At 49.4% G+C, this 230,686-nt stretch carries 204 protein-coding genes, 7 tRNA genes and 4 pseudogenes (2 of these 215 only partly in view); 120 read left to right on the plus strand and 95 right to left on the minus strand.

Features of this window, described 5'->3' with window-relative positions; genetic code table 11:
* The 8 genes from scpB to guaB form a co-directional block, all read left to right on the plus strand.
* A protein-coding gene (gene scpB / locus HUU59_01510; protein ID NUO18113.1) for an SMC-Scp complex subunit ScpB crosses the window boundary here: on the plus strand, nucleotides 1-347 show its end. Its footprint begins 442 nt before the window's first position; the window shows 347 of its 789 coding nt (coding positions 443-789); the start codon falls outside the window, past its left edge; the stop codon is at nucleotides 345-347.
* A complete protein-coding gene (locus HUU59_01515) occupies nucleotides 347-2,047 on the plus strand; it encodes a short-chain dehydrogenase (GenBank protein NUO18114.1) in 1,701 nt (566 codons plus the stop codon). Before scpB ends, HUU59_01515 begins: the two co-directional genes overlap by 1 nt.
* Entirely contained in the window at nucleotides 2,044-2,739 is a 696-nt protein-coding gene (locus tag HUU59_01520) for a (d)CMP kinase (GenBank protein ID NUO18115.1), read from the plus strand. Before HUU59_01515 ends, HUU59_01520 begins: the two co-directional genes overlap by 4 nt.
* A gap of 5 nt (nucleotides 2,740-2,744) precedes the next feature.
* Nucleotides 2,745-3,425 (plus strand): 1-acyl-sn-glycerol-3-phosphate acyltransferase, encoded by a 681-nt coding sequence (locus HUU59_01525; GenBank protein NUO18116.1) that lies wholly within the window; start codon nucleotides 2,745-2,747, stop codon nucleotides 3,423-3,425.
* Between the two features lie 72 nt (nucleotides 3,426-3,497).
* Nucleotides 3,498-5,276, plus strand: coding sequence for a 30S ribosomal protein S1 (rpsA, locus tag HUU59_01530; GenBank protein ID NUO18117.1), 1,779 nt, complete (start codon nucleotides 3,498-3,500; stop codon nucleotides 5,274-5,276).
* The gene (mtaB, locus tag HUU59_01535; GenBank protein ID NUO18118.1) at nucleotides 5,273-6,601 is read left to right on the plus strand and encodes a tRNA (N(6)-L-threonylcarbamoyladenosine(37)-C(2))-methylthiotransferase MtaB; all 1,329 of its coding nucleotides are present in this window, start codon (nucleotides 5,273-5,275) and stop codon (nucleotides 6,599-6,601) included. The genes rpsA and mtaB overlap by 4 nt, the downstream gene beginning before the upstream one ends.
* Nucleotides 6,588-7,754, plus strand: a complete 1,167-nt coding sequence (locus HUU59_01540; GenBank protein NUO18119.1) for a M20/M25/M40 family metallo-hydrolase — start codon at nucleotides 6,588-6,590, stop codon at nucleotides 7,752-7,754. The genes mtaB and HUU59_01540 overlap by 14 nt, the downstream gene beginning before the upstream one ends.
* 111 nt (nucleotides 7,755-7,865) lie before the next feature.
* Nucleotides 7,866-9,347 carry an IMP dehydrogenase gene (gene guaB, locus HUU59_01545; GenBank protein NUO18120.1) on the plus strand — a complete coding sequence of 494 codons (1,482 nt, stop codon included), beginning with the start codon at nucleotides 7,866-7,868 and terminating at the stop codon, nucleotides 9,345-9,347.
* A gap of 95 nt (nucleotides 9,348-9,442) precedes the next feature.
* Here guaB and HUU59_01550 read toward each other — a convergent pair whose 3' ends face one another.
* Nucleotides 9,443-9,670, minus strand: coding sequence for a 30S ribosomal protein S20 (locus tag HUU59_01550; protein NUO18121.1), 228 nt, complete (start codon nucleotides 9,668-9,670; stop codon nucleotides 9,443-9,445).
* Nucleotides 9,671-9,854: 184 nt separating this feature from the next.
* Between HUU59_01550 and HUU59_01555 the strand changes: the two genes are divergently transcribed.
* The 46 genes from HUU59_01555 to HUU59_01780 all read left to right on the plus strand — a co-directional run bounded on the left by HUU59_01555 (nucleotide 9,855) and on the right by HUU59_01780 (nucleotide 63,681).
* On the plus strand, nucleotides 9,855-10,571 hold the full coding sequence (locus HUU59_01555) for an NAD-dependent deacylase (protein NUO18122.1): 717 nt from the start codon (nucleotides 9,855-9,857) through the stop codon (nucleotides 10,569-10,571).
* A gap of 7 nt (nucleotides 10,572-10,578) precedes the next feature.
* On the plus strand, nucleotides 10,579-12,855 hold the full coding sequence (locus HUU59_01560; protein NUO18123.1) for a tetratricopeptide repeat protein: 2,277 nt from the start codon (nucleotides 10,579-10,581) through the stop codon (nucleotides 12,853-12,855).
* Nucleotides 12,855-13,667 carry a phosphatidate cytidylyltransferase gene (locus HUU59_01565; GenBank protein NUO18124.1) on the plus strand — a complete coding sequence of 271 codons (813 nt, stop codon included), beginning with the start codon at nucleotides 12,855-12,857 and terminating at the stop codon, nucleotides 13,665-13,667. The genes HUU59_01560 and HUU59_01565 overlap by 1 nt, the downstream gene beginning before the upstream one ends.
* 65 nt (nucleotides 13,668-13,732) lie before the next feature.
* Nucleotides 13,733-14,398 carry a ubiquinone/menaquinone biosynthesis methyltransferase gene (locus HUU59_01570; protein ID NUO18125.1) on the plus strand — a complete coding sequence of 222 codons (666 nt, stop codon included), beginning with the start codon at nucleotides 13,733-13,735 and terminating at the stop codon, nucleotides 14,396-14,398.
* A gap of 83 nt (nucleotides 14,399-14,481) precedes the next feature.
* Nucleotides 14,482-16,647: a ComEC/Rec2 family competence protein gene (locus tag HUU59_01575; protein NUO18126.1), complete on the plus strand. Its 2,166-nt coding sequence runs from the start codon at nucleotides 14,482-14,484 to the stop codon at nucleotides 16,645-16,647.
* Nucleotides 16,648-16,669: 22 nt separating this feature from the next.
* On the plus strand, nucleotides 16,670-17,275 hold the full coding sequence (locus HUU59_01580) for a ribonuclease HII (protein ID NUO18127.1): 606 nt from the start codon (nucleotides 16,670-16,672) through the stop codon (nucleotides 17,273-17,275).
* 73 nt (nucleotides 17,276-17,348) lie between these two features.
* Nucleotides 17,349-17,651 carry a YraN family protein gene (locus HUU59_01585; protein ID NUO18128.1) on the plus strand — a complete coding sequence of 101 codons (303 nt, stop codon included), beginning with the start codon at nucleotides 17,349-17,351 and terminating at the stop codon, nucleotides 17,649-17,651.
* Complete coding sequence (locus HUU59_01590) at nucleotides 17,623-19,341, plus strand: lamin tail domain-containing protein (GenBank protein NUO18129.1); 1,719 nt, start codon at nucleotides 17,623-17,625, stop codon at nucleotides 19,339-19,341. The genes HUU59_01585 and HUU59_01590 overlap by 29 nt, the downstream gene beginning before the upstream one ends.
* Nucleotides 19,338-21,335 carry an ABC-F family ATP-binding cassette domain-containing protein gene (locus tag HUU59_01595; protein NUO18130.1) on the plus strand — a complete coding sequence of 666 codons (1,998 nt, stop codon included), beginning with the start codon at nucleotides 19,338-19,340 and terminating at the stop codon, nucleotides 21,333-21,335. Before HUU59_01590 ends, HUU59_01595 begins: the two co-directional genes overlap by 4 nt.
* Before the next feature lie 54 nt (nucleotides 21,336-21,389).
* On the plus strand, nucleotides 21,390-22,349 hold the full coding sequence (locus HUU59_01600; protein ID NUO18131.1) for a carbamate kinase: 960 nt from the start codon (nucleotides 21,390-21,392) through the stop codon (nucleotides 22,347-22,349).
* A gap of 21 nt (nucleotides 22,350-22,370) precedes the next feature.
* A complete protein-coding gene (gene sucC, locus HUU59_01605) occupies nucleotides 22,371-23,534 on the plus strand; it encodes an ADP-forming succinate--CoA ligase subunit beta (GenBank protein NUO18132.1) in 1,164 nt (387 codons plus the stop codon).
* 1 nt (nucleotide 23,535) lies between these two features.
* Nucleotides 23,536-24,411: a succinate--CoA ligase subunit alpha gene (gene sucD / locus HUU59_01610; GenBank protein ID NUO18133.1), complete on the plus strand. Its 876-nt coding sequence runs from the start codon at nucleotides 23,536-23,538 to the stop codon at nucleotides 24,409-24,411.
* Between the two features lie 12 nt (nucleotides 24,412-24,423).
* Nucleotides 24,424-24,822, plus strand: a complete 399-nt coding sequence (gene ndk, locus HUU59_01615) for a nucleoside-diphosphate kinase (protein NUO18134.1) — start codon at nucleotides 24,424-24,426, stop codon at nucleotides 24,820-24,822.
* Nucleotides 24,823-25,014: 192 nt separating this feature from the next.
* Nucleotides 25,015-25,599 (plus strand): hypothetical protein, encoded by a 585-nt coding sequence (locus tag HUU59_01620; GenBank protein NUO18135.1) that lies wholly within the window; start codon nucleotides 25,015-25,017, stop codon nucleotides 25,597-25,599.
* Nucleotides 25,575-26,375 carry a tRNA pseudouridine(38-40) synthase TruA gene (gene truA, locus HUU59_01625; protein NUO18136.1) on the plus strand — a complete coding sequence of 267 codons (801 nt, stop codon included), beginning with the start codon at nucleotides 25,575-25,577 and terminating at the stop codon, nucleotides 26,373-26,375. Before HUU59_01620 ends, truA begins: the two co-directional genes overlap by 25 nt.
* A 13-nt stretch (nucleotides 26,376-26,388) precedes the next feature.
* Entirely contained in the window at nucleotides 26,389-27,648 is a 1,260-nt protein-coding gene (locus tag HUU59_01630) for a trypsin-like peptidase domain-containing protein (protein NUO18137.1), read from the plus strand.
* Nucleotides 27,649-27,671: 23 nt separating this feature from the next.
* Nucleotides 27,672-28,943: an adenylosuccinate lyase gene (locus tag HUU59_01635; GenBank protein ID NUO18138.1), complete on the plus strand. Its 1,272-nt coding sequence runs from the start codon at nucleotides 27,672-27,674 to the stop codon at nucleotides 28,941-28,943.
* 11 nt (nucleotides 28,944-28,954) lie between these two features.
* On the plus strand, nucleotides 28,955-29,671 hold the full coding sequence (locus HUU59_01640; GenBank protein NUO18139.1) for a phosphoribosylaminoimidazolesuccinocarboxamide synthase: 717 nt from the start codon (nucleotides 28,955-28,957) through the stop codon (nucleotides 29,669-29,671).
* 2 nt (nucleotides 29,672-29,673) lie between these two features.
* Nucleotides 29,674-30,306, plus strand: a complete 633-nt coding sequence (locus tag HUU59_01645) for a phosphatidylserine decarboxylase family protein (GenBank protein ID NUO18140.1) — start codon at nucleotides 29,674-29,676, stop codon at nucleotides 30,304-30,306.
* A 21-nt stretch (nucleotides 30,307-30,327) separates the two neighbouring features.
* Entirely contained in the window at nucleotides 30,328-31,071 is a 744-nt protein-coding gene (gene pssA, locus HUU59_01650; GenBank protein ID NUO18141.1) for a CDP-diacylglycerol--serine O-phosphatidyltransferase, read from the plus strand.
* Nucleotides 31,056-31,307 carry a phosphoribosylformylglycinamidine synthase subunit PurS gene (gene purS, locus HUU59_01655; protein NUO18142.1) on the plus strand — a complete coding sequence of 84 codons (252 nt, stop codon included), beginning with the start codon at nucleotides 31,056-31,058 and terminating at the stop codon, nucleotides 31,305-31,307. The genes pssA and purS overlap by 16 nt, the downstream gene beginning before the upstream one ends.
* On the plus strand, nucleotides 31,304-32,014 hold the full coding sequence (gene purQ, locus HUU59_01660; protein ID NUO18143.1) for a phosphoribosylformylglycinamidine synthase subunit PurQ: 711 nt from the start codon (nucleotides 31,304-31,306) through the stop codon (nucleotides 32,012-32,014). Before purS ends, purQ begins: the two co-directional genes overlap by 4 nt.
* Nucleotides 32,015-32,020: 6 nt before the next feature.
* A complete protein-coding gene (locus HUU59_01665) occupies nucleotides 32,021-32,290 on the plus strand; it encodes a twin-arginine translocase TatA/TatE family subunit (GenBank protein ID NUO18144.1) in 270 nt (89 codons plus the stop codon).
* Complete coding sequence (gene gatA, locus HUU59_01670; GenBank protein NUO18145.1) at nucleotides 32,220-33,644, plus strand: Asp-tRNA(Asn)/Glu-tRNA(Gln) amidotransferase subunit GatA; 1,425 nt, start codon at nucleotides 32,220-32,222, stop codon at nucleotides 33,642-33,644. The genes HUU59_01665 and gatA overlap by 71 nt, the downstream gene beginning before the upstream one ends.
* Nucleotides 33,641-35,074, plus strand: coding sequence for an Asp-tRNA(Asn)/Glu-tRNA(Gln) amidotransferase subunit GatB (gene gatB, locus HUU59_01675; GenBank protein ID NUO18146.1), 1,434 nt, complete (start codon nucleotides 33,641-33,643; stop codon nucleotides 35,072-35,074). Before gatA ends, gatB begins: the two co-directional genes overlap by 4 nt.
* Before the next feature lie 7 nt (nucleotides 35,075-35,081).
* Nucleotides 35,082-38,645: a chromosome segregation protein SMC gene (gene smc / locus HUU59_01680; protein NUO18147.1), complete on the plus strand. Its 3,564-nt coding sequence runs from the start codon at nucleotides 35,082-35,084 to the stop codon at nucleotides 38,643-38,645.
* Nucleotides 38,646-38,663: 18 nt separating this feature from the next.
* On the plus strand, nucleotides 38,664-40,073 hold the full coding sequence (locus tag HUU59_01685) for a GWxTD domain-containing protein (protein ID NUO18148.1): 1,410 nt from the start codon (nucleotides 38,664-38,666) through the stop codon (nucleotides 40,071-40,073).
* Entirely contained in the window at nucleotides 40,066-40,830 is a 765-nt protein-coding gene (locus HUU59_01690) for an ATP-binding cassette domain-containing protein (protein ID NUO18149.1), read from the plus strand. The genes HUU59_01685 and HUU59_01690 overlap by 8 nt, the downstream gene beginning before the upstream one ends.
* Before the next feature lie 14 nt (nucleotides 40,831-40,844).
* Nucleotides 40,845-41,570, plus strand: coding sequence for an HD-GYP domain-containing protein (locus HUU59_01695; protein NUO18150.1), 726 nt, complete (start codon nucleotides 40,845-40,847; stop codon nucleotides 41,568-41,570).
* Between the two features lie 304 nt (nucleotides 41,571-41,874).
* Nucleotides 41,875-45,792, plus strand: coding sequence for a type IX secretion system sortase PorU (gene porU / locus HUU59_01700; GenBank protein ID NUO18151.1), 3,918 nt, complete (start codon nucleotides 41,875-41,877; stop codon nucleotides 45,790-45,792).
* Nucleotides 45,793-45,823: 31 nt separating this feature from the next.
* Nucleotides 45,824-46,870, plus strand: a complete 1,047-nt coding sequence (locus HUU59_01705) for a PorV/PorQ family protein (protein NUO18152.1) — start codon at nucleotides 45,824-45,826, stop codon at nucleotides 46,868-46,870.
* A 91-nt stretch (nucleotides 46,871-46,961) separates the two neighbouring features.
* Nucleotides 46,962-49,826, plus strand: a complete 2,865-nt coding sequence (locus HUU59_01710; protein ID NUO18153.1) for a T9SS type A sorting domain-containing protein — start codon at nucleotides 46,962-46,964, stop codon at nucleotides 49,824-49,826.
* Nucleotides 49,823-52,933: a hypothetical protein gene (locus tag HUU59_01715; GenBank protein ID NUO18154.1), complete on the plus strand. Its 3,111-nt coding sequence runs from the start codon at nucleotides 49,823-49,825 to the stop codon at nucleotides 52,931-52,933. Before HUU59_01710 ends, HUU59_01715 begins: the two co-directional genes overlap by 4 nt.
* 25 nt (nucleotides 52,934-52,958) lie before the next feature.
* Nucleotides 52,959-53,930, plus strand: coding sequence for a hypothetical protein (locus HUU59_01720; protein NUO18155.1), 972 nt, complete (start codon nucleotides 52,959-52,961; stop codon nucleotides 53,928-53,930).
* A 31-nt stretch (nucleotides 53,931-53,961) separates the two neighbouring features.
* Nucleotides 53,962-54,576, plus strand: a complete 615-nt coding sequence (locus tag HUU59_01725) for a hypothetical protein (GenBank protein NUO18156.1) — start codon at nucleotides 53,962-53,964, stop codon at nucleotides 54,574-54,576.
* A 9-nt stretch (nucleotides 54,577-54,585) separates the two neighbouring features.
* Nucleotides 54,586-55,491 carry an SDR family oxidoreductase gene (locus tag HUU59_01730; GenBank protein NUO18157.1) on the plus strand — a complete coding sequence of 302 codons (906 nt, stop codon included), beginning with the start codon at nucleotides 54,586-54,588 and terminating at the stop codon, nucleotides 55,489-55,491.
* The gene (locus HUU59_01735; protein NUO18158.1) at nucleotides 55,484-55,888 is read left to right on the plus strand and encodes a DUF296 domain-containing protein; all 405 of its coding nucleotides are present in this window, start codon (nucleotides 55,484-55,486) and stop codon (nucleotides 55,886-55,888) included. The genes HUU59_01730 and HUU59_01735 overlap by 8 nt, the downstream gene beginning before the upstream one ends.
* A complete protein-coding gene (locus HUU59_01740) occupies nucleotides 55,881-56,531 on the plus strand; it encodes a deoxynucleoside kinase (protein ID NUO18159.1) in 651 nt (216 codons plus the stop codon). The genes HUU59_01735 and HUU59_01740 overlap by 8 nt, the downstream gene beginning before the upstream one ends.
* A gap of 107 nt (nucleotides 56,532-56,638) precedes the next feature.
* Nucleotides 56,639-57,349, plus strand: coding sequence for a hypothetical protein (locus HUU59_01745; GenBank protein ID NUO18160.1), 711 nt, complete (start codon nucleotides 56,639-56,641; stop codon nucleotides 57,347-57,349).
* 2 nt (nucleotides 57,350-57,351) lie between these two features.
* On the plus strand, nucleotides 57,352-57,948 hold the full coding sequence (maf, locus tag HUU59_01750) for a septum formation protein Maf (protein NUO18161.1): 597 nt from the start codon (nucleotides 57,352-57,354) through the stop codon (nucleotides 57,946-57,948).
* Nucleotides 57,914-58,777: a helix-turn-helix domain-containing protein gene (locus HUU59_01755; protein NUO18162.1), complete on the plus strand. Its 864-nt coding sequence runs from the start codon at nucleotides 57,914-57,916 to the stop codon at nucleotides 58,775-58,777. Before maf ends, HUU59_01755 begins: the two co-directional genes overlap by 35 nt.
* A 79-nt stretch (nucleotides 58,778-58,856) precedes the next feature.
* Nucleotides 58,857-60,050 (plus strand): poly-gamma-glutamate synthase PgsB, encoded by a 1,194-nt coding sequence (gene pgsB / locus HUU59_01760; protein NUO18163.1) that lies wholly within the window; start codon nucleotides 58,857-58,859, stop codon nucleotides 60,048-60,050.
* A 29-nt stretch (nucleotides 60,051-60,079) separates the two neighbouring features.
* Nucleotides 60,080-60,535 (plus strand): poly-gamma-glutamate biosynthesis protein PgsC, encoded by a 456-nt coding sequence (pgsC, locus tag HUU59_01765; protein NUO18164.1) that lies wholly within the window; start codon nucleotides 60,080-60,082, stop codon nucleotides 60,533-60,535.
* Complete coding sequence (gene pgsW, locus HUU59_01770; GenBank protein NUO18165.1) at nucleotides 60,525-61,646, plus strand: poly-gamma-glutamate system protein; 1,122 nt, start codon at nucleotides 60,525-60,527, stop codon at nucleotides 61,644-61,646. Before pgsC ends, pgsW begins: the two co-directional genes overlap by 11 nt.
* A gap of 23 nt (nucleotides 61,647-61,669) precedes the next feature.
* Nucleotides 61,670-62,575: a hypothetical protein gene (locus HUU59_01775; GenBank protein NUO18166.1), complete on the plus strand. Its 906-nt coding sequence runs from the start codon at nucleotides 61,670-61,672 to the stop codon at nucleotides 62,573-62,575.
* 44 nt (nucleotides 62,576-62,619) lie between these two features.
* Nucleotides 62,620-63,681, plus strand: coding sequence for a hypothetical protein (locus HUU59_01780; protein ID NUO18167.1), 1,062 nt, complete (start codon nucleotides 62,620-62,622; stop codon nucleotides 63,679-63,681).
* 94 nt (nucleotides 63,682-63,775) lie between these two features.
* Here HUU59_01780 and HUU59_01785 read toward each other — a convergent pair whose 3' ends face one another.
* The 5 genes from HUU59_01785 to HUU59_01805 are packed head-to-tail and all read right to left on the minus strand — an operon-like array spanning nucleotide 63,776 to nucleotide 68,890.
* Complete coding sequence (locus HUU59_01785) at nucleotides 63,776-64,888, minus strand: glycosyltransferase (GenBank protein ID NUO18168.1); 1,113 nt, start codon at nucleotides 64,886-64,888, stop codon at nucleotides 63,776-63,778.
* Nucleotides 64,885-65,535, minus strand: a complete 651-nt coding sequence (locus HUU59_01790) for a polysaccharide deacetylase family protein (protein NUO18169.1) — start codon at nucleotides 65,533-65,535, stop codon at nucleotides 64,885-64,887. The genes HUU59_01785 and HUU59_01790 overlap by 4 nt, the downstream gene beginning before the upstream one ends.
* Nucleotides 65,532-66,785 carry a glycosyltransferase gene (locus tag HUU59_01795; protein ID NUO18170.1) on the minus strand — a complete coding sequence of 418 codons (1,254 nt, stop codon included), beginning with the start codon at nucleotides 66,783-66,785 and terminating at the stop codon, nucleotides 65,532-65,534. The genes HUU59_01790 and HUU59_01795 overlap by 4 nt, the downstream gene beginning before the upstream one ends.
* Nucleotides 66,763-67,779 carry a flippase-like domain-containing protein gene (locus HUU59_01800; protein NUO18171.1) on the minus strand — a complete coding sequence of 339 codons (1,017 nt, stop codon included), beginning with the start codon at nucleotides 67,777-67,779 and terminating at the stop codon, nucleotides 66,763-66,765. The genes HUU59_01795 and HUU59_01800 overlap by 23 nt, the downstream gene beginning before the upstream one ends.
* Nucleotides 67,780-67,783: 4 nt before the next feature.
* Nucleotides 67,784-68,890: a glycosyltransferase gene (locus HUU59_01805; GenBank protein NUO18172.1), complete on the minus strand. Its 1,107-nt coding sequence runs from the start codon at nucleotides 68,888-68,890 to the stop codon at nucleotides 67,784-67,786.
* A gap of 206 nt (nucleotides 68,891-69,096) precedes the next feature.
* Between HUU59_01805 and ligA the strand changes: the two genes are divergently transcribed.
* The 50 genes from ligA to HUU59_02055 all read left to right on the plus strand — a co-directional run bounded on the left by ligA (nucleotide 69,097) and on the right by HUU59_02055 (nucleotide 124,366).
* Complete coding sequence (gene ligA / locus HUU59_01810; protein ID NUO18173.1) at nucleotides 69,097-71,130, plus strand: NAD-dependent DNA ligase LigA; 2,034 nt, start codon at nucleotides 69,097-69,099, stop codon at nucleotides 71,128-71,130.
* A gap of 11 nt (nucleotides 71,131-71,141) precedes the next feature.
* Entirely contained in the window at nucleotides 71,142-71,711 is a 570-nt protein-coding gene (gene efp, locus HUU59_01815; GenBank protein ID NUO18174.1) for an elongation factor P, read from the plus strand.
* Between the two features lie 480 nt (nucleotides 71,712-72,191).
* Nucleotides 72,192-72,596 carry an OmpA family protein gene (locus HUU59_01820; GenBank protein NUO18175.1) on the plus strand — a complete coding sequence of 135 codons (405 nt, stop codon included), beginning with the start codon at nucleotides 72,192-72,194 and terminating at the stop codon, nucleotides 72,594-72,596.
* Between the two features lie 9 nt (nucleotides 72,597-72,605).
* On the plus strand, nucleotides 72,606-73,136 hold the full coding sequence (gene accB / locus HUU59_01825) for an acetyl-CoA carboxylase biotin carboxyl carrier protein (protein NUO18176.1): 531 nt from the start codon (nucleotides 72,606-72,608) through the stop codon (nucleotides 73,134-73,136).
* Complete coding sequence (gene accC, locus HUU59_01830) at nucleotides 73,136-74,488, plus strand: acetyl-CoA carboxylase biotin carboxylase subunit (GenBank protein NUO18177.1); 1,353 nt, start codon at nucleotides 73,136-73,138, stop codon at nucleotides 74,486-74,488. The genes accB and accC overlap by 1 nt, the downstream gene beginning before the upstream one ends.
* Nucleotides 74,489-74,532: 44 nt before the next feature.
* The gene (gcvH, locus tag HUU59_01835; protein NUO18178.1) at nucleotides 74,533-74,916 is read left to right on the plus strand and encodes a glycine cleavage system protein GcvH; all 384 of its coding nucleotides are present in this window, start codon (nucleotides 74,533-74,535) and stop codon (nucleotides 74,914-74,916) included.
* A 25-nt stretch (nucleotides 74,917-74,941) separates the two neighbouring features.
* Entirely contained in the window at nucleotides 74,942-76,297 is a 1,356-nt protein-coding gene (gene gcvPA, locus HUU59_01840; GenBank protein NUO18179.1) for an aminomethyl-transferring glycine dehydrogenase subunit GcvPA, read from the plus strand.
* Between the two features lie 17 nt (nucleotides 76,298-76,314).
* On the plus strand, nucleotides 76,315-77,763 hold the full coding sequence (gcvPB, locus tag HUU59_01845; GenBank protein NUO18180.1) for an aminomethyl-transferring glycine dehydrogenase subunit GcvPB: 1,449 nt from the start codon (nucleotides 76,315-76,317) through the stop codon (nucleotides 77,761-77,763).
* Nucleotides 77,714-80,572, plus strand: a complete 2,859-nt coding sequence (locus tag HUU59_01850; GenBank protein ID NUO18181.1) for a DEAD/DEAH box helicase — start codon at nucleotides 77,714-77,716, stop codon at nucleotides 80,570-80,572. The genes gcvPB and HUU59_01850 overlap by 50 nt, the downstream gene beginning before the upstream one ends.
* Nucleotides 80,569-80,979, plus strand: coding sequence for a VOC family protein (locus HUU59_01855; GenBank protein ID NUO18182.1), 411 nt, complete (start codon nucleotides 80,569-80,571; stop codon nucleotides 80,977-80,979). The genes HUU59_01850 and HUU59_01855 overlap by 4 nt, the downstream gene beginning before the upstream one ends.
* Before the next feature lie 6 nt (nucleotides 80,980-80,985).
* The gene (locus HUU59_01860; protein ID NUO18183.1) at nucleotides 80,986-82,824 is read left to right on the plus strand and encodes an excinuclease ABC subunit C; all 1,839 of its coding nucleotides are present in this window, start codon (nucleotides 80,986-80,988) and stop codon (nucleotides 82,822-82,824) included.
* Entirely contained in the window at nucleotides 82,821-85,049 is a 2,229-nt protein-coding gene (gene purL / locus HUU59_01865) for a phosphoribosylformylglycinamidine synthase subunit PurL (GenBank protein NUO18184.1), read from the plus strand. The genes HUU59_01860 and purL overlap by 4 nt, the downstream gene beginning before the upstream one ends.
* A 125-nt stretch (nucleotides 85,050-85,174) precedes the next feature.
* A tRNA-Arg gene (locus tag HUU59_01870) sits at nucleotides 85,175-85,249 on the plus strand.
* Nucleotides 85,222-85,593 (plus strand): hypothetical protein, encoded by a 372-nt coding sequence (locus tag HUU59_01875; protein ID NUO18185.1) that lies wholly within the window; start codon nucleotides 85,222-85,224, stop codon nucleotides 85,591-85,593. The genes HUU59_01870 and HUU59_01875 overlap by 28 nt, the downstream gene beginning before the upstream one ends.
* A gap of 90 nt (nucleotides 85,594-85,683) precedes the next feature.
* A complete protein-coding gene (locus tag HUU59_01880; GenBank protein ID NUO18186.1) occupies nucleotides 85,684-86,907 on the plus strand; it encodes an aminotransferase class I/II-fold pyridoxal phosphate-dependent enzyme in 1,224 nt (407 codons plus the stop codon).
* Nucleotides 86,908-87,175: 268 nt separating this feature from the next.
* Nucleotides 87,176-87,943, plus strand: a complete 768-nt coding sequence (locus HUU59_01885; protein ID NUO18187.1) for a hypothetical protein — start codon at nucleotides 87,176-87,178, stop codon at nucleotides 87,941-87,943.
* A 3-nt stretch (nucleotides 87,944-87,946) separates the two neighbouring features.
* Nucleotides 87,947-89,494, plus strand: coding sequence for a YifB family Mg chelatase-like AAA ATPase (locus HUU59_01890; protein ID NUO18188.1), 1,548 nt, complete (start codon nucleotides 87,947-87,949; stop codon nucleotides 89,492-89,494).
* Nucleotides 89,494-91,014 carry an acyl--CoA ligase gene (locus HUU59_01895; GenBank protein ID NUO18189.1) on the plus strand — a complete coding sequence of 507 codons (1,521 nt, stop codon included), beginning with the start codon at nucleotides 89,494-89,496 and terminating at the stop codon, nucleotides 91,012-91,014. Before HUU59_01890 ends, HUU59_01895 begins: the two co-directional genes overlap by 1 nt.
* Nucleotides 91,015-91,045: 31 nt before the next feature.
* Nucleotides 91,046-91,645, plus strand: coding sequence for a bifunctional nuclease family protein (locus HUU59_01900; protein ID NUO18190.1), 600 nt, complete (start codon nucleotides 91,046-91,048; stop codon nucleotides 91,643-91,645).
* A gap of 138 nt (nucleotides 91,646-91,783) precedes the next feature.
* Nucleotides 91,784-92,233, plus strand: coding sequence for a DUF177 domain-containing protein (locus HUU59_01905; protein ID NUO18191.1), 450 nt, complete (start codon nucleotides 91,784-91,786; stop codon nucleotides 92,231-92,233).
* Nucleotides 92,234-92,275: 42 nt separating this feature from the next.
* Nucleotides 92,276-92,458 (plus strand): 50S ribosomal protein L32, encoded by a 183-nt coding sequence (rpmF, locus tag HUU59_01910; protein ID NUO18192.1) that lies wholly within the window; start codon nucleotides 92,276-92,278, stop codon nucleotides 92,456-92,458.
* A 20-nt stretch (nucleotides 92,459-92,478) separates the two neighbouring features.
* On the plus strand, nucleotides 92,479-93,552 hold the full coding sequence (gene plsX, locus HUU59_01915; protein ID NUO18193.1) for a phosphate acyltransferase PlsX: 1,074 nt from the start codon (nucleotides 92,479-92,481) through the stop codon (nucleotides 93,550-93,552).
* The gene (locus HUU59_01920; GenBank protein NUO18194.1) at nucleotides 93,545-94,531 is read left to right on the plus strand and encodes a ketoacyl-ACP synthase III; all 987 of its coding nucleotides are present in this window, start codon (nucleotides 93,545-93,547) and stop codon (nucleotides 94,529-94,531) included. The genes plsX and HUU59_01920 overlap by 8 nt, the downstream gene beginning before the upstream one ends.
* A gap of 7 nt (nucleotides 94,532-94,538) precedes the next feature.
* On the plus strand, nucleotides 94,539-95,486 hold the full coding sequence (gene fabD / locus HUU59_01925; GenBank protein ID NUO18195.1) for an ACP S-malonyltransferase: 948 nt from the start codon (nucleotides 94,539-94,541) through the stop codon (nucleotides 95,484-95,486).
* A complete protein-coding gene (gene fabG / locus HUU59_01930; protein ID NUO18196.1) occupies nucleotides 95,483-96,232 on the plus strand; it encodes a 3-oxoacyl-[acyl-carrier-protein] reductase in 750 nt (249 codons plus the stop codon). The genes fabD and fabG overlap by 4 nt, the downstream gene beginning before the upstream one ends.
* Nucleotides 96,233-96,275: 43 nt before the next feature.
* Nucleotides 96,276-96,521, plus strand: a complete 246-nt coding sequence (locus HUU59_01935) for an acyl carrier protein (GenBank protein NUO18197.1) — start codon at nucleotides 96,276-96,278, stop codon at nucleotides 96,519-96,521.
* A gap of 18 nt (nucleotides 96,522-96,539) precedes the next feature.
* On the plus strand, nucleotides 96,540-97,802 hold the full coding sequence (fabF, locus tag HUU59_01940) for a beta-ketoacyl-ACP synthase II (protein NUO18198.1): 1,263 nt from the start codon (nucleotides 96,540-96,542) through the stop codon (nucleotides 97,800-97,802).
* Nucleotides 97,803-97,810: 8 nt separating this feature from the next.
* Nucleotides 97,811-98,596 (plus strand): ribonuclease III, encoded by a 786-nt coding sequence (gene rnc, locus HUU59_01945; protein ID NUO18199.1) that lies wholly within the window; start codon nucleotides 97,811-97,813, stop codon nucleotides 98,594-98,596.
* A 27-nt stretch (nucleotides 98,597-98,623) separates the two neighbouring features.
* Nucleotides 98,624-99,142 (plus strand): NUDIX hydrolase, encoded by a 519-nt coding sequence (locus HUU59_01950; protein NUO18200.1) that lies wholly within the window; start codon nucleotides 98,624-98,626, stop codon nucleotides 99,140-99,142.
* 7 nt (nucleotides 99,143-99,149) lie between these two features.
* Nucleotides 99,150-100,154 carry a redoxin domain-containing protein gene (locus tag HUU59_01955; protein ID NUO18201.1) on the plus strand — a complete coding sequence of 335 codons (1,005 nt, stop codon included), beginning with the start codon at nucleotides 99,150-99,152 and terminating at the stop codon, nucleotides 100,152-100,154.
* 13 nt (nucleotides 100,155-100,167) lie between these two features.
* Nucleotides 100,168-100,656: a TlpA family protein disulfide reductase gene (locus tag HUU59_01960; GenBank protein ID NUO18202.1), complete on the plus strand. Its 489-nt coding sequence runs from the start codon at nucleotides 100,168-100,170 to the stop codon at nucleotides 100,654-100,656.
* Nucleotides 100,649-102,151 carry a hypothetical protein gene (locus HUU59_01965; GenBank protein ID NUO18203.1) on the plus strand — a complete coding sequence of 501 codons (1,503 nt, stop codon included), beginning with the start codon at nucleotides 100,649-100,651 and terminating at the stop codon, nucleotides 102,149-102,151. Before HUU59_01960 ends, HUU59_01965 begins: the two co-directional genes overlap by 8 nt.
* A gap of 3 nt (nucleotides 102,152-102,154) precedes the next feature.
* Entirely contained in the window at nucleotides 102,155-103,540 is a 1,386-nt protein-coding gene (gene selA / locus HUU59_01970) for an L-seryl-tRNA(Sec) selenium transferase (GenBank protein NUO18204.1), read from the plus strand.
* Nucleotides 103,541-103,662: 122 nt separating this feature from the next.
* Nucleotides 103,663-104,847 carry a nodulation protein NfeD gene (locus HUU59_01975; protein NUO18205.1) on the plus strand — a complete coding sequence of 395 codons (1,185 nt, stop codon included), beginning with the start codon at nucleotides 103,663-103,665 and terminating at the stop codon, nucleotides 104,845-104,847.
* Nucleotides 104,848-104,858: 11 nt separating this feature from the next.
* Nucleotides 104,859-105,641, plus strand: a complete 783-nt coding sequence (locus tag HUU59_01980; GenBank protein NUO18206.1) for a slipin family protein — start codon at nucleotides 104,859-104,861, stop codon at nucleotides 105,639-105,641.
* 150 nt (nucleotides 105,642-105,791) lie between these two features.
* Nucleotides 105,792-107,066 carry a PEGA domain-containing protein gene (locus tag HUU59_01985; GenBank protein NUO18207.1) on the plus strand — a complete coding sequence of 425 codons (1,275 nt, stop codon included), beginning with the start codon at nucleotides 105,792-105,794 and terminating at the stop codon, nucleotides 107,064-107,066.
* A gap of 86 nt (nucleotides 107,067-107,152) precedes the next feature.
* Complete coding sequence (locus HUU59_01990; GenBank protein NUO18208.1) at nucleotides 107,153-107,848, plus strand: rRNA pseudouridine synthase; 696 nt, start codon at nucleotides 107,153-107,155, stop codon at nucleotides 107,846-107,848.
* Between the two features lie 243 nt (nucleotides 107,849-108,091).
* Nucleotides 108,092-109,999, plus strand: a complete 1,908-nt coding sequence (gene selB, locus HUU59_01995) for a selenocysteine-specific translation elongation factor (protein ID NUO18209.1) — start codon at nucleotides 108,092-108,094, stop codon at nucleotides 109,997-109,999.
* The gene (locus tag HUU59_02000) at nucleotides 109,971-111,491 is read left to right on the plus strand and encodes a 2,3-bisphosphoglycerate-independent phosphoglycerate mutase (GenBank protein NUO18210.1); all 1,521 of its coding nucleotides are present in this window, start codon (nucleotides 109,971-109,973) and stop codon (nucleotides 111,489-111,491) included. Before selB ends, HUU59_02000 begins: the two co-directional genes overlap by 29 nt.
* Nucleotides 111,492-111,496: 5 nt before the next feature.
* The gene (locus tag HUU59_02005) at nucleotides 111,497-112,654 is read left to right on the plus strand and encodes a hypothetical protein (GenBank protein NUO18211.1); all 1,158 of its coding nucleotides are present in this window, start codon (nucleotides 111,497-111,499) and stop codon (nucleotides 112,652-112,654) included.
* 64 nt (nucleotides 112,655-112,718) lie between these two features.
* Nucleotides 112,719-114,119, plus strand: coding sequence for a polysaccharide biosynthesis protein (locus HUU59_02010; GenBank protein NUO18212.1), 1,401 nt, complete (start codon nucleotides 112,719-112,721; stop codon nucleotides 114,117-114,119).
* On the plus strand, nucleotides 114,116-115,198 hold the full coding sequence (locus HUU59_02015) for a glycosyltransferase family 4 protein (GenBank protein ID NUO18213.1): 1,083 nt from the start codon (nucleotides 114,116-114,118) through the stop codon (nucleotides 115,196-115,198). Before HUU59_02010 ends, HUU59_02015 begins: the two co-directional genes overlap by 4 nt.
* Nucleotides 115,183-116,133 carry a glycosyltransferase gene (locus HUU59_02020; GenBank protein ID NUO18214.1) on the plus strand — a complete coding sequence of 317 codons (951 nt, stop codon included), beginning with the start codon at nucleotides 115,183-115,185 and terminating at the stop codon, nucleotides 116,131-116,133. Before HUU59_02015 ends, HUU59_02020 begins: the two co-directional genes overlap by 16 nt.
* A complete protein-coding gene (gene folD / locus HUU59_02025; protein ID NUO18215.1) occupies nucleotides 116,130-117,011 on the plus strand; it encodes a bifunctional methylenetetrahydrofolate dehydrogenase/methenyltetrahydrofolate cyclohydrolase FolD in 882 nt (293 codons plus the stop codon). Before HUU59_02020 ends, folD begins: the two co-directional genes overlap by 4 nt.
* Complete coding sequence (locus HUU59_02030; protein ID NUO18216.1) at nucleotides 117,008-118,408, plus strand: hypothetical protein; 1,401 nt, start codon at nucleotides 117,008-117,010, stop codon at nucleotides 118,406-118,408. Before folD ends, HUU59_02030 begins: the two co-directional genes overlap by 4 nt.
* A 4-nt stretch (nucleotides 118,409-118,412) precedes the next feature.
* A tRNA-Sec gene (locus HUU59_02035) sits at nucleotides 118,413-118,508 on the plus strand.
* A 421-nt stretch (nucleotides 118,509-118,929) separates the two neighbouring features.
* Nucleotides 118,930-119,436: a hypothetical protein gene (locus HUU59_02040; GenBank protein NUO18217.1), complete on the plus strand. Its 507-nt coding sequence runs from the start codon at nucleotides 118,930-118,932 to the stop codon at nucleotides 119,434-119,436.
* On the plus strand, nucleotides 119,433-121,637 hold the full coding sequence (locus tag HUU59_02045; protein ID NUO18218.1) for a TonB-dependent receptor: 2,205 nt from the start codon (nucleotides 119,433-119,435) through the stop codon (nucleotides 121,635-121,637). Before HUU59_02040 ends, HUU59_02045 begins: the two co-directional genes overlap by 4 nt.
* A gap of 96 nt (nucleotides 121,638-121,733) precedes the next feature.
* Nucleotides 121,734-123,482 carry a phosphoenolpyruvate carboxykinase (GTP) gene (locus HUU59_02050; GenBank protein NUO18219.1) on the plus strand — a complete coding sequence of 583 codons (1,749 nt, stop codon included), beginning with the start codon at nucleotides 121,734-121,736 and terminating at the stop codon, nucleotides 123,480-123,482.
* Nucleotides 123,483-123,547: 65 nt separating this feature from the next.
* Complete coding sequence (locus HUU59_02055; protein ID NUO18220.1) at nucleotides 123,548-124,366, plus strand: hypothetical protein; 819 nt, start codon at nucleotides 123,548-123,550, stop codon at nucleotides 124,364-124,366.
* A 110-nt stretch (nucleotides 124,367-124,476) separates the two neighbouring features.
* Here the strand turns inward: HUU59_02055 and HUU59_02060 are convergent, their stop codons facing one another.
* The 47 genes and pseudogenes from HUU59_02060 to HUU59_02290 all read right to left on the minus strand — a co-directional run bounded on the left by HUU59_02060 (nucleotide 124,477) and on the right by HUU59_02290 (nucleotide 171,232).
* On the minus strand, nucleotides 124,477-126,978 hold the full coding sequence (locus HUU59_02060) for a leucine--tRNA ligase (protein NUO18221.1): 2,502 nt from the start codon (nucleotides 126,976-126,978) through the stop codon (nucleotides 124,477-124,479).
* Between the two features lie 4 nt (nucleotides 126,979-126,982).
* Entirely contained in the window at nucleotides 126,983-129,178 is a 2,196-nt protein-coding gene (locus tag HUU59_02065) for a T9SS type A sorting domain-containing protein (GenBank protein ID NUO18222.1), read from the minus strand.
* 312 nt (nucleotides 129,179-129,490) lie between these two features.
* The gene (locus HUU59_02070; GenBank protein NUO18223.1) at nucleotides 129,491-130,261 is read right to left on the minus strand and encodes an alpha/beta hydrolase; all 771 of its coding nucleotides are present in this window, start codon (nucleotides 130,259-130,261) and stop codon (nucleotides 129,491-129,493) included.
* Nucleotides 130,261-130,893 carry a DedA family protein gene (locus HUU59_02075; protein NUO18224.1) on the minus strand — a complete coding sequence of 211 codons (633 nt, stop codon included), beginning with the start codon at nucleotides 130,891-130,893 and terminating at the stop codon, nucleotides 130,261-130,263. Before HUU59_02075 ends, HUU59_02070 begins: the two co-directional genes overlap by 1 nt.
* On the minus strand, nucleotides 130,880-131,575 hold the full coding sequence (locus HUU59_02080) for a VTT domain-containing protein (GenBank protein NUO18225.1): 696 nt from the start codon (nucleotides 131,573-131,575) through the stop codon (nucleotides 130,880-130,882). The genes HUU59_02075 and HUU59_02080 overlap by 14 nt, the downstream gene beginning before the upstream one ends.
* Before the next feature lie 66 nt (nucleotides 131,576-131,641).
* Nucleotides 131,642-131,718: transfer RNA gene (locus HUU59_02085), tRNA-Pro, on the minus strand.
* Nucleotides 131,696-132,388, minus strand: coding sequence for a protein-L-isoaspartate(D-aspartate) O-methyltransferase (locus HUU59_02090; protein NUO18226.1), 693 nt, complete (start codon nucleotides 132,386-132,388; stop codon nucleotides 131,696-131,698). Before HUU59_02090 ends, HUU59_02085 begins: the two co-directional genes overlap by 23 nt.
* Nucleotides 132,389-132,496: 108 nt before the next feature.
* On the minus strand, nucleotides 132,497-133,648 hold the full coding sequence (locus HUU59_02095) for a class I SAM-dependent rRNA methyltransferase (GenBank protein ID NUO18227.1): 1,152 nt from the start codon (nucleotides 133,646-133,648) through the stop codon (nucleotides 132,497-132,499).
* A 29-nt stretch (nucleotides 133,649-133,677) separates the two neighbouring features.
* The gene (locus HUU59_02100) at nucleotides 133,678-134,310 is read right to left on the minus strand and encodes an SOS response-associated peptidase (protein ID NUO18228.1); all 633 of its coding nucleotides are present in this window, start codon (nucleotides 134,308-134,310) and stop codon (nucleotides 133,678-133,680) included.
* Nucleotides 134,311-134,357: 47 nt separating this feature from the next.
* A tRNA-Pro gene (locus tag HUU59_02105) sits at nucleotides 134,358-134,434 on the minus strand.
* The gene (locus HUU59_02110; GenBank protein NUO18229.1) at nucleotides 134,412-134,795 is read right to left on the minus strand and encodes a MerR family transcriptional regulator; all 384 of its coding nucleotides are present in this window, start codon (nucleotides 134,793-134,795) and stop codon (nucleotides 134,412-134,414) included. The genes HUU59_02105 and HUU59_02110 overlap by 23 nt, the downstream gene beginning before the upstream one ends.
* A gap of 43 nt (nucleotides 134,796-134,838) precedes the next feature.
* Nucleotides 134,839-135,312, minus strand: coding sequence for a dUTP diphosphatase (dut, locus tag HUU59_02115; protein ID NUO18230.1), 474 nt, complete (start codon nucleotides 135,310-135,312; stop codon nucleotides 134,839-134,841).
* Entirely contained in the window at nucleotides 135,284-136,474 is a 1,191-nt protein-coding gene (locus HUU59_02120) for an insulinase family protein (protein NUO18231.1), read from the minus strand. Before HUU59_02120 ends, dut begins: the two co-directional genes overlap by 29 nt.
* A gap of 81 nt (nucleotides 136,475-136,555) precedes the next feature.
* Nucleotides 136,556-138,748, minus strand: a complete 2,193-nt coding sequence (locus tag HUU59_02125; GenBank protein ID NUO18232.1) for a polyribonucleotide nucleotidyltransferase — start codon at nucleotides 138,746-138,748, stop codon at nucleotides 136,556-136,558.
* 50 nt (nucleotides 138,749-138,798) lie between these two features.
* Nucleotides 138,799-139,068 carry a 30S ribosomal protein S15 gene (gene rpsO, locus HUU59_02130; GenBank protein NUO18233.1) on the minus strand — a complete coding sequence of 90 codons (270 nt, stop codon included), beginning with the start codon at nucleotides 139,066-139,068 and terminating at the stop codon, nucleotides 138,799-138,801.
* A 30-nt stretch (nucleotides 139,069-139,098) separates the two neighbouring features.
* Nucleotides 139,099-140,061, minus strand: coding sequence for a bifunctional riboflavin kinase/FAD synthetase (locus HUU59_02135; GenBank protein NUO18234.1), 963 nt, complete (start codon nucleotides 140,059-140,061; stop codon nucleotides 139,099-139,101).
* A 26-nt stretch (nucleotides 140,062-140,087) separates the two neighbouring features.
* Nucleotides 140,088-140,750 (minus strand): tRNA pseudouridine(55) synthase TruB, encoded by a 663-nt coding sequence (gene truB, locus HUU59_02140; protein ID NUO18235.1) that lies wholly within the window; start codon nucleotides 140,748-140,750, stop codon nucleotides 140,088-140,090.
* Complete coding sequence (locus HUU59_02145; protein NUO18236.1) at nucleotides 140,747-141,697, minus strand: bifunctional oligoribonuclease/PAP phosphatase NrnA; 951 nt, start codon at nucleotides 141,695-141,697, stop codon at nucleotides 140,747-140,749. Before HUU59_02145 ends, truB begins: the two co-directional genes overlap by 4 nt.
* A gap of 23 nt (nucleotides 141,698-141,720) precedes the next feature.
* Entirely contained in the window at nucleotides 141,721-142,098 is a 378-nt protein-coding gene (gene rbfA, locus HUU59_02150; protein NUO18237.1) for a 30S ribosome-binding factor RbfA, read from the minus strand.
* Complete coding sequence (locus tag HUU59_02155; GenBank protein ID NUO18238.1) at nucleotides 142,091-142,378, minus strand: DUF503 domain-containing protein; 288 nt, start codon at nucleotides 142,376-142,378, stop codon at nucleotides 142,091-142,093. Before HUU59_02155 ends, rbfA begins: the two co-directional genes overlap by 8 nt.
* Entirely contained in the window at nucleotides 142,375-145,191 is a 2,817-nt protein-coding gene (gene infB / locus HUU59_02160) for a translation initiation factor IF-2 (protein ID NUO18239.1), read from the minus strand. Before infB ends, HUU59_02155 begins: the two co-directional genes overlap by 4 nt.
* 12 nt (nucleotides 145,192-145,203) lie before the next feature.
* Nucleotides 145,204-146,526, minus strand: a complete 1,323-nt coding sequence (gene nusA / locus HUU59_02165; protein ID NUO18240.1) for a transcription termination factor NusA — start codon at nucleotides 146,524-146,526, stop codon at nucleotides 145,204-145,206.
* On the minus strand, nucleotides 146,523-146,993 hold the full coding sequence (locus HUU59_02170) for a hypothetical protein (protein ID NUO18241.1): 471 nt from the start codon (nucleotides 146,991-146,993) through the stop codon (nucleotides 146,523-146,525). Before HUU59_02170 ends, nusA begins: the two co-directional genes overlap by 4 nt.
* A 114-nt stretch (nucleotides 146,994-147,107) precedes the next feature.
* On the minus strand, nucleotides 147,108-147,788 hold the full coding sequence (locus tag HUU59_02175; protein NUO18242.1) for a tetratricopeptide repeat protein: 681 nt from the start codon (nucleotides 147,786-147,788) through the stop codon (nucleotides 147,108-147,110).
* Nucleotides 147,789-147,844: 56 nt separating this feature from the next.
* Nucleotides 147,845-147,918: transfer RNA gene (locus tag HUU59_02180), tRNA-Arg, on the minus strand.
* Nucleotides 147,919-147,973: 55 nt separating this feature from the next.
* Nucleotides 147,974-149,371, minus strand: a complete 1,398-nt coding sequence (locus HUU59_02185; GenBank protein ID NUO18243.1) for an FAD-binding protein — start codon at nucleotides 149,369-149,371, stop codon at nucleotides 147,974-147,976.
* Nucleotides 149,361-149,654, minus strand: coding sequence for an acylphosphatase (locus HUU59_02190; protein ID NUO18244.1), 294 nt, complete (start codon nucleotides 149,652-149,654; stop codon nucleotides 149,361-149,363). Before HUU59_02190 ends, HUU59_02185 begins: the two co-directional genes overlap by 11 nt.
* Nucleotides 149,654-151,318: a hypothetical protein gene (locus tag HUU59_02195; protein ID NUO18245.1), complete on the minus strand. Its 1,665-nt coding sequence runs from the start codon at nucleotides 151,316-151,318 to the stop codon at nucleotides 149,654-149,656. The genes HUU59_02190 and HUU59_02195 overlap by 1 nt, the downstream gene beginning before the upstream one ends.
* Nucleotides 151,319-151,437: 119 nt before the next feature.
* The gene (gene asnS / locus HUU59_02200; GenBank protein NUO18246.1) at nucleotides 151,438-152,748 is read right to left on the minus strand and encodes an asparagine--tRNA ligase; all 1,311 of its coding nucleotides are present in this window, start codon (nucleotides 152,746-152,748) and stop codon (nucleotides 151,438-151,440) included.
* A 13-nt stretch (nucleotides 152,749-152,761) separates the two neighbouring features.
* The gene (locus tag HUU59_02205) at nucleotides 152,762-153,757 is read right to left on the minus strand and encodes an NAD(P)-dependent glycerol-3-phosphate dehydrogenase (GenBank protein ID NUO18247.1); all 996 of its coding nucleotides are present in this window, start codon (nucleotides 153,755-153,757) and stop codon (nucleotides 152,762-152,764) included.
* A complete protein-coding gene (gene plsY, locus HUU59_02210; protein NUO18248.1) occupies nucleotides 153,757-154,353 on the minus strand; it encodes a glycerol-3-phosphate 1-O-acyltransferase PlsY in 597 nt (198 codons plus the stop codon). Before plsY ends, HUU59_02205 begins: the two co-directional genes overlap by 1 nt.
* Nucleotides 154,350-155,351, minus strand: a complete 1,002-nt coding sequence (locus HUU59_02215) for a phosphoribosylformylglycinamidine cyclo-ligase (GenBank protein NUO18249.1) — start codon at nucleotides 155,349-155,351, stop codon at nucleotides 154,350-154,352. The genes plsY and HUU59_02215 overlap by 4 nt, the downstream gene beginning before the upstream one ends.
* An 86-nt stretch (nucleotides 155,352-155,437) precedes the next feature.
* Nucleotides 155,438-155,523 (minus strand) — tRNA-Leu (locus tag HUU59_02220).
* Nucleotides 155,524-156,023: 500 nt separating this feature from the next.
* Nucleotides 156,024-156,308: pseudogene (locus HUU59_02225) on the minus strand (T9SS type A sorting domain-containing protein).
* A gap of 12 nt (nucleotides 156,309-156,320) precedes the next feature.
* Nucleotides 156,321-156,452: pseudogene (locus HUU59_02230) on the minus strand (FG-GAP repeat protein).
* A 276-nt stretch (nucleotides 156,453-156,728) separates the two neighbouring features.
* Nucleotides 156,729-157,574: pseudogene (locus tag HUU59_02235) on the minus strand (VCBS repeat-containing protein).
* Nucleotides 157,575-157,923: 349 nt separating this feature from the next.
* Nucleotides 157,924-158,352 (minus strand): hypothetical protein, encoded by a 429-nt coding sequence (locus HUU59_02240; GenBank protein ID NUO18250.1) that lies wholly within the window; start codon nucleotides 158,350-158,352, stop codon nucleotides 157,924-157,926.
* Nucleotides 158,353-158,376: 24 nt separating this feature from the next.
* Nucleotides 158,377-158,847, minus strand: coding sequence for a response regulator (locus HUU59_02245; GenBank protein NUO18251.1), 471 nt, complete (start codon nucleotides 158,845-158,847; stop codon nucleotides 158,377-158,379).
* Between the two features lie 29 nt (nucleotides 158,848-158,876).
* Nucleotides 158,877-160,418 (minus strand): acyl-CoA carboxylase subunit beta, encoded by a 1,542-nt coding sequence (locus HUU59_02250; GenBank protein ID NUO18252.1) that lies wholly within the window; start codon nucleotides 160,416-160,418, stop codon nucleotides 158,877-158,879.
* Between the two features lie 10 nt (nucleotides 160,419-160,428).
* Complete coding sequence (locus HUU59_02255) at nucleotides 160,429-162,597, minus strand: hypothetical protein (protein ID NUO18253.1); 2,169 nt, start codon at nucleotides 162,595-162,597, stop codon at nucleotides 160,429-160,431.
* Nucleotides 162,594-163,616 (minus strand): tRNA (adenosine(37)-N6)-threonylcarbamoyltransferase complex transferase subunit TsaD, encoded by a 1,023-nt coding sequence (tsaD, locus tag HUU59_02260; protein NUO18254.1) that lies wholly within the window; start codon nucleotides 163,614-163,616, stop codon nucleotides 162,594-162,596. The genes HUU59_02255 and tsaD overlap by 4 nt, the downstream gene beginning before the upstream one ends.
* A gap of 3 nt (nucleotides 163,617-163,619) precedes the next feature.
* On the minus strand, nucleotides 163,620-164,177 hold the full coding sequence (locus HUU59_02265) for a class II aldolase/adducin family protein (protein ID NUO18255.1): 558 nt from the start codon (nucleotides 164,175-164,177) through the stop codon (nucleotides 163,620-163,622).
* 3 nt (nucleotides 164,178-164,180) lie between these two features.
* On the minus strand, nucleotides 164,181-165,470 hold the full coding sequence (gene serS / locus HUU59_02270) for a serine--tRNA ligase (GenBank protein NUO18256.1): 1,290 nt from the start codon (nucleotides 165,468-165,470) through the stop codon (nucleotides 164,181-164,183).
* 13 nt (nucleotides 165,471-165,483) lie between these two features.
* Nucleotides 165,484-166,710 carry a sugar transferase gene (locus HUU59_02275; protein NUO18257.1) on the minus strand — a complete coding sequence of 409 codons (1,227 nt, stop codon included), beginning with the start codon at nucleotides 166,708-166,710 and terminating at the stop codon, nucleotides 165,484-165,486.
* An 89-nt stretch (nucleotides 166,711-166,799) separates the two neighbouring features.
* Nucleotides 166,800-168,182 carry an O-antigen ligase family protein gene (locus HUU59_02280; protein ID NUO18258.1) on the minus strand — a complete coding sequence of 461 codons (1,383 nt, stop codon included), beginning with the start codon at nucleotides 168,180-168,182 and terminating at the stop codon, nucleotides 166,800-166,802.
* A complete protein-coding gene (locus HUU59_02285) occupies nucleotides 168,172-169,371 on the minus strand; it encodes a hypothetical protein (GenBank protein NUO18259.1) in 1,200 nt (399 codons plus the stop codon). Before HUU59_02285 ends, HUU59_02280 begins: the two co-directional genes overlap by 11 nt.
* 31 nt (nucleotides 169,372-169,402) lie before the next feature.
* On the minus strand, nucleotides 169,403-171,232 hold the full coding sequence (locus HUU59_02290) for a peptidylprolyl isomerase (protein NUO18260.1): 1,830 nt from the start codon (nucleotides 171,230-171,232) through the stop codon (nucleotides 169,403-169,405).
* A gap of 207 nt (nucleotides 171,233-171,439) precedes the next feature.
* On the opposite strand from HUU59_02290, the gene uvrB reads away from it, so the two are divergent.
* From uvrB to HUU59_02345, 11 genes are all read left to right on the plus strand, one after another.
* The gene (gene uvrB, locus HUU59_02295) at nucleotides 171,440-173,425 is read left to right on the plus strand and encodes an excinuclease ABC subunit UvrB (protein NUO18261.1); all 1,986 of its coding nucleotides are present in this window, start codon (nucleotides 171,440-171,442) and stop codon (nucleotides 173,423-173,425) included.
* Nucleotides 173,422-174,138, plus strand: a complete 717-nt coding sequence (locus HUU59_02300) for a hypothetical protein (protein NUO18262.1) — start codon at nucleotides 173,422-173,424, stop codon at nucleotides 174,136-174,138. The genes uvrB and HUU59_02300 overlap by 4 nt, the downstream gene beginning before the upstream one ends.
* A complete protein-coding gene (gene purD, locus HUU59_02305) occupies nucleotides 174,139-175,404 on the plus strand; it encodes a phosphoribosylamine--glycine ligase (protein ID NUO18263.1) in 1,266 nt (421 codons plus the stop codon). It begins immediately after the preceding gene.
* Nucleotides 175,401-176,474 carry a sigma-54-dependent Fis family transcriptional regulator gene (locus HUU59_02310; GenBank protein ID NUO18264.1) on the plus strand — a complete coding sequence of 358 codons (1,074 nt, stop codon included), beginning with the start codon at nucleotides 175,401-175,403 and terminating at the stop codon, nucleotides 176,472-176,474. Before purD ends, HUU59_02310 begins: the two co-directional genes overlap by 4 nt.
* Nucleotides 176,467-176,952 (plus strand): LptE family protein, encoded by a 486-nt coding sequence (locus tag HUU59_02315; GenBank protein NUO18265.1) that lies wholly within the window; start codon nucleotides 176,467-176,469, stop codon nucleotides 176,950-176,952. The genes HUU59_02310 and HUU59_02315 overlap by 8 nt, the downstream gene beginning before the upstream one ends.
* Nucleotides 176,952-177,587, plus strand: coding sequence for a threonylcarbamoyl-AMP synthase (locus tag HUU59_02320; protein NUO18266.1), 636 nt, complete (start codon nucleotides 176,952-176,954; stop codon nucleotides 177,585-177,587). Before HUU59_02315 ends, HUU59_02320 begins: the two co-directional genes overlap by 1 nt.
* Nucleotides 177,588-177,594: 7 nt before the next feature.
* Nucleotides 177,595-178,494, plus strand: coding sequence for a DUF3108 domain-containing protein (locus HUU59_02325; GenBank protein NUO18267.1), 900 nt, complete (start codon nucleotides 177,595-177,597; stop codon nucleotides 178,492-178,494).
* A 242-nt stretch (nucleotides 178,495-178,736) separates the two neighbouring features.
* Nucleotides 178,737-179,978: a hypothetical protein gene (locus HUU59_02330; GenBank protein NUO18268.1), complete on the plus strand. Its 1,242-nt coding sequence runs from the start codon at nucleotides 178,737-178,739 to the stop codon at nucleotides 179,976-179,978.
* A gap of 14 nt (nucleotides 179,979-179,992) precedes the next feature.
* Entirely contained in the window at nucleotides 179,993-180,616 is a 624-nt protein-coding gene (locus HUU59_02335) for a hypothetical protein (protein ID NUO18269.1), read from the plus strand.
* 9 nt (nucleotides 180,617-180,625) lie between these two features.
* On the plus strand, nucleotides 180,626-181,465 hold the full coding sequence (locus HUU59_02340) for a hypothetical protein (protein NUO18270.1): 840 nt from the start codon (nucleotides 180,626-180,628) through the stop codon (nucleotides 181,463-181,465).
* 9 nt (nucleotides 181,466-181,474) lie between these two features.
* A complete protein-coding gene (locus HUU59_02345; GenBank protein NUO18271.1) occupies nucleotides 181,475-182,134 on the plus strand; it encodes a hypothetical protein in 660 nt (219 codons plus the stop codon).
* A gap of 83 nt (nucleotides 182,135-182,217) precedes the next feature.
* On the opposite strand, the gene lepB is transcribed toward HUU59_02345, so the two are convergent.
* From lepB to HUU59_02505, 32 genes and pseudogenes are all read right to left on the minus strand, one after another.
* Complete coding sequence (gene lepB / locus HUU59_02350) at nucleotides 182,218-182,970, minus strand: signal peptidase I (GenBank protein NUO18272.1); 753 nt, start codon at nucleotides 182,968-182,970, stop codon at nucleotides 182,218-182,220.
* Nucleotides 182,971-183,031: 61 nt separating this feature from the next.
* Nucleotides 183,032-184,825, minus strand: a complete 1,794-nt coding sequence (gene lepA, locus HUU59_02355) for an elongation factor 4 (GenBank protein NUO18273.1) — start codon at nucleotides 184,823-184,825, stop codon at nucleotides 183,032-183,034.
* 8 nt (nucleotides 184,826-184,833) lie between these two features.
* Entirely contained in the window at nucleotides 184,834-185,199 is a 366-nt protein-coding gene (locus HUU59_02360) for a PspC domain-containing protein (protein NUO18274.1), read from the minus strand.
* Nucleotides 185,200-185,307: 108 nt separating this feature from the next.
* Nucleotides 185,308-185,502 (minus strand): annotated as a pseudogene (locus tag HUU59_02365) (PspC domain-containing protein).
* A 20-nt stretch (nucleotides 185,503-185,522) separates the two neighbouring features.
* A complete protein-coding gene (gene greA, locus HUU59_02370; GenBank protein ID NUO18275.1) occupies nucleotides 185,523-185,969 on the minus strand; it encodes a transcription elongation factor GreA in 447 nt (148 codons plus the stop codon).
* A 32-nt stretch (nucleotides 185,970-186,001) separates the two neighbouring features.
* Nucleotides 186,002-187,468, minus strand: coding sequence for an N-acetylmuramoyl-L-alanine amidase (locus HUU59_02375; protein NUO18276.1), 1,467 nt, complete (start codon nucleotides 187,466-187,468; stop codon nucleotides 186,002-186,004).
* The gene (locus HUU59_02380; protein NUO18277.1) at nucleotides 187,459-188,226 is read right to left on the minus strand and encodes a type III pantothenate kinase; all 768 of its coding nucleotides are present in this window, start codon (nucleotides 188,224-188,226) and stop codon (nucleotides 187,459-187,461) included. Before HUU59_02380 ends, HUU59_02375 begins: the two co-directional genes overlap by 10 nt.
* On the minus strand, nucleotides 188,223-189,002 hold the full coding sequence (locus HUU59_02385; protein ID NUO18278.1) for a biotin--[acetyl-CoA-carboxylase] ligase: 780 nt from the start codon (nucleotides 189,000-189,002) through the stop codon (nucleotides 188,223-188,225). Before HUU59_02385 ends, HUU59_02380 begins: the two co-directional genes overlap by 4 nt.
* Entirely contained in the window at nucleotides 188,999-190,630 is a 1,632-nt protein-coding gene (locus HUU59_02390; protein ID NUO18279.1) for a methylmalonyl-CoA mutase, read from the minus strand. The genes HUU59_02385 and HUU59_02390 overlap by 4 nt, the downstream gene beginning before the upstream one ends.
* A 15-nt stretch (nucleotides 190,631-190,645) precedes the next feature.
* Complete coding sequence (locus tag HUU59_02395) at nucleotides 190,646-191,146, minus strand: acetyl-CoA carboxylase biotin carboxyl carrier protein subunit (GenBank protein ID NUO18280.1); 501 nt, start codon at nucleotides 191,144-191,146, stop codon at nucleotides 190,646-190,648.
* A gap of 4 nt (nucleotides 191,147-191,150) precedes the next feature.
* Complete coding sequence (locus tag HUU59_02400; GenBank protein ID NUO18281.1) at nucleotides 191,151-192,662, minus strand: acetyl-CoA carboxylase biotin carboxylase subunit; 1,512 nt, start codon at nucleotides 192,660-192,662, stop codon at nucleotides 191,151-191,153.
* On the minus strand, nucleotides 192,659-195,586 hold the full coding sequence (locus HUU59_02405) for a DEAD/DEAH box helicase (GenBank protein NUO18282.1): 2,928 nt from the start codon (nucleotides 195,584-195,586) through the stop codon (nucleotides 192,659-192,661). The genes HUU59_02400 and HUU59_02405 overlap by 4 nt, the downstream gene beginning before the upstream one ends.
* A 139-nt stretch (nucleotides 195,587-195,725) precedes the next feature.
* Nucleotides 195,726-196,703 (minus strand): NAD-dependent epimerase/dehydratase family protein, encoded by a 978-nt coding sequence (locus tag HUU59_02410; GenBank protein NUO18283.1) that lies wholly within the window; start codon nucleotides 196,701-196,703, stop codon nucleotides 195,726-195,728.
* Nucleotides 196,700-197,047 carry an acyl-CoA thioesterase gene (locus HUU59_02415; protein NUO18284.1) on the minus strand — a complete coding sequence of 116 codons (348 nt, stop codon included), beginning with the start codon at nucleotides 197,045-197,047 and terminating at the stop codon, nucleotides 196,700-196,702. The genes HUU59_02410 and HUU59_02415 overlap by 4 nt, the downstream gene beginning before the upstream one ends.
* 59 nt (nucleotides 197,048-197,106) lie before the next feature.
* Nucleotides 197,107-198,108 (minus strand): acetyl-CoA carboxylase carboxyltransferase subunit alpha, encoded by a 1,002-nt coding sequence (locus HUU59_02420; protein NUO18285.1) that lies wholly within the window; start codon nucleotides 198,106-198,108, stop codon nucleotides 197,107-197,109.
* Nucleotides 198,109-198,188: 80 nt separating this feature from the next.
* Complete coding sequence (locus HUU59_02425) at nucleotides 198,189-199,049, minus strand: glycosyltransferase family 2 protein (protein NUO18286.1); 861 nt, start codon at nucleotides 199,047-199,049, stop codon at nucleotides 198,189-198,191.
* Complete coding sequence (locus tag HUU59_02430; protein ID NUO18287.1) at nucleotides 199,050-199,763, minus strand: polyprenol monophosphomannose synthase; 714 nt, start codon at nucleotides 199,761-199,763, stop codon at nucleotides 199,050-199,052.
* On the minus strand, nucleotides 199,760-200,221 hold the full coding sequence (gene purE / locus HUU59_02435; GenBank protein NUO18288.1) for a 5-(carboxyamino)imidazole ribonucleotide mutase: 462 nt from the start codon (nucleotides 200,219-200,221) through the stop codon (nucleotides 199,760-199,762). The genes HUU59_02430 and purE overlap by 4 nt, the downstream gene beginning before the upstream one ends.
* An 89-nt stretch (nucleotides 200,222-200,310) precedes the next feature.
* The gene (locus HUU59_02440) at nucleotides 200,311-201,054 is read right to left on the minus strand and encodes a hypothetical protein (GenBank protein ID NUO18289.1); all 744 of its coding nucleotides are present in this window, start codon (nucleotides 201,052-201,054) and stop codon (nucleotides 200,311-200,313) included.
* Between the two features lie 61 nt (nucleotides 201,055-201,115).
* Nucleotides 201,116-204,028, minus strand: coding sequence for a DUF2723 domain-containing protein (locus HUU59_02445; protein ID NUO18290.1), 2,913 nt, complete (start codon nucleotides 204,026-204,028; stop codon nucleotides 201,116-201,118).
* Entirely contained in the window at nucleotides 204,025-205,068 is a 1,044-nt protein-coding gene (locus HUU59_02450) for a glycosyltransferase family 2 protein (protein NUO18291.1), read from the minus strand. Before HUU59_02450 ends, HUU59_02445 begins: the two co-directional genes overlap by 4 nt.
* Nucleotides 205,069-205,151: 83 nt before the next feature.
* A complete protein-coding gene (locus tag HUU59_02455; GenBank protein NUO18292.1) occupies nucleotides 205,152-205,769 on the minus strand; it encodes an SPOR domain-containing protein in 618 nt (205 codons plus the stop codon).
* The gene (locus HUU59_02460; GenBank protein ID NUO18293.1) at nucleotides 205,750-206,484 is read right to left on the minus strand and encodes a tetratricopeptide repeat protein; all 735 of its coding nucleotides are present in this window, start codon (nucleotides 206,482-206,484) and stop codon (nucleotides 205,750-205,752) included. Before HUU59_02460 ends, HUU59_02455 begins: the two co-directional genes overlap by 20 nt.
* Nucleotides 206,481-208,250 carry a protein BatD gene (locus HUU59_02465; GenBank protein NUO18294.1) on the minus strand — a complete coding sequence of 590 codons (1,770 nt, stop codon included), beginning with the start codon at nucleotides 208,248-208,250 and terminating at the stop codon, nucleotides 206,481-206,483. Before HUU59_02465 ends, HUU59_02460 begins: the two co-directional genes overlap by 4 nt.
* Nucleotides 208,250-208,987 carry a tetratricopeptide repeat protein gene (locus tag HUU59_02470; protein ID NUO18295.1) on the minus strand — a complete coding sequence of 246 codons (738 nt, stop codon included), beginning with the start codon at nucleotides 208,985-208,987 and terminating at the stop codon, nucleotides 208,250-208,252. Before HUU59_02470 ends, HUU59_02465 begins: the two co-directional genes overlap by 1 nt.
* On the minus strand, nucleotides 208,984-210,027 hold the full coding sequence (locus HUU59_02475; GenBank protein ID NUO18296.1) for a VWA domain-containing protein: 1,044 nt from the start codon (nucleotides 210,025-210,027) through the stop codon (nucleotides 208,984-208,986). Before HUU59_02475 ends, HUU59_02470 begins: the two co-directional genes overlap by 4 nt.
* On the minus strand, nucleotides 210,024-211,007 hold the full coding sequence (locus HUU59_02480) for a VWA domain-containing protein (protein NUO18297.1): 984 nt from the start codon (nucleotides 211,005-211,007) through the stop codon (nucleotides 210,024-210,026). Before HUU59_02480 ends, HUU59_02475 begins: the two co-directional genes overlap by 4 nt.
* Nucleotides 211,004-211,900, minus strand: a complete 897-nt coding sequence (locus HUU59_02485; GenBank protein NUO18298.1) for a hypothetical protein — start codon at nucleotides 211,898-211,900, stop codon at nucleotides 211,004-211,006. The genes HUU59_02480 and HUU59_02485 overlap by 4 nt, the downstream gene beginning before the upstream one ends.
* Nucleotides 211,897-212,700: a DUF58 domain-containing protein gene (locus HUU59_02490; protein NUO18299.1), complete on the minus strand. Its 804-nt coding sequence runs from the start codon at nucleotides 212,698-212,700 to the stop codon at nucleotides 211,897-211,899. Before HUU59_02490 ends, HUU59_02485 begins: the two co-directional genes overlap by 4 nt.
* A gap of 77 nt (nucleotides 212,701-212,777) precedes the next feature.
* A complete protein-coding gene (locus HUU59_02495) occupies nucleotides 212,778-213,767 on the minus strand; it encodes an AAA family ATPase (protein ID NUO18300.1) in 990 nt (329 codons plus the stop codon).
* Between the two features lie 146 nt (nucleotides 213,768-213,913).
* A complete protein-coding gene (locus HUU59_02500) occupies nucleotides 213,914-214,327 on the minus strand; it encodes a tetratricopeptide repeat protein (GenBank protein ID NUO18301.1) in 414 nt (137 codons plus the stop codon).
* A 32-nt stretch (nucleotides 214,328-214,359) separates the two neighbouring features.
* Nucleotides 214,360-214,704: a histidine triad nucleotide-binding protein gene (locus HUU59_02505; GenBank protein NUO18302.1), complete on the minus strand. Its 345-nt coding sequence runs from the start codon at nucleotides 214,702-214,704 to the stop codon at nucleotides 214,360-214,362.
* 242 nt (nucleotides 214,705-214,946) lie between these two features.
* Between HUU59_02505 and HUU59_02510 the strand changes: the two genes are divergently transcribed.
* From HUU59_02510 to HUU59_02530, 5 genes are all read left to right on the plus strand, one after another.
* Nucleotides 214,947-215,018 (plus strand) — tRNA-Asn (locus HUU59_02510).
* Between the two features lie 143 nt (nucleotides 215,019-215,161).
* Nucleotides 215,162-217,072 carry a 1,4-alpha-glucan branching protein GlgB gene (gene glgB / locus HUU59_02515; protein NUO18303.1) on the plus strand — a complete coding sequence of 637 codons (1,911 nt, stop codon included), beginning with the start codon at nucleotides 215,162-215,164 and terminating at the stop codon, nucleotides 217,070-217,072.
* Nucleotides 217,072-218,022, plus strand: coding sequence for a cobalamin-binding protein (locus HUU59_02520; protein NUO18304.1), 951 nt, complete (start codon nucleotides 217,072-217,074; stop codon nucleotides 218,020-218,022). Before glgB ends, HUU59_02520 begins: the two co-directional genes overlap by 1 nt.
* A complete protein-coding gene (locus HUU59_02525) occupies nucleotides 218,019-219,677 on the plus strand; it encodes an MFS transporter (protein ID NUO18305.1) in 1,659 nt (552 codons plus the stop codon). The genes HUU59_02520 and HUU59_02525 overlap by 4 nt, the downstream gene beginning before the upstream one ends.
* A 34-nt stretch (nucleotides 219,678-219,711) precedes the next feature.
* Nucleotides 219,712-220,923, plus strand: a complete 1,212-nt coding sequence (locus HUU59_02530; protein NUO18306.1) for an aminotransferase class I/II-fold pyridoxal phosphate-dependent enzyme — start codon at nucleotides 219,712-219,714, stop codon at nucleotides 220,921-220,923.
* Nucleotides 220,924-221,001: 78 nt separating this feature from the next.
* On the opposite strand, the gene HUU59_02535 is transcribed toward HUU59_02530, so the two are convergent.
* The 10 genes from HUU59_02535 to HUU59_02580 all read right to left on the minus strand — a co-directional run.
* The gene (locus tag HUU59_02535) at nucleotides 221,002-222,429 is read right to left on the minus strand and encodes an NADH-quinone oxidoreductase subunit N (protein NUO18307.1); all 1,428 of its coding nucleotides are present in this window, start codon (nucleotides 222,427-222,429) and stop codon (nucleotides 221,002-221,004) included.
* Nucleotides 222,426-223,940, minus strand: a complete 1,515-nt coding sequence (locus tag HUU59_02540; protein NUO18308.1) for an NADH-quinone oxidoreductase subunit M — start codon at nucleotides 223,938-223,940, stop codon at nucleotides 222,426-222,428. The genes HUU59_02535 and HUU59_02540 overlap by 4 nt, the downstream gene beginning before the upstream one ends.
* Before the next feature lie 5 nt (nucleotides 223,941-223,945).
* Complete coding sequence (gene nuoL, locus HUU59_02545; protein NUO18309.1) at nucleotides 223,946-225,865, minus strand: NADH-quinone oxidoreductase subunit L; 1,920 nt, start codon at nucleotides 225,863-225,865, stop codon at nucleotides 223,946-223,948.
* Nucleotides 225,865-226,170: an NADH-quinone oxidoreductase subunit NuoK gene (gene nuoK / locus HUU59_02550; GenBank protein NUO18310.1), complete on the minus strand. Its 306-nt coding sequence runs from the start codon at nucleotides 226,168-226,170 to the stop codon at nucleotides 225,865-225,867. Before nuoK ends, nuoL begins: the two co-directional genes overlap by 1 nt.
* On the minus strand, nucleotides 226,160-226,684 hold the full coding sequence (locus HUU59_02555; GenBank protein NUO18311.1) for an NADH-quinone oxidoreductase subunit J: 525 nt from the start codon (nucleotides 226,682-226,684) through the stop codon (nucleotides 226,160-226,162). The genes nuoK and HUU59_02555 overlap by 11 nt, the downstream gene beginning before the upstream one ends.
* 192 nt (nucleotides 226,685-226,876) lie before the next feature.
* Entirely contained in the window at nucleotides 226,877-227,857 is a 981-nt protein-coding gene (gene lpxK / locus HUU59_02560; protein NUO18312.1) for a tetraacyldisaccharide 4'-kinase, read from the minus strand.
* 6 nt (nucleotides 227,858-227,863) lie between these two features.
* Nucleotides 227,864-228,835: a hypothetical protein gene (locus tag HUU59_02565; GenBank protein ID NUO18313.1), complete on the minus strand. Its 972-nt coding sequence runs from the start codon at nucleotides 228,833-228,835 to the stop codon at nucleotides 227,864-227,866.
* On the minus strand, nucleotides 228,832-229,320 hold the full coding sequence (nrdR, locus tag HUU59_02570; protein ID NUO18314.1) for a transcriptional repressor NrdR: 489 nt from the start codon (nucleotides 229,318-229,320) through the stop codon (nucleotides 228,832-228,834). The genes HUU59_02565 and nrdR overlap by 4 nt, the downstream gene beginning before the upstream one ends.
* Before the next feature lie 8 nt (nucleotides 229,321-229,328).
* Complete coding sequence (locus HUU59_02575) at nucleotides 229,329-230,642, minus strand: serine hydroxymethyltransferase (protein NUO18315.1); 1,314 nt, start codon at nucleotides 230,640-230,642, stop codon at nucleotides 229,329-229,331.
* Nucleotides 230,643-230,647: 5 nt separating this feature from the next.
* On the minus strand, nucleotides 230,648-230,686 hold the final stretch of the coding sequence (locus tag HUU59_02580; protein ID NUO18316.1) for a hypothetical protein. Its footprint extends 1,212 nt past the window's final position; the window shows 39 of its 1,251 coding nt (coding positions 1,213-1,251); the start codon falls outside the window, past its right edge; it ends in the stop codon at nucleotides 230,648-230,650.

Consider the following 230,686-nt stretch of genomic DNA (forward strand, 5'->3'; position numbering starts at 1 on the left):
TTGATGAGATCAGAGGAGTTGACTCCGGTGGCGTGCTTCGAAACCTGCTCGACAGGCGCCTGATCAAAGTCAAAGGCAGAGCGGAGATTGTTGGACGTCCTTTGCTGTACGAGACTACGGACGAGTTTCTGAAGTACTTTGGAATAACAAGTATCTCGGATCTGCCACGCCACGCAGAACTCACCAGAGAACTTGGAGAGCTGAGATCGGCTGAAAATCATCAGGAAGGACTGCCTCTCTCTGAACATGAAGCGGAGGCAATTGACCCGGCACATGAGGTTGGAAAGGCCGGTAATGGACATCGTGATTTGGCGCCACAAAACCTTTCTGATAGTTCTGAAGAATAATGAACATTCGGAATAGTCGCATATTGGTGTTGGGCGGTTGGGGTTTGGTTGGAAGCGCAGTGTGCAAGAAGCTGCTTGAGTATGAGCCTTCTTTTTTGGCTGTGACATCGTTGCGAAAAGCTGAAGTTGAAGAATCCATACTCGAACTTGATCCGTATCGCCGCAATTGTGAGATTGTCGTAGATTGGGGCGACATTTTCGTCACCAGTGACTTGAAAGATATGTCCCGTGTCGAGATTCTGAATGACCCCTTAACACGCCGCAGATTCATTGACGGAATCTTTGAAAAGCCGACAGATGAAAGGTTGAAGTCGTTTTTTCTACACTCAGTAATAACGAAGCATCGACCCGACATCATAGTTGATTGCGTAAACTCGGCTACAGGCCTTGCGTATCAAGATACCTACACGGCATACTACGAAGTACGAGACCTGATGGATGCGCTGGACCAAGGACACACTTTTAATGATATCAGAGACCGCGTTGAGCGACTTGCAAGCACGATCAGCGTGCCGCAGTTGATTCGACATTTACAAGTTCTTAATCATGCTTGCAGATTAGGCAAGGTCAGAATGTACGTGAAAATCGGAACCACAGGAACCGGTGGAATGGGCCTGAACATTCCGTATACGCATTCCGAAGATAAGCCATCGGGTCAGCTGCTAAGTAAGTCATCGCTTGCCGGTGCTCATAGTTTACTTCTCTTCTTGATGGGACGCACGCCAGGATCACCTCACGTGAAGGAAATTAAACCTGCAGCCGTCATCGCTTGGAAGAAAATTGGTTACGGAGAGATCAGGAGAGCAGGGAAGCCTCTTCCATTGTTTGATTGTGATCCATCCGCGTCTGTTCCACTTGGTTCGGTGTTCCGTCGAGTTGAGTCAGCCTGTGGAGAAAGTAAAGGACGAAATCTCGAAGCCGTCTACATAGACACAGGTGAAAACGGGATTTTTTCCACGGAAGAGTTCTTTACCATTACTGCAGCTGACCAAATGGAGTTTGTCACTCCCGAAGAAATTGCCAACTCTGTTGTTGCCGAAATTGAAGGCGGTAACAGCGGATTTGACGTCGTCGGTGCGCTGGATTCAGTTGTAATGGGACCAACTTATCGAGCCGGAATCCTGCGTCAGCACGCGCTAAATGAAATGGTGCGTTTGGAACGTGAATGTGGCGAGCGCAGCATCGCTTTCGAGATGCTTGGACCGCCTCATTTGTCAAAGCTGCTTTATGAAGCGTTTCTGATTTGGCTGGCCTTCCCACGGGTACTCGACTTTACAAAACTTACTGTGGAAGAATGTTCGAAATCATTGGAAAATGTAATTCGCGCAAAGGAATCGCTGCGATCCACGATCATTTCAATAGGTATCCCGATACTTTTACCTGACGGGAAGAGAATACTTCGCGGCCCTGAAGTCAAGATTCCCTCGTATGCCGGTTCGAACGAATTTGCTGTGACGGACGAGAACCTGAATGAATGGGCGAAGAAGGGGTGGATTGATCTACGACCTTCAAACATGCGCTTATGGCAGGAACGAATCGAGACGCACTTGAAGTTTGACGACGTGCTTCGACGCGAAGATAACTCATCCGGCTATCCATGGTCAACTCGATTTGAGGGTGAAGATGACAGACATTTTGTCGGTAAGATCGTCACTCGGATCTTTATTGATGAAGAAAATGGCGGCCGTATCAAAGCATGAATTCAGAGAGAACCAGACTCATTATCGCGATTGACGGTCCGGCAAGCAGCGGAAAGTCAACTACAGCAAAGCGTGTCGCCGAGAAACTCGGTCTTATGTATCTTGATACTGGAGCGATGTACCGTGCTGTTGCACTCAAGATTTATCAAAGTGGTACTGAGCTAACTGACAGAACAGCTTTGACCAAACTGCTTTCAAGTACGACAGTTACTCAGAAATTTGAAAGCGGTGAAGTACGATTCCTTCTCGATGGCAAGGACGTAACAGAAGAGATACGCACACCTGAAATCTCGTTGTGGGTCGGACCTGTGTCGGAACATTCCTTGGTACGGGAGCATCTTGTCGGATGGCAAAGGGAAATCGGCAAATCAGGGGGATTGGTGGCTGACGGGCGAGACATTGGAACCGTAGTATTCCCCAATGCAGATATCAAGATTTTTTTGGTTGCAGACTCCCATGTCCGGGCTGTACGAAGACAGAAGGAACTAGCGGCTCGCGGGATTGTACAAAACGTCGAAGAAGTCGAAGAAGCTTTGATCAAGCGAGATCATCGTGATTCCACAAGAGAACACAGTCCGCTAAGCATGGCGCCTGATGCGGTAGAAATCGACACAACGCATTTGACAATTGGCGACCAGGTAGAACGAGTTCTGTCACTGGTTAAGAAGCTTCAGGACTCGATCTCGAAATAGGGAAAGTGCGCATTTTTTATGCTACAGTGGCGCGTATCGCACGGACGCTTTTCTGGGTCCTTTACGGTGTGCGTGTTACCGGCCTGGAAAGGCTACCAAAGTCCGGACCCGTGCTAATTTGCTCAAACCATCGGTCAAATCTTGATCCGCCACTACTTGGTTCTCATTTAGATCGTGAAGTCAGCTACTTTGCAAAGGCAGAGTTGTTTAAAAACCTGTTCTTTGGGCCATTTCTGCGCAAGTTGAACGCATTCCCCGTTAAGCGCGGACAGATGGACAAATCGGCGATGTCAACCTGTATAAAGATACTGAAGTCCGGTGGTGCACTGGTATTCTTTCCAGAAGGCACACGCGCACCAGACGCCGGATTCCTCACGCCAAAATTCGGAGTCGGTTGGGTCCTGTGCAAGACGAAGGCACAGGTAGTTCCGGTTTATCTTCATGGTACAGGAAACGCCAAGGCATTCACCAAAAAGCGTCCTAGCCTTGAAATTGTAATCGGGGAACCAGTTGATGCGAATCAAATTATTAGTGACTCTCCCGACTCCCGTGAGGGATACCAACAAGTAGCAGAGAGAATCATGGAAATCATTCGCGGGCTTTCACTTCGAACGACACTTTGTGCTATCAAAGAACCGCATGAGGTGTTCCCGCGAAGCGCAATTGAAGATGAGCGATTAAGATGACTCGAGACTTCGAGCATTAATATTAAACCAACCCCGTTTCCCGGCGGGCATAAAAAATCGGGTGTAATGAGCATGGAAGAATTAACACATTCGTCTTCTGAGGAAACGAAGACAACAGCTTGGGTTGACGAGGTCTTTTTCAAGGGCCGCAAAGTTAAGCGCAGCGAGCTTCCGGAAGAGAAGCAGAGAATGACTCAGGAGGCGCAGGACCTCGCCAACTTGTATAGCAAGCTGGTTATGGAGTTCCGCGAAGGAGAGATTGTCCAGGGCAAGATCGTGTCCATAAGTGACAAGGAAATCTCAATTGATATCGGATTCAAATCAGAGGGAACTGTTGCTCGGGACGAATTCGCAAACCTCGCAGATGTAAAGATTGGTGACGATGTCGAGGTATTTCTTGATAGGGTAGAGGATCATTCTGGTCAGCTTGCCCTTTCGAAGCGCAAGGCGGACTTCATGAAGACCTGGGAGCGTATCCAGTCAATTCATGAAAAGCAGGATGTCACAACGGGTAACATTCAGCGCAGGATTAAGGGTGGCTTTGTCGTAAACGTCATGGGTGTAGAGGCCTTCTTGCCGGGATCACAGATTGATGTTCATCCTGTGCGTGATTTCGATGCGCTGGTTGGCCGTGACATGGATTTTCGTATCGTAAAGTTAAACGACGCTCGCAAGAACATAGTCGTATCACGCAAAGTTATCATTGAGGAAGGGCTCAAGGGAGTTCGCGAAAAGATACTTTCCGAGCTGCAGGTTGGTGACGTCATGGAAGGCACAGCGAAGAACATTACGGACTTCGGCGTCTTTGTTGATCTTGGCGGGGTAGACGGCCTGCTTCATATCACAGATCTTTCTTGGGGCAGAGTGAGTCACCCATCAGAAGTCGTGCAACTCGATCAGAAACTGACTGTGAAAGTACTTGACTATGATCGTGAGCGGCAGCGTATTTCAGTCGGTCTGAAACAGCTTCAGGCTCATCCATGGGATGGCGTGGACGATCGCTACCCGGTCGGAGCAAAGGTCCTTGGAAAGGTTGTCTCAATTGCCAGGTACGGCGCTTTTGTAGAACTTGAAAAGGGACTTGAGGGGCTCGTACACATATCGGAGATGAGTTGGACTCAGCATGTCAAACACCCATCTGCGATGCTTTCCGTCGGCGACGAGATTGAAGTCGTTATATTGAATATTGACAAGGAAGGCCGCAAGATTTCACTTGGCATGAAGCAAGTGGATGCGGATCCCTGGGAGAATCTCGAGCAGAAGTATGCGCCCGGTTCGCGTCACACCGGCAAGGTGCGAGATCTAGTACCGTTTGGTGCGTTTGTTGAATTGGAGGATGGGATTGACGGCTTGGTTCACATCTCAGACCTTTCATGGACCAAGCGTGTAAGACACCCCGGCGAAATTCTGCAGAAAGGTGAAGAGGTCGAGATTGTCGTCTTAGGATTTGACCGCAATGAAAGGCGAATCGCACTTGGCCTGAAACAGGCGCAGTCGAATCCTTGGGACGAGTTTGAATCTCTTTATTCTGTGGGATCACAAACTGCTGGCAAAGTAATTAGGGTCATGGACAAGGGCGTCATTGTGGAACTACCACGGGAAGTCGAGGGCTTTGTTCCGGCAAGCCAGCTTAAGCGACTTACCAAGGGTTCAAAGCAAACTGTAAGCGTTGGAGACGAGATTTCTTTGGAAGTCATTGAGTTCGACAGAGAAAACAAGAAGATTATTCTAGCAGCCCAATCACCGGACGGCGTAGAAAACGATGAGGAGATTGACTCAGAGACACGCGACCAGTACATAGTTGGAAGTGATAGCCCGCCCGCTGGATCAGAGCCGACGGAGACCCAATGAACGATTTTGCTCCTGTTGAAGGGCGCAGAGTGAAACTGACAACACTTGGCTGCAAGCTGAACCAGTATGATACTGAGATGATATTGTCTCAGCTGCGTGCAGAAGGTTATCAAGAGACTGTGCGTGCTCAGGAAGCAGAACTGATTGTCATAAATACCTGTGCGGTGACAGAAACGGCAGAGAGAAAGGGCCGCGCGGCAATCCGCGCGGCCTTTCGCTCAAACCCGAGAGCGAAGATAGTTGCGACAGGTTGTCAGGCGGAAAAATCTCCTCAGGCGTTGCTGACTCAAGGCGCTTCCATGGTGATAGGCAATCGTGAAAAGGAACGATTCTCGTCACTGATCGTTGGCACAGAGTCTGTCGTTGCTGGTGGAATTCGCGATGGAGTAGACTGGCGGGATGGTACCATTGTCTCTGGATTGCGGGGAAGAGTTCGCGCTTTCTTGAAAGTTCAAGACGGCTGCTCGCAGTATTGCACATATTGCATCGTTCCAAAATTGCGGGGATCTGGAAGAAGTTTGCCAGTTCGCGCTGCGGTCCGGCGAGCGGCCGAACTGGTAGACCAGGGTTTTCAGGAAATCGTGCTGACGGGCGTTGCACTTGGTACTTACGGATTCGATTTCGGCCAAGAGGACGCTCTTTGTGGCCTCTTGCTCGAGTTATCAAAAGTACGGGGATTAGAAAGGCTTCGATTAAGCAGTGTGGAGCCTTGGGCGGTGAGTAATCGATTCCTCGAAATTGTTGGTTTTTCGGAAGTGATATGCCCTCATCTTCATTTGCCTTTTCAAAGTGGATCAAACGAAATCCTTCGCCGCATGAATAGACGCTATAGTGTCGATGACATTCGAAAATCGTTGGATTTCGCGTTTAGCTTAAGAGAGGACTGGGGAATTGGCGCCGACATAATCGTTGGTTTTCCAGGCGAGACATCCAGCCACTTCAACGAAACCCTATCTTTAGTAAAGGATACACGCATCGCATATTTGCATGTGTTTCCATTCAGTTCTCGACCGGGTACCCCTGCAACGAAGCTTGGTGCACCAGTGTCGTCAGATGAGATCATGGAACGTGCGAACGTACTAAGAGAACTTTCAAGGACATCGCGTACTGAATTTCACAATAGATTAGTTGGTACAGAAGTGGAAGTAATTCCCGAAAATCGTGGGAGTCAGAACTACGTTTTCGGGCATGCGCGGAACTATGCGGATGTTGCATTGCCAAGAGGCCTCGCCGAGACAGGCAAAATCGCAAGATTCATCGTAGAACGCGCGGACTCAGAGTTTGTGTATTGCAGGAAACACCCAAAGAACTATGAAGCTGCCTAATGTAAACCGGGATCGGATGGTCGATCTCTTCTGTAAATTGGTATCGATTGACAGTCCGTCGAAGCAGGAAGCCAAGGTCGCGGACTTCATTGAAGACTACTTATCGCCGCTTGGACTCAAGATGTGGCGGGACGACGCTGGAATAAAGATTGGCGGGAATTGCGGTAATCTGCATGTGAGGGTACCGGCACGGGGCTCAAAGGCTCCTGCCGTCCTTTTCTCATCGCATATGGACACAGTAATGCCTGGCCTCGGCATCAAGCCGAGAATAGATGGAGACTTCATTAGGTCGGACGGGACAACAGTCCTCGGGGCTGACGACAAAGCGGGAGTCACGGCGATCCTGGAAATGCTAAAGTGTGTGCATGAAAGTGACATGCCGCACGGCCCGATTGAGGTAATTTTCGATGTTGCCGAGGAGATTGGCCTGATGGGTGCGTTTGAAGTGGACCTCGCCCAAGTGCAGGCCAAATACGCGATTGTCCTTGACGGTGAGGACATGGATCAGATAATCTACAAATCTCCAAGTGCGAATCGAATGCTTTACGAGATTGAAGGAATTGCGGCACATGCGGGAATGTGTCCTGAACGCGGCATATCGGCAATTGAGGTGTTTGCCGAGGCAGTGTCTAATATGAAGCTTGGCAGATTGGATGACGAAACCACGGCGAATATCGGAACAGTAGAAGCGGGGCGTGCAACGAACATCGTCTGTGATCGTCTGGTCTCGCGGGCGGAAGTCCGCAGCCATTCAATTCAGAAGCTCGAAGCCCAGACCCAGGCGATGACCGCCGCGATCCAGAATGCGATAGCGAAATATGAACGTGTAATTGATGGTCAATCACGCAAAGCTAACTTAAAGGAAACGATAAAGCGTGAATTCACAGCAATGGACATTCCACACAATTCATTGCCTTACCGCGTAGTGTTTGAAGCTGGAACATTTGTCGGCTTGCAAATGAAACCGGCGGCAATTGGTGGCGGAACAAACGCAAATGTCTATAATGCAAAGGGACTCCCTGCAGTCGTAATAGGTTGCGGAATGCGACAGGAACACACGACTAATGAGCATCTTGCAATTAACGACCTCGAGTTGGCTGCCCGCCTCTGCTTAGCGATTCTATTCAAGAATCACGAGGCATCTGTTGCCTGACGTCTGTCCTATGCAGTTTCTAAATCGGAGCGACTGCGCTTCAATGTCCTCTGCTGGTTGTCAGGCAGAGGACTTTCATATAGTTCTTAAAGATCTGGAGATATTCTACTGATGAAGACGCATTTCCCGCGAATTCTAGGCATAGGCCTGACATACGATGATGTATTGCTTATACCGGCGGCATCAAACATGTTGCCGTCAGAAGTGTCGATTTCGAGCAGGTTGACGACCGGTATTAACCTGAACATTCCTCTAGTATCTGCTGCCATGGACACAGTATCCGAGGCCGAACTTTGCATCGCGCTTGCAAGGCAGGGGGGAATCGGTGTAATCCACAAGAATATGACTGCCGAAGAACAGGCTGCCGAAGTTGACAGAGTTAAACGAAGTGAATCTGCAGTAATTTATGAACCATATACGTTGCCTCCGACTGCCAAATTGGCTGATGCATTACGATTGAAACGTTCAAAAGGTGTCAGCGGTATCCCAATTATCGACGAAAACGGACAGTTGGTGGGTATAGTAACGGACCGGGATGTTCGATTCGAAAGAGATTTGGAAACACCCGTTACATCTTTAATGACACCGCGAGAGAAACTTGTGACGGCGCCAATTGACACGGAGCTGAGCGAGGCCGAGCAGATCCTGCAAAAGCACCGGATTGAGAAGCTACTATTGGTGAACGAAAGAGGGGAGCTTGCAGGACTGGTAACGGTGAAAGACATACAGAAACGAACCCAGTTCCCAAATGCATGTAAAGATAAAGAGGGAAGATTGAGAGTTGCGGCAGCGGTCGGGATAGGTCTCGATGCAGCTCATCGAGCAGAGTTGCTTGTCAACGCCGATGTGGACGCACTGGTCGTTGACTCTGCCCACGGTCATTCGGCAAATGTGCTCAAAGCTGTAGAGTCCTTGAAGAACAAATACCCGGATGTCGATATCATCGCAGGAAACGTGGTTACGGCAGAAGGCGCTTTGGCGCTGGCATCGTCAGGAGCAAATGCAGTAAAAGTAGGGGTGGGTCCGGGTTCCATTTGCACAACACGCGTCGTCGCTGGCGTTGGAGTGCCTCAAATCACAGCAGTCATGTGGGTAGTGGAGGCACTGGAAAAGCACGGAGTACCAGTGATTGCAGATGGTGGCATAAGGTACTCAGGCGATATCGCCAAGGCAATTGCGGCAGGTGCTTCATCTGTCATGATTGGAAGCTTGTTTGCGGGAACTGAAGAAGCGCCAGGTGAAACCGTATTAGTTGACGGTCGCAGCTATAAGCTCTTCCGAGGAATGGGGTCCATAGGAGCCATGAAAAAAGGATCGGCGGACCGGTATTTCCAGTCCGCCGTTGAAGCAAGCGGTAAATTTGTCCCTGAAGGAATTGAGGGTAAAGTTCCGTATAAAGGTAAGTTATCAGATACTGTCTTCCAACTTACCGGAGGGCTTAGAGCTTCTATGGGCTATTGCGGTGCTTCAAACATACGTGAAATGCAAACAAAGACACGATTTGTTGAGGCCACTGCCGCTGGTTACACCGAAAGCCACCCGCATGATGTCTCGATTGTCCAGGAAGCACCTAACTACTCGCGACCCAAATAGCGTTACCAATTGGACAAAAAAGAGCCGGTGAAATTGCTGTGGCCGGAGGGGGACGATGGCCACGAGCTCACCGGCTCGGCGGGGGAACTTAAAATCTAAGAATTCAAGGAGTTGGCATGTCTTGCCAAGCGTGCCTTTCGACGTGCTGCGGTCCTTGGATGTAAAATCCCTTTTGAAGCCATTCTGTCAAGAGTAGTATACGCAGAACTGAGCTTGTCAATAACCTGGGTTGCATCGGTTTGTTGCGTCACACGCTTTTCCGCAGTTCGGCACCGCGCACGATCCCGGCGATTCCTCTCCCGGGCTTTTGCGGCAGTTTTCATCCGCTTTTCACAAGATTTATGTTGTGGCATTCTGTGGGAAAAAACCTTATCTTCTTGAAATTGTTACGACAAACGATCCAGCTCCCTGATACTGTGATAAGGGTCGCAGGAAGTGACGCAATATAAACAAGACTCAAATCAAAGTCAAGTGAATAATTTCACGCTTCCGTTGCAGGTAGCGGATATCCTCAAGGAAACCCATCGCATTACGGTACTTACCGGTGCCGGCATATCTGCGGAGTCGGGCTTGGAAACGTTTCGAGGCAAATCCGGCATCTGGAACCAAATGAAGCCTGAAGAACTTGCGAGTATGGACGGCTTCATGGCAAACCCAGGACTGGTTTGGGAGTGGTATAGATATAGAAGGACAATCCTGGCGACCGCACAACCGAATCCAGCTCATCATGCCTTAGCTGAATGGTCAAAACTGTGCAAAGACTTTACTCTTGTAACCCAGAACGTCGATGGTTTACACCAAGTTGCAGGCCAAAGAGCTGTTTTGGAACTACACGGGAACATCAGACTCAATCGATGTCTCAGATGCGGCAAAGAAGAGGATGCGGAATTGCTTGCTTCGCATGATGGAATTCCTTATTGTCAATGCGGTGGTCAGTTGCGTCCCAGCGTAGTTTGGTTCGGCGAAGAACTTCCCAGAAAAGTGCTTGACGAAGCGATACGAGCATCAGACTCGTGCCAGCTGTTTCTTGTAATCGGAACTTCGGCGGAAGTCTATCCAGCCGCACATTTGCCCGAGATTGCCAGAGAACACGGAGCAGCAACTCTGGAAATAAACGTGGAGCAAACCCGTTTCAGTTCACAAGCAACGGTTTCAATACTCGGCCTAGCGTCCCAGGCAGTGCCAGCAGTCCTTCAAACTTGGAAATCACTGAATCTTCAATAGCCCAAAGATGATAGCAAGAAAGCTCGCGTCCATAGCGATTTGGAGCGCCTTATTGGCCGTATTCGTCCATGGTGGATGTGCGTACTATAACACGTTTTACAACATCAAGAAGGACTTTAAGGCCGCGGAAAGGCAGCAACAGAAAGTACTCGCAACTGGCGAAGCAACAATGCCGCCACGCCCCGGGCAGCCCAATCAGAGTTCTTCATCGGCGCAAGTATACCAGAATATCTTGCAGTCTTGCGCAAAGCTGCTTGAATACTATCCGAACAGCCGGTGGATAGATGATGCTTTAATGATCATGGGGATTTGTTACTACAGATCTGACGAGTTCGCGCGCGCCGAACGGAAATTCACTGAACTGCTTACGATTTTTCCAACCAGTAAGCACACTGAAGACGCGCTTGTTTGGAAAGCCAGGTCTCTTTTTGCGCAGGAACAACTGGACGTTGCAGAAGAATTTCTTTCGACCGCAGAAGTCAAACTGAAGTCTCCGGACGCTATTGCAGCAACTTATAGAATACGAGCTCGCATTAGCGAAAAACGAGAGCGTCCAGAAGAAGCTATCTCCTTTTTGGAACGAATTCGTGACATTTCATATGACCGAAGCGACAAGGCAAGCGACTTCCTTTCTCTTGGCAAATCCTATGAAAAATTGTCACGAAATTCTGAAGCAAAATCCGCGCTTCTGCGATGTCTGGATCTTACCAGGGATCCGAGCGAAGTCTTTGAAGCAAGGCGACTATTAGCGCAGATGGAGTCGCAGGAGGGGAACTATCAGAAGGCGCGTGCACTATTGAGACCTCTTCAAACAGATCGAAGGTTTCTCGAACGGGCGGGAGATGTCCAAGTAGAATTAGCAAGAGTTGAAGCAGTTAGCGGTTCCCCGGATTTATGTATCCAGATGCTGGAGCTTTATTGTTCCACTGCTCCGCAAGGAGAGTCAAAAGCAAGAGCCTATTACCTTCAAGGCGAAGTCGCGCGGGACAGACTAGGTCACTATGAAATCGCACAAGCGAAATTTGACAGCGTGGCAGGGGCGGGTGCTTCACGGTCATTGCAGGATTCAGCGCGGATCATGTCAAGACAGCTTCAACAAGGACTAACCGCTCTTTCTGTAATCCCCGAGCTTGAGAATAATCTGAGATCGTTGCTTCAAGAACCGCAAGAAGCTAAAACCTCCGATTCTGCAGAGGCACGTGACTCGAATGCGAGCGCCGGTCTAAACGAGACCAAAACTTCCGATACCGAAGTATTGAATCGGGGAGCCGAGCAAGTATCGACAGCCGATACGATGGTCAGCATTTCAAGTGCAGACACGAATTCTCAAAGTCGTGAGGTAACAACAAACGATTCCACGGACTCACTCCGCCCGGACACCGAGTTCATACCCGAATCAAGGATCGACTCGAACTTGAGTCCAGCCGAGCTGGTAACGGATTCAATCATGAGAGCCTTGTCACAAAACGACTCGCTGCGGAGGAGTTTGACAGAGGAAATAAAGGACGACTCCGTCCCGAAAGCCGAGCAGGAGAAAGCAGATTCGAATGACACTAATGTTTTGAGGGAAAGAATTGCGTCAATCAGTGTCCAACTCGTGGCCGCACATCTTGACGCTGCTTCTTTCTACGAATTGGTTGTGAACCAGCCTGACAGTGCACTTGAGCATACAAAAAGAGCGGTTGCAGTTCCCGATTCATCTTACGAACATTGGCGCGCAAGCATGCAACTTGGACTTGAACTTGAGAGGCGAGATCCGAGTGATCAAGGCGCGCTTGTTCAGTTTCAGCGGATTGCTGCCGCCGAAGCTGCGCCAACATCAATTAGAAACGCAGCAAGGGCAAGACTAGGCCTTCCTGAATTAGCGGTTGAAAAGAGTGATCAGGAACTCGCTTTGGAATTGGCAGAAAAGAAGTTTTTGACCGATTCAGTCGACTCGAACGAGCTTCTCATGTTGTACAGGGCGGCGCTAGCATATGATTCAACAAGCGCATCAGGGATCAAATCACTTCAGGCAATCGCCTACATCCAGGAGTACCTTCAAGCTGAGTATGATTCAGCTCTGCACACGCATCTAGCAATCGGGCGGTTGTTCCCCGATTCGACTTTCTCCGAAGTTTCAATTCTGAAAGCACAGGAACCGGATTCGAATTCGATTTTCATGATGACCGATGAGGACTTGCAGGCGACTCTCGCACCGGTAATTGATGTCTTGAGTACTTCATCAGATTCGACTGGTTGGCCACCAGAGGAGTCATCACTTCGTGGCCGGCGATTCCATTGATGTCCAATCTAGCCATTCGCATTGCTGCAACCATTGTTGGAATTCCAATTCTACTGACCGCGGCGATGGTCGGAGGGAGTTGGCTAATCCTGTTGATTGTAATGATTCAGCTGGCCATCTTGCTTGAATGGCGTAAGTTTGCACATGCTGCTGGTGTTCCTCTTTGGTCACCGGCCGTGGGAATAGCCGTCGCAGGATTGGATTTGTTTGTTTTCGGGACGCACAGCAATTTGATGAATGGTGAATCTATTGCTGCTATCTACTTTTGGGTACTGTTGGTAGTTTTCAGCCGCTCAAGAAAGCCGTTGCTTCAATTGGGATATGGCGCACTGTTTCTTGTGTACGTGGCTTTGCCATTGTCGCTTTGGTTCAGTATCACCCAAAGTGGAAATGATGAACGATTTGGACGGATTGGTGCACTAGGTGTTTTATTTTTGTCGACATGGCTCTGTGATTCCGCTGCATATTTTGGAGGCCGGACATTCGGCAGAACAAAACTCTACCCGATGGCAAGTCCCAACAAGACCGTAGAAGGAGCGGTATCAGGATTTCTGGGAAGCTCAACTTTATTACCGGTAATGTCGTCTGTTGGCGCCGCAATACCAAACACTTCAGATTTCGTTGCAATCCCAATAATAACCGGCATTGCAGGTCAAATCGGCGATCTTATTGAATCGCTAATGAAGCGTGAAGCGGGAATGAAAGATAGCTCGAGGATGATTCCCGGACATGGTGGATTTCTGGACCGATTCGATTCACTTCTGCTTTCCTCGCCTCTTTTTCTTGCCTACCTATATTTTACAACAACGTAGCAAAGTTATAAAAGTTGATGCGGATTAGAACCGAAACCAGTCAAGCTTCGCCCGAGGTCGTGAGAATGTTCGATCGCATATCGAGTTCATACGACCGTCTAAATAGGTTCTTCTCGATGGGGATCGACGTAGTATGGCGCAGTCATGCTGTCAAAGACTTGAAGTTGACTCCAGGAATGTCAATCCTTGATTGCAGTGCAGGTACCGGTGACATGTCATTGGAAGCGCATCGGCAATGCAGCGATATCCATACAATTCTATATGATCCCGCAGAAAGCATGCTTCAGATTGCAGGCCAAAAGGCAAGCAGGCGCGGCATACGCAGCTTTGAGTTGAAGTGCGGTGCTGCAGAGCAAATCGACTATCCGGACTGCTACTTTGACCGTTTCATGGTTGCATTTGGCATTCGCAATTTCCAGCATCTTGAAAAAGGATTAGGTGAACTTCATCGTGTTCTGAAACCAGGGGGTAGCGGAGTGATTTTGGAGTTTACGCCTGATAGATCCAAGATTATAGACTTCCTGTTCAAGTGGTATATGTGGTGGGTCATGAGACCGATCGGAGGTGCCGTATCAAGAGACAAGGACGCCTACCGATACCTTGCCGAGACCATTCAGAAGTTTCCAAGTTCGGAAAAACTTGTGGACATGTATCGAAGCGTCGGCTTTAGCCATGTTGAGGCAAAGCGATTATCTCTCGGAATCGCTACCAGGTTTCTCTTGACTAAATAGAGCGAATGAACTTGCGGCGTGACGTTTCCCGTAATGACATTCCGTCGCTAGGCATCTTCATATGCTCCCTTCTCGGAGCAGTATTGTCACTGTTCATTTGCGTCAGCATAGTAAAGTTGCTTGTACTGACGTCCGTGCTCGCGGTTTGCGGCTTATTGGGCTTAGTGTTCATTTCGTCAAGCAATGTCAGTCGATTTCTGGTCTATACGGCGATCGTTTTGACTGTAGTGTTGCGAGGTGTATCCTCACTTTCCAGAGACGAAAGGACACATTTTAGTGAATCTATTTCTGACACCGCGACAGTCTCTTGTCGCGGTGTTGTGGCTTGGAAGGATGAATCATTTGGGGAATCATCTCATGGCAGAGTGTGGCTTGAATATGTGCAAATACGCACAGATACTGTATGCCTGAACCTGCAAAACACTCGCATTCGACTTCGAATACCAGAGCTTAATTCAGCGACCATATCTGTTGGCGATGTAGTTGCTTTTCAAGGAATCCTGGAATCCGCCGCTTCAATTCAAAGTCGATCCGTGAAAGAGCTTTGCTGGTCATTAAGAGAAAAGCACATTGCGGAGGCAAGACTTAGCGATACGTTGTCACTTGTGGTTCTCCAGAGCAGCGGCGGCCTGCGTAGAATCGTGCATTCAGCGAGAGAGAAGATCATTGACACACTTGAGCGCTTCCTGAAACCCGATGCGAGGGTAGTAGCCGGTGCATTATTGCTGGGATCCCGCGGCAGCTTCACACCAGAGTTTCGGCACGACCTTCAAATGACCGGTCTCGCTCACCTATTCGCATTGAGCGGACTTAATACAGGACTCCTTGTGTCCTTACTTTGGCTTGTACTTTCATGTCTAAGAATTCCAAGCAAACCAAGGTATCTGCTACTCCTCGGGATCTTAGCCTTCTATTGTATGCTCGGCCTGGGCGTGCCATCACTATTTCGATCCTCTTTGATGGCGGGCTTGGTAATTATTGCTCGTCTCCTTGCGAAGCCTAGTCATCCCATAAACCTCCTTTTATTCGCGGCAGCAGTTGAGCTGTTTGTGTGGCCACTGCACGTTCTTGATGCCGGTTTTCATCTAAGCTATCTTTCTATGGCAGGCATACTTGCGGCGTACAGCAAGCTGAAAATCCCGTTGCAGAACTTGCTTAGATCCGAATCAAGCTCAATTCGCCGAAGAATCTCTGATATCTTAGCGGGAACTTTTGGGGCACAGTTTGCGACGGCACCTGTTGCGGCACTTTTTTTTCAGCAGGTCCCGGCGATCGCCGTGCTCGCAAATGTAGTCGCAATACCACTCTTTTCATTGCTAATAGTATTAACAATTACGCTACTATTATTCGCAAGTATAATTCCCTACCTCGCCATTGTCCTGGCTAGAACGATCGAGCTTTTGGTGGACTTTCTAGGGATACTGGTCACTTCATCCGCAGAGCTTGTTGGTTCGAGCATATCAGTCATCTTGCCGACTTATACACACTTTCTTGCAGTTATTTTAGTAATTGCTGCGGTGTCATTCGCTCTGGCAGGGAGGACATACTGGACATTGGTGCTTGGCCTACTGACATTGAATCTGTTTCAATGGGCACCATTGCTTGAAACTAACGACGAAACAAAAGTGATTTCTTACGGTGACCGCTACAGCAATCTCTTGTTCGTTCAATCCGCGGGCAGCACGTGCTTGATCGGGTGCGGAAGTCAGTGGTCAGAGTCGAGGACAAGGGATTTTATCACAAATGAGCTTCGAAAGTGCGAAAGGAACAGTTTAGATATTTTGATTATTCCAACTAGATTTAGTAAAGATATCGGTGGTTCTGAAATTGTTATAGACGAATTTCGCCCTGGAGTCTTAGTAGATCTTGGTCATCCTGTCGAATCAAATAGTTCAGATGAACTTGATGCGGTTATTAGTTTGTCCAAAATACCATACAAGAGGGGAGAAACTGGTGATCAGTGGTCTACTGGCGATGTCAATTGTTTGGTAAATTACGTCGACAGGTCAGCAAAAGGCACCACATGGGAAATTAGCATAAGTGGCGGAAAAGCCAGTTTAAGAGTGTCAAATGACACAATAGCAGTTCGTGATTTAGAGAAGACACTTGACGACACTTCCGCGCTTGTGATCGGGTTTCCACCAGCAAAATCGATGCATGGTATCTGGCATTTTACAGAAGCTGGATGGCAAAGGCGTGATTCCCGTTCTTATGCCTTGATGAACGCATTTCATTTACCTTTGACCTGAAATGCAAGGCCAGAATCAAATCATGCTCTATTCTAAATGTGCCGTTGAGTTTGAATACATCAAGTCCGGGCATTTTACAATCATAGGCTGCGATGAAGCGGGTCGCGGCCCTTTGGCCGGGCCAGTTGTCGCAGCTGCGGTTGTATTCTCCGACTGTTCGACAATATGGAAATGCAGGGATTCCAAGTCGGTTTCACAGGCACGCAGAGAAGAAACCTATGAGGAGATAATCACGAATCTTTGTTACTCTTTCTCAATTGTCTCTTCAGCGGAGATTGATAACCTAAATATTAGAGTCGCATCACTTAAAGCGATGTCAGATGCAGTTCGCAAGTTGGATGTGATACCGGATGCAATTCTAATAGATGGCAGAGATACGCTACCCGAATTTATTCAAAGCCATGCAATCGTAAAGGGTGATTCGAAAGTGTCGACGATTTCAGCTGCATCTATTGTTGCGAAGGTTATCCGGGATCGTTTGATGCTTGAGTATGATCGACAGTTTCCCGAATATGGATTCGGGAGGCACTTCGGATATCCTACAGAGTTTCATAGAAAGGCGCTAATTAAGCATGGGCCGTGTCCGATTCACAGAAAGACTTTTAAAGGCGTTAAAGAGCTACTTTAATCTTTCGCCAAGTAACGGCTCCGCACCAGACGTTGCGAAGCGCGGTCAATGCGGAGAAAACGCTGCGGTCCAGATGCTTCGTGGCAAAGGCTACAAAATACTGCATAGAAACTGGCGTTGTCGTGTCGGTGAATTGGATATTATCGCCACTTTCAAGGGCGAACTGGTAATTGTCGAAGTAAAATCAGCAGGAAAGGAATCAGAGTTTAAGCCTGAGTTTCGCGTTGGATTCAATAAGCAAAAGAGAATCAAGCGGCTTACCGGTATGTACATGCGATCTGAGCACATCGACCTTCCCGTTCGATATGATATTGTGTCCGTCGTGTGGACAAAGGAAAGGATTCAAGTTGAGCACTTTGAGAATGCTTATCGTTAATTTCGCCTTCATATTTTTAACGGCAGCTCCGCCCGTTGCACTGTGCGGCCTGACAATTTCCGAAGTGATGTTTGATCCGCAAGGTGACGAATCTACTGACGAGTTCATAGAACTCTATAATGACAGCGCGCTTCCCGTAGACTTACGAGGATGGACAATCTCCGACGGCAGCGGGACTGACACACTTGCGGATGTCGGGCACGGATTATTCGCAGGTCCTCGACAATTCGTCCTGGTTATAGACCCTGACTACATTACAGAAGGTAGCTTAACGTACGACGATTTAATCGATGAGTCTGCACTTGTCGTTTCATTAAGCGGATCAACATTTGGAAACAGAGGACTGTCAAACAGCAGTTCAGAAACGCTATCTTTGTATACGAATCTGGGCGTTCTCGAATCTTCGTACGCATACACAATTGGAAATGTACCTGGTCACTCCGATGAGAAGATTCGGTTATCGGGTCCCAATGACTCTACTAACTGGGGCGATGGTGTTTCTCTTCACGGTACGCCAAGCAGGCGTAATAGTTTAACACCAGTGGATTTTGACTTGCAAGTGGGTTCGATCGAATCGATACCTGATTTTCCTGAGCCGCAATCTATATGCAGTGTTAATGTAGAGATCTTGAACTCAGGTCTATACCCGCTTTCAGGTGTTCTTTCGATACAAGTCGACACAGTACTGGAAGGCAGCTTTTTCACAATTCACGATTCCGAAACCGGAACAATTCAGCAGGCGGAAACCCTGTTAGTCCAAAGCAGGTTTATCATGCCTCTGTCAGGTCTGGCAATTGTCATGGCAGCTTTAGACCAGGAGGACGACAACGAAGCCAACAACTTTCTACTATCGACCGTGTCAAGCGAGTTCGTTGCGAATGGACTTTTATTCAGCGAACTTCAGGTATCACCTTTACCCGGACGTGCGGAGTGGATTGAGCTCGTTGCAGCAGGTCCAATTGCTATTTCTACACGCGGTATGTCAATTGGAGACGGAGCTGCCTTTGCCGACGTGGACGAACGCATTGCCTTGCCTGAGTGGATCTTGGAATCGGGAAGTTTCGCAATAGTTAGCAACGACAGTTCTATTTTTCTGGAAAATATCCCGGTTGACGTTTCAGTTTTGGTAACCTCCGACGGAAACTTGACTCTTAACAACACGGGCGACTCGCTTGCGCTTTTTTCTCCATCTGGCAGTGTATCCGAAAGAGTAGACTATCGACAGAGTTGGCTTAGCAGTACATCCGGTGTGTCAATTGAGCGAATCTCAACAGCAGTCGACGCGAACTTGGCGTCAAACTGGTCGAATTGTGTTGACGCTGCTGGCTCGACTCCTGGAAGAGAGAATTCACAGAGCTTACAAGTTGGCGAAAGCGGAACGACTTTTTCGATCGCACCTATTATTTTTACACCAAATGGGGACGGAATCGACGATGTTGTACTGTTTCGGTACGAGACTGATCCATTCACGTCAGAATGTGAGGCACGGATTTTCGACGCGCGAGGACGGGAAATCAACCGGGTCAAGTTACAGAACAATGGGTCGGAACTCACAGCTATTTGGGATGGCCGACGTGAGAACGGTGAAACAGCGAATACTGGGCGGTACATAGTGCTTCTTGAGGCGAGCGACGGAAAAGGAGGCACACGCCGCGAACGCCTTACTGGAATTCTTGCTAGACCAAGATGAGACTCATACAGCTTCAAGGCGTCGGTGTATTTTTCCCCGGCAGAACGCTTTTCGCAGATATTGACTGGGCGATTTTCCGCAAGCAGCGTGTCGGCTTGGTAGGCGTGAACGGTGCAGGAAAGAGCACATTGCTGCGAATCATAGCTAACGAGTATACTCCTTCAACAGGGAGAGTTCAGATCACACGTGACACGTCTGCCGCGTACCTTCCGCAAAGCGGAGTCGCATTCAAGGACAGAACGTTGTTTAACGAGGCTTGGCTTGGAATGCCGGATATCCCACAACTGCAATTGAGCTTGAATGAGTGCCGACAAAGACTATCAGAGTGTCCTGAAGACCATGATTTACTTGAACAAGTGGGGGTGTTGGAGCATCGATTTCACATGCTCGAAGGGTATCGTGCCGATTCCAAAGTTGCGTCGGTATTAACTGGACTTGGGTTTAGGGAATGTGATTTCGGCCGAAGAACTGAAGAATTCTCAGGTGGTTGGCAAATGCGAATCGCGCTTGCCAAGATTCTTCTTCAGGATCCTGATATCCTATTGCTTGACGAACCGACGAACCACCTAGATCTCGAAACTGTTATATGGCTCGAAACGTATTTGCGAAGTTTTGAGGGTGCCGTTGTCCTGGTTAGTCATGATCGCGCTTTTCTTGACGGAATGGTTACCGAGATTGCAGAGCTTCAAGCCGGCAAACTGACCGTTTACCAAGGGAATTACACCGAGTATGAAGCGGGGCGCTTGGAGCGTGAAGAGCAGATTTCAAAGGAGCAGGATAAGATTGACTCCGAGCGCAAGCACCTAGAGAAATTTGTTGAGAGATTCAGGTACAAGGCGAGCAAGGCTACGCAGGCACAAAGCAGACTAAAGCGACTGGAAAAACTGGAAGACATTGAAGGGCTTTCCAAGTCAAAGAGAATCAGCTTCAGGTTTCCCGAAGCAACACGTTCAGGGAACCGGGTACTTGAGTTAAAGAATGTCTGTAAATCGTACGGCGACTTGCGTGTCTTTGTAGACGTCTCGTTAAGCGTGCGACGTGGAGAGCGGATTGCTCTCGTAGGCAATAATGGCACGGGAAAGTCAACTCTTTGTCGTCTAATCGCCGAGTTGGAATCGCCTACAAGCGGGGAAATACGTCTTGGCCACAATGTTTCTGTCGAGTTTTTTGCGCAGGAGGCGGAGTCTCGGCTCAATCGCGATTCCACAGTACTAGAGGAAGCCGAGGCAGACAACAGGACATTAACACAGCCGGAGCTGCGGGGCTTACTTGGGGCCTTCTTGTTTCAAGGCGATGACGTTTACAAGCGTGTGGGAGTCCTTTCCGGCGGCGAAAAGTCGCGGCTCGCTCTTGCTAAGCTTTTGCTTCGTCCTGCGAACTTCATAATACTCGATGAACCAACAAATCATCTTGACATGGCGTCTCAAGACGTGCTTCTCGATGCGCTTTCAAACTACGGTGGAACGCTTATCGTTGTCAGTCACGATCGTCACTTCTTGGACAAACTGGTGGATCGCGTAGTGGAACTTGAGGACGGTGCTGCAAAGGACTGGCCAGGCACCTTCAGTGAATTCATGGCAAGAAAAGGTCATTTAACGGATGCGAGCAGTGTTCAGCAGTATGAAGGCAAGGAGCAGACGCAGCACCTCGAGATCACGGCCAATGCACGGGCAAAGGACATAAGGCGAGCAGAGGCTGAGATTCGCAACAGATATTCAGCAAAGATAAATGCTGTCAGAGAAATCTGCCGCAGTTCGGAATCCAGAATAATTGAGCTGGAATCTCGTCAGAAGTGCATTGAAGAAATGCTTAGTGACAAGTCGTTTTATGAAGCACCCTCTTCCTCGGGAAGTGTGTTAGCCGAGTATAAGTCTTTGAGGGAAGAGCTCCAGATGCAGTTCGAGCGCTGGCAGGAGGCAGAGCAAGAGCTTGCTGCGCTCGAAGATTATAAAAATCAAGAGCTTAAAAATGTGCGTGGGACTTGTGAGACTTGACAATGCCCGAGAACGGTGCTATATTAAATATTTACCACAACTAAAGCCGGTAGCATGGCAAGAGCGGAAGAATCACGGATAGCCGTCGTTGCGTTGGGCGGAAATGCAATCTCGTCGCCCGACGAAGAAGATACAATTGCAAATCAATTCAGACATTCAAGGAGCGCTCTCAAAGGGGTTGCCGAATTGCTCCACAGAGGATACCGCTTGGCCGTGACTCATGGAAACGGACCGCAAGTGGGTAACGCATTGTTAAGAGTTGAGTTGTCTGCCGGGCGGGCTCCTGAACTTCCTCTCGGGGTGATTGTAGCAGATACAGAGGGTGGAATGGGGTACATGATTGAGCAGTGCCTTCAAAACGTATTCCTCCGCTGCGGATATGGTCAAATTGAGGTTGTTACGATTGTCTCTCAAGTATTAGTTGACCCCTCAGATCCAGCTTTGGCGAATCCAACCAAGTTTGTAGGACAATTTTATTCTGAAGAAGAAGCAAATTTGAAAACAAGCCAAGGTTGGATTGTGAAGAAATCCGGGCAAAGGGGTTACCGCCGAGTAGTGGGCAGTCCAATGCCACTTGAAATTCTAAATCGAAACGTAATTCGTGAACTGGTCCACAGCGGTAAGGTCGTAATTGCCGCTGGCGGCGGCGGTATTCCTGTTTATCGCGAGCCGGATGGGTGGCTTGAGGGAGTTGACGCAGTTATCGACAAGGATCGTGCATCCGCAGTTCTGGCCCGGGATATTCAGGCGCAGGACCTTTTTATTGTTACCGCTGCTGAGTACGTTTCGCTCAATTACGGTAGTACAGAGCAGCAAGACTTGACGCAGCTTACTGCAGATGAAGCACAGCGATATTACAATGAGGGACACTTCCCGGACGGCAGCATGGGGCCGAAAGTAGAAGCCGCGATAAAGTTTCTGCGCGAGGGCGGCGAACGAGTACTGATTTGTGACTTGGACAAATTTGTTGAAAGTCTAGATGGGAAATCCGGCACTTGGATCTATCCCAATTGAAATACAAACTGATATTAGCTAATGAAGATTCACGAGTATCAAGCGAAGAAGATCCTTTCGAGCTACGGTGTGCCTGTGCCTCAAGGATTTCCGGCATTTACAGTCGATGAGGCACAGAAAGCAGGGCTCTCTCTTGGGAGTTTTCCAGTAGTAGTAAAAGCACAAATTCATGCTGGCGGAAGAGGCAAAGGCGGTGGTGTTAAGCTTGCGAAAAGTCCGGAGGAATTGAGGAACTATGCCGCCCAGATTCTCGGCATGCAACTCGTAACACATCAAACAGGTCCCAAGGGGCAAAAGGTTCAGAGACTGCTTATTGAGCAAGGCATGAAGATTGACCGAGAGTTCTATGCAGGAATTCTCCTCGATCGTGCACAGTCCAAGGATGTGTTCATGGTGTCTACTGAAGGTGGGATGGACATTGAAGAGGTGGCGGCAAGGGCGCCTGATAAAATTGTCAAGGTCACTATTGATCCAGTCTCTGGTTTTCAACCTTTCCATGCGCGACGGCTTGCGTTTGCCCTGGGCTTAAGTGGCGCGGCGATGAAGGCCGCAATCTCATGTTTTGAAAAGTTATACAAGGCTTATTGTTCGGCAGATTGCAGTTTAGTGGAGATTAATCCGCTTATACTATCAGGTGACCAGATCGTTGCGCTGGACGCAAAGGTAACGTTTGATGATAACGCTCTTGACCGCCATCCTGAGTATGCGGAGTTAAGGGACTTAGCCGAGGAAGATCCCGCTGAAATAGAGGCTTCAAAGTCCAACTTGAATTTCATCAAACTGGACGGAAACATTGGGTGCATGGTCAATGGCGCAGGTCTCGCGATGGCGACCATGGATATCATAAAATTGCACGGCGGAGAACCTGCAAATTTCCTTGATGTAGGCGGCGGCGCAAACGCCCAATCAGTATCCGCGGCGTTCAAAATAATTCTAACTGACAAGAATGTCAAAGCCATCCTCATAAACATTTTCGGTGGAATCGTTCGTTGTGACCGGGTTGCGGCAGGAGTCATTGAGGCAACCAAATCGGAGCATGTTCACGTGCCAGTTGTAGTGAGGCTTGAAGGCAACAACTCAGATGTCGCTCAGAAAATGTTGTCGGAGTCAGGACTAAACTTGCTGGCCGCAAAGGACTTGACCGATGCAGCAATGAAAGCCTGCTCGGCGGTGAAAGGTATATAGAATGAGCATTTTATTGAACAAGAATACACGTGTGGTTGTGCAAGGAGTTACAGGTTCTGAAGGCTCCTTCCACACACAGCAAATGCTGGAATACAGTACATCGATCGTAGCAGGAGTGACTCCGGGCAAAGGCGGAACTGTTGTTAACGAACAAATTCCAGTGTATAATACGGTTCGAGAAGCGGTCGAAAGGGAGGGTGCAAATGCCTCCGTAATTTTTGTTCCTCCGTTGTTTGCAGCGGATGCGATTCTGGAGGCGATAGATGCTGGGCTTGGACTCGTGGTGGCAATCACTGAAGGAGTGCCGGTGCGCGATATGGTTACAGTGAAGCGTGCTCTGCATGGATCAAATACCAGACTCATAGGACCAAACTGCCCGGGAATCATAACGCCCGGCGTTGGGAAAATGGGGATAATGCCGGCATTTATTCATAAGGAAGGGAAATGCGGTCTGATATCACGAAGCGGTACCCTGACGTATGAGGCAGTTAAGCAGTTGAGTGACAGAAACATTGGTCAGTCAACGTGTGTGGGCATTGGCGGTGACCCCGTGCCTGGTACTAATTTCCTCGATGTACTTAAACTTTTCAATGCTGATTCGGAAACCAATGCTGTCGTAATGATCGGAGAGATTGGCGGTTCGGCGGAGGAAGAAGCAGCAGAATACATTAAGAGCGAGTTCAAGAAGCCAGTAGTAGGCTTCATTGCAGGGCAAACTGCTCCTCCCGGCCGCCGCATGGGTCATGCAGGTGCGATCATCGCTGGTGGCAAAGGCACAGCGAAAGAAAAGATCACGGCAATGGAGAGAGCCGGAATTCACATGTCTAGTTCACCAGCCGATATCGGCGCAACAATGGAAAAAGTACTTGGAAGGTAGTCTCTTCAAATGATGGAACGTACGTTGATGATTATTAAGCCGGACGCTGTAGCGGCAAGGCATATTGGTGACATCGTTGCTCGGGTTGAGAAGGAAGGTTTTCAAATCACCGGTTTAAGGTATGTTCAGCTTACTGCGGACCAAGCCCAGGAGTTTTATGCAATTCACAAGGAGCGGCCGTTCTTCGCCGACCTGGTACGTTATATGACAAGCGGTCCTGTCGTGGTAGGCAGACTCGAACGTATTGATGCTGTAAATCACTGGCGTACGGTCATAGGATCTACTGATCCGCAAAAAGCCGCTGATGGCACGATTAGAAAATTGTACGGAACAAGTATAGAGGCAAACGCTGTCCATGGTTCAGATTCACCGGAAAATGGAGTGCGTGAAACCGACTTCTTTTTCTTGTAATTATCTCTAACTTAGTCATTGCAAAGAGTAGGATCGATAGCCTGTAAGGCCAGGCTCACACCTTGCGTTTTGCTGGTTTGTACTACTGCATTCTTTGTGAGTGCAACTGCGAGCAACTCATGGGAAGACTTGGCCGTTTTAGTAATTGTTTGCAGTCTATCTTACATCTGCCTGGGTGTTAGCGCAAATCGATTGGCTAAGGGATTGCGAGCAGCGTGGACTCTTCTATTGTTGGCAACTGGATTCCACTTAGGATTCAGAATCATAAACGATCTCGTCATTGCTCGCACAGAGTTGGATTTAGGTACGGCATCAACTGAAACAACCTTCTTTCTGCTTCGAATTTTGTTGCTTATTGCAATGTCGGTGCTTGTGCTTTCCAAGCATTCACCTGCCGTTTATGCAGAATCAGTGCTGCGACGTTTGAGACCCATTCTTGGACCACAACTGGCAAACAGCACAAGTCATGTGACGCTGATTTCACTCGCGCTTCTCCCACAGATACAGGAACATGCACGGCTTCGTCAATTGGCCAGGGAAATTCGCGGTATCAATAGTGGGCGAGTTTCCGCATTTCGTGTCAACGCGTTCAGGCAGGAGTTGATAGCCATGCTGCGCTTCGCGATTGATTTTGCAGCAACTGTGGCCATTGTTTTGTGGTCAAGAGGTTTTACACCCGCCGCTAGATTTCCCACAAGACAATTGGATTCGAATGGTACAGGGATCTTTGCGGCAATTTTCTTTTGCGCATCGTGCCTATACACCCTATTGAACTAGCCGACAAATTGGTCAGGAGCGGTGACAAGTACCGCTACCGGCTTGATTTACAGTATGATGGAACTGAGTTCAGCGGAATGCAGTGGCAGCCGCGCAAAAGGACAGTTCAAAAATGCCTAGAGGATGCACTGGAAATTCTTTTTTGCTCGAAAGTGAGAGTTATCACTTCGAGTAGAACCGATGCCGGTGTCCATGCGGAAAGGCAAGTTGTGCATTTTGATTCAGCCAAATGGCGAAAGCCAAGCTCTATTGTCAGAGCTTGCAATGTGACTCTCCCTCCTGATATTCGTATTGTTCACGCGGAGGAGGTCGACGCAGGATTTCACGCACGTTTTTCAGCAAAGTGGCGTGCTTACCGCTATCAAATTGCGCAAGTTCCCGTAGCCATTGGGCGGCAGTTTGTATGGCAGTATTTCAAGCAGGTTGACACTCCACGTCTTTGTAGTCTTGCCGGAGTGATCATTGGGAATCACAATTTTACGGCATTTGCACACGAGAGTCCTACCGAGAAGCATAATTATGAGTGCACTGTCTATCGGTCGGAGTGGCGTCAAGTGGGGGATCTTCTTCAGTACGAAATCGATGCCTCCCGTTATGTCCACGGCATGGTGCGTATGCTTGTTGGGACTATGATTGACATTGCTTCTGGCCGCGAGAATATGTTGGATTTTGATAAGATCATGAAATCCATGGACAACAGATTCGCCGGTACCAAAGCCCCCCCAAGCGGTCTTACTCTTTCAAGGATTGCATACCGTGAGTGGCCCGATTTCTAAACAACGGACCAATTTGAATAAGTTCATTCAGTTTTTCGTCGTTGGGCTGATTGCCGGTGCAGTTGTATTGTGGGTTGTTCAACGTGATTTGGAACACAAGAGCGCTATCACTGAGCTGTCACTGAAGTTGGACAGTCTTCAGTGGCTTCTATCAGTCGAGTCCGGCATGGGAACTGTACGTAGTGGCGACGTTATGGACAGTCCACCTGACATTCAAGAGAGAATATTCAACTCTCGGGAAAACGCACTAACACGAGCGATAGCGCGTACATCGGACGCAGTTGTAGGAATCAGTGTCGATCAAGTGACAGAGGTGCAAAATCCGTTTGTACCAAGAGATCCTTTGTTTCGAATGTTTCTGGATGAGCGATACTGGCCGCGGACAGTTCGCAAACAAGCGTCCGGTCTTGGTTCAGGATTTATTGTATCGCCAGATGGCTTTATTGTAACAAATGAGCATGTCGTGAAGAACGCCACTTCTGTGACCGTAACGACAACGGCAGGAAACAAATACACGGCAAAGATTGTTGGTACTGACGAGCTTCTGGATATGGCGCTGCTCAAGATTGAGGACACGAATCTCCCATTCATAGAATGGGCAAACAGCGATGAGGCGATTGTCGGCGAATGGGTCGTGGCGATTGGAAATCCATATGGATTGTTTGATGTGAATGATCAGCCTTCAGTAGCAGTTGGCGTAATCTCAGCTCTTAATAGAGACTTTGAACGCGACTCGGATGGTCGGCTGTATACAGACATGATTCAGACAGATGCCGCGATCAATCGCGGAAACTCTGGTGGACCGCTAATTGATGCGGAAGGCCGAGCCATTGGAATGAACTCCCTGATTTTCACCGAAACTGGTGGATCAGTAGGAATTGGTTTTGCGATTCCGTCTAATCGCATTGTGAACGCGATCGAAGATCTGGTTAAGGGTGGTGTGGACAGAAACTATTGGCTTGGAATTCGAGCTAATGATCTTCGCGGAGTCATGTGGAAAATGCTGAATCTAGCCGAGAATCGGGGAGCTGTTGTTACCGGAGTTGATCCCGGAAGTCCGGCTGACCGCGCAGACATAAAGGTCGAAGACGTGATATTGTCAATTAACAATCGCGAAATCCGCAATTCGCAGGACGCTAAGGACTTTATGAATAATACGGACTTGCGCGTTGGTGATAAATTGACCTTTCAAGTGAGCCGACGGGGAAAGATCATGACCAAGGAAGTTGAGTTGATTCCTATTCCAAAGATAAGAACTTATATACCAGGATGATAACGCGATATTCTCGAGAGCCGATGGCATCAATTTGGACAGAGAACGCAAGATACGAGAGTTGGCTGCGAGTTGAGCTTGCTGCGCTGCAGGTTCGTGCAGAGAGAGGGGAAGTTGACGCTGAAATCGTAAGCCAGATTGCGGAGTCTGCGCGTTACACCCTTGAAGAAATTCACGAAGTAGAGTCCGAAGTTCATCATGATGTCATTGCTTTTCTTACCGTAGTTGCCAGATATGTTGGAGACAATTCGCGATTCATTCACCTTGGTCTTACATCTTCAGATATAGTTGACACCGCGTTCGCTCTGCAAATCAAGAGTGCTGGCATCCTTCTTCTCGAGGACATAGTTGCCTTGCAAATAGTCCTCCGGCGGCGCGCACTGGAATTCAGACGAACGCCTACCGTGGGCAGAACTCATGGGATACACGCGGAACCGACGGTGTTCGGGCTCAAGTTTGCGCTCTGGGCGGATGAGTTCTCACGGCATGAAACAAGATTGCGTGAGACCATGGCCAGAGTTGTTGTTGGAAAGCTATCAGGTGCTGTAGGAAACTACGGCCATACGGATCCGCAGATGGAAGAGCGGGTCATGGAAGTACTGGGAATTTCGGCAGCACCGATTTCTACTCAAGTTGTAAGTCGCGACTTGCACGCAGAATTTCTAGGTCTTTGCGCACTTATTGGTGGTACGATTGAAAAAGTAGCGGTTGAGATTCGACACCTTCAGCGCACGGAAGTCAGTGAAGCTTTTGAGCCGTTTGGGGCAAATCAAAAAGGCTCGTCTGCAATGCCGCATAAACGGAATCCAATATTGAGCGAGCGTCTTACAGGAATGGCAAGGATGTTGCGCGGGTATGCAATTGTCGGATTGGAGAACATCGCATTGTGGCATGAACGGGACATTTCCCATTCTTCAACTGAACGAGTTGTTTTTCCTGACGCATGTATAGTGCTTGATTATATGCTACATCTCCTACTTAAAGTGATCGATGGACTGGAAGTGGATGTTGAACAACTCGCAAGGACACTGGATGCGACACACGGTGCACTTGCATCCGAGAAGGTATTACATGCGCTGATTGAGAAAGGCTGGCTTCGTGAAGACGCATACGCCGTTGTGCAGCGCTCAGCGCAAGCTTCGATCACGCAGAAACGGCCAATGCACGAGGTTCTCTGTAAAGTCAATTCTGTGGTGAACGCATTAGGCACCGAGACCATAGAAAAATTGGTACAGCTGGAACCTAACTACGACATGGCGGATCGCATTTTGAAGCGACTAGGTATCGCGGAATAGCAGAGGCTTAGATGAACCTTGAAAAACTTGAACTTTTGGTTCAGGGCACGTCCAAAAAGCTGTTCGCCACGAATCGGCCAAGTTATGCGATTCTGGAGTTCACAGACGAAGCGGGAAATCCTAGAGACACACGCAAGACATCGTTCGCCGGTAAGGGTGAGATCAATTGTGGTGTATCTAGCTTTCTTTTTCAATACTTAGAGAATTATCATGTCCCGACACACTTTGTCGAACGCCAATCCTCCACAGACATGGCCGTGCGTCGAGTTGAGATGTTTGACATCAAGGCAATAGTATATAATGTTGCTACGGGTGAGTTTGCACGGAGATTTCGACTTGATGACGGTCGTCCACTTGACTACCCAGTTGTTGAGTACTTTCTGAAGGATCCCGCGCTTAATAACCCGATGGTCAACGAAAGTCATGCCGTCGCGCTTGGATATGGCCGCTCCGATGATTTGAGAACTATGCAGCGAATTGCAACTAAAACCAACGCTGTTCTGAAATCTCTGTTTGAAAGGCGCGGACTTCTTCTGGTCGAGTTTGAACTTGAGTTTGGCGACGCCGGTGATCATTTGTGCATAGGCGATGAATTGACGGCTGACACTATTCGGGTCTGGGATAGGAAAACGAATCGAAAGCTTGATCGTGATCGCGCTCTGCAGGACCAGGCCGGAGTTGAACGCGCATACAGAGAACTACTAGAACGGCTGACAAGCGCAACTTAACAATGAAGTTTGCACGCGAAGCATGGCCGATTGTAATACCGGTAGCCATTATCGGTTCGGCATTGATCGCCTTGAATGCGGTGACTCAAGGCACTTTGCTAGGTGTCATTGGTTTTTCCGCGATCGTACTTGCGGTTGGTGTTCTACTTTTTTTTCGCGATCCGGAGCGGTATCCACCTGTAAATGACAACTCAGTTGTATCTCCTGCTGACGGAGTTGTGGTTGATGCACAAGTCTTAATGGATGGTCAACGGTTGATTGCTGTGTTTCTCTCCGTTTTCGACGTGCACGTAAATAGGTCACCTTATGCAGGAGTTGTGAAGGACGTAAAGAGGACTCCGGGCACCTATCTGCATGCGAATTCCGCCGCCGGAATCAAAGGAAATGAGCGAGTCGAAGTCTTGCTGGAAACTGCTCACGGTTTGGTGAGTTTTACCCAACTTTCCGGGCTTGTCGCCCGGAAGATAAGCTGCAGGATTACCAAAGGCGATGTGCTAAAGACAGGTGACAGGTATGGACTCATATATTTTGGATCCAGAATGGAACTCATACTACCTGCAACTGCGAAGATCTGCGTCCGGAATGGAGACCGAGTCAAGGCTGGCGAAACAGTTGTGGCATTGTTCGAAAGTTAACCAGATTCATTAGGAGAATTCTTGCGGCATCTCGCAAACATATTAACTTCGCTGAATCTTGTATTCGGTTTCACGTCAATGATGCTTTCTGTCGATGGTCACATTGTCGGAGCAGCATGGCTTATTGCGCTTGCCGTTGTAATGGACGCGTTTGATGGAAAAGCAGCAAGATTCTTTGGAGCGTCATCACCACTTGGGCTTCAGTTTGATTCTTTGGCAGACGTAGTGTCAATGGGAGTAGCCCCATCACTACTTTGTTATTCTGCTGCATTTCGAGACCAATCGGAATATGGCATGATTGTCTGCACAATTCCTGTACTTGCTGCGGCCTACAGATTAGCTAGATTCAATGTTCGTGCGGCGTCGCGATCACCGGGTTACGAAGGACTAACGTCTCCTTTGCATGCGTGCTTAGTCTCCACGTACATATTGATGAATTATGCAATTTGGGACGAGGTAATGTATGTGCAAGTCCTGACTAGCTTATTGATTCTCACATCTGTCTTAATGATTAGTAAACTGCCCTTTGCAGGTCTGCCGCGATTTTCACTACGCGAGCAGGGCAAGAACACGGCAAAGCTGGTCGTACTTGCTGGCTCAATTGCTGTTGGCGTCATTAATCCGCCACTATTCGCATTTCCCGTCGTGGTCCTCTTGTGCCTCCTATCTCTGACATTTGGATTCTTGCACATAAGACGACACATTCATGTCTTGGAGGATGATGAGGCAACAGAATCGCTAAATACAGGATGGAAAAAGCCGTGAACGCGAAAGTATATGTCAAACTTAGGGAGGATGTCCTTGATCCGCAGGGTCAGGCGATTCATCAGTTACTGGAGCAACGTGGTTACTCCCAAATAAGTAACGTAAGAGTTGGCAAGGTAATTGAGTTTGAGCTTGGCGAGGTAGCTCATGATGAAGGTGTACGTATGCTCACAGAGATCTCAGACAAATTGTTGTCAAATCCTGTCATTGAATCATATGAGATAGAGATAAAGTGAGTATTGCCGTCATTACTTTCCCCGGCTCCAACTGCGATCGGGACTGCCTGCACGTTTTGCGCAACATTGTTGGGTCGCCTGCGGAATTGGTATTTCACAAAGAAACTAGTCTTGACGGGTTCACCGGAGTATTAATCCCTGGCGGTTTCTCTTACGGGGACTATTTACGCGCGGGTGCATTAGCGAAAATCTCGCCCATAATGACTGCGATACGCCGCTTCGCCGAGGAGGGAGGGCCTGTTCTTGGCATATGCAACGGATTTCAAATACTTTGCGAGGCCGGACTATTGCCCGGCGCTTTGATGTTAAATAGAAATCTTAGATTCATCTCAAGATGGGTTGAGATGAAAGTGGAAAACTCTGATTCGATTTTTACGCGAAGTTACTGGACAGGTCAAATCGTACGAATGCCGATTGCACATGCCGAAGGGAATTTCACTGCAGAATCAAGCACAATTGAGCGATTGTTATCGGATAAACGGATTGTTTTCACGTATTGTGGTCCTGCGAGAAGCGATTCTCCTGACGGAAATCCCAATGGAAGTCTGCGGAGCATTGCTGGAATAGTGAATGACTCTGGAAATGTACTCGGAATGATGCCCCATCCAGATCGCGCTTCGGAAGCTATTCTCGGTTCCACGGACGGCTTGCCATTGCTCAGATCTCTTGCCGAAGCCGCGGTTGGCAACTCTTTGATTAGACTGTGATGAAAAATGGGACTGGGAGCTAGTGAATTACTTCTCGTGCTGCTCGTTGTCCTGCTTCTTTTCGGGGGCAAACGATTACCGGACACTGCACGACAGCTGGGACGAGGCATCTCTGAGTTAAGGCGATCGTATATTGAGATTAAGCGAGAAGTTACCGGTCCAGCCAAGTTCAATGATGCTGGCAAGACACCAATAAAAGACAAGAATGCTTCAACGGCTTCCCAGTCCCTCGGAGATTCGTCAGAATCCCCGCCGATTGCCAAACATAGTCAGTAAGTCACTTGCGACCGCGCGGGAGCTGGGTACCTTAGGTGCCTTCCTGACATTGCTTGACGAGCGCGCTCTTCAATCTTCCGTTGAAGTGTCCGAGAAGTTGGCCAATGGTGAGCATCTTCCGCTCGGCGGGTTCATTGTTGCCGTGAAAGACAACATTTCGGTCAAGGGTGTTCCGTTAACGTGCGGTTCTAGAATACTTGGCAAGCATCTTTCTACTTTTTCAGCAACGGCAATAGAAAGACTCGAAGCGGCGGGTGCCGTGGTGCTTGCCAAAACAAACCTTGACGAATTTGCAATGGGTTCCTCGAATGAGAACTCTGCATTTGGTCCAGTATCGAATCCATTCGATCCATCCAGGGTTCCCGGAGGTTCGTCAGGAGGAAGTGCGGTCGCTGTCTCAGCCGGGATATGTCATGTCTCACTTGGCAGCGAAACCGGCGGAAGCGTTCGCCAACCAGCCTCGTTCTGCGGCATCTGCGGATTGAAACCAACATACGGGAGAGTGTCAAGATACGGATTAGTAGCGTTTGGCTCAAGTCTCGACCAGATTTCTCCTTTTGCAAGAAATTGCAGCGACTTGTACGATGTCTTTCGCGTGATTGCCGGAGCTGACCCGCGAGATGCAACCACCAAGAATACTGACGTACCGATAACCAAGGAATTAAGTGAGACAAAACGCAAACTTAGGATTGGGGTGATTCGTGATTTTGTTGAACATGATGCATTGGAATTGGAGGTAGTATCTTCCCTAAGGGATTGCATTTCTCGTCTAACTGCCAATGGACATGAAATTATTGAACTTCAGCTTCCTAGCCTTGGATACTCAATCCCAGTGTACTATATAGTCGCGCCGGCCGAAGCAAGCTCAAATTTGGCAAGATTTGATGGCGTTCGTTACGGCTACAGGCACCCTGAAGCAACAGATTTAGCTTCTGTCTATGACTTAACGCGCGAGTGTGGGTTTGGCGCCGAAGTCAGGCGCCGTATCATGTTAGGAACGTACGTGTTGTCTTCTGGTTTCTACGATTCCTACTATATGACGGCATTGCGAGTTCGAGCCAAAATTGCCAAAGAGTTGTCACATGCACTTCAAAGCGTCGATGTACTTTTAACTCCCACAACCCCTACAACGGCGTTCTATCAAGGAGAAAAGCTTGATGACCCGCTGTCTATGTACTTGTCTGACATTTTCACAGTCCCCGCTAGTTTAGCAGGTATTCCCGCTGTCTCGGTTCCATGGTCTAAGGACGGCAAGGGACTTCCAATTGGCATTCAGCTGATGGCAAACTACTTTTGCGAGGAACTCCTTCTTTCCACGGGCAAACTCATCGAGAGCATTCGGCCCAAGCAATGAGTCATTACGAGATAGTTGCCGGACTGGAGGTTCATGCCCAGCTAAATACAAGGACGAAGGCATTTTGCCGTTGCTTAAACCGCTACGGCGCTCCGCCCAATACTCTTGTGTGCCCTGTTTGCCTTGGTGCACCCGGTGCGTTACCCGTGCTATCCAGGGATGCAGTCGAAAAAGCAGTAAAGCTCGCCAAAGCCATTGGTGCGACCGTTCATTTCCGGTCACGGTTTGATCGAAAGAACTACTTTTATCCTGATCTTCCAAAAGGCTATCAGATATCGCAATTTGAATTTCCGATAGCAACTGGTGGATTTGTAGAGATTGCACTTGCAAGCGGATCAAAAAGGATAAACATCACTAGAGCGCACCTTGAAGAGGACGCAGGCAAGTCAATGCACCTGGATGATGGTTCTTCGATAGTAGACCTTAATCGATGCGGTGTTCCACTTGTTGAAATTGTCACAGAACCTGACTTTTGTTCTGCATCCGAAGCAGGAGCATACTTGTCGACTCTGCGCGAACTTCTTCGATTCATTGACGTGTGTGATGGAAACATGGATGAGGGGTCGTTGCGCTGTGATGCAAATGTCTCCGTTCGACGCATCGGCGAAAAGAATCTGCGCGAGCGTTGCGAGATGAAAAATCTGAATTCAATTCGTGGTGTCGAGAAGGCTATCGAGGCAGAAGCTCGGCGTCAGATTGAAATCTATGAAAGCGGTGGCAGAGTGCACCGTCAGACTTTGCACTGGAATGAACAAGAGGAAAAGCTCTATCCAATGCGAACGAAAGAGGGTGCTGACGATTACCGCTATTTCCCGGAGTCAGATTTGCCTGAGTTAGTGCTTGATGAAAGCCAATTGCAAAGAATTTACTCGGAGATGCCAGTATTGCCGGGAGCTTTGAGAAAGAAGTACCGCGAATGGGGATTAAATGACGAAGCTGTTTATCTAATTGCATCAGATAGGGGATTGAACAGGTACTTCGAATCGTTGCTTGAGAATGGAAGATCTGCAATTAATGTCGCATCATGGGTGCAGGGCGATGTACAACGGATTCTGAAGGAAAGGAATATCTCCATCTCTGAGTTTCCAATAACACCGCAAAGATTGGGAAGTTTGATCGATGCTGTTGAGTCGGGTCGAATAAATCGGTCGACAGGAAAGGACTTACTCAGAAGAATGCTTGAGGACGAGTCATCAGTAGAAATGCTGATCGAAAACCTTGGTGTCACGAGAATTAGTGACAGCAATGAATTGTCAAGTATTGTTCGACAAATTGTCGATCAACACCCCATTGAGCTTCAAAAATATCGCCAGGGAAAAACAAAGATGATTGGCTTCTTTATGGGCCAGATAATGCAAGAAACTCATGGTCAGGCAGATCCTGTCATAGCCAAGGCCACCTTAATGTCCGTCCTTGAATTAACGGAATAGTTCCTCAATGCAATTGATTTCCCTTCAGATTTCTGGCTTCAAGTCATTCGCGAATGAGACAAAAATCCAGTTCGCACCCGGAGTAACTGGCGTCGTCGGGCCGAATGGCTGTGGCAAGTCAAATGTAGTTGATTCACTTCGATGGGTACTTGGGGAACAACGATCTTCCGTGCTCAGAGGTGACCGCATGGAGAGCGTCATTTTCAATGGTACAGCCAAGCGTAAAGCCCTGAACCTTGCAGAGGTTAAAGTCAAGTTTGACAATTCATCAGCTAGAATCAATCTTCCTTATAGCGAAATCGAGATTGCACGTCGACTCCATCGCGACGGAACAAGTGAGTACCTAATAAATGGGAATTCATGCCGGCTACGAGACATTACTGACATGCTTCAGGACAGTGGTCTCGGACCGAATGCGTACACGATTCTCGAACTTAAGATGATCGAAGATATACTTCGTGATGATGGTGAGGGACGTCGACAATTATTTGAAGAAGCGTCAGGGATCGCGAAGTATAAGTTGAGACGGCGCCAGGCGCTTGCAAAACTTGCTCAAACCGATGAAGATCTACTTCGACTTGCCGACATCATCTCCGAAGTTGAAAGGCAAGTGGCATCACTGAAGAGGCAGGTTGGTAAGGCTCGGCGATACCAGGAGCTTTCTGCCGAATTGAAGAAGGTAGAAATCGCGTTTTCCGTTCATGAGTTTGATCGATTGCAACGTGAAGTGGAGCCACTGCGGCATGCTCTTACAGATGCCCTTGGTCACGCGGAAGGCAGCACGTCGCATTTGCGTCAGTTCGAGGCAAAGGTCGAATCGCTTAGACTTCAGCACATGGAAGGCGATCAGCGATTGGCAGAGTTGAGAAGTGAACTGCAAGAAACAGTTAGTCTCATATCCGCCTTGGAAGCCGAGAAGGCGGGAGCAGAAGCACGGCTGTTCGCGGCAAAGGAAGCTCTGGATCGGGCACAGCGTCAAATCGTACTTGCCAATGACCGGTTACAGTCTCTTGCTTCCCGCAAGGATTCGCTAACATTAGATAAAGATCAGACAGAAAAAGAGTTGCGCGAGGCAAAATCAAGGCTGGAGGCTTCCGAAGGAGATTTCCAGAAATCGCAAGCTGAAATGAAGCGGCTGGAAACTGCTTACCGAGAGGCTGATGCGCAACTTGCCACTTTGAACCGGACACAAGCAAGCCTCGAGGGAGAACGCGCTCGCCTACTAGAAGGAATCGCTCGACAGAAAGGCCGTAGAGAATCTGCCCATATGACCCGCGACCAACTATCGAAGGAAAAGGTCGACTTAGAGTCCAGAATATCTATTGCAAGCAATCAGGCTCGAGAATTGGCTTGCGATGTTGATCGCTCCGTTAGCGAACTTAATGAATGTGAAGCTCAAGGCGAGGATTTGAGGAAGCGTCAAAAAGCACTTGCCAGCAGACTTGACGAGGCTGACCGTCTCTTACACGCAACGCAATCCCACATCAAGCTCCTTGAGACACTGGACCAGCGCGGCCCGCGAGGAACAGCTCAAATAAGGCTCCTGCGCGACAGATACGACAAGTATCAACTCATCGCGGATCGAATTGTAGTAGAAAGCAAGTATAGCATGGCGATTCACGCTGCACTTGGAGGTGCGGCGTACCATCTATTAGTAAATAGCGAGAATGAGCTGCACGAAGCTGTCAGACTCCTGGTTGATCAGGAAGCAGGCAAATGTGGCTTCATGCTCCCATGGGTGGTGTCACAGCATACCGAAGTAGAACTTCCTGCTGGTGTAATCGGGTGGGCGTCTGGCCTCGTTAGCCTGTCTGAAGATGACCAAGGACTTCTAAACTTGATCACCGGGTGCATTGTAGTCTCTACGTTCAAAGAGGCGCTTCTCCTCAGGGATTATTTGGCCAAACACAGATTTCGTGCCGTCACACTCGAGGGAGATTGGGTAGATTGGACGGGAGCATGTTTTGCAGGTAGCGTGCAGATAGACGCGCCAACGGATCTCGGGCTCAAGCAACATCTTGAAAGCTTGCAGATGAGCTTTGAAGATGCGCATAGGGATAAGGAGCAAGTGCTTGAACAATCTGGCTTGCTTGCAAGTGAATTCGAAGTCTGGAATTCTAGCCGAAGCGAAATCGCCGGTGTATTAGAAACCAGGAAGGCAGCACTCGGAGGTATAGAATCTGAGGTGCTTAGGCTGAACACTCTGCTGCATGCACTTGAGGAACGGGACAAGGCGGCACTCCAGCTGATATCCGAAAGCGAGGAGGCTGAACAAGTTCTGAGGATGGACGTTGAAAAGCACCTCACTGCAATCAACGAAAGCAGGAGTGCGATTGAGAGCGCACAGAAGCTGATTGAAAAACTGTCGGAAGATGTTTGGCAGGCGAGACAAGCGAATGACAATTCAAGAGATTCATTCCATGAGCATGCGCGCCATGTTGAATCGATAATTCACAGAGTTCAACTATTAGCTGCAGAGGAGGATAGACTCTTGAGCAGTGAGAGTGAGCTTGTTGAATCAATCGCGTCAAGCCGTAATCAAGCAGAGGCTGCGGCAAATGTTATTTCTTCGACAGAAGTTAGATTAAAAGATATCACAGCAGAGCTCCGAACATTATTCTTAACTCGTGATGCGAGATTGCGCGTTGTTGAAGACGCACAGAGACAGAGGGATTCATCTACGTCTGAAGTGCGTCAATTGGAGGATCAGTTGAAGCGACTGCGAACAAGTCGTGAAGCGGCGCTTGATGATCAGCGAAAGATAGAGGTTTCAATTGCAAAGATGGAGGGTGAGATCGAGTCCTTACTGACGAGCGCAAGAAATCAGCACGGGATAGATCTTGCAGCGGATTTTGAGAATGCAAAGCTCTCAGAGTATCGCGGTGTTGAGTCTTCAGCCGACCTTATCGCAGAGCTTCGGGGAAAAATCGAGAGTTTAGGTACGGTCAATCTTCTTGCTGTTGAGGAGTACGACAAAGAGACTGCGAGACTTGAAGGCATTCTCGCGAATCGTGCAGATCTGCTGGCCGCAAAGGCCACACTAGAAGAGACCATTGGCAAGATTAACGAGACTGCAGAGGCGAAGTTTCTTCACACATTTGAAGCTGTTCGCGCGAACTTCCAGTCGCTTTTTACCGAGTTTTTCCCGGCCGGAGAGGCTGATTTGATACTTAGTGGAAAGGATTTACTGGAAGCTGATATTACCATGTGGGCAAATCCTTCCGGAAAGAGACTGAAGTCTTTGACATTAATGTCTGGTGGTGAAAAGACAATGACGGCGATCGCTTTGCTTTTTTCGCTGTATCAGGTCAAACCTTCTCCATTTTGTGTTCTTGACGAGGTGGATGCGCCATTGGACGATGCAAATATTGACCGTTTCACTAGAATGATTCATCGTCATAGCGACCATACCCAGTTCATCATGATAACCCATAACAAGCGCACCATGGAAATTGCTGACAACTTGTATGGTGTCACGATGCAAGAGGAAGGCGTTTCGAAAACTGTTTCAGTTAGGCTAATGAAACCTGAACCCGCAATTCCAGCGGAGGCACGAGTGGCCGCAACCTGATCCCGAAGGAGAAGCCAAATGACACGCAAAATGCTTTGTTGGCTGTTCACACTAGCAGTCGGCATCAGTTCCCATGGTTTATGCGGGGGGATTGATGTCGATTTTGTTTATTTTCTTGGTGAAGATAGTCTCACATACTGTGAGGTCTACACAGGAGTTCAACGCAGTGAACTTGTCTATATAGCGACACAAGAGGATAGTTCATACGCGCAATTTTCATTAATCACTACAATAGGAAGAAGTGACTCGATTCTCATTTCGGACACGCTTGACACGATTGACAAGACAAGTCGCACCGAATCTCATTCGGGCGGAGCATATTTCCCATACATTTCTCGGTACCTTCTGTTTCCAGGCAGCTATGACCTTACGATTGAATTGGTACAAGATAGTGCCGACAACTATGACTGGACGGAGATAGGACTTGAAGTTCCGTATGTGTCAGCGCAGGCTAGCTTATCTGGAATCGCGCTTGGCGCTGAATTGGCATTCGCAGCTGGTCCATCGGCGTTCACAAGAAACGGGCTGCGCTTTGTCCCGAACCCATCAGGATTCTACGGCGCGGAGCTGCCTATGCTCTATTATTACCTTGAATGTTATGGACTGGATACTTTAGGTCCGGTCGAAGACTCGATAATGGTTCAGCGGCGTGTGATAGACGGCGAAACTGGCCAAGACGCAAAGCAGCCCTCCTTGCGGAAATATGCTCGTCCCGGTGAGTCACTCGTGATTGCAGACGGATTTCCCGCGTACACTTTGAGGACTGGCACATACATACTGTCTATTCAAGTTGAAGTTCCAAATCAAGCTGCCAGAGAAGCGATGAAGAAGTTCTACGTGTATCGCAGGGAAGATACCGACTTCTTATCCGCTGACGTAGGAAATAGAGCTTCAAGCATGATCAATTACAATTCTGAGGGTGGCATCCTGGAGACGATTGATCCAGATAGTGCGCTGGAATTGTTGCACTACCTCTTGACGAGACAGGAGATGAGGCGTGCAAGGGACATGGACTCAGAAGGAAAGCGGAAGTTCATTGCAGACTTCTGGAAGCGACGCGGTCCAGAAGAGGCTGACGCTGCCAATGTCCATTATTCGCGAGTTGCAGAAGCGAATAGGCGCTACAGTTTTCTTAACCGAGAAGGTTGGAGAACTGACCGTGGACGTGTCTTCATTTTGTACGGTGAACCTGATTTTGTCGACCGCCGATATGCCGATGCTGCAGGACTAGACCACGAGATTTGGCACTATGACAAGATAGAAGGAGGAGTTCTCTTTATTTTCGTTGACCAAGCCGGCTTTGGCGACTTAACCCTTGTGCACTCGACAAAGCGTGGAGAGATTTACAATCCCAACGCACTAATTGTGAAGCAGAACCAGAACCCGGCTTCAAAACTCATCGAACAGGGGAGAGGTCTTCGTGAATGAAGTTGCAGTTCACGCCCAGAATCTTGGTAAAACCTATCGTAATACGGTAGGCAGCAATGTAATTGGTTGTCAGAATGTTGAGTTTCAGGCGCACTTTGGGTCAATCTTTGGAATACTTGGCACGAACGGGGCAGGCAAAACTACAACACTTCGAATGCTGGCCACGATGCTGCAACCAACGCAAGGAACTGCTACTGTCGCAGGTCATGACTTACGCCGCAGTCCGCAGGAAGTGCGAAGGCAAATTGGCTTTCTATCCGCATCTACCGGGGTGTATGGACGGTTAACCGCGCGTGAAATGCTTTCTTATTTTGCAGCTCTGCATGGGTTCGAGAGAAGAGCGTCAGAGGCTCGAATAGCCGAGATTGCTGATCTATTAGACCTGCACGAATTCTTAGACAGAAGGTGTGAGAAACTCTCGACTGGACAGCGTCAGCGCGTAAGTATTGGAAGAACAATTTTGCACGACCCTCCGGTTCTGATTTTTGATGAGCCAACGAGTGGACTGGACATTCTTGCCGCTTCACAAATCGTGAATTTCATGCGCGTAAGCAAAGAAAGGGGGAAATGTGTGCTTCTTTCAACTCATGTGATGAGAGAGGCAGAACTCTTATGTGATGAAATGATATTGATCCACCAAGGTCTGGTAAAAGATAGGGGAAGTGTTGCGGACCTGCAGCGTCGCCATGAAAGCGTGCAGCTGGAAGTCGTGTTTCTGCGTGCAATAGGCGAGGATTCGTCGGCATTTCACAACTGAATGTGGCACCAGCTTTGCGCAATCTCCGAATCATGCGCAAACTCGATAAGATTCAAGTTTTTCAAGTATCTACAGGTTTCTTTGGCGCCTTTGATTGTGCTGCAGTCCAGACACTTCTGCTCGCGCTGAAGTGTCGAGACGTGAATACGTACTTTCATAGTATGCGTGTTTCTGGTCTGGCATCCGAAATGGGCAGCATTCTTGGCTTAAGTGCAAGAAGTCTCGAGGAGTTGGCAATCGCCGGACTTTTGCATGACATCGGCAAGATCGGATTGCCAGACAGTGTGCTCCAGAAGAGCGGCAGGCTATCAAAGACCGAGAGGGGAGTCGTGACTCAGCATCCGGAATTGAGCGCAAGTATTATTGCACCATTGCCTGGATTTGAGCGAGTAAGAGAAATTATTGTCCAGCATCACGAGCGATTCGATGGATCAGGTTACCCGGGTATTCGAAAAAGTGACGGGATCATGATGGAAGCTCGGGTTCTGACAATTGCCGACGCATTCGATGCAATGGTGTCGGAACGCCCCTATCGCGATCCTCTTTCGAGTCGCGAAGCATTGGCACAGATTGAACGTGAAGTGGGTACTCAGTTCTGCCCGGTTGGCTTTCAAGCTTTGCTCGAAGTCTTTAGGGAAGGACAACGACTGGAACCAGGCCGCCAAAGGGAAATCCGGACCGGGATTGACTCCCTGGTCACAACTCTTGGAACCCCCAAATCATTAACGTTATGTTTATAATAAATTTAAGATTCGAGTTTTGAATCGGATTTTTTTCGATTTCCAGTGAGCAGTGTTGCGCAAGCCATTGCGATTTATTATATTTATCAATTGTTGGAAAGTGAATTTAGGAGTTCAATGTCCCTTCGTTAGAGGTTTTCGAGGCTCTGCCTTATTTTACGTTTTTGTATTGTAAACGACACCTCTAACACGGCGTGCATTTGCTCCGGTTCGTTGCTTCTATGGCCGAATGGACAATCCGCTCCGTTCGGTTTTTTCATTTCACCTAATGTTGAAAACTAACTCGCTCAGAATACGCGCTATAGTGTTGGTTTGCGCAGTGTTTGCTTGCCATGTCTCATCTGCAAGTGAAGTACGAGTTGTTTCTTCGGACGATTCGGGTGTTGAGTTTGTCTGGTCGTCGGGAATTCAATCCGCGAAACTGCACGGCACGAGTGATCTTCGGGCGGTATTGAGATCTGCGGATTGGATTACCCAATCTGGTGCTTTGATTCCCGTCATTAAGTTGCTTGTCGCTTGTCCGACGGGGTCGACACCGCGACTGGAGGTTCAGAGGGTTGAAACGCGTTTGTTAAACATGGACCTTCCTCCAGCTGAGGAGCTGCCCGAAGTGTCCAGTGCAGTGAACACCGATGTTCGGATTTCTGGTGTTGAACAATGGCGCGGCTTCACGATTGCCCATATCGAAATTAGGGCGGCCAGTCCATCTTCGCAGGGGACATCCGTACTTGAAACAGTGCATGCGACCGTGCGTTTTGTTGGCGGTTTGGATCAAAAGGGTCCGTTCGCCCGCGAAGAAAAGCTGCTGAAAGACTTGGTTATAAACGGTCGGGAAGCGACCCACTGGTGGACTCCTAGTTCCCGGATTTTGCAGAGTTTGGATGCTTCGAACGAAGCTTGGCCCGACATTCAGCTTCACAAACTGGCCGTCACAGAGACAGGCTTCCACGTGATGACCGCCGAATGGCTTCAAGTTCAGGGGATTCAAGTCGTCGGTGTAGCATCGGACCGGATTCGAATGTTTGGGAACGGGGGGAGGCTTCTGCCTGCCGGTCTCATAAGCGTCCCCGATTCAGTGTTAAAGGAAATTTCGATTCTCATTGAAGATGGGAATGACGGGAGTATTGACCAAGGAGACCGAATCATCTTTTATGGCGAAGGTCTAAAGGGTTTTGATTACTGTGACGGGAGTCTGCTGAACGACCATGGCCATGCAAGTCCCTATTCAATGGAGAACATCTATTGGATTGGGATTGGGGGGGCTGACGACCAGGGACTTCGTATGGACACAATTCAGAGTCTCAGTCAAACAGTACCAGTCGATACAGTTCTGGGCCAAGTCTATTTGGATCAGGAACAATTCATCTATGCGGTTTCCGGCTTGCAGTCAAATTCCGGTGTTGTTTGGTATATGGCAACGCTTGATGCTTCTAGCACACGTACCATCTCAGTCAATTTGGATGCAGTAAGTTCTGGCAGAGGTTCACTTAGAATTCGCATGGATTCGATATCGGGAAGCGGTAATAACTTCAACGTTTATGTCAACGACACACCGGTCAGCATAGGCGCCTATACAACACCGCTTACTATTCAGATTCCTGAAGGAGTATTTCGGACAGGTAGCAATACAGTAAGATTCGAGAATAATACGACCAGGCAGGTCTTGTTGAATTACATAGAAGTTGAGTATGACAAGACCTTGCAGTCAGCCACAGGTGTTATTGAGTTTCCGGCGCCGCGTAATCAAACCGGTGCTTTTAGATACGAAACTGGTTTGAATCAGGATGCATACTTGGCAGAAATATCTAATCCCTTGAGTCCGCGCATCGCGAGAGGGTCTATAGTAACAGACTCAAGTTTTGCTACAGGACAACGAAGATACTTTGGCGCTAATCAAGGGGGCAGCAGATTTCGTACACCGGTATACAGGGGCAGGAAGTCTTTTGACGCAAGCGACTACCAGATGCTTCGTGACCAAGCGAATGAGGCCGGTATAGTGATAATCACATACGATGACTGGTACGACGAACTTGAGCCGCTCATTGCCATGCATGCCCAGTATGAAGAAGAGCCTCTTAAGGCTGTTAGAGTTAAAATCTCGCATATTTATGATGAGTTCTCTTGGGGTGTGAAGGATCCGACAGCAATACGAAATTTCTTACGCTATGCACACGAGAATTGGCGTGGCCCTGCAGGAAACGCTGAGTCTCCAAGGTACGTGTTGTTCGTCGGCGATGGAGATTATGACTACAGAAATCTCACTTCAAGTTCTGACGATAATTGGATTCCGCCGTGGGAGAGTCTCGGCACGTGCACAGACGACTACTATGTGGACTTTGATGACTCGGAGTCTTTGCTTGACATGATGTCGGGTAGATGGCCAGTGCAATCAGCCTCGGAAGTCGAAGCAATCGTTGAAAAGACCGTAAACTATGCGTTAACGCCTCTTTATGGACCCTGGAAGAACACCGCGACTTTTGTGGCTGATGATGAATGGAAAAGTGGATTCTGCAGTGAAGATTTTCACACCGAGGATTCCGAAGACTTGATTAACGACGTATTGCCGGAGTACTTTACGTTCAGAAAACTGTACCAGATTCTCTATCCTTTTCGTCAATCGACCTCGACCTCACTTAAACCTGACGGTACTAGGGACCTGATTGAAACAATTAATTCCGGCACTCTCCTTGTCAATTATGTTGGTCACGGGAATGAACGAGTGTGGACAGATGAGCAACTGTTCGTGATGGATAGAGATTTCCCGCTGATTGACAACCATCGACTTTGGCCGGTAATTGTTGCCGGAACATGTACGTGGGGAGGTTTTGACCGACCCAACGAAAGATGCTTCCCTGAACTTCTTCTTGGTGCCGATGATATCGGATCTATTGCTTGCATTGCCGCGACGAGATTCACATTCGTTTCGCAGAATCAGCTTCTGACAGAAGAGTTTTATCGTGAGATATTTCGACAAGGGATCGAAATGCGGCGGAGTCTGGGCGAGGCTCTGCTTCTTGTCAAGCCGCTTCGGGCTGACAATAAGCTTTATCATACGCTTGGGAATCCAGTCTTGCGGTTGGCAACTCCAGAGTATTTCGCTCACGTGGATCAGAGGGACGACTCCTTGCAGGCAGGTGGGCTTTTTCAGCTGAGCGGGTTTGTCTCACGCACAGATGACTCAAATGAGTCACACCAGTCTCCTCAGCGTCGGAACATCGATGAGGACGTGTGGGCGGACTTTCAGGGCATCGTTGAGGCACGAGTATTTGACTCCGAAGACTCAGCAGCTTACTATTTCCCAAATCCTGCGAATTGCAGTGTTCCCTTGCAAACACCATTTTATTATGGGCTGCCTGGCAATGCAATTTTCCGCGGCAGGTCTTCAATCGTAAATGGAAGATTTAACGTTGTGTTTCGCGTGCCACGCGATATTCAGTATGGTGGCGAGAATGCAAAAGTCAGTCTCTACTTTTTTGGAAAATCAGAGAGTGAAAGTGACTCGGCGGATGGGATTGGCATCGAACAGCCACTTAGGATTGCAAGCGCAGCAGCGGCTGTTACTGATACAGTACCTCCCGTAATCGGTGCCTGGCTCGAAAATACGTCCTTTCGGTCCGGTGACCAAGTCAGCCGCTCACCGCGCTTAATAGTTCGATTAAGTGACGAATCGGGCCTCAATCTGTCAGGCGAAGTCGGTCACAAGATAACAGCCCGAATCGATGAAGCCCAAGCAGAGGACATAACGCAGTTTTTCAATTATGACGTAGATAGCTACACAGATGGTGAGCTAGTTCGAACCATTGGTCCGCTTTCTGAAGGTTTTCATCGCTTGACCGTCGAAGCTTGGGATTCCTTTAACAATCTGAACTTACAGACCTTGGATTTTGTCGTGGGTCAGCAGGCCGAAGAGGGATTTGCAATAAACGACGTCTTAAACTGGCCGAACCCGATGTCATCTGAAACTTATTTCACGTATTCTTTAACGCAGGAAGGGACGAGAGACGTCAGGATACGTGTTTTCACAATCAGCGGAAAGCTGGTGGCTGAATTAGACGGCCTTGGGACCAGGCAGCTTTACAACAGTAATAGTGATCGGCCGTGGCTCGGCCGAGATGATGAAGGATATGAGTTGGCGAACGGAGTTTACTTCTACAAGGTGATTGCCACACATGAGAGAGGATACTCAGCCGAGGCGACCGGTAAGCTCGTTATTTTGCGATAACAAGAACTGAACATAGAATGCAGGAGAACAAATGAAGAAGCGGATTTTTGCAATCTGCCTGACTTTGCTGGGAGTTTTCACCCATCAAGTGTATGCTGCGAGTGTAAGTCAAGCAACATTGCTCTTCCTCAAAATTGCACCTGGCGCGAGACCAGCCGGAATGGGCGAGACCTTTGTCGCCCTGGCAGATGACGCTACTGCGACGTGGTGGAATCCTGCCGGGCTGGCATTTCAGCGCGGTAATGAAGTGACAATGATGTATTCACGTTGGCTGCCCCAGTTCAATCTTTCAGACCTTTATTACGCGTTTCTGAGCGGCACTTACGAAGTACCTGAATGGGGCACATTTGGAGCGAACATCGTGTTCCTAAATCTTGGTGAGACACAGCGAACCGGCCCGTCAGGCGAGGCCCTTGGTACGTTCTCATCCTATGAAATGGCGGTGACAGGTACATACGGTGCACTCATTGACGAGAACACTTCAATGGGTGTCGGCCTCAAGCTTGCATATAGTAATCTTTCACCTGTCGGTGCAGGTGCTGAGCAAGGCAAAGGAACTGCAACTGCAATCGCCGCGGACATTGGCTTGTTGCACAAAGCCACTTTCATGCCTGGCCTCTCGCTCGGAGCAAATTTGTCAAACATGGGACCCAAGGTGTCCTATATCGACCGTGCGCAAGCCGATCCTTTGCCAACAACATTGAAATTTGGAATTGCGTACAAGATTCTTGACCAGGAGTATAACAAACTGACCATCGCATCTGACGTTGACAAGGAACTTGTCAAGCGTGACGAATTCGGTAAGTCAGATGAGTTCTATGAGGCACTTTTCTCGGCCTGGGGTGACGGAGATCTTGTGAAGTCACTGATTTGGCACGTGGGTGCCGAGTATTGGTATTCAACTCTCGTTGGTCTTCGCGGTGGTTACTACAATGACCATTTGGGACGGGTATTTCCGTACACGTTTGGCGTATCTTTGAAATACAGTACGTACCGATTTGATTTCAGTTATCTGACCGCCGGTGAGAATCACCCGTTGACAGACACGATGCGCTATTCACTCTCGGTGGATTTCTAAACTGAAAACTCTTGCCTTAATCGGACTTATCGCTGCCTGCCTTTCTGGTTGGTCAGCGCCCGTTTCACATTTCCCGAGCAATCGAGTTCATGTGAGATCTCTTGACGAGCCTTGGCCGGCCGGTCAGCCTATACGCTTATGTGCTATACGAGTCGAATTTCTGGAGGATAACCTTACCGGAACAACCGGTACAGGAAAGTTCAATAGCGGCTTTCCAGATACCCTTACAATTGACCCATTGCCCCACAATCGCCAGTATTTCGAAGACCATCTTGCGTTCATGCAAGACTACTTCAATACAGTTTCTAAAGGCATGGTCACCTTTGAACGGCTTGACGTGTATCCGCTCGCACATGACAGTGCCTACACTCTGTCATTCCCTATGTGGCACTATAACCATAATTCTGATACGGCTTTGTTGAATCGCCGGCTTGTTGAACTTTTTGCACAATCCACGACCCTGGCTTCATCGGACATCAATTTTGAATCGTACGATGCAATTCTCGTCTTCCATGCCGGAGTCGGGAAGGACTTCAATATTGGCTTCGACAATACGCCATTTGACATTCCATCCGCCTACATTTCAGAAAGTGACCTTCGCCGATACAATCTTAACTTACCTTCAGGTGTAACGCGTGGCCTGATCCTTCCTGAAGGTCAGAATCAAGACGAAACCCTCCAACTTGGCGTCGAACTATCGTTGAATGGTGTCATGATCAAGCTTTTTGGCAACTGGCTCGGCATGCCTGACCTCTACAATACAGAGACAGGCGCGAGTGGCATCGGAAGGTGGGGTATGATGGATCAGGGATCGGGCAATGTTAATGCAATGGTACCTGCGTATCCCGATGCTTGGTCCAGGGTGTTCATGGGGTGGTCAACTGCAAACACAGTGCTTCCTGGCGGAGCCGTGGACACAATCTCCTTGGCACGTCCCGGTAGCGATTCCATTCCAGATATAGTGAAGATTCCAATTTCCGCGAACGAGTATTATCTGCTTGAAAACAGGAATGCAGATGCAGATTCGGTGGGTCATGTCGCACTTTATGATCGCGACGGGCGACTAATGACCGTTGACCTCCTCGGCAATGTGTATGTTGAGACTGACTTCAAGATACCAGTGCGTGCATCACACTATGATTTTGGAATTCCAGGAAGCGGCATCCTCATATGGCATATCAATGACAGTGTAGTATCAGCGAATTATTCAACAAATCGAATAAATGCGAACCCGCAATACAGAGGTGTCGATCTGGTTGAGGCCGATGGGTCACAAGATATTGGCCGTGAATACGGGTTTGCGACCGCGGGATCCGGCACAGAGTTAGGAGTGCAGGAAGATTGCTGGTACCGCGACAACCGAACGCATAGAAACGCTAACGGAGGCACGGCATTCGTCAGGTTCAACAACAATACTCGTCCGGCAGCCGTGACTAACGATCAAAGAAAGTCGTACTTGTCGATCGAGAATTTCAGTGATATAGACTCAGTAATGTCGGCTATGGTGTCGAATTCGATAGCAATGGACGGTTTTCCTGTTCAGCTTGGCACGAATTCTCCGCACAATTGGTCACTTGCCGATATTGATCTAGACGGCAAACAGGACGTATGCTTTCAGAAAGATAATGAAATTCGTGGAATAGGTAGTGATTCCGGCTTGACCGTACTGAAACGATTTGAAGCGAATGTCGAGTTCGACTTGCGAGCAAGCCGTTATCCAATAGATGTGAACGATAACGGACACAATGAGATATGGTATGTCGCTGGAAATGACTCATTGGGATTCGTGGAAGTTACAAATGTTGGTACAATTCAGCGAAATGCTGCTTTGCCAGTAAGTTCGTTTTCAATTGCTAGATTAGAATTCTTGGATACCGATCCAAATTTGGTAGTGCTCTTTCAAGGGAATGGGACCATGGATTTTCCGAGAAGAGTCACTATTTTCAATTCAAGCCTGAACCTTATTCTTCAGCAGGAAGTCGATTGGGGCGGATTTCACGGGTTGTCAAATCTGACGTCAGTAGCAGCAGGCAATGTCCTTTTCTGGAGCTCAGACAGGGCACTGCTCTTGGACATTTCAGATTCCGCTCGCGTTGTTTGGAATGTTGTGTTACACAATTCAAATCAACCCACGATAATCTCTGGACCGGAATCATCGGAGATCTATTTCCCAAATAACGGCTATGTCAACTTCGATTCTGGGGCGTTGATTTGTCCAGCTTCAGAATGCCTAGAACCTATAGCCGACTGGGATCAGGACGGTGTAATTGATGGTGGCGGTTCGCGCGGCGCAGATCACACGCCACGAGAGGACTTTCCTTTCCAAAGTTTGAACATGGATGAGCTGTTTGACCTGAATTTTGATGGTTTTCCAGATCTCTTGCGAGTTACCAATGAAAGCAGCAGTTTAACCGATCTCGAAAGCTCGACTGTTCATGCTTTTGATCATCGAGGAGCGCGATACTCCGATTTTCCACTTGTAACATTAGGAAGACCAACGATCGTCACCCTGGACACTACTGAGCGCAGGTACTATGCGATAACTGAATACCGCAGCGGCAGTCACCACGTAATTGGTCTGCTTCGGCTTCCAATAGTGCCTGAAGGTCAATCAGCCAAGTCCTATGCAGACGTCGAGAACAGGATAATTTTCCTCGGTCCGTTGCAGAATGAAGTGCACAGCAGGGAAGAATTCGTATATGTTTGGCCAAATCCGACAAACGCAATTGCTAACTTTAGGATTACATTGCCTTATGCCGCTTCAGTCGAAGCAAAAGTGTTTGATCTTGCGGGCCGATGCGTGGCAAACTTAAGTACGGAATCAAGCTACGCAGGAACTTTTGACCTTCAGTGGGATACAGTTACAGTTGAGAGTGGAGTGTACTTGGGAAAAGTATTAGTACATGGTGGTGGTCAATCCCGCGAGAGCACCATCAAGATTGCTGTAGTGAAATGAGAGCAATTTTGCTGTATCTACTTGTTGTCGCGACATTCTCGTCGATTGCCGTTGCGCAAACTGCAGAGTTTAACAGGCCACATTTGGAGTGGATGTCGTTTGAGACGGAGCATTTCATAGTACATTACACGAGTGGTTTGGAAGATGTTGCCAACATGGCAGCGGATATTGCGGAAAGAATTCATGATCCGCTCTGTCAGGTATACGACTACTATCCCGACACGAAAGTGTCCCTCATTTTCTCCGACGTTGACGATATTGCCAATGCCGGTTCTTACTTTCAATCAAACAAGATTAAGTTCTACGCAACCTCGATGGCTTGGGACTTTCGTGGTACACATAATTGGCTGCGAAACGTTGTTACACACGAGTATACGCACATGATCCAGCTTGGCGCAACAAGAAAGTGGTCACGGCGCTTCCCAGCTTTCTATGTGCAGGCCTTAGGTTACGAACCCGAACGGCGACCCGACGTTCTATATGGCTACCCGAATACACTTATAAGCTGGCCACTTCCGTCTGTTACAATCCCAGCTTGGTTTGCTGAAGGAACTGCGCAGTACCAATTTGACGGTGCAGGTTACGATTATTGGGACAGTCACCGCGACATGTTACTTAGGCAGTCAGTCCTTTCAGATCGTCTTTTGACCTTGGAGGACATGGGTTTTTTTGGAAAAACGAGCCTGGAATCCGAGGGTGTGTACAATCAAGGATTCTCTCTTGTAAAGTATATTGCAGATAGAAGCAACGGAGTAGAGACTCTTGGCCAGATTTCACGAAAGATGTCGTCGCTTTTACCAGTTACGTTGAATAAGGCTATTGAAAGTGTAACAGGAAAATCCGGCACGGATTGGTACAACGAGTGGAGTGCTGAACTTCGCACAAAGTATGGTGAAACTAAGAGCATGCTTCTACCATACCTTTCCACATTTGATACTCTCGAGAAGTCGGGATTCGTCGGTGCTTATCCTGAATTCTCGACCGATGGTAATAGCCTCCTGTTTATATCAAACTCCGGTCGAGAGTACTTTGGACAATCATCTCTGTACTGCTACAATCGACAACTTGATTCCATTTCACTGATTGCACCATCCGTCCAAGGCAATGCATGCTGGGTGCGTGGGGATAGTTCGGTAGTTTTTACAAGAAGAACGTCAGACAATCCGCATGGTGCGCTGATTTATGATATTTATGCATACGACGTAAACAATAAGCGCGAAGCGCGACTTAGTCGAGGATTGCGAGCGGAGCATATTGATGTGTCACCTGATGGGAAATACCTGGCATTCACGATTAACGAAGCTGGCCGAAGAGAAATTGCAATTGCCAAGATGCCTGAACTTGGCAAGTCAATGACCCCATTCGGCAAGGAATCAATACTGTATCGTTTGCCCACATTGCCTCATGAGCAGTACTATTTGCCAAAGTGGTCGCCGGACGGGCGCAGAATTGCTGCAGCACATCATCTTGATAAGGGACGCAACATACGTGTCTTCCTGTTTGATTCAACATCCGTAGAATTGACTCTGGATTTGGAAGTGAGCGGAAAAGGAGCCGAGCTTAGAGATCCATCTTGGGCTGCTGATAACAGACATTTATATGTCTCTTATGATGAGAGCGGCATTCAAAACATCTATAAGCTGTCACTGGAGAATGAGTCTCTTGAAAGGTTGACCGTGGTACTCGGCGGCGCTCATTACCCTGACGAGAACAACGGCAGTTTAGCTTTTGCAGAGTTTTGTAATGACGGTTTCCGGATTTGCGTAATGGATTCAATCACTCCTGTACGACTTCCACGGAATTCACTTGACTTGGCTGTTTCAAATTATATGGCAGGTATACCGCGCAATGAGGATATTCCAAGCCCCGTCATTCGAAATGCCTCGCCCTATCGTCCACGATTTGAATCGCTGTATTGGTTTCCGCGAATTGCTTTTGACTACAATACTTTCAAGCCAGGCACTTATCTCGTTTTGAATGATGTCCTAGACAAGATGACATTTATTGGCGGCGCTGCGCTTAATCAAAAGCGTGAATATGACATATATGGTCTCGTGGAGTACAAACAGTTTTATCCCACAATATTTGCAGAATACTTTAACATACAGAGAAGACTCACTTCATTTTTCGCCGACTCCTCGCGAATTATTGGTGAGGTTGAAGGACCTGATGGCATCAATCCGATATATGATGAGTATAGAATCAGGTATAGATACAATTTAAATGAAGTAAGTGTCGGACTTGGCGTCCCCCTCAGTTCTGGAACGAACATTAAGTCACGGGCAACATATGATCAGTATGTTGCACACAACCGATTCGACGATGAATCGAGTGTCAGCCTTACCTATTTCAGAGGGTGGTCATGGAAGACAGGTGTATATACGGATTCCCGCCGCCCAGGTTTGTACACGGAAATTAGTCCAAACAGTGGCTATCGAGGCTATTTTGAATACACGAGAGCAAACCATGACTTTATCAGCGATATAGAGATTGGTGGTGATGCCATTGGACTGCGCGAGATATACGACCCCAATAACTATGGGCTCTTTGAACTTGGCCTTGAAAAATATTTCAAGTCTCCTATCCACGACCATACAGCTGAAGTTCGCCTTAAGGCTGGATACATGGATGAGAACGTAGATCCATTTTTCTATCAATATGCCGGGGGCTTGCCGGGGATGCGGGGCTACTCGTTCTATAGCCTTGGCGGGACTCGAACCGCGGTTGCGACACTAACGTATCGCTTTCCGCTCATCAGCAGAGCGGCTTTGGGATTGTGGCCGCTTTCGCTCAACAGGGTTTTTGGATCGCTATTTGTTGATGCTGGAGATGCATGGGTGGGTGACTACACGGACCGCACGATAAAGAAGGACATCGGTGCAGGTATTCGGGCTCAACTTCATTCCTTCTATTCTTATCCAACTGCAGTTTCTATTGATGTTGCTTATGGCCTGGATGAATTCGATGTAATTGAAGGTGATGTCCTGACCAGTTACGGCGACGAATTGCGCTACTACCTGACCGTTCTGTTTGACTTCTACACCCCGATAATTCCACCTGCCAGACATCCGTCAAGCTGCCTCTGTTCGAATTGTACACACAATTAGCAAGAAATAATATATGGAGTATAAAATGCGCTCCCCACACGTTTATCGTATCATCGTCGCACTGACAGTCCTGTCTATGATTCCCATTACCGGGTTTGCCGGGGATTTCGGTGTGTCACCACATCGTGCGCAATTCGCAGCGCCGGATTTCGGACAAGCTCCTGCTGAAGAGACATCACCACCAGACTTAGGTGGGAAGAAGAACGTCGGGCGCGCAGTCATGTTCAGCTTGATTGTGCCGGGTACCGGCCAACTTTATTCGGGATCTTGGCTTAGGGCACTTCCTTGGTTTGCCGTTGAAATTGCCGGTTGGGCATTATTCTCCCAGTACCACGCCAAGGGAACTGACAAGACGGATGAGTTTGAAGCTTTTGCAGGACCGTGGAAGAATAACGATCCATCAAACGGTAATTTCAATTATGACGCCTATATGGTGCGTGAGTACCAAGTAGCCTCCAATGAGACGTTTGCGCCAGTTCAATATGAAGGCAGTTTCGAAGATTGGTTGACCCTTGAGTGGGAAGATAGATCATCGCACCTTCCAGCGCCTTACACACACGATATTCAAACTGGAGATCGACAGCAGTATTATGAGATGATTGGCAAGTACTTCGAGCAATTTGGATTCGGATGGATTGACACGTATGACCGATCAGTTCCACTAAATGGCTCTACTCCTGAAAATATTTGGAGTGTTGGCGGCGACGACATTGCTACGGTCAAGTATGATGGACAGAGTCAACTCTTTTTCACATACCGAGATATGCGAGGTGAGGCGAATGACCTTCTCGAAAAGGGCAATACTATGATGGAACTTGTCTTGGTTAATCATGTGTTGTCAGCCCTCGATGCTGCGTTTGCAGCACGAAGCTACAATCGCAAGCAGGAATCCGCTGGACTGGGTTCAATGGACTTGAACTACCGAATCAGAGCAGATAGGGAAGGCGATCTGACCAGAAGCCTCACTCTTAGCATGCCGCTTCCCAGGCTGAACTAAGAGTCTACTTCCACACCAAGAGGATAAGCAGATGTATCGTACCATGGCCACTGTGCTATGCCTGTGCTCCGTTGCATTCGCGCGAGAGCCGGGGCAAGCGCTTTTTCTCAAGTCTCTGCTGATTCCGGGTTGGGGGCAATATGAAGCTGGAAGGACGGATCATGCGTTAGCATTCTTGGGTGTAGACTTGCTACTGATTGGTTCTGCACTGAGTCTCCATCATCATGGAAGTCAGCTCCGCGATGATTATAAAGCGTTTGCATCGACACACGCAAGAGTCCGTGGAGATCACAATCGCGAGTTCTACATAGACGTTGCAAATTGGATGAGCGTGTACGATTATAATGACCAACGAATGTCGGAACGCAACTTTGGTGCGGTTTATGACACTGATTCGCAATATTGGATGTGGGACTCGGAAGCGAGTAGATCGTATATGGATGAACTTAGGCTCACGTCGGATCGCTCCCTGAATCGCGTGATCTATGCAGTTGCACTAATCGGAGTCAATCACATTGTGAGCGCATTTCACGCCGGTCGCCTCCAGTCCAACGCTGCGAAATCTGAGACAGGTCATTTCGGATGGAACGCACACCCTGTGACGACGTCTGACGGAGGCAAGCTCCAGTTCCTACTTTGGTGGTAATTAATAGTTGTGCCTGAGCGAACTCTCATTACAGGTGCGTCAGGTCTGCTTGGATTCGCCCTTGCAACACATCTTGTCCATCGAGATTTCGATATTCTAGGTGTTTCGAGAACGCAATCATGTGTCGGTCACTTCCCGAATGTAAGACTAGATCTCACGCAATTTGACAAACTGCGTGATTTGGTTCATAACTTACGTCCAACTGTAATTGTGCATGCTGCGGCACTCTCAACGGTAATACCGTGCGAGAGGTCACCGGATGAAGCGTGGTTGCAGAATTACTCGGTCACGAAGCATTTAGCTGATGCCGCAAATCATGTCAGTGCACACCTCGTATTTATTTCGACCGACCAGGTTTTTGATGGACAGCAAGGATTGTACAATGAGACTGCTCTGCCCCGGCCTACAAACGTCTACGGCAAGACAAAGCGTGCAGCTGAGGAAGCACTTTCTTCAATCTGTAAGCGATTTCTTATAATTCGCAGCAATAATATCGTTGGCAGAAACTTCGGCATGGGTTTGTCATTCACAGATAAGCTACTTGAAGTACTCCTGAGTGGCCGGCCTGTCACATTGTTTACGGACCAGATCAGAAGTCCGATTCATCTAAGAGAGTGCGTGCACGCGATTGAGTGTTGCCTGCGAAACAGGGTGGAGGGCTACATTAATCTTGGGGGACATGAAGTCCAGAGTCGGTATGAAACCGGACTCGCGCTAGCACAAGCTTACAACATATCACAGGATCTGATACTACCCTGCACGATGAGCTCTCATCCAGACCGTGATTTTTTGCACAGGGATGGTTCGTTTAACACGACTAAACTACGTTCACTATTTCCCAGTATTGCGGGTGAAACAGTTGTAGCTGGCTTCAGAAGAGACTTTATTGCAGACAGGAAGTTGAATCATGCATGAACCTTTGCTTACTGTGTTTGCCAAGGATACGTTAATACCTGATGGTCTAATTGACATTGCTCGCGAGAGAAAGTGGGAATCTGCTGTTTGCAGTGGGATTGGCGGGGTATGCGAAGTTGAATTGGCCTACTTTGATAGCATAACAAAGGAGTATCAAAGTTTTTGGATACCAGAGATAGTTGAACTTGTTAGTCTTAATGGCAATCTAACATGGTTGGAAGACAAACCCTTCTGGCATCTGCATGCATTGGTAGCAGACAGGGAAGGGAAGACAAGTGGCGGTCATGTTCTCAAATGCAAAGTTGCCTTGACACTTGAATTGGCGATTTGGCCACTTTCTTCAAGATTCGAAAGGAAACATGACGAAATTTCCGGATTGAATTTGATTCATGCGTGACGATATCTATAATCGACGTTACTTCATTGCTATCGCCGGCAACATAGGTGCAGGAAAGACCACGCTGGCACAGAAGCTCGCTCTGCAACTTGGTTGGAAATGCTACCTTGAGCCAGTAATTGATAATCCATACCTTCCGGATTTCTATGCAGATATGAGCAAGTGGTCGTTTCATCTCCAGGTGTATTTCCTTAGCAAGCGCTTTCAGAATCAGCTTGAAATCGAAAGAGATGAGCGCTCATGCGTTCAGGACAGGACAATCTACGAGGATGCCAGGATCTTTGCAAATACGTTGCATCGACGTGGATTAATGAGCCGAAGGGATTGGGAAAACTATCAATCCCTTTTTTCCTCTATGGTAAGCAACTTGAAGAAACCTGATTTGGTGATTTACCTTCATTCAGATATTGAAAACCTAATGCAGAGGATTCATCAACGTGCTCGATACTTTGAAAAGTCAATAGATATCGAGTATCTTACTGAATTGAATCAGGCCTATACATTGTGGAAGGACGAGCCACAGGACCATTTACTGATACGCACGATTGACACTTCCAATGGTATCTCTGAGAACGAGGTCCTTGCGATTGCACTACAATTGTTGAGGCAGAACTTACAAATTGAGTTACCCTTTCCATGTTGAATATTGGTTCATTTTTGTCAGAGACTCGGCCACCCGTTACAGAAGCGACTGTAGTCGCAGCAGTCCTTGCCGTTCCAATCATCACGCTACTGCACGGTATTCCAGCTTTGAAAAGCGTCAGTACGCTGACTCTTGGATTGTCAATGGTTGCCTGGGCTTCGGCTTTTGTTGGTTGGAGGCTGACTCTAACGCGGGAACAGAGTAATAGTAATCGCGCGATCGTGCTCTGGTCGATCTCTATACTCTCTGCAATAGTAGTATTGGCCTACTCAAGCAAACTAAGTCCTCTTAGTGCAGCAGGTGTTGCATTATTACCTCTTTTGCTATTTGTGCGCAAGCGGCTAGTCGCCATGTCACATACTGCCAGGCAGATACTGATTCCTCTGACGTTCGGATCTGCTTTCATATACGCATCAGCTTCTCTTGGTGTAATTCAAGTAGGCGCATTCCCTGCAGTTATCGGAGCTTTGTTCGTGGCAGTTTTGCGATCTACATTGGACATTGAAGAAGACATTTTTGAGAATCACGCGTCAGCCAATGAAATCGAAGTAGAGCACCACTACCGACACAAGTTGGCGCTTACTGCATTGATTCTCTTTCTTTTTGGAACTGTTAGCTTGTGGCCATGGCTGGGAGAACTCTATGGCAAGGCATACTTCTGGATACTAATACTTGGAGTATTGATACCGCTGGCCTTCTTTTGGGGACGAATCAGGCAGCCAAAGATGGAGGGCGCCCGCGTTGCCCTTATAAGATTCAATCGTATAGCGCCAGTACTTGGCCTGATACATGTCTTGGCATTTCTAACAGCCCATTAGATTTGATCGTCAGGCTCACGCTAGTTTCATCATCTCCCCGCCGCATTTCCCTGCTCAAACGACTGGAGATTCCTTTCGATGTCGCTCCCGTACAAGTGCATGAGCGGTGGGACGCGACCTCGACCGTAATACTCGCGCAACAGAATGCGATGCGAAAAGTTCATGCATCCGAGCACTTTGGTGCAAGTCGGCGAATGCTGTTGGGTGCGGACACGGTCATTCATCACGATGGAGTCGTACTTGGCAAACCAGCCGGTCGTGAAAGTGCCAGACGCATGCTAAGTAGACTTTCTGGAAATTGTCACGAAGTTGTCACCGGATACTGCATCATGACCTTCAGTGAAGATGGGGCGATAAAAGACACGTGCGTCGATGCATCAAGTAGCTACGTAACGTTCGACCGCCTCTCAAAATCAGTGTTGACAGAGTATTTGGATTCGAATGAGTGGGTTGGCAAGGCCGGAGCTTATGCGATACAAGGGAAGGCCGGCGCGTTTGTAACTACTCTTAAAGGCGACTTTGACAACGTCGTCGGATTACCAGTGGAATCAATTCGTAATAAGTTTGGAACAGTCTTCTCAAATTATCAGTTTCTGTGAAGAGCTAAGAAAGGCCAGGGAATTCCAGGGCCTTTCGCTGGCCGATGTTGCGAATGAGACTCGAATTCCTCTCGAGTATTTGTCTGCACTTGAGTCTGGTCAACTCAGCATAATACCTGAACCCATACAGCGGGGCGTGATCTCCGCTTATGCCAAGTCCGCTCGGATGAACTCCGAGAAAGTTCTGCATTCGCTTGACGTGTTGAAAGGTGGGAAGTCTGTTTCGGACGCACGATTATCTGCATCCGACAGGCTATCTGATGAGTCGCTCACAGTCGGAATGACTAGGGCACAGATTCAAACTGCATGGTTTGCCTCAATTGCGGAAAACCGGCTCCTTCACTGGGTTCTCACTCTTTTGTTGCTTATTGTAGGAGTATGGATGACGGCGCAATGGCGTACTGACAGTAGTGGTTCTGCAACCGATCCGGTTACGGGCTTGTCCTCCAGTTTGCCAGTGTCCTCTTTTCGACCGACTCCAGTCCGAGAGATTCGAGAAATGATGCCTGATTCAATCAGGTTCATTGTGAGCTTTCCATTACAGGTGAGCGAGTTTAGCGCACTTGACACGGCTCAATTCCAACTCTGGTGGGGTATCCAGGAGGATAGTTCATACTTCATGTATCCACATGATAAAATAGAATTTATGCATTATAGCGGGTTGCGCATAAGTTCAAACAGTGGTGCCAAAGGTCTGATGGTCAGTGGTGAAGACACTTTTACAACACATTTTGGCAAGGATTCCCTGAACACATGGCTACAATTCCCGGATAGGACTGCCGCTGACGACGCACTTCTGGCGGAACCCGGAGATTCGATTACAGGTTGACAACTCCCGAACTCATTGTTATATTATGTTTTTGCCCCTTCCCCAAAAGGACCTGAGCTGATAAGTTTGTTTCGCACCAATGGTCTTCCTCATCTTCGCGTTTGTCACCCTTCTTTTCTACGCCTACTTTGAGTACTCAAGTCATCGAAGCAGGGCCAGGCGTATTCCCATCAGAATCCATGTAAATGGCACTCGAGGTAAGTCATCTGTCACTCGATTGATCGCAGCTGGTCTGCGAGCCGGGGGAATTCGCACGATGGCCAAGACCACCGGTACGCTTCCTCGAATAATCGACGTTGACGGACTTGAAATCCCAATCAAGCGCAAAGCCGGCGCAAACATAATTGAACAGACAAAGGTATTCAAGTACTTCGCGACAAGAGACCCCGAGGCCATTGTGATCGAATGCATGGCAGTTAACCCCGAGTACCAATGGATTTGCGAGCACAAGTTTGTTAACGCGACAGTCGGAGTCATCACGAATACAAGACTTGATCATATTCTTGAAATGGGGCCAACACTTGAAAACGTGACCCGGTCCCTGTGTAACACATTGCCTCATGATGGGGTGGCGTTTACGGCGGAGCAGAATATGTTCTGGATGATGCGGAAAGAAGCCGAGCAGGTAGGCTGCAAACTGCTTCGAGTTAATGCGGACAGCGTTTCTTATCTTGAACTTGGCCAATTCACTTACATTGAGCATGCGGATAATGTTGCGCTTGCGCTGGCTGTTTGTGAACATTATCAAGTCCCAAGAGAAGTCGCGTTAGAAGGAATGTACAGTGCCTTTCCGGATCCAGGAGCTTTACGAGTCATCGAAGCTGAGGAGAATGGCAGAGTTGCACAATTCATTAATGCCTTGGCGGCAAATGATCCAATGTCAACACTTGCGATTTGGCAGAAAGTGAAAACGCTGTCAACAGATCTAGGGGTAGTCTGCTTTCTTCTAAACACGCGAGCAGATAGGTACGATCGTACAATACAATTGCTCGAAATGGTTCGCGACAATCTGACATCAGAGTTCAACTACTTCTTTCTCAACGGAGAAAACTTGGAGAGAGTTTATAATAGCCTGCCCGAATATGGTATCGATCAATCACGAGCAGTGAAGATTGGTATGGCCGCTCCAAAGGCAACCTATGATGCAATCTTTGAGCGGATCCCAGACATAGGGACAGTATTTGCGATGGGTAATGTTGGAAAAGGCGGACTTGACATTGCAACTTTCTTTGGACAACGCAGAAGAGTTCGCAAAGGTGTAGTTGCAGCCTGATTTAGAAAGCTCAGTGTACACAGATACAAATGATTGAACTGACTATTGGACTTGGGGTACTCGTAAGCCTCTTGTTTCACGAAATTGTTGGCGCAGCAGCCGGTGGGATCGTGGTTCCTGGCTACCTTGCGATGCACCTGAACAGTCCCGCAAAACTCATCGGCACATTTGCAGTGGCTTTCATTGCATACTTGTGTATAAGAGTTGTTTCACGCTTCATGTTTGTATATGGTCGCCGACGTATGGTTTTGGCCATCATGTTTGGCTTTATTTTCGGCTACATTAGCCGGAACTTGATTATGAGCGATATGTGGATATCTGACCTGCGACTGGAGGCAATAGGTTTTATCATTCCCGGCCTGATAGCAAATTGGTTTGAGCGTCAAGGCGTGATCAAGACGCTCGCAACAATGTTGATTGCCGCGCCACTTGTAAAGTTACTTGTCATGGTAATCACGGGAGGTGAGATCTATCATGGCATTTAGACCCAGCCTTCGTTCAATTTGGACGCTTGTCGCAATGTCCGTTGTGTGTTATGGCTTGTATCTTTGGGCCGAGTACAGCAGGATTGAAGTCAAACGTGCAAACCATGAGTTAAAACTTGTTGCGGCGAATAGAATGAGTAACGCTCTTCGTGAACTTGCTAGTCGCCAGTTTAGTGGAAGCGAAAGTCTCGAGTCGTACGGTGATCCCCGTGTTGATGCATTGATAGGACAGCAATTCTCGACTATCACCTCAGATATAGGTAGCTTTGAGGAAAAGCTGTATGGCGCAAACCCCAACTTGGCCGCGGCTGTTATTGAGCTCCTGCTTGATGCCGGGCTGAAATCCGGGGACAAAGTAGCCATCGCACTCTCAGGCTCTACACCGGGTGCTAACATCAGCGTCCTGTGTGCTTGCAATGCCTTAGGCGTGGATGCATATACTTTATCTTCGCTTAGTTCGACATGGTGGGGCGCAACGGATCCCCGCAATACATGGGCAGATATGCAGTCCTTTCTTATAGATAAGGGAATAGTGAATTGCACAGTAGTTGGGTATTCTCTCGGTGGAATCGACGATAATGCACTTGGAATGTCGAGCCTTGGCCGCACTGAGTTAATTGAGGCAGTGGGCCGAAACAAGGCGAGGCTGATTGAAGCCACATCACTTAGTGAGTCTTCAAGAGAATGGTGGAAAGCGTTTAGGGCTTCACTTAACGGTCAAGTTCCTTCCGCCTATATTAACGTTGGTGACGGTTTAGCTAGCTTAGGGCACAAAGAGAATGGACAGTTACTCGGCAATGGAGTACACCGTCGATTGCCCGCTCGAAATTGGCCTGGAAATGGAGTCGTTCACATTGCAGCAAAAGAAAATGTGCCAATCATTAATTTCTACTCTTCGACAGAGCTGTCAAAGGAATATGGCTTGGGATCCCCACGACTTCCTTTGACCGAGCCTGGAATTGGCGATGTGTTCGTGACCATAAAGTATGATCTGCGAGTTGCGATTGCCGCTCTTGTGATTACGCTGGCAGCACTCTTCACTCTTGTTTGGTTTGATTCTAAGTACTTCCGGCTTGCCGATGCCGGTGTTGACCCGGAAACACTCTTATAATTCGCGCATCAGTAAAATCAATCATGACTAGAACTACCTACCTTATACTTCTTTTGACGTGTTTCGCTGCTTCGCATATTGCGTTTGCCGAGGACGGGTTTGTGTATCTCAAACCATCCACTTTTGACCAAAGTACAAAACTTACAGTTGCGGGTAAGTCACGAACCTACTTTGTCATTGAACGCGATGCGCAAGTTAGCGCAATTGTTGAGGGGCCGTCACAGTTAAAAGTCATGTCTCGCCTTGAGTTGCCGAATCCCACTGCACAGCCGGACTATACACTCGAAGTTCAGATTGAAGGAAGCAAAAGGCCGCGCACAATTCATCACACAAGTAAAATTTCCGAAAAAGCCGAGAGTGGTGCTTCTTTTGTAGGCGTGTTGCGTTCAAAGGTAATTGATATACCTGCGGGAAAACACAATGTAATTATCAAGCTTCCCGAAGGATCTTCAGACAAGGTCTACATCAGATTGTCCCTCAAGACTAATGAATTCACGGGCGGAACCGCCGTTGTTGCAATGACTCCCTTTGAGTATACAAGTGAAGTAGAGCTTGTCTCAGATGAGGTAATATACCCTTACTACAGAATAGGGTCAAACGATCGCGCCGTGCTGAAGCTGGTAGGGCCTGCAACTCTGAAGGTTCTAAGTAGAATTGAGTTCAGTCCGGAAATGAAAGGAAGCCAAAAATGGAAAGTTCAAGTTCTTGAAGATGGGAGGGTGAAGAAGAACTACAGCATGACAGCCGGGTCTTCGGACGTTATTCAATACAAGAATCCTTCGCCCTTCTTGCCGAGCCGGGCTGAGACATTCTTCGTCGAAATACCAGACGGAGAGCATATTTACGAGTTTAGGATGGTCGACGATCGTCGGACTTCGATTCTCCGTTTCTTGTTACCGAAAACAGAACTTGAAGGCGAACCACGGTAGTGCGAAAATACTTTACGTTTGTAATATTGATTTCAGTTCTTCTTGTGTCCCAGGAAGTTGAGGCGCGTCGTCAATCTCGACTGCCAACCTTCGAGTGGGGGTTAAAGGTCGGAATTGCGGGAATTTACAATGACAATGTTTTACGATTGTCAGAGACGGATCAGGATGCCTTTCGTCGATCAAGTAGTACTTTTAGAACCCCACTAGAAACTATAGACGATGGAGAGACTGAATTTTCGATTGCTCCGGCTATTCAATGGCGCGCGCCTGCGAACCTTATGGCGATCGGTGCATACAGATTCAAGACCGTGCAGAGACTGAATAACGAGTTCTCCAGTTACCAAACACATAGTTTTAGTGCAACCTTGCGGCCGCGTACAAAGGGCTACCGGTGGTCAGCAAAATTATCGGTCTTTGCGATACCTGACTTTTACTTAAGAGTATATCGCGATCGGGACTTCGGGACCTATCATGATACACGGTTCAAGAATTTTGAATACAGCGGTGAATTCTCGATTAGACCTCTTCCTCAGGTTTGGCTGGCAGGTCAGAGTGGCTTCGGTTCAATATATTACGACAAGAGGTTTACCGAGTTTGACAGTGAATTCTACGAAATTGGTGGAGAGGTTCGCTATTCGGCACCATGGGCATCAACAGTTTCACTTCGTTACACTCGACGAAATAGCGATAACATTGGGAAGAGCCAACAGTTTCTATACTACCCCTCCTTCGAGAGCGATGTAGTACTCGAAGATAACGAATATGGAGATGCCGACAATACGGAAGATGAGTTGCGGTTAGTCTTAAAATCACCGCTAAGACTCGCTCAAGAACTCTCACTCGACGCATCTATAACCACGCGTATTCGTCGTCGAGTCTATTCTACCATGAATAGTCTGGAGTCCGATCCTTTTCATCGCGGACGGTTAGACAACAGATGGGAAGTAACTCCGTCTTTATCCTTCCCGGTTAATTCGGCCATTGACATCGAGGTCTTCTACACTCACGAGGAACGTAAGTCAGAATCCGACGTAGAAGGAGTACCGCGTGTTAAAGATTTTGATAGGAATGAAATCGGCATCGGTGCCACGTATTCGCTAAGATAACAGTTAGAAGATAGCCTTGATCGGCATAGAAACTAAAAGGGTCACATCGAGTGGGGTGACCCTTTACTTTTCAGTACTCTATCTGGACCTAAGATTACGCCAATCTGCGGTCTTTCCAAGTTATTGCAGGTCGCCGGAAAATTGACAGCACAAGTCGCCAACCATATGCAAGAGCATAAAGCGGGTAAACATACATATACATGTACAGTCCTCGCCTGTTCAATCTTGTTAGAACTGAGGAAATGACCAGCCAATCACCAAGCATAACAGCAAACCCTGCAGCGCCACCAATCTTTCCCGAAAACAGCAATAGAATCGGCCAAAGCAAATGAGTGGCAAGTCCAAACCCAAATAGGAGTTTGCCCCTGACGCTTATCGCCCGAAATCCCTCCATCCACCTGTAGCGCTGATTCACAAGATCTGTCGTGCTTCCGACAGGCAAAGTTACGACGCACGCGCCTTGCGTTACGGCAAACGCAATCCCCCATTTTTTTGAATCGGCCACTGCCCTGAAGAGGGCAATGTCATCAATACGATTATGACTTATCCCTCGGAAAGTTCCGACATCTTCGTAGCACTTCTTCCTCACCGCATAATTATTGCCGATTAGCGCTAGCGGACTTCCTAATCGGCACATTCCGGCGCAGACGCCTAATAGCAGAGACCAGTCTACGGATTCGAAGCGAGTTTCTAACTTGCGCGTGTTTTCATAGTCAGGCAAAGTAATTCCGCAGACAAGTCCAACGTCTTGCTCAAAATGCCGAACAATATCTAATACCCAATCTTGGGGAACCTCGCAATCGCCATCCGTCATTAGAATTATCTCCCCTTTGGCCTCGTCGATTCCCTGCGCTAATGGAAGTGTCTTGGTCGGTGGCAAACTCTCCGTTTGCCCATGACTCGCATTGAAGATCCGAACTCTGAACGGAAGCTTCCTGCTGAGCTCGTGCGCAACCGCGCAAGTTTGGTCAGTCGAATCATCATTGACAAGAACTAACTCCAATTTCGCATATTCATATCGCAATGACTCCAATGATTTAAATAGCCTTGGCAAGTTTGCAGCTTCATTTCGTGCAGGAACCACAATCGACACAAGTGGCAATTCAATGTCCTGTGCAGGACCTTTTTTTAACAAGGCTGCAGCTACCAGCGAACCTATTGTCAGATGCAATGCTCCAGCGCTCACGGCCAATGTATCGAGAATCATGCAACAATCCGGATAGCATTCTCACACTTCAGCGCGACAGACTTCAAGCCCATTGACTCAATGCGGTCGCGCAAAAACCACAGTTGCGATATAACTTGCGGAGTAGTCACATGTCCATCATGCATCAAAAGTATCATGCGGTCATGTACCGCCGCTGACATTCTTGTCAACAATGCACTATCTTCTTGTGGTTTCCAGTCGCGGACATGCGCAGACCAAAGAACTGGGACTGCACCAATTTCAGTGACCCGTTTATGAAGGCGCCAGTCTATTGCTCCATAAGGTGGTCTGAAGAGCAATTCCATTTTAACTCCAAAATCCTGCAGTATGTATAAAGACTGTCTAACACTTGCCTGAACAAAGGACGGTTCTCTGAACCAGTGCTTTTCATGTGAGTATCCATGGCAGGCGATGGAGTGACCTTGTGCGGCGATCTCTTGCAGAAGCGATCTATTTCCCTTACACTTCTGTCCCACAACAAACATAGTTGCTTTCAAGCCCAGGTCGTCCAATGTCTTGAGTAGCATTGGTGTGGTCTTTGGATCCGGACCATCATCGAAAGTTATTGCGGCCTCACCTGCATTCTTACAGTGCGTTTGCCATCCACGGGCGAGCAGAGGTGCTATTTGCGAGATTGGACGTATCACTCTACCAGGCTCCGTTTCTTCTGCCGTTTGCCAAACTTCACTGTACCACCCAGCCATTTATCAGATACACCGAGCGGAAGTTTGGCAGTGCGATACCAATCACCCTTCCAGTTGTACGGGAACAAAAGACCACAAAATCCGAAAAAGGGTGTAGCAACAATGTGAACAATTTCGTAAATCCAGAAATAAGGGAGCAATCGTGTTTGGTTGAATACTTTGGCTCCGACGTACACTGTTATTGAGTCGCATAGCAATTTTGTTGCTACGATCAAAGCTCCAAGCAGGTACGGAAGCGACGAATAAAACGTCACCAGAGGCAGAAAGATCAGCGCAGAATAGTAGGTGTACACGAGGAATAGGAACACAAGCATGCTGCCCCTGTACTTCAGGCCTTTTGAAGCCCATCGCAATCGTTGATGGATTAGTTCGGAAAGCGACTGCACCGGAACGGAGCGAACAATGGATTCCGTAGCGGTCGAAAAAGCCATTCTCCAGCTTGTCATTGAAGCAACCCGTTGCGCAAACAGGACATCGTCACCTGATACAATTGCAGCAGACTCTCCATATCCTGCGATTTCGTCATATACTTGTCTGCGAAAACACAAATTGCTGCCGTTACAACTTGCCGCATGGTTCCATCCAAGCGCACCTGCTGCCAGGAAATTCTGAACGAAGAAATCAAGCCATTGAACTTTTTGCCATACCGGCACTGACTTGTAATTCGGGAGGTCAAAGATCGTAAGTCCTGCTACCACCCCTACATCATCGGTAAGATAGCTCACCATACTTCGAATCCAACCGGAGTGATATTGGCAATCAGCGTCAGTAGTGAAGACTATGTCGCTTTCTGTGGCCGAAATTCCTATGGCCAACGCGGCCTTCTTGGGCGAGGTCTCGGGTTCCTTGACAACCCGGATTGCCCTAAGGTTGCCATACTGAGCACAAAGCTTCGCCAGAACTGCAGGTGTTTCATCCTCACTTCGGTCATCAACCACTATTAGCTCCCAATTACCGGGATAATCCTGTTTCATCAGTGAAGAGATTGTCCAAGGTAGTATTCCAGCCTCGTTTCGTGCTGGCATGACTACACTTACGGTCGGCCATTTGCTATGATTCGCCACTCTTTTCTTCGTCAATCTCGCAATTCCTACGGCAAACCAAAGCATTGCAATCCCAAACACAACCGTCAGGAAACACAAAATCGAGAGGATAGCATTAGGGAATGTGCTAAACACGGTCTTGCCATCCATGATGGATCGTGAAGATGCGTTTTATGAACCGGACGCCGACGAGGGCAGGTATGGCCACGTTTAGACTAAATAGCGCTAATGACGCGGCGACAGAAATGGTATCTGGCACACCAAGTCCACGCAGGCAGATAAGTGCAGTCCATTCACCTACTCCCAGATTTCCAAGCGTAAGCGGTATATTTCCTTTGAGAAAGAAATTCAATTGAATCGCCAAAAGGCTGGCTATAAAAGGTAGCTCCACACCGAACGCTCTGAGAATCAAATAAAACTGAACTAACGAAACCAGTAACGAAAGTGACGCAAGTCCCAAGAATACGAAGGAAGTTCTAAACGAGATTAAATTAAGCTGCTGAAGCGAGTTCGCAACTTTCGTTAGCTGAAACATCGTGCCAAGCGTTTTTCCAATAAAACCAAGAATCGCGCCAGGAACAAGGCCAGCTGCAAGTACCAGTCCGCCGACAATAGTCAGTCCAAAAGAAACACTAGGACTTAATGGTGCCCAACTAACGCTCCATCCAAGTTGGGGAAGTAGTCCAAGCGCAATAAGACCAAATCCGTTAACAGTCACCGCACTGTAACTTCTCTCAAGTAAGGTCAAGGCAGTTGCTTCCAGTACATTGACATTGCGCAGAAACAGACCTCGGCCGTAAGCACCGATTCGTCCAGGTGTTATGAATCCCAGAGTGTGACCTAGCCAATAGCTTGCCTTGATATCGGAAGAATACGGTTTCGTCGCACCTGAATTAGCAATGAGCTTCCATCTTAAGTACTGCAGGTATTGGTTGGGTATCCACAGCGCGATCGCCCCCGATAGTCCAATCAGGCTTGCATTCTTTAATGCGTTTAAGACGTCTTGCCATTGAATCTGCCAAGTCAACAGTGCAAGCACAACAAAAGTACTGAGCAACTTTATCCATTGAGGAAAGGTACGGCTCTGAGACTCTTTGATTGGGACAGTATTAACTACTGTATTCGTTTCGTAAGATTGATTCAACGTTCTAGCGGCCTGTCGCAGCAATTTTACGGTCACGCCATGAGTAAGACTTGCCAAAGATGCTTGCCAAAGCACGCCAAATCATCCAAAAGGGGAGGAGGAGCGAAGCAAGCAGAATTTCCAGATTCGAAATATCGAGTTTCAATTTCCGTTTAACGAAGATTCCTGAAAACGTGTCTAAGAGTATTTTTGCAGCCGCAAAGGACACCGGAATTAATATTTGTCCGAAAGCCGGAAGTGCAACGAGAGAGGCAGGGACAACTACTCCGGACACGACTGACATGAGAAAGACAACTTGCCAGTGTAACGGGTAGAGTTTCGTGACACTTTGATGGCGGACTGCTTGAGACCATCTGGATCCACGGACTCCCCCTAAGTCGTGAACAACACTCTCGCTATCTGGACAGAACACGACGCGAAAACCAGCTCTGGCAATCGCCTGCACAGTCAAATCATCATCTCCTGAAGTCAAATCACGTCGGACTGGTGCTTCAACCACATTCAAAGCTTCCCGACGGTATAGAATATTGTGGCCGCAGGCTGAAGCAGGACTTCCCCAACCACACGCCGAAGCCATACTTACATTGGCTATCAGTCTTTCCCATCGATAAATTCTGCTGAGAATACCCTTATCGTTGCTTGGCCACGATGCACCAATGACTGCACCAATCTTAGAGTCAGAGTACTTGGCCATTGATTCCAGCCACTTGTTGGGCACTACACAATCCGCGTCCGTGAGAGCGACAAGTTCGGTGTCGATATTCGCGAACGCAAGCGCTAGACCTGTCTTTTTGGGACTCCTGCCTGCTTTAGAAGTAAAGGTGACCATACGCAACTTGCCGTATTTCTTCGCAAGGTTTCGCACAATTTCAGGCGATTGATCGTCGGAACTATCGTCCATCAGAATCACCTCCTGTGGGCCAATACACTGCTCACAAATCGAGATCAGGCAATCAGATATCGTGCGTTCTTCATTACGAGCAACGACCACAACAGCGATGCTCTGTGTCTGCTCTGCCTGCGAACCCTTTCGTTTCGCCCCAAGCCAACGGACAACACCGATTAGCCAGAAAAGGGACGGGAGCAGAAGAGTTGCATATAGCCAAATCACCCGGCAAACACCACATTGATATCCTTCATTTTGCTAAAATATAAGAATATAACCCTTTAGTCGCAACGACTTCCATGGAAGCAGAATTTCAATGACATGGAACAGACTAACTGAGGCGCCGGGATAGTTGCCATTTTGCAGGAATTTTAGTATTTTTCTAACCTTTCACCCGAATTCTCCTTACTTTTTGACCAATTCCCGGCAAAATGGCAGCACCACGGCAAGAAATTGAGGCCCTGAGAAGGGAAATTGCCCGACATGACAAGCTCTATTATGCCGATGGCAACCCGGAGATTAGTGACGAGGAATACGACAAGCTCTTTGACAGACTTCGGGTTCTAGAGGCAGCACACCCGCACCTTGTAACCCCTGACAGTCCGACGCAACGCATCGGAGATGCCCTTAACGAAGGCTTTGCCTCGGTAAAGCACCCATTTCCAATGCTCTCTCTCCAGAATTCCTATGACCTGAAAGACATTCAGGAGTTTCACAGGCGGGTTGTTGATGGACTAGAAGGCGAGCTGCCAGAGTACTCCTGCGAATTAAAGTTTGATGGCATATCCATTCTTCTAACATATACTGACGGAATGCTAACAAGAGCGGCCACCCGAGGCGATGGCGAGAGGGGGGACGACATAACCACGAATATCAGAACGATTCGGGGTCTACCTCTCCAATTGGAACCCAAACGCTTGAAACTCGAGGTTCCGAAAGTTTTTCATGTTCGCGGCGAAGTGTACATGCGAACGGATGACTTTTTGTCGTTTAATCGCGAACAGGTGGCGGAAGGGAAAAAGCCACTGGCAAACCCACGAAACACTGTTGCTGGCTCTTTGAAACTTCTTGATCCAGGGATGGTGGCGCGGCGCCCCTTAAGAGTCGTTTGCTACAGTTTTGAATCTCCAGACGGTGATCTGCGGAGCCATTCGGACGGTCTGCGGACTCTTGATGAATTGGGTTTGCCCGTCAGTCGTGCTTCACAAGTGGCTCGAACCATAGACGAAGCTGTTGATTATTGGAAGTCATGGGAAGCAAAGCGAGACACACTTGACTTCGAGATTGACGGCGTTGTATTGAAAGTGAATTCAATTTCGCAACAGAGGAAGCTTGGAAACACGTCGCGTGCGCCTCGTTGGGCAATTGCCTGCAAGTTCTCCGCTCGCCAAGCTGTCACCGTACTAAACGGCGTTTCATTTCAGATCGGAAGGACCGGCGTTCTAACACCAGTTGCCGAACTTGAGCCGGTTGCTCTGGGGGGGGTTACAGTTCGCCGTGCGACATTGCACAACTTCGACGAAGTTCGACGTCTCGATTTACATTACGGTGATACCGTAATACTCGAGAGAGGCGGTGACGTCATTCCGAAGATATCCCGCGTGGTGACCGAGAATCGCTTGCGGCTTTCAAAGCCTGTCATTGAACCCGAGAAGTGTCCGGTTTGTCAATCCGCACTTGAGAGATTGCCTGGCGAGGTTGCACTCCGTTGCACTAATCCGCTCGATCCTGAAGCAGTAAAGAGGCAAATAGAACACTTTGCGTCAAGGGGTGCCCTCGACATTTCAGGAATGGGTTTCGAGACGATTAACGAATTGGTTAATCATGGAATCGTCACTGAACCTGCCGATATTTTTTTCTTGACGGCCGAAAACTTACTCTCCCTTCCTGGATTTGCAAGAAAATCGGCCGAAAAACTAATCGCATCCATTGAATCCGCAAAGGCCGCCGACCTGGATCGCCTTATCTTTGGCCTAGGCATCCGTTTTGTCGGTGAAAGTACTGCGCGAACTCTGGCCTACAGTTTTGCTGATCTCGAACAGCTTTCCCGGACAAGCATTGCCGAGTTAGAATCTCTACCCGATGTGGGACCAAAGGTCGCCCAAGCGATTGTTGAGTATTTTTCTACAAAGCAGTGGAGATCAGCGCTTGAAAAACTCAAGCGGGCGGGTGTCAAACTCCAAGGTGCCACACAGGGAGTGCGGGGCAATATTTTGAGTGGAATGACAATAGTGGTTACAGGGACTCTTACTAAGTATTCCCGGGAAGAAATTGAACGGCTGATATTGGCTCAAGGTGGAAAGCCAAGTGGGTCAGTGTCAAGGAACACTTCCTTCCTGATCTCCGGCGAAAAGGCTGGTTCGAAGCTGGCAAAAGCAGAATCAATTGGAATACCCGTCCTTTCAGAAGAGCAGTTTGGCTTGCTACTACAGGGGAAAATAGGTTTAGATTCATTAACAAGATAGATAAGTATTTCATGGCAACTACAGCAGACATTCGCAAGGGTCTAACCTTGCAGATGGAAGGACAGATTTTTGAAGTCGCAGATTTTCAGCACGTGAAGCCTGGAAAAGGAGGCGCCTTCGTACGCATTACTCTCCGCAATGCCCGCACTGGAAGAGTAATTGAACGGACATTGAACTCCGGGGCATCGATTGAAACAGTGCGAGTCGACGGCAAGGATCTTCAATACCTTTATAACGATGGAGAAAGCTTTCATTTCATGGACCAGGAGTCCTACGAACAATTTCAGTTCACGGGTGAATGGCTCGGTACAAAGGCTCAGTGGATGAAGGAAGGGGTGGTTTGCAGAGTAAACTTCCTTGAAAGCGAGGCCCTCACCATTGAACTTCCGAATTTTATGGAACTGGAAATCAAAGAAACGGCACCAGGATTCAAAGGCGACACTGTATCCAATACAGGCAAACCAGCGATTCTCGAAACAGGTGCTGAGATATCAGTCCCACTGTTCTGTGAAATCGGCGATGTCGTAAGGGTTGATACAAGAACGGGTGAGTATCTTGACCGGGTGAAACGTGCCGGGTAAGAAATGAGCGATTTCCGACCTTTACTGGCTGTAGTAGCTGCGCTCTTGGCGATTGTGTTTTCTGCAGTCTGGTTTCTAAGGGGTCGGCAACGTTCAACGAAGAGAGGGGGAGGATTCTTAGTCTATGCCATTCTATTGCTAGTTTCCGCAGTTGTTTTGTGGCAGAAGTCAGAAAAAGCAACGAGTACGTCCCCAGTCGATGTTGACTCAATAGCAAAGACTCCTATTGCGGAAACTGGTGCACAGGAAAGCATGGGCGACAGCTCGGAGCAAGTTTCCTCACCAGAGCGTGAAATCGGGAGACACTTAGACAGTGACCTCAACAAAGAGCCGTCACAAGAAGCAGCAGTCTGGACAAAATCAAAGGTATTGATGCCTTTAACTGAAGGCAGGTTAGGAAGCCCTAAACGACACCTACCTTCCGGACATAGTCCTGACAATGGCTCAGCACTCCGATCAAACAGGCCTGCAGTTGAAGACTTGATCGAATCACGAATACTTGATGCATTTGATTTCATCGAAGTTCTAGTCCTTAAGTACGGTTCACTTGCTGAATCGAGCAAGATCCATCCAAAGCATGGTTCGGCTTCCTCTACTATTGAGTTTGTCATCGGAAGCAATGAGCTGAGCCAGCGCAGCATTCGATACCTGCGCGGTTTGGCACCGGAATTGGCAAGACAATATTCAAGCGGTAACCTTGAAATTCGTGCAGAGACTAGCGAGAGCTTTGCAAGTCCGGGCGAGAGATTAAACCTTACGAAATCGCGCGCAGAGGCAATAAAGGACGTATTGGTGGCAGAGGGATTCCCTGCCGACAGAATTGTCACAGTCGGTACCGAAAGAGCGGGTGAGACCCGCGTGAAGTTTATTCACAGGCACAAGTAAGGAAAAACTATGTCCACACGGACTTCCAAAGAGAAACCGAGAATTGATATCGGTGAGATCCAGAAGCTCATTCGAATGATTGAGCGAAGCCCTATCAATGAGTTTGAGCTTGTTGAAAGTGATCTCAAGATTCGTATCTCAAAAAACGGCATCTCCAGTCAGCTGATTCCGGCTGGAATGCAGCTTCCGGCTGTGCCACTTGGCTATTCGGCGCCAGCGCCATTAGCTGCAATGCAATCGCTGCCTACTGCTTCACCGGTAACTGCTGCAAGTGTTCAGTCTGCGCCTACAGCGAACATTGTTGAAGTTAAGGCGCCGATGGTTGGGACTTTTTATCGTGCGCCTTCTCCTGATGCCGATCCCTATGTGCGAGTCGGTGATATCGTAGAAATCGGGAAAGTGATGTGCATCATCGAAGCGATGAAGCTGATGAACGAGATTGAGGCCGAATTCAAAGGCAAGATTGTAGATGTTTTGGTTGAGAATGCGCAGCCGGTTGAGTTTGGGCAAGTAATGTTCCGAATCGAAAGAATTGGCTGATGTTTAACAAGGTACTTGTAGCGAATCGTGGCGAAATTGCACTCCGCGTGATTCGTGCATGCAAGGATTTAGGCCTGAAAACCGTTGCAGTGTTTTCTACTGCTGATCGTGATTCATTGCACGTTCGTTTTGCCGATGAGTCTGTCTGTATCGGTCCTGCTTCTGCTTCGCAAAGTTATTTATCTCCCAAGTCAATAATTTCTGCCGCGGAAATCACTGGTGCGGACGCAATCCATCCGGGATATGGCTTTATGGCCGAGAATTCGGATTTTGCGCAAATCTGCCTTGCACACGAAATTGTGTGGATAGGCCCCGATCCGAAAGTGATTGACATGATGGGTAACAAATCGGAAGCCAAGCGAACAATGATCGCTGCAGGTTGTCCGGTTGTTCCCGGCAGTGACGGACCAGTTTCGGATGCAGCAGAAGCAAGACAGCTTGCTGAAAAGTTTGGGCTCCCTGTGATGATCAAAGCGGTAGCGGGCGGCGGCGGCCGCGGCATGCGGCTGGTACAGGACATGAATGCTGTTGAAACCTCATTTGAAATGGCGAGTGCAGAAGCAGAGGCCGCGTTTTCAAACGGAGATTTATATCTTGAAAAGGCGATTGTCAATCCAAGACATATTGAGATACAAGTATTGGGAGACGGCAAGGGCGGGTGCATTCATCTGGGCGAGCGAGATTGCTCCATGCAGCGACGACACCAGAAATTGATTGAAGAGTCGCCTTCACCTGCGGTAGATGCCAAGTTACGCGAACTGATGGGCAGAACGGCCGTCCAGGCGGCCGGGGCTATTAATTACTCAGGCGCGGGCACGATGGAGTTTCTACTTGACCGCGACGGGCACTTCTATTTCATGGAAATGAATACGCGCATTCAAGTTGAGCATCCTGTCACTGAAATGGTAACGGGAATCGATTTGGTAAAGTGGCAACTTCTCGTCGCTCAAGGTGAAGATCTCCCGAAACAGAAGGACATTCAAATTCGAGGACACGCAATTGAATGCCGCGTGAATGCGGAAGATGCAACACGTGGGTTTCTGCCGTCCCCAGGAAACGTCGCAGCTTGGAACTTGCCAGGAGGTCCTGGCGTGCGAGTTGACACTCATGTTTATCAAGGCTACACGATACCACCGTATTACGATAGCCTGATTGCCAAGCTTATTGTATATGGAGCAACACGTGAGGAAGCACTCGCAAGATGCAGGCGAGCATTGTCTGAGTTTGTAGTGGAGGGAATTCACACTACCATTCCATTTCATTTGGAAATGCTCTCAACAGATGCTTTTGTCAGCGGAAACGTGCATACTAAATGGGTCGAACAATACATGGAACAGCAAGCGAAAGCTTGATTTGAAGATAACAAATAACTTAAAACCTTCAAGGATTACATACAATGAATATCCCTTCTGGGTATCTGTACACCAAGGAGCATGAATGGGTCAAACTCGAAGGCGACATCGCGTCGGTAGGTATCACCGACTTCGCACAAGGCGAACTAGGAGATGTAGTCTTCGTTCAATTGCCAAGTATTGGCAGCAAGGCTGTACAAGGTGACAGCTTTGGCACGATTGAAGCCGTCAAAGCAGTCGCAGAACTTTATTCACCTCTTTCAGGTGAAGTTGTTGAAGTCAATTCTGAATTGTCGGCAACCCCGGAAATTATAAACAGAGAGCCTTACAGCAGCGGCTGGATAGTCAAAATACGCCCAACTAATTTTGAAGCTGAGCGACTCAATTTGCTTTCACCTGAAGCTTATAAAGACTTAACAAGCGCCTGACAGCGGGCAAGAACTACTTAGACTAATGCGCTACATTCCGAATACCCCCGATGATCGCAGAGAAATGCTGCGCGAAATCGGGGTCTCGTCATTTGAAGAGCTTCTCGGATCGATTCCGACTCCTCTTCGCCTAAATCGTCAGCTTACAATTCCAGATGGGCAGTCCGAGTGGCAAGTACGTCGAGACCTGACCCAAATGGCAGAAAAGAATCTAAATGCCACAGGGCATGCGTGCTTCATGGGCGCAGGAAGTTATGATCATTATGTTCCAGCTGCAGTAAATGCAATCGCGTCGCGTAGCGAATTCGTGACTGCATATACTCCATACCAGCCGGAAGTGGCACAGGGAACCCTGCAAGTCATTTTCGAGTTTCAATCAATGATTTGCGAACTCTATGGCATGCCAGTTGCGAATGCGAGCTTGTATGACTGCGGCACAGCGTTGTCAGAAGCAGTTTCGATGGCTCGAGCGCATACAAAGCGTACTCGTATCGTCTGGAGTGAGGCAGTTCACCCTTCGTACCGGCGTGTTGCACAAACCAATAACTTAGCATTGGGAACGTCATTTGACATCGCGCATTGTCCGAACGGACAGCAAACGATGGACTCAATATCGATGTTACTTGGTGATGATGTCGCAGCGTTGGTACTTCAGTATCCGAATTTCTACGGATTAGTTGACGACCTTTCTCAGTTAGTTGAACGCGCACACTCGCACGGATCACTTGTGATATTCATTACAGACCCGCTTGCCATGGGACTTTACACTTCACCGGGACAACTCGGTGCTGATATTGTAGTAGGTGAAGGTCAATCACTTGGCAACTACATGTCATATGGCGGCCCGTACCTAGGCTTGTTCGCTGCAAGTAACGAGCTCACGCGCCTGGTTCCTGGCAGAATAGTTGGCATTACGAAAGATGTGGACGGACGCCGTGGTTTTGTTTTGACACTTCAAACCCGCGAGCAGCACATAAGGCGTGACAAAGCAACTTCTAACATCTGCACTAATCAAGGTCTCATTGCCGCCCGTGCAACGTTTTACCTTTCACTTCTCGGTCCACAGGGTCTAAAAGCGGTTGGCGAAGCTTGCTGTCGGCGAACACAGTACTTGATAGAGAAGTTGCGCAGTATTCCAGGTTTCAGCATTGCCCACGAGGGTCACCATTTCCGCGAGTTTCTTCTTCGAGTCCCAGGTGATGCGCGACATTTCTACAAGTATATGGCTGACAATGGTATTCTTGCCGGAGTCCCTCTAACAAAGTTCGGAATAAACGATGAACGAGGTATTCTGGTCGCCCTGACGGAAACGCGTACGAAGGTGGAGATTGACTCGTACGTCTCGCTTGCAAGCGAATACGCATCAGGAGGTTCAAAGTGAGTAGAGAAGTCATATCTATGCAGCGAGAGACAGAGCTTATCTTCGAGCGTAGTAGACCGGGCAGAGTTGGATTTCAATCACCGCCCACTCCTGATGAGATGCCTCAATGCGAAATTCCTCCTCGCCTAAGCAGGGCTGCAGCGCCGCGATTGCCTGAAGCTGCCGAAAACACAGTTGTCAGACATTACGTTGATTTGTCGACACGAAACCACCACATTGATCGCGACTTCTACCCCTTGGGTTCTTGTACGATGAAGTACAACCCAAAGATAAACGATGAGCTTGCAGCATTACCGGGATTTTCCGGATTGAGTCCGTGGCAGCCAGCTCCGACTGTGCAAGGAGCCCTTGAGTTGCTGGGTGAACTATCAGATTCACTGCTTGAGATAACGGGAATGGACAACATCACGTTGCAACCCGCCGCTGGTGCTCAAGGGGAATTCACAGCTCTTCTAATGTTCCGTGCCTATCATATGATGAATGGCAACGTTAGAAAGCGGATTATCATTCCCGACAGTGCACACGGAACGAACCCCGCCTCCATTGTATTATCTGGATACGCCGTTACGCAACTACCGTCTGATTCGAACGGTTTGATGGATATGGACGCTCTGAAAAGAGCGCTGGACGATGACGTCGCCGGACTAATGATTACTAATCCCAATACACTCGGGCTGTTTGAAACAAACATATCTAGGATCATTGATCTCGTGCATGATGTTGGCGGCCTTGTATATATGGACGGCGCAAATCTTAATGCACTAATGGGAATATCGCGACCGGGCGACATGGGTTTCGATGCCTGCCACATGAATTTGCACAAAACCTTTTCCACACCTCATGGCGGCGGTGGACCTGGAAGTGGTCCAGTCGCTATCAAGGCTAAGCTTGCGAAGTTTCTTCCGGTACCCGTGCTTGAAAAGAAAGGGAACGTTTTCTCGTGGGATTGGAATCGACCGGATTCCATCGGATCTGTTCACACATACTACGGAAATTTCGGGATGCATGTTCGCGCTCTTGCGTATATCCGTAGTCTTGGGGGAAACGGGCTGCGCGCAATAAGTGAAAATGCCATAATCAACGCGAATTACCTCAGGAAGAAGCTGTCCCCAACGTATCAGATATACATTGACAAGCCTTGCATGCATGAGGCAGTCTTTTCCGGGAACAATCAGAAGTCAAAGGGGGTGCGTACTACTGATATTGCGAAACGTCTTCTTGACTACGGCTTTCACCCACCGACTGTCTATTTTCCTCTAATCGTTCCGGAGTGTCTGATGATAGAACCGACTGAGAGTGAGACCAAGGAAACCCTGGATGAGTTTGCAGAGGTGATGTTGAAGATCGACAAGGAGGCATCGGAGTCACCTGATGTCCTAAAACAGGCGCCTCATACCACTCCTGTTAGAAGACTTGATGAAGCCGGCGCAGCAAGAAATCTCAAAATCAAGTACTTCAACGATTAGCAAATCATCGCTTGAACCCCCAAAGTGGCTGGGACCTCTTGGTCTTAGCCGCTTTGTTGCAATTGACATTGAAACAACCGGTCTCTTGCCAAGTAGCGATGCTATTATCGAAATCGGGGCAGTTAGGTTCGAAGGCGGCGTTGTCAGTGACATTTTCCAGTCATTTGTGAATCCGCGAAGGCCGCTTCCACCGGCCATTACAGTGCTTACAGGCATTCATGAACGCGATATCACCGATGCACCGCTCTTTGATGACGTTTCTCAGGCGTTCCTGAACTTTATTGACGACAATCCAATAGTTGGACAGAATCCGTCTTTTGACATTGCTTTTCTTACGGCATCAGGCGGCACTGAGTTTCGATTTCCAGGCCGGACCATAATTGACACAGGCGAACTGGCTCGAATTTTCTGGGCAGAATTCCCGCGATTCTCCCTGACCAATCTTTGCTCGTTTTTTGACGTCAGTTTGGAGTCAGCTCATAGAGCAAGTGATGATGCCAGAGCAACTGGCGAAGTTCTTGTTAGGATTATCAGCAGGCTTCCTTCAAGAGTATGGAATAGTCTTGCATCCGACATTGCAAATATTGCGGCCCAGGGGCATCATCGTTCTGAGGAGTTTTTCAAGTCCCTGCGTGCTGTCAGCGCAAGAATTGAACCTCCAGTTCTTGACAACGCTCACGCGCTTGACGAAATCCCGCTGCTTTCCAAAATAGAGCTTTCGGAACTTGAAAGTGGCGGGCTCTTTGAAAAGAAACTTGACCAGTTTTCGCCGAGAAAGCAGCAGATTGAGATGGCGCGACAGGTGCTGAGTGCATTCGAGGAGAATCACACTCTACTTCTCGAAGCCCCTACCGGCACTGGCAAGTCATTCGGATATCTGATTCCCGCTCTGGCATGGTCACTTGCTGGTGAAGGAGAAGAGAAAAGGCAAGTAATTGTGTCGTCTCATACTCGATCCTTACAAGAGCAACTCCTCAAGAAGGACATTAAGGACATTGCTTTTGCAACCTCTACTAACATACCGGCATCAGTGCTCAAAGGACGCGAAAACTACCTTTGTCTTCGCAGATTTCGCAGCGCAATTCACGATATCGACGGACGATTGTCCGACGGTGATCGACATAGATTACTGCCGCTGTTGAGATGGTCATATCTTACTAAGAGTGGCGACATTGGTGAGATTGGCGCATTTCATCCTGAAAAGGAGCCACTCTTATGGTCCTTGGTGTGTTCTGATTCCGCGGCATGTTCGGGTCCTACTTGCGGAAGCCATCGAGGCGATTTCTATCGGAAGGCCGTAGATGACTCTCGAAATGCTAAAGTTCTATTAATCAATCATGCTCTTTTTTCCACAGACTTTGAAAGGTTTCTTGGAAGTACCGACGTTTCACGTCGAGTAGTAATTGACGAGGCGCATCAGTTTGAACGCGCAGTGGTCTCAGCTAGCACACACGCTTTCAATTTGAAGTCCGTTCGAATTGTGCTTTCCAGACTTGCCGATGAGCGGTCGTCTCGCGGCCTCTTGCTACGTAACGCCAAGAGCAAGTTGCCGGAAGCGGTGGAAAGCGAGTTACTCTCTCTAGACATTCTGACGAAGGCACTTTTTCAACTTGCACGCGCGTCTTTCGCATCGGCTGCCCTTCTTGCACAGAAGTTTACCGCAGAGGAGTCAAAGCAACGCCTTCTGCCGGGCACACATTTGGTGGCAAAGACAGAAAGTGCACTTCAGAACCTGATTGAGCGAATGCAAGAGCTACATTCGCGGCTTGATAGCCTTTTGAAGGACATGTCCAGACTTAGCGACAGTTCAAGCGAGCATAAAGACCGGGTACTCGAGCTTCGTTCATCTGCACTTGCTCTTGGTGAAGTGATCAAAGCTGGAGAACTTACAACTGGTTGCAAGGATTCCGATTTTGTTTACTGGTTAGAGTTGACCGGTCAAAAGAACTCACCTGTGCTGTCGCTTTACGCAGCTCCGATATCCATTGGGAGCAAATTGGCTGATACTCTGTGGTTGGGGAGGACAGGCACTGTACTCACTTCTGCAACTCTTGCATTAGGTAATAGCTTTGACGTGATTGAGAAATCGTTGGGCATCTCTGAGAGTTCAAGCATGATCGTGCAGAGGAGAATTTTGAGTTCACCCTTTGCCTTCAATGAACAGATGAGAATACTTTGCCCGACATTTCTGCCGGAAGCTAAGGATACCGAACAGCACATTATTGGCGTGGCAAGGATCATTTCCGAAGTCATAGCGCGGTATGACAAATCAACCTTGGTGTTGTGTACGTCATACGCGAGTACGATTGAACTAGCCAAGCGCCTGACATCCATTGCGCGGCGCCGAGGTCGAACGCTGCTGCAACAGCAGAGCGGGCGTATAACCCATGAACTGCTAAAAACATTTCGCGAGCATCCTGGTTCAATTCTGATCGGCACATCAACACTGTGGGAAGGAATTGACCTTGTGGGCGAGGAACTTGAAATACTCGTCATCGTAAAGCTCCCATTTGAAGTACCAACAGACCCCTGGATTCAAGCACGCAGCGAATTGGTACAATCAATGAAGATGGATCCTTTTTATGCGATCAGCGTGCCCGCATGCGCGATAAGACTGCGACAAGGTCTTGGTCGACTAATTCGCCATCACGAAGATCGCGGTATTGCGATTGTTACTGATTCGCGTTTAGTTTCATCTCGTTATGGAAAGGTCCTGCAGAATGCGCTTGCCGCTGACGTAATTGGAATGGGAAGCGAGGAATCCTTCTTCGCTGAAATAGAAGAATTCTTTTCGGGGAAATCGAGATGAAGCTTGAAATTGACCACATAGCGATTGCGGTAGAGAATTTGGAAAGCGCCGTAGATAGGTGGCTGACATTAACCGGCGCAATTCTCGTTAGACGCGAGTACGTCGCTGCACAGGATACAGAAGTTGCCTTTTTGTCCCTTGGTGGTTCGAGAATTGAGTTGATAGCGCCCGCAAGTCAAGGATCAGTCGTTTCGCGTTTCCTCGAGAAGCGTGGTCCCGGGTTGCATCACTTGGCCCTTAAGGCGTCAGATGGGCAAGAGGTACTGAATTGCATGGCAGATCGTGGCGCAAGATTGATTGACGAGCAACTGCGACCGGGGGCCGAGGAAAGCCTAGTAGGATTCGTGCATCCAACTGCTTTTGGAGGCGTCCTTGTTGAGATTGTGGAGCATCCAAATCATTCTTGATGGATGATGTCACAGAATATTGGTTCTAAGATTGCGAATCTTCCAACTGATCCCGGCGTTTACATTTTTCGTGACGGCAAGGGAAAGGTGATTTACATTGGCAAGGCAAAAAACCTCCGTAACCGAGTCAGGCAATACTTCCAAAAAACTTCGGATGGAAGACCGCAGTTCGAAATCCTTGTGTCAAAAATTTCGGATGTTGAGGTTATCACCACTCGCACTGAGTATGAAGCTTTAATCCTTGAGGGCAATCTAATCCGCGAGCACAAACCGCGCTACAATGTAATGCTCAAGGATGACAAATCGCAGCCCTACCTGCAGATTGCAAGTGAGGACTATCCCAGGATTTTCCTAACGCGCCGCCCGAAACAAGATGGCTCCAAGTACTATGGCCCGTACGGCGACTTGCGCTACTTGAAAGGACTTATACACGTTCTGCGGGGCATGCTGCAGATTAGAACTTGCAATTTGCCTTTGACAGAAGATAGTGTAGCGCGTGGCAAGTTCAAGGCGTGCCTTGAGTTTCATCTTGGACGCTGTAACGCTCCCTGTATTGGGAATGAATCAAAGGCGGAGTACGCAATGCGTGTCCAGGACTTCACGACCGTCGTCAAAGGTCGCGGAAGTGAGATCATTTCGAAGCTTCGAAAGGACATGGAGTTGGCCGCTGAAGAATTGAGGTTTGAGAGAGCAGCACAATTGCGTGATTGGCTGGCGTCTATCGACAATTTGACTCGTCGACAAACGATTATTTCGCCTGAGCCAATAGACAGAGATACAATTGGTATTGCTGTTCAAGACGAAGACGGATGCCTCGTCGTGATGCAGGTGCGGGGAGGTCGCTTACTTGGTCGGATCCAGTATCCACTGAAAGTACCAAGAGATTCACCTCTTGATGAAGTGCTGCGACAAGCTTTGCTCCTTTATTATTCGCAATCCGCTATTCCTGAGGAGCTTATCCTTCCTGTCGAACCAAGCAATTTCGATTCCATCTCTAGATGGCTGAAAACCAGGGCCGATGGCAAGCTTACAATTAGGATCCCCGAGCGAGGCGAAAGAGTACAGATGGTCGACCTCGCGCGCCGAAATGCTGAACTCCAGCTTCATGAGCTTTTAAGAACAACTTCTACTCGCGATCGTGTACCGTCAAGTCTCACGGAACTTAAGCACAGATTACGCCTTCGTGATGTGCCTCGTGTTATTGAAGCGTTTGATATTTCGAACCTAATGGGTGAACACAAGGTCGCGGGCATGGTTGTTTTCAAAATGGGCAAACCTGCCAGATCTGAATATCGGCGCTTCAGAATCAAGACAGTGGATGGACAGGATGACTTTCGGTCCATGCATGAGGTAATTACGAGACGGTTTTCTCGTCTAAGTCGTGAAAGCAAGCCTATGCCTGACCTCATTCTTGTCGATGGCGGAAAGGGTCAACTTGCAGCGGCAGTGGAGGCGTTGAACAGTCAAGGGATTTCCGACTACCAGATTATTGGATTAGCCAAGAAGCTTGAAGAGATATATCGGCCAGGAGATTCGGAGCCGTACAACTTGCCGAAGACGTCTTCTGCTTTGAAGCTATTGCAGCAGGTGCGCGATGAAGTTCATCGCTTCTCTATTACTTATCACCGGAAATTGCGTCAAAAGGAGTCTATGGCTTCCGAACTCCAAGACATACCTGGAATAGGCGCAAGTAGACGACGCCTGCTATTGAATCACTTTCGCAGTTTTCAACGTCTTGGCACCGCTACAATAGAAGAATTAACCGCGATCAAAGGCATTAGTCCGGCGCTTGCAGCCCGAGTTTATCAATTCTTTCAAGATCGAAACAAATTCGCAACGAAATGACACGCAGATATCCTAAAGTGACACTGGAAACCGCAATTAGTCACGGATTGACATCCGAGGAGTATGACAAAATCGTCGAAATTCTTGGACGTACGCCAAGCTTTGTTGAACTTGGGATTTTCTCTGCAATGTGGTCAGAACATTGCTCTTACAAGAACTCAATTCTTGAACTCAAACGACTTCCCAAACAAGGTAAGCGAGTATTAGTTGAGGCAGGTGAAGAGAACGCTGGTTTGATTGATATTGGGGACGGACTTGCTGTTTGCTTCAAGATCGAAAGCCACAACCACCCATCTGCTATAGAACCATTCCAAGGAGCCGCGACAGGTGTAGGTGGCATTCTGAGAGACATCTTCTCAATGGGCGCACGGCCCATTGCTGCGCTAAACTCTTTGCGATTCGGTGATCCTTCGCATCCGCGGACGGCTCAGTTACTTGACGGTGTTGTTAGGGGAATTGCCCATTATGGAAATTGTTTTGGGGTTCCAACTGTCGCAGGCGAAATCTATTTTGACCCTTCTTATAACGAGAATCCGCTCGTTAATGCGATGGCTGTCGGAGTTGTCGAGGTAGCTAAGATCATCAAGGGAGCTGCGCATGGTCCAGGGAACCCGGTCTTCGTGGTTGGTGCTGCGACGGGAAGAGATGGTATTCACGGCGCATCCTTCGCCTCAGAGGATCTGTCAGAGGCATCAAAGGAGAAGAGACCTTCCGTCCAAATTGGTGATCCTTTCAAAGAAAAACTCCTCTTGGAAGCTACTCTTGAACTTGCCAACTCCAACTCCCTTGTCGGAATTCAGGATATGGGTGCTGCCGGTATCTGCTGCTCTTGCAGTGAGACTCCTGCAAGGGCAGGAACGGGAATTACAATAGATGTGGACAAAGTTACACGACGCGAAGAGGGGATGAATGCCTATGAAGTCTGCCTATCAGAATCACAAGAGCGCATGCTTGTGATTCTCCAGAAAGGCAAGGAAGAAAGAGCGATCGAAATCTTTGGCAAATGGGATTTGCACGCTGATGAGGTCGGAGTCGTAACTGAAGATGGTAATTTCACAGTCATTGAAGGAGGCGAGACTGTCGGGTCCATTCCGGCGGCCAGCCTCGTATTGGGTGGAGGGGCTCCGCAGTACAAGCGCGAGTTCAGAAGGCCAGACTCACTTGACGCACTGCTAAGTTTTGACCCAACCCATCTCCCGGATCCTGAGGATTGGAATGACGTCCTTCTTTCGTTACTTGGATCTCCAAACATTTGCAGCAGACGAAAGGTATTTGAGCAATACGACCATACCATTGGAGCATCTACAGTACAAGGCGGCGGCCGCAGTGACGCCGGAATTGTAAGAATTCCTGGCACGTGCAAAGGATTAGCTTTGTCTGTGGACTGCAACTCCCGATATGTTTCAGTTGACCCGCGCCGAGGAGCAGCCCTGGCGGTTATTGAAGGCGCTCGAAATGTCGCTTGCACCGGAGCCGTACCGATTGGAATAACTAATTGCTTGAATTTCGCGAACCCAAATAAGCCAGATAACTACTATTTCTTTCACGAAAGCGTATCTGGGATTGCCGACGCTTGTTCCGTCTTGGGAATTCCCGTAACCGGAGGAAATGTTTCGTTCTACAATGAATCGCCGTCGGGTCCGGTTCGTCCCACGCCAGTTATTGGAATGGTTGGGCTACTTGAGAACATTGAGCACAATATTGGAATCGCTTTTCGTGACGAAGGCGATTTTATTGCCTTGCTGGGTGACATCGGACCAGACCTTGGATGCAGTGAGTATCTTGCTGCCATTCACGGTGTGATAGCCGGCGCACCACCGCGATTGGATATTGAGCAGAATAAGAGGCTCATTGAGCTGCTGCCACTGCTCGCAGCCGACAAAGTAATTCAGTCTGCACACGACATTTCTGAAGGCGGTTTTGCCGTAGCTGTTGCCGAATGTTGTATGGCAGGAAATACAGGTTGTCTTTTGACTTTTCCGTGGAAAGAGCGAGTTGTCGACACTCTCTTTGCCGAGACGTCCGGCTGCGCAGTCGTCAGCGTCAGGCACGAGAATTGGCAAATTCTGAAGGAGTACTGCCAAAAGCGCAATGTTTCTATTCAAATGCTTGGCAGGGTGGGGGGGGAATTGGTCGTCATCAATGACTGGATTACCCTTCCTCTCCAGTCAGCTATTGAGACTTACGACACTGCTCTCGAGCGCCATTTGCTTAACAGAAGATAAGAAATGCACATTTATGAATTTGTTAATTATAGACTTATACTTTATCAGATTATATTGCATTTTGGGTCTAATTTGATTATATTATAAGCTTAAAGTAGTACTGCGTAACTAGACCTTCGAGAACTACCCCCGTAGCTCAGTGGATAGAGCACCGGCCTCCGGAGCCGGGAGCATGGGTTCGAGTCCCGTCGGGGGTGCCAAACATCAAAGTGAAATGTCAGAAACGTCGCAGACACCTTTACCGAATGAACCTCTCGAAATCAGCGAGGACGAGAAGCTGCTTGCGGTTCTGTCATACATACCAGTAGTCTGCTTTGTGCCGTTTTTCAAGCGCGAAGAGTCTGCTTTTGTTCATGGTCACGTCCGATTGGGAATGGCGCTCTTCTTTGTCGAGGTCCTGGCGCTAATGCTTCGCTTTCGCTTCATTTGGGATCTAGTCTTGTTTTTCTGTATTGTTCTTGCAGGACTGGGTATTATGAACGTGTTCAAGGGGCGAGGTTTCTTTGTTCCATTTTTGTCTGATCTTTTTAGCCGTAAGTTCTAGTCTTTTTACGTTGTATAGTGTGTTCAAGCTCGGAGCGGAAGTTTGAGAATAGCAGAGAAAGTCGCCCAGTTTCAGACTGCACGGCAGGTCATGTCGGCGGGGGTTTATCCGTATTTCAGGGCAATCGAGACTGATCAGGATGCTGTCGTCAAGATAGACGGCCGTGACATTTTGATGCTTGGGTCAAACAACTATCTTGGACTGACAAATCACCCAAAAGTCAAGGAAGCGGCTCGACAGGCAGTGGACAACTTTGGTGCGGGATGTGCTGGTTCACGCTTCTTGAACGGCACGTTGAGTATTCATCGGGAGTGTGAAGAGAAACTGGCGTACTTCTTGAGAAAAGAGGCAGTACTTTTGTTCACAACCGGTTATCAGGCCAATTTGGGGGGAATTGCCACTTTAGTTTCGAGAAACACGTGGATAATTGCTGACGCATTGTCGCATGCATCAATCATTGATGCAACACGACTTTCGTTTGGCCGCGTTGCCAAGTTTCGCCATAACGACATGGCAGATCTGGAAAGGTTGCTCATCGCGCATCAAGGCAAGGAGATGATCGTCGTAACGGAGGGCGTCTTTTCCATGGAGGGTGATACCGTGGACCTCCCCGCTGTTGTCGAGTTGTGCAAGAAGTACGACGCCGATCTGATTCTGGATGATGCCCACGGGGTAGGAGTTTACGGTCCTCACGGTGATGGTACGGCCGGGCACTTTGGATTAACAAACGATACAGATCTGATAATTGGCACATTTTCGAAATCGCTTGCAGCAATTGGTGGGTTCGTAGCCGCTTCGGAAGACATTGTGCATTTTCTGAAACATCATGCGCGTGCGTTGATATTTTCAGCCAGTCCGCCGCCTGCAACTGTTGGGGCAGTGATAGCCGCTTTGAAGATCATTGACGAAGAACCAGAACGTCGGGAATTGCTTTGGAGCAATGCAAACTACCTGCGTAACGGGCTGAAGGGTCTAGGGCTGGATACAGGTCACAGCAATACTCCGATAATCCCAGTTGTCGTAGGAGATGCTCTCAATTCATTCAAGGTCTGCAAGTTGATGCAAGATGAAGGTGTGTTCATCAATCCGGTGGTCCCCCCGGCTGTTCAGCCCGGTCAAAGTTTAATTCGTTTTTCTGTGATGTCGACCCACACTCACGATCAGCTTGACTTTGCGCTCGACAAAATCGCCAAAATTGCAAGGCAAATCCCATTTCACGCGGAGGCAGGGCATTCCAACAAGAATTCTGCAAGTTACGGATCGGAAGTCTCTGAACCGTTTTCTGAAGTTTCCGTGGCAAGTTCAGGGCACTGATCCCAACTGGGTCCCGCCGTTGCTTTTCGACCAACGGAAGCTCTTTCAGCCGACCCATCCCTTTCATAAACACGCGAACGTTAGGCACTTCATTGCAGTTGATGGGGGTGACAACGTTCGCGGTCGTATTAGTGCAATTGTTAACCGTGCCCACAATGATTTCTGGCACGACAATGTTGGCTTTTTCGGATTCTTTGAATGCGTGAATGATGGCGCTGTAGCTCGAGAATTACTTCTTTCGGCAGAAGACTTTCTCAAGAGCAATGGGATGTCCACATCCCGCGGCCCTGTGAACTTTTCGACAAACGAGGAATGCGGACTTCTAATTGAAGGCTTTGACACGCCTCCTGCTGTAATGATGACTCATAATCCTCCTTACTATTCATCATTGATTGAGAGTGCAGGTTACAGTAAGGCTAAGGACTTGTTCGCATATCAGATGTTCGAAGGCGAGCTGTCTGAACGAGTTCGTGATATTGCGCGACGGATCGAAGACCGTATGGATATTAGATTCAGGCTGTTCAATAAGCGGGATTTCAACGGCGAAGTCGAGAGATTCAAGATGATCTATAATTCCGCATGGTCAGACAATTGGGGGTTCGTGCCGATGACAGATGAGGAAATCAACGTCATGGCGGAAAGCCTGAAGATGGTCATTGATCCGCGACTTATCCAGTTTGCCGAGACTTCAGACGGCAGGACAGTTGGTTTCATTCTTGGACTTCCCGATCTAAACGTAATTTTCAAGAAGTTAAACGGCAGACTATTCCCGTTTGGTATCATTCGACTGTTATTGGAGAAGCACAAAGTAGGTCGTGCTCGAGTTCTTGCAATGGGAATATTACCCGAATTCAGGAAGAAGGGCATAGATGCAGTTCTCTATCATCGTGCTTACGATGCAGGAGTCAACGTTGGCTACAGGTGGGGAGAGTTTTCCTGGGTGCTTGAGGATAACGAGTTGATGACCAAAGCGGCCGAAGCAATGGGTGCTAAGGCATACAAGACATGGCGGATCTACGACAAGGGGATTTCCTAACAGATGTTTGCAGAAGTAACCACAGCAGCTTTGATGGGAGTTGACGCAATTCGCGTTAGAGCTGAGTGTCACTTGGAGAATGCCGCTGAATCAGCCATAGTGATCGTGGGTCTTCCGGACAATGCCGTGAAGGAAGCTAAAGAAAGAGTCTCGGCGGCAATCAAGAACACCGGTCTTGCAATGCCTCAAAGGCGAGTTATCATCAATCTTGCTCCGGCAAACATTCGTAAGGAAGGCAGTTCGTTTGATCTTCCAATCGCGATAGGAATACTCGGCGCTTCCGGACAGTTGAGGCCAGGTGCCCTTGAAAACACAGTCTTCATGGGCGAACTTGCTTTGGACGGCAATTTGCGTCCCGTGAGAGGAATGCTCTCTGTAACCGGCGCAATGCAGAAAGAAGGCTTGCAAAAGATTGTCGTTCCCGATGGTAACAAGCAGGAGGCCGCTCTTGTTGATGAAATGGAAGTATATCCAGCGAACTCCCTGCGTGAGACAATTGACTTCTTGAATGGGCTAAAGCCGATTGACAGACATTCTGTAGATCATCGTCGACTGTTCGATGAATCTCGTGAATTGACCGGTGATTTCTCGGATGTTCGCGGCCAAGAATCGGTCAAACGAGCACTTGAAGTGGCAGCCGCAGGTGGACACAATGTCCTAATGATCGGTCCTCCCGGATCTGGGAAAACAATGCTCGCAAAGCGTTTGCCGGGAATTTTGCCGGAATTCAGTATACAAGAGGCACTTGAGACTACTCGAGTCCACTCCGTTGCCGGCATACTTCCCAGCGGTAAGGCAATAGTCGCAAATCGTCCGTTTCGTTCTCCGCATCACACCGTCTCAGATGCCGGATTAATCGGCGGCGGTATGATTCCGCGTCCGGGTGAAGTGTCGCTCGCGCATAACGGCGTTCTATTTCTTGATGAATTGCCTGAATTTCACAAGAACGTCTTGGAGGTACTCAGGCAGCCGCTGGAAGACGGTGTCGTTACATTGTCTCGTGCGGCCGTGTCGCTCTCATATCCCGCACAGTTTATGCTTGTAGCGGCGATGAATCCATGTCCTTGCGGCTTTGCAACAGACCAGGACAGAGAGTGCAAGTGCACGACCGAACAGATTCGCCGCTACGTAGCAAAGATTTCCGGACCCCTTCTCGATAGGATAGATTTGCACGTGGAAGTTCCCCGGGTATCTTGGAACGAACTTTCATCACCGGCAGCAAAAGACAGTTCGGACAGGATAAGAAGTCGAGTCGATTCAGCGCGTCGTCGGCAGCGCCAGAGATTCGAAAATTATCGTACGAATCTCTATTCCAATGCTCAAATGAGTAACAAGGAGATTGAGCAGTTTGCTCCTATCGATTCACAAAGTCTTGAGTTACTGCGACAGGTCGTTGAAAACATGGGGTTGTCCGCACGTGCGTATCATCGGATCAGAAAAGTCGCACGAACGATTGCAGACATAGAGGAAAGTGACGATATTCAAATGCATCATGTCACAGAAGCGATCCAGTATCGCTCACTGGACAGGCTAGGGGAGCTCATTGTATAGTGGACGGTGGTCGTGGAATTAGTAATCTGTCGGAGTGGGCACATTCACTTCTGACTTTATCGCCGGAAAGAACTCTGTTTGTTTCCGGCGGGGAGAGCGTTTCTTCAACCGCGTTTCATGAACAAGTTTCGCTTTTTCGTGGCGGCATAACGCGAGCGGGGATAATGCCGGATCAGATTGTCGCAGTCGCATGTGAAAGGAATTTGCGAAGTGTTGCAGCAGTGTTTGCGTGCTTTTGCGACGGTGCATTGCCTTTTCTGTTCGATCCCAGGCAGGATCCCGAGACCTGTGCCAAGCTTTTTGACTCACTTCGCATCAGCGGATTGGTTCTGGGTGAGAATCAGGAATCAGGTTTCTTCGCTTCTCGATTGCCGTATTTGAAATGGTCAGGTGAAATCCATGGTGTCACTCCAAAGACCGGCGTGACTGCTCAACATGTAGCTGGCGGTTTCCTGCTCCATACGGCCGGAACCTGCGGTTTGCCTCGTGCGTTTCAACATTCTGCAGCGGCCGTGAACTGGCAGGCAAATGCACTAATAGCGAACCTGCGGCTGAAGCCAGGCTTGGAGACATGGTTCACTGGATCGCTTGCTTCACCTGCCAACTTTTCTTTTGCTCTCTGCGCCACATTGAAAGCAGGTGGAACTGTCGTACTCGATGAACCTGAGAACGCTCTGCATGAAGAACCCAAGCTTAATGGCAATCAACGCATACTTGTAATGGCACAAGCGCGGGATGAGGAAAGTTGGAATGCGGATCGACTATTAAAGCTTAAAGGCAGGCTTTCATCTATACTTGTGACCGACTTTCCTCTTACAGAATCCTATTGCACAACTTTGATCAGTGCAACTGACGGAGTTGTCTGGTCAGGATTCAGCACTGCTGAATGCGCCGGGTTTCTTGCACTTAATACAGTTCCGGGAGTTTGGCCTGTAGAATCAGTGGGGCGTCCGCTTGCCGGCTCTGAGATTGTCATCTTTGGCAATGATGGCGAACAACTTGGTAACAATCAGCCGGGGCGTCTTGCGTATAAATTCGCGCCACGACCAGAAAAGGTTACTTCCTTGACATTCCAAGGCAAAGAACAATCGTCTCCGTTCACCTTTACGGGCGATTGGGCGCTTGTTGATGACAATGACTTCCTTTACATTCTAGGAAACGAGAAGGCGTTGTTTTTTAAGGCAGGATTCATTGTAAAGGCACTTGAAATTGAGGACGCTATCCGAAACGCAAGCGGCTTGAGCGACGCTGTCGTTTTTGCAGTCCACGATGATGAAACAGAGAGTGAAATCGCCGCGGTTGTGAGTTTTACTGGAGAAACAACACGGCTTGCAGAGGCAATTTCGATTCTCGAATCCCGGATTCCGCGGTACAAAGTCCCGGAAAGATTGGCGCAAATTGAATCGTTTTCACGTACACCCAGCGGGAAGAAGAAAAGGTTTGGGTTCGCAACGCCTCCCAAATATGCACCGGTGGAAAAGGCTGCTGTAACTTCCCCGGAACACGGCGAAGGAAATTGACAGTTATACAAATACTGGAATAGTCAGAATCATGAACTCGGGTGATCAGTTTGTTATTGTCGACGTTATCGGAATTTCCGTATGCCCTCCATATCAGGGATATGTTGTCATACTGAAAGAAAAGGAGGGAGAGCGTTGGCTTCCGATTTTTATTGGCGCGGCGGAAGCACAAAGCATCTCGTTCTTGCTTCAGGGGCTCGAGTACGCGCGTCCCATGACGTACGATTTGTTTGCAGCAATCTTGCAGGAAGGAAAAATCGAGATACGTTCAACGACAATCTGTGACCTGAGGGACAACACATTCTATGCCGAAGTTGAGCTTAAGGTTGCAGATGGTGAGATTCGTAGAATAGATGCCAGGCCTTCTGATGCTATCGCTCTTGCCTTGAAGTCAAAAGCGCCGATTCAAGTTGCTCGTAAGGTCATGGACGGAGCAGCGGTTAGCAATGAGCCCGTCAACCGATCCATCGTTGAGCAAATTGCCTATCTCCATCAGAAACTTAAAGAGTGTGTGGAAATGGAGGCGTACGAGGAGGCAGCCAAGATTCGTGACCATATCCGTTCTCTTGAAACGAAACTGACTGATACGGACTTGCCTGGTACCGGCCCGGGAAATGAAGGCGATCGTTGATAAATATGTGTTTAGTGTTTATTATTTAAATAGAACAATATCAATAATTTACGAGATGTCTGAGTTGTAAGGCTTCCGGCCAATTTGCTTGATACTTTTCCTAAGTCTTGTTATCTTTATCACTTCAGTACTCTTGCCGTGAAACTCCACCTTCCGTCGTTTTCTCCTGGCACTCATAACGTAGCCGAAGAATTGAGGGCGGACGAACTTGAATTAGATCCATCTCAGTTCGCGAAACCCATTTTGGTCGAGATACATCTTGACCGACATGATCCATACTTTGAACTGAAAGTTCGGTTAACAACTACAGCATTTGCAGAATGTGACAGATGCCTTTCATTGGCGGACGTCCGGATTAGTTTGGAAAATCCGCTTCTTTACGTATTAGGACAACCACCATCCGGTGACCAGGTGGACGATGATGACATCGCCTATGTTCGGGCAGGGACAACCGAAATTGACCTAACGAAGGACCTGCGCGACTTCCTCATACTTGCCTATTCAGGCAGACACTTGTGTAGCGAGCATTGCCTTGGGTTGTGTCAAAAGTGCGGAGCAAACCTGAATGATGGGCCGTGCGTTTGTTAGAATTTCAAGTTTAATAAGATAAAACAATTAACAAATCCGAACATGCCAGTACCTAAGAGACGAGTTGGAAAATCTCGCCGAGACCGACGCCGTGCGAACTTCAACCTGAGCGGCCCCGCCTTGGCGACATGCTCAAATTGCAAAGCCGTAATCGCGCCACATCGGGTGTGCGGCTCCTGCGGCTATTATAACGGCCGCTTTGTCGTTCAAGTTAAGAACAACTGACAGCTTAAGACTTGCCGTCCATGGTAATAGCCTTGGATGCAATGGGGGGTGATCATGCTCCCGAAGTTCCAGTAGAAGCAGCATGTCTCGCAGTCGATGAGATGCCGGACATTCGTGTCGCTCTTTTTGGACCTGCACTGACTATCCAGGCCGAATTGCATCGACTCAGCCGCACTGATGATAATGGGCGACTCATGATTGTTGACGCGCCGGAGATCGTCGAGATGACAGATTCACCGGGCAAAGTCGTGCGTTCGAAACCGAACAGTTCTTTGCTGCGTGCAATTGATATGCACCAGGAAGGCGGCGCGTCGGCAATTGTCTCGGCCGGTCACACAGGCGTGCAAATGGCCGCGAGCTACTTGAAACTGGGCTTGATTAAGGGAGTCAAAAGACCTACAATTGGCGGTCTGTTCCCGCAGGGAAACGGGAAGTTCACCATACTCCTTGATGTCGGAGCAAATACGGATTGTAAACCCATTAACTTACTTCAATTTGCAGTTATGGGTTCTGTGTACATGAAACTCCTCGTTGGCCTTGAATCCCCGCGTATTGCTCTTCTGTCCATTGGAGAAGAGAAGACAAAGGGAAATGAGCTTGTACTCTCAACTCATTATCTACTGGAGCACAGTGGTCTCAATTTTATTGGCAATATTGAGGGAAGAGACATCTTCCGCCACAAGGCGGACGTTGTAGTGTGTGACGGTTTTGTCGGTAATGTTGTGCTCAAGTTGGCCGAATCACTCTATCTGGCATTTGCCAAGCGAATGACAACAGGCAGTGACGGTCAAAGAGTTGAACCACCATCTCAGCTCCTGCAACTTGCAAGGGAGTTTGATTACTCTGAAGTCGGAGGAGTACCTTTGCTTGGTGTCAACGGCGTTTCGATTATCTGCCACGGCGGCTCTCCGGCAAAGGCGATAAAAAACGCCATTCGCGAAGCGAGAAACATGGTGAACCGCAATCTCCCCGCTGCCCTTAGTGCCGGAGTCGAAGAGTATGACGCCGGCATGCTCGCGCGTGGTGTGGCACGATACAAAGGAAGAACTGAAAAGAGGGATGAACTGGAAGTAGAGGAGTCAGACGATGAGTAAAGGAGTCGCTCCGGTTTCCCGCATAATCGGTTTGGGAGTTGGGATTCCCGAAACCGTGCTCTCCAATAAAGACTTGGAGCGCATGGTCGATACCAGTGATGAGTGGATTACCAGTCGCACCGGAATCAAGGAACGACGCATCATGAAGAAAGGGGAGCGAACTTCTGACTACTGTATCCGCGCGGCGCGTGAGGCGATGTTGGATGCGGGGATAGAGGCAGAAGAGCTGGATGCGATCATCATAGGCACAATCTCTGGAGACATGCGATTCCCCTCAACTGCCGTGTTTGTTCAAGAGGCAATTGGGGCAAGAAACGCGGCGGCATGGGATGTCAGCGCAACATGCAGTGGTTTCCTCTTTTCCTTGTACAATGCAGACGCATTGATTGCCTCTGGCCGCGCCAGGAATGTGCTTGTAATCGGCAGTGAAATGCTCACTCCAATGGTAAATTGGGATGATCGCTCGACATGTGTCCTGTTTGGAGATGCGGCTGGAGCCGCCGTCTTGACGCGTGCAACTGATGATCGCGGAATTCTGGCGATTTCAATTGGATCGAATGGAACGTATGTTGACTTGTTGTATTCCATTGGTCACGGCACTGCTTCCAGGAATGACAACAACAATGGCGACCGCTTTCTGTTCATGAACGGAAATGAAGTTTTTCGTCATGCCGTTAGGATGCTGGAGCGAACTGCATTCGAGGTCGTGGAAAAGGCAGGACTACAACCAAGTGATATTGATTGGCTCATTCCTCACCAGGCAAATACCAGAATAATCAAGGCGACTGCCGAACGAATGGGTTTGCCAATGGAACAAGTGTTCCTGAATATTCACAAGTACGGGAATACGTCTTCAGCCTCGGTTCCACTTGCAATCTACGAAGCCCGCAAGGAAGGAAAACTGACTGACAATCAACTGATGCTTTCGGTTGTATTTGGCGGCGGCTTCACATGGGGCGGAATGGTTGTGAGGTTTTGACCGGATTATGAAATCAGATTTGAGTACCGTTGCTTTCTTATGCTCTGGCCAAGGCTCTCAGTTCGTTGGAATGGCGAAAGATTTGTATGACAGCCATGAACTGGCTAAAAGTCGTTTTTCCGAAGCTCAGAGAATTCTTGGTTACGACATTGCAGAGATTTGCTTTAACGGGCCGGAAGATGTGCTAAGGCAGACAAGAGTTACTCAACCGGCTCTTTATATTCATTCGATGATTGTCGGCGAGTTACTAGCCGAGCATTCAATATTGCCATCTTGTGCAGGCGGACACAGCCTTGGAGAATACTCCGCCCTTGCAAGCGCAGCAGCCTTTACTTTCGAAACTGGTCTGGAACTCGTACGAGTTCGTGCTGAAGCGATGCAAGAAGCTGGAAACAGACAGCCTGGCACAATGGCAGCTGTTGTTGGAATTTCCAACGAAACTGTCGAACAGATCTGCGCTGATTGTCGAAATGTGGGGATAGTTGTGCCAGCAAACTACAATTCCCCGGGTCAACTTGTAATCTCTGGTGAAATCCCGGCTGTTGAAAAAGCGATGGAATTATGCAAGTCAGCCGGAGCTAAACTGGTGCGAAAACTCGTAGTATCAGGGGCATTTCATTCGCCATTAATGGAGTCGGCGGCAGCCAAGTTGGGCAATGCGCTCGCGGAGTGCGACATTCGCTCGCCAAGAGTTCCAGTTGTTTCAAATGTGAGCGGGGAAGTGCATTCAGACGTTGACTCAATCAGGCAAAGTCTTGCAAGTCAGCTGCTATCGCCCGTCCGATGGACAGATTGTTTGGTTTCGTTGAACAATCTTCGACCTGCAAAATGGTATGAAGTGGGACCTGGCAACGTGTTAACAGGTCTGCTGAAGCGAACGATCGCAGGCGAATCAGCTGAAACAGTCGGTACACAATCTGAAATCGAGCGAATCCTTTCGGAAGTTGAAGAATGAACAAGACACTTTCGGGCAAAGTAGCATGGATTACAGGATCCGCCCGCGGGATTGGCAAGTCAATCGCACAGGAATTCGCCGCGGCAGGAGCCAATCTTGCCCTGACAGATGTCCTTGCAGAAGATCTCGAGAGGACAGCACGCGAACTTGCAGACACCTTTGGTGTTCGAGTCATGGAGCAAGTGCTGGACGTAACAGACAAGGAAGGAGTGTCGAGTTTTGTTCAGCGGGTGCTTGAAGTGTTTGGCGAACTCACGATTCTCGTAAACAATGCTGGGATAACTCGAGATGGACTTCTCATGCGGATGTCCGAATCAGATTGGGAACGAGTAATCAGCGTTAACTTGACCGGCACATTCATTTGCACACAAGCCGCGATTAAACCGATGATGAAATCACGGTACGGAAAAGTCGTGAATATCGCATCTGTCGTCGGCGTAATGGGAAATGCGGGCCAGGCTAATTACTCGGCATCCAAGGCAGGCGTAATAGGACTCACAAAGTCCGTTGCCAAGGAACTCGCAGGCAGAGGGATTCGTGCAAACGCAATTGCACCGGGATTCATCGAAACAGAGATGACCCACCAATTGACGGACGAGACGCGCGATTCCTATATGCAGTCTATTCCGCTAAAGTATCTTGGCAAACCAGATGATATAGCGCAAGTTTGCGCATTTCTTGCTTCACCATCGTCGGACTATATCACGGGACAAGTGATTGTGATCGACGGTGGTTTGCACATGTAACAACGTCATTCGACCGTTATTTTTTCAACCGGAGGCCTTGAAAATGTCCGACTTGGAGAACAAGATTAAGAAGATTATTGCTGACCGCCTGCAGGTAGATCTTGCCAGCGTCACCGAAAACGCGAGCTTTGTTGAAGACCTCGGTGCAGATTCGCTGGATTTGGTCGAACTCGTAATGGCATTTGAAGAGGAATTCGGTCTTGAAATTCCGGATCAGGATGCCGAAACAATGAAGTCGGTCGGTGATGCCCTGAATTACCTCAGGAGCAAAACTGAGCAAAGCGCCTAACCAGGAAGAACAAGTAGTATGTCGAGAAGGCGAGTTGTCATTACCGGCATGGGAATAGTCACGCCGGTGGGCAACGATGTTTCGAGCTTCTGGTCTTCGATAACCAGCGGAAAGTCCGGAGCTGGGCCAATCACTTTATTTGACCCAACTGACTTTGCCACTAAATTCGCGTGTGAAGTGAAAAACTTTTCCATCGGAGACTTGCTTGACGCAAAGGAAGCAAGACGATTCCAAAGATTCACTTTATTCGGAATCTCTGCGGCGCATCAGGCATTGATGGATGCAGGTCTGGCCGATGGTAATCATCAAGTTTCGAAAGACAGAATTGGTGTTATTATAGGATCTGGAATAGGCGGAATTGATCTCTTTGAAGAGCAGGCAAAAGTCTATTTTGATCGCGGTCCGAAGCGCATCAGTCCGTTTTTTGTTCCAATGATGATTTCGGATATTGTTTCCGGTCAGATTTCCATCACCTTTGGCCTTGGCGGTCCAAACTTTGCTGTTGTATCAGCGTGTGCAACGGCCGGCCATAGTCTTCACATTGCGACCCGCCTGATACAAGCCGGCGAAGCTGATGTAATACTTGCAGGCGGGACAGAAGCAGCAATAACTCATCTTGGTGTGGGAGGGTTCAACGCTATGAAAGCGTTGTCAACCAGAAATGATGCTCCTGAAAAAGCAAGCAGGCCTTATGATCGTGATCGCGATGGCTTTGTCATAGGAGAAGGGTCGGGAGTTCTGGTCCTGGAAAGTCTGGAGTCTGCGCAGGGGAGAGGGGCACTTGTCCACGCAGAAATTCTTGGCGTAGGTGCGAGTGCAGATGCGTATCACATTACAGCGCCTCACGTTGATGGTGACGGTGCGCGCCGTGCGATGCAGGCTGCAATTGTCGACTCCGCAGTTTCTAATGAAGAAATCGGGTATATCAATGCACACGGCACATCAACGGACGTGGGTGACCCAACGGAAATTCGCGCTATACGTCGTGTATTCGGCCGAGACGCGGAACGCATTGCTGTCTCGTCGACAAAGTCAATGACTGGTCATACGCTGGGTGCAGCTGGTGCGATTGAAGCAATCGCAACCGTCTTAGCAACCAAGAATGATTTGATACCGCCAACTATCAACATTGAGAACCAAGACCCCGAATGTGACTTGTTTGTCACGCCGAATGTCGCAATCAAGCGTGAAGTAAATGTTGCAATGTCCAACGCGTTTGGTTTTGGTGGGCACAATTCGTCTTTGGTAGTTGCGAAGCCGGGGTACCGCAAAGAAGGATAGAGAACAAGATGAAATGGCTCCGCAACATGCTGGCAAGGCGAGATCGGGATATTCCCCGGAATTTGCGTCAGCAGTTGTGGGACTTGGAAGAGCGAATTGGCTATCGATTCAAGAACCCTGATTACCTTGTTTCGTCTCTGCGGCATCGCAGCATTCTCAGTAAGGAAAATTTAGGACGACATGAATCAAATGAACGGCTCGAGTTTCTTGGCGATGCCGTTCTTGATTTTGTCATCGCGGAGTATTTTTATCACCTCTTCCCAGGAATGGTTGAGGGCCAACTCACAAAACTTCGATCTGTCATTGTATCGGGCACATCCTTGGTCGGTGCTGCAAAGCGAATTGGGCTCGGTGACTTTCTAATAATCAGTGACAATGAAGACAAGGCCGGAGGCCGAAACCGTTCCTCAATTCTTGAAGACGCATTTGAAGCGCTGATTGGTGCAATGTATTTGGATGGCGGGGTAAAGCCAGCGCGAACGTTCATTGAGACTCACTTGCTTGACAATTGGCGTGAGATAGTCACCAAAGATGAGTATGTCAATTACAAAAGTCTTGTGTTGGAGCATGCCCAAGCCAATTCTTGGGACAGTCCGGAGTATCGTCTTGTCGACGAAACTGGACCGGATCATTCTAAGCGATTTGTCGTGGAAATTTTTTTGAACGGTGTCTCCTACGGAACAGGAGAAGGAACTTCCAAGAAGACAGCGGAGCAGAAGGCCGCTTCAGTAGCAGCTTCTAGATTAGGACTGCTTACGAATGATGAATTTAACTTGGACTCGACCTCCGATTGAAAAGCAAAGGTAATAATAAGTGGAGACATGTTAAACCACTATCGATATTGTTCGCGGTGCGGTGAGCGGCTTGCACAAAAGCACTTAGAAGGCCGACTTAGACCTGTATGCCTGAGTTGTGGCCACGTAGTATACTTGAATCCACTTCCCGCTGTCGCGGCTGTTCTCCTCAAGAATGGCCGCGTTTTGCTAGTACGGCGCGGAGTTGATCCTGGCGCCGGGTTTTGGGCTTTGCCATCCGGGTTCATGGAGCAGGGAGAGACCCCTGAGTCCGCGCTTCACCGTGAAGTGCAGGAGGAAACTGGTGTCGATTGCACGGCCGCAAAGCTAATTTCCGCCACTACTCATGACGACAGCGTATTTGGCCATGTACTTGTGCTCGCCTATACCGCATCATGTAAGTTCTCAAATGCGCTTGCTGGCGATGACGCGCTGGAAGCACACTGGTTCGAAACATCCCATCTTCCGAAATTGGCCTTTGACAGCCATCTCGAGATAATTCGGCAAGCTGAGCTTATTCACTCCCTAGACCATGAAATCCTTTAGAGCTGCCATGCGAAGTAAAGTATCTATTTTTTCAGTCGCCTTCTTGATATCCAGTTGGCTAGTTGCCGGTTGTGATATTGAAGAGTCGCGGGTGAATTCAGGCAAAATTTTCGTCGAATTGCATGACAGCACGGGAGCGGAGGTAATTGGCGCAAGAATTTTTCTGAACGGAGCGGCAACGGCTAAGTTAACGCCGGATACGTTGACAGGACTAGCTTCTGGGCAGTATCTTGTTGAAGCGAGCAAACCCGGGTACTATCAAACGTCATTAATGTTGACCTTAGCGGAGAATGAGCTTGCTATCGTGTCATTGCTTACCGGTACCGCACCGATTGCCTCTATCAAGCTTGTAGATGCTCCTGACGGCACTGCATTGATTGTAAACAATCAGGAGCTGGGAGTAACACCTCCGAGTGTAATTGGCGCAAGCACTGGCTTATGGAACGTGTCGGCATATCTTGCCGGACATATGACAAATGCGCCGTCACGCTGGACAGTAAGTCTGTCAGAAGGAGATACCGCTCAGATTAATGCACAGTTCACGGCACAGTCAGTTGGTCCAAACGTTGGATCTTTGGCCCATGTATTCTCTTTGCCAAGCGATCTCGATAGTGCCATATTCAGATTGCAGGACTACAGAGGAAGGATAGTGCTGATTTCATTCTTCTTTTACACCTGCGCACCATGCCTCGCGGAGTTTCCTCACATACAAGAAATCTACGCCGACCCGCTTTACTCGGGTTGGCTGGAATTCTTTGGGGTCGACGCCATTGACCCGTGGCCACTCTTTCGAAGCTACAAGAGCACCCATCCATCGCTTGGACTTACATTTCCGTTGTTATGGGATCAACAGCAGACGCTTCGTACGATACACTATGAGGTAGCGAGTTGTCCGACAAACTTGCTGATTGATCCTTCCGGAATGATTAGATATCGTTGGCTCGGCGTTACTGAGGGAGAATTGCGCGGTGCCATTGAATCATTGATTGCAGAATTCGATACAGAGAACTGAACAAGGAACAATTATGCTGAAAGGCCTTCTCCTTCTTGCCGCCGTGTTTGTTGTACTACAGTCATCAGGAGCAGCAGGGCGAAACTGGACACTTGCGAATGTGAATGGCGGAGACTATGAACTTTCAGAACAGGCCGCCGGTCAACCGAGTCTTTTGATCTTTTGGGCAACGTGGTGCAAGCCATGCAAAGCAGAATTGGACAACATGCGAAGCACTTTTGACGACTTGCGTCGACGCGGCATGAACGTTCTGTTGGTGTCAGAGGATAACCAAAAATCAAAGAGTAGGGTAAAGCCGTATCTTGATTCTAAGAACTATGGTTTCACAGGACTATTGGATCCTGATGGAGAAGTGCTTAAGCTGTACGGGGGAACTTCAATACCGTTTATCGTAATGCTGGATGGAAATGGAACACCGGTTTTTGAGAATCGGGGTGAATTGAAAGATCCATCGGCAATGCTAGCAAAGGCAAATCAACTATTAGAGACGGCAAGTGATTAAGATACTATCGGCCATTTGTACTCTGTTATTAATTACGACGGCGACATTTGCACAACTTGAGGATCTTGAATTTGACGGTTCAAACCTGTTGCGCTGGGACAATGGCCGTGAGGTAGATACGAGACGATCTGGACTCGAACATCCCGACAATACAATCGCCAGGCGATTCGTGGAAAATCGACTTCGGCTTGACCTTTTCAGTGGTGACTTCCGATTGGGTGGGAGATACCTGTACTTCCGTCCATCCGAAGCAGATGTAGATCAGTTTCGGCTTGAAGACATAAACAAGTTTGACAAACGATTCTTTGAAGGCCAGGTTCGTCCTTTGAAGTTTCGTTTCGGACATTTCAGTGACATCTGGGCGTCAGGACTCACCTTGAGCATGTTTGAAAACCGAGATCTCTATTTCGACACAGAGCACGATGGTGCACGAATGCAAATCGACGCCGGTTCAATTAAGCTCATTGGCCTGACTGGCAAGACCGAAGTTGGAGCGTTGGTCAAGGAGATAAAAACAACGGCAGGCAGAATCGAGCTTTCTCCTGGAAGTGAGCATCTCGGATTCAGTTATGCATATCATGACAGCGGTACTCATCCGGAAATGAGTGTCGCAGGTGTCGACTGGAACTTAACGAGAGGTATATTTAATCTCTACGGCGAACGGGCTTGGAATGAAGCCGTTTTGCAGGGTCATAATAGTGCTGGGTACGCCACTTTTGTCGGCTTGACCGTTTCCAAGTGGGGATGGTCAATACTGGCCGAGTATGCAGATTACCGCTACGGTAACGTGACTCAAGTGCAGAATCCCCCGACTGTTCACCGGGAAGTGACGCCACGACTTCTGCAGGGAAGAGAACCCCACGTTATGAATGTCCCTGATGAAGTGGGAGCACAACTTGAAGTATCGGGGATGATTGGTGAAAGCACATTCTTGACAGCTCATTTCAATGCAAATAGTCATCATTCAGAAGATGATGAGATGATTCCGATACCAAGTATGGAAGAGAAAGACAGGGCGTTTTGGGACTTATTTGCGAATATTGATCATGAGTTTGAAGGCGGGCAAGAGGTTTTCGTAGAACTCGGGCTCAATGAAGAGGCTGCAAATATTTGGCAGGAACGGTATTGGGGACAATTGAGAGCAAGTTTTCCTCTGCGCGGCACGCAGGAAGTAGAGTTTGAAGTTGAGCAGCTAATGATAGACGACAAGACACGTGGTGACACATTCCATGATATGCTCTACGCAGTTTCCTGGGTTCCAAACGGTACGTTGTCGCTATACACTTCGCTTCAGTTGACGGATGATGAAGTGCTTAAGCGGAATGAAGGTGATTATTGGGCCTCAGGCGAGGCTGCGTGGAAATTCAGCGATGGCAGGCATCGTGCTATCTTGTTCTATGGCAAAGAGCGTGGTGGCCTGAAGTGCTCAAATGGTGTGTGTCGCCAAGTTCAAGCCTTTTCCGGTATACGTCTGACACTAGAAACTTCTTTGTAAGAGATGGCTGATACGGGTGATGCTCGGCGGAAATTACCAGGTGTGGATAAGATTCTTGAACGCCCCGAATTTGATACTTTTCGTGGCAAAGTATCGAACACTCGTCTTAGTCAAATAATAAGACAGGAGATCGAGAAGGCCAGGAAATCTATCGAAAAAGGCGGCGAGGTACAAAGCGTCGACTCCATTGCTGGGCGGGTGTTTGCAAGTGTTGAGGATCTCCTCGACGCAAGTCCGAAGCGTGTCATAAACTGTACGGGTATAATACTCCACACGGGATTGGGACGGGCACCATTGTCACGCGGTGCGATTGACTCACTTTTAGTGTCATGTGGTTACTGCGATCTCGAAGTCGACATGCAGACAGGCCTCCGCGGGAACAGGCAGGAGAAGCTTCAATCATTGCTCGCGTGGCTGACGGGATCCGAAGGCGCACTAGTCGTTAACAACAATGCGGCTGCGTTGTATCTGGTTCTGCACGAATTAGCTTCCGGCAAGGAAGTCATCGTCTCGAGGGGGCAGTTGATCGAAATTGGCGGAAGCTTCAGACTTCCAGAAATCATGTCACGTTCCGGTGCTAAACTTGTTGAAGTGGGCACGACCAATCGAACTCGTGCTGACGACTTTCGAAGTGCCATTGGCCGCAAATCCGCCATGCTTCTCAGGGCTTATCCTTCGAATTATCGCATTGAAGGCTTCTCGGAAAGCGTCAGTGTTGCCGAACTCGCAAAGATCGCAAGATCGCATAATCTGATTTGTGTTGATGATTTAGGTGGGGGATTGCTCTGGGATTGGGCAAAGCTCGGACTTCCAGAAGAGCCGAACGTCACACAGAGTCTGGAGGAAGGTGCTGATCTAGTTCTCGTGTCAGGTGACAAAGTTCTTGGTGGCCCTCAGGCAGGTATCATTTTGGGACGAAAAGAGCTTATTACGAAACTCAGGCGCTCACCGCTTGCAAGGATTCTTCGCCCCGGAAAGCTTGAGATCGCAGCACTTGCTTCAACACTCAAGAGCTTCTTACATCCAAGTCGGCCGTCGATTGAAATACCGACTTGGCGGATGCTGACTGAACCTGTCGCAATAACTGCTGCACGGGCGGAGAAACTCAAGCAAAAGTTAGGTTCGCATCCACGCTGGACGGAGCTAAGTGTCATCGAATCATCCGCACAAGCCGGATCAGGGACAATGCCTGTGACGCCACTTCCTTCAGTTGCAGTATCTGCGTTACCTAAGAGTTTCTCAGCATCCAGATGGGCCAAGCAACTAAGGAATACTGATATTCCCGTAATTGGAATTATAAAGGACGAAGTTGTACTGTTCAACATGCGTACAGTTGCGGATGAAGAAGTTGAATTGCTTGGTGAACAGATACTGAATTCGATTAAATAGTCGAATAGGACACAGAAATCGTGCTCACTATTCTAGCCTTAGTCCTATCTGCTTCTTTGGCTCACGCATCAACTGTCCAGTGGCTAACGATTAACGGCGCTATTGGACCGGTGGCAAATGAGATGCTTGAAAACTCTTTGCAGGCGGCCGCGGCAAATAATGCAGAGGCACTTGTCATCGAGCTTGACACGCCAGGCGGGTTATTGAAAACCACCAGAATTATGTGCAAGTCGATGCTCGCATCGGAAGTTCCGATCGTTGTCTATGTCGCACCCTCCGGGTCCCGCGCCGGTTCCGCCGGCGTTTTCATAACGCTCGCATCACATATCGCAGCCATGGCTCCCGGCACAAACATCGGTGCCGCTCACCCGGTTGGTCTCGGAGGAATAGGGGGGGGAGACGACACATCAAGTGTCATGGAAGGTAAGATAACAAATGATGCAGCCGCGTTCGCGAGAACTCTTGCAGAGAATCGAGGACGAAATGCGGACTGGGCGGAAAAGGCCGTCGTGGAGAGCAAATCCATTACTGAGAAGGAAGCGCTTGATCTTAATGTAATTGAGATTATAGCCGAAAGTGGCGAGAGTTTACTTGACTCTCTCGATGGACGGGTAGTCAGTATCGGCGGTGAACAAGACACCTTGCAAACACGGAATGCAATTGTCATCAAGACTCCAATGAGCTTCAGACTTCGGGTTTTAGACGTCATTTCTGACCCGAATATTGCTTACATCTTGATGCTTATCGGGATTTACGGTCTGTTTTTTGAGCTCTATAATCCGGGAGTAATATTGCCGGGTGTTATTGGCGGTATTTCGCTAATTCTCGCATTTTTCAGTCTTCAGCTGCTACCAGTAAGTTGGGCTGGTGTTCTCCTTATTCTCTTTGCAGTAATACTTTTTCTGCTGGAGATAAAGGTCGCAAGTTATGGATTATTGTCCGTGGCAGGAGTCATAAGCATGACCTTAGGATCATTAATGCTGTTCCAGCCCGGTATGACTGGAATTCAGGTTGGCCTCGAACTCATTATACCGGCAGCAATAGTCACTGCCTTATTCTTCGCATTCGTTGTGGGCATGGGGCTGCGCGCGCAATCACGCAAGGTGACTACGGGAAGTGAGGGATTGATTGGCGAGATTGGTGTTGCTTCGACTGATCTAAGTCCGCTTGGAAAGGTCTTGGTGCATGGGGAGTTGTGGTCCGCGCGTTGCCCGACACTAGTAGTCCGAGGCTCGAAAGTTAGAGTCAAGTCAATTTCCGGAATGGAATTGACCGTCGAACCTTATTTTGTGGAATCTTCATCATGATCGGAGTTACCATGTTACCGTTTATTGCGTTCCTGGTAGTCTTTGCGATTTTCATTATTGCAACCTCAATTCGAGTTCTGAATGAATACGAGCGTGGTGTCGTATTTAGGCTTGGTCGGGTTATCGGCGTCAAGGGTCCGGGGTTAATCATATTGATTCCTTTGGTTGACCGAATGGTAAAGGTGAGTTTGCGAACTGTTGTTCTTGACGTTCCTCCCCAAGATATTATTACCCGTGACAATGTATCTTTGCAGGTCAATGCAGTTGTATATTTCAGAGTGATGGATCCGGCTAAAGCTGTCCTGGACGTTGAGAATTACATGTTTGCCACGAGCCAGTTATCGCAAACGACACTTCGAAGCGTGCTTGGACAAATACAGCTTGATGAGATTCTGTCTGAGCGTGAGAAGATTAATGACGAACTACAGATGATCATCGACCGTCAAACCGATCCTTGGGGCATCAAGATCTCATTAGTTGAACTGAAACACGTAGACTTGCCGCAAGAGATGAAGCGAGCGATGGCTCGGCAAGCAGAAGCCGAACGAGAAAGGCGCGCAAAGATTATCGCGGCGGAAGGCGAGCGACAAGCCGCGGATCAGCTTACTGAAGCTGCCTCCGTGATCGCAAAGCATCCGGAAGCGCTGCAGTTGCGTTACTTGCAGACACTCGTCGAAATTGCAGCTGAAAACAATTCTGTTACAGTTTTTCCAATTCCGATGGAACTGCTTCGTCCATTTATGAACGTCGGAGCTGGTTCAGGACAGAGTTTCCAGTCAACAAAATCCGCTTAAGCTCAAAAGGTTTCTATGCCTCACCGCAATCCGCGACCAGTGATTCAGCTTCTGGGAAATTTGGCCAAAATTGCACTGCCGCTTCTTTTAATAACAGCCGTTTCTTGGTGGGTGCTTAATTTGGATACAAAGCCTGTCGGGCAGGTTCACGTGACCTCGTCAATAAAGGGAGCCGACGTCTACGTGGACGGTGTACAATCCGGTGCGGTGACAGATACGGTCTTGGATGGCATCGAAGTTGGCCGAAGGCTCATAACAGTTCGAGCGCCTGGTTTGATTAGTGATCCGGAAGTTGCAATAGTCGAAATCCAGGCCGGACGAATTGGAGTCGCGGCGTTCTCCATGGTTGACTCAGTCACTGCCTCAAAAGGTCCGGAAATCGTGCCACTTCGCGACGGCGTGCGTCAGGACATCTTCGCACTTGACGAAGCCATGATTCGCTCCATTCCAGCGGCGCCAAAGCGGCGATCCATGCTGTTGTATGGGGATCTTGATAGTGATCGGAACCCTGAAGCGGGAGAGAAGCTCGTAGGGCAAGCCATTTTGCCTTTAACGCACAAAGATACAGTGAATGCTTTGCAGGGAACTGCCAACAAAGCTGCCCTCGAACGTACAACACTTACGGGTACTTCAATTTCAGTATCTTCTGAACCTGCCGGAGGCGCAATATTGGTGAACGGCGCTCGGACTCCAAACAAGACCCCTTACACATATCGTGGCTTGGATCGAGGCTACTACGTATTCTCGATTGAACTTGATGGGTACATCTCGTCTCCAGATTCCATTGAAATTGTGTTAACAGAGAATGACCAGAGCGAGTTGGCAGCTTTCTCACTGCAACCTGTCAACAAGTTACCAACGCCCCAACTAACCATAACAACCGTTCCTCTTGCTGCTGGCATAAGAGTCGACGGTGTTGCCGTTGGAGTTGGATCTGCAGTTGTTTCATCTTCCTATGGCACGCGCGTCGTCGAGTTTGCCGGTGTTCCTGGATTCAAGTCACCCGATCCCATTCGGATTAATGTAACTGCGGACAACCCAAACCACGAGCTTGTCGGAACATATGAGAGGCTTTCCGGTACAGCGATGATTGCTATTGTGCCTAATGAGAATTTTGCAAAGTTTGACGGAAAAAAGCTTCGCGTTTACGTCGATGATGAACTGATTCTTGATAGCCCGGAAAAGTCTTTTGATGCAACACTGATTAGTCGCTTGTATCCGGGTGAACGAGCTATTAAGATACAATATGGCGACCTTGTCGCTGAAGACATAGTAAAGCTGACTTCTGACCAAGTTGCTGAATTGACAATTCGAGTTGACGCAATGTTCGGTAAGAGCAAACTCAAGTTCAAGACAAGGACTGAAATGCCGCTTGACAAATGGCAATCAAAATTCAAGAAATTGAACGTACTTACTCAAAGTTGATTGCAGCTTACGATATCGAAAGAGGACATGAAATTGACCCTCTAAAGGAGGGTTTTTCTCATGAGAGTACGAGACTAAATAAGTTTTTGTCAAGCCGCGGTGTCTGTTCCCGACGGGCAGCTGACAAGCTAATTGTTGCTGGCCGAGTTACCGTAAATGGAAAAGTGATTCGACAGCTTGGAACAAATGTTGATACAGTTCATGATATTGTTGCTGTTGACGGGGAGCAAGTTCGTGAACAGCTTGATTCAAGGATCATTGTGTTCAATAAGCCAGCTGGAGTGCTTTGCACGTGCAAAGCAGGGAAGGAGCAAGGCCCGATCTTGCTTGAGTATCTGCCAAATGACCGGCGCTACTTTCCTGTCGGAAGACTGGACCGTGACTCGTCAGGTCTACTTATAGTGACTGACAACGGGCAATTGGCTCATCGCCTGTCGCATCCGCGATTTGGTTCGACCAAAGTCTATCGAATCATTGTTTCACCGCCTCTACTTCGTAGTCAGGCAATGAAACTCGCAAAGGGCGTCATGCTGTCAGATGGGATTGCAAGGGCCGTCCATGTCCGCGAGTTGTCAAACAAGGAGTTTGAGCTCACGCTTTCAGAGGGTAGAAACCGTCAGATTCGTAGAATGGTGTCAGCACTTGGATCAAGAGTAGTTTCCTTAACGCGCACGGAACAATCAGGTATCAGACTTGGGAGTCTTCGTCCCGGTCAATGGCGCGAGCTGACCGATGATGAAAGACACAGATTGACGGCAAGTATATCTTCGAGTACAACATAAGTAAATTGAGGTGTGCCATATGTACCTTGTGGATGAAGAGAATCTGATAATCCATAGTCTGGCCTCGCCAAAGTATGAATGCCAGCTAAAGAAAATACCGGAAGACAAGAGAAGAAAAATCTATACACTTGACCAGGTAAAAAGAATGATCGACTCCCAACATCGTCCGCAATACAATGGTTGTCGATGGTGTATGGCAGAGTATCATACTTTCGACATGCAGAGTATTTTCAAGCGCGACTGATGGCAAGAGTTATTGTTGGGACTGCAGGTCACATTGATCATGGCAAATCTACTCTGGTACGAGTCTTAACTGGCACAGACCCGGACAGACTACCGGAGGAGAAGCGTCGAAAAATCACAATCGACTTGGGCTTTGCATTTCTGGAGGATGTGGCGGCCATAATCGATGTGCCCGGTCACGAGAAATTCGTTCACAACATGGTCGCTGGAGCCTCAACAATCGATTTCGCGATTCTTGTAGTGGCCGCAGACGACGGCGTAATGCCGCAAACCAGAGAGCATTTATACATACTTCAGTTCCTTGGGGTACGCTTCGGGACTATTGTTATTACAAAGTCAGATGTAGTAGAATCTGAATGGAGGGAGTTAGTTAAGGAACAAGTGCGTTCCGTTGTTCGCGACACATTTCTTGCCCATTCGGAGATTTATGAAATTGATTCACTCTCCGGACGAGGTATCCAAGAGTTCAGAAGCTTTCTCATTCGTTCTTTGAGAAATCTGCCAAGCAAGAGAACATCCGGTACACTCAGAATTCCGATTGATCGGGTTTTTAAGGTCCATGGCTACGGGACGGTTGTAACTGGTACTGTGCTTTCCGGTAAGGTGGAGAGCGACCAGCATGTCGAACTGCTTCCTGGCGGCTACTCTGCTCGGGTAAAAAACCTGCAATCGAACGCGAAAGGCTTCCACAACCTTCTGGCCGGTATGCGCGCCGCTCTTAACTTAAACACAGAGATACTTCCTGTTCGCGGGCAAACAATCACTGATCCCGGCAGTATGATCGTTTCTAAGAGGTTGTCAGTGCAGTTGCAGCAAGTACCAGGTTCAACAGCATTGCGAGACAGACAGCGTATTAGATTACTCATCGGTACTCAGGAGGTCATGGGGAGATATCGCGAACTTGCTGATGTGGAAGGAACAAAGTTCGCCCTGTTAATTCTTGAAGACTTTGTAGTTGCTGCTTGGCACGACCACTTTGTGCTTCGCCGCTATTCGCCCGTGGAAACCTTAGGCGGAGGCATAGTTCTTGAGCTTGATCCATCATTGCGTACCACAAGACGATCAGAATTAACGATAAGCAGGCTGAAGTCGCTCGCCGTTGAAGACGTATCTGCTGCGCTTTGCGCATGGCTAAGATACAATGCCCCCAAGAGTATCACTTGTCAGCAGCTTTCACAGCATTTTGGTATGACAGCAAGCGAGACACAAGAATTGCTGAGGATGCGTGCACCGGAGATAATTCTACATGGGGCGTTTGCCTTACACTCGCAGACACTTGACTCTTGGAAAGATCTGTTAAAAGGGCGGTTGCGAGATTTGCACACAACGCAGCCTGGTGAGAGTGACTTCGCGCTGGCAAACATATCGGCCCCCCTAGCATTCCCGGATACCACTTTGATTGAGTTCACGCTTGATGCACTTGTACGCGAGAGACATGTGATCAAGTCGAGCAGTCGTTACAGGCTGGCTTCTGCAAAACGTCTTGTTGATGACGATCTTGAATCACTGACATTAGAAGTTGTCGAGCTTCTGGCAAAGGAGAGATTTGCACCTTCTTCCGCCAGAGTAATCTCAGGTATACTAGATAAACCGCAAGGTCGCGTTGAAAAGGCACTGGTGATTGCAGCAAAGTCCGGGACGTTGATAAGGCTTGGAACGGACATGTTTTTCGAGTCCACGGCATTTCACGATGCGGTCCAATTGGTAACAAAACTATTGTCGGCAAAGGGAAGTATACAAGTTTCTGATTTAACAAAGGAATTGGGGTCGTCACGCAAGTACGTAGTCCCATTTCTTGAGTATTTGGATTCAATAGGCATAACTGAACGACGCGAGAGCACCCGAGTCAGAGGTCGTCATTTTAGTACGAAAGTTGAAAATGAAAAAGCTAATACTGATAATACTTGATGGATATGGAATCGCTCCTGATGGTCCATTTAATGCCGTGACTCGTGCACGCACGCCTTTTTTGGATAAATTGTGGGCTGAAAACTCATTCTCGACATTGAAAACGAGCGGTATCGACGTAGGATTGCCCACTGGACAAATGGGCAACAGTGAGGTTGGACATCTGAATATTGGTGCAGGCAGGATCGTTTATCAAGATATTACGAGGATTGACCTGTCTATTGAGAATCAGAGTTTTCAACAGAATGAAGTTCTTCTTGACCAGATTCGCAGAGCTCAGAAGAACAAAAAGACTCTGCACATACTTGGTCTTGTCAGCGATGGTGGAGTTCACTCTTCAATTCAGCATTTACGTGCAATTCTTGAGACCTGCAAGGCAAATGGCCTGAAGAGAGTCTCAATTCACGCATTCACGGATGGGAGAGACACACCACCGCGAAGCGGCATTGGTTTCATGGAATTGCTCGAGAAGTGGATTTCAAAGATTGGTGTCGGTCAGATTTCTACAGTTTGTGGTCGCTACTATGCAATGGACAGAGACAAGCGTTGGGACCGCATTGAAAAGGCGTACAATGCAATCTGTCACGGAATTGGAGTTCATGCACGGACAGCACGTGAAGCTCTGATGAACTCATATTCAAATGGCACAACTGATGAATTTATTCTGCCAACTGTCCTGTGTCAAGACGAACAGTCTCAATTGCTGCCCGGCGATGCCTGCCTGTTCTTCAACTTCAGAGCTGACAGGGCACGACAGTTAACACTTGCGTTGACAGATCCAGATTTCACTGGTTTTGCCGCGACTGTGAAGGTGAAGGACTATGTGACTTTTACACAGTATCACGAAGATTTTCGCTTTCCTGTCCTGTTCGCTCCGCAAAAGCTCATGAACATACTGGGCAAAGTACTCTCAGATAGCGGGATACTTCAATTGCGTGCTGCAGAAACAGAAAAGTATCCGCACGTAACGTTCTTTTTCAATGGCGGCGAGGATACTCCGTTTTCGGGAGAAGATCGATTGCTTGTTCCTTCTCCGAAGGTAGCAACGTATGACCTTAAACCGGAAATGAGTGCGGTCGAACTTACAGACCGGCTCTGTGAAGAGATTGCAAGGGATAAGTATCCGTTTATTTGCGCAAATTTCGCAAACTGTGACATGGTTGGTCATACCGGCGTGCTTGCAGCGGCAATTAAGGCCGTTGAATCGGTAGACGACAGTATGGCCAAAGTCTCCGAAGTTGCAGTTGCAAATGGCTACGCTTTGCTGGTAACTGCGGACCACGGGAACGCAGAGCAGATGTGGGATCCAAAGACGAATGGACCGCATACAGCACATACAACGAATCTTGTGCCAGTTGCATTAGTGAATAGCGATCGAGCCTATCGACTGAGGGAAGGTGGTCGACTTGCAGATTTGGCGCCGACAATTTTGGAGTACCTTGGGCTTGATGCGCCATCCGACATGACCGGCAAGTCACTATTGTGCAGTTAGCTGATTTGTCCACTGAACACAAGTACATCTTGTTGTTTGCCATCGTCTTCGGATTGCTCATACGAATCTATTTGATACTATTTGCGCCGATAGAAGGTTCATTCACACCGGGCGTATTGTCAGCCTACGGGGATGAGTTGGCGCATGTTGAATACACACGCCATATCATTGAGACGGGGGCGCTTCCGAGCAAGATAGTTCCCATTACAAAAGCATCGCTTCACGATCAACCGAGTTTTGAGAACTACCAGTCACCTCTTTATTACATCATTCACGGCACAATTTGCCGCGGACTTTCAGTCACAAGTGTCTATGCTGTTGCCATGACAGGTCGGCTGCTATCATTCGCCTGCATGCTTTTGGTCATTATTGTAGGATTGAAGATACTTGATGCACTAGGAAAGAGTATTTCGATTGTCACGAGGATCAATGCAATTTTGTTCCTAGTTCTTTCTGGTGTTTTCATAAGGTTCTCGACACTTGCCGGCAATGAGATGCTTGCATGGTTAATGTCAGGATGCGTCATTCTTGCTTTCTTGAAATATAGGCAGTTTCGATCAACTCGCTATCTTAATCTTCTCGCCTTTACATTTGTGGTTGGACTTTATTCAAAGCTGACAGTTTTGGTGCTAAGTCCACTCATCCTTGCTTTACTTATTCAGTCATTCAGGAGTGGAAAAAGGCGAGAATCGATTATCGCTGCAATCTTCTTGGTCTTTATGACAGCGCCTCTGTTCATTTACAATACATACACTTTTGGCAGCCCCGTACCATTGTCCAGTGGATTTGGTGAGCCAACAATTCGTGTGCCAAACTTCGACTCACTACTTTATGCAGTGAGGTCATCTGTATTCCCGTGGAGTGAGTTGTGGCGCAATTGGATTGGACTAATGGCAATGCTTCCTGCGGTCTTGCTCGTTTTCATGGTGTCACTTCTGGTATTCAGACAATCCAACGAACAGAAGTGGACGAAAATTCTTGGAATCAGTGGGATCGCCGCATACGTCTTGCTTAATGTACAGTATGATCAAGCTGAAGCACGTTATGCCTTTATTTCCTGGCCAGCCATAGTTGCAGGCTTCCAGGGACTTCCAAAATTTGCCGCATCGCCCTGGTTAATTGCAATCTCGTTGATTTTACCTCATATTCTCTTTGTCCTCTAATGGCGTATTTGGCAAGCTGAGATCGCTCAGCAGGGAATCAGCTCTTTACGGTCTAGCGCACGTCTTGACCCGCTCTTTGACATTCTTATTATTGCCGTACTACAGCCATCGAATGACGGCCGCTGACTATGGAGAATTATCACTTTATTACCTTTTTTTGGCAGTAACTCAGACCTTCTATATATACGGCCTCGATGTCGCATACCTAAGATTCTACAATTTGAAAGACCACGGCAGCTCCAAGGCCGAGGTCAATGGCACGACTGTTATCGCGACGGTATTCAGCGCTATGACCCTCACTGCTGTTTTAGCAGCAGTATCAGGTGAGATAGGCAACTTGCTGATTAGAAATCCAATTGATCCAGAGTCTGTTGCCTCAAACATTCATATTTGCTTAGGAATTCTGATATTCGACACAGTAAGCACCTACCCATTTCTTAGACTTAGGAGCGAGAACAAGCCGTTATCTTTTGCATCTCAGAAGGTAATCAATGTAATTATCAACTTATCATTGAATTTTTGGTTTATTGAAGTCGCAAGTCTCGGCTTACAAGGAATTCTTTGGGCAAACCTCGTTTCAAGCGTTGCAACAACAGCATTTGTTCTACCTGGTATACTAAACACTTGTACTTTCAAGTTTAAAGGCAGCTTGTTCAGGGACATGTTGAAGTTCGGCCTGCCCAATGTTCCTACTTACCTGTTTGTGATGATAGTTGAACTGACTGGCAGAAAAGTGCTTGAGGTGTATCGCGGGGTCGAGGAGGCAGGTTTGTATTCAGCGGGTTACAAACTTGGCATGTTCATGGGAGTTGTAAATGCAGCTTTCCGATTTGCATGGCAGCCATTCTTTCTGAAGCATTCGGACGATGCCAATGCAGCGATACTTTTTTCCAAGGCAATGACATATTATGTTCTTGTCACAACGTATCTGATGATACTGTTGACGCTCTTTGTACCGCCACTTATAATGTATGATCTGCCGGTACTTGGGAGTATTATTGCGCCTGCATTCTGGTCCGGATTGTCAGTGTTTCCGATAATACTTGCTGCACATATATTTGACGGGATGTATGCGAATCTAATGGTTGGCATCTACATGAAGAAGGCAACAGGTAAACTTCCTTTGGTAACCGGCGCTGCCGCTCTTGTGACGGTCATCGGAAACCTGACTCTTGTACCGACGTATGGAATGATGGCCTCGGCTTGGGTGACATTGCTTGCATTCGCTGTTCAGACATTACTTTGTGTAATTGTAGTAAGCAAGATTTATCCCATTCCTTACGAGTGGCATAGAATCTCGAAACTTCTTTTTCTTGGTGGAGTCTTCACTCTTGCCGGTGCAGCACTTAATTTGGAATTGGGAGCTCGTCTGATAATTGCTGTGTTGTTCCCTGTTTCTCTTCTAATCATACGCTTTTTCCCACAGGAGGAGATTCGCGCAATTCGGGCATATATGCGCATATGAAGATACTGTACGTTGCCCCGGAGCATGTCTCAGGAACATTGAGCCTCTTCAAACGCGAACATGAAAGAAGAGGTGACATTTGCAGGTATGTAACCTTCTGGCACAGCAGATGGGACTTTCCTGATGACATCTGCTTGAGTCTTTCAGGAATGCCAAATCGAAAGTGGATTCGCACAATTCGAAATCTCTTAGGTACAGACCCGCATGTTGTACCATCCCGTGTCAAGAATGGTTGTCCACCGATTTGGCAGCCTAATCCTGTTGTTCGGTCATTATTTGCAATACGTGACGAACGAAATTGGCGAAAGATTTGGCGTGCCATTGTTGAGCATGGATTCCTGAATTATGACATTATCCATCTTGACGGCGGAATGGACTTCACGCGGGATGCGCGCTTCGCTCGTTTCATGAAAGCTAGAGGAAAGGGTATTGTCTGCTACTACCATGGTTCTGACCTTCGCGCGCGCGGTTTAGTACCAGAAGTTGACGCTCTATCCGATCTCAATTTGACACCTGAATGGGACTTGGTGGCACTTGACAGCAGACTAACCTATTTATACCTGCCGATTGATGTCCAACAATTTGAACCGAGAGTACCCCGATTCAAGACGCAAATTCGTATCGGACATGCCGCAAGAAATCCCCTGAAAGGCAGTGATTACGTTATCTCGGCAATTAAGCAGTTGCAAGAAAAATACAACATCGAACTCGTTTTCATTACGAATATGTCACACCACGAGGCACTAATAGTCAAACGCACTTGTGACATTTTTGTCGACCAGCTTACAAATCAGGGTGGATGGGGATATGGCATGAGTGCGGTTGAAGCCTTGGCCATGGGCATACCGGTGATAACCAATATTCCGGAAGAGATGCATAGGTTTATTGGCATTCATCCATTCATTCAAGCAGAACCAGATACTCTTGTCAGTGTAATTGAGAGGTGTGTCAATTCTCCGGACTGGCTGCGCGAGGTGTCGATCGAGGGGAGAGCATGGGTGGAGGAGAGACATGACGTTGTGAATGTTGTCGATTGCCTGTATTCCTGCTATCGTTCAAAGGGATGGCTGCCAACTTGACAGTAAGCGTAGTTATCATCAGCTTCAATCAGCGGGATTTCACGGCACGGCTAGTTGGTCAGTTACTTGACCAGGACTTCCCTCCGTCGGAGTATGAAGTAATAGTTGTCGAGTGCTTTTCTTCGGACGGTACCCGAGAGGCTCTGAATCAAATTGTCGATTTTCGGCTGCGGGTTCTGAAACTCGATAAGTTATGCAACAGATCTGCTGGAAGGAACATTGGCATTGTTGCGGCCCAAGGTGACATTGTTGTTATGGTTGACGGTGACCACACGATCAACCGGGATTTTGTCCGCCTGCATTGCGAAGCGCAATCCCGCGGTGCCTGCGCGATTGTTGGAAAGTCGGTTTTCGCTGAAAATACTGAATACAAAGCAATATCAGAGTACTTAAACGGCGGAGGCGCGTCCAAACTTCCGCCAGGCTCAAGGCTTCCCGGACGCTATTTCCTGACCCGCAACTGCAGCGTTCCCAAAAGAATACTGCTCGAAGTCGGGCTCTTTGATGAAACGTTTGACAGATGGGGAGGTGAAGACCTTGACTTGGGAGTCCGGCTTGAGGAGGCTGATGTGCCCATCTACGCCGATTCTCGTGCTTTAGCCGTGCATCATCACTTTCGCACTATCAATCAAGTGATGGCAAACATGTATGATTACGGCAGTTCGAGTATCCCACTGCTTCTAAAGAAGCATCCGCAGCTCTTCAGGGAATTGAATCTCGATCATTTAAAGAGCAACCCTTACGAACCCGACAGATTCACTTGGATTCATCGTTTCATTGTTGCCGCACTTTGCACAACGCCCTTTTACCGCATGACACTCTTTTTCGCACGCGTTATGAGACGACGGAAGCTACCACGTTTCATCTTGGATTACTTGCACTTTCGGCAGTATTCGGCAGGATACATTAAATCTAGTATTGACAAAACAGAATGACTCACGTTATTGATGGTACTGCTATTTCAGGGCAAATCCAAGAGAATTTAAAGAGCGAAGTAACCGACTTTGTGACCAACCACAAAGTTCTGCCGGGACTCGCTGTGGTATTGGTCGGTGACGATCCCGCCTCTGCAGTTTATGTGAACGCCAAGGGCAAAGCTTGTGCGAAGCTCGGGATGCATTCCAGAACGATTCACCTTCCGGCAAGCACGGAGCAGTCTGAGCTGCTTGACGGGATCAAAAAACTCAATGATGACAGAAGCATTCATGGAATCCTCGTGCAGTTGCCTTTGCCACCGAAACTTGATGCCGAAGCAATTATTGATTCAATTGACCCGCTTAAAGACGTCGATGGACTTCACCCGCAGAATTCCGGACTACTCGCGCTGGGAAGGCCTCGATTCGTGCCTTGCACACCTGCCGGCATTCTCGAGTTGCTGAAATCATCGGGCGTGCAGCTTCCTGGTAAACACGCCGTAGTTCTTGGACGGTCAAATCTTGTCGGACGCCCTATTGCGACGCTGTTATCATTGAAAGGGAAGAGCGGTGATTCCACGGTAACCATCTGCCACTCGCTGACACGAAACCTGGCCGCGATAACTCGATTGGCGGACATTCTGATTGTCGCTATCGGACGGCCCAATTTCGTTGATAGGGATATGGTTTCTCCGGGTACAGTTGTCATTGACGTCGGTATACACCGCAAGAGTGATAGTGATGGTGGAGGCCTGTGCGGCGATGTGAACTTTGACTCTGTCTCACCAATCGCTGCAGCTATAACTCCCGTTCCGGGTGGTGTCGGCCCCATGACAATTGCCATGCTGATGTGTAACACTCTTAAGGCCGCTAAACTCGCCGCAGGCAAACTCGATTGAATCCAACGCATAAGGTTCACTTAATTGGCATCGGTGGAATCGCGATGGCCAATGTCGCTATTCTCCTCCGCAATGCGGGGTACGAAATACAAGGATCAGACTCTGAAATCTATGAACCTGCCGCGTCAATACTCAATCGTGCAGGCATAGTGGCAAAAGCACCTTATTCAATATCTAATTTGCCGCCTGACGATGACGTAACTGTAATCGTGGGTAATGTGCAATCACGGGGACAGGTTGAAGTCGAAGAGGCGTTGCGACGCAATCTTGAACTTGAATCATTTCCTGCGTTCCTTCGGCGCACTCTCATGCCACGCAAATGCAGAATTGTTGTTGCGGGAACACATGGGAAAAGTACAACTACCGCTTGCATTGCACACATACTGACCGCACTAGGGCGTGAACCAAGTTATTTGGTAGGCGCAGACCCCTTGAACTTGCCTTTCGGCGGAAACCACGGTACGGGCGACGAGTTTGTTATTGAAGGTGACGAGTATGACAGCGCATTCTTTGACAAGCGATCAAAGTTCCTTGACTATTTTCCACGAATCCTTGTGCTTGGCCGAGTGGAACATGATCATCTCGATATCTTTCCGACAGTGGAAGAGATGCTACTTTCCTTTAGGCGACTTGTGGCACAACTACCGGCAAATGGCAAGCTAGTTGTCGCAGAGGATAGTCCGATGTCGATGAGCCTGGCTGCGGAAGCTCCGTGCGAAGTCGTCACGGTGTCCGGGGAAAGCCAGTCTCAATGGAGACTCCAAGACAATTGTCTAATATCACCAGATGGCGAGCGTTACCTAGATTTCGCTCCCGGCGTTATCGGTATGCATAATTACTTGAATACGGCGATGTCCGTTGCGGCCGTTGCTCAGCTTGGAATCAACCCAGTTAATGCTGTGAATGCAGCGCGATCGTTCCGCGGAATCAGACGCAGGCTGGAACTTATTTATGAATCACCTCGTATTCTTGTTTATGACGACTTTGCGCATCATCCGACTGCAATTGCATCTGCAATTGACGCCGTTAGATTGAAGTACCCGGCGCATTGGATTGTTGCCATCTTTGAACCGCGGTCAAACACCGCCGTTCGTAACAAGTATCAGCACGAGTTTACAGCGGCATTAAGCAAATCTAATGAAGTCTTGATTGGTTCAATTCATCGCAAAGAAAGAATCCCGTCATCAGAAATACTCGACACATCGCGGATGATTAGTGAACTCAAATCGAATGGTGTTGTCGCAGCTGCTGCTGAAAATTCGGAAATCGTCGAGTATCTTCTGGGAAGACGCCTTCCTTTGCCGGCTGTTCTTTTGTTCATGAGCAACGGCAGTTTTTCGGGCGCACCGCAGCATCTCGTGCGTAATCTGAGAGAACGTAAAATCACGGTCGAATGACCGTGGGGACGGATGGGGCACTGGTGGCCTCCGCGGTCTTCAAAACCGTTTGCGTCCATGTCACACATGGATGGCTGGGTTCGATTCCCAGACGTTCCCGCAAAGAGAATGGGTATAGACACTTCATTTAGTAACATGACAACTTGGATTGCAGCACTCTTTGTTGCAGTTCAGGTTCTTGTATCATTTCCAGTTTCTCATGATCATCACGATCGTGAACCGGAATGTGATTGTCCGCACTGTCCCGGACATTTTCATGCCTCAGAACAGCATTCGGATCATTCGCAGTGCCCCGCATGCCAACTCCTTGGTAATCTCGGTGTCACCGAACAATTCGCTGAGATTACTTCCGATACTCATTTTGTAGTAACTTCTTTAGTTCGTCGATTTGTTTCTTTCCAACCAGATCGAAGCAAGTCGGCTCGCGCTCCTCCTGTTGAATTGATGTGAATCCGTAATTCGTAGATACTGCACAAAGCAGTATTCGATAAGTCACGTCATTTCCTCAACGGGAGTTAAGTATGATAAACTCGGTACTTGCGCGAAAACTTCTTTCGCTTTTTGTGTTTGCCTGCGCTATTGCTTTGTTCATTGGCTGCAGTAACGACGATGATAACCCAGCTGGGGATGACTCTGACCACGCAGAAGCCTTCGGGTGCGTGCTGATTCTCGGCACCGACACTCTCGCAACCGCGGACACGTCTGCCGTGACAGGAAGCATCTCCCTTTCCGTCAACGACACTCTCGGCCCCATTGAAGTCTGGTTTCTTGACGAAAATGGAGAACTCTTCAGACCAGAACATGATGTAGCCGGGCCGCTCGATGTAGAAGAGCACGGACTCGATATTCGAGTAGCAAACACGACGATCGCTGACGCTCGTCTTGGTCATGAAGTTTCCGAGGACATTGAGTGGGCCTTTTACCTTGACGGATTGTCTGAAGGAGCAACGACTCTGCGAGTCGTTATCCTTCACGAAGGTCACGACGACTTCACTTCAGCACTATTCCCGCTGACGGTCACTCCTTGAACAAGCAAACATTAGGAATCTCCCGGCTTGCAATAGGGTGTATAATCTTCCTGTTGCAGGCCGGGAGCCTGTACTCCGCACATATTGAAGGCGTCATTACTGATCTTGAATCGGGAGACAGTCTTGCGTTCGTTGAAATACAGGTCGTTGAATTGAGACGTGGCGTCGTCGCGCATACAAACGGAGAGTACCATTTCCAACGACTGCCCGCGGGCGAATTCACGGTTCAAGCATCGCGCATCGGTTACCGCGTCGAAACGAAGCGCGTTTCACTTGCTATCAATGATGTGCTGATCTTGAACTTTGCATTGACTCCCGATCATGTTCAAATTGCCGAAGTGACAACTGAAATTCGGCGCACTGGTTCGGCGGAGCAGCTCTCCGTCGAATTCTCTGGCCGCAAACTGCAAGAACAATTAGGGACAACGGTAGCCGAATCATTCGGCAGAACACCAGGGATCGCAGTGCGCACTATGGGTCCCTCACCGGCGCGACCCGTTTCGCGGGGCATGGGTGGCGCTCGTCTGGCGATTCTTGAAGACAGACAGCCGTCCGGTGATCTGTCTGCGTCATCGAGTGATCATGCTGTTGCAATTGATCCGCTACTGGCACAAAGCTTAAGAATTCTGCGCGGCCCTGATGCCTATCACTATGGTTCGAGCGTAATGGGCGGTGTGGTCAACATAGAACGCAACGCAATGCTTGGCGTTGAGCCGCATCGTGCAACAGGTCGCCTTCTTTTGCACGGAAACACCGTCGCTCGCGGAGCCGGATCAAGCTTCTCACTTGCTTTCCCTATATCGCGCTTCGCTGCGCATGGAGATCTGAGTCTCAAGCGTGCCGGTGATCAGCGTACTCCTGAAGGCATTCTGAACAACACTCAATCCGAAATTGTCAGCGGATCGATCGGGATTAGTTTGATTGATGACTGGGGTTTTGTAGGTGGCGCATACAGTCTGTTTCATACCATATACGGCTTGCCCGGCGGCTTTCTCGGCGCACATCCCCAAGGCGTTTCTCTTGATCTCGTCCGTGATGTGTTTCAAACCCGCGGCGCATGGCATGTCAAATCGAATCTTATCGCTAGTCTTGAAACCAGCTACTCCTTTTCCCTCGTTCATCAGCAAGAATTCGAATCAAGCGGAGCACTGGGCGTAGAATTTGGCTTACTCATCGATCAATTCGGCGTCGATGCCAAATTTCGACCTCAGGCGGGTTTCAAAAACATTCGCCTCTCCTCTAGCCTAGCCTTACGCGATTACGAAACAGCGGCGTTTAGCTTTACGCCTGACAGCCGCCAAATAGAATCGGGAATTGCTCTCAGCGCAGGTCGTCAGATGGAAAAGTGGGAGTTTTCTGCAGCCATCCGAGGCGATTTTTCCCGGGTTGATCCCGATGTCATTGATACTAGCCGCGTCATCGGGATTGTCAAACCTCGCAAATTTTCTGGACTAAGCGGTGCAGTTCGCCTCGACCGACCGCTAGATTCTCATTGGGCTGTCGGTGCACAGATTTCGCGCAGTTTTCGAACTCCGCAGATCGAAGAACTCTACAGTGAAGGCCCTCACCTTGCCGCATACTCCTATGAATTCGGCAACACAACTTTGCCAGCCGAAATCGGGTGGGGAGGTGAAGCGAATCTCTTCCGCAAGAGCGACGTGAACCAACTGACTCTAAGCGCTTATGCCAACCGCTTCTCAAGTTTCATCTTCCCACAGGCAGCCGGACGGCCAAGCCCTGTCCGTAACGATCTTGAACTCTATCAATATATGGCCAGCGATGCGTTGATTTATGGTGCGGACATGAGTGTTGAGTTCAGCCTCACCCCGTCCGAAATTCTTCAGGGCCAGATTTCATATGTTCATGGATCAATTCTAGGAGGATCCAATCTGCCTGCGATCCCTCCGCTTAACTTTAGTGTTTCCTTCACCAAAATGCTTCACGAATGGAATTTCACGCCGGAACTGACAGGCGCAGCACCGCAACGCGAGTTAGGTGAGTTTGAAACATCAACGGCGGGATATCTTATCTCCAATTTCAAGCTCTCCCGCTATTGGACTGTCAGCAAAACGCTGTTTGTTCTCACTGCGGCTGTAGATAACATCTTCGATTCGAGCTATCGAAATCATTTATCCCGTGTCAAGACAGTTCTCCCAGAGCCAGGACGAAACTTTGGAGCAAACGTATCGGTTCAATTCTAACTCATGAGCGCTTGACATTGCCAAAGAAGTTGGTTAGCTTTCGAAACGCAGTATTCTTTTTCATTCCAATCTTATCTTATTGATAATGAGGTATTTATGACCGGAAATTCCGCTGTATTATCTTGGGTCGATGAATGTGCAAGGCTTCTCAAGCCGGACAACGTCCATTGGTGTGACGGCTCAGAAACTGAACGCGATCAACTCACGAAACAGCTCTTAGATCGCGGCGAATTCATGCGCCTTAATCAGGCCAATTGGCCTAACTGCTTCTTGTACCGCTCCGACCCTTCTGACGTCGCCCGTACGGAGAAAGTGACCTATATTTGCTGCGAAAATGAAGCGGATGCCGGCCCGACGAACAACTACATGTCGCCATCTCAGGCTCAGACCGAGGTTCTGCCGCGATTCGCAGGGGCCATGAAAGGCCGCACGATGTACGTCATTCCATATGTTATGGGACCTCTGGGTAGCCCTTACAGCAAGGTTGGATTTGAGATTACCGACTCAGCGTACGTGGTACTGAACATGCGAATCATGACTCGAATGGGCAAAGCGGCCTTGGACATGCTCGGAAACTCAACGGACTTTGTAAAAGGAATGCATTCTCTCGGTGACTTATCGCCGGAATCACGAGCGATTTGTCACTTTCCTGAGCGGAATGAAATCTGGTCCGTGGGATCGGGATATGGTGGCAATGCCCTTCTTGGCAAGAAGTGTCACGCTCTTCGAATCGCATCCACTCAAGCCCGCAAGGAAGGTTGGCTTGCTGAGCACATGCTTATTCTGGGGCTTGAAAGTCCGGAAGGGAAGACCTATTACATTGCCGCGGCTTTTCCGTCCGCATGCGGTAAGACGAATCTCGCCATGGTCATACCACCTGCTGCGTTGAAAGGGTGGAAGACATGGACAGTAGGCGACGATATCGCTTGGATGCGCTTCGGAAAAGACGGACGGCTTTATGCAATAAACCCTGAAGCTGGGTTCTTCGGAGTTGCCCCGGGGACATCTTCAAAAACCAATGCCAATGCCTTAAAGACTGCTTCCGCAAATTCCATTTTCACCAATGTCGCCGTAGACGATAACGGAAATGTCTGGTGGGAGGGGCTTTCCAAAGCGCCTGACAAGCTGACAGATTGGATGGGCAGACCATGGACTCCTGAAAGCAAGGAAAAAGCAGCTCATCCGAATTCACGATTTACGACACCCGCTTCACAGTGTCCTTCCATTTCGCCCAAATGGGAGGATCCGGAAGGTGTGCCCATTTCCGCAATTCTGTTCGGCGGTCGCCGGACGCATTTGGTCCCACTTGTCGTAGAGACCTTTTCATGGGAACACGGAGTCTTGATTGGCGCGTCCATGGGGAGTGAAGCCACGGCTGCTGCAACGGACACCAAGTCAGGAACGATTCGCCACGATCCGATGGCCATGCTCCCATTCTGCGGATACCATATGGGTGACTACTTTCAGCACTGGCTGGACATGGGGACGAAAGTTCCGAACCCCCCAAAGGTTTTTGCGGTCAATTGGTTTAGACAGGATGAATCGGGCAAGTTCCTTTGGCCGGGCTTCAGCGACAATGTTAGAGTTTTAGAGTGGATTATTCGCCGAGTTGAAGGCAAAGTCGGTTGCGTTGAAACGCCAATTGGTCTACTGCCGCATCTTTCTGACCTAAATACTGAAGGATTGGATGCTTCCAAGGAGGATTTAGAGGAAATTCTCAAGATTGATCAAGACGGTTGGCGTACCGAAGTGGCCAGCCGCCGCGAGTATTTTGCGACCTTTGGCAGCCGTTTTCCAAGAGTTCTTAGTGAACAAGTTGACGCCCTCGAAAGGCGAATCGGGTAGACTTGTCATTCCGTGTTTCAATAAGGCCATCTGATTCCAAGATGGCCTTTTTTCAGAGGTTTCATATGAAGACAATGTGCCTAATGATGCTAGCCGCCGCTCTTTATACGACTGCGCTTAGCCGTCCACTTGTCGTAATTTATCCTTTCGAATCCTTAACTGACTCGACTTACAATATCTGGAGGGATAAGATTGGCGTACTGGATTATCAACGTGCGCTCCAAACTTTCCTTTATTCGAACCTGATGAGCCGTATCGACATCGAAGTTGTGAAAGCTGAATCTTTAAGTTCCGGTGAGAACGAAGCAGTTGCGGCCGCAAAGCTGATGCAAGCAGACTTCGCAGTTGTTGGTTCGTATGCCGAGCTACCCACCGCAATTCGGGTAGATGCTCAGGTCATTGATGTTGCGTTGGGGAAGGTTCCTCGCGGGTACCAGGCATCATCTGTTGCTACAAGCTGGGACGGGCTTTCCGGTGTGGCAGACGACCTCGCTGCCCAGTTGATTGAGCTTATCTTGTCTTCAACTTCCGCACGTCGAGAGTCACAAAGTCTGCTGGTTCTCGAAGGGGACCGCAGCTCACTTGGTTATTCACCCGGCACTGAAGCAATGCTTATTATCGAAGTGAATTCACCGGCACCTGAGATCAGTCTGAGCAACGGGGTTGAGTTGAAGCGATGCTCCGTGAAGGACCGGTCTCTCGCAGCAGGGACCCAGTCATCGCAGATCTGTTATTCGGCAGAAGTGGCGGCCGGTACAGTCGAGATCGCCATCGATCAACGCGGATACTACGGAACAAAGGAATCCGTAAGTCTCTTAGAAGGAAAGGTTTACCGGTTGATTGTCCAGCTTGAAAGCATGAGCTTCCAGACGGTACCCAGATAGGAACTGACGGTTCACTGACAAATATCACATAATGTTACTTATGTGACTTTAAGATTTATCAGAAGGCCGGGTAAACCCGGCCTTCATTATGTGACAACTTCTGGGTAGTCTCACCCCTTCAAGACAAGGTTCACGATCTTCCCTGGCACTACGATTATTCTGACAAGTTCCTTTCCGGAAAGCTGGTGCCTGACCTTGTCCAAAGTTAGGGCCAGCTTCTCAAGTTCTGTCTTGTCTGCTGCAACTGTTGCGGGAGCTTCAAATGTGTCGCGCAGCTTTCCGTTAACCTGAACAGCAATTGTGACTTCATCGGCTTTTGCTTTCTCGGCATCGTATTCAGGCCAGGATTCGTCAAAGATAGTCGTCTTATGTCCAAACTGACGCCAAAGTTCTTCGGCCAAATGCGGTGCTGACGGGGCAATCAGCTTGACCAACGTCTCGATGACTTCGACTCTCGCACGACTGGACTTGACACCTTTAAGGTCCGATCCAACCCACGAATAAATAGAATTGGTCAACTCCATAAGTCTTGCAAGCTGCGTATTGAAGGAAAAGGACTGCAAATCATGGCCAACGGCTTGAATGGTCTGATGCAGTCTCTGCTCAACCTCCCGTGGTATGGCCTCTTCAAGGTGCTCACTTGCCGATGAAACTGCCATCCCGACTCGCCAGACGCGAGCGATGAACCGTTCGATTCCCGCGATTCCGCCTTCACTCCAGTCACCGCCTTGAGTGTAATCACCAGAGAACATCAAATAGCATCTAAGAACGTCCGAGCCGACACGCTCAAGCACAGGCTCCGGCGCAACCGTGTTCCCTTTCGACTTCGACATCCGCTCGCCTTTGTTCAGGATGATTCCCTGATGAATCAATCTTGAGAACGGCTCTTCAAAAGGAAACCACCCTTCGTCTTTCGCCACCTTTCCAAAGAAACGGCTGTAGATAAGATGTCCCATCGCGTGTTCAGGCCCACCAACGTACGTGTGAACCGGGAATAGCTCCTTCAAGTGCTCTCTGTCAAAAGGTGCGCTATCCAGCCGTGCGTCGGGATATCTAAGATAATACCATGATGAACATACGAACGTATCCATCGTATCCGGGTCACGTTCGGCTGGTTCACCACATAATGGGCACGTCGTCTGAATAAACGACTCCACACTCGCGAGCGGCGACTTCCCCTTCGGCTTGTACTCCTTTACATCTTCAGGCAACAAGACCGGCAGCTGATCCTCCGGCACTGGCACTATCCCACACGTCTCACAATGCACCATTGGTATCGGCGCCCCCCAGTATCGTTGCCGAGACACCGTCCAGTCCCTAAGGTGCCAAGTCACGGTAGGTTTACCCATCCCCATTGATTCCAGCTTCCGCCCTACCGCCCGAATCCCATCTTCCGAACTCATCCCCGAGAATTCCCCCGAATCAAACATCACCCCATACTCGGTAAAAGCACCTTCGTTCCCTTTCACTTCAGCAGGGGGGTCAGGGGGAGTGCGTGGAGCAATCACTTCCTTAATAGGCAGAGAGTACGTCTTTGCAAACGCAAAATCTCTGGAATCGTGCGCCGGCACAGCCATTACCGCACCTGTGCCATACGACCCGATCACATAATCCGCCACCCATACCGGTACCGACTCGCCTGTCAACGGGTGGACCGCATAAGCACCCGTAAACACCCCTGTCTTGGGGCAATCCTCCATTTGCCTGTCCACTTCAGACAAACTCAGAGCTTTTTGCACGTACTCGTCAACGGCAGCTCGCTGGGCATCGGTGGTTATCTCTTTGACCAACGAATGTTCCGGCGCAAGGACAACATATGTCACTCCATAGAGCGTATCGGCGCGCGTCGTGAAAACCTCAATGCGTTTGTCACTGTCGGCAAGCTTGAACGAAATTTCCGTCCCCTCCGACTTGCCGATCCAATACCTCTGCATGGCCTTCGTTTTCTCCGGCCAATCAATTGTATCAAGGCCATCTAACAATCTCTGGTTATAGTCGGAAATTCGGAAAAACCACTGCCTCATCTTGCGGCGTTCCACAGGCGTATCACAGCGCTCGCACAAATTCTCCGACGTCACCTGCTCATTGGCCAGCACCGTTTGACAGGTCGGGCACCAATTTACCAGCGCGTCTTTTTGATAGGCCAGCCCGCGCTTGTACATCAGCAGGAACCACCACTGCGTCCACTTGTAATAGTCCGGCGACGACGTGACCACCTCGTAATCCCAGTCGTACATCGCGCCGATCTTCTTCAACTGTTCGCGCATGAAGCTGATGTTTTTCGCGGTGGATTCGGCCGGATGCACGCCCGTCTTAATCGCGTAGTTCTCTGCGGGCAGGCCGAACGAGTCAAACCCCATCGGTTCGAACACCTCATAGCCCTGCATCCGTTTGAACCGCGCATAGCTGTCCGTCGGCGCGTAGCAATACCAGTGTCCCATGTGCAGCTTATCCCCCGAGGGATACGAGAACATCGTCAGCACATAGTGCTTCGGCTTCGGCGAATTCCAATTGAATTTATACGTCTCCCGCTCTGCCCACCAAGTCTGCCACTTGGTCTCAATGTCAGCAAACGGGTACTGTTGTTCGGAGATGTGTTTCTTGTCGATCATAGCTCTATTTCAATAACACCATTTTCAATGTTTGTGATTGCTCACCCTGCACCAATTGCGCAAAATATAGCCCGCTCGCGACCCCATTCGCCTCCCATTTCACAGTCTGCGGCCCCGCTTGCCGAACTTCGTCCATCAATGTTGCAACCTCGCGCCCCAACGTGTCATAGATACGCAACTCAGTCCGGCCAGACTGTTCTAACATAAAATTGATCCGCGTCGCTGAGTTAAACGGATTCGGGTAATTCTGAAACACCCGAAAATCACGCGCAACCTCACGAATCTCACCAATCCCCGAAGTTGAGTCAAAACTGAAAATCTGCAAAGATTTCTGATCCGCAACATATGCCAATCCTTCATGCACCTCGACACGCCAGGCCGACCCTTGCGTGTTGTAGCTGGCAAGCGAAACAGGGTTCACCGGATTGCTGATATCAAACACCTCGATGCCGTCACTCCGTTTCGTGACCCAAAGGTAATGATCCCATGAATCCATAGAGTATGCCTCGCCACTTGCCATTGTGCCGCTGCCAACGACCACAGGAGAGACGGGATTAGACACATCATAGACAAGTATCCCGCTATCAGGCGTAGCAATATAAAGATAGTCCCCGTGCTTGTTGACGTCCAACACGTTCATCGTATCCGAAAAGACTATGTGCGGATTTGTCGAGTCTGCAACATCAATTATGTTTAACGCTAATCCGTCTATTACGTAGGCATAGGGATAATCAACGTCCATTGTATATCCAAAATACTGAAGTGCACAACTACCAAGAGTATCAATCTCAGGCAAGTTTGCAGTTGACATGATTGCAAACCTATGTCCCGCGAAGTAGTACATCAAACCACCATCCAATTGAAAGTCCGGTCCCCAATCATTGGTGCGATAGCTTGCCAAGTGCGTCGGAGCTGAAATGTTTTGGATACCATAGAATTGATAACCAACACCATCCGAGACAACAGCCAAGTTCCCCTCAACATCAATTTCGAATGAAGCGTCAAAATCTTCAATTGGCGCACTTGCGACAAAGACGGGTGCAACCGGGTTCGACACATCAGCAATCAAGAAACGCGGCTCCCAGTTGGCAGCAAATACCAAATTATCTCGTATTGCGACATCGGATACTCGGCCATTTGCCAGAAGGCTGCCAAATTCAAAAATATTCGTAGGATCAGCAATACTTATCGCGTGGACTCCACTGGAATAATCTACATATGTGTGTTCCGCAGAGTTACCGTCTGAAAGGTACACTATGGTATCAACGGCACATACACCAAGAGTTTTGCCAGAGTTCGGATTCTGCCACCAATCCGTTTGAACCGGGTTTCGTGGTTCCGAAACATCAATGACTCGAAGGCCAAATAGAGCGTCGGCCAAGTAGGCATAATCTCCTTGTATATCTGTCGCCCAAACTCCTCTACTTGATGAAGTCATCCCTAGGGAATCAGGAGCACTTGGATCAGATACATCAAAAATGTAGAGTCCGGCATCGGGATTGTCACTCGAACTAACATAAAGTCTGCTCCCGGCCAAGTCAACGTCGTGCGTGAATCTTGGCGCGCTAACGGATGCGTATGCAAAAGGTGCGTCCGGATACTCGACATCAATTAACATCGCGCCTGCTTCTCCATCTGCGATTGCGACAATTCCGTTTGCGACATCAACTCCCCATGCACCACCATTCGTCTGAAGTCCACCAACCCAATGTGGAGCGTGAGGATCGCTGACATCAACAATCTGCAAACCATGCCACCAAGTTGCCAGATATGCGTATCCATTCTCATACTTGACATCCATCGTGTAACCTGCAATTGCCATTGTCGTAATCACAGAAGGCGCCAATGGATTCGAAACATCTATGATAGATAGGCCTGCTTCACCGTTCGCAAGGTAAACGTAATTTCCGTTTACATCAAGCCCTTCACCTCGGCCAGGGCACGCAGCTTGAGATACTTCGGTTAAATTTGACGGATCGCTTGCGTCCAGAACCTTAATCCCGTTATGAAAAGAACAATATGCATAATCACCGATTACTTCAAGATCAGGACCGCCGGACCAAAACGTCGAACCGACATAGTTGATCGATTGAGCAGTACTAGTGTCCGTTGAAGCAAGAACTACACAAAGCACAACTACTGATTCAATAGTAGCGCACATTGCTTCAAAACTTGGGACAATAAACCGATTGCGTGACATGATTGACTCCTTAATGAGAAGTTCTACCGAACACGAATCGTTAACAAAAAACTATATAATCTCTAAAAACCTTCTAATCTTTGCGAAAGAGGCACCTCGCCTGATTTATCCACCTAACTCCCTGTAAAATATCAGGGAACCAAACAACCTGCCCATGCGTTCAATTAGTACAATCCCCGAATAAACCCACGCACCATTTGGTACAAGCCCAAAAGTTAAGGTTCTATTTATCAAGGACTCCTGTTTGGTCAATTGTTAGCGTTTAACGGCAAAACAAGCACATACAACAATCCTGAACATACGAAATTCTGCTCAATCAAATCCCCTTATCTCCCTCACCACTTCCCCCATCACCTCTCGATGCACCGCATGCCCCACACCCGCGAACATCACCGCCCGCGCCTTCTCCCCCACTCCCTTGACAATCGCATTCACCTGCTCAACCGAGCCGTATTCATCCAGTTCCCCCTGCATCACCAACACGGGACACTGAATCTTAGGCAAGTAATCCAATAGATTCCACTCGCGATGAACAGGATTCAGCCACGTCTCATGCCACACCGAATAGAGCCGCTCGCTTTTCTCACCGTGGTACTTCCGCAGTCGTTCAATTAGCCGCGTTTCGTCAGCCGTCGCCACCGTGTCGCGCACACCTTGAACCGTCACCTCTTCCAACATCACATGCGCCGCAATGGCCACAACTGAATACACTCGCTCAGGCCACAGGGCCGCCGCCACCAGAGCAATCGAACCTCCGTCACTATGCCCCACCAGAATCGCGCGCCGCACTCCCAACTTATCGAGAATCTCCGGCAACCTCCGCGCATCGTCTTCAAGATACTCACTCGTACGCACTTCGTCAGAAAGCTCCGATGACAGCCCATGCCCCCGCCGATCAAACATCACCACATCCAATCCCGTACTGTCAAAGAGACGCTCTGGAAACTCCTTCCACGTCCCCACACACCCCAACGCATCATGCAAGAGCACAATCGCAGTATCACTCAACCGCTCACCGTGCAACAACTTCCGCGCCGCCAGCGAGTAATCGCCAAACTCAAGCCAAACGCTTTCGACTCGCACTATTTAATCAGCTTCAAGACCAGAAAACCGCCAATCAACAACACAGTAAACGCAACTGTCAGATGATTGAAATACTTATCAATGAATACAGTAATCCGGTCACCAAATTTTTTGTACGTGAACCCGATGATACCTGCAACGAGAAAGAACCTTGCGCTTCTTGACAGTGCCGAGGCAACCACGAATTCGCCGAAGTTCATCTGAAACCAACCGGCGGTAATCGTGAACACCTTGTAAGGGATTGGCGTGAATCCGGCGATCGCCACCGCCCACGTGCCATACAGGTCGAAATACTGCTGCGCAGTCTGCTGAATCAACTCGGGCGTCTGGCCAACTATCTTCCCGATCCAGACAAGCATCCACCAGCCCAGAGTGTCTTTCATTGCAAAGCCAATTCCATAACCTGCCATACCGCCAAGCACTGAGCCGATTGAACACACGAGTGCGTATTTGAACCAGTTCTGATACGCACCGACGCACATAACGATTAGCAGTACGTCCGGGGGAATCGGAAAGAACGAGGACTCGGCAAACGCAATGATGAACAATGCAATGAGCGCCGACGGTCTTGCCGCCCACGCGACAGTCCAGTCGTACAAACGGCGAATGAAATGCGGCTTAGGAATGGACATCGGGTTGACGGTCTTTCTTCTTGACGGAATTAATGAAACGACGTTGACGGCCTCGCAAGTGACTGACAAGAAATCCAACCGATGATGGTACAAGCGCAAGCAGGGCAAGCCCCAGAATCGCCAGCGCAAAATTGTCCCGCACCCACTGTATCTGACCGAAATAATATCCGCCCATCACAAACACGGTCACCCAGATCATTGTGCCAATGATACTGGCCGTCAGGAAGCGGAGATACTTCATTCTGGACAGACCCGCGACAAACGGAACAAAGGTCCGAAAGGTCGGCACAAATCGCGACAGCATGACCGCCTTCATACCATGCATGCGATAAAACATGGATGCCTTTCGAACATAGGCCGGTCGAATAAGCTTGGTCCATCGCACAAGCACGTGATGGCCGAGCTTGCGTGCGATCCAGTAATTGCACGAATCACCGAGAATCGCAGCGACATGAATTCCGACAACCAGCTCATAGATGTTCAGATGTCCGGCTCCCGAGAATGCGCCCGCCGCGAACAACAGTGAGTCACCGGGCAGGAAAGCAGCAACGACCAACCCCGTCTCTGCAAACACTGTCGCAAAGATGATCCAGTAGGTCCACGCTCCGTACTCAATTGCAAGCCGCTCAAGATGAATATCTAGATGCGTTACAAAGTCAGCAATGCTTGAGAGGAATTCCAATTCTAAACTTTCGTATTCACACGTATAACAAAAAAGCCGCACCTGCAACAGGGCGGCCATTTTGCGTGGTCGGGGCGACTGGATTTGAACCAGCGACCCCTTGGTCCCGAACCAAGTGCGCTACCGGACTGCGCTACGCCCCGACATATATTGTCTCGGATCCGACCCCGGATCACTGAACCCTTCGCGCCCAATCAAAGGCACAAAGGATACCACCCCCATCTCCTGTATCTGAAGCTCGCCGCCAATTTTGTCAACGACCTTCAAGACCTGTTCACGTCCCTCACCCATCGGGAAAATCATTCGCCCACCCTCTTTCAACTGGTTTGAAAGAGTTTTCGGCAAATGAGGTGCTGAGGCCGTGATTAGTATTTTGTCAAACGGTGCCTGTTCAGACCAGCCAATTGTCCCATCGCCGTGCTTCACAATCACATTCGCAAATCCTGCGGCTTCCAGCCTTGCTCTCGCAGTCCTTGCCAACGCAAAATGACGTTCAATCGTAAATACTTTTCCGGCCAGCAAACACAGGATTGCGGCCTGATAGCCTGACCCGGTGCCAATCTCCAGAACCTTATCCGTTGATTGGACATCGAGCAACTCTGTCATCTTCGCCACAATGAAGGGTTGGCTGATCGTCTGCCCATTTTCAATGGGGAGCGGAGTATCCTCGTAGGCACGATTCTGGAACGCCTCCTCAACAAACTCGTGGCGTTTGACTTGCCGCATTGCCTCAAGAACGCGCTCATTGGCGATACCTCGGCGGGCCAGCTGTGTCAACACCATCTCATCTCTCGATAACTTATAGTTTCTCATATATTTAAGTTAGAGATGATTGAATCGAAACTTCCAGTGCTGACATACAGACAGAACCAGAATATAGCATTCCCATGTTGGATTGTCAAGCCCCGAAAAACTCGAAATTTAGAACACCTGCAGTACCGCGAATTTCAGATACTCGGTTTCCGGCATAGCCGCCAGGACAGGGTGGTCAGGTGACTGCGTTCCAAAGGCGACAAAACGAACCCTTCGATGGCTCTTAAAGGCAGCATCCTCAAGAGCATTTCTCCAGTTTACCCGGGAGATTAGACCAGAGCAGCTCGATGTGAACAGCAGTCCGCCAGGCTTTACTCGCTTCATCGCACGAGCGTTCAGATCACGGTATGCTCGCAATGCCGTCATCGCTTTACTTCGGTTCTTAGCCAGTGCGGGCGGATCAATGCTGACAAGGTCAAACTGCTCCTCTTGCTCCTTGATCCACTCAAAAACATCTGCCTCAATGAGACTGTACCTCGACAAGAAACCGTTCGCATCAGATACTTCTCCTGCCAACTCCAACGCGCGTCTTGAACCGTCAACAAAAGTGACGTGCCTTGCGCCTGCCTGCAACGCATATACTCCAAATGCACCCGAATAGCAAAACAGATCCAGAAACGTGTCACCCCTTCTGACATAACTTTGCATAAGTTTGCGGTTAACTCTTTGGTCAAGAAAGAACCCGGTCTTTTGCCCTTTCAAAGGGTCAACGAGCAACCGCAACCCGTCCTGTCGGAACCAGGACATCTCAATAGGATCTCCAGTTACCTGCACTCGTTCCCGCACCAAACCTTCGAGACTTCTCATCGAAGAGTCGTTTGCGGCAATTATTGTCGAACCCGCGAACCGGCTATCCAGCCACTCCTCAACTGCGGGTCGCATACGCTCCATCCCATAAGTAAGCGCCTGATAGACTGTCACAGATTCAAAACGGTCAACAATCAGGCCGGGAAGAAAATCGGATTCGCTGAAAACGATCCGGCAAACATTGCAATCGTCAATCAGGCGGCTACGACTTTCCAGTGCCCGTTCAAGCATTGCATGGAGAAATGAACGGCCAATCGCTTTGCATTCACGGGACAAGATGCGGACTGAGATGAGGCTGTGCGGGTTAATCGAACCCACCCCATACGACCTGCCTTTTGTGTCAACGACTTCCACAATTTCGCCTGGTTGAAAGGACTGGAAACCTTCATGCAATTCGTTTGAAAAGATCCATAAGTGGCCGCCGAAAACTCTGCTCTCTGCAGCCCTCTTCAATGTTACCTTTGAAAATGCAGCACTGCTCATCAGAAGAGAGAGGTCTGAGAGTTTGGAGGCCGAAAGTCGTCAGCAATCTTGATGAACTCACTTGAAACCGGTCTGAGAAATTCGCGAAGCTCAACAACCGAAGAATCAACACGAAGCCACCGGACACATTCCTCCGGCCTCAAAATAACAGGCATGCGGTCGTGCACCGGAGCCATGATGTCATTAGCGGAAGTCGTCAGCATGACACAACTTTCAATCGTCTGAGTTCCGTCAGACCACGAGTCCCACATTCCGGCGAACATAAACTCCTCTTCCGTCGGCAGAAAAGTCACGCGTTGTTTGGTTCCTTTGATCCACTCATAGAACTCAACAGCAGGCATAATGCACCGTCTTTTCCGAAAGGCATCAGAGAACGAGCGCAAATCTTCGACTGTTTCAGACCGTGCATTTGTCAAAGGTCGCTCGGGCATTGACTTTGACCAGGCAGGTATCAGCCCCCATCTTAGCTCAGTCTGCTCAAGTCCCGATCCAGTTGACCGAATTACCGGGACTTTGTCGGTTGGCCTGACAATCCTTTTGGGACGGTCGTAGTCCAAATTCCGGGGTATTCCCAGCAAATCATGTACAAACGCGCTCCGGGAATAACCTATTGTACCATAAGCATTACACATTTCTATGTCCTCACACAAAAACACACGGGAAGAACCCGTGTGTCCATTGGTCGGGGCGACTGGATTTGAACCAGCGACCCCCACACCCCCAGTGTGGTGCGCTACCGGGCTGCGCCACGCCCCGACGTATTTAACAACTCGAGAATCTCGCGGAGTTCACTCTTGACCTCATCCAGAACACTTGTATTGTCTGCTCTTGCCGGAATATCGTCCAAACCGAGTTCAAGCTGCTTTCTTGCACCGGCAATCGTGAATTTCTTGTTATGCAGCAAGTCCTGGATTCTTGATAATAGCGCGAGATCGTTTTCCGTGTAAAGTCTGTTTCCGCCTCTGCCCTTCTTCGGATGCAATTGGGGGAACTCACTCTCCCAATACCGCAGTACATGTGCCGGCACTCCTGTCATCTCTGCTGCCTCACTTATTGAATAGTAAAGCCTCTTGAGCTGAGGTACTCGCGCGTCGCGCTTTTCAGACGGAATATTCATCAAGGAAAAAACATAAAGAATTCACGGGTCTTTTGCAAATTTCTCATCGGCCCGTACTGCCGAACCCTCCAGATCCGCGATGGCTATCTGTTAGTTCGATCTCGCTCCTCCATTCAACACGTTCTACTGAACTGATAACCAGCTGGGCGAATCTCTCTCCTCGTTCAATCACCACGGTTTCATTCGAACCGTTCATCAGGAGCACGAGCAATTCACCACGGTAATCTGAGTCAATTGTTCCCGGGGCATTTGGCATGAAACACCCGGTCCGACGGGCAAATCCTGATCGAAGCCTTACTTGCCCTTCATAACCGGCAGGTATCGCAATCTGAAATCCTGTCGGAAGTAATTTGCGGTCCCCAGGTGTCAAAGTGACACTCTCGCCGGCAAGGCAAAGATCCATTCCCGCGGCACCGGCCGTGGCATAACACGGCAAGTCATCAGGTGCGTGACTCAAGCGGACAATCGGAACTACCAGACTCAAGATTTCAGGACTTTCCGTCAGGTTCAAGAACATTTGTGACAATGTTCTTTTCGTCAAAAAGCAAATTAGCCATGGCCTGGACCTTGCGCGGAGTAACGGAATCGATTCGAGCGCTGATTTCATCAAGCGGAACATAACGTCCCTGATAGATCTCCATCCGCGCCAGTCGCATCATTCTGCTTGATGTATTCTCAAGCCCAAGCATCAGTCCGCCCTTATACTGAATCTTGATTTCCTCAATCTCTGCCTTCGAAAGCGGGCGGTCCTTCAAATCATGAAGTTCGTTCATGACCATTTCGCGGGCTCTGTCTACACGCTGCTTGTCCGTTGCAAGATAGATTCCATAATAACCGGTATCGGACAGTGAGTCGGCATAGGAATATACGGCGTAGGCAATACCGTGCTTTTCACGTATATTCTGAAAAAGTCGCGACGACATTCCACCGCCAAGTACCGTGTTGAGCATCGAAACCGCGATCCTGTCCTTAGACTTGTAGGGAATGCCACGGCCGCCCATCATCATATGTGCTTGCTGGATCGCCCTGCCTGCCCGCTCAAATCCGGGCTTGAGCGATTGCAACATCTGCGGCGAACGCTTTTGCTTTCTTCCTTTCAACGAAAGACTTCCCGAAACAAGTTTCTCAAGGTGAGAATGCTTCACGTTGCCGGCCGCCGCGACCACAATTCTGTGCGGACTGTAATGCTCCTTCACAAAACCTTGAATATCTTCACGCGAGAACGAGGAGACATTCTCAGGCGGACCAAGGATTGGCCTCGCCAGCGGATGGTCGCGATATACTTGGTTGATAAATTGCTCATGAACAACATCGTCGGGCATGTCTTCATGATCCCGAATCTCATCGAGAATAACTTGCTTTTCCTTCTCGATTTCCGCGGGGTCGTAGACGGAATTCTGCAGAATATCAGTTAAGATATCGACAGCGGTCGGGATTTGTTCGTCGAGAACGTGAACGTAGAAGCACGTCAGTTCCTTGCCTGTAAATGCATTGATATGACCACCGCCTCGCTCAATCGTCTTCGCGATATCCATCGCGCTGCGCGAGGCAGTACCCTTGAAAGCCATGTGCTCAATGAAGTGCGAGATTCCATTCAGTTTTTCACTTTCATGCCGAGATCCCACAGTCACCCAAATCCCAAGTGCTGCGGACCGGACACTTGGTATCTTTTCGCTCACCAGACGAACTCCGCTTGGAAATTCCGTCTTTAGAAATGTCGAGGCCTTTGTCAATTAATTTTCCTTGCTGTCATAGGAAGACTAGTCTTCGTCCTTCACCTTTTCGTGCCTGGGCTTCTTGTCCCCGCGGTGCTTATCACGCCCATGACCGCCGCTTCGCTCTTTACGCTCCCTGGGCTCCTCTTCAGGCATACCCTCAGGACGCGGAAGTAGCGCTTTGCGAGAAAGATCGAGTTTTCCTTCAGGCGTAATTTTTACCAGTTTGACGTTGACCGGATCTCCAACATTTAAATGGTCGGCAACCTTCGCCACACGGTGATGTTCGATTTCACTAATATGGAGAAGCCCTTCCCGGCCGGGGAGAATTTCAACGAATGCACCAAAATCCGTAATCTTGGTAACTCGCCCGTCATAAACCTTGCCAACTTCGGGATTCTCGGTCATACCACGTAGAATACCGAGTGCCTTCTCAACTTCTTCCGAACTCGGACCCGAAATGCAGATCTGGCCGGTGTCTTCGATATCAATTTGCGCGCCGCTGCGGGCAATGATGTCACGAATCGTACGCCCACCCGGTCCAATAATCAGTCCGATTTTGTCAGGATCAACAGTGAAAAAGGCAATTCGCGGTGCAAACGGCGAAATCATCGGACGTGGCTCTGCTATTGCCGCGCGCATTTTCCCAAGTATATGGTCGATTCCCTGACGTGCCTGACGAATCGCGGTCCGCATCAGATCAATCGAAATACCTGTGATCTTGATATCCATTTGGCAGGCGGTAATTCCCTGCTCATTGCCAGTGACTTTGAAGTCCATATCACCAAGATGATCCTCGTCACCGAGAATATCGGAGAGAATGGCGAATTCGCCATCCTCTTCAATTAAACCCATTGCAATGCCTGCAACCGGTGCCTTAAGCGGCACACCGCCCGCCATTAATGCCATGCAGCCGGCGCAAACAGTCGCCATAGACGAGCTTCCGTTGGATTCAAGAACCTCAGAAACAACACGAATAGTGTACGGGAAGTCATCCCATGCAGGAAGAACCGGCTGAATCGCGCGCCAAGCCAAGTTTCCATGTCCGACTTCACGCCGAGACTGTCCAAGAAATTTCCGTACTTCCCCTACGCTGAAGGGCGGGAAGTTGTAATGCAGCATGTAAGGCTTAAAGTAAACGCCGTCAATTCCGTCAACCTTTTGTTCGTCAAACTTTGCACCCAAGGTAATGGCACCGAGTGCTTGAGTTTGTCCACGTGTAAACAAAGAGCTGCCGTGCACACGCGGCAAGATGTCAACTTCACACGTAATCGGTCGAATGTCTGTGTGTCCACGTCCATCGAGCCTGACTTTATCTTTTACAGCGCGCCTGCGAACGATCAGATCAAAGCGTGCGTTCACCCATTCCTTGATCGTACCATCTTCCTCAGGGAATTCCTCATCCAATGCCGCAATTGCATCGGCCACAATTGCCTTCATGGCCTTCTTGCGCTCTTGCTTCTCGGCAATCTTACATAACTCGGCAACTCTACCTTCAAAGTCCCGAATCAATCTGTCTTCCAGCTCCTTGTTCTTTGCCGGAGGAGCAAATTCAGCCTTCGGCTTGCCTACTTTGCGGCGAAGCTCCTCTTGCAGGCCGACAATTTTCTTGATCTCGCTATGCGCGATTTCGATGGCCTTGAGGAAAGTGTCCTCGTCAACCAGCTTTGCAATTCCCTCAATCATCATGATTGACTCAGCAGTGCCAGAGACAACGACGTCAAGCTTAGACTCATCAAGCTGCTTGAAAGTCGGGTTGACGACAAACTCGCCTTCAACGTAGCCCATTCTCACCGAGCCTACCGGGCCAAGAAACGGCACCGACGAAATAGTTAGTGCGGCCGACGCAGCGATAGTGCCAAGCACATCCGGATCATGTTCACCGTCGGAGGAGAACACATTAATCATAATCTGCACTTCTTTGTTGAATCCTTCCGGAAACAACGGGCGAAGTGGCCTGTCAGTCAAACGCGCTGATAGAGTCTCCTTCTCGGAAGGACGCCCCTCTCGCTTAAAGAAACCTCCCGGGATTCGACCGACCGCGTACATCTTTTCGCGGTAGTCGACGGTAAGCGGCATAAAATCAAAGTCTGTCTCAGAATCGAGATTTGCACAAACCGTGGCAAGAACGGTTGTCTCCCCGTAAGTCAGCCAGATTGCTCCATCTGCCTGCTTTGCCATTCGGCCGGTTTCAAGTGTCAACGGCAATCCGCCGACTTCAAGTGTTTCGCGTGTCATTTGTTCCTCTTTCTCCTTCTCCTTCTCCCGATGTGATCTCGAAACACTTGTCAGCCGCGCAGGCCAAGTTGCTTAACGAGTTCGCGGTAACGGTTTACATCTTTCTTGTTCAAATACTTCAAGATCCTGCGGCGTTTTCCTACTAACAGTAGCAAACCGCGCCGTGAATGGTTGTCTTTCTTGTTGGTCTTAAGATGCTCGGTCAAATAGTTAATACGGTGCGTCAGAAGTGCAACCTGAACTTCCGGGCTTCCTGTATCATCTTTCGAGCGGCCGTACTGATCAATCAGCTGACGGCGGGGATTCACTGCTTCAGCCATGGTGTGTTGTCTGTTTATGTTTTGTTGTTGCTAAATTGCATTGGTAAGGGGAGCAAGTTTGTGCGGCTCCATAGAATACCCGTCTTCCGTGAGAATGCTGCGGATATCCTGGACATCCTGTTTCATTTGCGCGGAAAGGGCCTCTTCACCGCTAAACTTGATTTCGCCTCGTAGACGCTTGACAAATCTCAAAGTAACCAGTCGGTCATAGAGATCCGAATCAAAATCAAGAATATGTGCTTCGACTGAGTGCATTTGTCCGCCGAAAGTCGGATTGAAGCCGATTGATACAGCCGCTGGATATGCGTAACCGCCAGTTTCCGCAATCGCGGCGTAAATTCCATCTCGCGGAATGATCTTACCGGATCCGAATTCGGACAGATTTGCCGTGGGGCAGCCTAATCGCCTTCCCCTTCCAAAGCCTCTTACCACTCTGCCCGTCAATGAAAATTTTCTGCCAAGCATTTGATTTGCCAGCGGCAGATCACCCTCCATTATCAACCGGCGGATTGCGGTCGAAGATACAACCTGGTCATTCATGATCACCGGTGGTGCAATTTCCACCTGAAAGCCGTATTCCTTTCCAAGAGAAAGTAGGCTCTCGTGGTCACCTTCCCTGTCCTTGCCGAAAGTATGATCATAACCTGCGACGATTTGGACAGCGTTCCAGTTTTTAACAAAGAATTGCTCAACGAATTTTCGCGGAGTAAGATTCCGAATGGACTCCATGAACTCGATGATATATACATGTTCGATGCCCACGGTCTCAATCAGTTTCAGTCGCTCTTCAAGGCTGTACAGCATTGAGATATTGCGCTGGTCTCCGGCTAAGAAGGAACGCGGATGAGGATCAAATGTCACTGCCATTGGGACTGCACCGCGTTGCTGTGCGTTGTTCATAACGCGATTCAAAATCTGACGATGCCCCATGTGCAGTCCATCAAAGCTTCCAATCGTTACTACCGTTCCGGCAGACCGGATTGTACTGGACAAATCACCTTTGTGAACTTGCATTCTCTTTACCGCTGTCCTCTGAATTCCGGAACTCTAAGTGCATCCTCAATCCGCCACGCGTCTTCAACCTGATAGTCACCTATACTTGTCCTTCGCAGCTTGGCAAGGCTTCCTCCGCATCCAAGCAGTTCTCCAATGTCGCGGGCGATTGAGCGAATGTATGTACCTTTGCCGCAAGTCACCTCAATTGTAACAAATGGACAACTGAGTTCCACCACTGTGATTTCATGAATCTTCACAGGGCGAGGTTCAAGCGATAGTTCTTTGCCACTCCTGGCAATCTTGTAACTGCGTTCTCCGTTGACTTTAATCGCTGAGATTGCTGGTGGACGCTGAAGTATCTCGCCGCGAAAAGAACTCACAATGTTCCGGACAAGAACTTCATCCCAATTCACCGGTCTTTCACTTATGATATCACCGTCGAGATCATCCGTGCTTGTGGTCACGCCAAGCTTGACAACGCCTCGGTATTGCTTGCCAAGGTCCATGAATTCATCCGAAGATGATGTGCATTCTCCGAACAGTACAATCAGCAGTCCTGTTGCCATCGGGTCTAATGTACCGGCATGCCCCACTTTTCTCCAGCGGAGACCCGAACGAAGCTTGGCTACGACATCGAATGATGTCCATCCGGCCGGTTTGTCGACCGGAAGAATTATCCCGTTCAACTGTGTGCCAACTCCAGAGCTCTCAGCAAGCTCGGCAGCAGTCGTGCTTGAACAGAACGGAGTGTTCCGTACATTCTGAATCCGGCAGCGCGCTCATGACCTCCGCCGCCAAACATCTCTGCTATCGCAGAAACATTTACCCGGGATTTTGAACGAAGAGAAACCCGAATCTTGTCGTCTTTCATTTCAGACAAGAGCACGGCAACTTCTACGCCCTCAATAGCCCGGCCTAAATCGATTAGGTTGTCTGGATCTTCGACGACATAGTCACGTGATACAAACATCGTTGAAATCGCGCCGTTTCCGTGCAGCTCCAGAGTTGCGAGTATCTGTGCGGTCGATCTCAGGTCTTTTGCTGGAATAGAGTAGTAGAGGTGCTCTGTCAAGGCAGGCAGTGAGGCGCCGGCTTCTACGAGTCTTGCAGCAATTCGAAGTGAAGACGGAGATGTATTTGAATGTCTAAATCTGCCGGTATCTGTTAGAATTCCCGCCAGGAGATTCGTCGCCATGCTTGACGTCATCTTCAGTCCCATGGCTTCGAATAGCTGAAACAACAACTCGCCCGAAGCCGAGGATTCTACGTCAACAATATCAATTGTTCCGAATCGAGAATTCGATATGTGATGATCAATATTGGCAATCCTCGCTCCGTCTGCAACAAAGGACTCGACACAGCCGATTCGATCTCGATTTCCGGCATCTACGACAATCACGTCAGAAAATTTCTCTGCGCTCTTCATTTCTTTGGCCGTCAGAAGATGCTCTGACCCGCCAAGCACCCGGCATCGCACTGGACACTCATCCTCGAGAATACATGTGGGAGTGCCGCCGCACTGCAAGACTGCCTCTCTGATTGCCAACACCGAACCGATTGCATCAGGGTCAGGACGGACGTGCGAAGAAATTAAGACACGATTTGATTCAAAGAGCTGTCTCAACTGAGACATAACACTTGCTGAGAACTCCAAGTTTACAGGTCTCCGCTCCGGACTTGCTTCAGAAGTTCTTCGATGCGCGCCGCCTTGGCGGGCGTTTCATCGTATCTGAATTTGACGTCAGGATGATGCCGCATTACAAAGCGCTTCGCAATCGCGGTTCTAAACTTGCCTCTATTCTTATTCAGCAGCCGCTCAAGTGCCACTCCCGTCATCGATTGGCCGATTACACTGAAAAAGACCTCAGCGAGCGACAAGTCATCGGTCACTGAAACCCCCGTTACAGAAACAATCATGTCCGTCGGCACATCTACGATTTCCCGAATCATTCCGGGCATCTCCCGCTCAAGCTCAGCACCAAGCCTAAGTGGTCTTCGAGGACCGTCACTATTCTGCCTTAGCAAATTAGACATAGTATTCAACCGAAGGGCTTAATACGGACAGCCTGTCATCCTTCTCGAGTTCATTCAGAGAATTGCGAAGCGCTTGATCAACTCGCGTTTCCGACTCACCTACGCAAGCAATTGCCAAATTGCAAATCTGCCATGACTCAGTCGGCTCTTCGAAAATTGACAGATTAAATTTCGACTTCAGCCTTTCTTTCGCGGAACTGACAGCGCTGCGGCGTTCTTTAAGTGAGTGACTGTGCGGCAAGTGAAGCGTAACCCTCAACACCCCAACGCAGTATTTCATGCGACCGACTGTTCCAATGTCCGTTTGACTTCCGTGATTTGTATCACTTCGATGGAATCACCTTCCCGAACGTCATTCATTCCGTTGAGGAGAATTCCGCATTCATAACCCGCCTTGACCTCGCTTACATCGTTCTTGAAGCGCTTAAGCGAACCGATTGTTCCGGACCAGATTTGCTTTCCGTCACGAAGCAGCCGAATTTGACTCTGGCGCCTAATCGCGCCGGAAACGACAAAGCACCCCGCAATTGTCCCTGCAGAAGGCACATGGAAAGTCTGCCGCACTTCAATGAGACCAACAACGTCCTCGCGTTTGTCAGGTCTCAGCATTCCTTCAAGCGCCTCCTTGACGTTGCTTTCCATTTCGTAAATGATGCGGTACACTCGAATATCAACGCTTTCACGCATTGCAAATTCGCGTGCTTTCAGATTCGGATGCACGTGGAATCCAAGAATGATCGAACCGGTAGCAGCTGCAAGCAAAACGTCGCTTTCGCTGATTGCGCCGACACCTCTGTGAACGATTTTTACAGCCACTTCTTTTGTGCCAAGACGTTGTAGCTGATCACAAATTGCCTCTACTGAACCATCCGCATCGCCCTTAATAATTAACGGCAATTCACGAACTTCGCCTTCCCGAATTCTCTGAGATATCTGATCCAGGCTGAGCATTTTGATCTGCCTGAATGTCTGCTCGCGTTGCAACAGCTGGCGCCTCATTGCAATGTCCTTTACCTCGCGTTCGCTGTCAAAGGCTACAAATGAATCTCCAGCCTGCGGCGCGCCTGAGAATCCAACGACCTGCGCCGGCCTGCCCGGGCCGACATTGTCAATAGGACGATGATTTTCGTCGAGTAATGTCCGAACCTTACCATACTGTTGGCCGGCAACAAAATGATCTCCAACATTCAATGTGCCGTTCGTGACAACAACCGTCGCAACAACGCCGCGACCCTTGTCAATTCGCGTCTCAATGACAGTGGCACGGGCACGGCGCTTCGGATTTGCCTTTAGCTCAAGGATATCGGCAGCCAACAAAACTTCTTCAAGAAGAGCATCTATGCCTTGACCGAACTTCGCCGATATTTCCGCAGACTGAACCTTGCCTCCCCATTGCTCAACCAGAACATTGTGCTCAGCAAGCTGTTTTCTAATCTTCTCGGGATCCGCATTCGGTCGGTCTATCTTGTTGATGGCAACAATCACGGGAACATCGGCCGATTGCGCGTGACTCAGGGCCTCGAGCGTCTGAGGGCGAACCTGGTCGTCGGCGGAAATGACCAATATGACCAAATCCGTTACCTGTGCTCCACGTGCACGCATTGCTGTAAAAGCCTCATGACCGGGAGTATCCAGGAAGCTGATCGTACGTCCTTTATGAACGACTTCATACGCACCGATGTGCTGTGTGATGCCGCCGTGCTCTTCCGAAATCACTGAGGTTTTGCGTAAGTAATCAAGCAACGAAGTCTTGCCATGATCGACATGTCCCATTACAGTAACCACCGGCGGACGGGGAACGAGATCTTCGGGCGCATCCTGCTCATCTGAAAGATCCTGCTCAACTTCTTCCTCATCAGATACGAACTCGACTTGGAACCCGAATTCGTCCGCCATGAGTTCGATCAAGTCGCGCTCAAGTCTCTGATTAATCGTGACGAGTTTACCCATCAGGAAGAACTTCTTGATGACTTCTGAAACCTCGACATCCATCAAGTTCGCTAGTTCCTGTGTGGAGACGAACTCAGTCAGCTGCAGGACATTGTCATGCGTCTCCACCAGTTCGCCGGTCACTCGGTCACGGCGTTTTGCTTTTCGCTTGCCTGTGTCCATCGACGCCAAGGTATGGCGAATGGACGCTTCGACTTCAGCCTGATTGACTTCTTTCCGTTTTGTCTTGACTTTCCGTCGCGAACGGCTGTCGTCTACAAGCGGTCGCTTCGACTTTTCTTGCTTTTGAGCGGCAATAAGCTTTTTTTGCTTCTCTATCCGCTCGATGTCTGCTTTCGTCGGAGCACGGCGCTTTCGTGACTCCGCACTTTCATCTCTTGCAGGAGCCTGTGCTGCAACTGCCGCGTCCGGACGAGGAACTCTCGGTGCTGACGGCGCAGATCGGGGCCCGGCTGGTGCCCCTGGCCTTCCCCCAGTCGACGGCCTACCCGCCGCCGAATCTCTTTGCGGATGCGCAGTCTTCTTTTCAGACTTTGCATCTCCCTTTGCGCCTTTCGATTCAGCCTTTGCTTTGGCAGCTTCTGCTCTCGCCTGTCGACGGGCTTCATCTGCCGCTCGTTGCGCCTCAATTTCCTTGCGGCGCTTTGCAATCTCTTCTTGCTCTTTCTTCGCGCGCTCAGCGGCTTTTTCCTCCGCCTCACGCTTCAGTCGCTCTTCTTCAGCTTCTTTGGCTTTGGCCTCAGCTTCTGCGCGACTTTGCTCCTTCTCTTCCTCTGTCTTTCGCTCTTCTTCACGCTTTGCTTCTTCAGCCTCAACCTGCTTTATCAACGTCGAGGCGGAATCAAATGTTTGAGCCGCAGCAGTTTGCAGCAATTCCTCAAGCTGATCGGTTCGGGCGCGTTCAGACTCTACACGCAGCTGCTGAGCCTCCGTTTGAGTCTCAGTTACGTGCATCTGCTGCCAGCGCGAAGGATCGAATTTCTTAACCACCTCATCATACATCTCGTCCGTCATGGGGGACATATGCTTGGGCGATTTCGAAACATCGAATCCGCGATCTTCCAGGAACTCAACAATCGCGGGACTCGCGACGTTCAGCTCCTTGGCAACCTGATAGATCTTTTTCTGCTTGGCAGAGCTCAATAGACAGTATCCTTAACCTTCGATTTTTCTCTCGGTCTGCGGCGAATGAGCCGGATTGGACGTATCGTCACCGTCCTTTTTGTCGTCAACCGGCAGGTCTTCGTCCGTAACAAAGTACGTATTCAGAATGTTCATTATTTCCCGGACTCGGCCAAGTTCAAACTTGGTCGCTTCCATCACTTTCAAATCACCGGCATCCAGTATGTCATCGGCGGATTCAAATCCGGCCTCGATTAATCTGGACTTGGTTTCATCATCAAGTTCGCTCACTTCACTGATTGAAAGCGGTTCCGGTGCAAGGTACTCGGATTCCTTGATTGGTTCAATCGGAATACCGGTGAGTTCAGATGCAAGTCGCAGATTCTGACCTCGCTTTCCAATCGCGAACTGAATCTGGTCGTCTGGAACAACGACGGTCGCCGTATGGGATTCCTGATCGTACACTACAAGCAGCGGTGTAGCCGGAGACATCGCACGCTTTACATAGATTTCCGGATCGGCACTCCAGTGGATGATATCGATCTTCTCTCCGCCAAGCTCGCGAACGACCGCTTGAATACGAATTCCCTTCATACCGACGCACGCGCCGACCGGATCTATTCTTTTGTCGTGACTGCGAACCGCAATCTTGGTGCGATCGCCGGCCTCACGGGATACACCCATGATTTCGATGATATTGTCAAATATCTCCGGCACTTCCAATTCAAACAGTCGGGTTACGAAGCCCGGAGCAGATCTCGAAATAATGACTTCTGGGTCTTTGGTTGTTCGGCGGACCTCTTTGATGATCCCGCGAACGGATTTGCCGCGAACGTACTTTTCGTTGTACACCTGCTCGGATTTCGGCATGATCGCTTCATAACGATCCAAATGTACGCGAATTTCCTTGCGATTGATCTGGTGAATTTCGCCTGTCACGATTTCACCAATCCGTGAAGAGAATTCCGTGAAAATGTTCTCTTTTTCAATCTCACGGATCTTCTGCGTAAGGTTTTGTCTCGCAGTCATCACGAGCCTGCGGCCAAATTCCTCGATATTCACGAGTTCGGCATAGGTGTCGCCTATGTCGAGATCTTCGTCAATCTTCAGCGCACGGGACAACGGCATTTGAGTCACAGGATCAGTCACATCGTCATCGTCAACGATTTCCTTTTCACAGAAGATTTCGATATCGCCCTTGTCAATATTGAAAATCACGTCGAAATTTTCAGCATTGCCGTATTTCTTCTTGATCATTGCATGGAATACGCCTTCAATGATCTCACGAAACGCATCACGGTCAATACTTTTGTCCTGCAGAATCTGGCCGATAGCTTCAACAATCGGGGAATTCATCTCTTCAACTCCACTGGTGACTTGAATTCAGGCAACACGACTGCGGACAATACCTCTGATTGCCCAAATTGATGTACCTGTGACTCCGTTCGCAGGGTCAAGCCTGCTTGCTCGTCATATTCGGCCAGTCTGCCGCGAATCTCCTTGGGTCCCTTTGGCCCGGGAATTCGCACTTTCAACAGCCTGCCGATGTTCTTTTTAAATTGCCACGCTTCTCGAAGCGGGTAATCGAGTCCCGGCGAACTGACTTCAAGTCTGAAATCATCTGGCACAAGCTTCATTTCGATGATTAGATGCCGCAACTCACGGGTTAGCATGGCACACTCATCCACCGAAATACTGCCGGTCTCACGGTCACTCACAACTCGAAGCTGAGTCGTCCCGTTTCGAGTTATCTGGGAAAACTCAAGCAACTTGAATCCGTGCTCTGCAAGCAGTGCTCGTACGTGATCTTCTACTTTTTCCAATGCGCTGGTAAGGTGTAAATAACGAAAAAAGCGGGCGTTGGCCCACTTTTTTATGTTCACTCGACTACGAAGAGTATAGCAAAACTGGGCATCAAATGCAAGCCAACATGGAAATCAACGAAGCTGATCGGCCAAAGTCTTGGCCTTTTGGAATCCCTGTGATTCAGGGTAATCCCGAATGATTCTATCGAGCGCTTCAAGCGCCTTATCATTTTGATTTAACTTAACATAAAGTCTGGAAGCTTGGGTCAAAGCCTCTGGAGCGTATGCCGATTCTGGGTATTTGCCGGCCACTTCCATGTACTTCGATGCTGCTTCATCCAATCGCCCAGTAGCCTCCAAAGCGCTCGCCACACCGGCCATTGCTCCCTGCGCCGTTGCTTCGTCAGGTGAATAACTCTTCAAGCACGCTTCAAAATCCATCAAAGCGCCCGAATAATCTCCCTTATCAAACTTGATTCTGGCAAGATAATATTGCGCCTCAGCAGCTGTTTCGCCGCCATAGTTGGCCTGCACTTGCTGGAATTTGGCTTGAGCATCAGCGAGTTGCCTTTGGCCGTAAGCGGTCTTCGCCTGCATGAGTGCGAAACTCTCTTCGTCTGCGGAGCTGCCCATCCAACCTACAAGTGCCATTATTGCCACAATCGCGGCAACCAAGCCTCCAGCTGCCATCCACACGGTCTGCTTGTGAGTCTCATAGAAACTCTCGACCTTCACCGCAGTTTCGACTAAGGTATCGTGCTTCAGGTCTTCTTTAGTGAGGCGTCCGCCTCGTTCGGCTGTAACTTTAGCCATCTTAAATGTTTAGAAAGTGAAGTGCTGATCGTTTTTCGAGAGTTCAAAGTCCATCGTACCCCCGAGAGGACTCGAACCTCCGACGCAGAGTTTAGGAAACTCTCGCTCTATCCATCTGAGCTACGGGGGCAAGTACCCGCCAAACTTATCAATATAAGGTGCTTGCGATAAATTGTCAAGTCTTTCTAAGTAGCCGGGTCAGGAAAGATTTTGCCCGGGTTGAGTATACCTTTGGGGTCCAAAGCCGATTTGATGGCTTTCATACTCGAAATCGCCTGGTCCGACAATCCCAACCTCAGGTAATTCCTTTGGACCAGCCCTATCCCGTGCTCGCCACTTATTGTCCCGCCAAGTGATACAGTCAGTTCAAAAATCTCTGGAATCGCTTCCGAACAGCGTCTCTGCCATTCAGCATCATCGGTTTTGTCACGCAGTAGATTCACATGAATATTGCCGTCACCAGCATGTCCATAGCAAATCATCCGGACACGATGGCGGTCGCAAATTTCGTGGACTCCCCTTACCAACTGGGGCAGATTCGCGCGCGGAACAACCGTGTCCTCTTCCTTGTACGCGGAAATGGACTTCACCGCCTCCCCTGCCGCTCTCCGAATTGCCCAGAGCTCTGCCTGCTTTGCCGGACTCTCAGCGACGTCCACATCAAGAGCACCGTGCTCATACAGGACTTCCCCGATTACTTCCATTTCACGGTCCAGAGTTTCCTCATGATTCCCGTCAACTTCGATAAGCAGTGTCGCCGCCGCATTGGAGTGAGGAACGCTGTCATTCCGCTTTTCCTCAATGGCCTTCAGACAAGCTTGTTCCATGAATTCCAGGGCACAAGGAACAACACCTCTTTGCAGAATCACCGGTACAGCCGTTGCCGCGCTCTCCAGCGATGCAAACGGTGCCATCAGTGTGCGGCGAAACTTGGGCAACGGCAATAGTTTCAGAGTGACCCCTACTATGACTCCCAGCGTCCCTTCGCTCCCTACGAACAATTGCACCATGTTAAATCCGGTCACATCCTTCAGTCGTTTACCGCCGTACCTAACGAACTCGCCGTTCGCCAGCACTATATCCAAGCCAAATACATAATCCTTGGTCGTTCCGTATTTCAACGCACGCGGTCCTCCTGCGCCTTCGGCGACGTTTCCACCAATCGTACAGGAGCCTCTGCTGGCCGGATCTACAGGATAAAACAGACCTTCAGCTTCAACCGCTTCCTGCAGAACTTGAGTAATGACGCCCGGCTCAGTTCGAACAAAGAAATTGTCGCGGTCGATCTCAAGGATTCGATCCAACCTTTCGGTTGACAATACGATTCCGCCTTCTGAAGGCAATGCTCCGCCGGAAAGTCCTGTACCGCCACCGCGTGTGACGACCGGCACTCCATACTCGTGCGCGAATCGCACCGCTTTCTGAACTCCGGCAACACTTCGCGGCCGCACCACAACATCCGGCGCAAAGTACAGGTCTTCTGTTTCGTCTCTGCCGTACTTCTCGAAATTAAAGTCGCCCGCCAGCAGCAACTCGTCATCTCCCAAAATTCGGCGAAGTTCGTTCACAATCTTATTGTCCATTTGGAGCAATTCGAAAATCAGAGTGATGGCGTCCGCCCGATAACGGAAACGCTTGAACAGACTCGACATGTGAAAACGTCGGACCCTCTCGCATCGCATCGATTAGCATGTTGACCAAGTCGCTGTCGCCCTCAATCTCCGCTTCAACACGACCGTCTCTAAGATTTCTAACCCAACCCGTGACTCCAAGCGATACCGCCCGCTCCTGCACAAAGTAGCGAAACCCTACTCCTTGTACCAAACCGGTTACAATAACCCGAAATCGTACGAAATCTGTGCACATTATCGAATGGCACGCACCATGTATTGATGTGCGGGTCCGCCTGCGATCACACCGACGTCCGTGTAAGTCGTCGAAGTAGTACTTCCAAGGAAAGCAAAATCGCTTCCGTCACCAACCGAACCTCGATAGACGTCGTAGTGATCGATTACAGTCGGATTGTTATTGACATCCTGTGTAATCGCATCCCACCTGAGCAGAACGTCATTTTCGGAGATTGCAATCGTCAAATCATCAATTGCTTGTGGGTTAGCCGGTACAGTGAAAACCGCCTGAAAGACAATTGGCCCGGCTTGTCCGGCAGGCGGATGAAATCCTGTATTAAAGAAACCGGAGTTGTCCACCGCTTCCAAGTAGTAACGGATAATCGTGGTCGAACTGATTTCCGGTATCGTAAACGAATACACGTTTCCTACGTTTCCGTCCGACGGCACCTCTTGCCATGCTCCCGCACCGAAGCGATAGTGCAGCGAAGCGAAGAGCACGCCATTATCGTCATTGATAGTCGCGTTCACCGGGAATGGTCCGTTGAAATTCGTCGGGGACGGCCACACCGTTACGTTGCTAAACGTCGGAGACAAATTGTCATTGATCCAATTGAATGACAGGTAACTTGTCGGTGCATTGCTCGGATTAGTCGCGGTGTTTTGATTTGACGCGTTTTCGCGCGCCCAGATATAATAGCGCACTTCCTGAATGGGTGAACCAGTGAGCGAAGGTATCTGGAACGTATAAACACTTCCGTTAACTTCCGTCGGAGCTGCACTTGTATAAGCTCCGCCGTTCGTGGAATAGTAGATCAGCGCAGATTCGATTCCGCTTTCATCATTGATCGTGGCAAACACATTGTATGGCCCGGGGCTTGGCGTATCCGGCAAATCCGTAACGCCAGAAATACTTGGCGGAAGCAAGTCTCCGCCAAGATTAGTGTCATTCATTCGGAAGAATCCCGAAGCCGTGTTAAACAACCAGTTACTTTCACCTTCAACGGAGAGAATGGCGACAACGCTTCCAATTCCCGGCACTATCCACTCGTATGTCCTGTATAGATCGTCTACTAGTGGAATCCCCAAATACTCGGCATAGCTTGTTTGCAATGTTCTCATCACAAGACATGGCATTGGCCCGCCAAACGGCGTTGTTACACTTCCCCACCCTACGATTTCACTGGTGCGAGTCTCTTGAATCGGTACACCAAGCGCGTCTTCTCCCCACGTCCAGCTTGAGCTCCAACTCGTCCCGTAGGTCATGGGATAATGGTAAATATTCCATTGAGGTGCATCATAAGGATACACCGTTCCGCCTTGCGCAAATCCGCGCGCCCATGTTCCTGCCGCAGATTCATCACTGTACAGCCACTGCGTGCTTCCGCCTTGAGTTTGATACTCCACGTACGAAGTCTGTGCAGGCGCGGGAGCCGGTGCATCGGCCGTCGCTCGGAGTTCACTTGATGCTGTCGAGGTTGTTGGTCCGGTCGTAAAATCCCACACACCGTTTACTTGTGCTGGATTGATGATGCCCATGTTTACCGCGACATTCGAGGACGTATTGTAATAGTCCCAGAAGTTTCCAATCTGATCCGAACCGTAAGGCCAATTCGTCGCATCAATCGTAACCTGACCAAACACTACCGAAACAGAAACCAACACGATTGCAAGAATCTTCATCATATACCTCCGGTTGCTTATTCACCCCGGTCATTTCGAGGGGCAAGGGGGTCAATCAATCAGGCTATTCTCAGTACAAAGTCACTCGCGTTAGCGCAATTGGTCCAGCGTCACGCTGGCTATGGCTTCAATCTCGATATCATCCGTGGGAACGGGATCGTCTCTCGTACATGCGGCAAACCGCACATCCACGCCACAGTCCGTTCAAGACCAAGGCCGAATCCCGAATGAGGCACCGTCCCATACTTCCGCAAGTCAAGGAACCAATTGAAGTCCTCGACATTCAACCCGTGTTCCTTGATTCTCTCCACCAGAGTTTCGTAGTCATCTTCTCGTTGACCGCCGCCGACGACCTCTCCCTTGCCTTCAGGAGCCAGTACATCAAACCCTAAGGCCAGTTTCGGGTTCTGTGAATCACGTTTCATGTAGAAGGCTTTCAATTCCGCAGGAAAATGATAGAGAATGGTCGGGCGTTCGTGCTGATTAGAAATCGTCGTTTCCTCATCACCACCGATATCACCACCCCATTCAATGTCATGACCGCTTTTCTTCAGTACGTCAATCGCATCCGTATAACTAAGTCTGGGGAACGGTTTCTGAATTTTCTCAAGGACGCCCGGATCACGCTCGATGGTCTTAAGCTCCTCCATACGTGTCTCAAGTACTCGCTGGGCAACAAAACAGATCATGTCCTCTGCGAGCTCCGCGGCTCCCCACATATCCATGTAGGCGACCTCGGGCTCAATCATCCAGAATTCTGTCAAGTGACGTCGCGTCTTGGACTTCTCCGCTCGGAACGTCGGTCCGAACGTATATATCTTGCCGAGCGCCATCGCTCCGCATTCTCCGTATAATTGACCGGATTGCGACAGATATGCCTTTTCTCCAAAGTAATCCGTCTCAAACAGCGTGGACGTGCCCTCACAGGCGGCATTCGTGAATATCGGAGGATCGAACAAAGTGAAACCGCGTCCGTCGAAGAAATCCCGAATTGCCTTCACAATGGCGTGACGAATACGCATGATGGCCACCTGGCGCTTGCTTCGAAGCCACAAGTGGCGGTTATCCATCAGGAATGCCGTCCCATGCTCTTTAGGTGAAATTGGAAACTCTCCCATCGCCGCATGAACCGGGATAACCTGCTTCAAAACTAACTCGTATCCTCCTGGCGCGCGCGGTTCGGCCTTCACGGTTCCAACGACCATCAGCGAAGATTCCTGTCCAAGGGAATCAACTGCGGCAAAACCCTCATCTCCGATGTCATGGATGGAGCCGACGCACTGAATCAAGCCAGTGCCGTCGCGCAGCATAACAAAGCGAATCTTGCCCGACGAGCGCTTATTGTACAGCCACCCTTTTAGCAAAACATCCTTTCCGTCATACTTCGCAATGTCTTCCAAATAAACATGTGGCGCAGATGGCGTCACCATATTCACCTCGCTCTTAGTCTTCTTCTTTAAGTTGTCGTTCCATCAATCCTCTTACGGCATCCTTTGCCGAGAGTCGTCCTTCGAGCACTGCACAGACACCTTCTGTAATCGGTACACTGACATTATGTTTGCGTCCGAGTTCCAACGCCGCTCGTGCCGTCCAAACTCCTTCCGCTACCTGCCCCGTTCGGCGCAGCGCTTCCTCGAGTGTCGCCCCGCGTCCGATATACTCGCCGACTTGACGGTTTCGGCTTCGCGGCGAGATGCAAGTTGTCACCAGATCTCCCATACCGGACAGGCCTGCGAATGTCTTTCGCTCCCCGCCGACAGCGCTTCCCAGTCTCGAAAGCTCGGCAAGTCCGCGTGTGACTAAAGTGCCCTTTGTGTTCGCGCCGAACTCCATGCCGTCCACCATCCCGGCCGCTAGCGCAATGACGTTCTTCATTGCGCCGGCAAACTCGACTCCGATCACGTCGCTTGAACGGTAAAGTCTCAATCGATCCGATGAGAGAACCCGTTGCATGGCGCTGCTTGTTTCCTCGCTCGCACTGGCAATCACCGCCGAAGTGGGCATTCCCATCGCCACCTCGCCTGCCAAAGTCGGACCGGAAAGGGCCGCATACTTCATCGGCTCAAAATCTGGCATCGTTTCCATCAAAATTTCGTGTTCCAGTTTGCCGGTTGATGATTCAATCCCCTTTGCCGTACCAACGCAGTAAGCGTCAGGAAACAAATGTCCCTGAGCCTTGACAAACTCGCGCACGAATTGCAGCGGAATCACAAGCAGATATACTTCAGCGCTGTCCAATGCGGCTTCGAGATCATTCGTTGCTTCAACGGTGTCAGGCAGAATGCCCTCAGGAAGAAAGCGGGTATTCCTTCCGGTTGCCTTTATGTTGTAGACAATCTCCGGTTCGCGCGCCCACAACCGCACGTTATTGCCCAAACCACCGGCATGTATTGCCAGCGCCGTCCCCCAGCTCCCGGCTCCCAGTATTGCTATCTTCATCAGAAGAACCTCGGCTCCTTGCCGAGAAACAACCGTGCAAGATTCTGACGGTGAGTGTACATCAGAAAAATGGCGATGATGATCCCGCCGATTAGAATCACAGTATCGACACCATCATGAATTTTCCACATCAGCACCGGAAATGCAATCGCCGCCAGCACGGATGCCGGTGAAACTCGCCTTGAAACGACAAATACTATTGCCCATACCCCCAGTGAAAACAGCAGCGCCAGCGGATCGATCGCCGCCATCGCACCTGCCGCGGTTGCCACGCCTTTGCCGCCCTTGAAATTCGCATATGGAGTGAAGACATGTCCCATGACTGCCGAGCACGCCATTAAGACCTGAGCGCTTGCCGCACTGTCTCGAAACAGCAAAGGTGCAAGCCAATACACGGGCGCAAATCCCTTGAACGCGTCCAGCAGAAGCACGACGATACCCCACTTCTTGCCCAAGACTCGCGAGACATTTGTTGCTCCCGAACTCCCCGACCCCTCTTCACGCGGGTCCTTTCCTGCCACCAAGCGCGAAATCCAGATTCCTGTCGGTATCCCGCCGATGACATAGCCAATAAGTGCCGCAAGATACGAACTCACACCACGCGCCCTATCGTGAAAATCTTCTCGCCTGATCTCGCGAAGTGCGCATGAAACTCTTCCACGGAATCTTTTGCCACAATCAGCACCAACCCGATGCCGCAATTGAACACGCGCCGCATCTCTTCATCTTCCACACTCCCCCACTCCTGAATCCTTCTGAAGAGTTCAGGCAACTCCCAAGCATTCCAATCTACTTCGAGCTCCAGTCCCTCACGCAGCACACGTTCAGTATTTTCGACCAATCCTCCGCCCGTTATGTGCGACATCGCATGTAAACTCGGATGTGCAAGCAGCGACTCCATCTCATTCCAGTAACACCGATGCGGAGTCAAAACCGCATCCACAAACGGAGTTCCACTTGAGAGCTTCACCGCTCGAATCTCACCCGATTCAATTCTCGATTCAATTACTTTGCGAATGAGCGAGTAGCCGTTCGTATGTGGACCGCTTGAGGAAATTCCAAGTAAGACATCCCCCCTTTGCACTCTTGAACCGTCGAAGATTCTGTCCCGCCTCACCGTCCCCACGATAGTCCCGGCCAAGTCAAAATGACCTTCCGCGTAAAGCCCCGGCATCTCGGCCGTTTCTCCGCCAATCAACGCGACACCATGCGCTTTGCAGCCTCGCGCCAGACTCTCAGCCAGAACTCCTGCAACTTCCGGCTCCAACTTTCCAAAAGCAAGATAGTCGAGAAAGAAAATGGGCTTCGCACCACAAACCAGAATATCATTAATGGAATGGTGAACCAAGTCCTCACCTAATCCTCCGATACCTCCCAGTTGTGCGGCAAGTAGAACCTTCGTTCCCACTCCGTCTGTTGAGGCAACGAGAACCTGTCCGTCAGGGGCTCCATCCAGCGCATAGAACCCGCCAAACAACCCAATACCCCTGACGACATTGGCAGTATGTGTGGACTTGGCGGCCTGTGCGATCAACTTCTTTGCCGCCGAGGCACGGTCGAGATTGACACCAGATGTGGCGTAAGTCGAGGACAAATTTTGCTCCTAACACTCAGAAAAACAAGACGTACCTAACCTACAAACAAATAGGCCGCACCACAGGTGCGGCCCACCATGAAGGGTGCCGAGAGCCGGAATCGAACCGGCACGGGGGGTAACCCCCGGCAGATTTTGAGTCTGCTGCGTCTACCAGTTCCGCCACCCCGGCAGGGGGAAAAAATACCACCAGCAAAGCGGAGCTTAGTAATCGTGGGGGGCCAATTACTATAGCAGTCACGCAAATAGCTGGTGGAAAGCGGCTAAAACCGTAAGTTGGAATATAAAGACTTAGCGGATAATATGCAAGTAGTTCCCTCTCTGCCCTCCGGGAGAATTAGGGTGAAAATGCCAAGCACCCCCAACTTCCTCCAGCGCATTCACAATGGGGTAAAGCTTGTCATCCCGTAGGGACCTACCCAAGCACCACGAAAATCCTATGCGCAATCCACGATGTAAAGCATATTGTCATCCTGGAAGGATCTCGTCAAGCACCACGCAAATCGAAAAATCATACTTCCGACGGCCTCCGGCCGTCTTCGCTCTGATCTCCCCCCAAAATCTGCCGCAGTTTTGGGGGGATTAAGGGGGGCCTCTGCCTTTCCTCTTTCCTTTTTCCTTTTTCCTCTTTCCTATTTCCTCTTTCCTTTTTCCTCTTTCCTATTTTAGCAGCACCACCTTCACCAACTCACTCTGCTCCCCACTCACTGCCCTCAAAAAATAAACCCCGCTCGAGAGCCCCGCAGGCGCAGCATAAGAAATCGTACTCGAAGCCAATCGCCCCCGATAAACCACATCCACCTCTCTCCCCAACAAATCATACAGCGACAACATCACTTCTTGATGTAACGGGACATCAAGCGAAATGGAGAGTGTGCTGTTGAAGGGGTTGGGGAAGGCCGACACATCAAATATGTCCGGCACTCCAATAGGCATGTCATCGGCTTCCACTTGCATCGCTTGCCCGGCAAGGACGACGACTCGCCCCCGATAGCCGTCAAAGTCTGTGTTAAATGCCCCTAAGGCCACATCATCAAAGCCGTCACCATTGATATCCCCCACACCTGCAGCATATCGAATCCCAATCAAATCATAGGGCATTGTACGGCCACGGATTGTCCAGACCGGGAATTCGTTTAACCATTGATAACCTAAATAGAGTCGCCCAGTTCCCCATTGCCAGTTTGGCGCAACCGTAAGCAGATCATTAATCCCGTCATTGTTTACATCACCGGCGCCGGCTATCTCAGGGCCATAGTTGCGCGCCTCATCCAACCGACCGGGTTCACCGCTGAGATTGAAATCAGGTATTGAAGCAAGTGTATCTCCTCCCAGAAATACATGATATTGTCCCGGCCAACCATCGTCACCAAACAAGATCAGATCATCCTTACCATCGCCATTCAAATCGGGGACGATATCTACATGGACATGCTGCTGGCCCGAGATGAATATCTCCTGTTCAGGTATTGTATCAGGTACCGAACTGCCATGGTAGATGTAAAGCCACATACTCCCGCCCGGATACGTTGTCGTGATGAAATCATCTATTCCATCCCCGTTCAAATCACCATAGGTATCGGGAGCTGCCTTTCCGATCTCGTTCGGCGGACTGTGCATTGCCAAGTCTGGAATTGTGTCGAATGGCAGTCCCCCAAAAAATATTTCTGTAGAATCCCCACCCCCGAAAATACCGTCATAGCGATACAAATCCCAATACCCATCTCCGTTGAAATCTCCAATGGTCCTTTTTGAAGTTTCAGTGTCCCTGCGTTGTCCATTCCAAATTACATCGGGTATGGTATCCATATCCGGACCGCCGAAATAGATCTTGACATTACCTGAGAACATCACATCTACAAATCCATCCCCATTAAAATCCAACGTCCGGATGTCTCCAGTCCAGATTCCGTCAGGCGGTGTGTCAATTCGCATGTATGGCTCTGTGCTGGGCGGATTCCCTCCAAGAAAGAAATCCAACCACACGCCCTCGTCTGTCCCCTGCGGCCCCACGCCAAAAGCCTGCACGGCAAAGTCATCAAACCCATCCAAGTTCTGGTCTCCCAGCGGCAAAATCTCACGCCCATAGCGCGAGCTATCCCCTTCGCCATCCCGCTCCCAGATAATCTGCTGGGCATGTGAAGATGAACACGCCCCCAACAACAAAACCGCGAACCCCACCCGCTTCAAGAGATTGAATACAGATAGAATTCGCGTGTCCATCCTCGCCTCCGTGCTTGGTCGCCCGACTTGTTATGCAAGTCCTGTAAACAAGATAGCGTTTGCCCCTGGGATTGTCAAGAAAACAGCGCCTCATTCCCCGTAAGCATCCCCGCCCCCGCACGTTGTCCCCCTTTCTAATTTCTCATTTCTTATTTTTGTTTTCCTCCCTCCCCAATACCTCTCTTTTGGCCACTTTTTTCCTAATTTGAAGCTGAACATATGTTTATTAAGTTCAATAAAATAGAAATAACTGTTGACAACATGTATTTATAGTATTATATTATGGTCAAACACCGATATGAAAAAGCCGGACTCCCGCCCGGCCAATCAAAACCTCTATTTGAAGGAGCTACCTTCTCAAGAAGAAGCCTACCTGTGCCGTTGCAACCGTATCACCCCCTGAAATCGCGTAACCGAATATCGCGTCCTTGGCCACCGTCGTATCATCGCAAATATACTTCGGACAAGGATTCGATCCGCACGGATGTGCCAGCGTGTCCGATTGCGGAATAACAAGATGATCATCCATGAACCCGATTCCGGACTCCGTTCTGAATAGCACCGTGTCATTGACCGCCATGCCGCTGCCTTGAAACAGCCGGACAACTACCGCGTTGTCAATATTATAACGGAGCGTATCGTTCGCCCGAATCTCCAGCCGGAAATTCCCCGGATTGGGGTCGTCAGGCCCGGTAATCTTCTTGTCTTTGCAGGCAGAGGTCATCAGCAGAATGGCGGCACAAAGTGTCAACCAAAGATATGTCGCGCGACCGCTCATAATCGTTCCTCCAAACATCGATGTTTACCGTCCCAGAAAGCGAAACAACAAGTATCCAAGCCCAAACCATAGCGGAATTGACAGGAACAATGCAATGTTCACGCCGCGCACCGTAGATAGATTGCTTTGCAGTTCAATTGTTGACAATGCGCGATGCATCACAGCGGCCAGCTGGTCCATTTCAACCGGCTTCTGCAAAATATCGTAAGCCCCGCGCCGCATCGCTTCCTTCGCCGTTTCAATGGAAGCAAAACCCGTCACCATGATGAACAACACCTTCGGATGGATTCTCTTCAACTCTGAAAGCAATTCCATCCCCGACTTTTCCGGCATCATGAAGTCCGAGACAACCAAGTCAATCTTCTCCCGCAGGAAAACATCCGTTCCCGCCCGTGCGGAATCCGCTTCGAGAACCGTATGCCCCCTGTTCTCGATGAACTCGCGCAAAATCGCGCGATAGTCGTGATCGTCGTCAATGACGAGTATTCTGGCCATGTGCTTCTCCCTGTTTGACCGGCCACATTCTAAAGAGGTATGTTGCCGTGCTTTTTCGGAGGATTAGAGTCGACCTTGTTTTCAAGCATCTCCAGCCCGCTGATGATCCGCTCCCTTGTGCATGCCGGATCAATCACCTCGTCAATGTATCCATGGGCTGCCGCCTCAAACGGATTTGCGAAGAGATCCGTGTACTCCGAAACAAACTTGGCCTTTGCCACTTCCGGTTCCGGCGCCGATTGAATCTCTTTTGAGAAGATGATCTCTACTGCGCCTTGCGCCCCCATGACCGCAATTTCCGCGCTCGGCCAGGCAAAATTCAGGTCACCTCTAATATGTTTCGAACTCATCACGTCGTATGCGCCGCCGTAGGCCTTGCGAGTAATAATCGTAATCTTTGGCACGGTCGCCTCACAATAGGCATACAGCAGCTTTGCACCATTGACGATGATACCGTTCCACTCCTGCTCCGTTCCCGGCAAAAACCCCGGAACATCCACGAAGGTGACAAGCGGGATGTTGAACGCATCGCAAAATCTGACGAATCTGCCGCCCTTTCTCGAGGAGTCAATATCAAGCACTCCGGCGAGCACCGACGGCTGATTGGCAACGATGCCGACCGGCCTCCCGGCAAAGCAAGCAAATCCGACAACAATATTCATGGCCCAATCTGCATGAACTTCAAGAAAGGTGTCCCTGTCCACTACGCGCTTAATGACCTCTATAATGTCATACGGTTTGGACGGCTCCTCGGGAATTATGTTTCCAAGGGTATCGTCCGTCAACGGCTGGTGTGGCGCCGGACGGCGTGGAGGATCCTCTTGATTGTTTTGAGGCATGTAGCTCAACAGCTTGCGTAAAGTCAGAAGGCAGTGAGCTTCATTGGGACAGGCGAAATGCGCGACGCCCGACTTTGTTGCATGTGTCACCGCCCCGCCCAGCTCCTCGCTCGTGATATCTTCGTGCGTCACAGTCCTCACAACCTTGGGTCCGGTCACGAACATGTTGCTCGTGTTTTCAACCATTAGGGTGAAGTCTGTTATCGCGGGACTGTACACTGCTCCACCCGCGCACGGACCCATGATAGCCGAGAGTTGCGGAATAACACCCGACGCAAGCGTGTTGCGCAGAAAAATGTCAGCATACGCACCGAGAGAAACGACACCTTCCTGAACTCTCGCGCCGCCAGAGTCGTTCAAACCAATGACCGGTGCTCCGACCTTCATGGCCAGGTCCATTATCTTGCAGATCTTCTTTCCGTGTGCTTCGGCAAGCGAACCGCCGAAAGCAGTGAAGTCCTGCGCAAAGACAAACACCGTGCGTCCGTCAATCTTACCGTGACCCGTTACAACGCCGTCACCGTAAACAATTTGCTTATCAAGTCCGAACTGTTGCGACCTGTGCGTCACAAGGGCGTCAATTTCACAAAATGAACCCGGGTCGAGCAGAATATCGAGGCGCTCGCGGGCCGTCATTTTGCCTTTCTGATGCTGGGCATCGATGCGCTTCAGCCCACCGCCAAGTTTGGACTCTTTTCTCCGGCGGTGAAGTTCGTCTATGGTCTTTTTCATTGCAGTCATTCTACAACATGCCGCTGCGTTTGCGCAGCAGCCATTCAACAGCCAATAGGCCTATCAATATCCACAGAAAATAAGGTTTGTTCCAAAGCGGAATCTCACGCGAGTTTTCAATCACCCGCGAAGGTAATTGAAGGTAACGGAACAGGGAATCCGGCTGTGATGCCGTAACAAACACGCCGCCGGAATTCTGCGAGATACCTTGCAGAATATCCCAGCGAGCGCGCGAGTCCATCCACTCAAGATTAAATGCCTCCACAACAAATCCGCCGTCGTCTTTGCCAAGCGTATCGCTTCTCAAAACCGCCGATCCGGCAAAGGAGTAGTCCCCGCTCCCCCATGCGCTGAATTGTGATTCATACAGGCCATTCCCTTTTGACCGAAGTGAGACGACCTCTTTTCGATCACCTTGCTTCACTTCGACAAGCACGGAGGCATCATTGACAGGAGTCAGGTCTGCGCCGTAAACTTGACCCTGCATACGCACCGGCTCGCCTGTGCTGTAAACCTTCTTGTCCGTCGAGAGTATGAATTGCTTCTCTTCCGTTGGAGCAAGCAGCCAAGCCGTTAATCGGGAAAGCAGCTCTCTTTGAAAAACTGATGCCTGCGGAGAGCGCGCTAAACCTAGAGTCCAACGATATGTCTCAAACGTTGTGATAGCCGCGCACCTGCGGCGATTCAATTCGGACAAAACTACTGCCGGACCGCCGTTGACACTCGGAGTCAGTTCGTTTGCGAATGTGGCCACTGTCACAGCAGACGGCTTAGCAGATACTCGGTCAACAGCTCCAAGTGCCGGAGGCAAATCCGGCCAGCCCGCAGGAAGCGGACCTCGTCCACTTAGAGCGGCATGAGACTCGCCTTCGCGCAAAACCACCCGCTCGAAAGAAACGTCAGGCTGAAATTCCACAGGCAGCCGCGCCGCTATTCTCGACAAGCTTGATTGAGAAACTGCCGGACCATGCTGATACAGCAGAGGCACACCGTCCTCAACAAGCCTTTTTGAAACATCGTCCCAAAGTTGTCGATTTGAACCCGCAGCAGGATAATTGACAAAGACAAACAAATCTGTCTTGCTAACTACGTCCTCAGAGTACGTTTTGCCATTAACAAAACCGCCTTTTACTTCAACATACGACTCCACTTCGACCGTGGTGTCCAGTCCGAGCGTTTGACGGACGAAAGTCACGTCAGCCGACGGGCTGCTCGCAAGAAGAAGGACATTGTACTTTGAGTCCAGCACCCGGACAATCTTCGATCTCCGGTTATTCTCTGCCGTCACTTCATTCGCAATCGTGTCAATGACAGCGGTCACCCTGATTTCGCCTTCGGAGTCCGCTGTTAAACTTGCATCGAAATTCTGCTCAAAAAGCGAACCGTCGAACGAAATGTTCTCATCGAGCAATGTGCGGGACTTGGAATCCAACAGCCGCAAACGTGTTACTGCGCCTGCCCCCCCCTGCCCTCTCACACGAACTCTGACCGGGACCTGCGTGCCTTTGTAAGCGATGTCGTTGGTCAGCAAGTCGGCAATCAGCACATCCCTCCGAAGAACAGTATCTCCGATTCCAACGGTGTGAATCGGTATTCCAGATTCGGTGGCAGCACGCTCGGGATTGGGTCCCATATTATGTGCGCCGTCGGTGAGCAAAACGATTGCTCCGATGTCTTCCGACGATGTGGCGGAACGTGCAATTTGCCAGGCTTTCGCAGGGTCACTTCCCACAAGCGCGGGCGGCGTAACTTGAGCAGAATCTAGCGTCGTTTGCACGGCAGAGTCTCCGAAAACGAAGCTTCGCAGTTCACCGTCGGCCGCCAGCGCCTTTATCTCAGACCTGTTCAAGAAGTCTGCAAGCACGCTGTCCCGAATGATGCCGTTGTCGCTGATTCCCATTGAGGCCGACTTATCCACCAGCAGCAATATCTTCGCTCGCTCATCTCGTCGGTCGAGCCATCGAAGTACCGGTTCGAAAATCAGGAACAGAATAAGGACCAGGACAAGTGCACGTATGGCCGCCAGCAACCTGCGCCGAGGAGTGCCGACCGGCGGCAATGTCCTCTGGTAAACAATAATGGCGAGAGCCGTGCAGGCGAGTGCAAATAGTGCAAACAGAAAGACCGGGGCACTGAGAGTGACCCCGCGAATCGCCGCCAAAGTGATAAGTGTACTCAATTCGTTAGAGTCGCTGTTTGTCGTAAATCAGAAAGCGGCCAGCGCGGTCTCACAGCGAGTGCGGCGGCAGGTAATCCTGCGGTTATCTGTTTCCACGCAGTGTAGCCAATCATAGCGGCATTATCGGCGCAGTACTTCATGGCTGGCAGCGCCAATTCGATACCTCTCTCCTGAGCAATTACCTTCAGGCCATCCCGCAGCGAGCTGTTTGCTGCGACGCCGCCGGCAGCAGCAATAGCCCGAACGTCGAACTCACGCGCTGCACGCGCGACTTTTTCAAGAACAGATTTCATTGCAGCCGCTTGAAACGAGGCGAGTAAATCTCTTCTCTTCTCTGCGTTTGCCCATTCCGGTTCATCGCGCAGCTTGTATGCAACAGCCGTTTTCAGACCGGAGAAACTGAAGTCATACGACGCATCGCGCATGGATACGGGAAAGGAAATCGCGGCCGAGTCACCGGACTTAGCTTCTCGATCAATGACGGCTCCGGCAGGAAAACCAAGACCGAGCAACTTCCCGACCTTATCGAACGCTTCACCAAGCGCATCATCGCGGGTTGATCCAATAATCTCATATTCCCGGAATCCGTTGACCAGCACCAACTGCGTATGACCACCGCTAACCAGTAACACGAGAAAGGGAACCGGCAGCGCCGAGCGGTCAATTTCAACCGACCACAAATGCGCTTCCATATGATGAGTTGAAATGAGCCGGATACACAGAGACTCTGCCAATGCCAATGCGTATGAATGCCCGACCAATAGAGATCCGATCAAACCCGGCCCGGACGTGGCAGCGACATAATCAATGCGATTGTGCGCGACACTCGCGCTCTCTAAAGCGCGCGTAATATTATCGTCCTGCAGCTCAAGGTGTGATCGGCTTGCAAGTTCTGGCACGACTCCGCCAAACTGTTGATGCACGTTTTGAGTAACCGTCACAAGAGAGCGCACAACACCGTCTTCGATTACGGAGGCGGAATTCTCATCACAGCTTGATTCAATGGCCAGAATACGCATCGATCAGAGCAGTTTCATGCGAAGCTGAACTCGCGCAAGAAACTCCGCCCGCTCAATTCTGTGCAGAGCCTCGCTGATGCTCGTTCCAACCGCAACGACTCCATGTCTCTCGAGCAAGAGTACGCCGCAATTTGCTCCGTGCTTAACCGCCAGTTCTCCGACTTTCGAAGTTCCGGGTTCAGCGTAGGGAATCATGGCAATTCGGCCTAGCGTCATTTCGGCTTCCATCAGCAACTTGACATCCGGAATTTTCCCTGCGGCGACAAAGACCGCCAATTCGGGAGCGTGAACATGGAGTATTGCGTTGACATCGTGACGCGCAAGATACAATTCGCGATGCAGTTTCCATTCCGAAGAAGCCTCGTGCGGCTGCACATCATCAATATCAACTTCAATCAAATCGGCACGGGAAAGACTTCGCTTTTCCAATCCTTTTCGAGTGACAATTGCCTTACGGCTGCCGGAGCGGACAGAGAAGTTTCCGTCCGTAGCAGGAAGGCATCCGATACTATTCAGAACGGCAGCAGCATGAACAAGATGTTTGACTAAATCGGCATCCAAGGACTATTTTGTACCTTTTGGAGTTATCAGGCCAAAGCCAGTATATTTCTTCAACACATCAGGCACGCTTACGGTTCCATCGTCGTTCTGGAAGGTTTCAAGCAGCACGACGAGCAGCCGCGGTGTCGCTAGTCCCGACCCGTTCAAGGTATGAACATAGTCTGTCTTGCCGGTATCGGCGCGCCGAAACTTAATGTTCGCCCGGCGGGACTGAAATCCTTCGAAGTTTGAACAGGATGACACTTCGAGCCACTTCTTCTCGGCGGGCGACCAGATTTCAATGTCATAACACTTGGCGGCACCAAATCCCATATCACCGGAGCAAAGCAGCACGACGCGATAGTGAATCCCCAGGAGTTCGAGAAGGTGAGTCGCATCGGCCGTTAGTTTTTCGTGCTCGCCGTAAGAATCCTCAGGGCGTGTGAACTTCACCATTTCGACTTTGTCGAACTGGTGCAGCCTCAGAAAGCCGCGAGTCTCCTTGCCGTACGAACCGGCCTCCCTCCTAAAACAAGGAGTGTATCCACAATAGCACAGCGGCAACTCGGCTTCAGGAAGTATTTCGTCGCGATGAAGATTCGTGATGGGAACTTCAGCGGTCGGAATCAAGAAGAAGTCGTCTACGTCGCACCGATAGAGGTCCTCCTCAAACTTGGGAAGCTGACCTGTACCGGTGAGGCTATCCCGGTTCACCAAAAACGGGACAGAGACTTCGGAATAGGTCCCGCGTTCCCGGTGCGTTTCCAGGAAGAAATTCAAGAGCGCACGTTCAAGGATAGCCCCTGCGCCTTTGTACACGGGGAATCCGCTACCTGTCAGCTTTGTGCCTCGTTCAAAATCACAAATGCCGAGAGACTTCCCTAATGTCAAATGGTCTTTCGGCTCAAAGTCGAACTTCGGTGCCTCACCCCAACTACGAACAACAACATTTTCATCGGCAGACTTTCCGAACGGAACAGATTCATGAGGCAGATTTGGTATCTGCATCAGTCGCGCTTGAATATTTTTTTCAATCTCCTTAAGTTCCGAGTCGCCGCGTGTAATTTCTTCACCGATTGCCCGGCTTTGATCTTTGAGCGGATTGACCATCTCACCGCGCTTGCTCGCTTCGGCAATCTCGCGCGTCAGCTCATTACGCTTGGCCTTCAGCGAGTCCGTACTCTCAATCAGCGCGCGTCGCTGCTTGTCCAGTTCGACCAGGCCGTCCAGGAGTTGAGCCTGCTCATTACCTCGCTGTTCAAGGCGGCTGCGGACAAACGATTCGTTCTCTCGTATAAGTCTGATATCCAGCATATTCTATTTGGTATTATCCTTCGCCTCTCAGAACCACGAACATCGTCATGAAGAGGATTTTCAGGTCGAGCGGTACGGACATGTTTTCAATGTAGTAGAGATCCATCTCCAGCTTTTTTGCAGGGGCAAAAATGGTGGCGTCATACTGCAGATGCACTTGAGCCCAACCGGTCAGTCCCGGTTTGACATTCAGCCGTCTCAAAAAAAGCGGACTGGTCCTAGCAAACTCGTCAATAAACTCCGGCCTCTCCGGTCGCGGTCCGACAAGACTCATTTGCCCAAGCAAGACATTGACGAGCTGCGGCAACTCGTCGATACGAGTCGAGCGAAGGTACTTACCGATTCGAGTAATTCTCGAATCTCCCTTTGTGACCAGCACCGGTCCTGTGCGAGATTCCGCATCCGGAATCATGCTGCGGAATTTTATCATCCGGAAGTGCTTACCCTTGTGACCGACTCGCGTCTGCAAATAGAAGATCGGCCTGCCGCTGTCAATCAAGATGGCAACTGCAGCGAGAATCCAGATTGGCAGAGTAATGATAAGCAGAGTAAACGAGGCGACAATGTCAAACAGTCTTTTCAGAATTCGTTCAACAGGAGTCAACAAGTCGCGGCGAATTTCAATGATCACTTGACCTCGTCGCCCAATCGGTTTCACTTCGCCAAGCAAATACTGATAGTGCTCAGCGGGAAGAAATTGTCTCACCGGGGTTGCGGCAAGGAGGCTAACAATCCTGCTCAATTGATGAATCTGTTTTTCACCGAGGGCAATGTAAACCAGTTCACAGCGGTTGTCCGAGATGATGTTACGAATCCGCGACACACCTCCCAGAAGCGGCCACTGTGTGGGGCCTGAGTGTCGTTGACCGACAATCCCGAGAATCTTTGCACCGAGAGCTTTGTTCGTACTAAGATAATGAAGAACATCCGCAAGCGGTTTGCCTGACCCGACGACTACGGCTGGGAGTACAATGAAACCGCGCATTCGCAGTTCTTGCAGAATCGTGAGCAATAATAATCGAGTGAAGGCGATTCCGGCCATGACCCCGACACCGTAAGTCAGCAGAATGACCCGCGTCACAGGGAGTGGGTTAACCGGGTCAAATGTAGCGATAAAGATTATCAAACAACCATAGACCGCAGCGCGCGTGCAATTCACAAAGACGGCAGCACGCGACTCCAAAGGATCAAATCTGTAGAGACCGAAGATCGCGAAGTGCAGCCCGTCTGAAACCGCCACCAGTATATTCCAAAGAACGCGACTTCAAGAACCGCAAAATCCAGCAAAAAGAGCAGACTTCGGAGCCAGATATGCCGCATAAGTCCAGTTTATGATGTTCGACCAGTCTGGCCGGCTCTGTAGTTGCGAACGGTCACTCCGAAAAATGCGCACATTGTAAAGAAGACCCAAAAAGGAATGAATCCTGCAGTGGTCATTGTGGCCACTGCAAAGACTGTAGCTACAAGACTTGCCCTCATTCCGGCATTCAGCATGGCCGGAATGTCAGATGGATCAACGTGCCATTGCCTCCAACTCAATCCTCTAAAGGCAAAGACAAGGCAAGCAATGTACAGTCCAAGGCCGATTAGACCGGAGTCGACCGCGATATCAATGAAAGTGTTGTGCGAGAAAAAGTAGTACGGAAGATAGGGCATCAGAAACATGACATCGCTCTCGAAACTTCCGATGCCGCTGCCAATGATCGGGCTGTTCCAAAAGAGCTTCCACCCGCTCAGAAGTAATCCCAATCTTTCGCTGCTGGATTTATCCGTTCCCTCAAGAAGTTCAAAAACGCGGCCAAACAGGTCAACCGGCAGCACTGTGAGCAGCACTGCTACAAGTCCGGCGACAACAGCAGCAAGGACGAATCTATGTCTTTCGATTGCGAGCATCATTCCCAGCACAATAACACATCCGATGAGACCAGTGCGGGATAACGACATCAGTGTTGCAGCGATACTCAGGACTGCGGCAACAAACATCAGTGAACGAATCCAGAAATTCAGCTTGCTTCGCCAGAGGGCCATGACGCCTCCGAGGTAGGCGATAATGGTCATGGACATGAAGTTCGGGTCATCCCAATGACCGAAAAACCTCGAAGATTCAATTGACGTGACCGTGTTCGCAATCTGATCGGCCACTCCGGATGTGTAAAATTCTACGGCCGTTTTTATTGCGGAAACGGATGTAAAAATCAAGCCGAAAGCGGCGCCGATAAAAAATGCAAGGTAGGTACGAGTTGATTTGAGGAGTTCACTGACCACAAAGATTGTAAGAAGTATTCGGATAATGTGGCGTCCGTCCCACGGCATGTGAGTATCCGCCCATAGGATGGACGAATAATACCAGCCTACAAAAATCAAAACAGGTACAAAGAAGTTCCCGTATCTCCAACTCAACTCCTGAGATTGCAGTTTTCTCAAGATGAGAACGACGTATACACCGGCGAAAAAAAGCGTAGTAGAACCGGGTACAAAACTCGCGATATATGACAGAATAAGGAATCCGGCCATGCCGGCACTTATCTCGGGGTATCGCCACAACGCAAGTCCAATACCAGCAGCCGTAACTCCAATCGCCATTTGCATGGCTCTGCCCCAAAACAGCCATACGGCAATCAAACCTAAGGCCAGCAGCGCCGCGACAAGTCCGTACCTCCAGCTCCTGGCAAACTCAATGGGACGTTCAGATGGTATCTGATCAGCGACCACTCCAGCTCCGCCTGAATCGCAGGAGTTTGTCGTGGTCGGGATGATCCGGCGATGACATCGCGCCAAACGTGCTTAACAGACCGGCGATGATCAGCCCGATCATGAGACCAAATCCGGCGCCAATGCCAACAAGCATGCCTCGTTTTGGAAAGACCCGCTTGTAACCGATGCTGGCAGGTTCAACGACCGCCATGGTCGGCGTATTCCGCGCCTCCTCCATTTTGGCTTGTTCATGCTGTTGAGTGAGCAGCGCCAGCAGGATTGAATGGATTTCGATCTCTCGATAAAGCCGAAGATACGTTTTTCCATCTTCCGTCGCTGAATCGAGTCTCAATAAAAAATCGCGTTCACTTGCATCGCCTTTGGGACCGGTCAAGTTCTTGAGCGAGGAATCAAGACTTGCAAGTTTCAGCTTCGCCAAATTGAGTTCGGGGTTCTCGTTTGTAAAGAGTTTTGACTTCATCTCATACTCGGCGACCGCCATGAATCTCTCCGCCTGAACGGCAGCTACTGCCTGTACGGTTGCTTTCGCTTGTTCTTCCAAATTGAAGATTCCACTCTCACGCTGAAAGGCAGCCATGCTGTCCTCCAGCATAAACAAGTGAGCCTTTGCCTCCGCCAAAAGATTGCCGGCAAACTCTCTTTCCTTTCGCGCCTTGGTTGATTCCAATTCGCGATTTCGCCTGTCAAGCTCTTGAATATAGAATTCAACAACCTCCCTTGCGAAATTAGGATCTTTGTCGTCAACTTGAATGCGAACAGTGTTGGTTGCGGCTTCGAACTTGAAATAGACGCGATTCTTCCAAGCGTCAATAACGTCTTCAATCGGATCGTCCGGCAATTCAAGGCGGTTCCGAATATCAAATTTCTCAAAGACCTTTTCACACATCGAGCGTTCACGAAGAATCATCAAGTAGTAGTCACCACGAATCTCACCAAGAGAAGCAGTGAATCCACCGATGCTGCCCAAACCGGCAAGCTTGGAGGCGAGCAGACTTCCAAGACCACCGGATTTGTTTTCCACTCCGCGAACCACTGCACTCGAGCGATAGCGGGGAGTCGCAGTAAAGGCATAGATTCCGACTCCAATTGCGCACAGGAGCATTGCAGGAATCCAGACACGCCGCCACTTTGCAAGAAAGCTAAGTATGTCGAGAAGATTTATGCTGTCAGATTCTCGTTGCGACAAGTATAGTGCTCCGGGTCAGATTTGAGGGAGTTTAGAAATCGGTATAATAGAGGTAACGATTATCAACGACACCGATTTCCTCTTTGGCGAGCTTGAGCCAATCCGCGTAAACACGGTTTTGCTTGGTGCGCTCCAGATTCATCATCAGCTGGTCCTTCTGCGCGACAAACTGAGTTGAGTCCGCTTCGGTGATTTGTGTGACCGTTGCGACATAAGCGCCGCGCGAATTAGACATCGCCGGCGAAAGTTGACCGGGCGCGAGCGACAGTAGAGTCTTGGCGATTGCTTCATCCTGACCGATTGCGCGGATGAAGTCGCGCTGACCATGTAAGCCGGTAGTGTCAATTTTCACACCTTCGGCCTGTGCAACGGGAACAAGCTGTTCCGCCGAGCCGATACGGCTGCGGAATTGCTGAGCGGCCTGCAGCGCCATTTCCTCTTGTCGCTTGCGGATGAGCGTGGTCCTGACGGTTGATTCGACATCGGACAAAGGCGCGACTCCTTCCGGCGCTTTATCGATGAGCTTAAACACAGAGTAGCCGTCTTGTCCCTTGATGCGGGTTTTCTGAACGTAGCTGATCTTTCCAACATCAGAACCGAAGGCGAAATCCATGACCGGTTTCAAAGCGCCGACACCGGGAATGGAGCCTGCCTCTTGGTAGGGGAACAGATTCGTGTTCTCAATGGTCAGGTTAAAGCTTTGTGCCGTAGCCTCAAATCCATCGGCCGCGGCCGCATCTGCGAAATCCTTAGCTTTTTGAGCCACTCGAGATTCAGTTTCCGGACCGATGCTGTACTTCACAAGAATGTGACTAGCCAGCACAGAATCCGCAGTTCCGTTCAGGTCACGTGCCTCGACCTTAATGATATGAGCGCCGAAGCGTGTCATCACCGGTCCAACAACCTTGCCGATTTCGGCGGTGAATGCGGTCGAGTCGAACTCCTTCACCATACGGCCACGCTGAAACCATCCGAGGCTTCCTCCCTGCTTGGCCGAGCCAGGGTCTTCCGAGAATTCAGTAGCCAGTTGACTGAAGCTGTCGCCTTGGCGAAGCATTGCGAGGATATCTTCAACCGTCTGGTCCACCCGCTCCGTGTCGGCAGCCGTCATCGTTAGGGGGATAGTGACATAGGCTAGTTTGCGGCGCTCCGGCTGCCTGTAATCCTGTGTATGGTCGCGGTAATACTGTTCAATCTCGCTTAGCGTAATTGAGGTTGTGTCCACGGTGTAACTAGTACTGGGAAATGACGCCACTATTGCTTGAAACTTGCGATTGGTCGCAACATAGTCGTCCCAAGCCTCCTGAGGCGAGACGAAGACTGGCTGGATGACCTTGTCAATCACCTTCTGATTGCCAATACTCTCACGGTAGTCCTGCTCGATTGCGATAAGGACTTGCGCTTGGTTCGGATCTTCCACGAATTTTTGATAGAGCGCAGGATCAAACTGACCATTTGTTTGGAAATTCGCATTGTTGCGGATATATTCAGGTGGCGCGTTCATTACGGCGTATGCGACTTCATCGTCCGACGTCACGATACCCCATTTTTGCTGATAGTTTTTCATCAACTCAACCCGGACGAGGTCGTCCCAAACCTGCTGCCGAACCTGTTTAACCTGCTGATCTGTAATTTCCTGATCAGGTTTTTCCTGGCGCTGTTGGGCCAAGCGGTCCTGGACGAGCCTATTATAACGGTCATACATGATTTCCGTTTGACCGACTTTTCCGACTACACCGTCAAGGCCGCCGGAGCTGCCTTGAAAACCTCCCATACCCCAGCTGAAGACAATCGTGAGCACGAAGGCCAGCACGAGTGTCCACATGACCAGGGGCATGTTTTCCCGCATCGATTGAAGCATGGATCTGCCTTAGTTTTACATCATGTTGATATTTTAGAACCTAAAATATACGAACGTCAGGTGAAAACTGCAAGGGCGGACATATAGGGTTCATTAGTTATACGTTGTCAGATGATTTAGCATAAATCACTATAATATAATCACTTGAATAAGTGACAGACTGCCAAATGGTTTGCAAGATTGGCAGGAAACAGCTATATTGCCATTATGCGACCATTTGAACTGAAAACTGACCTCACGCCTCGCGGAGACCAGAGCGAAGCAATCAGACAGCTTGTTGAAGGACTTAAGTCAGGTGAGCGGTTCCAGACTCTTTTGGGCGTAACCGGCTCAGGCAAAACCTTTACCATGGCAAACGTCATTCAGGCTGTGCAGAAGCCCACCTTGATCATGAGCCACAACAAGACTCTGGCTGCACAGCTGTTTGGGGAATTTAGAGGTTTCTTTCCTAATAATGCCGTCGAGTTCTTCATTTCGTACTACGATTATTACCAGCCGGAAGCGTATATTCCGACTTCGGACACGTATATCGAGAAGGATACACAGGTCAACGAGGAAATCGACAGGCTGAGGCTTCGCGCGACCTCATCGCTGCTCGAGCGGCGGGATGTTATCATTGTAGCTTCAGTATCGTGCATTTACGGCCTGGGCTCGCCGAAGGACTACAAGGACTTGCTGTTGCTGTTGGAAACCGGCAAGGAATATCAGCGGCGGGATATTCTCTCCAGACTTGTTGAGATGCACTACACGCGGAACGACGTAGAGTTTCCCCGGGGATCGTTCAGAGTCAAGGGCGACGTTCTGGAGATTCACCCCGCCTACGAAGAAACGGCTTTTCGGTTCGACTTTTTCGGAGACACTCTGGAGTCCATCGTACATTTCAAGATACTGACCGGAGAGACAATTGACCGCCGGGAGGCACTTGCAATCTATCCGGCGAAGCACTTCGTGACGACTCCGCCGAATTTGAAACGCGCGATGATTTCGATTCAGCAGGAGTTGGAAGAGCGAATAGAAGAGTTGAGAGGTATGAATAAGCTTATAGAGGCACAGCGAATTGAGCAGCGGACGCGCTATGACCTCGAGATGCTTCGTGAAGTTGGTTTCTGCAGCGGAGTCGAGAACTATTCAAGACATTTATCAGGCCGAAAGCCGGGCGAGCGGCCAGACACATTGTTCGACTACTTTCCGAAGGACTTTTTGCTTATCGTGGACGAATCGCATGTAACCGTGCCTCAAATAGGCGGGATGTACCGTGGCGACAGGGCGAGAAAGGTCAATCTTGTTGATTTCGGGTTCAGGCTCCCGTCGGCATTTGACAACCGTCCGATGTACTTCCAGGAATGGGAGGATACAATTCATCAATGCGTATTCGTCAGCGCAACGCCCGCTGATTACGAAGTGGAGAAGAGCAAAGGCGTGTTGGTTGAACAGATAATTCGACCGACAGGACTGCTCGATCCGGAGATTGACGTTCGGAAGTCGAAAGGGCAGATTGACGATTTGCTGGGAGAAATTCGGGATACAGTTGACAGAGGAGAACGTGTTCTTGTATTGACATTGACGAAGCGAATGTCCGAACATCTCGCGGAGTACCTTGAGCAAATGCAATTGAGGGTGAAGTATCTTCACAGCGAAATAGACTCGCTTGAGAGAGTGGAGATTCTGCGCGACCTGCGGCTCAAGAAGTTTGACGTGCTTGTAGGAATAAATCTCCTGAGGGAAGGCCTGGATTTGCCGGAAGTGTCCCTGGTGGCCATATTGGATGCGGACAAGGAAGGGTTTCTGCGCAGTGAACGCAGTCTTTTGCAGATTGCGGGACGAGCCGCACGAAACGTGAATGGCAAAGTCATCTTCTATGCGGACAGAATCACGGAATCTATGAAGAAAGTGATTGACGAAACAAACCGGCGCCGCCAGCTGCAGAAGGAATACAACGAAGCCAATGGAATTACTCCGGCGTCGATTGTCAAGTCCATTGAAGAGGTGCTGCTTTCGACCACTGTTGCGGATGCGAAGATTTCGGAAATAGTGCATGACGCACAATCCGAGTTCCTGTCCACATTTGATCTTGAGGACCTCATTGGCAGGCTTGAAAAGGAGATGAAGCGCATGGCGAAGGCGCAGCAGTTTGAGAAGGCAGCTGAATTACGGGATGAAATCAATCGTTTGAAGGAACAGGTTCGCGGATGACGAGAGTTGTATTGATAATAATTGGCATCGCGGCGATGCTTGGCTGCAAAAACACACCGACGAATTCACCTGAACCTCCCGCCCCGGAAGCGGCAGGGACCTATGTTGGCTGGGGCAGACCGGGAGGAACCGGATTCAATGTCAGGTTAACAGTAGCGGGGTCGGATACGACGGAATGGACGGGTGCAATTTACTATGGCGGTTCGAGTTCAACTTTGCTGATCACAGACGTCTCTGTGGATGAGGATTCAATCAGATTTGAGTATACTCGCGGTTCCGCATACAGGCATTTGGGAGTCATCTCGGGGGTTGCAATGACGATTTTCGTTCTCGAGCCGGCCGGCCAACCGACGTACGTTCTGAATAGAGTTCAGGGGAGTTTCAATATGAGCGGTGACTGGGACGGACTGGTTTACAGTCAATTCCTGAACATCACCGAAGATGCCGATTTGTTCATGGATCATCAGGGGAATTTGTTTAACGGCGACCTCGAATCGCAGTTCGGGTTTTATTCTCTGCTTGGAAATATCACCAACGGAGGTCAGCAAGGATCGGCTTTCTATCTTGCCGGCGATGCTCCGTACGGCGGGCAGTCTTATCCATTCCAGCTTGACGGTAATTATGTAAATCCAGACAGTATCGTGGGGGTATGGATTCTGGATGTTGACGGCGGTGGAGACTCCGGATCGTTTGCCTTCGGACGGAGGTTCTGAGTGAGAGTCGCAGTAATCGGGAGCGGAGGCAGAGAACATGCCTTACTATGGAAAATCAGGCAAAGTCCCCTTTGCACTGAACTCATCGCAGTTCCCGGCAATCCCGGGATGTTTGACGTACTCGACCGATGCGAAACGGACATGTCGGTCAATGATCTGGTAGATACGATCAGACGGAATAGGATTGACTTCGTCATCGTGGGACCGGAGCAGCCGTTGGCGGACGGGCTGTCGGATGAGCTTGACAGGCTGGGCATTCTTTGTTTTGGGCCAATCCAAGCGGCAGCCCGTTTGGAGTCGTCGAAAGTATTTGCCAAGCAGTTGATGAGAAGTTATGGTGTGCCAACAGCAGAATTCGAGGTCTTCACCGATTTCGAGTCAGTACAAAATCATATCTCCGCGCATCCGAGACCTAACGGCCGGGTGGTGAAAGCGGATGGGCTTGCCGCCGGAAAGGGAGCATTTGTTTGCGGATCGGACGCGGAAGCGATGGACGTTGCACGGCGACTGCTGGTAGACAAGGAGCTTGGCACAGCAGGGACAAGAATAGTCATTGAAGAGCTTTTGTCCGGCCGTGAAGCGTCACTGCATTTCTTCTGCGATGGCGAAAGATACGTCGCCCTCCCTCCTGCTCAAGACTACAAGCGGGCATTCGATGGAGACAAGGGAGCCAATACCGGCGGGATGGGAACCTTTTGTCCGGCAGCACACGTGCCATCGAAAACAATCCGTGAAGTTGAACGACAAGTGGTAGAACCGGTCCTGAACGCACTGCGCGCAATGGGGACTCCATACAGGGGACTGCTGTACGTGGGAATCATGCTGACTGAAACCGGTCCGCAGGTGATCGAGTTTAACTGCAGATTCGGCGATCCCGAAACGCAAGTCATGCTGCCATGTTTGGGCTACGACGCTTTGGAGCCTATGCTTGAATGTGCCAAAGGGACACTGTCACCTTCAAAGTACGCGCAGACTACTTCACGCTGTGCGGTATGTGTTGTGCTTTGTGCGGAAGGGTATCCGGCAACATATCGCAAATACGTTCCGTTGGTTCCAGTTGAATCACAAGCTGATCAATTGCTTTTCTCAGCAGGCACAGCAATGCTCAATGGATCGTGGGTTTCTTCCGGCGGAAGAGTCCTGAATGCGGTCGGACTTGGAGACACGATGGAGATCGCGCGAAACAATGCATACAAACTGGCCGACCGTGCGGTGGTTGAAGGACTGAGGATGCGGCGTGACATTGCGTTATCGGAGGTATTATGACTGCAATTGACGCACTAATTGGCGAAAGCGATTCACTTCGTACTGTTAAGTCGCTCATTCTTCAGGCAGCACCGACGGATATATCGGTCTTGATAGTCGGAGAAAGCGGAACCGGCAAGGAACTCGTTGCCCGAGCGATTCACGAGCATTCGCGACGTGCCAAAGGGCCGCTTTTGTATGTGAACTGCGGGGCGATTCCACAAGGGATCTTCGAAAGCGAAGTGTTCGGACACGAACGCGGCAGCTTCACCGGAGCAGATCGAAAAAGGACGGGCTATTTTGAGCAGGCACAAGGCGGTTCGCTTGTTCTTGACGAAATCGGCGAGATGCCGCTCGAGTCACAGGTCAAATTGCTGCGTATTCTGGAATCTCGAGAGGTCTTGCGGGTGGGATCAAGCAGACCGGTTCCTGTGGACGTCCGGGTAATAGCGGCCACGAATGTGGAGCTTGCCAACGCGGTTGCTCGAGGCGACTTTCGCCACGATCTGTATTTCAGACTGAAAGCCGTGACGATACAGATTCCTCCGTTGCGCGAACGGCCGGGCGACATTCCTTTGCTCGCAATACACTTTGCGCGTGAGTTCGCGGAGCGAAACAGATTTGGGGCTCCACGGTTTACCACCGACGCGTTGGATATTCTGTCACAGCAATATTGGCCGGGAAATGTCAGGGAATTGAAGAATACGATCGAGTCAGTGCTGACACTGAACCGCGGACTTGGTGTACTGCATTCGGAGCATTTCCGCCCTCATCTGAGTTCGCCACGCGCATTGCTGCCAGTCATTGCAACGCGGGATTCCCAGCCGATTGGAAACGACTTGCTCATGGCGACCTTGCTTGAAGTTCGACGCGAAGTCAGGGAGCTGCGTAACTTACTGGAAAGCGCCATTGCCGCTTCCCAGTCTGTAACGGAAGAACCTTTGCCATCCAACAGGCTGACCGATCTTGAAAGAGAACAGATACAAAAAATGCTTGAACAGAATAACGGAAACCGAAGAAAGACCGCCAAAGACCTTGGCATCGGTGAGCGAACTTTGTACAGGAAGCTGAAGGAATATAACATTGACTAAAGCAATTGCGGTTTTAGCCTCGCTTTTGCTGTGCGGCTGCTACACTTTCAAGGGTCAGATTGCTGGCGACATCAAAACTATTGCCATCCCGACGTTCGCGAACGAATCTTCTGAATTCGGACTCTCTGAAACCGTGACCGACCAGCTGATTCGCGGCTTCCAGAAGGACGGCACGCTGCGGGTGGTTTCTGAGAGTTCCGCAGACGCAATCTTGATGGGCACTCTTGTCGATGCTAAGGACGAACCGTACACAGCCCGCAGCGGCGAAACGATCACCGTTGACGAGTACCGTTTTTCGATGACGATTCGCATTGATCTTGTCCAAAGAGAGAGCGGTGAAACCAAGTGGACGCAGAGCTTTCCTGCCTGGTCAATTTATGCCTATGGCGGAGACCTTTCCAACCGGGATCGGGCAATTACAGAAGCTACAACGAAGTTGGTCGAGGATTTGCTGAACAAAATTGTCGGGAGCTGGTAGTGGAGCTAATCGAATTGACAGAGTCGACATATGAGGAGTGCATTGAACGAACCTGTCAATCAGTATTGGCAGGTGAATTGATCGCTTTCCCGACGGACACCGTATATGGACTTGGGGGCATGGCTTTCAGCCGGAAGGTACTGGACCGGCTCATGACGGTGAAGCCCGATCGCTCGTCCAAGCCAACGGCAATTCTCATTGAGAGCATGATTCGATTAAGTCAATTTGGCGGAGAAGTTCCCGGACCCAAGATCGTGCACTTGGCCGAAACCTATTGGCCGGGTCCTCTGACGTTGGTTTGGCATGTTTCCAAGGCAGTTCCCGAGGAATTTCACGGGAAGGACCGCTCTTTGGGATACAGAATCCCCAATTACGAGTTCATATTGGAAGTGATGCGGCGGACGGCACGGCCGCTCTGGGCAACAAGTGCCAATCTGGCGGGAAAGCCGCCTCCGAGATTGTTTGGCGAACTTGACCCTGTTGTCATTGAAGCCTGTGATTTGGTGGTGAAGACTAAGGCACTGCTGGGAGGCAAGGCCTCGACAGTGGTGGACGTACGAGGTAAGCAGCCTCTTGTGGTTCGAGAAGGGGCAGTGATGGAATCAGACATTGAGAAGATTTGGAAGAAAGGATAGCCATACATTGAGACTTTTGCCCGCACTTCTTTGCGCGATGACCTTGTATTGGGCATTCCCTGGATTCGCGTTGGCGGACTCCATGGAGACATCCGATTCGACGACGATCTATGCGGTTCGCCGGGACTCGGTGGGAATCCCTCCACACATTCCTTTTTCAGTTGGCGAGCGGATGACCTATCACATTTCTTTCAGCTCAGTTCCGGCCGGAAAAGCGGAGTTGCAGGTAGTTGATACAGTCAAAGTTGGTGATCAGTGGGCTTGGCGAATTCAGTCAAGCGCGCGCTCGGCCAAGGGCTTTGATTGGGTGTTCAAAGTCCGGGATACCATTACGACTTGGGTAGACACCGACTCCATCTATAGCCACAAGTTTCACAAGAAGCTCATGGAAGGCTTCTTCAATGATGAGAAGCTGGTGAAATTCAGCCTTGCCGACAGCCTTGCCTATTGGTGGGATGAAAAGACTGAAAAAGTTCCCAAGAAGGTTGAACCGCGAGTTCAGGATGTTCTTTCGGCCGGTTACAGAACAAGGACGGTCTCGCTGGAAGTTGGGGATACGATCGCCATCAGAACCCATGACGTAAAGGTCACGTACGATCTGCTGGTCGTTGTTCATGCCCGAGATACCGTTCAGACTCTTGCCGGTGAGTTTGATTGTTTTGTCTGTGAACCTGTGTTGAAGAGCGGCGGGTTGTTTCAGAAGGAGCGGAAGGCAAGAGTGTATGTTTGGGTAACAGCTGACGAAAGAAGGATACCGGTCATAATGAGTTCCAAAGTGTCTTTCGGTTCGTTTATCGTTGAATTGGAGAGTTATGTTCCCGGGTTTGCCAAACCGGGAGTAAGCGAATCTGAGAAATCAAGAGCCCGAAAGGATGGGCGAGCAGACCTCGGGGATTTCGCCCCCTAAGTTCCCCATCTCAAGGGTTTAGGAAGAATTTTGGTGAGTTTTGACAAAGGACGACGAATCCCAAACTATTTAATAAATTTGCCTTTAAGAGCTTGACACATAGTCTTTAAATAGCTAATTTTGGTCATATTCTGGTAAATAGCCGGAATAATTGCAGTCCTCAGGTCCCCCCTGCTGTCCTACCGAGTTCCTCGGAGTTCACGATCCGACAAGACCCTTATTACAAACCAGGATGGAGGAGTATGCTCCTTAAGTCCCTTTTGTTGGCATTCATACTCACAGTTCAAAGTTTTGCCGCGCTCGGTCAGTCTGACACGGCAATTGTTGTTTTGGGACAGGGAGCGGCACCGACGCAAGTCGTTGTTACAGATGTTCCGAACGACGGCGGCGAGGCCTTCAGCGTTACATGGAGTCCGACTTCTCAGGTCGGATTCTCTGTTTTGCGCTTTCTCGTGATGGCAGCGGAAACGCCAAGCGGACCATTTCAGATCATGGCTGAAACCGACTCAAAGACGTCACAGGCGAGGATTTCGAGCGGTGAAGGCTGGAAGGTGGAGCCAGAAAAGTCGTTTTGGGTGAAGGTTGTTGCAGTCGATTCAACAACTGTAGCCGTTCCCGACTCGTCGAATCCCGATTCCGTTTCAGTTCGATTTGAAAAACGACTGCGCTTAAGTGAATCGGCTATTGTCGGCCCAGTGTCCTCTGAGGTTTCGTGGTTTAACTGGAATCGCGTCAACATTTTTCTCATCGTCGTCTTGTTTTACGTGTTAGTGATGTTCATGGTGAAGCGCGCGAAAACAGGTCAACCACTTTGGTTCAGGCGAATTGCAGGAATTGACGCGATAGACGAGGCTATTGGCCGCGCGACGGAGCTCGGCAAACCGGTTCTGTATGTTCCGGGAACACAGAACATTGAGAACATCCAGACAATCGCCTCTATTCAGTTACTTACGTCCGTCGCCTCTAAGGCGGCAAATTACGATATACCGATCATCGTGCCTCTTAACCGGGCCTTCATGGTCACAGTGGCGGAGGAGGCCGTTAAGCAGGGCTTCCTCAATGCAGGGCGTCCCGATGCGTTTATGCGTGACAATGTGCGATACATGTCAGACGAACAGTTCGCGTTTACGAGCGGTGTTACAGGAATCATGATGCGTGAGAAAACCGCGGCGCACTTCTTCCTTGGTGCATTCTATGCGGAATCACTGATTCTCTCGGAAGTCGGTTTCACTTCGGGTGCCATTCAGATTGCCGGAACAGCAAACACACACCAGCTACCGTTCTTTGTGGTCGCGTGCGATTACACGCTGATCGGAGAGGAATACTTCGCAACGAGCGCGCTTGTCACCCGCGATTTGGAGATGATGGGCACGCTGAAGGCTACGGACTACATGAAGGGGTTCATTATCGTTTGTCTGCTTGCTTCAATGGTACTCGAAATGTTTGGCGTGCAGTTTCTGCGCTCCTGGTTCCAAGTAATTTAGGTGATTACCGATAGATGAAACGCGAAATACCCATTCTAATTACGCTGATTTTCGGCGTATTCATGATCGTCCAGTTCTTCATTCCGCATCCGACTGTCAATGAGATTGCGAACAGGCTGCAGAATTGGGCAATCATTGTGATATCATTCTCGTATGTTCTGGGCTCAGCGAACATTTTGCGCATCAACGGTGAACTTGTTTATCGTCGCGGCCCTGGCTGGCTGTACAAGCTTGTGCTTGTTGTGGCCTTTTTCATGATGATGCTTCCCGGTTTGTTCATTGGAATTTCTGAGGGCACGTGGACAAACGATCGTTTGTTCACTTACACTTATGTGCCGCTGGCTTCAACAATGTACGCGTCATTGGCGTTCTTCATTGCTTCTGCGGCCTTTCGGGCGTTCCGGGTGCGCACGTGGCAGGCATCCGTACTGGCAATTACAGCCTTGGTAGTGATGCTTGGCAGAATTCCGATCAGCCATCTGATTTGGGATGACCTGCCGGCAGTTGTCGATTGGGTTATGAGTGTTCCTAATGCTGTTGCGCAACGTGGAATTTTGATCGGCGCGGCGCTTGGTGCAATCGCCACGGGTCTGAAGGTGATCCTTGGCATTGAGCGCAGTTACCTGGGAAGAGAGTAAGGAGATATAATGGCTCACACAACTTTACAACGACTTGAGAAGCTCGATCGTCGCTGGGTGTTTCTGGCGATGGCGATCGCCGTAGCCTCTCCCTTATTCTTCAAGCTTGGTCTGGCTCCGAAGACCACTCCGCCTGTTAAAGCATTCTATGACTACATAGAAGCGCTTCCTCCGGGATCGCGAGTGTTATGTTCGTTCGATTATGATCCAGGATCAAAAGCAGAGTTGAACCCGATGTGCATCGGAGTTCTTGAGCACTTGATGGTGAAGGGACACAAACCTGTTATCATTACACTTTGGTCTACCGCACCTGCACTTATCGAGCGGAATATCAATCTTATTTGCAGGGACAAATACGGCAAACAGTACGGCACTGACTACGCGTATTTGGGACTCAAAGAGGGACGGGAAGCAGTAATGGTAGCAATGGGCAAGTCGATAAGGTCAACATTCCCTGTTGACTTTTACCGTACCCCTGTAGACCAGCTACCACTCATGAACGGTGTGGAGAATTACGAACAGTTCTCGGCCCTAATCAACGTTTCAGCAGGCTATCCCGGCACAAAGGAATATGTCCAGTATGTGACATCACGCTTCGATATACCGATGCTGAGCGGATCGTCTGCCGTGTCTGTCCCAGAGTATTCTGCTTACTTTCAGAGCGGTCAGTTGAAGGGCCTGTTGACCGGTATTACGGGCGCGGCGGAATATGAAACGCTGATCAACAAGCCGGGATTGGCAATGACGTCGATGGACGGCCAAACAATGGGACACTTCGTCATCATAGCGTTCATTCTGTTCGGAAACATTGTGTACTTCATCATCCGTCGCGAAAAGAGCAAGGGATAAGGAAGAAATATGGACTTCTTTTGGTTGTCAATAGCCGGTTTGGCGACAGTTGCCGTGCTGAGCTTCCTGTACAAGGACAATCCGCTCTATAAAATAGCAGAGCATTTCTTTGTCGGCATCGCCGCGGGATACGTTGTGTGTACACAATTCTACAACGTATTCATACCGAATCTTTGGGATCCATTGACCAGCGGCCGCGACATGTGGCTGATAATACCATTAATCCTCGGGCTGGCACTTTTCACGCGATTCTCAAATAACTTGGGCTGGATTTCCCGCTGGCCGATGTCCGTCATTATCGGGACGTATGCCGGCCTGGCTGTCATCGGATTCGCGTCCGGCGACATGGTGCTCCAAGTGCAGGCAAGCCTCATACCGGTGTTTGAAACGGCAACTGTTTCGGATTTCACAAATAGTCCGAGCATCATGAATTTTCTGCAGATTCTCACAAATCCGCTTTTCACACTTGGACTGGTGTCTGTACTGTTCTACTTTTTCTTCTCAGTTGAGCATAAAGGCGGCTTGCGGCACGTCGCCTCGGTCGGCACGACTTTGTTAATGATCGGCTTCGGTGCCGGGTACGGGTATACGGTCATGACTCGTATCGCGCTGCTTTTCGACCGATTCTACTTCCTGTTCGTCGAGTGGCTGCAGGTAGCTTCGGCGTAATTCAAAGAATAGCTGCAAGAGCCAGAAGGCCGGTTCATGAAGAACCGGCCTTTTTGTTCCATAACGACAAATAGGTGGACTTATCAGACTATCCAATCGCCAATTCTGTTAAAGCGGATGGACTTATAAATCTTCGATAGACCCTGGTTCTTGTCCCAACTGAAGTAGATGATTAGAGCCTTCCCGACTATGTCCGATTCAGGCAGAAATCCCCAGTAGCGTGAATCGGCGGAATTGTCCCGGTTATCGCCCATCATGAAGTAATGGCCTTCCGGAACTGTAACGGGGCCGAAGTTGTCATGATTCCACGATGCTCCCCACCTTCTCACAATTTCCGGTTCACCGATTCCCGCTCGAATAGGTGCTGGTCCGGTGAACTTGGATTCCGGCGGATTTGGCCAGACTTTGCCGTCAACATACACTTGACGGTCTCTAATTTCTACTGTCTGTCCCGGCCCGGCTACACATCGTTTGATATAGTTTAGATTTCGGTCAAGCGGATACTTGAAAACAACGATGTCCCCTGGTTTGACCTCTGAGGGTGCCGGTAATCTCGTTGACGGAATGCTAAATCCGATTTCAGTGAACGGGATACCAATCCAATCAGGCGTCCTGATTCCATATACGAACTTGTTCACCAACAGGAAGTCGCCAACCAACAAAGTATTTTCCATTGAACCGGTTGGAATTCTAAAAGCTTCGACGGTGGTGACCCGAATGAAAAACACCATGATAATCAGGGTGACAAAGAACTCCGTCCATTCCCGAACGGTGCTCTTGCTGCGTTTGTGCTGGATCAGACTTTCCGAACTCGTTGCCGAACTGACGACAGACATTTTGTTCCTTAGGAGTGTGAGCTTCTGCTGTTCCTGATACTCTGCGACATCTTTACAGGTTTCATTCCGCTTTCAGAATGGCAAGGAACGCTTCCTGCGGGATCTCGACATTACCAACGGCCTTCATGCGCTTCTTGCCCGCCTTCTGTTTTTCAAGCAGTTTGCGTTTGCGTGTGATATCGCCGCCATAGCACTTTGCGAGAACGTTTTTTCTCATTGCACGCACAGTGGAACGCGCGATGATCTTGGATCCAATCGCAGCTTGAATCGCAACTTCGAACATTTGCCGTGGAATCAGGTCAACCAATCTGTCACAGACCCTCCTTCCCCAGTCGTAGGCCTTGTCCTTATGCACAATCACAGATAATGCGTCCACTATTTCACCATTGACAAGAATATCCAGGCGGGTCAAATCGCTCTGTCGATAGTCCATGATTTCGTAGTCAAACGAGGCATAACCGCGAGATATGCTTTTGAGTCGATCATAGAAGTCAAAGATTATCTCCGCGAGCGGCAACTCGTAATGCAGATTCACACGGGTGCCGTCCAGATATTCGGTATTGATGTATGTTCCGCGTGCTTCAATACAGAGCTGCATGATAGCCCCGATGTATTCTTCCGGTGTTATAATGGAGGCCCTCACGTAGGGTTCCTCCATATACTCGGTGTCACCGGCAGAGGGCATTTTGACCGGATTCTCAACCAATACGACTGACTGGTCGGTCATCACAGCCCTGTATTCGACAGAAGGTACTGTACACACCAAATCCAAATTGTACTCACGCTCGAGGCGCTCCTGAATCACTTCAAAATGAAGCAGGCCAAGGAAGCCCACTCGAAAACCGAATCCGAGCGCAACAGAAGTCTCCGGTTCGTAATTCAAGGCGCTATCGTTTAAGCTAAGCTTGGCAAGCGAATCCCGCAACAACTCGTAGTCGCTAGTGTCAGCAGGATACACGCCAGCGAACACCATCGGTTTGACTTCGCGATAGCCAGCAAGGGGCTCCGCAGCCAAATTAGCGGCATCAAAGATCGTATCCCCAACCCGAATATCGCGCACATCCCTGCAGCCGCTAACAACATATCCGACATCACCAGCAACCAGTTCATCCCGCCGAATCTGTGCAAGTCGAAGGACTCCGACCTCCTGAACGTCAAACTCTTTTTGAGTTGCTCCAAAGACGATTTTCTGACCGGGCTTGATTACACCGTCTACAACTCTAACATGGCCGATTGCACCGCGGTACATGTCATACTGTGAATCAAAGATCAGCGCACGCAAAGGCAATTCCGCGCTGCCTCTTGGGGGAGGTATTCTATCGACTATCGCTTCAAGCAATGCAGGAACACCGATGCCGGTCTTGCCACTTACTCGGAGAATAGAATCGGGATCCATTCCTAATAAGTCACCGACCTGATGGGCGATTTCATCAGGTCGGGCTACTGGCAGGTCCACCTTGTTCAAGACAGGGAGAATTTCGAGGTCGGCGTCGAGGGCAAGATACAGGTTTGAAAGGGTCTGGGCCTCCATTCCCTGGCTGGCATCTACAACAAGAATTGCGCCCTCACAGGCCTTTAAGCTTCGGGAAACTTCATACGTGAAATCCACGTGTCCCGGTGTATCAATGAGATTCAGTGTATATGTGTTCCCATTACTGTGCTTGTACAGCATTGTAATGGGATGCATCTTGATCGTGATCCCTCGTTCCTTTTCAAGATCCATGTTGTCAAGCACCTGCGTCGTCATCTGCCGCTGGTCTAAGGTGCGAGTCTCCTCAAGCAGTCTGTCAGCGAGAGTGGACTTGCCGTGATCGATATGAGCTATAATGCAGAAATTGCGAACGTCAGGTCGCATGAAGTTCCTTATGTTTGACTGCGGGAGACGAGGTCGGGATCGACATCAAGCGGCATGACAATCCAGAGAATCAAATAGAGAAGCAAACCCGTGCCACCGAGCAGAACAGTCAAAATCCACAATACGCGCACAAACGTTGGATCGACATTGAAGTACTCGCCGAAACCACCGCACACACCACCAATCTTCTTGTCCTTGCTCGAGCGCTTCAAGCGCTTTGTTAGTGAATTCGAATTACTCACGATCTCGCCTTCCACTGAGTATGTATTACTGTTCACTGCCGCATCTGACTTGCGCGCAAGCAGAATAACGGCGAGAATAATAACGAGCACGGGGCCAACGTATGCCAGACCATTATCGCCGTTATCGTTCATGAGAGTTGCAATTCCCAGTCCGAGCAATCCAATAGCCAGAAGCATGAACGCCATGACACGGCGACTTTTGGACACTGTTGCCGAATTTACCCGATGCATTGAACCGTCATCCTCAGGGACGAGAATCCAAGCCGCGATGTAAACGAGAATTCCCGGGCCAACACCTGTAATCAAAGTGACAGCCACAAACAGAATTCGTGCCAGGGCAGGGTCGATGCCGAGATAGTTAGCGGCTCCGCCGCAAACACCGGCAAAAATTCTTTCCCGGGTTGAACGAGTCAGGCGTCTGACGGTAGTTTCCATGGTTTCATCCTTTCCTCCGCCTATTCGAGCGGAAAGATTTCCAGAATTGTCCATTCCACGACACCAGCTGGAATTGTAATTTCTACAGTATCACCGACCTTGCCACCCATTAGTCCTTGGCCAATGGGCGATTGGTGGCTGATTCGGCCTTCTGCGGGGTTGGCCTCGGCGGGCGAAACAATTGTGAATTCGCGTTCTGACTTCTTCTTCTTGTCAAGAACTTTGACACGAGTCAGCAAACGAACCTGGTCTGCGACAATCTTGCTTGAATCAATCATTACCGCCGAATGCATCATAGCTTCAAGCTGATGAATCTTCGCGTCAATTCTGGCAAGATCTTCCTTCGCGGCATGGTATTCGGCGTTTTCAGAAAGATCGCCATGCTCACGGGCAATCTGAAGCTGTTTCACCATTGCCGGCCGCTTAACGTATTTCCATTCATTTAGTTCAGCCTGCAATTTTTCCATGCCGGCACGAGAAATATACTGTTTCTCCAAACTTACCTCGCGGGTGCATTTCTGAAATAGTCGAGGAGTCCGTTAACGACTCCGCGGGACAACGTATGCAGAAACTCCTTATCAGCAAGTTTCAGCTCTTCGTCGGGATGCATCATGTACGCGGCCTCAATGAGCACCGCGGGAAAGTCCGTGGGGCGAACCACGGCGAAATTCGCGTCGAAAACTCCATCATCGCCAAGAGAAGTTGCCTGAAGAATCTCTCTCTGAATACTCTCGGCAAGCGGACGACTCAAAGTCTGGTAATAGTACGTGCCACAACCCCGGCGACTAAACGGATTTTCTCCGTCCGGCAACGCGTTACCATGCAAGCTCAGAAAAGCGTCGCAATTCTGCCAACGTGCCATCTGGACACGATCATGCAAGCCGATGGCCACATCCTGTGTCCTGGTTCGAAAGACATCCGCACCCGCTTTCCGAAGCTGCTGTTCAAGAATCTCCGACCAAACCAGAACAACGTCCTTTTCCTTAAACCCTCGAGGTCCTATTGCGCCGTCTGCTGTCCCGCCATGCCCGGGGTCAAGTACTATCTTCTTCCCGCGTAAGGACTTTGCCTCGACTGACTTGGCATATATATCCAGACGCAGTGCCGTTGCGGATGCAGTAAGTGAATATCCGTGAGTAATCTGCATCGCAAGATTGATGTCGAGCTCAGTTCCCCACGAATGCTGGCGCCATGAGATGTCTTCGACAAATTCTCTCGCCGGGCCGACATAATGCACTCGGTCAATTGCACATACAGCTCCCGGAATCCCTATCGTAAATCTCCGTCCAGCGGGATCGGTTCTGCATTCTGTCAGAAAAGCCCAGTCCGTCTCGAACAGAATCCGTATCGTATCCTGCTGAACTGACACTTCGCCGTTTTTAATGAAGTTTGCAGTCCAGTTTTGCCACATACCAACACTGTCCGCATATCGTCGCTCAATTACACCTGCGAGACCAGGACCTGCTTCAAACTCGAGCCAATTGGGCGACACCTTGTTAACTGCCAACATTGTGCCCGAGTCGGGAAAGAAATAGTAGCTTCCACCCACAGCTGTTCTCGTGTGAGCGTTAGATACCCCGACCCGAAACGCGGCGGCCTGTTCAAGGGCTGTCCAGTCAACTGGCTCGGGTTCAGCCTGGGCGGCAAAAGGAAAGAAAAGCGTCGAAGTTCTTTGTCCCCTATCAGTTAGACTCGCATGCCAGCCTAAAGTTTCTGCCTGCCAAAAGAGCGGCAGGTACGCCAAAAATGCCCCATCCTCCGTCAAATCGACTGGAATGCCATTAAAATCCAGCTGACTTCCAGGTTCACTGGGAGCGATATGACCGAAGACGAAGGTCGAATCCAAGTTTGCCGGGTAACGAAAAGTGTCCTGGCCTGATTCAAGTCTGGGATAGATCAACAGGATTTCTGCACCATATCCGGTTGCAAAGATCAGAAATGCCGCAAGAGTGTGGGTCAGGACCATACGCCGGTTGCCAAGACTCTAATACCGTCCAACACAAGCCTTGAATTGACGTGGTTGATAGTAGCGCTCTGTCCCTCCAACAGTTTGGCAAAACCACCAGTCGCAACTACAGTTGCAGGTCCGTATTCCTGGTGAATTCGTAACACCAATCCATCTATCATGGCGATTGCGCCATTCAGAATGCCGCTTTGAATGGCCTCAATAGTATTTCTTCCAACAACTTGAGGTGGAAAAGCAAGTTCGGCTTTTGGTAGTAGTGCGGTGGACTGGTGAAGGCTTTCGGCGGCAGTTGCAACCCCAGGGGCGATGATTCCACCAAGGTACGTCCGCGATTCGTTGACAACATCTATAACGGTCGCAGTACCTAAATCAACAACAATGACTGGAACACCATAGTCGTGAATAGCTGCAGCAACACCACAGAGCCTGTCCGGGCCTACTGCACTTGCCGGTTCATAAGCAATATTCAGACTCTTCACATCATCAATTCCGATTACGCGAGTCGGCAAACCGAGCTGCTCAGAAGCAAAGCTTAAATGTCCGGTCATCGCCGGAACAACCGACGAAATTGCAATCATCTGTATCCGGGAATCCGGAAAACCACCTCGCCGGAGAATACCATCAAGAATCACAGTCCATTCGTCTCGTGTCCGCACAGCCTTTGTGGTCAAGCGCCACTCATGTTTCCATCGGTCCTCGTCCCACCATCCGATAGTCGTATGTGTGTTCCCGATATCAATTGCAACGAATGCGCTCATTGAAGCTGAATGTCTCCGCTAAAAACTTCCTGGATTTCGCCTGACGATAGCCGCAGCAGAAGTTGCCCATTCAAGCCAAGGCCGACAAACTCTCCTTCAGACACACTGTTGAATTCGACGCGTCGCATCCTCGAACCGTACCGAGGCCCCAATTCTTCCCACGATTCGCGAATTGAATCAAACGCACCATCCATATACGCGTCAAACAGCGGCTCCCACGCATTAAGCAGTTCAGCAAGCAGCACTTCTCTGCTCGGATGCCATGCAGATCCTTGCCAAAGCGAAATAGCCGGCCAAGCGAACTCGATCGACGGAATAGAGTTGACATTAATGCCAACGCCAATCACAATAGTCTCACCGCTTTCCGTTGAACTCGACTCAGCGAGTATACCTGCGACTTTTCGATGGCTTAGCAAGACGTCATTAGGCCACTTGAGCTCAACATCGGCGCCTGTATCATGATTGCGAATCGTGCGTCCGAGTGCAATTGCAGGCAACAAAGACAACATTCCCTTGCTGTCACTCTGACCGTGAAGTCGAAGGGCAAGTGAAAACAGCAAAGAAGAATCCGCACAATCCGACCACAATCTGGACTGCCGGCCTCGTCCAGCTGACTGGTGACCCGCAATAAGAACACCACCCGATAGTGTAAAAATCTCAGGGTTCTCCTTCAAGAAGCGATTGGTGGAATCCACTTCGTCCAAATAAACGAACTGCCTACCAAATCGCCTTGTCGTAAGATGCCAATGCAGCTGCTTCTCGTCCCAGGCTCTCACTTTTCCGAATAAACTCCCCAAGTCTGCCGCAGGCAATTCGAAATCTCGCCTAAGGTGGCCTTCTGCTGCACTGCGCCAATCAAATGTGGCATCAGATTAGAATCGCCTTTCGCCGCCGAGACGAGTTGATCGAGTGCGCTCGAGACCTTTGAATTGTTCCGTGCTCTGCGAAGATTAGCAAGTCTGTCACGCTGCTTCTGTTCGATCGATGCGTCCACGTTCAGCACAAGCTGCTCAGCAGCGTCACCAGTCTGAAATCGATTTACGCCAACAATTACACGTTGCGCTTCCTCAATTTCACGCTGATACCTATAAGCTTCCGTTGATATCGAGTCCTGGAAATAGCGCTTTTCAATCGCACTTACAGCACCACCCAGCTTTTCAATGTGCTCCATCTCTTTCCAGACTGCAATCTCGATACGATTTGTGAGATCTTCGACAAAGTAACTTCCACCCACGGGATCCACGGTATCGGCAACTCCACTTTCGTGTGCGATAATCTGTTGAGTTCGAAGCGCTAGTTGTGCCGTCCGTTCAGTAGGTAACCCAAGCGCTTCATCCAGGGCATTTGTATGCAAGCTTTGTGTCCCCCCCAGAACCGCTGCCAGCGCCTGAAGCGTGACGCGCACTGCATTGTTGTCCGGCTGCTGTGCAGTTAAAGTGCAACCAGCAGTCTGCGTATGAAAGCGAAGCATCCACGATCGATCATTCTGGGCTCCGAACTTTTCACGCATCAGTTTCGCCCAGATGCGGCGCGCGGCGCGAAATTTTGCAATTTCCTCAAAGAAATTGTTGTGGCAACCCCAAAAGAACGCAAGTCTCGGAGCGAAACTATCTACATTCATCCCACGGTCAATCGCAGACTGCACATAAGCCATCGCATTCGAAAACGTGAACGCAAGTTCCTGCACGGCGGTCGAGCCCGCTTCGCGAATGTGATAACCCGATATGGAAATCGTATTCCACTTGGGCATATTCACACGGCAGTAGTCAATGATGTCTGTCACCAACCTCAGAGACTCGCGGGGAGGATAAATATAGGTTCCCCGGGCAATGAATTCCTTTAGAATGTCGTTTTGGACCGTACCTTCAAGGTCCCTTTCCGATAAATTTCTTGAACGCGCGACTGCAATGTAAAGTGCCATCAGTACAGCCGCAGTCGCATTGATAGTCATCGACGTGCTGACTTTGTCAAGCGGAATATCGTCAAACAGCACAGTCATGTCATCAATACTTGAAATTGCAACACCAACGCGTCCCACCTCGCCCACCGCTTCGGGTGCATCGCTGTCGTATCCAACTTGAGTCGGCAAGTCAAAAGCGACCGAGAGGCCGGTCGTTCCCTGACTTAGCAAATACTTGTATCTGGTGTTCGACTCTTCCGCCGTCCCGAAACCGGCGTATTGCCGCATCGTCCAGAAGCGGCCGCGATACATGTTGGGCTGAACTCCGCGCGTGAACGGAAAAAAGCCCGGAAAACCGATATTTGGATCTGCACTCAAATCACCGGAAGGACCGTACAATGGCGCAACTTCAAGGTGACTCTCAGTCTCAAAACGGTTTCGGCGCTCCTTTTGGCTTGAGATCAGCTTTTCGAGCGCAGCCAGCCATTGATCACGCGAACTCATTTGTGGGCGAATACGCTACAATTTGAGATTGACAAGATGAGCACCTTTTTCGACAGAGTCTCGTTCCTTGACATGTATATCACTAACCATTCCATCCGCCGGTGCACGAACCTCATTCTCCATTTTCATTGCTTCCAGAATCAGTATGGTCTCGCCCCGCTTAACCTGCTGACCTACGTGCGCTACAGTTCTCACAACCAGACCCGGCATGGCAGCTTTCACGATTATGCTTCCGCCTTCACCAGTGGTCGCTTGTGCCGCAACTTTGAGCAATCTGTCTCTTTCGGTTTCGATTGACAGAGGTAAAACCCTGCCACTCATTATTAACCACAAATCATCGCCATTTCGATTGACGGCAAATCGCACAACGCGATCTGAGAGTCGCACTGTAACTAGTCGTTTCTCCAGGGAAAACTCCGGAAAGTCAATCCTTGTGTCATTCACAAACAAATCAGTATCTGATCGCCTAACGTCAAACTTTGCATCGCCAATGTGAATTGTTGTCCTATCATACATAACGTCAACTCCGCAGTGCACGCTTGCGACCTGTGAATTTCCAGTCATTGCGTGCTTCAATTGATTTCACAGCGTAAGGATGCGCTGCTTCGGTTCGATAGGCCTTATTTGCCAGTGCAATCGCGGCAGGCAACCAATCCGGCAAGTCGACGGTTTCACGAGTATACTCGCGATAATCGGGAAGAAACTCTCTTTCAACCGAGCCCGTGTCAAACGCAGCCGTTCTGAACTCTTCTCTTTGCAGCACAAAATTACAAAAGCCCACATTATTCATAACTCCCGCAATGAAATACTCGTTGAGAGCGCGGCGCATTCTCTGGATTGCGGCTTCCCGCGTTTCACCATATGCAATGAGCTTTGAAATCATTGGGTCATAGTGTCTGCTGATCTCTGCTCCTTCATACATCGCGCTATCCTCGCGAAGTCCTGGTCCTGACGGCGGTCTCCAGACTTCAAGTGTACCGGTGGACGGTAGAAAACCAGCCAGCACATCCTCAGCGTAAATTCTGACTTCAATAGCATGGCCACGGAGACTCACTTCACTTTGAGTGTATGGCAGTTTCTGCCCACGTGCCGTCTCAATCTGCAATCTGACCAAGTCAATTCCCGTTACCATCTCAGTAACGGCATGCTCCACTTGCAAACGCGTATTCATCTCGAGAAAGTAATACTCCCCGTTTCGATCGAGCAAGAATTCGCATGTACCAGCGTTCACATAGCCACATGCCTTGGCAGCCATGACGGCAGTCTCCCCAATCTTCATGCGCAGTGATGGTGATACTGCTGCAGAAGGAGCCTCTTCGATTATCTTTTGGTGACGACGCTGCAACGAGCACTCCCGTTCACCGAGATAAACTGCATTGCCGTATGAGTCCGCGAAGATCTGAACTTCAATGTGCTTTGGCCGCTCCAAATATTTCTCCACATACACTGAACCGTTCCCGAAGGCTGAAAGAGCCTCGCGCTGAGCGGCAGCCAGCGCGGTTTCAAGGTCCTGCTCCTCACGGACCACTCTCATTCCTTTTCCGCCTCCTCCAGCGGCAGCCTTCAATAGCACGGGGTAACCGAATTCTCGCGCAAAACCAAGAGCTTCGTCAGCAGTCTCCACTGCTGTCTGCGTACCCGGCACGACCGGAACATTGGCCGATATCATCAAAGCTCTCGCCTCGGTCTTTGAGCCCATTGCCTGTATAGCAGATGCCGGGGGGCCAATCCAAATCAGTCCGGCCTTGACAACACGATCGGCAAATGCTGCGTTTTCAGAGAGAAAGCCGTATCCAGGATGAATTGCTTCCGCTCCACAATGCTCTGCAATTCCAATTAACTTCTCTTGACTTAGATAACTTTCGGCCGGTGTAGCTCCACCAAGTGAATATGCAGAATCAGCTTCAGTGACATGCAGACTATTTTTGTCAACATCAGAATACACAGCTATGGTCCTGATGCCCATTTCGCGGCAAGTACGCGCAATCCGTACTGCGATTTCGCCACGATTTGCAATCAACACTGACTTCATTGTAATACACGGCTACGTTTCTTAAAGTAGCGCTCCAGGTCAATACATAGAGGCAACTTCACGTGCGCACCCGATTTGTCCTCATACAAAATAAAACCATTTAACAACGCAAAAGTAAGAACGTCGCGAGTAATCTCCACATCCTTTATGCAATATTCCCGCACCAAATCAATTCGCCCATCACGAAACCATTGGAGTGACTGCAGACCGTCCGCGCTCTTACCGACTCCAAGAGTCGCTTTTGCAATCGTATCCAATTTCAGTCGACCTCCGCGATTTGCGACAACTTCATCTATTAAGTCGAGCACAGGAAGCGATTGAAGGTTCTCGAACGTATACCCGCGCAGGACTTCCAGATCAAAACTCCGAACATTGAACCCGCAAATCAGGTCTGCTAACTTCATGTGCTCTAACAAACTGTCAACGGTGGATTCATCATAAGTTAGCACTTTATCTTCAATACTATCCCAGACCGCGGCAACGGCGACCCTCATTTGGCGAGCCTCATTCCAGCCGCCGACTTCGTCCGCAGCAAGCTGTGTTTCCAAGTCAAAGACCAGCACTCTCTTATCAGCCGGCAGAACTTGAGCTTGGTACACACTTTCCACTACTTCCGAAACTTTTTCAGAAGTTTGCACAATCTGGCATGGAACCACAGTCTCTGCAACCAAAGAACCAAGAACATCAAGAGTGAACACAGAACCAGACTTATCCAGAGGTCTATTTCCAGATCCGCACTTCGGTGACTGAATACACGAAGGGCACCCCTCATCGCACACACACGACGCAATCAGATCTCGAGTACGTTGAAGCAAATCCTCCATCGAAGTGTAAATACATTCAGCGATGCCGACACCGCCAGGATAACCGTCATAAAAGAAGATCGCCCCATTAGAAAGCTGCGGGTGGCGTGTGAAGCTGATGCCTCCTAGATCATTTCGATCACAAAGCGCAAGCAGAGGAGTCAAAGATATTGCTGCGTGTTCAATTGCATGAATTGAACCCATGAAATGGAAGTCTTCTTCATCAAGCATGGCTTTCAATCCTGCCGGCAATTCGATCCAACAACCAAGAGTATTGAAGCTCTGTGGCGGTAGTTCCAATGGCTCAACGCTCAATAACTCTTGCGAATAAAGATGTCGTCTCTCGTAGCCGACAAAATATTCAGTAACCTTTAGCAACCCTAATCGGGTGACAAATGAACCTGCAATTCGAGTATCACGCACATCAAGGATTTCTGTTTCCTTCTGTGAACGTACCATCGTGTACACTCTATCGTCAAACGGGCGAACATGCACAGACTTCCGGCGCAGATCAAGTTTCTCTACCAGATAAGGTTCACCGCGATGTAAGTAAACAGCACCATCATGACATTCACGAAATACGGAATTGCCAGCGAGCGAACCAATAGCCTTCTTGTCATTCCGAGATTCATCGATAATGTCGAATACCCCACCCACGTTCCTCAAATTCACGTATGCATGCGGTCTCGGTCTGCCGGGAAACCATTGTTTTCCGGATGCACTCCTAAGCAACATCCGCTTTCTTTCCAGATCGGCGATTGTCTCAGCATGTTCGGCAACATTAATGTATGGGTCGTCATACATGAGAGGAACTTCGGCTGCAGCGGCAGGCAAGTGTTGCTTCAAGATGTGATCATTCCTGGCATTCACAAGCGCTCGTTCTAACGGACGGCTCAGGAGTGAATCAACATTTCGCGCGAAGTACTGATCCAATTGATCAGCACCAGTTACTAGAATGATTCCGCTTGGCGAACCCCGTCGGCCAACTCGTCCAGCCCTTTGCCACAAGGACATCATGCTCCCGGGAAAACCCGCAAGAATGCAAACATCCAGGCCCCCTATATCAATGCCAAGTTCAAGCGCGCTAGTGCTTACAACACCCTGCAGTTTTCCGGAAGACAAATCATGCTCAATTTCGCGGCGCTCTTCAGGCAGAAACCCAGCCCTATACGAGCTAATTCTCGACGCAAGATCCGGCCGGGACTCTTTTATTGAACGGTAGATGATCTCGGTCGCTACTCTGCTCTTCGTAAAGACAATTGTCTTGTACCCAAGATCAAGGGCATGAGTCATTGCCCGTGTAACGGTGCCTGATAACGACATTTCAGGCGCATTCAATACCATGAAATCGCGTTCAGGGACTGGAGCACCAGATTCCTTAATGACTGAGACTCTCTCTCCAATCAGCCCCGATGCGAACTCTGCGGGATTCGAAATGGTTGCGGACAGGCAGACAAATTGCGGCCTGCTGCCATAGTAATGCAGCAGGCGCTTCAGGCGTTTGAATACTTGAAGAATATGCGAACCGAAGACGCCGCGGTAGGCATGAAGCTCGTCGAGAACGATGAACCTAAGACGCCTGAAGAGTTTCTCCCATCCCTGATGATAGGCCAGGATACCCATGTGAAGCATGTCCGGATTGCTGATTAGCAAATTAGGCGGACTCTTCTTGATTTTCTGCCGAATCGCCGAAGGAGTATCTCCATCAAAGATGGCCTTGGAGAAGATCAGATCATTCTTCAGCAGCTGTTGCCAAACGTCAAGTTTCGCTGACTGATCTTGCTCGAGAGCCTTTAGTGGAAAGAGCAGAAGTCCAGTTGTTTCTGGTTCTCGCTCAATCCGTTCAAGCAAAGGTAAAACGTAGCTTAGCGACTTGCCACTTGCCGTGGGCGTTACGACAACGATGTTTTCGCCATTACGGAGTCGATGAAGAGCCTCATACTGGTGACTATATAGCCTTTGAATACCCTGAACACTTAGAGCCGTGCGGATTGATGAAGGCAATTCGTAGTGAGTGTAATCGAATGAAGCTTCCCGGCCGGCAAGAGTTCCTCGATAGATCAGAGAATTGCCGAGGAGTGGATCACTATTTATCGCCTTCGCCAGACCGTTCAGATTCACGATCGTCTCCATATAGCCAATTGCCGCGGTGCTTAGGCCGGCGCGTGTATGCCTTGGGGTTATCCTCTATTTTCGGAGGCTTCAGTGGCAATGGTATTCGCCTTTTCACTTTTTTCTGCTTCTTCCCCATCGCCTGTGGTCATATCCAGTTTCGTTGACGATAAAATTCGAAGGTTTTGCGAACGACTGACTCCAAGTCATCCTTGCACTGAAAGCCAAGTACCGACTCAGCCTTGCTAACACTGCACATCCAGCTCTCGGCAAGTATCTCCTTCACCTTCTCAGAATTCAATAGCACGGGTTTGCGACTAATTCTCATAGAATAGTCACCGAAAACTCCGATTATCCGAGATACAAAAGCAGGTACAACAACTCTACGTGGCCTACGACCACAAACATTGCTGAAAGCATGGGCGACGTCCCTCCACTCATATGGCAATGACATTCCTACAAAAAATGTGTCGTTTGTAACAGGCGAGAATGCTGACAACTTCAATGCGCGTACTAAATCATGAACGCCAATCATGCTGTATTTGCGCGGATGCCCGCCAACATCGGTAAAGACTCTCCATCGCCACATCATTTTGAACAATGGTACAAACTGTTCATCACGCGGGCCCATGACGGCTGGCGGACGGAGGATCTGCCATGACGTATTTCTCAGGACGCGTTTTAATGCAAGCTCCCCCTCAAACTTGCTTCTGCCATAGTTGGTGATGGGTGAAACTTCATCCTCTTCCCTATGCGGAACATTCTTTGAAGGACCACATACTGCGAGCGTCGAACAATAAACAAAGCGATTGACACCTTGTTGCTCGCTCACTTCCGCAAGGAGCTGAGTGGCATCTTTGTTTATCCGGTAGTATTCTCCGATATCAACTGCTTTTGTAACTCCCGCACAGTGGATTACGATATCGACAGACTCAACGGCACTACTTAGCACTGCGGAATCAGTCAAATCACCCACAATAATTTCATACTTATTCCTGTCAAACCATCTCAGTTTGCGAGGATCTCTAACAAGCAATCTGACAATGCAACCATCTGCCAACAGACTTTCGGCAAGATGACTCCCCACAAAACCCGTTGAACCTGTGACAAGTATGCGGACGCTCATGATTGATAGAACTGCTTAAACGAATCGGGCGGCCGCTTTGGCCGACCCTTCGAATCAACGAAGCAGTGTACAGTCGATCCTTCTGCAATCAACGCATCAGACGTCGCATCCCGAACTTCATACTGAAAATGAAGCTTTATCCCCTCAAGCAACAGGACAGTATAGATATCAAGTTCGTCTTCATATCGAGCGCCACTAACGTATCTGCACTTCGCTTCAATGACGGGGAGACGTAAATCATCTTCTTCCTCAATGCTGCGATACGATTTCCAAAGTGACCGAATCAAGTCAGAACGTGCAACTTCAAAGTAATGCAAGTAACATGCGTAATAGACCCAGCCCATTGCATCGGTCTCCGCATATCTAACACGAATCCGAGATGTGTGTGTTTTAGAATTGACGCTCAAGATTCGAGGAAGAAGCCAATTCGCTCATACTTTTTGTGTCGAGCTTCCAACAGTTTCTCGCGAGATTCGGAAGAGAGTTCCGGCAATGTTGTTAGAATTCGCTCCTTGACTCGCGCGGCGATCTCATCAAAGTTTTCGTGTGCGCCGCCAGGAGGTTCCGGTATTATTCCATCGATGATACCCAGTTCAAGCAAGTCATCTGCCGTCAACTTGAGGGCCTCAGCCGCTTGAGGCGCCTGACCGGCATCTCTGTAAAGTATTGACGCGCAACCTTCCGGTGAAATGACTGAGTAGATCGAATACTCCAGCATAAAAATTCTATCAGCAATGGAGATAGCAAGGGCGCCTCCGGACCCACCTTCTCCAATAACGAATGTTACAATCGGAACTCCCAATCTTGACATTTCATAAAGACTTCGTGCTATCGCCTCAGCTTGGCCACGCTCCTCTGCACCAAGTCCGGGATACGCGCCCGGAGTGTCAATGAAAGTCACTACAGGCAACCTGAACTTCTGAGCGAGTGCCAAGTGACGTATCGCTTTTCGGTAGCCTTCAGGATTCGCCATCCCAAAATTCCGGAATATGTTCTCTTTAGTGCCACGGCCCTTTTGGTGGCCCATGATAAGAAAGCTGCTTCCATCAATTTCACCAATTCCTGAAATCAATGCATGATCGTCAGCAAAGCAACGATCACCATGAAGCTCCATGAATTGAGAGCAAATCCGTTCGATATAGTCCAATGTATAAGGCCGTCGAGGATGCCGTGCCAATTGCACTTTTTGCCAGCGAGAAAGCTTGGAAAACACTTCCTCGCGCATTTTCAGCGCCTTCTTTTGCATGCGATCGATCTCGACGGACAAATTGCCCATGCCGGAACTTTCGGCAAGCGCCCTCATTTCCGCGATCTTGTTTTCAAGCTCAACTATTGGTTTCTCAAATTCAAGAACAAAGCCGGAAGCGAAGCCTTGCTTTGCTTGAGCTGTACCGTTTTGAGACATTGAGCCAGTGCGAGACTTGTCTTGAACAGCATGGCTACTCATGACCGTCCTCCGTGTTAGGGCTTAACAGACAGAACAAGTTAGTGTCCAATGTATTTCTCCAGCCAGGCGCGAAAGCCAATTCCCTTGTCGATCAGATCAAATGCGGGCGGAGGAAGGTGTCTCCAGTGCTTAGACATGTAAATTCTCATCGCACGATAAAACTCGTAGTTTGCAGTGTCTCTTACTTGACTCATACTGTGACCGCCGATGTGCGTAATCCGTGCTGATGGAACAAACCATACTTCACGGCCGACGAGCGAAATTCTCTTGCATAGATCAACATCTTCGCCAAACAAAAAGAACTGCTCGTCAAAACCACCGATTCTGTCAAAATCAGACCTGCGAATCAAAATGCATGCTCCCGAAATGCAGTCGACAAGTGCCTCACGATTGAATCCGAGCCAGGGCAAGCTGTAACCCGATATGCCCCGGCTTCTGGTAAACAGCTTTTCAAGAAAGAACAGTTTACCAAGAGCATTTAGAGGAGTCGGGAATCCCCTTCGGCAGGCCGGGTCCGGCACACCTTTGCCGTTTCGAATAAGCGGACCGCAGCATCCCGCCGCTGATCTGGAGTCAAGAAAGCAGACCAAGTTTAGTATCGTGTCTCGGTCAACAGTTGCGTCTGGATTTAGAAACAGTATGAACTCTGAATTGCTCTCATCGGCACCAGAGTTGCAAGCGCGACCGAAGCCTTGGTTCACTTTATTTTCGATCAGCCGAATGCCATTAGAGTTCTTCCTGATGACATCGCATGTACGATCTGATGATGCATTGTCAACGACAATGAATGAATCTATCAAATCAATTGAAGTATCAAACACCGAGCTGATGCACGCCGAAATCGTCGATTCCGAATTGTAAGAGACCACCACAACTGACACGCATTTACGCGCAATCATCTAAAGTCTGCCAAACATGGATTTCAGTCGGAGTTTCCACACCATCCAAACGGCTTCGCGAACAATTGCCTTCGACATTTTAGAGTGGCCGGCTCTCCGATCAACAAAGATAATCGGGATCTCGACATATTTGAAGCCCTTCTTCCACGCCTTAAAATTCATTTCGATTTGGAAGCTGTAACCGTTTGACTTGACACCGTCAAGATCAATGGCTTTTAGCGTTGAGGTCCGAAAACATTTGAACCCTCCGGTCGGGTCCTTGATAGGCATGCCCGTTATCCACCTTGTATAGTACGAGGCGAAGTAGCTCAACATAAGCCGGGAAAGCGGCCAGTTTACGACAGATATCCCGTTTACATACCGGGAGCCAAGAACAAAGTCGTGATCTCGGATTTTCTCAAGGAACTGAGGTAAGACAAGCGGATCATGGGAGAAATCTGCATCCATTTCAAACACTGCATCATAATCGTTTTCAATTGCATACTTGAAGCCAGTTACGTAGGCAGTACCTAATCCCATTTTCCCGGGGCGCTCAATTAGATGCAGACCAGCGAGATTCGCCTGCAGATTTCGCACAATTTGTCCAGTCCCGTCGGGAGAGTTATCATCCACAATTAGTACATCAACACCAAGGTTCTGATCGAGCACGGCGCGAATGATTGCTTCGATCCCTTCTTTCTCGTTGTAGGTTGGGATGATGACAAGAGCTCTCACAATCGAGCTCCGGCCTTTTTGAAATCGCGCAACTTCTCTCTGATTTCAGGCTGCTTGACCGCAAGGATTTGCGCTGCGAGAATGACAGCATTGCGTGCGCCCGCTTTTCCAATTGCAACCGTGGCTACCGGCACTCCGGCAGGCATCTGAACAGTGGAAAGCAGTGCGTCCAATCCACCCAGTGTGGATCCCGCACCGGGCACTCCGATAACCGGAAGTACGGAATGCGCGGCGCACGCACCCGCGAGATGGGCAGCCATCCCGGCGCAGGCGATTAACACCTCTGTTCCTTGCTGCTCTGCTTCGGCAATCCTATTTACGAGTCGGTCAGGATTCCTGTGTGCTGAGATTACTTCCAAGGACCAAGTCAGTCCGAAAAACTCAGCATACTTTGCCGTATCGTCAAACTGTTCGCGATCGCTTTCGGATCCAAGCAGGATCAAAATATCTGTGGCCATAAGAATTCCAGTTTATTGGTCATATTAGGAAAAAGACCACCCTGCCGTGCAGCCAGGATGGTCAGTTTTCCGGAATACAATAAGTCAGATTAGCGACTGAAGTCAATCGGCTTTGTGACCTTGTCGAAGTACATACGCAGACCAAGTTGGCCGTAACCACCTGTCAAATTCACTTCCATCGGCCGGCTGCCGCCAAGGACGGAAACGCCTGACCGGACGCCGGGTGATGATTCGTAGGTAAAGTTATTCGAGTTTACCAATCTCCCACCTCCACCGAGGTAAAGACCAAGTCGTTCACTCAGTCCCAGCTCGATACCGAGTGATCCGACAAGACCGAAAGCACGGCCGACCGCATCGTAATAGAATCGACGTGTAAAATCGTCTTGAACTTGAAGCTCAGTATTGTAGTAGGCAATGCCGACACCGAAGTTCAGGTTAAGGCGTTCGGCCGGATACGTTACAATCACTGCCTTTGCATAGAATTCATTTCCATGCATCAGAATCTGTCCACTGGAATCACCGGCGGCGTTCTCAACCAGATTCTCAACGTCAAACAGCGGGTTGTACCCCACTTCCCACATTTGGTGACGGGCAGGGCGATAAATAATCGCGATATTGCCCATCGGCCCGCCATCGCTGGTCGAAGCAGTATTGCCGGGACGCAGTCCCAACAGATAATCAGTGCCGAGCGATACATCGCCCATGTCATAAATGCCAAAGCCTCCACCCAACTGCACACCATACTTTCGCGGGCTGTCGTACGCGAGACTTGACGTCGTGACCGACAGTGTCAACAAAGCTGCGATGCACAAGAGTCCCATTAGTCGGTTCATTCTCTGCCTCCGGATTCCAAAGGTTGCTAAGGTTGCTTAGTAATTGCTAATTTGTTAAGAGCTACTGCGCGGAATTCGTGTCACGAACAGCGACACGACCGCGCAAATCTTCAAGCCGTCGACGCGCACTCGCGTCATTTGGTGTAGTCACCAGCCAGTTCTCGAGTAATGTAATTGCCTTCTCAGTTTGACCAAGGCGCTCGTAGCTTTGAAGCAAACCGCCCACGGCTTGACCGTTACGCGGATCAAGTTGCATAACCCGTTCAAAGAACTCAGCTGCCATGTCAAATGCTTCCGAGCCATACATTGTGGATCCGGCGGAATAAAGCTGCTCGGCAGTCGGATTCTCACCAAGCGATGCGCGTGCAATTTCCGCAGCCCGAGCTTTGTCCTTCAGTTGACCTGCGTAAGAACCGGCAATTCGCAGTCTTGCGTCAAATGGTAAGTCGCTGCGCTGCTCAGCCCAATCGAGCCTGCGCCGAAGCTCCTCCGTGTCACCCAGATCGCTAAACATTCGCCCTATTTGAAGAGACAATTCGACATTTGAAATCGGTCGAACCGATTCTGGAATCAGTTCATCCATTCTTCGCATTAATGCTAGCGCCTTGTCGCGATTGGAAAGCTGATCAAAGTTCGCGAGTTGCTCTGAAAGTGACGAAAACTGTCGTGGCTGGAAACCTGCCGGATCCGGAGTCGATCGGTAATGATAGGCAAGTTGAAGGAATGCTGACCGGTAGTTCTGCAGCAGCTTGGAAACATTGTCATCAAAATGAACCGAAGGATCATCAATTCCACGGAAATGGTCCTTGAAAACGACAAGGATGTTCTCTCTCAGCTTTTCATGGTCAATTCCTCGGCCACTGCCACCTGGAGAAACCCGGAATACAAGTCCTTCCATGCTCAGATAATCCCGCAAACCAATCATGTTCGTATTGGCAACTGTAACCGAAAAGTAAATCGGACGCGGGTTAGCAGTTTTCGCAGGATCATAGTTCGTACGAAGAATATCCAGAATCATCTGATCCTGAACCCTAAGGAAGTTGGGTTCTCTCGACTCGCCTTGCTTGTACTGAATATACATTGCGCCCGGCACATCCCAAGACATTCTGCCTTGCGGTGTATTGAGCTCGACTCGACGTTTTTCCGCCGGCCAGTACCTCGAAAGCAACGCCTGTGCATCTTGACCATCAATGTACCGGTCAATATACGTATCGTTAAACGAGATTGGCACTTTCGGTTCGCGGTCACGAAGCTGCTTTATGTACCACCCAGTATTTAACAAGCTCAGATTGACAATTCGAACATCCTTCCGGACACCTTCGACTTCCTGCAGGTACCATACAGGAAATGTATCATTGTCGCCATTCGTGAATAAAATTCCGTTTGGCGCACACGACATCAATGTATTGTAGCTGTAATCCCACGCGACTGCGTTGCCTGAACGGTCGTTCATGGAGTAATTGCGAGCCAGCAGTATACCCGGACTTAGGATCAAGAGAAGTGCCAATGCACCGATGACGGCCTGCTTTGAGCCTTTCAGCTTCTTGGACACCCATTCCAAAGCTGCATATGCACCAAATCCTATCCACAACGCGAATGCGAAAAACGCGCCCACATAGGAGTAGTCCCGCTCACGCGGCTGAGGATCATCCTGATTCAAATACAGGATAATGGCATAGCCGGTCATGAAGAAAATGGTCGCGACGACCAGCCACCCGTTGCGATCCCGTCCGTATTGGTGAAAGAAACCCCAAAATCCAAGTAGTAAGGGAGCGCAGGTCAGAATCGCCAGCCACCTCAATATGCCAGCAGGGCTTGAACTCAACAAGCTTAGAATGGAATACTTCGGATCTACCCCAGCATCCTGAAACTCCTGCTGCGGCGCACCTTCACGACCAACAAACTGCCACAATAGATACCTATTGAACATTTTGTTGATCTGATAGTCCCAGAAGAAATCCCATTCGCTTGAATATGCAGGATTTCCCTTCCAGACTCGGGGAAACATTGCCCTGTCACCGTACTGCTCGCGATTAAGATAGCTTAGAAACGCTGCCGGTGTCTCAGGATCATTCTCATCGATCGGCGGATTCAACCCCGACCGAATGTAAATCATCGTGTAAGTTGAATAACCGATAATGACCAATAAGAGACCGGCCATGGCCGTACCTATTATGCCATGACGTTCCTTGACTGCCCACCAGAATATTCCGCCAAGCAACAATACGACAATAAGAGGAGCATAAAGACTTTCAAATCTGCTTGCGAGGGCTGGCAGCCACTTCACGACTCCGGGATAAACCAGTATGAACACAAGTCCCGTAGCTACAATCAAGCCGACAAAACTTTTCAACTCGAACTGGCGGCGGCGGAAGTACATCACCAATGCCAGCGCGGGAATTGCGAGGATCATGAGCAAATGGACACCAGTCGCAAGCCCAACAACATAACCGATCAACAGCAGCAAGCGTTCGTTACCCGGCTCATCTGCCTTTTCATGCCAAACCAGAATCAGCCAGACCACCAGATGTGTCAGCAACTGGCTCATTGCATAAACTTCAGACTCTACTGCATTAAACCACATCGAATACGAAAACGCGAGAGTCAGCGAGCCTATCATGGCACCACCGTAAACAAGGAGTTTGTCAATCTCAGACTCCTCGCGTCCACGGAATATTCGAATCAAGCGTACGATGATCAAGAAAGCCAGAAGAATAGCAAATGCGCTTGAGAGAACGGACATCCAGGTCACACGGACAGCAATGTCCGAAGAAATCGGAACCATCGAGAACACCCGGCCGACAAGTAGAAACAACGGTGAGCCCGGTGGATGCGGAACAGACAAGGTATAAGAACAAGCAGCAAATTCACCACAGTCCCAAAACGAGACGGTGTCCGCCATGGTCAACGAATAGACCACCAGCGATATTGCAAAAACGGCGGCGGCGAACCACCACTTCGTATCTAATTTCACGAGTTCTTTCTTAATTGAGTGTACGTCTTCTGCTTCCGAACGTAATAGCGATACACAATTGAAATTGGCAAAATGACATGTTGAAGGTCTTCATCACTGACAATTCGTTCAGCCTGCACTCCCCTTCTCTTCTGAAGGATTCGCGGAATTGCAGCCAAGATGTAAGCATGAGCCCACATTATTGCCAAGGACCTCTTTGGTTCGCCTTTGAAGGGAGACACAAAAAAAGCGACCCAATCGAGTAATAACCGGACGGGCAGTCTGAAGCAAAGATTTCGCAGCCCATAATTCTTGATCATCATGGCAAGGCTGTTCCGATGGTTCAGATACATCTTGCGCACTCGATCAGCAGACAGCGCGGCACCGGCCCAATGATACACTACCCCCTTGGGTACCACAACAATTCTCTGGCCATTTAGCCAAATTCGCCAACACAAGTCGAGTTCTTCCATGTGCATGAAGAAGTCCTCGTCAAGCCCCCCGACCTTGAGGAAAGTCTCACGTCTGACGATAAGAGATGCTCCAGTTGCCCAAAACACCTCAACGGGATCATCATACTGCCCACTGTCCGGCTCCGTTTCATCAAAAATCCTGCCCCGGACGAATGGAAAGCCGTAAGCATCCAAGAATCCGCCAGATCCGCCAGAGTATTCAAAGCGATCGTGATCTTGATACTGCTTAAGCTTGGGTTGCGCCGCCGCAATCGAGGAGTCTTGCTCCATGAACTCAATCGCATCATCCAGCCAACCAGGCTCTACTTCGACATCGAAGTTCAATAAAACACAATACTTACCACTGACTACGTGAATTGCACGGTTATACGCACCACTGTAGCCGTAGTTAGTCCCGAATTCGAGTACTCTGACGTCAGGATGTTGTTTGCGGACGTATTCAAGGCTGCCGTCACTCGATCCATTGTCCGCTACTACTATTTCAACGGGTGCATATACTGTCTTTCCAAGGCTTTCGAGACATCTTGGAAGGAACTTTAACCCGTTGTAATTTAAGATTATGATGGTGACAAGCGGGCGCGGGGTCATTTGCCCCCATTTGGCGGGAAATGTAAAAAAATAAGGAATATCCGAGGGAATGTCAAGCCGCAGAAAGCAGTCAATTGGATTGACTAATTGGTAATTTTTAGGACGCGTGCATCATAGAATCCGCCAGCCATAGCTACTCGGTACAAGGAATCCGCAGATTCTCTGCTTAAGAATTCGCCAAATCTGATCCTGAAGAATGGCCAGTCACTTAAAATCTTTCCTGTTATCCCGAGCACAGCGTTCGCACGGGCACAGAATTCATCAGCCTTATCGCGGTCAAGGAATGTACCCAGCTGAACAGTGAAATAAGACACAGATGGCGTCTCTATTGCTGGCAAGACAGCCGCTTGGGAAACGTTCAATACTGAGTCTGTTACAACCAGTTTTCCATCGCCACGACTCTGAACACCAGTAGAATCTGAAGCAACGCCTCTTGCACCTATTATCGTTTCAGCACCTAATCTGCTTTCAACGTCAGCCTGTGGATTCGGATAGTTTCCAAACGTATCCTGTTGAAACACATCCGGTCCGAGTGACCACGGATCAATTAGTAAAAGTGTCGAATCAATTGAAGTTGCTGCTCCGGACGGACGATGAAGTACAGACCGGGTTGAACCACAGCTTGTGACGCCAAACATGGCAATCACAGTCATTACAACTGGAATGCTCAACACGATTCTCTCAAATAGTCTCAACATCATCACTGGCTATCCAACCCTTTCGACCATCAGTGAGCTGTATCTCTGTCCAGGCAGAAAGCTTCTCACCTATTGAAACCTTGGTGCCGGCATGCAACGAGAAAAGTTGAGTAGAATTCTCAGATGGACTCGAGTATACATCCGTTTTCTCGACCATTACAATCGCGTAAGGGTTCGTCAGTGCACTGCTGCGCCAGGAATAAAGAAAAAGGACAATAACCGCCAATCCGGCAAACAAAAGCACAGCTCGATTGGCGATTTCACGTACTCTGTCGTTGGCATAAATTATAACTCCAACGATAACCGCCAGACAGGCGTTCGAGACAATCAACAAAGTTCTCAACAATCCTAGCGAAAAATAATCTCGAACTGATATCAAGTAGCTCCAAACACCAAGTTTCGGCGCGGTCGCAATCTGATCAACTATGCCTCGATTCGCAAGCGCCAGATTCTTGATTGCGTCATCGTCACCGGGATTTAGTTTGAGCGAACGCTCGTAATGCAGAATTGCGCGTTCAATATTACCTAGTCGAAAATAAGCATTCCCAAGATTATACTCAACAGATGCACTAGTCTGTCCGGAAGCCGTAATACTCTCCCACTGTTGAATTGCGCCTGTCCAGTCCTCCTTATTGTATGCCAGCAGTCCCGCTTCAAATACTGTGTTAGCAAGTACAGACTTGCACATGAGAAGGACCAACACAAGTGCCAGTTTCACTTTCCGTTCCCCTCCAACTCCATGCACACTTTCTTCAATTCTCCAATTGCCGATCCTAACTCCGCAGAAACTGTCGTACCACCGGCAAACCTCATTCGCTCGCAGGTCTCCTTTGCATTGACAAGAGCCACCCACAGTGAATCGGGGAGACCATGCTCGTGCCAGGCAAGCGCAAACTCCTCGATCGTAGCAGTAGGACTTTTTATTCCAGTCCACTCACGGGCAATCGCAGTTACTGCATCCGAAACGATTCTTGTTGCGTCGACTTGTTTCCTCCCCACCATTGCCTCTTCCGCCGTGGTCAATTTAGTGCGCAATGACTTCAGTAGTTTCTGTCTCCGCGCACCTGAAGTTTGACCGAACCTCTCGCGACGGCGGACGGCAAATACAGCGCCTGCAAGCAATACCCATGGACTTGCCAATCCGATCCAGAAGCCCGAAGTATTGTGCGGCAAGCGATCAGCGATTGTGAGTGTACCAATAGAGTTCTTCACATAGGCTATGTCTTGACCGATGGATTGAACTTCTCGTTTACTTGCGACCGGTAAGGAATTATCGCTTACCCTGTTTGCTCCACGTTGAACCTCCAATCGTAACTCTGGAGAAGACACTTCCTCGTATCTTCGAGTTTCAGGATCAAAAAATGTAAGCGAAACAGGAGGAATAATTTGTGACCCGGCGGCACGGGGAATGATTACATACTCATAGGTTTTGCTGCCGCTTATGTGATCAGGTCCACGTTTGATCTGATCAACAGTCTTAGGGTCAAACACTTCAAAGTCGGTTGGAATCCTCACTTTTGGAATCGGTAGCGTCTTAATATTCCCAGTACCCCGGACAAGAATCGACAATGTCACAGCATCATTAGTTTCACACTGGTTCTTGTCAAGCCTCGCCGAAACTGAATACCGACCAACGGCAATGTCACCGACTGGCTTTCCATCATCAGGCAAAGGCTTTATGCGCAGGGTTAATGAACGGCATGAGACTTCAACCGATTCTCTTCGCCTTCCAAAACTGAAAAAGGGGTCGTTGAAAGGATCATTGGTGCGTCCGCGTGAGCCCTGTCTTCGTTCAACTTGAACAACTGCAGTTAACGGATCAACCGTCAATTCTCCAGACGTAGTACCGAACAACGCAACCTTGCGAATGACAACCGACTTGTAACTTTGACCGTCAACGACTTCATCCCGTGGCACAAGCTGAGATGGCATGTCGAATTCTTCCATCCAGAACCCGGGTGTCTTCGGCAATTCCTTGAATTCAGGCGCATAAACAGAAGTTGCGAAATAGAGTTTGTAAGTCAGAACAATCTCTTCGCCAACAAATGCCTCGCGCTTATCCGGAACGACCTGGATGAAAACTTCTTCACGCTGGCCCCCACGCGCACGCTCGCCTGCGGGCGTGACTTGTATCTCAATGGGTGCAGTGGTGTAGATTCTGCCTTTTATGTTCGCCTGCACGGCTCCGATTACGGCCTTGCCGGGTGAATTTGCCCGAAAATAATATGTGAAGCTCTTTTCGGAGGAAACTCTCCCGTTGACTATGCTTGTTTGCGTCGATGTGGATGGTCCGCCGACAAGATCCAGATTTGAGAATTCCTTTGGCTGAGGCGTTGGAACACCCGTTGCCGCGCCGATAATCGTAAATGTAACTTCAAAAGTTTGACCGGCCGCAATCGAAGATGCACTCGCATTCGCCCTAAACTCAATTTGGGCCCATACATTTGATGCCAACAACAGTAGAGTGAGTGCCGCGTAGAACATTACCAATCCTTTACACGCTTCTTGCGTTGGGCAACTTTAGCTTTCCTTACATGTTCAAGTGTGTTCTGTTCATCCTGCAAAAGGGCGTTAAGCAATTGCTCAGCTTCTTCCTTTGACATTTGCTGCTGCGGCACAGGTTCAGGCGAACTTTGGTTCGAATCAGCAGGTTGCTGTTCGTTTTGCTGCGCTTGATCCTGATCTTGCTGCGGCTGCTTATCATCCTGTTTATTGTTCTGTGATTCGTTATTCTGTTCCTGCTTCTGATCGTCACTCTTCTCTTGCTGATTCTGATCCTGCTTTTCTTGCTGATTCTGTGACTCGCGTCTCAATTTCAACGCCAATTCAAGATTCTGCTTTGCATCCATATCGGTAGGATCATGGCGAAGTGCTTCAATATACGAGGCTATGGCTTCATCATACTTCTGAGCTTGAAGGTGTGAGTTGCCCAAATTATAGAAAGTGTTGCGCAACTGATCATGAGATCTTGATGAGTCCAATGCAGCGCCATATACTTTAACTGCTCGATCATACTCTCCGGAATTGTACATCACATTGCCAAGATTATACATCACGATAGAAGTATCGGCACCAAATTCGAGGGCCTTTACATAGTGATACTGTGCTTGATCCGACTGCCCGGCAAGTGCAGACTCATTACCTTTACTTACTTCACGAGAGGGCAATCCCGCAATAACGATTTCAGCAAGCAACATTACTATTGCGAAAGCAACTGTCACTTTGCCCTCCTCGGCTTAAAGACAAATCCAGAGAATTGGCCGATACGCTCCCCAATCAGGAACTCAAGGACTAATAGAAAGAGTGCAGGAATTGCAAAGTACGCGAATCGATCTTCGTAACCCGCGAACTGCATTTGCCCAAACTCGGTTTTCTCCATCTCGCTTAGGTTTTCCCAAATCAAGTCAAGTTCCTTGCCGCCGGGGTTAGCGCGCTGATACACTCCCCCCCCTGCCTCTGCTATTTCTGCCAAATGCGTTTCATTCAGTTGTGATACAATCACTTGCCCGTTCTGGTCTTTCTTGTATCCGGCGCGTCGACCGGCAGCGTCGATCAACGGTATCGGTGACCCATTTGGAGTGCCCATTCCTATCGTGTAGACTTTTATGCCGGAAGCGTTAGCTTCAGACGCGGCGTCTATTGCCGCATCTTCGTGATCTTCTCCGTCAGTGATGATAATTAGAACCTTGCTTTTCGACTCCGCGTGCTCGTCAAAAGTTTGGATCGCCATGCGAATTGCGTCAGCTACTGCCGTGCCCGGTTCAGGTACAATCGAAGGCGACAATACACGATTGAGCAGCTTTACAGCGCCATAGTCCGTGGTCAACGGGCAATGATAAACAGCGCTCCCTGCAAATGCTATCAAGCCAACACGATCCCCGTTGAGGCCATTCACAAACTTCTGTATGGCAAACTTCGCGCTCTCAAGTCTAGAGGGTGAAAAATCCTCGCTCAACATGCTGAAAGAAAGGTCAACCGCAATCAATACGTCGACTCCTTCGCGCTTTATCTCTTCGAGCCTTGTTCCTATCTGCGGCCGTGCCACGGCAATAATAAGAAGTGAGAAGGCGAGCAACCATATTGACATCCGCAACCATTTTCTGGTTTCCGACTGTCCGTACGCGACTCGAATCAGATTCGGACTTGGAACAACTCTTTGCGCATCCTTCTGACTTCTTCGCAACAAAACAATCCAGCCAACCAAGACGACCGGTACAAGCAGGAGTAGCCAAAGAAGCTCAGGGGATTCAAACTTGATCATGGCAGCTTCCTGTACCAAGTCAGACCAAGAATCGCCTCGAGCACAAGGCAAAAGAGAGCAGTTGATAGCCATGGACCGAACAACTCTGCGGTCTCTTTGTACTCCTCAACTTGAATCTTCGTTCGCTCGAGCCTGTCGATCTCGTCATAAATGTGAGATAGGGTCGCTTCGTCCGTCGCTCGGTAGTAACGCCCACCTGTCTCCGTGGCTATTTGCTTTAGCATTTCTTCGTCAATGTTCACTTGCACGTTTTGGTACCGTTTTCCGAACACGGTTTCGATCGGATATGGAGCCATTCCACGTGTGCCAACGCCAATTGAATAAATTCTTATGCCAAGGGCTTTTGCCGCTTGAGCGGCCGTCACAGGGTCTATTTCGCCACGGTTATTCTGCCCATCAGTGAGAAGTATGACTACCTTTGACTTCGCGTCCGACTCTCTGAGACGATTAGCCGCAGTGGCCAGTGCCATTCCAATTGCCGTTCCATCTTCAACCATTCTCATTTGGATCTGGCTCAGAAGGCTCAATACAACTTTATGGTCGGTTGTTAGAGGCACTTGCGTAAAACTCTGTGCTGCAAACGGTACGATTCCGATTCGGTCATGATCGCGTTTTTCGACGAATTGGGCGGCGACGCGTTTGGCGGCTTCAAGGCGGTCAGGTTTCAGATCCTCCGCATCCATTGACGTTGAAATATCAATGCAAAGAACAATGTCTATACCTTCAATCGACCGTTTGCTTTCGCTGTCAAATTCTTGCGGTCTGGCAAGCGCAACTGTAAGTAAAATCAAGGCCAGGGACCGCAAAAGGAACGGAATGTGCCGGGTTTTGACGCGAAAAGTCTTTGCAAGCGCTGAAACATGCACCAGAGTTGGAAATCTGAAATCTGTCAGCCTCTCTCTTTCACGAAAGAAGTTTATGTAGGCTAAAACTGGCAGAATTAGCAGCAACCAGAAGAATTCGGGATTCGCAAAGTTCATTTCACTTCGTCATTCACGACTGATTCTGCGTGCGGTTTCGTCATCTCGATTATTCTAAAGCCCAGATCCACAATCAGATTGGCAGAAGAAAGCGTAGGAACTTCCTTTGCGAACTTGACAAGATCTGCTTCCCGCAACGCCGGCAACAGTTCCTCGTAAAGGCAGCTAGGCAGGTCTTCACGCTTTAATTCATGTGCGAGTTCAAAGGTTGTCATTTCCAAAGCAGGGAAACTCCACGATCGCTCCATGTAGCGGCGGAGAATCTCCGAAAATTCGCTATAATGCTCTTTCAGCATGCCGCGTTCAGGATACTTCTTGTCCCGAAAGGCAATTAGCTCACGAATGGCGATCTCCGAGGGCGGCAATTCAAGAACTGAAGGCACTGCCGAAATTGCCTGCTTGTTTCGAAAGTACTTGCGCCAAACGTACAAGACACCAAGTGCCAGGATTCCGAATAGAGCCCAAGGCCAGAATTCTCGCACGACATCCGCAAATCGAAGCGGGTGGCTTTCAAAAGGCTTGATCGGCCGCGGAGTCAATGCCGTATCAGGCAGAATTGCCTCAACTATTATCTCACGATCTTCAGTTACGACGGAATCAATAACCTGCCCGTTCTTTAGCAAGAGTAGTGTGAATGGCGGAACTTGAATAACACCTGTGTCATATGACGCCGCGGAAAATTCAAACTTTCCATCGCGCTTAGACAATTGGTCATATGGCAAGATTCTAATTCTTGCATCAGCAGGTTCAATTACGACCACACTATCAGCTTCTGGAACATTTACTGAATAGTGAAACGGATCACCTATTTTCAAAGACTGAAGCGCGAATCCAGTTTGTACGAGAAACGCGAAGATGAGGAAAGCAGCCAACAACTTCGAAATCTGACTCACCTTCTCAGTTCCCGTCTCTTGAACATCGTGACAAGACTGCGAACATAATCTTCCGAAACATCGAGCTGCATGTAATCAGCGCCGGATCTTTGAATATTCTGCTTGACAGAATCCTGCCATCGCATAAACTGACCAAAGAGTTCGCGCTTCCCTTGCTTCGATGAACTGTCAACCCATAGCGGCTTTCCAGACTCTGCGTCATGCAGTTTCACCAAACCGAGGTCCGGCCATACATATTCACGCGGATCAATCAAGTGAAGTGCGAGGAGATCGTGCTTTCGCGCACAGATTCTCAAAGGTTTGGCGTACCCGTCGTCAATGAAATCAGAAATCAAGAAAACAATCGCTCTCTTTTTCGTGATATTCAGCATGTACTCAAGCGCTTGAGACAGGCTTGTGCCGCATCTTTTTGGTTCAAAAGTTATCAATTCACGAAGAATCCGGAGTATATGCGATCTCCCTTTGCGCGGAGCGACAAATTTCTCGACGTGATCGGTAAAGAGCAGCAGTCCGACTTTGTCGTTATTCTTAATCGCGGAAAACGATAGCACAGCGGCAAGCTCGGCGGCGATTTCCATCTTAAGCGAACGTCCAGATCCGAACAGCGACGAGCTAGAAACATCACACATCAGCATGACGACCAGCTCCCTCTCTTCTTCGAACAGCTTTACATGCGGCTTTCCAGTTCGTGCAGAGACATTCCAGTCAATGGTTCGGACGTCATCACCGATTTGATACTCGCGAACTTCGGAGAAATTCATACCCCGTCCTTTGAACACCGCATGGTACTCTCCAGACATGACTTCGTTTACCAGCCCGCGCGTCTTGATTTCAATTTGGCGGACCTTCTTGACTATTTCGCGTGTTTCAAGCACGTTTACGGTACCTCAACTGCACCGAAAATCTTCTCTACGATCGACTCGCTGTTAATTTCTTCAGCTTCCGCCTCATAAGTTACCCCGATGCGATGTCGCAGAACATCCATACCAATTGCACGAATATCTTCTGGTACGACGTATCCTCGGTGCCGCAAGAACGCGTGAGCACGTGCAGCCTTGAGAAGGAAAATCGAGGCTCGCGGCGAGGCGCCGTATTGAATCAGTGGTTTGAGTTCAGGGAGTTTGTGTTTGTCCGGATGGCGACTTGTAAACACTAGATCCAGCACATACTCTTCAATCTTCGGGTCGACGTAAATGGACTCCACCAAGGCCCGGATGCGGATCAGCTCGGCGGTAGTTGCCACTGGATTAATTGACGGCTGTGCACTTCTGGAAAAAGTCCGCATTATTCTCGCCTCTTCTTCCCTGCGAGGATAGTCCACAGTGACCTTCAGCATAAAACGATCAACCTGCGCCTCGGGCAAAGGGTATGTTCCCTCTTGCTCGATGGGGTTCTGAGTGGCGAGTACGAGAAAGGGCTGTGGCAGCGGGTAAGTGGAATCTCCAATCGTCACCTGCTGTTCCTGCATTGCCTCGAGCAAAGCGGATTGAACCTTCGCCGGCGCCCTGTTAATTTCGTCAGCAAGCACGAAATTTGTGAAAACGGGGCCCTTCTTCGTCGTAAAAGCTCCGTCCTTCTGGTTGTACACAAGCGTTCCAACAAGGTCGGCCGGCAATAAGTCAGGCGTAAATTGGATGCGTTGAAACTGTGCGTTGACAGTGGAGGAAAGAGTCTTGATCGTCAGAGTTTTGGCCAAGCCGGGGACTCCTTCGAGCAGCACATGCCCATTGCTGAAGAGTCCAATCAGGAGCCGCTCTAACATGTATTTCTGACCTACAACAACTTTCCCAGCTTCGGCGAGTATTCTGTCCGCAAGTTCAGCCTCCCGCTCTACTCTGAGCGTCAATTCTCGAATATCTGCATCCATGCAAGTTATTGCTTTCTATGTTTTTAGGTACAATATTTCGAATTATCAGTCAGTAAACACAGTTGTGCCACTGTAGGTTCCCGTGTGCACAAAAAATTAGACCCCCTCTCGGGGATCTATGTGGCACAACAAAACGCGATTTTCGCTCATCCTTGCTTTGCAGCAGAGTCAGGCGTGCCAATCAGCTTATTTAACTCATCTATCTCATTTACGTCCTGACCAAGGTGGTCAAGCTCCCACTGGGCGTCCTTGACGAGACTGTCATCAGGATAGTTACGAATGAATGCCTGGTAAGCCGCCCGGGCCTTCTCTGTGTCTTTCAAGTGATTCGCATAAAGGTAACCCACCATAAATTGACACTTTGGAGCATAGTCCGACTTGGGATATCGCTGGACCAGCTCTTCATACGCCTTGATTGCTGTTGGGAAGTCACTTTGACCTTGAGCAGTATTTGCTCTTTCAAAAAGTTCCTGATCTGTTGGTCCCGACTTGCATCCCAAGCTGAGCAGGGTCAGCGCTAGCCCCGTGAGAATACTTCCACGAATCAAATATCGCAGCATTTGAAAAACCTCTTATTTACAATAGCTTACAGTTAACCGGGCGGCCAGCGAAACTCCCGGCCTCCAAGGAGATGAACATGCAAATGGGGGACAGATTGACCTGCAGACTCACCGTTATTGATGACAATTCGATACCCGCTGCTCGAAATTCCTGTTTGTACTGCCAACTCCCTTGCCGCGCTGATAAGCTTCCCAAGCAGAACTGTATCCTCAGAAGATGAATCCGAAACACCGACAATGTTCTTCTTGGGTATAATTAGCAGATGAACAGGAGCCTGAGGATTAATGTCACGTATTGCAATTAAATCTTCGTTTTCCAATAACTTATCTGCCGGAATTTCACCCGCGATTATTCTGCCAAAAATGGTCTCTGGCATACTAACTCTTTGAAGCAGCTTTACTCGCCTTGATTTTTGCTTTCACGCGGCGCTTCTTGCTTCTGTGGTGCCGCTTCATGATAGTCTTGTTACGTCCCATGTATCACCTCGGTTGTTTTATAAGCATCGCTTCAATATAGGGCTAGTTGCGAAAATATTCAAGCCCTTAGCCCAAATTTGAAGCTTGCCAGCAAAATGTGTTCTTGACAAGTTCAGGGAAAATCATTAGATTCGTGCTTCTTTCCGGAGTAGCTCAGCGGTAGAGCGGGTGGCTGTTAACCACTAGGTCGGGGGTTCGAATCCCTCCTCCGGAGCCGATGGCCGTCAAACTAAGTTTGACGGCCATTTTTTTGTTATTAACCAAGTGATTATGGATGAATTAGTCCGTTTTTGTGCTTGAAGTTCAGCAAATTTCCCTCTATATTGACTAGGATAGAAGCCTACCACAGGTCTAACGATGTCCACTCAAATAACACCACACGATCGATACTTGTTTAATGAAGGTAGCCATTTCCGGCTATACCAGAAGCTGGGTGCACATTTGGGACATCAAGATGGACGCCACGGGGTATCCTTTGCCGTTTGGGCACCAGATGCTCGAAGTGTATCGTTGATCGGGGATTTCAACGGATGGAACCCGGACAGAACACCGATGACTCAAATTGAATCAAGCGGCATCTGGCACACATTTGTTGACGGACTTAAGGCAGGCGATGCATACAAATATCACATTTGGTCTCGGGTCTCCCGCTATGAAGTTGACAAGACCGATCCTTTCGCTTTCAGGACGGAAATGCCGCCAAAGTCTGCGGCGATTGTCCATGACAATTCGTATGCTTGGCACGATCAATCATGGATGAAAAACCGGGCGGATCGAAATGCGGACCGCGCACCCATCAGCATTTATGAAATGCATCTTGGCAGCTGGGACAGGGTAAGGCACGATGGAAACCGGTCACTTCATTACAGAGAGCTTGCACCACGCCTAATCCGGTACTTGAAAGAGAATGGGTTTACGCACGTGGAGTTCCTGCCAGTCATGGAACATCCGTATTATGGTTCATGGGGATACCAGACGAGTTCTTACTTCGCCCCATCAGCACGCTACGGGACGCCGCAAGACTTGATGTATCTCATAGACCAGCTGCACTTGAATGAAATCGGAGTCATTCTGGACTGGGTTCCGTCTCATTTCGCTACAGATGAGTTTTCACTGGGATACTTTGATGGCACGTTCGTTTTTGAACATGCCGATCGGCGGCAGGGCTTCCACCCCGACTGGGGCAGTTTCATCTTTAATTATGGCAGAGATGAGGTGAGGAGCTTCCTGATTAGTTCAGCCTTCTATTGGCTTGACGTTTACCATGCTGATGGTTTACGTGTTGACGGAGTCGCGTCAATGCTGTACCTTGACTACTCACGAAAGCACGGTGAGTGGATTCCTAACAAGTACGGCGGGAAGGAAAATATCGATGCCATTGAATTTCTGAAGAGGCTCAATCACGAAGTCGGTACCGCGTTCCCTGGCACAATTTCGATTGCAGAGGAAAGCACATCTTGGCCAATGGTATCTCGGCCTCCGTACATTGGAGGTCTGGGATTTCGGATGAAGTGGGATATGGGATGGATGCATGACACACTTGAATACATGCGGCTGGATCCGATATTCAGGAAGTACCATCATCATCTGCTGACCTTCAGAATGCTTTACGCATGGACAGAGAATTTCGTTTTGCCGCTGTCCCACGATGAAGTCGTTCACGGCAAAGGATCGCTCCTGAACAAAATGAGCGGTGACATGTGGCAGAAGTTCGCGAATCTAAGACTGCTCTATGCTTATATGTGGGGAATGCCGGGGAAGAAGCTTTTATTCATGGGAGGAGAATTTGCACAGTGGCGCGAATGGAACCATGATGACTCCCTGGACTGGAACTTGCTTGACTTTGATTCGCATGCCGGAATGCAGCGATGGATCAAGGATCTGAATCATTTGTACGCAAGCGAGCCGGCTTTGCACAAGATTGAGTTTGATCAAGTCGGATTCGAATGGATTGATTGCCACGATAGCGATCAATCTGTATTCATATTCATTCGAAAGGGAGAGGAGTACGATTCTCAGATTCTGGTCGCACTGAACTTCACACCGGTAGTGAGGTACGATTACAAAATTGGCGTTCCGATGGCCGGCCATTGGCACGAATGTCTGAATTCCGATGCTGTGAGTTACTGGGGATCCGGTGTTGGAAACTTAGGGGGAGTAAACACGGTCGACGAACCTTCACATGGTCATAAGCATTCTATTCATTTAACCATACCGCCTTTGGGAGCCGTGTTTCTTAGAAGCCCGAAGCCGCATCAAAGCAAGTAATGTCTGAACTCCGAATAGTCACATTAACTGCAAGTGCCACGGAGATTGTGTGCGCGCTTGGCGCCGAACGAAACCTCGTCGGCATTAGTCATGAATGTGATTATCCGGAACATATTCTGAACCGTCCACGATGCACAAGGACCCTTATAGACCCGAATCTTGAAAGCAGTGAAATCGATGAGCAGGTCAGACAATTTTCTGCGAGCGGTGTCTCCCTGTATCAAGTAGATGAATCTTTGCTCAAGTCGCTGCGGCCGAATGTAATCATCACTCAAACGCAGTGCGAAGTTTGCGCGGTGAGCCCAAGTGACCTAGAATTTCTTGGCAGCAAGGAGTTTGACGGTAGCCCCTTGCTCCTGAATTTGGAAATGTCACATTTGTCAGGTCTCTACGATGACATTTTGGAAGTGGCAAGGGCTATTCGGAAGGAAAGCGCAGCGTTCGAATTGTGCGCAGCATTGCGAAAAAGACTTGAGCGCATTCGCAAACGGACATATTCCTTTCCGAAGAGAAGTGTTGTTTGCATTGAATGGTTGGATCCAATCATGATTTCAGGGAATTGGATGCCCGAGCTTGTGGAGTGCGCTGGCGGCAGGTCCTTACTCAATGATGCGGGTGGCAGAAGCGCGACCATTTCCTTTCAGGATATTGTGGCCGCTAATCCGGATGTAATCGTTTTTCTGCCTTGTGGTTTTCCACTTCTGAGAACCTTGAATGAATTCGAAAGGGTAGTTCAATTACACGATTGGGAATCGTTGCCCGCATTCCGGAGAGGCACAGTGTATGCCGCAGACGGCAATGCGTACTTCAACCGTCCCGGTCCTCGACTGGCCGACTCTGCTGAAATTCTCGCTCAAATTCTCCATCCAGCTGTTTTCGATTTTCCTGATATCGAGAACGCCTACAGGCAGATTACTTCTGACTTTCACAAAATGAAGCAAAAGCAGTGAAATCAAGAACACAGCACCTGTTCGGACAAATTGCGCTGTTTGGCCGCCCGTTCTGGATGGTAAACGTGATGGAGATGATCGAGCGTCTCGCCTATTATGGTGTGCGCGTGGTCATTCCAATTTACATTGCCCAAGCCGACGAAATTAACGGCCTGCATTTCACGCAGATTCAGAAAGGAATAATATTCTTCTATTGGGCATTGGTTCAATCACTTGTGCCAATGTTTTCTGGAGGATTTGCCGACAGGTACGGTTACAAACGTACAATTGCATTAAGTATTACGCTTAACATTGCGGGATATCTCTTGATGGCAACCCAACGGGAGTTTTATCCTTTCCTCTTCGCGTGCTGCGTACTGGCACTTGGCACTGCAATCTTTAAACCTGGAATACAAGGGACACTGGTTCAGTCGATTTCAAAGGATTCGTCCTCGGTCGGATGGGGCATGTTCTATATGGTGGTAAATATCGGCGGTTTCCTTGGGCCTCCGCTTGCGCACTTTCTTTATGGGATATCTTGGCCGGCCGTTTTCTACGGATGCGCTGCAATCATTAGCCTGAATTACTTGATGCTCCTGACGTATAAGGAGGTTCAGGCAGGCGGTGATCAGACAGGAACTCCGTGGACGATCTTCAAGACCACGTGCGTCAATATGGTCAGGCCATGGTGGCTGATTCCGGCTGCAGCCGGCACTATCATCCTGTCTTTTATTCTTCCGTTGCCGGGATCAATTCGCGTTGGTACGGTTCTGGTTTCGCTCGGAATGCTTATTATTCGGACAACGCGAGTCGGTGCGTTTATATGGCTGATGTCAGGTTTCTGGCTCATGTTCATGCAATTGTTTGACATACTCCCCAATTTCATCGTCGATTGGGTGGATAGCTCAATGATTGTACAGTCACTTAATTTGCCCTCATGGATGACCGACGTCACGCCACGGGGGACAATGATCACCCAAGAATGGATGATCAACGCGAATTCGGGACTGATAGTTCTCTTTGTTGTCTTCGTGTCCTACATGGTGGCAAAAATGCGTCGTCTCACATCCATTCTACTTGGGATGACCATATCGGCCGCCGGACTGGTGGCTGCCGGCTTCACAATGTCAGGATACTTGTGCTTGATGGGCATACTGTTGTTTAGCATTGGAGAAATGCTGGCCAGCCCGAAAATGAACGACTATCTCGGAGTGATTGCCCCGGAAGGTCAGAAGGCTCTCTACATGGGCTATGCGAATATTCCGCTTGCCATCGGCTGGAGTTATGGTTCGCTAATGGGCGGTGAGGTTTACGACAAAATGGGGGACAAGGCAAATCTTGCGCTTAGGTACTTGGAAAGCAATTTTGGATTTACCAAATCGCTTAGTATTGAGGATGCAGTCAACAAGGCTCAAGCGGCAGGCATCGATTCGCTTGCAGCAGTGAACGCGGTATCGGAAGCATTTGTTCAGGGAGAGGGAATTTCTCGTTCCGGAGCAACAGCATTTTTGGGCACGATTAGTAATATGGATGCCGCGCAAGTGACTAAACTGTTGTGGGACACCTATCATCCCTACAAATTGTGGTACCAATTCGCCGCAATAGGCATCGCTTCCGCCATAGGTGTCGCAATTTACGCTCACTTTGCGCATAAGTGGCAATCAAAGGACATTTGACCAAAGGGATTTTCAACTAACGAGCTGGATCTTTATGAGTGTAATGAAATCCATCAAACCCGCAATCAGAACCGAACGAGTTACCTACGCCGTTCGAGACGTAGTTGTTCTTGCAAAGCAAGTAGCGGCGACCGGCAAGGAAATGCTCTATCTTAATATCGGCGACCCCAATCTGTTCGATTTTGCAACACCTGAACACGTCATAGAAGCGACGGCAAAGGCAATGCGCGAGAATAGAAACGGTTATGCGCCGTCTTCAGGGATTGCAGCAGCACTTTCGGCAATTGCGCGTGACGCAGAGAGAAATAACATTTCCAACATTCAAGACATTTTCGTTACAACCGGTGCGAGCGAGGCCATTGACATATGTCTATCAGCACTTGTAAATGCTGGTGAGAATGTTTTGACACCTACCCCGGGTTACCCGCTGTACACTGCTCTGCTGGCCAAGCTGGAGGCACAGGAAGTACCTTATTATCTCGACGAAGACAACGGGTGGCAGCCTGATCTTGACGACATTGCTTCAAAGATTAACAACAAGACGCGGGCTATAGTTCTCATTAATCCGAATAATCCAACCGGATCTGTTTGCGATAGAAAAACACTGGAAGGAATTCTCGAGCTCGCTCGCAAACACTCTCTTGTTGTGTTTGCGGACGAAATCTATGACAAGCTGATACTCGACGGAGGCCGTCATGTCTCGATCGCTTCACTGGACAAAAGTCACCCGATTGTAACATTTAACGGACTCTCAAAAGCGTATGTTGCACCTGGGTTCCGAATTGGATGGGGCATCATCAGCGGTGACAGGTCACGAGTCAGCGATTACGTTGAGGCGGTTAACAAATTGCTTCGCGCAAGGCTCTCCGCAAACCATCCCGAGCAGTTCGCCATTGCACCTGCATTGGACGGAGACCAATCTCACTTGGAAATACTGAAACAGAAGCTTTCGCGTCGTCGCGATATTTCTGTTGACATGCTGAACTCTATTCCGGGTGTCTCGTGCGTGGCACCAACCGGCGCATTTTACGCGTTCCCTCGTCTGCAGATTGAACAAGAGGACGAATTGTTTGTGCAAGAGCTCATCAAAGCGACCGGCGTTGTAACAGTCCACGGCTCCGGATTTGGCCAGCGGCCTGGAACAAAGCATTTCCGGATTGTGTTCTTGCCGCCTGAAGACACGCTTCGCAAGGCATACGGTCTGATCGGCCAATTCATCTCCCAATTCTCCGCAGTTACGGCTTAGACCGGCCCTAACCATGAATGTAGAAAGCCCTTGCAGCGATGCAAGGGCTTCATATTTTACTGTTTGTCAATCGTCAAATCACGGAACGGCTCTCAGCATAGCCTCGACCAATTGGTCTGGAAACATTCCAATGACAATTATGAGTATCGATGAGATTGCCAAGGCAGCTTTATAGCCAAACGGCTGGGGCACAGTCACGTCCCCTTCGGGCTTTGACATATACATCGTGGATATGACTCTCAAGTAATAGTAAGCGGCAATCGCACTATTGAGCAGACCGATGATGGCAAGGAGTAGATGACCTTCCTTAATGGCAGCTGAAAAAACATAAAGTTTGCCGAAGAAGCCTGCCGTCGGAGGAATGCCGATCAAAGACAACATAAAAACTGCCATCGTCAAGCCCAGGACCGGATGCACAGTTCCCATTCCCTTCAAGGCGTCAAACGAGTAGTCACCCTTGCCCCTCTGATTCAAGAGAATCAAAACTCCAAAAGCACCGAGATTCATCAGCGCGTAGCCAATCAAATAGTAACCTGACGCGGCAAACGCCTCCCGCGAACCTGCAACAATACCTACGAGTAAGTAACCGGCGTGTGCAATCGACGAATAGGCGAGCATTCGTTTCAAATTCTGCTGCCTAAGGGCTACCACATTTCCGACAGTCATCGTAACTACCGCAACAGCAGAAAGAGCGGTAACCCAATGCTCAGACGTCGTCGCAAGTGACTGACCAAAAACCCGAATCAAGCCGATGAATGCCGCGGCTTTGGCACCTGTCGACATGAACGCGGTAATCGTTGTAGGAGCTCCCTCATAGACATCAGGCGACCAGAAGTGAAAAGGAACTGCCGAAATCTTAAATGCAAATCCGACAAGTAACAGCGCAATTCCGCTGGCAGTCATCGGGCCGATTCCTTCGCTTTCACGAAGAGTCTGCGCGATGACATTGTATTCAAGCGACCCAATTCCACCGTAGATAAGTGCCATACCGTAAAGCAGAAATGCTGATGAGAAGGCGCCGAGCACTAGATACTTCATCCCACCTTCTACCGAGGCGGGATCATCGCGCCTTAGTCCGACAAGCACATACAACGAAATGGACATTGTCTCCAAGCCAACGAAGAACAGCAACAGACTCGCCGCAGAGGCCATGACCATCATGCCGAATACGCACATCGCCAGCAAAGCATAGTACTCACCAAGTCGTATATGCCGGAACTTAAGGTAGATAGGTGAGAAGATTGCCGTCAAAACACCCACAAATGCGAAAAGAGCACGAAACCAGGCGGCGAAGCCGTCATTGAAAACTTGCCCATATAACAACATCTCGGCGTCCGTTGCGGCGAATATGGAAAGCACTCCGGCTATTCCCAGTCCGAAGACCACAACACCCTGCGATGCCGATACATTACGCTCCTTCGCGGCAATATCAACAACGATCGCGAGCAGTGCCGTAAAAACGACTACTAATTCAGGCAGAATTCCGAGTAGATCGTTCAAACTCATCGTGGCAACGCTCCAATCATCTGTGAGAACTCAGACTGCTGGAATTTCTCGAGCACAAGTTGAAGTGACGGTTCCATCCTGACGATCAGCGGGTCCGGATAAACGCCGATCCAAATTGCCAAAATCACGAGGATGATTATCGGAAACGCTTCGACAGCCGTAATGTCCTTCAGCTTCGCGTTTTCTTCGTGAGTAATTTGTCCGTAAAATACTCTTTGATACATCCACAACAGATAGACGGCGGCCAAAATCACGCCCGACGTGGCGATGACACCATATAAAGTATTTGCGGAAAATGCACCAAGCAAGATTAGAAACTCGCCGACAAATCCATTTGTCGTCGGCAATCCGATCGAAGACAAGGCAATGATCAGAAACAACGCAGCGTACAAAGGCATGGCTTTCGCGATGCCGCCGTAGTCCGCAATGATTCTGGTGTGCCTGCGTTCATAGACGACTCCAACCAGCAAGAACAGTGCTCCGGTCGAAATGCCATGGTTGATCTGCTGCAAAAGCGAACCGGTCAGACCTTGTTGATTAAGAGCAAAAGTACCCAGCATGACAAACCCGAGGTGCGCGACGGAAGAATAAGCAACGAGCTTTTTCATGTCCTTTTGGACCATCGCCACAAGCGCTCCGTATACAATTCCAATGAGAGCAAGCCAGCTAATCCACGGAACAAACTCGAGAGTCGCTTGGGGGAACATCGGCAAGCAGAAACGCAGAAAACCGTATGTCCCCATTTTGAGAAGAACACCGGCAAGGATGACCGAACCAGCAGTCGGAGCTTCGGTGTGTGCGTCCGGAAGCCAGGTATGGAGAGGAAATAGGGGAACCTTGATTGCGAAAGCTAAACCGAAAGCCAAAAACAGCCAGCGTTGCACGTCGAGTGCGTACTTTGCCTGTTCAGTGGCAAGTAGCAGGTTGAATGTGTGTGCACCGGTAGCAGGATCAACTGTATTGAAATATACGTACAGAATTCCTGCCAACATCAAAACCGAGCCGGCCATCGTGAACAGGAAGAACTTGATGGTCGCGTAAAGTCTGTTCTTGCCGCCCCAAACGCCAATGAGAAAGAACATTGGCACCAGCATGACTTCCCACATTACATAGAATACGAACAGGTCAAGAGCCGCAAATACTCCTATCATCCCCGCTTCCAGCAAGAGGAAGAAGAAGTGGTATTCCTGAACTCTTTCGTGGATACTGTTCCAGCTGGCAATGATACAAAGAACAGTTAGTAGAGTCGTAAGGATTATCAGAAACAGACTAATTCCGTCAACACCAAGATGCCAATCCGCGCCAATCGATGGGATCCATGCAAGCTTTTCCACCATTTGGAAGCCCGCTTCCCCGACCTGGAAATTCGCGTAAATTGCCAGTGAGACAATAAACGCAGCGACCGAGGCGCCCAACGAAGTCCAACGAATCAGGCTGATCGAGGTTCGCGGCAACAGGAGTACCAACAGACTCGCGATTGCAGGAATAGCTATGGAAAGAGTCAGGAGCATTCAGGTTATCCCAATACCGACCATATTAGCATACCAAGCAGAACCACGGTACCCATACCCATCATCACGGCGTAATTCTGCGTCACTCCGGTCTGGATCTTACGGACAAGCCCACCAAAACTGACAACCGTCGTCCCCACCCCGTTCACGGCACCATCCACCGTCCCTTGATCAACATACTTCGCAAAAATCTCCGACACCTTCACTAACGGTTGAGAAATCACTGTATCGTAAATCTGATCAACCCAGTACTTGTTATACAGAAGATTTCGCATTCCGGACTTCCCAAGGGATTCTACCGTCGACGACTTTCCAAGGTACCAGCTGCGAGCGAGCATGATTCCAATCACTGCGACAAGTACGGAGACTGCCATCAAGACATACTCTGCCGTCGGAACGCCGTGATGTTCGCCTCCATGTGTAACACCATGAGATGAAAGCACCGGCAAAAGCCAATCGTGAAAATAATTGTGCCCTCCCAAAGCATGCGGCACACCGACGTATCCGCCGATGGCAGACAAAACCGCAAGTATAATCAGCGGTACAGTCATCAGCTTTGGAGACTCATGAACATGATGCTCTTGAGCCTTTGAACCGCGGAACTTGCCGAAGAATGTCAGGAACAAGAGCCGGAACATGTAGAAAGCAGTGCAGAAAGCAGCAGTTATACCAATTCCCCACAGGATTACGTGGTGTGACTCATAAGTCTTCCACAGAATCTCATCTTTCGAAAAGAATCCGGCTAACCCGGGAATGCCCGCAATGGCAAGTGTGCCAATGAGAAAAGTCCAGTAAGTTGTGGGCATTTTGCTTTTCAAGCCACCCATAACCCGGATATCCTGCTCATTGGACATGCCGTGAATGACTGAACCGGAACCTAGGAATAGCAGTCCCTTGAAGAAAGCGTGGGTCATCAAATGAAAAATGGCCGCAGTGTAGGCACCGACACCGCAAGCCAGAAACATGAATCCCAGCTGGCTTACTGTAGAATAGGCTAGAACCTTTTTTATGTCCGTTTGAACAAGGCCAATGGTCGCCGCAAACAATGCCGTCAACCCTCCAACCCACGCCACAACCAGCATGGCATCGGGCGACAGAGAGAACAGGAAATTCGAGCGCACGATCATGTATACGCCTGCTGTAACCATTGTCGCAGCGTGGATGAGTGCCGAGACAGGAGTAGGACCTGCCATCGCATCAGGCAACCAGGTATAGAGCGGAAGTTGCGCAGATTTGCCGGTTGCACCTGTAAACAGCAAAAGGCAAATAGCCGTGATTACGCCAGCTCCAACCGGATAGGCCTGCGCCATCGGTTCAATTTCAGCGAAATTGATTGTACCGAAGGTGGTCCAAATCAGGAAGATTGCGAGCAAGAATCCAAAGTCGCCGATTCTGTTCATGATGAAGGCTTTCTTTCCTGCCGAAGCCTTCAATTCGTCGGTGTACCAGAATCCGATCAACAAATAGGAACACAGTCCTACGCCTTCCCAACCGACAAACATGACAAGGTAGTTGTTGCCCATAACAAGCAACAACATGAAAAAGACAAACAGGTTCAGATATATGAAGAATTTCCGAAATCCTTCATCACCGTGCATGTACCCAATTGAATAAATGTGAATGAGTGCAGACACACCGGTAACGATGAGCATCATCACCATCGACAGCGGGTCTGCAAGGAACCCGGCTTGGGCTGCAAAGTCCCCCACGATTATCCATCTGAAGAGATCAAGTTCAAAGTGACGCGAGTCTGCTGGCATTCCCAGCAGCTCGAAAAAACCTCCCAGCGCCACTATAAAGCTTGCCGCTACCATAAGCGACGCCACTCCGCCAACAACCTTTTCTGATTGTCCACGAAGCGCGAATGTGTTGAGCAGCACGCCCAACAATGGAAAAACCGGTATTAAATAGAGAAGCTCCAGCATCAGCCTTTTAGCGCACTCATCGCGTCCACATTCATACTGCCGCGTTTGCGCCACACAGATATCAGAATTGCCAGTCCGACGGCCACTTCAGCCGCAGCTACACACAAGACAAAAAACACAATGACTTGCGCCTCCTGGTCTGCAGCATGCCTCGCAAGCGCAATGAAACTCAGATTCACGGAATTCAGCATCAATTCAACGGACATCAGTATGATAATGAGGTTCTTTCGTGTCAGAACTCCCATGGCTCCGATGCCGAACAGAACTGCTCCGAGCAGGAGGTAATGCGCAAGTTCAACTTGCATCTTTACCTCCCTCCTTGCCGTCTTTCCGGACAAGCGCTACCGCACCAATCATGGCCGCCAGCAGGAGCACCGAGGTCGCCTCAAATGCATAAAGGTATTTTGTAAAGAGAATTTTACCAAGTTCAGAAACCTTGCCAAAACCGGTCGGAACGTCCGGCATCGCGGGCAATACAGAGCTTCCTCTAACAATTGCCAGAAACATCGTAAACAGAATCAGCCCGGACACAACCAGGCCGGCCACTCGCCAAGTTTTGGGTAGCACCTCTTCTATGCGCCGCAGATTGAGAAGCATGATAACAAAAAGCAGGAGCACAATAATGGCTCCTGCGTAGACGATAATCTGAATCGCGGCAAGAAACGGTGCGGACAACAAGACATAGAGACCGGCAAGACAAAACATGGTCCCGACAAGGTACAGGGCCGACCCGATGGGAGAAGGTGAGGTGACGACCAGCAAGGCCGTCAAGACCGCACCTACCGCCAGTAGCAAGAATAAGATTGTCTCAAGGCCCATGAAACGGTCAGAATCTGCGCGGGTACTCTATAACATCCATAGATTGCTGAATATAGCCATATCTCTACAAAAAGTCAATCATTTTGTGAAGGTTTGCTCAAGCATGATTATGCGTAAAATAATAAATATCAGAATATTACAGAATACCGTGCTGAAAACCATTGAAAACTCGATGCTCTCAACAATCTCATACTATCGCAGGCTAAAGTCAACCTTAGTACTTAACCAGTTTACGAAGTTCTCTGAGTCCATAATCTCGAGGCTATAGGGGATGACTACAATTTGCAAACTACCGCGCCACGGATACATACGTATATAGTCTTTAGAAGTTGTAAGAATGACATCTGCTCCCGCATTCTCCGCTTCACGTGAAACATTCTTGAGTTCCTGCTCTGAAAATACGTGATGGTCCCGAAATGCACGCTCGCCAACGATCTGAATACCCACGGATTCGGCAGACAATTTGACTCTGTTGGGACGTGCCACACCCGTCACCAGAAAACAGGGTCCCTTTGGCTTGTCCGCCCAAGTTTGCGACAATTTAGCCGGCAGTGCCCTCCAGGAAATCTTGTTGAATGACTTTGCATAAGGCACGGCTGATTCCCCAGATCCAACCGTTACGAGCGCCGTCGCCCGCCCCAAGGATGAAGGATGCTCTCGCAGGCGTCCTGCCGGTAACATCTTGCCGTTGTCAATCGGCATCATGCTGTCCAGCAGAACGAGATCAACATCCCGGGCAAGCCGCCGATGCTGAAACCCGTCGTCCAGAATAATCAGCTTCGCTCCGAAATCGTTGGCCGCGACCTTGGCCGATTCGACCCGGTTCGCATTTGAGATGACAAGGGTTTGTGGACAACTTCGTTTAATCAGAAGCGGCTCGTCCCCGGTGTCCTGCCAATGCGAGTCTATTTCGGCAATGGTCAGTTCCTTGGACTTCCTCCCATAGCCCCGGCTGAGCACGGCAATGCGGTTGCGCTCTCTCAGATGCGGGAAATGCTGTTCAAGCAACTTGATCAACGCAATCACAAACGGAGTTTTGCCGTTGCCGCCCACAGTTATGTTGCCAACCGATATCACAGGAACAGGTGCGCGCCATCCGCCGCGCCTATCCCAATGGCGATGATAAGCTCCGGCCACGACACCGTACGCATATTCGGCTAGCGCGAGGATCATCGAGTCTTAGTTCGTCCATCCATCATGAATAGACTTGAGTCCATTGAGAAGGTGGTCATACCACGTTCGTTCAATGCTCGTGTCTAATGAATCGCCGATTTCCGTGCTGTGCGGAACCGTTGGATCAAAGTCTTCTTCCAGTACCTTTATGGCCATAAAGCTTGCATCGGCAATTCCTGCAGAATCGCGCGAGCTGTAGGCAAGTTCGAGCGTCAATCCCCAGCCTACAAATGAGTTTTCATTATAGTGAAAGATTGTGTCAATCCACGTACGCGCCTTAAGAGTATCTCCGTCACCCCATAAGCGCCAGAAATTCCCTTCGTAGGCCGCGATGCTGTCCATCAGGCTCTTTGCCGGGAAGTTGACATACAGTTCCCCACCTGTTCTTCCATGAACGTCATTGGGGATACTCGCTGAAGGGCGCATGACTAATTGCCAGTTGCCGACAGGCAGGTCCCAGACATCATAAAGCAGCACTACATCCCTTTGTCCGGCGCGAACTTTCATATCAATTGTCCCCGTCCCTCCCATTCGCCGAAACCTGTACTTGACTTGCGATGAATCAAGATACGGCTGTGCCTTCATTACATCGGAAGACCCATCAAATATCTGCGGTTTGAACCAGTTCTGCGGAGTTTTGCCGCTCAAATTGTAGTCTTGATCTGAATCGTTCAACAGTGTAATTAGCACTTGTACTGTATCATTCAGTCCTGGTGCCAGCGAAAAATGATTTGGTGGCGAGTACTTTTCTACGAGGCTTAATAGGTAAGGATCCGTGTTTTGCATTGCGCCATTCAAACGTCCCTCACCTTGCCAGCTTGGGCGCGCCGGCAACCAAACACCGGGCATATAGTAACCGACATCACTGAATCCCATTTGAAGCCCCCGAAAGTGCGCTTGTACATCCTTTGAACTGAAGATCGCAAAAAGGACGAGTATGCTGACTTCAGGGGTCACTTTGCGGAAAGACTCAGTCACTCGAGTGAACCCTTATCCAGTCTTCGCTCGTACTTATCACTCTGAATCTTCTTCAGCTCTTCTAAAAACTCATTAACCGACATATATCTCTTATAAACAGAAGCAAACCGCACATAGGCAACTTCATCCACATTGACCAGCTCCTCGAGTATCCATTGACCGATTTGGGCGGCTGTGACTTCGCGGTCGGTTTCAGCGAGCACGCGGGCTTCGATTGCATCGGTCATGTTTTCAATAGTATTGGGCGAAACAGGCCGCTTAATGCAGGCAATAGATAGCCCGCGATACACCTTTTCACGATCGAAAGGTTCGCGGGCTCCGTCGGATTTTATAACGTGTACGATACGGACTTCGATGGATTCGTAGGTTGTAAAGCGATGGCCGCACTTCAGGCATTCGCGGCGGCGGCGAATCGCGCGACCTTCCTTTGCAGGCCGCGAGTCTATGACCCGGTCATCGTCAGTGCTGCAAAACGGGCAGCGCAAATTTACTCCTAAACATTGTAACGCAGTGCTTGCGGATAAAGCGGGAAGCCGCGGGTCAACTCATGAACTTGAGCTTTTACCTTGGCAATCATTTCAGCCGACTCAAGATTTTGAATAACATTATCCATCAGTTCCGCAATTTTCCTCATTTCAGTCACTCCCATTCCGCGCGATGTCACAGCGGGAGAACCGATACGCACACCGGATGTCACCAGCGGCTTCTGCGGATCGTAGGGCACCATATTCTTGTTGACGGTGATGTCGGCGGCTTCGAGTGCCTTTTCGGCAGCTTTACCCGTCTTCCCCATGGGTGACAGATCGAGCAACACCAGGTGCGTGTCCGTTCCTCCGGAAACGACCTTATATCCGCGCGACATAAACTCATCAGCCAGCGTCTTTGCATTCTCGACAACGTTACGAGCATACTCGCGAAACTCCGGTTTCAGCGCTTCGCCGAATGCGACGGCCTTGGCCGCAATCACATGCATCAGCGGGCCGCCCTGTACGCCCGGAAAAACCCAGCTGTCAAACGCATCCCAATAGCTTTTGGGTTTAGGCATACCTCCGAGCAGCAGCTCTCCACCCTCTTCATTGGACAGCACAATTCCACCGCGCGGCCCGCGAAGAGTCTTGTGAGTCGTGGACGTTACGGCATGACAGTACGGCAGAACATCGGGATGAATTCTACCTGCCACCAATCCGGAGAAGTGCGACATATCGCAAATCAGATACGCGCCGATTTCGTCCGCAATCTCTCTGAACTTCGCCAGATGCCAATTGCGCGGATAGGCAGAAGATCCTGTCATGATGAGCTTCGGCTTGTGTTCGCGCGCCTTGGCAACAACATCATCCATGTCGATCAAATTCGAATCGCGTGTGACACCATAGCTGACCACCTCATACATGCGGCCTGAAAAATTCACAGGCGAGCCGTGTGTCAAATGGCCGCCGTGCGCCAGATCCATACCCAGAATTTTGTCGCCGGGTTTGAGCAGCGTGAAGTAAACAGCCATATTCGCCTGCGCGCCCGAATGCGGCTGGACGTTAGCCCACTTCGCTCCGAAAAGCTCTTTTGCTCGGTCAATCGCCAATGTTTCAACTTCGTCCACATGACGACATCCGCCGTAATACCTCTTGCCCGGAAGACCTTCGGCATACTTGTTCGTCATCACATTTCCCATTGCCTCCAGGACAGCGGGTGACACGAAATTCTCCGAGGCGATAAGTTCCAATCCTTCATTTTGCCGCGACCGCTCGCGATCCATGATTGCGGATACGTCCGGGTCGCTGTTTGCCAATATGTTTCTTAAGTGATTGCTCATGATTCTCAGTCCCGCAGTTTGCGCCGTTCACGATGGAACCAGCG

Source organism: bacterium (assembly GCA_013360195.1).
Classification (GTDB): domain Bacteria; phylum Electryoneota; class RPQS01; order RPQS01; family RPQS01; genus JABWCQ01.

Excerpts from the sequence above, each read along its gene's own strand:
- HUU59_01515 (NUO18114.1), top strand. The coding sequence starts at position 347 with ATGAACATTCGGAATAGTCGCATATTGGTGTTGGGCGGTTGGGGTTTG.
- HUU59_01520 (NUO18115.1), top strand. The coding sequence starts at position 2,044 with ATGAATTCAGAGAGAACCAGACTCATTATCGCGATTGACGGTCCGGCA.
- rpsA (NUO18117.1), top strand. The coding sequence starts at position 3,498 with ATGGAAGAATTAACACATTCGTCTTCTGAGGAAACGAAGACAACAGCT.
- mtaB (NUO18118.1), top strand. The coding sequence starts at position 5,273 with ATGAACGATTTTGCTCCTGTTGAAGGGCGCAGAGTGAAACTGACAACA.
- HUU59_01540 (NUO18119.1), top strand. The coding sequence starts at position 6,588 with ATGAAGCTGCCTAATGTAAACCGGGATCGGATGGTCGATCTCTTCTGT.
- guaB (NUO18120.1), top strand. The coding sequence starts at position 7,866 with ATGAAGACGCATTTCCCGCGAATTCTAGGCATAGGCCTGACATACGAT.
- HUU59_01550 (NUO18121.1), bottom strand. The coding sequence starts at position 9,670 with ATGAAAACTGCCGCAAAAGCCCGGGAGAGGAATCGCCGGGATCGTGCG.
- HUU59_01560 (NUO18123.1), top strand. The coding sequence starts at position 10,579 with ATGATAGCAAGAAAGCTCGCGTCCATAGCGATTTGGAGCGCCTTATTG.
- HUU59_01565 (NUO18124.1), top strand. The coding sequence starts at position 12,855 with ATGTCCAATCTAGCCATTCGCATTGCTGCAACCATTGTTGGAATTCCA.
- HUU59_01570 (NUO18125.1), top strand. The coding sequence starts at position 13,733 with ATGTTCGATCGCATATCGAGTTCATACGACCGTCTAAATAGGTTCTTC.
- HUU59_01580 (NUO18127.1), top strand. The coding sequence starts at position 16,670 with ATGCTCTATTCTAAATGTGCCGTTGAGTTTGAATACATCAAGTCCGGG.
- HUU59_01585 (NUO18128.1), top strand. The coding sequence starts at position 17,349 with ATGCTTCGTGGCAAAGGCTACAAAATACTGCATAGAAACTGGCGTTGT.
- HUU59_01595 (NUO18130.1), top strand. The coding sequence starts at position 19,338 with ATGAGACTCATACAGCTTCAAGGCGTCGGTGTATTTTTCCCCGGCAGA.
- HUU59_01600 (NUO18131.1), top strand. The coding sequence starts at position 21,390 with ATGGCAAGAGCGGAAGAATCACGGATAGCCGTCGTTGCGTTGGGCGGA.
- sucC (NUO18132.1), top strand. The coding sequence starts at position 22,371 with ATGAAGATTCACGAGTATCAAGCGAAGAAGATCCTTTCGAGCTACGGT.
- sucD (NUO18133.1), top strand. The coding sequence starts at position 23,536 with ATGAGCATTTTATTGAACAAGAATACACGTGTGGTTGTGCAAGGAGTT.
- ndk (NUO18134.1), top strand. The coding sequence starts at position 24,424 with ATGGAACGTACGTTGATGATTATTAAGCCGGACGCTGTAGCGGCAAGG.
- HUU59_01635 (NUO18138.1), top strand. The coding sequence starts at position 27,672 with ATGGCATCAATTTGGACAGAGAACGCAAGATACGAGAGTTGGCTGCGA.
- HUU59_01640 (NUO18139.1), top strand. The coding sequence starts at position 28,955 with ATGAACCTTGAAAAACTTGAACTTTTGGTTCAGGGCACGTCCAAAAAG.
- HUU59_01645 (NUO18140.1), top strand. The coding sequence starts at position 29,674 with ATGAAGTTTGCACGCGAAGCATGGCCGATTGTAATACCGGTAGCCATT.
- purS (NUO18142.1), top strand. The coding sequence starts at position 31,056 with ATGGAAAAAGCCGTGAACGCGAAAGTATATGTCAAACTTAGGGAGGAT.
- HUU59_01665 (NUO18144.1), top strand. The coding sequence starts at position 32,021 with ATGGGACTGGGAGCTAGTGAATTACTTCTCGTGCTGCTCGTTGTCCTG.
- gatA (NUO18145.1), top strand. The coding sequence starts at position 32,220 with ATGCTTCAACGGCTTCCCAGTCCCTCGGAGATTCGTCAGAATCCCCGC.
- gatB (NUO18146.1), top strand. The coding sequence starts at position 33,641 with ATGAGTCATTACGAGATAGTTGCCGGACTGGAGGTTCATGCCCAGCTA.
- smc (NUO18147.1), top strand. The coding sequence starts at position 35,082 with ATGCAATTGATTTCCCTTCAGATTTCTGGCTTCAAGTCATTCGCGAAT.
- HUU59_01685 (NUO18148.1), top strand. The coding sequence starts at position 38,664 with ATGACACGCAAAATGCTTTGTTGGCTGTTCACACTAGCAGTCGGCATC.
- HUU59_01705 (NUO18152.1), top strand. The coding sequence starts at position 45,824 with ATGAAGAAGCGGATTTTTGCAATCTGCCTGACTTTGCTGGGAGTTTTC.
- HUU59_01715 (NUO18154.1), top strand. The coding sequence starts at position 49,823 with ATGAGAGCAATTTTGCTGTATCTACTTGTTGTCGCGACATTCTCGTCG.
- HUU59_01720 (NUO18155.1), top strand. The coding sequence starts at position 52,959 with ATGCGCTCCCCACACGTTTATCGTATCATCGTCGCACTGACAGTCCTG.
- HUU59_01725 (NUO18156.1), top strand. The coding sequence starts at position 53,962 with ATGTATCGTACCATGGCCACTGTGCTATGCCTGTGCTCCGTTGCATTC.
- HUU59_01735 (NUO18158.1), top strand. The coding sequence starts at position 55,484 with ATGCATGAACCTTTGCTTACTGTGTTTGCCAAGGATACGTTAATACCT.
- HUU59_01740 (NUO18159.1), top strand. The coding sequence starts at position 55,881 with ATGCGTGACGATATCTATAATCGACGTTACTTCATTGCTATCGCCGGC.
- pgsB (NUO18163.1), top strand. The coding sequence starts at position 58,857 with ATGGTCTTCCTCATCTTCGCGTTTGTCACCCTTCTTTTCTACGCCTAC.
- pgsC (NUO18164.1), top strand. The coding sequence starts at position 60,080 with ATGATTGAACTGACTATTGGACTTGGGGTACTCGTAAGCCTCTTGTTT.
- pgsW (NUO18165.1), top strand. The coding sequence starts at position 60,525 with ATGGCATTTAGACCCAGCCTTCGTTCAATTTGGACGCTTGTCGCAATG.
- HUU59_01775 (NUO18166.1), top strand. The coding sequence starts at position 61,670 with ATGACTAGAACTACCTACCTTATACTTCTTTTGACGTGTTTCGCTGCT.
- HUU59_01785 (NUO18168.1), bottom strand. The coding sequence starts at position 64,888 with ATGATTCTCGATACATTGGCCGTGAGCGCTGGAGCATTGCATCTGACA.
- HUU59_01795 (NUO18170.1), bottom strand. The coding sequence starts at position 66,785 with ATGGATGGCAAGACCGTGTTTAGCACATTCCCTAATGCTATCCTCTCG.
- ligA (NUO18173.1), top strand. The coding sequence starts at position 69,097 with ATGGCAGCACCACGGCAAGAAATTGAGGCCCTGAGAAGGGAAATTGCC.
- efp (NUO18174.1), top strand. The coding sequence starts at position 71,142 with ATGGCAACTACAGCAGACATTCGCAAGGGTCTAACCTTGCAGATGGAA.
- accB (NUO18176.1), top strand. The coding sequence starts at position 72,606 with ATGTCCACACGGACTTCCAAAGAGAAACCGAGAATTGATATCGGTGAG.
- accC (NUO18177.1), top strand. The coding sequence starts at position 73,136 with ATGTTTAACAAGGTACTTGTAGCGAATCGTGGCGAAATTGCACTCCGC.
- gcvH (NUO18178.1), top strand. The coding sequence starts at position 74,533 with ATGAATATCCCTTCTGGGTATCTGTACACCAAGGAGCATGAATGGGTC.
- gcvPA (NUO18179.1), top strand. The coding sequence starts at position 74,942 with ATGCGCTACATTCCGAATACCCCCGATGATCGCAGAGAAATGCTGCGC.
- gcvPB (NUO18180.1), top strand. The coding sequence starts at position 76,315 with ATGCAGCGAGAGACAGAGCTTATCTTCGAGCGTAGTAGACCGGGCAGA.
- HUU59_01850 (NUO18181.1), top strand. The coding sequence starts at position 77,714 with ATGAAGCCGGCGCAGCAAGAAATCTCAAAATCAAGTACTTCAACGATT.
- HUU59_01855 (NUO18182.1), top strand. The coding sequence starts at position 80,569 with ATGAAGCTTGAAATTGACCACATAGCGATTGCGGTAGAGAATTTGGAA.
- HUU59_01860 (NUO18183.1), top strand. The coding sequence starts at position 80,986 with ATGTCACAGAATATTGGTTCTAAGATTGCGAATCTTCCAACTGATCCC.
- purL (NUO18184.1), top strand. The coding sequence starts at position 82,821 with ATGACACGCAGATATCCTAAAGTGACACTGGAAACCGCAATTAGTCAC.
- HUU59_01875 (NUO18185.1), top strand. The coding sequence starts at position 85,222 with ATGGGTTCGAGTCCCGTCGGGGGTGCCAAACATCAAAGTGAAATGTCA.
- HUU59_01880 (NUO18186.1), top strand. The coding sequence starts at position 85,684 with ATGTCGGCGGGGGTTTATCCGTATTTCAGGGCAATCGAGACTGATCAG.
- HUU59_01885 (NUO18187.1), top strand. The coding sequence starts at position 87,176 with ATGTCCACATCCCGCGGCCCTGTGAACTTTTCGACAAACGAGGAATGC.
- HUU59_01890 (NUO18188.1), top strand. The coding sequence starts at position 87,947 with ATGTTTGCAGAAGTAACCACAGCAGCTTTGATGGGAGTTGACGCAATT.
- HUU59_01900 (NUO18190.1), top strand. The coding sequence starts at position 91,046 with ATGAACTCGGGTGATCAGTTTGTTATTGTCGACGTTATCGGAATTTCC.
- rpmF (NUO18192.1), top strand. The coding sequence starts at position 92,276 with ATGCCAGTACCTAAGAGACGAGTTGGAAAATCTCGCCGAGACCGACGC.
- plsX (NUO18193.1), top strand. The coding sequence starts at position 92,479 with ATGGTAATAGCCTTGGATGCAATGGGGGGTGATCATGCTCCCGAAGTT.
- HUU59_01920 (NUO18194.1), top strand. The coding sequence starts at position 93,545 with ATGAGTAAAGGAGTCGCTCCGGTTTCCCGCATAATCGGTTTGGGAGTT.
- fabD (NUO18195.1), top strand. The coding sequence starts at position 94,539 with ATGAAATCAGATTTGAGTACCGTTGCTTTCTTATGCTCTGGCCAAGGC.
- fabG (NUO18196.1), top strand. The coding sequence starts at position 95,483 with ATGAACAAGACACTTTCGGGCAAAGTAGCATGGATTACAGGATCCGCC.
- HUU59_01935 (NUO18197.1), top strand. The coding sequence starts at position 96,276 with ATGTCCGACTTGGAGAACAAGATTAAGAAGATTATTGCTGACCGCCTG.
- fabF (NUO18198.1), top strand. The coding sequence starts at position 96,540 with ATGTCGAGAAGGCGAGTTGTCATTACCGGCATGGGAATAGTCACGCCG.
- rnc (NUO18199.1), top strand. The coding sequence starts at position 97,811 with ATGAAATGGCTCCGCAACATGCTGGCAAGGCGAGATCGGGATATTCCC.
- HUU59_01950 (NUO18200.1), top strand. The coding sequence starts at position 98,624 with ATGTTAAACCACTATCGATATTGTTCGCGGTGCGGTGAGCGGCTTGCA.
- HUU59_01955 (NUO18201.1), top strand. The coding sequence starts at position 99,150 with ATGCGAAGTAAAGTATCTATTTTTTCAGTCGCCTTCTTGATATCCAGT.
- HUU59_01960 (NUO18202.1), top strand. The coding sequence starts at position 100,168 with ATGCTGAAAGGCCTTCTCCTTCTTGCCGCCGTGTTTGTTGTACTACAG.
- selA (NUO18204.1), top strand. The coding sequence starts at position 102,155 with ATGGCTGATACGGGTGATGCTCGGCGGAAATTACCAGGTGTGGATAAG.
- HUU59_01975 (NUO18205.1), top strand. The coding sequence starts at position 103,663 with ATGCTTGAAAACTCTTTGCAGGCGGCCGCGGCAAATAATGCAGAGGCA.
- HUU59_01980 (NUO18206.1), top strand. The coding sequence starts at position 104,859 with ATGTTACCGTTTATTGCGTTCCTGGTAGTCTTTGCGATTTTCATTATT.
- selB (NUO18209.1), top strand. The coding sequence starts at position 108,092 with ATGGCAAGAGTTATTGTTGGGACTGCAGGTCACATTGATCATGGCAAA.
- HUU59_02000 (NUO18210.1), top strand. The coding sequence starts at position 109,971 with ATGAAAAAGCTAATACTGATAATACTTGATGGATATGGAATCGCTCCT.
- HUU59_02015 (NUO18213.1), top strand. The coding sequence starts at position 114,116 with ATGAAGATACTGTACGTTGCCCCGGAGCATGTCTCAGGAACATTGAGC.
- HUU59_02020 (NUO18214.1), top strand. The coding sequence starts at position 115,183 with ATGGCTGCCAACTTGACAGTAAGCGTAGTTATCATCAGCTTCAATCAG.
- folD (NUO18215.1), top strand. The coding sequence starts at position 116,130 with ATGACTCACGTTATTGATGGTACTGCTATTTCAGGGCAAATCCAAGAG.
- HUU59_02040 (NUO18217.1), top strand. The coding sequence starts at position 118,930 with ATGATAAACTCGGTACTTGCGCGAAAACTTCTTTCGCTTTTTGTGTTT.
- HUU59_02050 (NUO18219.1), top strand. The coding sequence starts at position 121,734 with ATGACCGGAAATTCCGCTGTATTATCTTGGGTCGATGAATGTGCAAGG.
- HUU59_02055 (NUO18220.1), top strand. The coding sequence starts at position 123,548 with ATGAAGACAATGTGCCTAATGATGCTAGCCGCCGCTCTTTATACGACT.
- HUU59_02060 (NUO18221.1), bottom strand. The coding sequence starts at position 126,978 with ATGATCGACAAGAAACACATCTCCGAACAACAGTACCCGTTTGCTGAC.
- HUU59_02065 (NUO18222.1), bottom strand. The coding sequence starts at position 129,178 with ATGTCACGCAATCGGTTTATTGTCCCAAGTTTTGAAGCAATGTGCGCT.
- HUU59_02075 (NUO18224.1), bottom strand. The coding sequence starts at position 130,893 with ATGTCCATTCCTAAGCCGCATTTCATTCGCCGTTTGTACGACTGGACT.
- HUU59_02090 (NUO18226.1), bottom strand. The coding sequence starts at position 132,388 with ATGAGAAACTATAAGTTATCGAGAGATGAGATGGTGTTGACACAGCTG.
- HUU59_02100 (NUO18228.1), bottom strand. The coding sequence starts at position 134,310 with ATGTGTAATGCTTATGGTACAATAGGTTATTCCCGGAGCGCGTTTGTA.
- HUU59_02110 (NUO18229.1), bottom strand. The coding sequence starts at position 134,795 with ATGAATATTCCGTCTGAAAAGCGCGACGCGCGAGTACCTCAGCTCAAG.
- dut (NUO18230.1), bottom strand. The coding sequence starts at position 135,312 with ATGTTCTTGAACCTGACGGAAAGTCCTGAAATCTTGAGTCTGGTAGTT.
- HUU59_02125 (NUO18232.1), bottom strand. The coding sequence starts at position 138,748 with ATGACACGCGAAACACTTGAAGTCGGCGGATTGCCGTTGACACTTGAA.
- rpsO (NUO18233.1), bottom strand. The coding sequence starts at position 139,068 with ATGGCTGAAGCAGTGAATCCCCGCCGTCAGCTGATTGATCAGTACGGC.
- HUU59_02145 (NUO18236.1), bottom strand. The coding sequence starts at position 141,697 with ATGTCTCAGTTGAGACAGCTCTTTGAATCAAATCGTGTCTTAATTTCT.
- rbfA (NUO18237.1), bottom strand. The coding sequence starts at position 142,098 with ATGTCTAATTTGCTAAGGCAGAATAGTGACGGTCCTCGAAGACCACTT.
- HUU59_02155 (NUO18238.1), bottom strand. The coding sequence starts at position 142,378 with ATGAAATACTGCGTTGGGGTGTTGAGGGTTACGCTTCACTTGCCGCAC.
- nusA (NUO18240.1), bottom strand. The coding sequence starts at position 146,526 with ATGAATTCCCCGATTGTTGAAGCTATCGGCCAGATTCTGCAGGACAAA.
- HUU59_02175 (NUO18242.1), bottom strand. The coding sequence starts at position 147,788 with ATGGCTAAAGTTACAGCCGAACGAGGCGGACGCCTCACTAAAGAAGAC.
- HUU59_02185 (NUO18243.1), bottom strand. The coding sequence starts at position 149,371 with ATGGACAATAAGATTGTGAACGAACTTCGCCGAATTTTGGGAGATGAC.
- HUU59_02190 (NUO18244.1), bottom strand. The coding sequence starts at position 149,654 with ATGTGCACAGATTTCGTACGATTTCGGGTTATTGTAACCGGTTTGGTA.
- HUU59_02195 (NUO18245.1), bottom strand. The coding sequence starts at position 151,318 with ATGAAGATTCTTGCAATCGTGTTGGTTTCTGTTTCGGTAGTGTTTGGT.
- asnS (NUO18246.1), bottom strand. The coding sequence starts at position 152,748 with ATGGTGACGCCATCTGCGCCACATGTTTATTTGGAAGACATTGCGAAG.
- HUU59_02205 (NUO18247.1), bottom strand. The coding sequence starts at position 153,757 with ATGAAGATAGCAATACTGGGAGCCGGGAGCTGGGGGACGGCGCTGGCA.
- HUU59_02240 (NUO18250.1), bottom strand. The coding sequence starts at position 158,352 with ATGAGCGGTCGCGCGACATATCTTTGGTTGACACTTTGTGCCGCCATT.
- HUU59_02245 (NUO18251.1), bottom strand. The coding sequence starts at position 158,847 with ATGGCCAGAATACTCGTCATTGACGACGATCACGACTATCGCGCGATT.
- HUU59_02250 (NUO18252.1), bottom strand. The coding sequence starts at position 160,418 with ATGAAAAAGACCATAGACGAACTTCACCGCCGGAGAAAAGAGTCCAAA.
- tsaD (NUO18254.1), bottom strand. The coding sequence starts at position 163,616 with ATGCGTATTCTGGCCATTGAATCAAGCTGTGATGAGAATTCCGCCTCC.
- serS (NUO18256.1), bottom strand. The coding sequence starts at position 165,470 with ATGCTGGATATCAGACTTATACGAGAGAACGAATCGTTTGTCCGCAGC.
- HUU59_02290 (NUO18260.1), bottom strand. The coding sequence starts at position 171,232 with ATGCTTCAATCGATGCGGGAAAACATGCCCCTGGTCATGTGGACACTC.
- uvrB (NUO18261.1), top strand. The coding sequence starts at position 171,440 with ATGCGACCATTTGAACTGAAAACTGACCTCACGCCTCGCGGAGACCAG.
- HUU59_02300 (NUO18262.1), top strand. The coding sequence starts at position 173,422 with ATGACGAGAGTTGTATTGATAATAATTGGCATCGCGGCGATGCTTGGC.
- HUU59_02310 (NUO18264.1), top strand. The coding sequence starts at position 175,401 with ATGACTGCAATTGACGCACTAATTGGCGAAAGCGATTCACTTCGTACT.
- HUU59_02330 (NUO18268.1), top strand. The coding sequence starts at position 178,737 with ATGCTCCTTAAGTCCCTTTTGTTGGCATTCATACTCACAGTTCAAAGT.
- HUU59_02335 (NUO18269.1), top strand. The coding sequence starts at position 179,993 with ATGAAACGCGAAATACCCATTCTAATTACGCTGATTTTCGGCGTATTC.
- HUU59_02340 (NUO18270.1), top strand. The coding sequence starts at position 180,626 with ATGGCTCACACAACTTTACAACGACTTGAGAAGCTCGATCGTCGCTGG.
- HUU59_02345 (NUO18271.1), top strand. The coding sequence starts at position 181,475 with ATGGACTTCTTTTGGTTGTCAATAGCCGGTTTGGCGACAGTTGCCGTG.
- lepB (NUO18272.1), bottom strand. The coding sequence starts at position 182,970 with ATGTCTGTCGTCAGTTCGGCAACGAGTTCGGAAAGTCTGATCCAGCAC.
- lepA (NUO18273.1), bottom strand. The coding sequence starts at position 184,825 with ATGCGACCTGACGTTCGCAATTTCTGCATTATAGCTCATATCGATCAC.
- HUU59_02360 (NUO18274.1), bottom strand. The coding sequence starts at position 185,199 with ATGAACGATAACGGCGATAATGGTCTGGCATACGTTGGCCCCGTGCTC.
- greA (NUO18275.1), bottom strand. The coding sequence starts at position 185,969 with ATGGAAAAATTGCAGGCTGAACTAAATGAATGGAAATACGTTAAGCGG.
- HUU59_02375 (NUO18276.1), bottom strand. The coding sequence starts at position 187,468 with ATGGTCCTGACCCACACTCTTGCGGCATTTCTGATCTTTGCAACCGGA.
- HUU59_02380 (NUO18277.1), bottom strand. The coding sequence starts at position 188,226 with ATGAGCGCATTCGTTGCAATTGATATCGGGAACACACATACGACTATC.
- HUU59_02390 (NUO18279.1), bottom strand. The coding sequence starts at position 190,630 with ATGAGTTCGCGTGATCAATGGCTGGCTGCGCTCGAAAAGCTGATCTCA.
- HUU59_02395 (NUO18280.1), bottom strand. The coding sequence starts at position 191,146 with ATGTATGATAGGACAACAATTCACATTGGCGATGCAAAGTTTGACGTT.
- HUU59_02400 (NUO18281.1), bottom strand. The coding sequence starts at position 192,662 with ATGAAGTCAGTGTTGATTGCAAATCGTGGCGAAATCGCAGTACGGATT.
- HUU59_02410 (NUO18283.1), bottom strand. The coding sequence starts at position 196,703 with ATGAGCGTCCGCATACTTGTCACAGGTTCAACGGGTTTTGTGGGGAGT.
- HUU59_02415 (NUO18284.1), bottom strand. The coding sequence starts at position 197,047 with ATGGGCTGGGTCTATTACGCATGTTACTTGCATTACTTTGAAGTTGCA.
- HUU59_02420 (NUO18285.1), bottom strand. The coding sequence starts at position 198,108 with ATGTCTCAAAACGGTACAGCTCAAGCAAAGCAAGGCTTCGCTTCCGGC.
- HUU59_02425 (NUO18286.1), bottom strand. The coding sequence starts at position 199,049 with ATGATTGCGCGTAAATGCGTGTCAGTTGTGGTGGTCTCTTACAATTCG.
- purE (NUO18288.1), bottom strand. The coding sequence starts at position 200,221 with ATGGCCACAGATATTTTGATCCTGCTTGGATCCGAAAGCGATCGCGAA.
- HUU59_02440 (NUO18289.1), bottom strand. The coding sequence starts at position 201,054 with ATGAACCGACTAATGGGACTCTTGTGCATCGCAGCTTTGTTGACACTG.
- HUU59_02450 (NUO18291.1), bottom strand. The coding sequence starts at position 205,068 with ATGACCCCGCGCCCGCTTGTCACCATCATAATCTTAAATTACAACGGG.
- HUU59_02455 (NUO18292.1), bottom strand. The coding sequence starts at position 205,769 with ATGATGTTGAGACTATTTGAGAGAATCGTGTTGAGCATTCCAGTTGTA.
- HUU59_02465 (NUO18294.1), bottom strand. The coding sequence starts at position 208,250 with ATGTTCTACGCGGCACTCACTCTACTGTTGTTGGCATCAAATGTATGG.
- HUU59_02475 (NUO18296.1), bottom strand. The coding sequence starts at position 210,027 with ATGATCAAGTTTGAATCCCCTGAGCTTCTTTGGCTACTCCTGCTTGTA.
- HUU59_02480 (NUO18297.1), bottom strand. The coding sequence starts at position 211,007 with ATGAACTTTGCGAATCCCGAATTCTTCTGGTTGCTGCTAATTCTGCCA.
- HUU59_02490 (NUO18299.1), bottom strand. The coding sequence starts at position 212,700 with ATGTCTGGAGAGTACCATGCGGTGTTCAAAGGACGGGGTATGAATTTC.
- HUU59_02495 (NUO18300.1), bottom strand. The coding sequence starts at position 213,767 with ATGGATGCAGATATTCGAGAATTGACGCTCAGAGTAGAGCGGGAGGCT.
- HUU59_02500 (NUO18301.1), bottom strand. The coding sequence starts at position 214,327 with ATGCTGCGATATTTGATTCGTGGAAGTATTCTCACGGGGCTAGCGCTG.
- HUU59_02505 (NUO18302.1), bottom strand. The coding sequence starts at position 214,704 with ATGCCAGAGACCATTTTTGGCAGAATAATCGCGGGTGAAATTCCGGCA.
- glgB (NUO18303.1), top strand. The coding sequence starts at position 215,162 with ATGTCCACTCAAATAACACCACACGATCGATACTTGTTTAATGAAGGT.
- HUU59_02520 (NUO18304.1), top strand. The coding sequence starts at position 217,072 with ATGTCTGAACTCCGAATAGTCACATTAACTGCAAGTGCCACGGAGATT.
- HUU59_02530 (NUO18306.1), top strand. The coding sequence starts at position 219,712 with ATGAGTGTAATGAAATCCATCAAACCCGCAATCAGAACCGAACGAGTT.
- HUU59_02535 (NUO18307.1), bottom strand. The coding sequence starts at position 222,429 with ATGAGTTTGAACGATCTACTCGGAATTCTGCCTGAATTAGTAGTCGTT.
- HUU59_02540 (NUO18308.1), bottom strand. The coding sequence starts at position 223,940 with ATGCTCCTGACTCTTTCCATAGCTATTCCTGCAATCGCGAGTCTGTTG.
- nuoL (NUO18309.1), bottom strand. The coding sequence starts at position 225,865 with ATGCTGGAGCTTCTCTATTTAATACCGGTTTTTCCATTGTTGGGCGTG.
- nuoK (NUO18310.1), bottom strand. The coding sequence starts at position 226,170 with ATGCAAGTTGAACTTGCGCATTACCTCCTGCTCGGAGCAGTTCTGTTC.
- HUU59_02555 (NUO18311.1), bottom strand. The coding sequence starts at position 226,684 with ATGGGCCTTGAGACAATCTTATTCTTGCTACTGGCGGTAGGTGCGGTC.
- lpxK (NUO18312.1), bottom strand. The coding sequence starts at position 227,857 with ATGATCCTCGCGCTAGCCGAATATGCGTACGGTGTCGTGGCCGGAGCT.
- HUU59_02575 (NUO18315.1), bottom strand. The coding sequence starts at position 230,642 with ATGAGCAATCACTTAAGAAACATATTGGCAAACAGCGACCCGGACGTA.